Here is a 223,490-nt window from a genome sequence, read left to right as displayed (position 1 = left end):
TTGACCTTGCCCCCGTGACAAGCCACAGACTGGGCACCTCTTAACTTTCTCCCCGAGGTGAAACATGCATGAATTCCAGCTTCCCGACATGACCTGCGGCCACTGTGCAGGGATGGTGAGCCAGACGCTGCAGATGACGGACCCTGGATGCAAGATTCAGGTGGACATGCCCAAGCGCACGGTCACAGTGCAAAGCGCAGAAGACCGCCAGACGCTTGCAGAGGCACTGACCGAGGCTGGCTACCCGCCCGCCTGATCTCCCGCCGGTACCCGAGAGAGCCTTCCCGGGTATTGACATTGACACGGTGGCAAGGTGCAAAGTCCTGGCTACCGTGTTTTACCCAATGCGCAGGAGCGACCATGACCGCACTCATGAATATTGGCGATGCTGCCAAAGCAGCAGGCGTATCGCCCAAGATGATCCGCCACTACGAGCAAACGGGCCTGTTGCCCGAAGCGGAACGCAGCGAATCTGGCTACAGGCTATACAGCGAGCGGGAAGTCTCGGTGCTGCGCTTCATCCGGCAGTCACGCCGTCTGGGGTTCTCGATGCCCCAGATCGCTCAGCTGATTGGCCAATGGGGCGACACGCAACGCAGCAGCCGGCAGGTCAAGGCCATTGCCGAGCGCCATCTGGCAGATCTCCAAGAGAAGCTGCTGGAGATTGTGGAAATGAAGTCGGCACTGGAGCAGCTCGTGGCTGTCTGCGCAGGCGATGACCATGCCGACTGCGCGATCCTGGACAACCTGGCGGCCGGCAGCCCCACGAAGCCAAGCCACAGCGCAAATTTCGTCAAACTGCGGCGACGGAACTCTAATGACAGCCGCAGCCCAGCGCTTGAAACGCTCGCAACCGGCCACCTGGATCTCATGACTTGGATGCGTGGCGTCCACATCCATCATGGCAATCATTGACTGAAGTAAATCCAAAAAAGTAAAAATTCGGAATAAGCTCCAACCTGTATGCCGTTACTGGCTAATAATCCGAATTTTCCGCAAATTCCCGTCTACTTGCGACCGCAAAGTAGATTGTGAACAGCAGTTGCTGCTATTGCGGCGTGTCCTGTTGCCACGCTAATCTGGTTTAGGCCATGTGCAACATCCCCGATGGCAAAAAATCCCTCTAAAGAAGACTGCATATGATCATCAACTTTAACCTGCCCGTCCACGTCAAGATGCAACTTTAGAAGACGCGCCATTTCGTTGTTCGGATTTAGCCCCAGTGCGGAGTAAAGAACGTCGAATGATGCTTGAGAACCGTCGCCAAAAACACCAGAAACTCCGTATTCGGTGAAAACCAGAGAATTAGGACTTCCATCAAATATTTTTATATCTCTCTCGGCTAACAACTCCATGTTTTCCGCAGCAACGCCATCAGGGAAATTGATGTAGGTCAAATCTTTGGCATAGTGATGGATAAAAATAGCCTCATTCACCCCGTGGCGACCTGCTCCCAGGACAGCAACTTTTTTCCCAATAGCTTCGAAGCCGTCGCAAATTGGGCAATAACGAAGAAAAGCGTTTTTTAAAGCCTTTTCATGTCCTTCAATTTGAGGCACAACATCTGTGGAGCCGGTTGCGAGGATAACTGTTTTTGCGAAATAGCTGACGCTGTCTGAACGTATTTCAAAGGGTTGAGTTTTGCCCTTTGATATTTCACTCACCACGCCGTTCCTGATGGAAGCTCCAAATCTGCCAGCCTGAAGATGTAGCCGTTTCAGTAGCTCTTGTCCGTTTACACCAGACGGAAAGCCTGGGTAATTCTGCGTGGAGGGGATTAGGGATAGCCGGCTGCAGCCAGAGTCGATCACAAGGACTGTTCTGCAGAAGCGATTGAGATAAATCGCAGCTGTGAGACCGGCGGCACCGCCGCCGACAACTACACAGTCTAAAGGTGAAAGAAAATCATTTTCCACTATACTCCATTCGAGGAAGGTTCAATCCATGTAGCAGTCGCCATGAAACATAGTAGTAACACTTCAACGACAAAAAAGAGCTCAGTCCAGTTAAAGCATTCAATTCTCAAGATTTTTAGAAACAGCCAGATGCCAGGCAGGATATTTACCGAGATACGTTCCCAGCTACCAAATCGTAACCTTTATCTGTGACGGCTAGCACCATTGCCGTGTCTTCCTCAGGCGAGTCCGCGTAAGTAAATTCAGCTCGCACAAGTCCGCTGTGCTGCAGTTCTTCAACCAGGCTCGCTTGCGAACCGCACACAAGCACTGGCAACGGGCAGTCCTGTAGAGATCGCAGCATTGCCGAAGCCGTAGCTACCTCATTTAGTGCGGGCGAAGCAGTGGCCTTGGCCAACTGCGCGCGCACCCATCGAGTGCCTCCAAGGGCCGACAGCTTGCAAAGCTCCTGCCAGGAAAGCAGCATGTTGAAGGCAACTGGGATTTCGGCATCGGGACCCATGTTCCACGCAACCAGGTCAAGCGGGGGGCCTTCTGCAATGCGCTTTTTCGAACGGGCGATTTCGCCCGTCTCCATGTGAACGATGTGCGCCCAGTCAGCCTTGACAGAGTTGCCAGCCCAGAGGCACTGCTCCAGAGTCCCTCGGAGTACCAGGTCCCACCAACCACCGCTCGTGTCCTCAGCCAGATTCGCAAAAAGCGCGTAGGTCACGTCCGCCTCATCTGTTCATTCTGATGGATTTCAAAGGCGGTGTTTTTGGACACGAGTCGCAGGCCGATGCTATATCGGACAGCGGCAGGAGGACGGTCATCTCCCTCCTGCCGCGCTCCGCGTGCATTACTTGGGGGTCGTTCCTTGGCTCGTTTCCTTGTGTGGCTTGGATTCACGTTCGTTGGCCTTGTCTTGGCCGCGGGCTTCCGACTTGCTGGTGGCGGCCACTCCCGAGCCTTCACCCCGCGCCGTGCTGCCATCGTTCGTGCGCTTGACAGGGGTCGCAGGGCGGGCCTTCTTGTGTTCCTCTCCGTGCGCTTGCGCCTTGGAGTTGGTGTTCGGTGTGGCTTCCTGGGTGTCGCCGGCCGCGAAGGCGGACGATGCGGCCGTCAGGGCGAGAGCAATGAGAACAGTCTTCATGAGTTTTCCTTCGCGGCATCGCCGCATGGGTTCCAAACTGCGCCCCCTGTCGTGGGGGCTCCATACAAATGGGCAGGGCTTACTTGGCGGCCTCAATGTCCGTGACGACCATTTTTCCGCCTTCGCTGACCACCATGAAGCGGACCTTGTCGCCCACCTGCACCTTGTCGAGCAGGCTCTTGTCCTTGGCGTTGAACACCATGGTCATGCCCGGCATCTCCAGGTGCTTGATGTCGCCGTGCTTGATGGTGATCTTGCTGGTGTCCTTGTCGATCTTGCGGATTTCTCCATCGGTCATCGAGGCCGCAGCGGTGGAGGACTTGGCGGCATCGGTTGCAGCTTGGGCAATGGCCGAGACAGGCAGCAAGGCGGCCAGAGACAGCAGGACGGCCGCCACAGCGGTGTTGGTTTGCTTCATAAATATTCCTTGTTCAGTGGGTTGGCGCACCAACACGGGGGTTACTTCTTGGAGACCTTGACCTGGCCCTTCATGCCTGCGTCGTAGTGGCCTGGGTACAGGCATGCGAAATTCACATCACCGGCCTTGGTGAATTGCCAGATGATTTCGCCCTGCTTGCCAGGTGCGAGGGAAATCTTGCTCGGCTCGTCATGCTCCATTTCGGGGAACTTCTTCATGGTCTCGTAGTGCTCCTTGAGCTCGGCCTCAGTGCCCAGGCTGAACTCGTGCTTGACCTGGCCGGAGTTCTTGATCACGAAGCGGATGGTCTCGCCCTCCTTGGCGGCGATGGTCGCCGGCGTGAAGCGCATGGTGTCGGCCATCTCGACGTTGACGGTACGGCTGACCTTGGCGGCTTTGCCGGGCTGACCGATGGCGGACTCTGCGTCTCCATGGGCGCCGCCGCCAGCGTGGCCACCACCGTGGTTGCCGCCAGCAAAGCTGTTGAAGGACAGGGCCACCAGGGCGGAGGTTGCGATCAGGGAAAGGGTGCGTTTCATAAGTACCTCGTGGAGTGAATCAGGGAGATGGGTTTTCAGTGCCCGCTATGGGACGAGGGCTTTCTGGCCTTGACGACGGTGTCGGAGGCGGACTTTTCCTTGCGTGGCATGGACTGCCCGCCCTCGGCCTTGAAGCGGGCTGGCTCGGCCACGGGGCCGGTGTACTCATAGGCGACCGTGCCTTCGGGGTGCTTGTACCAACCGGGGTTCTTGTAGTCGCCCGGCTTTTGGTCGCGGCGTACCTTGACGACGCTGAACATGCCGCCCATCTCGACCGATCCGAAGGGGCCTTCGCCCGTCATCATCGGAATGGTGTTGTCGGGGATGGGCATCTCCATCTCCGTCATGTCCGCCATGCCGCGCTCACCCATCACCATGTAGTCGGGAATGAGGTTGTTGATCTTCTTGGCCACCCCCCGGTGGTCCACGCCAATCATGGTGGGAATGTCGTGCCCCATCGCGTTCATGGTGTGGTGGCTTTTGTGGCAGTGGAACGCCCAGTCACCTTCTTCGTCCGCCAGGAATTCGATCTGGCGCATCTGGCCTACCGCCACGTCCGTGGTCACCTCATAGAGACGGGTGCTTTTTGGCGCGGGGCCACCATCGGTGCCTGTAACCAAAAATTCGTGCCCGTGAAGGTGCATTGGGTGATTGGTCATCGTCAGATTGCCGATCCGGATGCGCACCTTGTCGTTCAGGCGCACGTTCAGAGAGTCGATGCCCGGAAAGATGCGACTGTTCCATGTCCACAGATTGAAATTGAGCATCTCTGCAACCTTGGGCGTCGCTGCGCCAGGCTCGATGTCATAGGCGCTGAGCAGGAAACAGAAATCCCTCTGCACCTCGTCAATCAGTGGATGCTTAGCCTTGGGGTGGGTGATCCAAAAACCCATCATGCCCATGGCCATCTGCGTCATTTCATCGGCGTGCGGGTGGTACATGAACGTGCCCGGGCGGCGTGCAACGAATTCGTAGACGAAGGTCTTGCCCGGCTGGATGGCGGGCTGGTTCAGGCCGGCCACGCCATCCATGCCATTGGGCAGTCGTTGCCCGTGCCAGTGGATGCTGGTGTGCTCGGACAGCTTGTTGGTCACGAAGATGCGCACGCGGTCGCCTTCCACCACTTCGATGGTGGGGCCAGGGCTTTGGCCGTTGTAGCCCCACAAGTGGGCCTTGAAGCCGGGCGCCATTTCTCGCACCACGGGTTCGGCCACCAGGTGGAACTCTTTGACGCCCTGGTTCATGCGCCAGGGCAAAGTCCAGCCGTTGAGGGTGACCACGGGGTTGTACGGGCGCCCGGAGTTGGGCACCAATGGCGCCATCGTGTCTGGACTCGTCTGAAAGACCGGCTCCGGCAAAGCCGCCATTGCCACCCGACTCACGCTCGCTGCCGCCACTGCCCCGCCGGCGATACCTGCAAAGCGAAAAAAATCTCTTCTCGAACTCATGTTGGTTTCCTTTTGGGATCAGTGGCCTGCACCGGACTCTGCGGCGGCTGCACCGCCGCCGCTGGCAACGCCAGCGCTCGTGGGCTTGCCGATGAGGGAGGCTTGAAGGGCCGCTTCTGCCTGCCAGAACTGCTGCTCGGCATTGAGCGCCGCCATCACCGAGCTCACCTGGTCGCGGGAGTCGGCCAGCAGCTCGAACACGCTGATCAGCATGCCGTTGTAGCGAAGCTGGTTTTCTTCGGAAATGGTTTTTCTCAGCGGTATCACCTCGTCGCGGTGGTGGCGCGCGACGTCATACGCCGTGCGGTAGGCGGAGTAGCTTTCCCGGAGATTGGAGCCGGCCGCCCTGGCGGTAGCCTCTACGCGATTGGCCGCAGCCAGCGTCTGGGCACTCATCGCGTTGCGCTGCAAGCCGCCCCAATCAAAAATGGGCAGGCTCAGGCTGATCTCGAATCCACGCCGGGTTTGTTTCGTGTTCTCAGCCGCGTCAAACACCGAATCGCGCCGCACTCCCAGCTCAATGTCAGTGAACGACATGACCGTGTTCCAGCCCTGCGAGCGAGCAGCCGCGTCATATTCCGACTTGGCGATCTGCAGGTCCAGGCGGCCCTGGGAAGCCTGGCGGCCTGCATCCTGGGCCGACAGCGGCTCCTTGGGCAGCGTGGGCAAGCGCTCAGGCAGCTTGAGCATGGCAGCCTGGCTGTCATCCAGGCCCAGCAGGCGGACCAATTCTTCCCGGGCCGCCGTGGTCTGGTGCTGGGCGCTGGCCACCTGGGTCGCGGTGTCCGCGTAGAACGCCTGCTGGCGCGCACGATCGAGCTTGTTAAAGTTCCCGACCGCCTGCAGGCGCTTGGCCAGTTCGGCGCTCGCCTGGGCGCTGGCAAAGACCTGCTGGGTGTAGGCGAGTGTCTGCTGGGCCGCGATAGCGCGCACCCAGGCCTGGCGTACCTGCGTAACCTGGTCCACCACGTCGCTGCTCAGGCGCAACTGGGCCTGCTTGATCCGAAGTTCCGCAGTTCCCTTGCGCATGGGCAGAGTCAACAGATCCAACAGGCCAAAGGACAGCAGCCGGCCGATCTCGGTTTCACTGCCCAGGCGAACCCGCTCCAGAGTGAGGATAGGATTTGCAATGCGGCCGGACTGGGCCGCGGTGGAGGCATCGGCCCAGCTTTGGGCCACGATGGCCTGCATCGACGGGCTATTGACCAGCGCCAGTTGCACGGCTTCCTTCTGTCCGAGCGGCTTGCTCAGCAGATCGGAGGCCCGCTGGCGCAAGGCATCCTGCTCCGACTTGTCGCGGGCCAGCGTGAGTTTGCCGTCCGTGAAACCTGCCGTAGTCGTGTTGGCGCTGGACAGGCTCTGCTCCAGGTTCACGCTGGCACACCCGGACAACACCGCGACGGCGGCCACGGTAAAAACGAGTTTGGCGCGTGGCATACGCAGTGGGCGGCTCATTGTTTGCCTCCACCATGGGCGCCATGGCCCTGCGCAGGCTGGGACTGACTGGCTTCAGGCGCCGTCTGGCGCATCTCTTTGGCATAGGCGCGCCATCCACCGATCTCGCCAACCTTGTCGTTCGCCTCCCTCCAGGACTGGACAGGCTGCTCCTTGTAGGCCTCGTAGCCCGACAAGGCCGATCGGTAGGAGAGTTGGTAGTCCACCTTCGTGGCCCCCGACTCTGGCATCTGTGCGAATGCCAGCGAGGGCACTACAAGCGCGGCAGCCAGCCAGCGGCTTGAGGTAGTTCGTGAAAGCCAAGGATTTTTCATACATTCACCAATGCGTTTCGTGATGGATGCATTGTGCGAACATCTTGCTGCCGCCGACATAACAAGTGGATTACATCTTTGTTAGGTTCAGGAAAGGCGGGAATCAGCGGGCACACTCGCCTCAACAGGTCAAGGGAGCCTCCCGTGAAGATATTGGTCGTAGAGGATGAAATCAAAACCGGCGAATACCTGCGCCAGGGCTTGCGCGAGGCGGGCTTCAATGCCGATCTGGTGCATAACGGGGTCGATGGCCTTCACATGGCGCAGGAAGGCGACTACGACCTGGTCATCCTGGATGTCATGCTCCCGGGTATGGATGGTTGGCAGGTCCTGAAGAGCCTGCGGCGCCACGGCCTGGAGATGCCCGTCCTTTTCCTGACCGCCAAAGACCATGTGGATGACCGCATCAAGGGCCTGGAGCTGGGCGCGGACGACTACCTGGTCAAGCCGTTCTCGTTTGCCGAACTGCTCGCGCGGGTGCGAACCATCCTCAGGCGCGGGCGCAGCGGGACCGAGGTAACCGTGCTGCAGGTCGCGGATCTGGAGCTCGATCTGCTGCGCCGGCGCGTGAGCCGTTCCAGCAAGCGCATTGACCTCACCGCCAAGGAGTTCGGGCTGCTGGAGTTGCTTATGCGCCGCCATGGAGAGGTCCTGCCTCGCTCGCTTATCGCCTCACAGGTGTGGGACATGAACTTTGACAGCGATTCCAATGTGATCGAGGTGGCGATGCGCAGGCTGCGGGCCAAAATCGATGACGCTTACGAAACCAAGCTCATCCAGACGGTGCGGGGCATGGGCTACGTGCTTGAGGCGCCTGAGGAGAGCCCGTGAGCGCACCGTACTCGTTGACGACGCGACTGACGGTCTTTTTTACACTCGCCTCCGCATTCGTTCTCATCGGCCTGGGAGCCTTGGTCGCCGTCTCCATTGACCGGCACTTCGTGGAGCTGGATCGCGACGCCCTGCGCGACAAGATCCATCTCATGCGGGAAGTGATCGGCAAGTCCAAATCCCCCCAGGACCTGCAGACTCGTCTGGACGAGGTGCTGCACAGCCACGAGGGTCTCTTTGTCAGCGTGACACGCGGCAGCGAAGCGCTTTATTCAACACCCGGGTTTGAGTTTCCCGACAACCTTGCGGAGATGACCCGTGGCGCGCGCCTGGGCGTTGCGGCTTGGCAGGCAGGAACCAGAAATGTTCGTGGGATGTACGACTCAGTGTCTGCCTCTGGGAGCGGTGATGCGCCGCTGCAGGTCAGTGTGGCGCTGGATACGGCCCACCACAAGCACTTCATGCACGACTTGATCCGTGTCCTGGCGGTCTACGTGGCCTTGGCCACCCTGGTGGCGGGCATCCTGGGATGGTGGGCTGCCAAGAACGGGCTGGCACCCTTGCGCGCCATGCGCTCGCGCGCCATGGCTATCACGGCCAAGCGGCTCGATGAGCGCATGCCCAGCCAGGAATTCCCCATCGAGATGGCTGATCTTGCGACGACCTTGAATGAAATGCTGCGCCGCTTGAAGGAAGACTTCGATCGCCTCTCTGAATTTTCCTCGGACCTGGCCCACGAGCTGCGCACGCCCATCAACAACCTGATGACGCAAACGCAAGTCACGCTGGGCCAGTCCCGCACACCCGAGCAGTACCGCGACATCCTTGCCTCCAACGCAGAGGAATACCAGCGCCTTGGGCGGATGGTCGCGGACATGCTGTTCCTTGCGAAGGCCGACCACGGACTGATCCTACCCACGACGGAGAAGATCGCCGTGCACGCGGAGGTGCAGGCGCTTTTCGATTTCTATGAGGCGTTGGCCGAAGAAAAGCAGGTGCATCTGAAGCTGCTCGGTGCGGCGGAAATCTCTGGTGACAGGCTGATGCTGCGGCGGGCCCTGAGCAACCTTCTGTCCAATGCGGTCAGGTACACGCCGCCCGGTGAAACCGTGTTCGTTGAAATCACCGCAGACCTTCACGGAACCACGGTGAATGTCACCAATCGCGGGCCGGCCATCGATGAGCAGATGGTTCCTCGCCTGTTTGATCGGTTCTTCAGGGCAGACAAGTCGCGCAAGCAACTGGACTCCGAAGGGTCGGGTCTGGGCTTGTCCATTACCCAGGCGATCGTGCATGCACACCGCGGCCGAATCTCCGTGAGCTCGGATAGCGGCAAGACCTGCTTTTCCATGTATTTCCCCAGTGCCAACAGCATTGGCAAGCACCAGACCACCAATGCATGATTCGCTTGGCACACTCATCGACTGCTGGAAGGAAGACCCAAGCAGCACGTACAACACCTGGTTTCTATGGGACCAGCGGGTCAAGAATTTCCGCTCTATCCGCCGTGGCATTTCACAGGTCGTGCAGGATATCCGTGCGGGGACGTTCGGAAATGCTTATCGCGGCTCCTCCCTGGAGACCATCGTAGGCTCAGTCGCGGAACAGCGCCAGATCTTCAAGGGCGCGGACCATGCGTTTCTGTGGAAGCCCAAGCTGCGCATTCCGGACATCTACGAGAACGTCAGCAACCAACGCGCGTTCGCTGATCTGCTTCATACCTGCGACCAGTGCGATTGCGCCGAAGACGTGGTGGCGGCCATTCAGCGCATTGATGCGATGGGCATCAAGGGCCTGGGCCCTGCAGTCGCGAACCTGCTGTACTTCATTCACCCCACGTTGGCGACTCCGTTCAACACCGCCATTGTCAACGGCTTCAATGCCGTCACCGCAGGGCGCGTGAAGCTGGGACGCTGGGACCACTACCTTTCGATGCGGGAAGGCCTGCTGCGCCTGAACGAGCAGTACCGCTTGAAACTCTCCAACGATCTCGGTGCGATTGCGGGACTCATGTTCGACATCGGCAGCGGCAGGTATGCCGCGCCCCCGGCGGCGATGGATGCGGCGGCAGCTGCGCTCTGGCAGGAAGATCTCCTGCGTGTTCGGCAGGAATCCACTGCATTGCAAAAAGAGCTGTCCTTGGCTAGCGAGAGCGATGCAACCCATACCAGTGTCCAGGCGTTGCTACGCGACTTGGGCAAGGCTTTGGGGTTCGATGTATGGATCGCAGCCAACGACCGAGGGCGTGTGCATGGCAGCGGTCTTTTGGGGGACGGATGCCTGGTGCAATTGCCAGCGATTGCGGGCGGAGGATTGGAGTCGGTGCGCCTGATTGACGTCGTGTGGCTTGATCCCCAGTCCTCACTGGTTGCGGCCGCATTTGAGGTTGAGCATACGACATCGATCTATTCGGGCATCGTGCGGATGCTGGACCTGGCCCTTGGAACGCCTGTCGCCGACAAGTGCGCGCTCTTTCTGGTGGCCCCGGACAACCGCCGAGACAAGGTAGCTGAACAGCTCAAGAGACCCGCCTTCTCCCGCGTGTCAGAACTGGGCATCCGCTACTTGCCCTACAGCCAACTTGAACTGCACCACACGTCCATCAGCCGCTTCGGCTCCAGCATCAAACCGCTGCTGGAGATCTCGCAGCGGCTGTGAGCCTGCGCCTGTGCCTCAGCGAGAGCGCGTGTCGTCGGGCCACACGGCGGCTGCAGTTTGCTGCGCTGTCGGGAAGATGAGATTCCTGTAATCCCAACCTTAGGGATTGGCGGGTAGAGCCTCGCGTCATGCACGCTACGGCTTCGGCTCCGGCTTCTACCATGTGGTTTCGCGTTGGCAGTGAGCTCCGAGAGAGCACTCGATAACGTCTTCTTCGCAACCACGAAAGCCTCGCCATGAACGTCACGACAAAGCCTTTGGATGCGCTGCTGCCTGTCGGTGCGCTGGGAAAGTCCGCGTCCAAAGCACCAGAAGCGGTGGAAGGCGGCTTCCTGGACGCGATGAAACAGGCATTGACCACCACCACCAAGCTGCAAAGCGAGTCGGGTCGCTTGAGTCGGGAGGTGACCTTTGGAAACCCCACCGTCGGCTTGGAAGAAACCATGCTCGCGGGAGTCAAGTCCAACATCGCGTTTCAGGCAACGCTTCAGACTCGCAACCGAATTGTTCAGGCCTACACGGATGTGATGAACATGCAGGTGTGATGTCACGCAGGGCCATTGACCAAGCTGCAAGCATCGGCCGTGGCCAGACACTCGGCAATCCAGACGCGAGCCGGGTACATTGCAGCGATGTCGACGCCTTACCATCTGTTCAGGAGAATATCTTGCAGTCCAAAGATCATTGGGAGCAGGTCTACACGACCAAATCCAGCTCGGGAGTGAGTTGGTTCCAGGATCATGCTCAACAGTCCGTCGAGTTCGTCCGGCAGGCCGGCGTCACCCGAGACGCCTCCATCATCGACGTCGGAGGCGGTGCTTCGACGCTGGTCGACGACCTGCTCAATGAGGGGTACGCAAGGGTGGCAGTTCTGGACTTGTCAGAATCCGCCTTGGCCACGTCGCAGTCCAGACTGGGCCAGCGTGCGGCCGCTGTGTCTTGGCTGGTGGGCGACATCACGCGTGTCGAGCTTCCTCGGCATGCCTATGACGTGTGGCATGACCGAGCGGTCTTTCACTTCCTCACCTCGCAACGGGAGAGAGAGGCCTACCTGCAGGCAGTCCTGCGTGCCGTCAAGCCTGGCGGGCATGTCATCGTCGCGACGTTTGCCGAGGACGGCCCAGAAAAATGCAGTGGCTTGCCTGTGATGCGCTACAGCGCTCAGGGCCTGCATGCGCAGTTCGGCGCGTCATTTACCCTCTTGCAGCAGGAAGGGGAAGAACATCGCACGCCTTCCGGTACCGTGCAGAAGTTCATCTACTGCCTATGCCGCAAGGAGTTCAGCTGAAGATGGCCGCGCAATCGCGTTATGAGCCTCATCCAGATCATGAGCGGCTGACGCGCTGGCCAGCCGAGCTGGCCACCGTTGTGCTCTATGGCGTGACGCCGAATGCTCGGGCCCTGGAGTCAGGAGCCCGCGTCAGAACCGGGGATCCTGGGCGGATTCCAGCGAGTTGCCCGCCACTGCCGCGTGGTGCGCCGCATGGTAGCGATCAGGATAGATCTCGTTGAGCTTGCGGCCGTCTTCACCGACCGCCACGAGTTCACCACTACTGATGGCGCGCGCCAGTTCGTTCTTGACCTGATCGCGGGTCTTGGAAGGTGCCGAGGCGACTGCAGGATAACGTGCAGGATCAAGTTCATTGAGCTTCGCTCCCGACTCGCCGCCGGCCATGATGTCGCCCGTACGGATTGCCTGCTCCAGTTCAGCCCGCACTTGGTCGCGTGTCTTTGCGCCGAGCGCAGACACGGTCACGGGGTAGGCATGGGGGTTAAGTTGCTTGAGCGTCAGGCCCGACTCGCCAGAGGCGAGCATGTCGCCGCTTCGCATGGCCTGCACCAGCTCCGCCTGCACCTGCTCGCGCGTCTTGCTGGCACTCTGGTCCGAAGCGAACGCGGGGGCGGCGATGAGGGAAAGAACGATGAGAGTGGATTTGAGTTTCATGGTGGTTTTCTTAGCTGAATGAATGAGAAAAGTGGGCACTACCGTGAGCCGTGTACGAGCGGCCCGCTGGCAGTGCTTCGTCTGAATACACGATCAGGGCAATTGGCGGGCATCGACCCAGCCGGCCTCGCCGCCCATGTCACGCACACCGTCGCGGCCTATAGGGTTGCGTTTGGCGGCCTGCAGCTCGTCAAGGACTTGCTGGCGAGTCTTCGTCAACTGCGGGCCCTTCACCAGCGGATAGGTGGCGGGATAGCCGCGGCTGATCCAGTACAGAGAACCGTCCTTCTGGGCGGCCAGCACGGTGCTTTCGACAGCCTGGCGGCTCACGGCGTTGCCCATGTGGTCAGGGGCAAAGGTCACGCCTTCCTCCTGGCTCGGGCTGGCGTGGTACACGGAAGTGGCGAAGGATGCCGTGGCGGATGTTGCGAGGCTGGCAACGAGGACGGCGGTACGGATTTTCATGATGGTCTCCTGTGGCGCCGGATGCCCGATATGGTCCATCCAGGTGGCGTTTTGTGCACCACGAAGAGAAGTCTATAAATCTCACCCCAACATAGGGCTGACCTGCGGATTACGCTTTTGACATGCATCTAACAGGCCGAAGGAATACTTTTCGTATAGTCTGTCCTGCCGTCCAAGCCATCAACTTGCTGCTCCCTCCCGCATTTTCCAGATTCCAAGTGGGGCGCTGCACCTTCACCGAGAGCCTGTTTTCTGGGCGCAAGCTCCAAGACTGTGTCCCAGCCTCGAACCCTCTGTACCCCCGAGCAAGATGGTCAACGCGGCCTTGCCCAAGATGGATGCCCCTTTTCTTGCGCATGTATGAAGCAGGCATCAAGGGTGGCCGCCCCAGCATAGCCCCCGGGAAGCTGCTACGGGTCGGGTAAGCTGGCTCTGGCAGTCGGGCCAGGAAGGGGGCGCTGATCGCCACTCCTACTCAGCTCGCTAATGTGCCAGAGCAGAACCTGTCGGACACATCGCGCCGGTACACTGGTAGCTGGCTTGGTCAGCGAAGCTGCTGACTTGATATCTTGGGCCCTCGTGTTGAGCCGCGAGTGGGCCTTTCACATACTGCCGTGTCGGTCGATAGATTCAGACACTCTGGCACCGATAGGCGCCACGCCACGGCTACCATCGCACGCTGTGACAGCTTTCCATTTCTCCAACCCTGAACGGAGCACGCTATGCATTCCTCCCCCATCGCCCAAGACAGCACTGCAGGACTCGCAGGCGGCGCTCGTAGCCTGCTGCTCCAGCTATCAGCCGGCGCCGTATTGGGCCTTGTCGTTATGTACGGCGTAACCTTCTCCACAAGCCCCATCGTACACAATGCTGCGCACGATGTCCGTCACGTCACGGTCAAGCCATGTCACTGACTGGAGCGCGCCATGATTTTTCGACGCTTGATCCTTGCTGCGCTGGCCATGGCCCTGCTAGTTGGCATTTTGCAGTCGAGTTTGCAGCAACTTCAGACTTTGCCCATCATCAGGGCCGCCGAAAAGTTTGAGAACCAGAAGGCGGCTGCCCCGTCGCCGGTGACTGCGGCCACAGACGTTCTTGCCTACGAAAGCAAACATGATCATGGCGGCGCAGAAGCATGGGAGCCCGCCGACGGGATTGAGCGTCAGGTCTGGACATTCGTGGCCAACGTGCTTCACGCGTTCAGCATGGCGCTGCTAATGCTGGCTGTAATGGCTGTGTGCCAATGGCGCGGAAGCTCCTTGGGCGCTTTCCCGCTAGCCGCATGTGTGACCGCCGCGGGCTGGTTCAGCCTGCATTTCTGGCCCTCGCTGGGGTTACCCGCGGAGATCCCCGGCATGGACGCTGGCCGACTAGCCTCGCGCCAGGGTTGGTGGATGCTAGCTGCGGGCTGTGCAGCGCTGGCCTGCGCGTCGGTAGCGCTAATGCGCGGTCCTTTTCGCTGGGTAGTCGCTGCCGGTGGTCTAGCGTTGCCCTATGTAGTGGGCGCACCGGACATCGTTGCAGACTTGGCGACCAACTTCACCGGTGAGACACGGGCGGCGTTGCACCAACTAAGCAGTGCGTTTTTCTGGGCCACCACGTGGTTGTCGCTGTCGTTCTGGGTCAGCCTGGGGATGGCAGGTAGCCTTGCCTTCGAGCGCTGGCTGCACCCCGCTGTTGCGACGTTGTTGGCGCATCCGAATGCGGGTCATGCGGCCCCCTATGGAAACCGGCAATAAGCGACGCCCAAGGCAAGGTCATGTCAATAAGCATCGGCTCTGGAAGTCAGGACGCGGTGGTGCAGCGCGCGCGACATTATCGGCAACGTCAATCTGGTAACGGGCTGCTCACCATTGTCAAGTTCATGGCCGATCAATAGCGCGAAACAAGCCGTACCGGCCACCCAAGCGACGCTCAGCTCAGCGAAGAAAATGCTGCTGCGCCCATTCTCCAGCGTGACTTGTTCCGGGCGTTTGACGGCTTTGCAGCCGCTACCAAAACGGTGCGGCCCTGCATTGCAAAAAAATCATCAGCTCATCATCTTCTAGTTGGTTGCCGTACTGCAAGCTTCTCCTCATCACGGTATGCACCGACTCCTACGTGCCGTGTGGGGCAGCCAGCCTGGCTGGCGTTTCAATGACCAACGGTGAGGGCTAAGACCATGGCCAACAAACTATTTGCTTCTCTCCTTGCAACGGCACTATCACTGGGCTCTGCGACTCCATACGCTGCACCCACCGGCCATGAAGCGCGCGACCAAGTGTCGCCGGCCAAGGTGCAGGGCGACGAAGGGAAGACACGCTACTGGAGTCATCCTAGGCTCGGCATGGTGAAGGTGGACGCTGGCGGCCGCATGCTCACACCCCCCTCAGCCACGGATGACGTTGCACGATCCGCAGCCCCTTCCGGGGATCCTTCTGCCCGCGCACGTAGATGCGGTTCGCCAAGTTGCTAGAGACGCGTCGGCGCTCGGAAACGCGGACGGGCTTTGAGCCGCAGCTGTAAATTTGAGCGACCAGTAAGACGGCCTATGCTTGTTGAGAGCGGCGCGTCTCGGCTCGGCCGTGTGTTCCTATGTCACATAGGGTGCTGACAAATTCTCTATGCTGTTGAACGAGCTCGAAAGTAACGCCCGTCCTATTGACTGCTTTCAATTCGCCCGGCTGCCGCGTCACTGTTAATCAACATGAGTTTCTTCCCATGGCACGGAGGAAAGGCTTTGAAGCGTTCAACAGCATCATGCAAATGCTGGTCGCCCTCGGAAGCAGCGCCGCCTGATTCCCGTCAATCTGTCTTCCCAATTACCGTTCTGAAAGCTCCCTGTAATCTTCGACCCGGTACGGGCGCAAAGCTGTCCGTTGTGGGGCAAATCGTCGGCGCCGACCTACAGCGCTGAGGGCACGCAGCGGCAGAAGATGGTCCTTCCTCGCAGCCCATTGCGCTGGATTTCACAAAAAACCCGACCCCTGCCAACGAAATCAAGGAGCTTCCAATGAACCACGCCCAGACCCCTTACCAAAGTTGTATTCAGGCTTGCCTGTCGTGCGCAACGTCTTGCAACCAATGCCTTACAGCGTGCTTGCAAGAAGAAGACGTGAAGATGATGGCGCGCTGCATCGCCCTGGATGCAGACTGCGCAGCCGCATGCAGTTTCGCTGCCGCTGCGATGGCGCGCAACAGCGAGCACGCGAAAGCCATTTGCGCCCTGTGCGCCGAGATTTGCCAGGCCTGTGGCGATGAGTGCGCCAAGCACGAAGCCGCGCATTGCAAGGCCTGCGCCGCAGCGTGCCACAAGTGCGCTCAGGAGTGCCGCTCCATGGCCAGCGCCCACTGAACTACCGCGTCACCCCTGTCTGGAGAAATGCAATGAATACTTCCCACTCTGTCCTGAAAATGATCCCCGCTGCCGCACTTGCGGTCAGCGCCTTGGTGTGCCCCTTGATCGCGCAGGCCCAGCAAGCACCGCACGCGGGGATGAAAGGCTCCGGCATGGACTCCTCGATGTCCGCCGGCAAGATGGACATGAAGTCCATGATGAAGGAGAACAACGAGAAGATGTCGTCCATGGCGATGACCGGAAACCCCGATGTGGACTTTGCGCAGATGATGCGCATCCATCATCAGGGCGCTATCGACATGGCCCAGGGCCAACTGCGCGATGGCAAGGATCCGCAGTTGCTGAAGATGGCCAAGGAGATCATCTCGGCGCAGAAAAAAGAGATTGCGGTCCTGGACGCATTCTTGGCACGAAGCGGCAAAGCGCCTGCAGGCGCCAAGTAGCCTGCCAGCGCCCCCAGCCGCTGCCCCTGGACCTGGAGCCCATCCAGATCCAGGGGCAGTAGCTTATGGGCTCCCTGCAATGGAATTTGCGCAGAGCTGAGGCAGGACTTGCGATAGATCAGTGTTGCCCATGTTCAGGCTTGACATTGCCACCGTGTCAGGGCCTATTGTTCGCACGCGACCTACCGCCAAGCCGATAGACAGGAGTTCTCTACATGTCAACCGCAACGCCGCACAGCCACCACGCCCATGAGGGCCATGACGCACATGCGCCCCATCCACCGACGGGTCTCAAGGATCCTGTCTGCGGCATGGATGTGACGAATCAGTCCCTTCATTCAGCTGAGCATGAAGGGCATCACTTCTACTTTTGCAGCGCCAAGTGCCGCACCAAATTCGTCGATGCTCCCGAGAAGTACGTTCCCGGGAGCAACGCACCCGCTTCGCGCGAACCCGAAGCGGTCCAGCCCGGCACGATCTATACCTGCCCCATGCACCCGGAGGTGCAGCTGGACCACCCAGGAAACTGCCCCAAGTGCGGCATGAGCCTGGAGCCGATGCTTCCGACGATGGAGGAAGGCGAGAACGCCGAGCTGGTGGATTTTCGTCACCGTTTCTGGTGGACACTGCCCCTGACCATCGTGGTTACGGTCCTGGCCATGGCTGGCCACCAACTGCAGTGGTTCGAGATGGCCACTCAGAGCTGGATCGAGCTGGTCCTGACCGTTCCCATCGTGCTGTGGGCCGGTTGGCCTTTCTTCGTGCGTGGCGCCCAGTCGGTGATCAATCGCAGTCCCAATATGTGGACTCTGATCAGTCTGGGCACAGGAGCTGCCTTCGTGTACAGCGTGGTGGCCACCGTGGCTCCGGGTGTTTTTCCGGCTTCGTTTCAGGCCATGGGGCGCGTGTCGGTGTACTTTGAAGCCGCGGCCGTCATCATTTCGCTGACGCTGCTCGGCCAGATGCTGGAGCTCAAGGCGCGCTCCCAGACTTCCGCTGCCATCAAGTCGCTTCTGGGCCTGGCGCCCAAGACCGCGCGGCGCATCGACCCCGACGGGCAGGAAAGCGACGTGCCCCTGTCTCATGTGCATGTGGGAGACCTTCTGCGTGTGCGCCCCGGCGAGAAAGTGCCTGTGGACGGCGTGGTGGTCGAAGGCAGCAGCGCTGTGGACGAAGCCATGCTTACAGGCGAGCCCTTGCCCATCGTCAAAGGGCCAGGGGATGCCGTGATTGGCGCCACGCTCAACACCAACGGTGCGCTGATCATCCGATCGGAGCGTGTGGGATCTGCCACCATGCTGTCCCAGATCGTGCAGATGGTCTCGCAGGCGCAGCGCTCAAGGGCGCCCATGCAGCGCATGGCAGACCAGGTGGCGGGGTACTTCGTGATGGCCGTGGTCGGTATCGCGTTGCTGACACTGTTCGCATGGGGCCTGTTCGGGCCGGAACCACGCTGGGTCTATGGCCTGGTCAACGCGGTTGCTGTGCTAATCATCGCGTGTCCCTGTGCTCTGGGCCTGGCAACGCCCATGTCCATCATGGTGGCGACGGGCCGGGGCGCGACCAGCGGCGTCCTGTTCAGGGATGCCGCCGCCATCGAGAACCTGCGCAAAGTAGACACGCTGATCGTGGACAAGACCGGTACGCTTACCGAGGGCAAGCCGTCGTTCGAGCGGGTGGTGGCCATGCCCGGCCTGTCCGAGGACGAAGTGCTGCGCCTGGCGGCCAGCCTGGACCAAGGCAGCGAGCATCCCCTGGCAGACGCGATTGTCCAGGCGGCCCGTGCCAAGGGCATGGCATTGGACAAACCGGAAGACTTCGAATCCGGATCGGGCATCGGTGTACGCGGCCGGGTTGCAGGCCGCCACTTGGCCCTGGGTAACACCGTCCTCATGGAGCAAATGGGGGTTGCGATCGATCCGCTGCTCGCCCAAGCCGAGGCGCTGCGTGCCACGGGCGCCAGCGTGATGTACCTGGCGGCAGATGGACAACTGCAAGGCCTGCTGGCGGTCTCCGATGCGGTCAAGGCTAGTACGCCCGAAGCACTGGCAACCTTGCATGCGGCGGGGCTGCGCATCATCATGGCCACCGGTGACGGCATGACCACCGCCAAAGCGGTGGGCGCGAAGCTCGGCATCGATGAGGTCCACGGCGAGGTCAAGCCGGCAGACAAGCTGGCGCTGGTGTCCCGGCTGCAGGCAGAAGGCCGTGTTGTTGCCATGGCTGGCGACGGGATCAACGACGCGCCTGCTCTGGCCAAGGCGGATGTGGGAATCGCAATGGGCACCGGCACCGACGTGGCAATGAACAGCGCCCAGGTTACCCTCGTCAAAGGGGATCTTCGCGGAATATCCACGGCGCGCGAACTGTCGGAGGCTACGGTGGGGAACATGAAACAGAACCTGATGTTCGCCTTCTTGTACAACGCCCTGGGCATCCCAATCGCCGCGGGTCTGCTTTACCCGTTTACCGGCTGGCTACTGTCGCCGATGATCGCCGCCCTGGCGATGAGCCTGAGTTCGGCATCCGTGATCGCCAATGCATTGCGTTTGCGCAAGGGCTAGGCAGTTATCGCAACCAGAATGTGATCTGCGTTCAGTCCCAGCCCCCCGACTTGGGTACCATCGCACCATGACAAACGTCAGAAGCATCGTGTCGCGCCAAGGACGCTGGATTGCCAGCCTCCTGGTAGCGGCGTTGCTTCTTATGCAATTCGCCCTGGCTGCCTATGCCTGCCCGAGGCTCGACTCCGCAGCCCATGCTTCGTCGATGCAAAAGGCGGGCATGGCCATGGAGGAAGCGGTCCCGATGGCGTCCATGCCGGAGTGCCATGCCATGGCGACGACCATGGATGAACAGGATCCGCAGTTGTGCCGAGCCCATTGCGAAGGTGACAACCAGTCTGCTCCTTCGCTACACAGCTTCGACCTGCAGGCCCTCGCGGCGCACGCCATCTGGGTTGCCTATTTGCTGCCCGCAGTGCTGGACGAGTTGCAACGCGCTGACACCCGGGCTTTCTACGCAGAGTTCGATAGCCGAGCGGGATCTCCACCCCTCTATCTGACACACAAGGTCTTTCGGAATTGATCGCGCACGGTGTGCATGCTGCCCTGCAGCGTGTGCGCAAGTCTGACTTCGTGCCCATTCATTTCGAGGACCATCATGTCAAATGTCTTTACCGGCGCCCCATGCGGGCGCATGGCCGCGTCTTCACGCGCCCTGCAGCACACCCTGGTGCGCCACCACCTGAGCCGACTTCGCCTTGGCGTGCTGGGTGTCTTGCTGGCAGCCGCAGGTACCTTCAGCCCCCCAGTCCACGCCTTGGGCTTCACCGAAGCGCTGGAGCTGGCTGAGCAGCAAAGTCCCCGCATCGCAGCCCAGCGGCTGCAGATTGACGCTGCCGGCAGCACCCAGAAGGCGGCCGGAAGGCTGCCCGACCCCAAACTATCGGTGGGCATCGAAAACTTCCCCATCACCGGCATGGACCGCGGAAGCCTCTCGCGCGAATCCATGACCATGCAACGCCTGGCGCTGATGCAGGAAGTCCCCAACCGGGCCAAGCGCGATGCGCAGATCGCCGGCGCCCAGGCCAAGGTAGAGCGCGAACGCGCCGCCTTGGCTGTTCAGCGGGTGCAGATCCGCCAAGAATTGAGCCAAGCCTGGATCATGGCCCAGGCCATTGAGCGGCGCGATCTGGTCCTCACGGATTTGCTGGCGGAGAACCAGCGCCTGCAGGACAGTCTTCCCTCGCGCATCGCAGGAGGCACCGCCCAGGCGGGTGACCTGCTGGCGGCCCGGCAGGAGGCGCTTGCTCTGTCGGATCGGCGAGATGACCTTCGCAGGGATCGCGTCAAGGCGCGCGCGATGCTGCGCCGCTGGGTGGGTTCCCGTTCCGATGAAGCGCTGCACGGTACGGCTGGTCCACTCAGCCGCCCTGTGGAAGAACTTCGCGCGCAGGTGCAGCGCCACGCCGAGCTCGCCCAGTATCCAGCCATGCAGGCCATGGCCGCGGCCGAGTCGCTCGAGGCGCAGGCACAAACGCGCGGAGACTGGTCCTGGGAGGTCGCCTACAGCCGCCGTGCGCGCCGGTGGGGCGACATGGTGTCTTTCCAGGTGACGTTTGATCTTCCGTGGCAACAAGAGCGGCGCCAGGGTCCCCAGATCAAGGCCAAGCAACTGGAGCTGCAGCGTCTGGAGGCCGAGCAGGAAGACGTGACCCGCAGGCGCTTGCAGGAGCTTGACGACAGCGCCGCCGAGCTAGCTGCGCTGCAAAGCCAGATCGAGCGACTGCAGTCCGCCGGCATCGGCCTGGCGCAGGGACGTGCCCAACTCGCGCTTGCCAACTACCAGGCCGCCAAGGGCGACCTCAGTGCAGTGCTGGGTGCCCGCGCACAGGTGCTCGAGGCGCAATGGCGCTTGATCGACCTGCAGGTGCAGCGCGATGCAGTGACTGCCCGGCTGAACAGCCTGATTGCCGATTGAGCGGAGAACGACATGACAAATTCTAGTTTCAAAAAAACCGCTGTGGCGGTGGCGTTGCTCTGCGCAGGCATCGCGCTGGGATGGGGCCTGGCCCAATGGCGCATCTCTGGTGGCACCGGGGCTGGTGTCTCCACAGCAGAGACAGGAGCCACGAAGTCCGACCGCAAGGTCTTGTACTGGTACGACCCCATGGTGCCGACACAGAAGTTCGAAAAACCGGGCAAGTCGCCCTTCATGGACATGGCCTTGGTCCCCAAGTATGCGGATGAAGACATGCAGCAAGGCAGCGGGCTGAATGTGTCCGCACAGGCGGTGCAGGCCCTGGGTCTGCGCACCGCTGTGGTGGAACAACGTGACATTGGCGCCGACGTTGTTGCGCTGGGCTCGGTGCAGCTCAATGACCGCGATGTGAGTATCGTCCAGGCCCGCTCGGCCGGGTTTGTAGAGCGGGTGTACGCCAGGGCGCCGGGCGACGTGGTAGCCGCAGGCGCGCCGCTTGCCGACCTGCTGCTGCCCGAATGGGTCGCTGCGCAACGCGAATTCCTCGCGGTTCGGGCCCTCAAGGACGACACGCTGACGGCGGCCGCGCGCCAGCGACTGGCGCTGCTGGGCATGCCGGCTGCGCTCGTGGCCCAGGTGGAACGCACGGGCGAACCCCAGGGCCGCTACACCGTGACCTTTCCGCAAGGGGGCCTGGTGGCGGAACTCATGGTGCGCCAGGGAATGACGGTTTCCGCGGGTGCCAGCCTGGTGCGCGTGAACGGGCTGGCCAGTGTCTGGATCGAGGCCGCTGTTCCCGAGGCGCAAAGCGGGCCCTTGCAGTTGGGACAGGATGCCCAGGTTCGCTTGGCGGCGTTTCCCGGTGAAACCCTCAAGGCCCGCATAGTGAGCATCCTGCCCGAAGCCAACCGCGACACCCGCACGGTGCGCGTGCGCCTGGAGCTTCCAAATCCCGGCCAGCGCCTTAAAGCGGGCATGTCCGGGCAGATCCTACTTGCAGGACGCAAGCAGCCTGCGCTGCTCGTGCCCAGCGAGGCAGTGATCCGGACCGGCAAGCGGGCGCTGGTCTACGTGGTCGATGGCCCGGGCAAATACCACCCCGTCCAAGTGCAACTCGGTGCCGAAATCGATGATCGCCTGGTCGTGCAAGGCGGATTGATCGCAGGGCAGCAGGTGGTAGCGTCCGCGCAGTTCCTGATTGATTCGGAAGCAAGCCTGCGGGGGATCATGCCTGCCCAAGCGCAGGCCACTGGCACGCAAGCTGCCAGTGCGCAGGTTTCACCAGCCCCCTCAGCGCCCAAGAGTTTTACCGTGCGAGGGGTGGTCGATGAGGTGACGCCGACCGAGATGACGCTCACCCACGATGCCGTCCCCGAGCTGAAATGGCCCGGCATGACCATGCCATTCAAGCTGGCGGCGCCCGAGTTGGCCAAGGGTTTGAAACCTGAGCAGCTGGTGCGGTTCACGTTTCGGCAACAAGGCAAGGACTTTGTGATCACCGCGGTGGAAAGGATCAAGCCATGATCGCGCGACTGATCCGCTGGTCGGTCGCGAACCGCTTTCTGGTTCTCCTGGCCACTCTGATGCTCACGGCCTGGGGCGGGTGGGCTGTGCGCATGACCCCTGTGGATGCGCTACCGGACCTCTCGGACGTCCAGGTCATCATTCGCACCAGCTATCCCGGCCAGGCACCTCAGATTGTTGAAAACCAGGTGACCTACCCGCTGTCGACCACGATGCTGTCCGTGCCAGGGGCGAAGACGGTGCGCGGCTTTTCGTTCTTCGGGGACTCGTTCGTCTACATCCTGTTCGAGGACGGAACCGATCTCTATTGGGCACGTTCGAGGGTGCTGGAGTACATGAACCAGGTGCAGGGCCGATTGCCAGCCACGGCCAAGTCGTCTCTGGGACCGGATGCGACAGGTGTGGGCTGGATCTACCAGTACGCGCTGGTGGATCGCACTGGTAAGAATGATCTGGCCCAACTGCGCGCCCTGCAGGACTGGTTCCTGAAGTTCGAACTCAAGAGCTTGCCCAACGTCGCCGAAGTGGCTTCGGTGGGAGGGATGGTCAAGCAGTACCAGGTCGTTCTCGACCCCATCAAGCTCGCCTCCTACGGGATCAGCCAAGGACAGGTGCGCGAAGCGGTCATGAATGCGAACCAGGAAACCGGCGGGTCGGTGCTGGAACTGGCCGGCGCGGAGTACATGGTGCGTGCAAACGGCTACCTCAAGACCCTGGACGATTTTCGCGCAGTCCCCTTGGCGGCGCGCGGCGGAATCACGGTACGCCTTGGAGATGTAGCGACGGTCCAGACAGGCCCGGAAATGCGCCGCGGTATCGCAGAGCTCGACGGTGAAGGAGAGGTCGCGGGAGGGGTGGTGATCCTGCGCTCCGGCAAGAACGCCCAGGAGACCATCGCGGCCGTCAAGGCCAAGCTGGCGCAGCTGCAAAGCAGCCTGCCCAAGGGGGTTGAGATCGTCACCACGTACGACCGCAGCGCACTCATCGAGCGGGCCATCCAGAACCTCACGGTCAAGCTGCTGGAGGAGTTTGCCGTGGTCGCACTGGTCTGCGTCGTTTTCCTGTGGCACCTGCGATCCGCGCTGGTGGCCATCATCTCGCTGCCGCTGGGGGTCATGACCGCTTTCCTGGTCATGCACTACCAGGGCATCAACGCCAACATCATGTCCCTGGGTGGGATCGCGATCGCCATAGGTGCCATGGTGGACGCCGCCGTGGTGATGATCGAGAACGCCCACAAGAAGCTGGAGGCCTGGCAGCACGCCCATCCGGACCGAGCACTTGTCGGGCAGGAGCGATGGACCGTCATCACCGAGGCTGCCGAAGAGGTCGGGCCTGCGCTGTTCTTCTCGCTGCTGATCATCACCTTATCCTTCGTCCCGGTCTTCACCCTCGAAGCGCAGGAGGGGCGCCTGTTCGGGCCACTGGCCTTCACCAAGACCTACGCCATGGCGGCGGCGGCGGGTCTTTCCGTCACCCTGATTCCCGTGCTCATGGGCTATTGGATACGGGGTCGCATCCCCGACGAGCAGAAGAACCCCATCACGCGGGTGCTGATCACGGTGTACCGGCCATGCCTCGAATGGGTTCTCTCTCGCCCCAAGTCGACCCTCGTCATTGCCGTACTGGCATTGGCAACAACGATCTGGCCCTTGTCCCGACTGGGCGGCGAGTTCCTGCCGCGTCTGGACGAGGGGGATCTGCTGTACATGCCTTCAGCGCTGCCGGGACTCTCGGCCCAGCGGGCAACCGAACTGCTGCAGCTGAGCAATCGCATGATCAAGACGGTGCCCGAGGTCGAGCGGGTGTTTGGCAAAGCGGGACGCGCGGAGACAGCGACCGACCCCGCGCCGCTGGAGATGTTCGAAACCACGGTGAAACTCAAGCCCAGGGACCAGTGGCGCCCAGGCATGACGCCCGAAAGCCTCATCGAGGAGTTGGACAAGGCCGTCAAAATCCCGGGCCTGTCCAACATCTGGATCCCTCCCATCCGCAACCGCATCGACATGCTGGCCACGGGCATCAAGAGCCCGATCGGAGTCAAAGTCACCGGAAGTGACCTGCGCGTGATCGATGGGATCGCCGCTCAGGTCGAGCAAGTGGCCAAGGGGATTCCTGGTGTGTCATCGGCGCTCGCGGAGCGCCTGACGGGTGGGCGCTATGTAGATGTGCGCATTGATCGCGCAGCGGCGGGACGGTATGGCCTGAATGTGTCCGACGTCCAGGCCGTGGTCTCGGGGGCCATCGGGGGAGAAAACATCTCCGAAACCGTCGAAGGGCTGGCCCGGTTCCCCATCAGTTTGCGCTACCCGCGCGAATGGAGGGACTCTCCCGAACGCCTGGCCCAGTTGCCTTTCTCAACGCCCACGGGGCAGCAGGTCACGCTGGGCAGCGTGGCCACGGTGTCCATCACCGATGGCCCACCGATGCTCAAGAGCGAGAATGCCCGCCCATCGGGCTGGGTGTATGTCGATGTGCGAGGGCGCGACCTGGCCTCGGTTGCGAATGATCTGCGCGACGCGGTGGGCCGCCAGATCAAGCTCGAACCCGGTGTCAGCATCACGTATTCGGGCCAGTTTGAATACCTGGAGCGGGCCAATGCACGCCTGAAAGTGGTGGTGCCCGCAACGCTGTTGATCATTTTTGTGCTGCTCTTCCTGACCTTCTCCCGCCTGGGTGAGGCGGCCTTGATCATGGCCACGCTGCCGTTTGCGCTCACCGGCGGAATCTGGTTTCTGTACCTGATGAACTACAACCTGTCGATCGCGACGGGGGTAGGTTTCATTGCGCTGGCAGGGGTTGCAGCGGAGTTCGGTGTGGTAATGCTCATCTACCTCAAGCAGGCATTGGCCGAGAGGTGCCCGGACGGTCGGGAGCCCACGCTTGAAGAGTTACTGGACGCCATCCGGGAGGGCGCCGTACTGCGCGTGCGGCCCAAGGCCATGACCGTGGCAGTGATCCTGGCAGGCCTGGTTCCGATCGTTTGGAGCAGCGGGACCGGCTCGGAAGTCATGAGCCGCATCGCGGCCCCCATGCTGGGCGGCATGGTGACGGCGCCGCTTCTGTCCTTGTTTGTGATTCCCGCTGCCTACGTGCTGATGCGAAAGCCGCGAGCACGCAGGCAGGTGAAGGCCATTGAGTCGTGAACGAACGCTTCATGCGGTCGCTTCGCAATCGGGCTGACCCGGGAAACGTCCAAGCCGTGGGGGGGCGAACGCTTGGGGGATCACGCATGGACCGGGATGCGGACGTTCAGCTGTTGGCGTACCCAGTTGAAACTGACCAGTGAGCGCAGGCCATCACTACGGACCTGCGCATCGCCATCCAGCGACCGCAGGCTCGCGATCAATGTCAGGTCACGAATCGAACTGGCGGTCGATTTGGGCTCAACACCGGAGGTGCGCTACCGTTGCCTGGCGGCTCTGCCGAGCGAGGGAACACTCAGCGTTAAAGGACGGCTACCAGCGAGCAATCTAAACCGACTTCGAACGCAGCAGTGCATACAAGGCCAGGATTCCCGCCAGGAGCCCCCCAGCCAAAGCAGAGGCGTGCCAGTCACTGCTGGAAACCCGGAGCCGACCAGTAACAGGCATATGACGGTTCCCGCAGCTGGCACCCAGCGTGGAATTTCAAACCGGCCGACCGGCTCGCTCCGGCGCCCATTGAGGATAAACAGGGCACCGTTCACAACGGCGAGGACGGCGAAGACGGCGAGCAGCAGTAGCACAGAGGCCGAGGCCAAGTTGGCGATGCTGCCGAACATTCCGAGAGGCAGCAGGAGCGACATCAGCATAATGGCTGCCAGGTGCGGAGTGCGCGAGCGCTGGTGCACATTGCCCAGCGCCCGCGGCAAAAGCCCCTGCTACGCCATGCCATAGACCAGGCGGGAACTCGTGACGTAGTTGACCAGCGCCGTGTTGGCGACCGCGAACAGCGTCATCACGGTAAAGACCCAGGGCGTGATGGCTGGCGCGGCACGCGCGATCACCTCCGTTAACGGCCCGGGTGCTTTCGACAATTCGCGCCAAGGCACGACGGAAACGGCCAAGACGGCCACCGCCACAGAGATCTGCGCGCCGATGACCATCGCAGGTCAGCCCGTAGATGTCCAAGCCAAGCATGCTCCCGAGTCCATACAGCGTCAGCTGGAATGGCCCGATTGACCGGATCAGCGTTGACCCCGGTGCCCCTGCCTCGGGATTGACGGGACCCTTGTTCAAGAAGACTGGCCTATTTCACGCAGGTGCTCGGAGCCATCAGCAGCTAGCCGGACTGCAGTGGTCCATGGCCGGCCCGCAGGCGCCTGAACTCGACGATGCGCTGAGGCCGCCCTCCATCGAGCCGCTGAACACCGGCGCAAAGCCTCCGCCCAAGGTACGAAAGTTGGTGGTCTGTCCCTGATACAACCGGGCGGCCAACCACATGACAGATCCCTCGTATGTGTACGCCCGCATGTCGAACTTCATGGCTTGCCCTGAGTCATCCCCGCTGACCTTGCGCTCACCTGGAGTCACGAACGCCTGGGCAACATATTCCCCGGCCAGGATCTCCTGCCAGACGCGCTTGGTCAGCTTGTCGCCACGATAGGCCGCACGGCTGCCAAACCCGGCAACCGGCTTGAAGAACAAACTTCGCCGCGCGTCCCAGAGGCGTTGTGCGTCTCCAGCCACGACGATCTCCGTGTGGGGCACATGCTCCAACAGCACCTTTTGCAAGCCATCAGGGACACCAAGCGCACTCATCCGTGATGGATCGCTAAAGAGCGCGAGGTTGCGCTTGTCCGCGTACAACGCGTGAGCCCGTGGGTTCGGCGTCAAGACCACTCCGTCCTGGAGATATGCCTCGCGCAAGGCCGAGCTGCCCGACTCCTCGAGGTAAAAGTCAGTCAGGCGGTTATAGACGAGGTCGATCGCAAGCTCCCCGGCCCAAAGCACACCACCGCGCCACTGCAAGTCAGTCGGGCCGACGATGACGGTCCGCAGGCCGTGCTGTTCAAATAGCCGCTGAAATAGCAGGAACTCAGGGTAGAGATATTGCTGCTCCGGCGCCTCGTCGACGATCGCGACGCTCGCAAGCGGTCTTCCCCGGCCGGCGAGTTCCCATTCCCGAACAAACATGGCCGCGATCCGCTCTTCGAAAGCGTCAACATCCAGGAGCGTCGGCGCCATCCCGTCCATCACTGAACAGCAAGCGCGCTGCGCACGTGCGAGGACCGCGTTCAGCATGGCGCCCCCGGCGTTCGTGTTGATCTCAATCAGCCCCAGCCGATCCTTCCCGACGTGAAAATCGTACCCGAAGAAAACTCCTTTCGGGCCTGCCGCACCGAGACGGGCAATGGCGGGAGCCGCTCCCAGCACCTGATCACGATACGCCGGCAGGGCCACAACCGACTCGACCGCGCGGATCACCTCGGCAATGCGACGGGCCTGGGCGGCTTCAACAAACACTGGCCTCGCTGCGAACACATAAGGACAGCGCTCCCGCACGAGCTCGGAAAGCTGCACTCCCGCGAGCTCAAAGCTCAATGCTCGCGCCAACGCGTCCTTGTCCAAGGTGAGGCAGAAGCATCCGTTGTTGAGGGACTCTTGCGCGCTGACAACAGGCTCCACGGACGTAAATGGTGCTGCCGTGATCATGAGGATCGACTTCTGGTTAAACGAGAGGAAAGGAATTGGGGCATTGCGGCATGGTACGCCCGTCGCGCTGCTGCTCAGCTGAAGAACTGCATTGCTTCTGAACTCGGCGCATTGCCTTACGCCGCTATGTTCGCCAACGCACCGACCACCCCACCGACTCGGGAGCACTCTGGTTTACTGCATAGACGCCGCTTTGACATAGGTCAACTCGCATCGGCGCTTGACCTCGTAACATGAATCGATCTGAACCTTGTCATGAAGCTCCTCTCACGATTCACCACTAGCCGCAATGCCGCATCGTTGATGCTGGCCGTATGGCTGTTCGTGCTGGTGTCGGGCTTCGCGAATGCTTGCCTGTTGGAAGCTCCTGATCATGGCGGGCAACTGTCTTCCTCTGAGAGCTCTCACGTCACGAGCCATGCTGCGGCGCCTACCCACGACACTGAACCAAGCTCCAAGGCGCCGTGTCTCCTGGGAGCGAGAGGCGGTATGCATGCCAAGCGTCAAGGGAAGTGCAAAGCTGCAGAAAAGGCGTCTTTTGATCATGATTAAAGGAGATAAAAAAGGCTGGGCTCAGCTTTCAGCGAGCAATTTATCGATGAGTTGATTGAGCTCAGCGAAGTCCGGCTTGCCCACAATGCGTTTCACCACCACACCCCGCTTGTTGACGAGGAAGGTTGTAGGGGTGACATTGACATCTCCCCACGCCTTGGCCACCACTCCGGTATTGTCAATGGCTACAGGGAACGGCAGCTTGCGTGTTTGGGCGAAGTTGACCACATAGACCGGGGGGTCATAGTTCATAGCCACAGCAATGGTCTCGTAGCCGCGGCTGCGGAACTTCTCGTAGGTGGCCGACAGCATGGGCATCTCGGCCACGCATGTGGTGCAACTGGTCGCCCAGAAGTTGATCAACGTCACCTTTCCCCTGAGGTCGGAAGTGGACACCGACGATCCGTCCAGCAGCGTGAAAGAACTTTCTGGGGCGGCCGAGGAATTCATGCAACCGGCGAGCGTCAGGGAGGCTGCTGCGAAAGCAAGCAGGTGTCGAAGAGGTTTCATGTGTGCACCTGTTTGGGGTGGGGACGGGGGGCATATCCGATTGGAGCTTCCGGTGGCACCCTTGGTTCACTGAGGCTCATTCGCTGCGGTAGGACTCTCCCCGCTCATCAGCGATGCAAGCACCAGCGCCATCGCTCCGCCCACGATGGTCATGTCGGCGACGTTGAAGGCAGGCCAGTGCCATCCGCGCAGGTGAAGGTCGAGGTAGTCAATGACTTGACCGCGCACCGCCCGGTCGAATGCGTTGCCCAAGGCGCCGCCCAAGATGAGACTGTAAGAAAGACCTTCCAGCTTGCGCAGTGGGCTGTACAGCTGTCGCACCAGCCAGGCTGAGACCACAAGAGCGATCACGAGGAAGAACCACCGTTGCCAGCCACCTGCGCCAGCGAGGAAGCTGAAAGCCGCGCCAGGGTTGAGCACGTGAACGAGGTTAAAAAAGGGGGTGACCTCGCGCGACCATCCCAAGGGTGTCGTCGCATCGATATAACTCTTGGTACCCTGATCGGCGAGAAAAGCAATGATCGCGAGTGCATACCACTGCAATTTTCTGGAGAGATGATTCATATGGTTTCACTTCGATTTGGGGACTTCACGCTCGGCGCTGACAAGGCGTAAAACGGAGCCTGATGTTTTCTTCACTAGCGCGAGTAGAGCCTGAAGGAGGAAAGATCCGAAACCGAACCAGATCGCCCGAATTCGCGCAGCACAGGTAGACGCAAACGACGGAGCCCAGCTCGGCCTCACAGCGACAATCACAAGCTCCGCCCTGTGATCGGCACCTCTCGGGCCATGCGTTGGGCCCAAGAGCCCGCACCCGCAGCGCAAGCCCAACCCAGGGCAAGGCCGGCGATCACGTCCATTGGAAAATGCGCACCCAGTACGATGCGCGACCAGCCCACTGCGGCGGCAAACACCAGCGAGCCGACCCTGCCCACCCTGCCCAGTGCAGGCCAAAGTGCTGCCGCCAGGACGCCGACGTAGACCGAGTGGCCGCTGGGCATCGTGTACCGGCTGTCAGGTGCAGAGTGGGCCCGGTACACCGCATCTCCCAGGACCACGAACGGACGCGGCAGCGCGAAAACCGCCTTGAAGATCGCTGCAACGGCCATCGCAAGGGCCAGGCCGAGCACAAATCTGCACAACGGCACGTCAAGCGGTTTTGACTTCTCCCGAACCAGTGCTCGCCGCCAAACCAGCATCAGGAGCACGACCGCCGGCGCTCCCCAGTAGCTACCTAGCACGCTCAGGATTTCGGGCGCCCAGAGCCAACCGTCAGACACGGCGCCCCGGGTGGCAAGGAAGAGGTCCACGTTGGCACCACCCCAGTCATACAGCCAGCGTTTCGTCCACTGTGCTGCGGAGTCCGGCACTTGCATCCCTGTCAGGCCGTCTTGAGCTTGAGTAGGCGCAAGCCATTGAAGACGACGAGCATGCTAGCTCCCATGTCTGCGAACACTGCCATCCACATGGTGGCATCACCCGTGAATGTCAGCGCGAGGAAAACCGCCTTGATGCCCAGAGCCAGAACGATGTTTTGCGTCAGTATCGAGGCCGTGGTGCGAGACAGGCGGATGAACGTCGGAATCTTGCGCAGGTCGTCGTCCATCAGGGCGACGTCGGCCGTCTCGATAGCGGTGTCGGTGCCGGCCGCACCCATGGCGAAACCAATGTCGGAACGCGCAAGGGCGGGCGAGTCGTTGATGCCGTCCCCCACCATGCCGACCTGGCCCCCACCGCCGATGAGGCTCTCAATAGTCTTGAGCTTGTCTTCGGGCAGCTGGTCGCCACGGGCTTCGGAGATCCCGACCTGGGCCGCGATGGCGTCCGCCGTGTACTGGTTGTCCCCGGTGAGCATCAGCGTGCGCACGCCGAGCGACTGCAGGTCGGCCACGGCTTCGCGGCTGGTTTCCTTCACTGTGTCAGCGACGGCGAAGATGCCGAGCACCGTGGTGTCGTTCATCAGCAGGACGGCTGTCTTGCCCTGGCGCTCCAGGGCTTGCAGCTGGGATTGCAACGCGACCTCGCTGAGGCCGAGCTCTTTCGCGAGACGGTGATTGCCCATCTGCAGCATCCGGCCGGCAATGCGGCCGCGCACACCGCGCCCCGGCAACGCCGCGAAATCTTCAACTTCGTGCAGCGAGACGCCGTCCCATTTCGCCTTGCGGGCAATGGCTTGAGACACTGGGTGGTCTGATCGCGCAGCGAGGCTCGCAGCCCAGGCCGCCACCTGCTGGGCATCGCCGATCAGCGCCAGGAAGTCGGTCTGCTCAGGCTTTCCGTTGGTGAGCGTGCCGGTCTTGTCCAGCGCCAAGGCCTTGATTTTGCGCCCGCCCTCCAGATAAACGCCGCCCTTGATCAGGATGCCGCGCCTGGCGGCGGCGGCAAGACCGCTGACAATAGTGACGGGAGTGGAAATCACTAAAGCGCAGGGGCACGCGATCACCAGCAGCACCAGTGCCTTGTAGATCCAGTCGAACCAGACGCCGCCGAAGGCCAGCGGTGGAACGACGGCAACCAGCAAGGCCACTAGGAACACAGCCGGGGTGTAGACCCGCGCGAACTGGTCGACGAAGCGCTGCGTGGGCGCGCGGCTGCCCTGCGCGGACTCCACTGCGTGGATGATGCGTGCGAGCGTCGAGTCGCTTGCGCCAGCGGTCACCTTGTACTCAAAGGAGCCGGTCTCGTTGATGGTGCCCGCGAACACCTGGTCGCCTTCCGCTTTCTCAACGGGAAGGCTCTCGCCGGTGATGGGAGCCTGGTTGATGGCCGAACGGCCTGCGGTGATGAGGCCGTCCAGCGCGATGCGCTCGCCGGGACGCACGCGAACCACTGCGCCCTTGGCGATCTCCTTGGCCGGCATTTCCTTCCACGAGCCGTCGGCCTGCCGCATGGTCGCGGTCTCTGGTGCCAGGTCCATCAGACCGCGAATCGCATTGCGGGCGCGGTCCAGCGACTTCGCCTCGATCACTTCGGCCAGCGCAAAGAGGAACATGACCATGGCCGCCTCGGGCCAGTGGCCGATCGCCATACCGCCTGTGACTGCGATGGACATCAGCGCGTTCATGTTCAGGTTGCGGTTTTTCAGGGCGATCCAGCCCTTCTTGTAGGTGCTCAGGCCGCCAGTGAAGATCGAGACCAGGGCGAGCACGACCACCGCCCAGTGAAATCCGTCGTTGGCCCAATAGACGCCTTCGGCGACCACCGCCGTGATGCCGGAGACTGCCATTGGCCACCAGCTGGCCTTGTGCGCGGGCGCCTCAGAAACGCGCGGCTCATCGGTCTTGTGCACCTCGGTTTCCATGCCCAGTGACTCAATCGCTTCGATCACTGGCTTGATTGCTTCAGGCGCGTGTCGGACTGTGAGCATGCGCTGCATCAGGTTGAAGTCCAGGCCTTGCACGCCTGGCATGCCTTGCAGCTTGCCTCGGATCAGGCTTTCCTCGGTCGGGCAGTCCATCTTGGCGATGCGCAGCAGTGTGGTGACGGTGTGCAGATCCAGCCGCTCGGCCCGCATGCCTATCGAATCGAGCGCCTTCTCGATCGGCGCTGTCGAAGCAAGGGTGTGCTGGACGCCCAGTACCCGTTGCATCAGGTTGAAGTCCAGGGCAGTCACGCCTGGCTCCTTGCCCAAGCGGTTGCGGATCAGAGCCTCCTCCGTTGGGCAATCCATGTTCTGGATCCGGTACGTCACGCGCTCGCCGGCCGGCGTCGGGGAAACTGGCTCGGTTGGCCGAAGCTGAGACGTCGGGGACTCGACAAGTGGCACGGCTGCCACCGCCCCCCCGGGAAGGGCGGTCTGTTCCTTGGCATGCATGCCAATGGAAGCCAGAACCTGCTCCATCTGCGCGCGCGCCTCGGCGAGGTGCTTGACCGACAGTGTGCGCCCCGCCAGGTCAAATTTCAGGTCCTGGACCCCCTCAACCGCGCCCAGGTGCGAGCGGATGACCTTCTCCTCGCTCGGGCAGTCCATGTTTTCGATGCGGTAGGTGGTCGACACCGCCGCATCTCGGACGGCCTGCGCCTTCATGCCCACTGCGTTCAATGCCTGCTCCAGGACATCGGCCGTCACCTGGCTGTGCGCAACGGTCAGCTTGCGCTGAGGAAGATCGAATTCCAGCCGCTCCACGCCGGGTATCCCCTCCAGCGTATACCTCACCAGTCCTTCTTCGCGGCGGCAGTCCATGTTGCTCACATGGAAAATAGTGGTATCCGTGCCGGTTTTCTCTCCGGCACAAGTCGCCTGTTGGCCATTGTCGCCAGAGCAGCCGCATGAATTGGAGGAGTCTTTGGTCATAGGTCGCTCATTCTTCGTTGCAAAGTGTTTCCCCGCGTGTCATGATTGGACAATCTCTAGTTGATATAGAGTCAAGCTTTACGGAGAACAACCATGCTGCGGATCGGTGAACTGGCCAAAAGGGCGGACTGTCTGGTGCAAACGGTGCGCTTTTACGAATCCGAGGGCTTGCTGCTTGAGCCGGCGCGCAGCGAGGGCAATTTCAGACTGTACGACGACGTCCACCTGCAGCGCTTGCTGTTCATCCGCCGCTGTCGGGCCAAGGACATGACCCTCGATGAAATCCGGCAACTGCTGAGTTTCCGGGATCGGCCTGAGCTGGACTGCGGTGAGGTGAATTCGCTGGTGGACTCCCATATCGTCCAGGTGCGGGCCAAGATCAAGGAGTTGCGGGAGTTGGAGCGCGAGTTGACCGACCTGCGGCGTTCCTGCGATACCGCCCGCACGGCGCGCGAGTGCGGCATTCTTAACGGCTTGGCCGAGCCCGCCTGAGGCTCAGGCGGCGCACTGGGGAGCCGGTACTGCAGGTAGCGCCCGCTTGTGGGCCGTGCGGCGGTAGGTCAGCAGGATGACCTCGGCGCTGACGGGGTCCACTTGCCTGCCTTCCAGGAAGTCGTCGATCGCATCGTAGCTAACGCCCAGCGCTACCTCATCGGGGCGCAGTGGTCGCATGGTTTCCAGATCGGCGGTGGGAGTTTTGTGCGCTAGCTCCTCGTCACCTCCGAGTGCCAAGGCCATGGCCCGAACCCGACGCTTGGTGAGACCGCCCAGCGGACTCAGGTCGAACCCGCCGTCGCCGAACTTGGTGAAGAAACCCATCACAGCCTCGGCGGCATGGTCCGTACCGACCACAAGTCCGCTGTTTGTGCCTGCAACGGCGTACTGCGCGATCATTCGCTGGCGCGCCTTGACGTTGCCAAGCACGAAGTCCGTCTGCCACTGGTCGTTGAACTTGAGGCCACCGGCCTTCAGCTGCGCGAGCATTGCGTCGGCAGCCGGCTTGATGTCGATGGCCAGCGTTTCATCTGGATCGATGAAGGCCACCGCGCGCTGGGCGTCAGCCTGGTCGGCCTGCACTCCATATGGAAGCCGCATCGCGATGAAGCGAACCGGCATGCCCGAGGAGCGCGACTGCTCTGCAGCGAGTTGGCACAGCCGCCCGGCGACGCTGGAATCCACCCCGCCGCTGATCCCGAGCACAAGCGATCCTGCGGCGGCGCCGCGCGCGTACTCCATGAGGAATTGCGTGCGCTTGGTGATCTCTGCTGACACATCGAAGTGCGGATCGACGCCCAGCTCAGCGGCAATGCGATTTTGTTCGTTCGTCATGGCCAGGTATCCTATCGGCGGTGCAAGGTGACCGGGTCCAACTCCGATGGCCACGGTCCATGCTCCATCACACCAAAGCGCCCGGTGCCAACGTTCCGGGGAGGGATACAGCCAAGGGCATGACCCAAGGGAGCCAACGCGAGACGGACGACTTGGACCAGCATCTCGGAACAAAAGTGAGTTCTCCACGCCAGACCGAGCATCGCTGCATGACTGCGCAAGTGCAGGCCAAGATACGGCTGCGAAACGATATGGCCCAACTCAAGCGCCCGCCACGCCGCGAGCCGGTCGCCGGCAGCTTCGCGAGAAGCTGCGAGACCCTTCTCACGCAGGAATGCGGCGCGGGCGAGCCCATAGTCTTTATCGGAAGCGCCGTGCGCCTTTGGCTGGCTGCGGAAGGGGTGGACCAGTTGCGACCCGTAGTCCATCGGAAAGTCGGTTTCCTTCAGCCCCACTTCGCTGGGTCCGAGCTTGTGCTTGGGCAGCCGGAAGGTGCCGAAGAGGTGATCCCAAAGCATCCAGAACTCGCCATAGTTGACTTGGGCGTCTTCGTATTCGCGCTTGTGGTGCCAGCGGTGGACTTCAGCGGCCCCGATCACGAAGCGCAGCGCCCCGACCCGGTAATCCAGGTTGGAGTGCTGGAAGGCCAGGTGCACTGCCAGCAGGCCGAGCCATGCTCCGATGGCCAATGCTGGCGCCCCCATCAACACTACGGCAAGCAAGCCGGGTGCGGCCATTATTCCCGCATGCAGGGGGTGCCGGCGCTCGCCGTTGAGCCAGTAGAGGCGCTCCGAGCTGTGATGGATTGCGTGGAAACCCCAGAGCCAGGTAACGCGGTGGCTAAGCCAATGGACACTGTAGAGGCTCAGGTCGAGTACCGCACCGACGGCAAGGGCCTGTGCCCAAAATGGCCACTGATCCGGCCACCACGTCCCGGCGGACCACAGCGGCGCCAGCGCAGCAATAACGCCGTGGACCGCGAGGAGCACGACGAGATTGACCACCGTGTGGATCGCATCGCAGACGGTGTCCCGGTGGTCGCGAGCCCATTCGGTGTGAAAGGGCAGCCGCCGCTCCAGTAGGGCGACGCACGCGAGGGCTGCAGCCACCGTGAGCGGCACCGTGGGGAAATACGGCCAGCCGCCAGCGAGTGCACCGAAAAGCACCAGCGCGGTGGCACCAAGGATCAGCGGGTAGCTGCCATACCGGATGACAGTCTCCAGGAACGGGGTTTCTTTTGTACTCATCATCTCTCCTCACAAAGGTCTGGCAGGAATTGGAAACCCTCTAGTTGCAGTAGAGTCAAGCAGACCCGATCAGAGACCCTCGGCAGGCCCGGGCTGCGGGCAACCCGCGCCCTCATTGCACCTATAGTCCCTTGCGATGGCGTGCATCGCGCGCCCCAAAAGTGCATTGCCGCCCCATGTTCAAGCCACCTACCTCCCTCACTGCTTATCTCCTCATGCTGCTGCTCACGCTGTGGGGAGGCGCGGCATCAGCGCAGCTTGGCGGCAAGAGCGTGGTGGCGACCGAGCGCACCCGAGCCGAACTGCTGGCCCATGCGCCCGATGGCCTGGAGCCGGGCAAACCAGTCTGGGTTGGCCTGCAACTTGCGCATCAGCCTGAGTGGCACTCGTACTGGAAAAATCCCGGGGACTCCGGACTTCCCACCAAGCTGGAATGGAAACTACCCGTCGGCGTGCTGGCGGGTGAGATTGCGTGGCCCATGCCTCGCAAATATCCCATCGGCACGTTAATCAACTACGGCTACGAGCACACCGTGCTGTTGCCGGTCCCGCTGACCATCACGCCGGAATTCAAGCCTTCGCTTCTGGGTGGCGCGCTGGAAGTCAAGCTCAAGGCTCAGTGGTTGGTGTGCCGCAAGGAGTGCATCCCCGAGGAAGGCGAGTTTTTGCTGGCGATTCCCGCTAGGAGCGCGATAGCCCTGCATGGACCCGTCTTCCAGGCGAGCTTTGCGGCACAGCCCAAGCAACTAGCAGGCAAGGCCACCGCCACGATTGATGAAAATTCCTTGCGACTTCGCGTCAGCGGGCTGCCCGCGGACCTTCGGGAAACGCCGTTGGAATTCTTCCCCGAGTCGCAGGAAGTGATCGAGACTTCCGCGCCATGGAGCCAGGCATGGGAAGGCAAGATCTGGACCGCACGGGTCCCGCTCTCGCCTCAGCGAAGTCAGAGCCCGGATGTGATGCCGATCGTTCTGACCCAAGGCAACAAAGGATGGCGGGTCGACGCTCTGGTGCAAGGGCCCTGGCCTGCAATGGCGGCGCCGGTCACTATGTCGCCGGCGCTGCAGGAAGCGCTTCGCAAGAACGTGATCGCAGCCGGGACTGAATCGGGCTCCGGGCTGTCACTCATGGTTGCCTTGCTGGGCGCATTGCTCGGTGGGCTGATCCTGAACCTGATGCCTTGCGTCTTCCCGGTGCTTGCGATCAAGGTTGTCGGCTTTACGCAGCATGCCGCAAACCAGCGGGCTCGGCGGCTCGACGGGGCGGCATACTCCGCTGGGGTAGTCGCGTCTTTTATGGCGCTGGGCCTGATACTCGTCGCGCTACGCGGAGCGGGGCAACAGCTCGGCTGGGGGTTTCAATTGCAAGTGCCCGGGGTGGTCGCCGCGCTGGCTGTCTTGTTCGCGCTGATCGGCCTGAACCTGGCGGGACTGTTTGAGGTCCGCCAGTGCATTCCAGCCCGTTTGGCGTCTCTGCAGAGCAACAATCCAGTCGCTAACGCTTTCTTATCCGGCGTGCTGGCGGTGGTCGTCGCCTCCCCCTGCACGGCCCCTTTCATGGGCGCCGCGCTTGGGCTCGCGGTGGCACTGCCCGCCGCTCAGGCCATCTTGATCTTTGCGACGCTTGGCGCTGGCATGGCGCTGCCGTATCTCGTCGCAAGCTGGATCCCGGCCTTTACGCAACTGCTGCCTCGCCCCGGTGAGTGGACGGTTACCTTCCGCAAACTGATGGCCTATCCGATGTTTGCGGCGGTGGCTTGGCTGATTTGGGTGCTTGGGCAGCAAACCGGGATCGACGCGGCCGGCGCCTTGCTCGCGGTGTTGGTTGCCACCAGCATGCTGGCCTGGAGCCTGAGCTTGTTGGGACGCACGCGCTTGATAGTCGGGGGTATCGCCGTTGCATGGACGGCAGGATGCGCCTGGCTGCTCGTCGGCCAGATCAGCACCGTCCGACCGCCGCAGGCAGCGGCGGTGAGTGATAGCGTCTGGCAGAACTGGGCACCGGGCCGGGCGGAGCTACTGCTGGCCAGCGGCCGCCCCGTGTTTGTCGATTTCACCGCTGCGTGGTGCGTCACTTGCCAGTACAACAAGAAGACGGTGCTGCAGGACCCGCAAGTGCTGGCAGCATTTGCATCTAAGGACGTCGCTTTGTTACGCGCTGACTGGACGATCCGCGACCCGGAGATTACCGCCGAACTGGGAAAATTTGGGCGAAGTGGCGTACCTTTGTACGTGCTCTACAGCGGAAATGGGCCTGCGCAAGTTTTGTCAGAGATGTTGAGCGCATCCGAACTTCGCGCAACGCTTTCGGCTTTGCCCTCGATTCCGTCGCTGCCAGTTCCACATGCTCCGCAGCAGTTCCTTGGCTTGCGACCTTGACCCTCTAGTTGCTGGAGGTCTGAATATGTGCGTACTCGAAAGGAACAAGCATGGCTGAAAACGACGAAGACGACGAACTCGGCGGGCGCGACGTAAACAATGCAGCTGACCGCAAGATCTTGTGGACCGTGTTGCTGATTAACCTGGCGCAGTCCACCGCCGGTATTGGCCTTGGACTGTGGGCTGCCTCGACCGCACTGATGGGTTCCGGCCTAGACAACCTTGCCGATGCTTCAGTCTATGCGGTCAGCTTGTACGCGGTCGGTCGAGCAGCTATGGTCAAAGTCCGCGCAGCGCGTTTGTCGGGCTTCTTGCTCATTGGCCTTGCCGTGCTGCTGATGGTGGAGGTCTTGCGCCGCTTTTCCGGTGACGAGGAGCCTGTGGGCCCAGCAATGATGGTTATAGCTGCGGCGAATGCAGCTTTGAACTTGGTGTGCCTGAGGCTGCTGCGCGGTCACCACGGTGAAGACGTGAACTTCAAGGCCTCAGCAATTTTCACGAATAACGATTCCATGGTTAACGGCGCCATTGTTCTGTCCGGGGCCCTGGTCATGTGGCTGGGATCAAATATCCCGGACCTGATATTGGGAATCGTCGTAGCTGCCATTGCAGCGAACGGGGGACGCGAAATACTGCAGGAAGCATCGAAAGCCGTCCCGGACTGACTTGGGCTTCATGGAACCCCTACGTAGCGACAAACGACAAGGGGTGCTGAACAGCGATGCAACGTCGACCAGCAAAGGCAGAAACGACACATTTCAGTTTGCAGATAGTCATCAACTTCACCCGCCATGCAGCCGTCGCGACCGCCTACTTTCACTACAGGCGCTGAAGCCGTTTGAGCAACCGGCATCCAGCCATGTCTTGCCGGGGATTAGGAGGAGCTCGGAGCAGAGGTTGGTACAGCCACAGTCAGTCTTCGGCCGCGATCCATGTGGCGTGTCCGGGCTTCTTTTCTCGCATCAAGCCCAGGCACACATCGCTCACGAGTTCCGGGGTTCCAAAAACATGACAGCAATAGCAGTTCGAGAGCTAATAGGCTGTCGCACTCAACGTATGCGAGACAGGAGCATTCACTTTCAGAAGCGGGCGATCAGCGGACCGCTTGTTTGTTGAGCGCCATGCAATGAAAGCCTGGCCCATGGCCGCGTCGATGGTGTTGAACAGGCCGTTCAGGCGTGCCACCGCTTCACTGACCAGCCTGCGGATCGAACGCAATAGTTGTTCTTGGTCACTGCGCAGTCACCCTGCATCACGTCTGATTCTCGTAATTCGTGCGGGACAACAACGGGATCGGTCCGCACATCCGAAGCGGCGCCATGACTTGCCCCCTTCGGCTTATGCAGTTTGCACTGCAAGGACGGGGGGCGATGCTGAATGTAAGTCGTGTCAGGGCGCGAGTATTGCCGCCACTGGCGCACCGACACGGCGAAGTGCCCAGCTTGGATGCTTCTGGGAGCGTTCCAGGTCAGCCAGCACTTCACCGCGGCTCGCGACCTTGCCCTTGACCGGTACGGGAGCTCCAAAGCGGTGGTACTGCCACAGGCCGTCCTTCTTGGACTGATCCATCTCCGCCAGGACCTGATCACGCGATTTGCCCGCTTGCGCGTGTTCTGGGTGCGTCGTGTATCCCATCTCGGTGGTCGCAGGATGGATCACGCTGCTGGCCATGGCTGGGGCAACTGCCGCAGAAAGCGACAAGGCGGCCAGGAAGGTGCGAACTGTCATGTGTATCTCCTTGGGTTTGAATGCACGTGCCCCGGAAACTGCACCAATGTCTGGCCAGCCGACGAGTCACGTGTGACAGTTTGCTGACCGTATGCCGACAGCTTGCGCACCGCAAGATTACAAGTTTGTTATGTTGCCGCGCCTGTCTGTGTGATCGATTCGACACTGCCGGGCATTGGATCGGCCGGCGCTCCAAAGTGGTCGTTCCGCCTCGGATGCCACTACAATTTTCCGGATGCACTCCCGCACCCGTCTGCTTGTATTCCTATTGGTACTGTTGCCGCTGCAATTGTGCTGGGCGGTGGTGGGCGCGTACTGCAACGATGACGGACCGGGTTCCTTACCTCCTGTGTCAATGCATTGCTGCGAGCACGCCCAACTGCGGGACGTAGCAATGGACGAATCCACCCGAGCTGGCGATGCAGCGCCCAGTGTGGACTGTGGTTCCTGCCATCTGCAGGGCACCGAAGCCGTTCAGGCGCAACGCGATCTACTGCCGGCCTTTCCCCTGGGGCGCTATTACATCGACACGCGCGGGTGGCCGTCTTCAGAGTCCGCCAGTCGCCCCGAACGCCCGCAGTGGCCCGCCCTGGCCTGACCAGGGCATCGGTCACCACCGTCTCCGATCCCCGCCAAGCGTGCCAGCACAGCGTGTGCTGGCCTCATTTGCATGCCTTCGGGATCTTTCCATGTCCTCCACTGTCGGGCCGAATGGCTCTGGAATCTTCACACGCAGTTGTGCCTTGATCGGTGCCTCCTGCCAGAACCGTTGTTCAAGGAGGTGTCGATGAGCCGACCCTCGGTGCTGCTCCTGATCGCCTGGCTGCTGGCTGTGTCCGCCACCGGCAGTGCATTGTTCATCGGCGAAGTCATGGGCATGGCTCCTTGCGTCTTGTGCTGGTACCAGCGCATTGCCATGTTCCCGCTGGTCTTGCTTCTGGGAATGGCCTTTTACAGCGACGACCGCCGGGGCGCTGTCTATGCCTTGCCTCTGGCGCTGGCGGGTGCGGTCGTGGCTGGTTACCACAGCCTCTTGGCGGCAGGCCTGGTGCCCAAGGCTTGGGTCCCCTGCGGCGCCGGCGTGTCATGCGCCGATCAGAAGCTCGATATCCTCTACGGCATTGAGTTGCCCTGGCTTTCACTGGCGGCGTTCATTGCCATCGCCGTCTCGCTCTCCCTCTATCTGCGAAAAACAGACAAATGAAACACCGAAAACTCATCATCTTCCTCGTGCTGGGCATGGCCTTTGTGGCATTCCTTGTCGGCGTGAATCTGTACCAGAGTCGCGTGCAAAGTGCACAGGAGCTGCAGGTGGCAGGACAAGCCGAACGCCTGGTCCGCATGCATTCACCCGTGATCGGGCCCCGTGAGGCACCAGTGACCATCGTCGAGTTCTTCGATCCCGCATGCGAGACCTGCCGCGCCTTTTATCCGGTGGTCAAGGAATTGATGCAGCAGTACCCCACCGAAGTGCGGCTGGTCATCCGCTACGCGCCTTTCCACCGAGGGTCGGAGCAGGTGGTCAAGCTACTGGAATCGGCCCGGCGGCAGGACAAGTACCTGGCCGTGCTGGAGGCGGTGCTGGCCGCACAGCCGCAGTGGGCGGACCATGGAAACCCCAACCTGGAGTTGGCCTACAAGGCGGCTGAACAGGCGGGGCTGGACATGCAACGGGCGCGGGCGGACATCGAAGCCCCTGCATTGGACGCCGTGGTGCTACAGGACGTGCAGGACCTGACCGCCCTCAAGGTCGAAAAGACCCCGACCTTCTTCGTCAACGGGCGCCCGCTACCCAGCTTTGGCCACAAACAGCTGGCCGACTTAGTGGCGCAGGAGGTCTCCAAAACCAAGAAATGAAAGCGGGACATTCAGCAAGCGCTCCGCAAGCCCACCGGTGGACTTGGCGCGCGCTGACGAACGCTCAGTGCGAATGCGCATGCTCCTTGGTTTCCGAGCGGCTTGGCTTGGCGGCTGGCTCCACCCGTGTACCGCGAAGCAGACGCAGCCCGTTGGCAACCACCAGCAAGCTCGCTCCCATGTCCGCGAAGACCGCCATCCACATGGTGGCCGTGCCAACGACAGCCATCACCAGGAAGACGCTCTTGATGCCCAGTGCCAGGGTGATGTTCTGCCAGAGAATGGCGTGGGTGCGCTTGGATAGACGCACTGTCTCGGCGACGCGCTGCAGGTCATCGTTCATGATGACTACATCGGCGGCTTCCATGGCCGTGTCAGTTCCCGCTGCACCCATGGCAAAACCGATGTCGGCCTGCGCCAGCGCCGGCGCATCGTTGATGCCGTCGCCGGTCATGCCGGTAGCGCCATAGCGCTTTTGCATTTCCTTGATGGCATCGAGTTTGGCTTCGGGCAGCAGATCGCCACGGGCATCATCAATGCCGGCCTGGGCAGCGATGGCCTTTGCCGTGGCCGTGTTGTCACCCGTCAGCATCACCGACGTCACTCCCAGCGCCTTGAGGTCGACGATGGCCTGCCTCGACGTCTCGCGGATGGTGTCCGCTACCGCAAACAGCGCCAGGACGCGCGATTCGTCCGCCAGGAGGGTGACCGTGCGGCCTTGTTTTTCGTGGGTCGCCAGCTCCGCCTCCAGCTCCGGACCGCACAGTCCTTGCTCATGGATCAGACGGTGATTGCCCAGCATCAAGCGCATACCATTGACCATGCCTTCGACACCGCGCCCAGGCAAGGCCTTGAAGCTTTCTGCTTCTGGGCCCTTTACGTCCAAGCCCTGGACAATCGCCTTTGAAACCGGGTGATCGGAGCGAGCCGCCAGGCTGGCAGCCATTTGCTGGACTGCTGCCTCGTCACCGGCACCCCACACCTGCCACTTCACCAGCTTGGGTTTGCCTTCGGTGATGGTGCCGGTCTTGTCCAGCGCCACCGCCTTCAGGAGCCGGGCATCTTCCAGGTAGGTGCCGCCCTTGATCAGAATCCCGCGGCGCGCTCCTGCGGCCAATCCGCTGACCACCGTGACCGGCGTGGAAATGACCAGAGCGCATGGGCAGGCGATCACCAGCAGGACCAGGGCCTTGTAGAGCGCCTCCAGCCAGGTAAGTCCCATCAGGAAAGGAGTGAGGACCGCCACCGCCACGGCAATGGCGAAGACTGCGGGGGTGTAGATGGAGGCGAACCGATCCACAAAGCGCTGCGTCGGAGCGCGCGTGCCCTGCGCCTGCTCAACGGCTTGGATGATCCTGGCCAGGGTGGTGTTGCTCGACAAGGCTGTGACCTCGAACTCCAGCTCACCAGTCTCGTTGATCGTGCCGGCGAACACCTGGTCGCCAGGTGCCTTGTCCACGGGGATGCTCTCGCCAGTCACGGGGGCCTGGTTGATGGCGCCATTGCCCTTGGTCACCTTACCGTCCAGCGGCACGCGTTCGCCCGGCTTGATGCGCACGGTCGCTCCGATGGCCACCAAAGCCACCGGTGTAGCGGTCCATGCTCCGTTGGTGCCCAGTACCAAAGCCTCTTCGGGCGCCAGTTCCAGCAAGCCCTTGATAGCGTTTCGGGCCCGGTCCACCGCCTTGGCCTCGATCAACTCGGCAATCGCGTACAGGGCCATCACCATGGCGGCCTCCGGCCACTGGCCGATGAGGAAGGCTCCTGTGACGGCCACCGACATCAGCGCATTGATGTTCAGCTTGCCGCGCAGCAGCGCTGCAAGGCCTTTCTTGTAGGTGTCGATCCCGGCAAGCCAGATAGCCAGCGCGGCGATGGCCATGCCCGCCACCTTCCAGGCCATTTGATCGGGAGCAAAGAACGAGAGGACCTCAGCCCCCGTGGCGAACACGAGCGCGGCTACCAGTCGGGAGATGCCGCCTGCAAAACCATGTCCATGGTCGTCGCCTTCGGCTGGTTCGCCCGCCTGTCCGCCCTCGGAGCCATTGGCGCCGGCCACTGGCTGCGGATCGAAGCCCGCTTTGCGGATTGCGTCGAGGGCCAGCGGGTAGGTGCCTTCGTCGGCATCGATCTTCAGCGTCCGCGCACCGAGCTGAAAGCCCAGAGAGCGAATCCCATCCAGAGGCTCCAGCGCTCGGCGAATCTCCGCCTCCTCGGCGCTGCAGTCCATGGTCGCAATGCGAAACACCCGGCCCTGGCTACCCTGGGTGTTTGCCGCAGCGACCACCGGCTGTGGATCGAAGCCCGCCTTGCGGATGGCATCGAGCGCCAGGGACAAGGCGCGATCCTCCGCATCGATCTTCAGCGTGCGCGCGCCCAGCTGGAAGCCCAAAGAGCGGATTCCCTCCAGAGGTTCCAGCGCCCGCCGGATCTCCGACTCCTCAGCGCTGCAGTCCATGGTGGCGATTCGGAACAGCTTGCCTTGGCCCGGGCTGCTTGCGGCTGCAGGGGCCGCTGCTGCGGGACTGGAACAGCCCGAGGAGCAGCAGGTGTCAACAACGCTGGGAGGAGTGCTGGTTTCTGATTTCATGGCCTAATTGGAAACCCTGTAGTGACCTTAAAGTCAAGCGACAAGCCAGATGTCGCTGCCTTGTCCTACGTAAAACAGATTTTGCAAAGGACGCTTCATGAAAATCGGCGAACTTGCCAAGGCCACCGGCACGCAGACCGAGACCATCCGCTATTACGAGCGCGAGAACCTGCTGCCGACCGCGATGCGCACAGAAAGCAATTACAGGGTCTACGACAGCAGCCATGTCGAGCGCCTGGCCTTCATTCGCCATTGCCGCTGCCTGGACATGACGCTCGACGAGATCCGGGTGTTGTTGCATTTCAAGGACGCTCCGGATGAAAACTGCGGCTCGGTGGACGCGCTTCTTCAGGAGCACATCGGGCACGTGGTCTCTCGCATCCGGGAACTCCAAGCACTGGAGTCCGAATTGCGCAGCTTGCAACAGCAGTGCTCACCAGGCCACCTCGCCGGTGAGTGCGGCATCTTAGGCGGGTTGGCCAATGCGGCACTGCAACACAATCACATGCAGCCCAGCGAGGCCCACCCGCCAGGTGCCCATCGTGATATCGGCGTGGCTCCCAGGCAGCGGGCCAATAAACGATGCTGACTATCAGTGAGCGCGAATTTCTATCCCGACACTTGTCACTCCGTTCTCTGACCTGGCCACGGGCTTGCCCTGGTGCATGCGGGCAATCGCGCCCACGATTGCCAGGCCCAGGCCATGGTTGCTCTGTGCATGGCTGCGAGCAGGATCCGCTCTGAAGAATCGGTCAAACAACTGCGGAAGAATCTCGGGATCGATCGTGTCGCCGTAGTTGGTGACACTGATCAGCGCGCGGTCCTCGTCAACCGCTCTCAGGTTGATCTGGACGATTGAGCCAGTGCTCGCGTAGCGAGTGGCGTTTCCCAGCAAGTTCGACAAGGCCCGGCGCAACAACGGCACGTCGAAGGAGCCGTGCGCATCGCCGACGACTTTCGCAGTGAGACCGGCCTCGGCTAGCGCGGCCTCGTGGTAGTCCAGTACGTCAGCAGCCATCGATGCAAGGCTCGCCACGGATACGCGACGCGCTCCCACTCCCCGATCCGCCTGGGAAAGGAAGAGCATGTCATTGACGATGCCGGTCAGGCGATGCAGTTCCTCCAGATTAGACGCCAGCACCTCGCGAATGTCCGCCTGATCAGGGCGCCGCAGCGCCAGTTCATTGTTGGCAATGAGCGTGGCCAAAGGCGTGCACAGCTCGTGCGCCACGTCCGCATTGAAGCCCTCCATCTGTGAGTAGGCCTTCTCAATGCGGGCCAGGAGCGCGTTGAACTGGTCGATCAGAGGCACGAGTTCAAGTGGCTGCTCTGCGCCGTCGAGCCGCTGGTGCAAATTGTCGGCCGACACTGCGCGCGTCTGACTGGCCAGTCTTCGAACGGGCGCCAGGCCCAGGTTCACCAGCGAGAATCCACCCAGCGAAACCACGATGGCCCCACCAACGGCTGCCACCAGCAAGGTGAGTGCAAGCCGGTGAAGCAACTGGTTGTCGTTTTGGATGTCCAGAGACAGCTGGACGCGCAAATGCTTCGAGGGAGTCTGGCCCGCAGTCTGTGCCACTTCGAACTGCCGTTGACGCCACACCGTCTTCGCATTCTGGTTGCGGGTATGGGCGTAGAGAACGAACCCGTCGGCTTGCGCTACTTCGAGCGACAGATCCCCGTGCCCCACTAGGAAGTCATCGAGCTTGTGAGCAAGGTCTTCCGAATCCCCATGCTCCTTGCCATCCAGCAGCAAGTGCCGAATGACGGTTTCTTTTTGCGCCAGCGTTTCCTCTTGCCGGTCTCGGAAGTTGAATTCGGTCACCAGGTAGACGGCCAGGCAGACCAGCCCGAGCCCGGCAAAGCTCTGCAGTGCCAGCCACCACGACAACCGCTGGCGCAATGAGCGATGTTGGATCAGCGCCTTCATCCGTTGCGCTCTTCCATGACGTAGCCCATGCCGCGGATGGTGTGCAGCAGCGCAGTATCAAAGGGCACATCGATCTTGGTGCGCAGGCGCCGTATTGCGACCTCCACCACGTTGGTATCGCTGTCGAAGTTCATGTCCCAGACCTGCTCGGCGATCTCTGTGCGGGACAGCACTTCTCCCTTCCTTCTCAGAAAAAGGGTCAACAGCAGGAACTCTTTGGCAGTCAACTCCAAGCGCTGACCGCCTCGGGACGCCTTGCGCCGCACCAGGTCGACTTCCAGGTCGGCCAGACGCAGTTGCGTGGGCTCTGCCGCGTCCCGCGCACCTTGGGTGCGCCTGAGCAGAACCTGGATGCGGGCGCTCAACTCGGAAAAGGCGAAGGGCTTGACCAGGTAATCATCGGCGCCAGTTTGCAGTCCCAGCACGCGGTCCTCCACACTGACCCTGGCCGTCAGCATCAGCACTGGGGTCTGCCTGGATTTGCGAAAGGCCGTTAGAAGGCTGAAGCCGTCGATCCCTGGGAGCATCGCGTCCAAGACCAGCAAATCGTGCCCACCTTCCAGCGCCATGTGCAGGCCATCCACCCCGTTGTGCGCCACGTCCACCACGTAGCCGACCTCACCCAGGCCCTTGCGCAGGTACTCGGCCAGCTTGACTTCGTCTTCGATGAGCAGAATTTTCATGGTGCCATTCTCGAAGAATGCAGGCCCTTCGTAGATTACGAATTTGTCATCTGGCTGTTGGTGCCTTGTCGGGGGCCGTTTTCTACAGTTCACCCCATGTCGCAAGGCATAGCCCAGGCAGGTCGCCGAAGGCTCACCACAAGCAAGGGACAACACCATGATCATCCGCAAACCTCTCGCACTTTCCTTGATCGCCCTGGCCATTGCCGCTCCCGGCCTGGCATCGGCGTCGTCGCTGTACCACCCCGCAGGAGGTGAGGTCGGTTTCACCACCCATCCCGACCACGTCCAGGGCTCGTTGTCGCGCGGCGACGTAATTCAGTCGGTCGCGACGGCTCGCCAGGATGGGACCTTGGCGATCCTTTCGCGCGGTGGTGCGGTGCCCGTCAAGGCGACCGGAGCGGCAAAGACCCGTGAGCAGGTGCAACAGGAATACCTGAACATGTCTGCCGCCGACAAGCAGCGCCTGCAGGAACTGCACGGCGCGGGCGGCTGATTTTTCGACACAATTGCGCCAGAGCGGCCATCAATCCTCACGCGGTCACTTCATGGACGCATGCTAGACTTCAAAAAATGCGCCGCTTGATAGCTGTTTTTATGCTTGCACTGCTACCGTTCCAGTTCAGCTGGTCTGCGGTAGCTGCCTATTGCATGCATGAGAGTACGACGGCGCAGGCGCAGCATGTGGGACATCATGAGCACAAACATGATGCTGACAAGGCGGACCACCAAGCCGACAAGGGCGATCAAAGCGCTGGTTTTGATATCGACTGCTCCGTCTGTCATGGTGCCGGCATCGGCGCCCTCAATTTCCCTTATGCCAGCCGGGGTGCCTCTCACGATGGCAGTGTCGGTGCCCAGCCCCATGTACGAATCGCTGGTGTAACGCCCACTCCCCCAGACCGCCCCCGGTGGTCTGTCCTCGCCTAATCGGCGGGGCCTCTCTCCTTCTCTCAGTTGTCCGTGTCCGCCCCAAGGGCGGATGCAGTTGCGCATGCCGCGACTGTGACGAATGACGAGTTGCCAGCAACTGCACGGTTGCCCCCCGCTGATCCTTCGTGTTTTGAAATCACTGGAGAATCGGATGTTCAAGGGTATTTGCTTTCAAGGAAAGCCGGACGCATGGCGCGGCCGCAAGAAAATCAAGCTCGCAACGGCTGCCGCAGTCATACTGCTCGCCACGTCCACCGGTGCCTTGTCCCAAGGCATGGCACAACGACCCGTGGCCGGCTCGAATGCCCCTGCGGACGTTGCAGCACCCGTAGCGCCGCTGTCGCTGGCCAGGGCCATTGAACTGGCGCTGGAGGGAAACCCAGAGGTGGCTGCTGCGACTCGCCAGTTCGAGTCCACCGAGGGGCAAGTTCTGCAAGGACGCACTCGCCCAAATCCCGAGCTTGCCTATTCGCTGGAGGACGCGCGCTCGAAAACGCGCACCCAAAGCTGGCAACTCAACCTTCCCGTGGAGTTGGGCGGCAAGCGCGCGGCCCGCACCAAGGCGGCCGAGAAATCGCGCGAGCAAGCGCAGGCCCAACTCGACGAATTGAAGGCGACCGTGCGAGCCAATGTGGCTGCAGCCTATTTCGATGTGCTGACTGCACAAGAACGCCTGGCGCTTGCCCGGGACAGCGTGGCACTGGCCAAGTCGTCAACGGACGCCGTTGCCAAGCGCGTAGCCGCAGGCAAAGTCTCGCCCGTCGAAGAGTCAAAGGCCCGCGTGGCGGAAGCGGGAATCCGGGTTGAACTCTCTCAGGCAGCCAGCGAAGAACGCAATGCCTTGTCGCGGCTGTTCGCGCTCCTGGGAAAGATCGAGGCGCCTTTCACGGCACTGGAGGGCAAGGCAGAAAACATCCCTGCGGTGCCACAGCTCGCCGATCTGCAGCCACTGATTTCTTCTTCTCCAGCGGTTGTCCTGGCGCGGATCGAGGTGGATCGGCGCAAGGCCCTGACCGACCTGGAGCAGAGCAAGCGAGTGCCGGATGTCACCGTCAGCGTTGGCATGCAGCGCAGCAACGAGACGCAGCGAAACGTGCTTCTGTTCGGTGTCTCCGTGCCTTTGCCGGTGTTCGACCGCAACGAGGGCAATCTGCTGGAGGCACTGAAGCTGGAGGACAAGGCACGCGACGAATTGCAGGTTGCCACTGTGCGCCTGCACAGCGAAGTAGCGCAGGCCCGGGAGCGACTCGCAACGATCGCATCGGAGATCCGGGCCCTGCAGCAGGACGTCCTTCCGGGGGCGAAGTCGGCGTATGACGCAGCCACCATTGGGTTTGAAAACGGCAAGTTCAATTTCCTGGAGGTGCTGGATGCGCAGCGTACCTACTTCACAGCCAAAGCCCAATACCTCAAAGCACTTGGCGAGGCGCACCGCGCAGCGGCTGATGTTGACCGCTTGCTCGGCGGCACTACCGCTTCCCGCCTGATCGCAACGCAGAACTGAGAATGACCATGAACACCAGCAAATCCACCATCAGCAAAAAGCACCTGATCGCCATTGCCGTCGTCCTCGCATTGGGGGTCGGGGCCGGCGCCTTCATCTTGCAGGGCGGCGGAAAGCCCAAGGCGGCAGCTGCCGAAGGCGATGGCCACGGGCACGGCGGCCACACTGAAGCCAAGGGCCACGGCGACGGTGAGCACCACGGCAAGGCAGGAGAAAAGGGCCACGACGATGACAAGGGCCATGCGGACGGCGAGCACCACGAAAAGAGCGAAGCCAAGGGCCCTCACGGCGGCACTGTGTTCAAGGAAGGCGACTTCAGCCTGGAGGCGCTGCTGTCCGAGGACGGTGGAGAGCCGCGGCTGCGCATCTGGTTGTTCGACAAAGACAAGGCGCTGCCGCTGAATGCCGCGACGGTCACCGCAACGGTGACCCGCCTGACAGACGAAAAGCAGAAGCTGACTTTCGTTCAGGAAAAAGACAGCCTGGTCAGTAAGGAAATCGTTCCCGAACCCCATGCATTCGAGATCGAGATCATCGCGCAGACGGCCACCGAGCCCTTCATGTTCGTGATGAGCAAGGAAGAAGGCAAGGTTGAATTGGCAGACGCCCAGATCAAGGCTGCCTCGATTACGGTGGATACGACATCCGCCGCCAACATCAAGACGGCACTCTTGCTGCCTGGTGAAATCAAGCTCAACGAAGACCGCACCTCGCATGTGGTTCCACGGCTCGCCGGTGTGGTGGAAAGCGTCAGTGCCAGCCTTGGCCAAGTCGTCAAGAAGGGACAAGTCCTGGCTGCCATTGCCAGCCCCACTGCCTCGGAGCAACGCAGCGAGCTGCAGACGGCCCACAAGCGCCTCGCGCTGGCCAAGACGACTTACGAGCGAGAAAAGAAGCTGTGGGAGCAGAAGGTATCTGCCGAACAGGACTACCTGCAGGCCAGGCAAGCCCTGAGCGAAGCAGAGGTGGCTGTGGCCAACGCCAATCAAAAGCTGAGTGCGCTGGGCCTGTCCACCTCGTCCGCTTCCGGTCTCAATCGCATCGAGCTGCGTGCGCCCTTTGACGGGATCGTCATCGAGAAGCATCTGAGCCTGGGCGAAGCCGTCAAGGAAGATGCTGCGGTGTTCACCATCTCCGACCTCTCCACCGTGTGGGCGGAAATCAACCTTCCAGCGAAGGATCTGCCGTCGGTGCGGGTGGGCGAGAAAGTCACCATCAAGGCCACAGCGTTTGACGCATCGGCCACGGGGACTGTCGCTTTTGTAGGCGCGCTGATCGGCGAGCAAACCCGTACAGCCAAAGCCCGCGTGGTTCTGGACAACCCCAAAGGCGCCTGGCGCCCCGGCCTGTTCGTGAATGTCGAGGTTATTTCTGAAGAAACAGCGGCACCCGTGACGATTTCGGCTGACGCGGTACAGACCCTTGGAGACAAGCCCGTTGTCTTCCTGAAGGTCAACGGTGGGTTTATTGCTCAGCCAGTGAAGCTGGGCCGCAGCGATGGCAAGCGGATCGAGGTCCTTGGGGGCCTCAAGGCCGGCATGCCTTACGCCTCGACTGGCAGCTTCGTCGTGAAGTCTGAGCTCGGCAAGGGATCTGCCGAACACACGCACTGATCCTGGAGCCTATACATGTTTGAAAAACTCATCCGATTCTCGATCGAGCAGCGATGGCTGGTGCTGCTTGCGGCCTTCGCCATGGCGGCCTTCGGCGTCTTCAGCTACCAGAAGCTGCCTATTGACGCCGTGCCCGACATCACGAACGTCCAGGTCCAGATCAACACGCAGGCGGCCGGGTACTCGCCCCTTGAGACCGAGCAGCGGGTCACATACCCGATTGAGACGGTCATGGCCGGCCTGCCGAACCTGGATCAGACGCGGTCGCTTTCACGGTATGGACTGTCGCAGGTCACCGTCATTTTCAAGGACGGCACCGACATCTATTTCGCTCGCCAACTCGTCAACGAGCGTATCCAGGAGGCCCGGGACAAACTACCGGCTGGCATCACGCCAGCGCTGGGGCCCATCTCGACCGGGCTGGGGGAAATCTACCTTTGGACCGTCGAAACCAAGGACGGCGCGAAGAAGCCCGACGGCTCACCCTACACCCCGACCGACCTGCGCGAGATCCAGGACTGGATCATCAAGCCGCAGCTGCGCAACGTTCCTGGCGTGACGGAAATCAACTCCATCGGCGGCTTCGCCAAGGAATACCAGATCGCGCCCATCCCCGAGCGCCTGGCTTCGCTGGGCGTGACGCTGCAGGACGTAGTGACCGCTCTGGATCGCAACAACGGCAACGTGGGCGCGGGCTACATCGAAAAGCGCGGCGAGCAGTACCTCATCCGCGCGCCTGGCCAGGTGAAATCCCTGGAGGACATCGGCAACGTGATCCTCAGCAGCGCCAACGGCGTGCCCGTGCGCGTCAAGGACGTGGCCGAAGTGGGAATTGGCCGGGAGCTTCGAACCGGAGCTGCCACGGACAACGGACGGGAAGTGGTTCTCGGCACCGTGTTCATGCTGATTGGAGAAAACAGCCGGACCGTCTCCCAGGCGGTAGACAAGAAGATGGTGGAGGTCAACAAGAGCCTTCCAGAGGGTGTGCATGCGGTGACGGTCTATGACCGCACGGTGCTCGTCGACAAGGCCATCGGCACGGTGAAGAAAAACCTGCTCGAAGGCGCGGTTCTCGTGATCGTGATCCTGTTCCTTTTCCTGGGGAACATCCGCGCAGCGATCATCACCGCAATGGTCATTCCCTTGTCGATGCTCTTCACGTTCACGGGCATGGTCCAGTACAAGGTGAGTGCCAACCTGATGAGCCTCGGGGCCCTGGACTTCGGCATCATCATTGACGGTGCTGTCGTGATCGTTGAAAACTGTGTTCGGCGTCTTGCCCACGCGCAAGCGCATCACGGGCGGCCGCTGACCCGGGCAGAGCGCTTCCATGAGGTGTTCCTCGCGTCCCAGGAATCGCGCCGCCCCTTGCTGTTCGGGCAACTGATCATCATGGTGGTGTACCTGCCCATCTTCGCGCTCACGGGTGTTGAAGGAAAGATGTTCCACCCGATGGCATTCACCGTGGTCGCCGCACTGCTCGGCGCGATGATTTTGTCGGTGACGTTCATTCCGGCAGCGGTTGCCCTTTTCATCGGCAACCGGGTCAGCGAGAAGGAGAACTTTCTCCTTGGCTATGCCAAGCGCATGTACGCCCCGCTGCTCGATCGCGTGATGGGCGCCAAAACGCTCGTTCTCACCATCGCTGCAGTCGCTGTGGTCTTGTGCGGATTGATCGCCACCCGCATGGGCAGCGAATTCGTTCCCAACCTCAATGAGGGTGACCTTGCCATCCAGGCGCTGCGCATTCCGGGCACTAGCCTGTCCCAGTCGGTGGCTATGCAGCAGCAGATCGAGCGGACACTGAAAGCGAAGTTTCCGGAGATTGAGCGCATCTTTGCGAGAACCGGTACTGCCGAAATTGCGTCGGACCCCATGCCGCCGAACATTTCGGACGGGTACATCATGCTCAAGCCGGTGGATGAATGGCCTGAGCCTCGCAAGACCCGAGACGAGTTGCTTGCCGCGATTCAGGAAGTCCTTGGCAAAATTCCTGGCAACAACTACGAGTTCTCCCAGCCCATTCAGTTGCGCTTCAACGAGCTGATCTCGGGTGTGCGAAGCGACGTGGCGGTGAAGATTTTCGGTGACGACATGGACGTGTTGAACAAGTCCGCCGAAGAGGTTTCCGCCATGCTGCAGAAGATCCAGGGGTCATCCGAGGTGAAGGTCGAGCAGACAACAGGCCTTCCGATGCTCACGGTCAACATCGACCGCCAGAAGGCCGCACGCTATGGCCTGAACGTCGCCGACATCCAGGACACCGTGGCCACGGCCATCGGCGGACGTGAGGCTGGCACCATGTTCGAGGGCGACCGCCGATTCGACATCCTGGTTCGACTGCCCGAAGCCCTGCGCAACGACCTGGAGGGAATGAAGCGGCTGCCCATTGCGCTCCCACGCTCCGGAACGGGCACGGAGGGCAAGACCAACTTCATTCCGCTGGGTGAGGTTGCTTCGTTCGATCTGGCACCAGGGCCCAACCAGGTCAGCCGCGAGAACGGAAAGCGGCGCATTGTGGTGAGCACCAACGTGCGCGGACGCGATGTGGGATCTTTCGTGGCTGACGCCGAGCAAGGCCTCGCTCAAATCAAGATCCCTACGGGCTACTGGACGAGCTGGGGTGGAACCTTCGAGAACCTGCAATCGGCTACGAAGCGCTTGCAGATCGTCGTGCCCGTGTCCTTGCTGCTGGTCTTCGTCCTTTTGTTCGCGATGTTCGGAAACGTCAAGGATGGATTGCTGGTCTTCACTGGTATTCCATTCGCGCTGACGGGCGGCATCTTGGCGCTTTGGCTTCGCGATATTCCGATGTCTATCTCAGCGGCGGTAGGATTTATTGCGCTGTCGGGGGTGGCCGTTCTCAACGGGCTGGTGATGATTTCCTACATCCGAAGCTTGAGAGAAGGCGGTGTGGGCCTTGACGAGGCGATCCGTGAAGGCGCTCTGACCCGTTTGCGGCCCGTTCTGATGACCGCCTTGGTGGCCTCACTGGGCTTCATTCCCATGGCCATCGCTACAGGCACCGGCGCTGAAGTCCAGCGTCCCCTGGCAACCGTGGTGATTGGCGGAATTCTTTCATCCACGCTGCTCACGCTTCTCGTGCTGCCGATTCTTTATCGGCTGGCCCACAGGCCCGATGAAGAAGCTGAGGACGTGTCCGCTGAGCCCTCTCACCCTGAAGCACCGAAGCCCGTGTAGCCGTAGACGGTCCCGCTGATCGCGGGACCTTCCCTTTTCTCCAACCCCAAAGGAACTGTCATGAAGCTCTCCCATCTCATCCTCGCCCTCACAGTGTCGATCTCGGGCGCGTCCATCGCTGCCGACAACCACGGCCACGACGTAAAGCCGATGCACGGTGGTGCCGTTGCGGAAGCCAAGGACGTCGAGTACGAATTCGTTGCCAGCGCCGACAAGCTGCAGCTCTATATGCGCGACCACGGGAAGCCAGTTGCAGTGGCGGGAATGACCGCCAAGGTCACTCTGCTGGCAGGCAGCGACAAGCAGGATGTCCAGCTCCAAGCCGGTGATGGCAAGCTGGAAGCCACGGGCAGCTTCAAAGTCCCCGCCGGTACCAAAGCAGTCGTCGCTGTCTCGAAGGCCGGCAAGTCGGTCGCTTCCGTCCGCTTCACGCTGAAGTAACACGAACGCTGTCTGGACCATTGCCCCCCAGCACTCAGAGCGGGCGATAGAGCTGTCTGCGGTCAACGATTCTCGTCCAGGCGACGTCACCGTAGTGGCGGGCTTGGACCGCCCCTCGGCGCTTGTATGTTCCCATCCCGAGGGGCAAAAGGAGCGATCCATGTCAATGCAAGCGGCTCAAGGCGGGCTCTTTGCCAAGCTGTTCTGGATCTGGATCGGCTTGTTGATCTCGGTGTTTGTGTTTTGGCGACTGCGGCACATGTGGCTCAAACGCCATCCCCCGATGGAAATTCGAACCAAGTACAGCCGACGCCTGGCCAAGCGACTGAGGGAGCGGCAGGCAGTCCGATTGAAATGCCGAACTACTGGAAAACCGCAGAACCGGCGCCGACATTGAGCACGAAGGGCCCGAACGCGACCGCGGACAAGCCCAGTCAACGGAGCAACCGGATTCAATCTCAGGAGACAGACCATGGGTAAAGGTTCCGATCACGCTTTGCCGGCGGCGGGAAACGAAAAGGCATTGCGCTACGCGCTGATGCTCACCGGCGGCTTCATGCTGGCCGAAGTCATTGGCGGCGTCATGCTCAATAGCCTGGCTCTGCTATCCGATGCCGCACACATGTTCACCGACGTGGCGGCTCTGGCCATTGCGCTGGCAGCCATTCGCGTCGGCCGCCGGGCTGTAGACGACCGTCGCACCTTCGGCTATCACCGATTCGAGATCCTGGCTGCCGCGTTCAACGCTTTGCTCCTGTTTGGCGTCGCGGCCTACATCCTCTACGAGGCGTGGCAACGCTGGAGCAACCCGCCTGCTGTTCAAACCACGGGAGTCCTGGTGATCGCTGTCCTCGGCACGATCGTCAACCTCGTGAGCATGCGCCTCCTAACCTCTGGCAAGGATTCCAGCCTCAACGTCAAAGGCGCGTATCTTGAAGTGTGGAGCGACCTGCTCGGCTCGATTGGCGTCATCGTGGGAGCGTTGGTCATTCTGTTCACGGGATGGAACTGGGTGGACACCGTCATTGCGGTAGCTATCGGCCTGTGGGTGCTGCCACGCACCTGGATCCTTCTGAAGGAGACGCTCAACATCCTGTTGGAAGGAGTCCCCGACGGCATCGACCTGCCTCAGCTAAAGCAGGCACTGGCGGATATGCCAGGGGTGTCTTCCGTACATGAACTGCATGTTTGGGCAGTGAGCAGCGCCAAGACAAGCCTGAGCGCACACATTGTGTACAACCCCGACGCGGCACACCCAGAGGCCATGCTGGCGGCCATCAATCAGATGCTGGAAAAGCAGTTCGAAATCACCCACACCACCATCCAATTGGAAACTGAAGCCTGCGGTACGGCTGTGGCCGACGCGTCGAATGCCGGTGCGGATCACTGGAGGGCTTCTGTGTGATCCCCGCGCGGATGTCCACCGCCAGTTCCTGCTTGCCAGAGGTCAGCGCACGCCTGTTGCGCTTGCTGGCGCCGTGCGTAGTGACCGTGCTGGTCGCTGGCTGCGCGACGCCGGTGTACGAGGGCTCCCTGCCATGGGCAGATGGTTGGCGAGTTGGTAAGGTCAGCAGGATTGAAGCCACGGCGCAGGACTTGGCTTTCAATAAGCGCCGATGTATGCCCACACAGCTTGGGCGCGCGCCAGAGCGCTTTGCCATCGTCCAGTGGAGAGAGGTGGGTCGGTCACGCTGGACCGTTGCGCGTCTCCCTGCAGACGTGAGCGTGGTTGCTGGAGAATCGGTCTACGTCAAGGTCTGGGATTGCTCAGCGGACCTGGTAAAGCGTGAGAAAAGCTAGAACAGCGATGCGGCTCAATTGGGCAGTCGAGACAGTACCGATGCGGGTCCAGCGCAAGCACTCCATACCTTACCGGCGGCACCAGGCCCTCAACCCTTGAACGACCCTGGCGCCCACCCCAACAGGGCGTGGAATGAGCGCCAAGCCAACTCGCGGGATTCTGAATCGGATGTTCAGAGATCTTGGCCATTGCGGTGGCCCGAATGCGCGGCCGTCGAGCCAGCGTGGTGCGGGTGGTATTGGCCAGGGAAGATTTCGTTGAGTTTGCGACCATCCTCGCCTGCGGCCATCAGGTCGCCGGTATGGATGGCCTGTGCGAGCTCCTCTTTGACCTGCTCACGGGTCTTGCCGGCCTGCGCCACCTTGGCTGGATACAACTCGGGCTGCAGTTCGTTGAGCTTCGATCCGGACTCGCCGGCGGCAAGCATGTCGCCGGCACGAACGGCCTGTTCCAGTTCAGCCCGCACCTGTTCCCGGGTCTTACCCAGTGCTGGGGTCGTCAACTGATAGCGGCCGGAGTTGAGCTCGCTGACTTTGGCGCCGATTTCCCCGCCTGCCATGATGTCGCCGCTGCGCAGTGCTTGCGAGAGTTCGGCTTTGACTTCATCGCGGGTCTTGGATTTGGCGCCATGGTTTGCATCGAAGGCGAATGCAGGGGCTGCGCTCAGCGCGAGGATGATGATGGTGGTCTTGAGTTTCATGATGGTCCTTGAGGTCAATGGTTAGAGGGAAGCCCGGTTGGGAATTCAGGAGATGCAATCTTTCCTGCACCACGGAGACAAGTCTAAAAAGCTGGCCCCCTCGCGGCGCTGACCGCTGCATTACAGTTTTGTCAGCACGGTGTCTAAGTGCAGTCAAAAGTAGAGGCCGCGCACCGACGAGCCTCAGTTCGGCTTTGGATGGACATGCTGCTGCCAGCCCAGGCGAGGGGAAAAGGCATCCGCGTCCGCAGGTGCCTACTTCTGGTTGGGGGCCGCCATCACGGTGCCGGCTTTGATCGGCGCTCTGGTGGCGCTGGCGATGCGGCAGTCGTTTCGATAGCTGCAGTCTTGTGCCCCCAGGCTGGTATCAGCCGTACGTAGACAAGTTCGCCCAACAACTCCACCAGTGTCTGCGTGACGATGACCGCCGGCAGGATCGGTATCGCACCAGGCACCGCCAATGCGAGTGGCAGCACCACCAGTGAGTTGCGGGTGCTGGCGCTGAAGGCCACCGCGCGGCCGGGTTCAGGGGCCAGTTTGAAGGCCCGCGCTATCAACCAGCCAATCAGCGGCGACAGGATCGCAAACGCGACGTAGACAGGCACAACGGCAAGCGCAGACCCGGTCGCTGGTCCCAGCTGCGGAAAGACAGCCGCGATCACGATGAACAACACCAGCGCGGTCGATGGGACGGGCAGCAAACCAAGAAGCGCCGAGGCGCGCGCCCCACGTTCGGTCTTTGCTGCCCACACCTGGGTCAGGGCGGCCAGCACGAGCGGCACAGCAATCAGCCACAGGAACGCGTGGATGAAAGGACCCGCATTGACGAGGCGCGCAGCGTCTTCACCCAGGAACAAGCCCAGGTACCCGGGCAGCAGAATCATCTGCGCGATGAGCAAGGTGGGTGTCGCAGCCAGCAGCAGGCGAGAGTCGGCTCTGCCCAGATGGGCAAACGTCACCACGTAGTCAATGCACGGCGTGAGCAGCACCAGCAGCACGCCCAGCCGAAGCATAGGATCGGCCGGCAGGAACTGGATCAGCCCTGCGACCAGCAGCGGGATGACGACGAAATTGGCGACCAGCAGTGCGCCAAGAAACCGCACCTGGCCAAACGCATGCCGCAGCTCTGCGACCGGGACCTGCAGGAAGGTGACGTACAGCATCAGCGCGAGGGCCGGGTTGATGGCACCTTCGAGCACTGCCGTGCCGGGAATCACCAAGGCGACGACCGTGGCAACGACCACGGCCACGAAGTACATCGAAATCTGGTGCCTCTCAAGGGCATCTCTGGTGTTCTGCATACGCAATGGCTCTCGGGTCAAGCTTGGCAAAGGTGTCTGCTGCAGGACAGGCGTTCGCGCAGCGGCCGTAGTATCGCAATGCCAGGCAAAGCCTTTGTGCAATGCCCGTACGCGCAACCCCGATCCTGCATGGATGGCGTCAGCCAGCCGGTTTGAAAAGGTTCTTCAAGGTGTCACCCAACCCATAGTGAATGCTGCAGCCGTAGGCCTGGGACTTGGGCTTGCTGACGGGCTTGCCGGCCAGTGACTCGTCCAGGGCCTGGCTCACGTAGTTGGTCGCCGTCTTGATGTCTTCGGGGTTGGTGCTGGGCTTGCTGTCGATGGCTCCGGCGTAGACCAGCTTGCCCTGCGGGTCGATCACGTACATGTGCGGCGTTGCGCGAGCGCCGTAGGCCTTGCCGATGGTGCCTGCACCATCGAGCACCACGGCTGTGGGTGATGCACCCCTGTCTTTAAGCCAGGAGGGGAAAGAGGCGGCCGCCTTCTTGTCGCCTGGTTCGCGCGCGTCGGAGTTGATGGAGATCCAGACCACCCCCTTGGATACGGCCGCTTTCTGGGTGGCGGCCATGTTGCCGCTGTTGTAGTGCTTCTGCACGAACGGGCAACCCGGGTTGAACCACTCGAGGACGACATGCTTGCCCGCGTAGTCGGACAGCTGCACGGTCTTGCCGTTCACGTCGGTCGCCTGGAAGGTAGGAGCGGCTTGCCCGACGACCGCCTGTGCATGGGTGACGGGAGTGGCGAAGACCGCCGTGAGAACAGCGGCGGTGGCAATCAGGTTTTTCATAAGGAATCCTTGGAGGTTGATGAAACGGCGGGCCAGTGGGCGATGGCCTCGCGCACCTTGGCTATGGTCAGGATCTCGGGGAGCAAGTCGGCCTGCGCTGCCCCGGGGCCATACAGCGCGTACACAGGAACCCCGCTGCGCCCCAGCCGAGCCAGTTCCTGGGTGATCACCGGGTCCCGGTTGGTCCAGTCGGCGCGCAAGAGGCGCACGCCCTTGGCTGCGAGTTCGGCCTGTAGCGCTGCATCGTTGAGCGTGGTGCGCTTGTTGACCTGGCAGGTCACGCACCAGGCGGCCGTGAAGTCCACGAAGACAGGCTGCCCCGCCGCCCGCGCGTTGGCCACGGCTTGCGGACTCCAGGTCTGCCAAGCGGATGCCGAGGGTGGTGCTTTCAAGGTACTGGTGGTAGCGGCGACGACATCTTGCTTTGTGCCCATAAGCGGCCATGCCCATACCAGCGCCGTTGCAACCACCAACCCACCCGCCAGTCTGTAGCGCCGCCCACTCTTGGGGCCGACCCCGGAGAGGCCATAGGTCCACGCACCAAACGAGATGGCAACCAGCAGCGCCAGCACAGCAGCTGCACCGTCCACACCGATTTGCTGCGCTAGTACCCAGACGAGCCAGACGACGGTGGCGAACATCGGGAAGGCCATGAGCACCTTGAACCGGCCCATCCATGCGCCTGGCCTGGGTAGCAAATCGGAGAACCCAGGCCAGGCGCTGGCCAGCAGGTACGGCGCCGCCATGCCCAGGCCCAGTGATGTGAAGATTGCGAGCGCCTGCGGCAAAGGCATGGTGAGAGCTGCCCCCAGCGCCGCGCCCATGAAGGGCGCCGTGCATGGTGAAGCCACACCGACAGCCAACACCCCGGTCAGGCCATGGTCCAGCAAGGGACTGCGCGCACGCATGGTGGCGATACCGCTGGGCATGAAGGAGCCAAACTCGAACACTCCCAGCAGGTTCAAAGCGATCAGCGTGAACAGGATGGCGAGTACCGTTACCACCAGTGGCGACTGCAGCTGGAAACCCCAGCCCAGGGCCTCTCCACCCGCGCGGAGTACAAGCAGCAGGCCGGCCAACCCTACGAAGGAAGCGACAACACCCGCGGTATAGGCCAGGCCGCCGGCAACCAGAGCCTTGCGGTCGCCGGCATGCCGGGCAAACGAAAGCACCTTGAGCGACAGGATTGGAAACACGCAGGGCATCAGGTTCAGAAGCAGGCCCCCGCCGAAAGCCAACGCCAGTGCGACCAACAACCCGGTTCCCCCTGCGAGCCCTGGCTCCGGCGATGCGGCGACGCTCGCGGCGACTGCCTGCTCACCCGGTGCCGGCCAACCCGACACAGCGAAGTTGAGGGCAATACCCGCATGGTCTCCGGGGCGAGCCAGAACCGCTTTCATGACTGCAGGGCTTTCGCTGCGCTGCGCTGACAGAGGCATGCGAAGCACCAGATCATGTCCTCGCCGGGACGCTGAGATGGTTCCCGCAGGCTCCACGACAGCAGGATCCTCTGGGAAGAACTCAAAGGCATCACCGGTCCATGCGGATGGCAATCCACGCAGGGTGACGGCCAGCATTTCGCCATCAATGGCTCCCTGCGCGTCCACGCCAGCCAGCGCTTTCGGCTGGGCCGCGAATGCTCTTTCGAACAGCGCGGCATCGGATGTGGATGCCGCATTCGCAGGCACGATCAGCTCGAACTCGCACGTTTGTGGGATGCACTCCTGTTTGCACACCAGCCAGTCCGCCTGGAGCTTCACCCGTAGCGCCTGCCCAGAGAATCCCTCGGACATGGTGAGCGGCACGGGCAGCAGTACCGTGCCTTCGTAGCCATAGTTGGCCAGCGACCCGACGACCATGCGTTTGGGCGTAGGCCACTGGATCTCGCCCGCCGTAGCACCTGCAGGCAATTGCCAGGTGAGCTGGGTGGGCAGGCCGGAGTCGCCCGAGTTCTTCCAGTAGGTGTGCCAGTCCGGCTCGTGCCTGATCACGAGACCGAGCCAGGCCGTCTTCCCCGCACCGAGCCCTTGGGGCGCATGCACCACCAACTGCGCGCGCACCTGGGGCGTGGATACGGTGGCTCCCGGCGCAGCGGTCACGGGCACACCGACAAGCAGGAGAAGCCAGAGCAGTAGGTGTCGAAATGTGGACATGACTGCGAAGATCCTACGCAGCACAACCGCACCCGCTGCCGGCGCAGCCTCGCGAGGGTTTGGAGATGGCAGTGCCGCGGAAGTGGTCGTAGAGCGATGCTGTGAAGCCGTCTGTGTCGGGGGCCAAGATGGCCAGCTTGATCGCAGCGTCTTCCTCCTTCAGATCGAAAACCAGAAACGGGCAGCACTGGCGCTCGAGCTCCAGGATGCTCCGTAGTTCGGGACCCGCTTCCTTGGCGTAAGTCAGGTGCAAAGTGCGGCCCTCCTGGCGGTCGGACCTCAGATAGCGCTGTGCCAGGAACGCAATGCGAATGAGCCTGCTGGAGAGGCCATCGGCATCGAGGCTGCAGACCGCACCGGCCTGGGCTGTCGTGGTAGAACTCACAGCGCCCTCCCGTTCGAAGCGGACTTGGAAGGCCCGCTGCATCCACAGGAGGATGCGAGCTGCGACTCACCACCGTTGGGCGTAATGGGAGCCGCACAAGCGCTTGCCGTGCGCCGGCGCCGGGCCAGCCAAAGTCCCAGGGCCACCGCCAATGCAACAGCGACTCCAAGCACGATGGCCAGATACTCTTGGCTGGCCGCAAGCCGGTTCCAGTCCAGCCCAACCAGTCCGGCCACCGACAAACCAGAGATGATGGGGACGAGAAGCGGCACGGCGCAGCATGCTGCGCAAGCGCCGGCCAGGCCGATGGTGGTGAGAAGGGGTTTTTTCATCGGGATTCCTTGCAAAGAGCAGTTCGGATAGACTGACTCTAGAACCTCAAGTAGCTTGAGATGCAAGGACCTTCGATGAATAACCCTGCCGCCCAACTGACCATCGGAGCGCTGGCCGAGCGCACCGGGCTGAACGTTTCAGCGATCCGCTATTACGAGGAGGTCGGCCTGATTCCTGAGGCAGTGCGCCGGCCGAGCGGGCACCGGGTATACGGCGCGGATGCGCAGGAGCTGCTAACGCTGATCCGTCACTGCCGTGACTTCGGGTTCTCCGTGGACGACACGAAGACGCTGGTGTCCCTGGCCTCCAGCGCTGACAGGGACTGCGTGGAAGCACGCGAAGTGGCCCAGGTCCACCTCGACTCCGTGCGGGCTAAGCTGGTCGACCTGCAGGCACTGGAGCGCAGCCTGAGCAAGTTCGTGACGGCGTGCACTGAGGAATGCGTTGGAGGCCCAGCGCCCAAGTGCAACATTCTTCAGGACTTGCGTCTCAGCGACGCCGACCTGGTGGAGAAGTCCGCAGCGCCCATACCAAACCGCTGTTGCGGGTGAGTAACGGACGGGCTACCTTGAGTCCTGATCGTCAGGGTGATTCGTACCGAAGCGTAGGATTGATTTTTTTCCTCATCTACTCTCGCTCGGTCACACATGAACTGGGACACGCACCGGCAGCTGCTGCCGCACCCAGTTAGAACTTACCAGCGAGCGCACGCCGTCCGCATGGACCTGAGCATTCCCATCCAGTGATCGCAAGCTCACGATCAACGCGACGTTCAGTGGCTCTGCCAGAGGCGGTTCGTTGGCACGCAACAGTGCATCCACCTGGATTGCCCATTGGTCTCCTGCGACTCCGTTTGGGAACCTCTTTCGGTGCAGCTTGACAGGGGACCACTTGCCGCCATGCTCGATCTGCGCAGCTTCATAACCTGTGGTTCCCGCCTCACCCTCCATCGGCACCTTTCCGGCAATCCTGTTGCCATTTAGCACGCCAAAGCTGACATTCGCGTTGGCGCGCACGTACTCGGCACCGGCACTGGGATCGAGTGGCGGCGAATAGGCGGCCGTGATGATCACTTCGGCCCGCAGTTTGCCGTTGTGCAACAGAGACGCTGGAATGGGATATGGAGCCTTGCGCCATTTGAAACCCGGCACGACCAAGGCCTCGAACATCATCGTGAAGCAATCATCGCTGTCATACAGCGCCGAGAGCGCATCCTTGGGGATGCCAGAGCCGTAGTAGCGCCTTTCCTGTGCTCCATAGTCCGGGGAGGCCAGCCGCGCTGCGTGGACCAGGAGCGCCTTGACCATGTGGGGCGCAACGGCGAGATCTGGGCGCCCGTCGAGGCTTTGCCAGACATGCCCGGCAACCGAACTTACGATAGGGGTTGCGAAGCTCGTGCCAAAGCTCCCATATAGCGCATCCGTGGGGTTGAGCATCTGCAGGCTGCTGGGTCCCACATTCCATTCTGAGTGCACGCCTCCACCCGCGTGCACCAAGTCTGGCTTGGGCGTAAAAACGGGACCTGGCCCTCTCCGGGAATACGGTGCGGGATGCCCTGCAGCCACTACGGCTCCGGGCGAATCCAGGTGAGCAACGGCCCCGACTGTCAGGGCGCGTACAGAATCTCCAGGACTGCTCAGGCGATCCTGGAGGTTTGGGTCAGAGACCGGCCATCCTCGACGTGGCAAGCCAACGTAGTTGCCCGCAGCGACGACAAAAAGCACTTTGTGTTGGTCGCTCAGCGCGTCCAATTGCTGTGCGAAGTAGCTGAAGTCCTGATCCCCGATTTGGCCGGCGCCAAGGGACAGGTTCCAAATCTTCACATGGGGCGCCTTGCCCACGGCATCGGAGAGGCGAATGATCAAATCTGTGACATTGCCTCCTGCCGCCTCAAGGCCGCAGGTGTCGTGAACTCTGCACCGCGTTGGGGGAAGCAAGATGTGACCATCATTCAGCAGTTTGGCGCCAGCCACGAGGGAGGCAACTGCCGTTCCATGCACATGATCGGTTTCGGGCGGTAGAACGTATGGGTCCGAGGAAGAAATCCATGGCCGCAAGCTGGTCGCGCTCGCCGCAGTGCCTGTATCGAATACGCCAACGATGGGAAGGACGTCTCCGGGAAGCGGCGGCAAGAATGGTCCCGGCACGAAGCCTGGTATAGCAGCTGTGGACTGCACCCTCGGCTCCGGAAAAATCGAGCGAAGACCTGGAAACATGCTCAGAGCTTCCAGAGCCTCATCTTTGATCGTCCCCAGGTCAACCAAAAATACTGGTGGCCCCCAGCGCTGCGGGATCGGAGTAGCAGCAATTTTGAACTTCTGAAACACGGCGCGCAGGGCATCGACATTGCAGGCGGTAGCATCCGGAGCGTGGTATCGGAAAAGGCTGAGTAACGCTCTACCGCGCCTGCGCAGTTCGGGCACTGGTGCTAGTAGACGCCGGCTCTTGTCCCAAGCTTGGATTTTCTCGATGGCAGACAGATTGGCCCGGATCTGCTGTGTATTTCTACTGAGGATGACCACAGAGAGAGTGTCGAGGCTTGCAGCGTTGGCTGCCACCAGCATCTCTTCGATGCGCCCAACTCCGGCAGGTTGAAGCTCAGCTTCTGCCACGAGTGTGTTGGGCCGGTGCGACTTGGCGATGGCAGTGTCACGCAGCTTGAAAACCAACACTCCCGGTGAGTTTGGGTAAAGCGCAATCTCGGGATGCAATGCAGTGGCTGCCGTCACCAGTGTTTCGATCAGCGCCGCCCTGTACTGCGGCGTCACAGGCACTAGTTCCTTGATGCCCCCGCCACCATTTTCTGGTGCGGACAGGTCCGCGCGTTGAAAGGGAATCCGATGGAACGGATTGTTGCTGCGCGCGCTACGCGCTCTCATCTCCTCGGTTGCCATAGATGTTCTCCTCCTCGATCGCGTTTCTGATCTGTCGCTGCGACACCCCGTATGCAGCGGCCAATACCCTCTGAGAAAAGAATTTGGGATGCCAGTGGCGCAGCCATTGGATCTCGGACTGCAAGCTGTGCAGCCTCTGCCCGTTGTTCATTGCGACTGTCAGCCCAAGGCGGCGGAAAACCTCAGTTTCCTCGACTTTCGGTTTGGCAGACAAGATGGCAGTGCGCTTGGCATCCAGGCACACTTGCTCAATCGCAGCGCCGGAAAGCCCTTCGGATCGCTGAGCCAAGTCCGAGAGATTCATTGGCGATGGGGCGTAGGCACCCAGGAACTGGGCCCACAGTTGCTCACGCAGTTCTTGATCCGGCAAAGGCATGGCTAGGCGGTAGGTGAACCGCCGCCAGATGGCGTAATCCACCAACTGGTCATGGTTCGTCGCAGCCAGCAGAATCGTCTCATCCGGCAAGGCATCGATGTTCTGCAGCAGTGCTATCACCACGCGCTGCAGTTCACCGACATCGCGTTCGTTGCCGCGGGCGGTGGCCAGAGCATCGAACTCATCGAGAAACAAGACGCATGGGACCTCCTGAGCGTAATCGAAAACGCGCCGCAGGTTGCGGCTGGTCTGGCCCAGCAAGCTGCTGATCAGAGTGTCACATCTGACGGTCAGCAGTGGAAGCTGCAATTGGCCAGCGATCCACCGCGCCGTTTGCGTCTTGCCTGTCCCCGGTGGACCGTGCATGACCAAGCGATTGGGCTGAGAGACGCCAGCGGCCAAAAGCTTGTCGCGGTGCTGGATCGAGGACAAGAAGTCTTGCAGCCTTGCTTGCAGCCCGCTGGGCAATAGCAGTTGCACAGAACCCGGTGCAGGACGACTCACGTCCACGGTATTCAACCGACTGTCCCCGTCCACCGGAAGGGTTCCAAGAGGTGCAACATGCGTCCCGAGCTGCGCCGACGCAAGCGCCGCGGGCACACGCGCGAGCCGCTCGCGAATTGCAGAGGCTTCACGACGGCTACCATCGCGCTCGAGCTTATCTGCCAGAAGGCCCGCGTAATTGGCCGCCATGCTCTGGTTGGATTTAAGAGCGCCGTCGAGGATCTTGAGGACTTCGGAAAGGTGTTCCACAGGCTGTATCGTTAATGATCCAGTTTAGTGCAAAATTGAGTCGACTTCTGGTCATTTTGATTCGATTTTTGGCCCAAGTTGCGCGCATGAAGACTGGGGCGATACGCCTCTGCGCATCTTGGAAAGCACTCTGAGCGCTGTTTTGAATGCTGGTACGCTGGCCTTGCGCCTTCTCGCCGTACCGCCAGCCGATGAGGCGGACGTCACTCCCACTAAAACACCCCCTCCCAGCGCATTACATGCCGTGGTTGGGGGTTTGCCGGGCTTTTTCTGGCATCACAACAGATAAACCCTTATTAACTGCTCCGAGTTTTCTAGAAATTTTCCCGTTTTTCTCGCAATGAATGGTATGTAATATCATGGTATGTAATACAGTACGAAAAAATCGGAGGAAGCCATGGCCAGAGCGGGGATCTACAAGTCTGAGGTGTTGCGAGCCAGGGATAGGCTGATCAGCCAAGGCAAGTACCCGTCCATCGATGCGGTGCGGGTCGAGCTGGGCAACACCGGCTCCAAGGTGACCATCCACAGGTACCTCAAGGAAATCGAAGACGAGGAAGCCACCGCCACGGCACCCAAAATCAGCATCAGCGACGAGCTTGCCGAACTGGTCGGCCGCCTGTCCGCAAGGTTGGAGCTCGATGCCAACGCACGGGTCGTTGCACTGATGGAGGAGTTCAACGCCAAGGAGGCGCAGTACAAGGCCAGCCTGGAGGCCTCCAAGAGCGAAACGGCCGCGGCCAGGCGGCAGCTGGAACAAACCCAGCTTGAGTTGGCCAGGGAACGCGAATCTCTCGAGCACGCCGGCAGGCAGTTGGCCGCCAAGGCGATCGAGCAGGCCCAACTGGTCGAGCAAACGACTCAGCTGCAGACCCGGCCTGCGAGTGCCCAAGCACACAGCCAGTCCCTGGAAGAAAAGCACTCCCACGCCAGGGAGGCGCTGGAGCACTTCCGCGAAGCGTCCAAGGAGCAGCGCGAGCGCGAGCTACGCCAGCACGAGCACCAGCTGCAGTACCTGCAGACGGAACTGACCAAGGCCAATGCGGCCGTTTCGGCCAACCAGCAGCAGATGCGCAACGACCACCAGCAGAACCAGGCGCTCGCGCGCGAACAGGCGCAGCTCAAGTCGCAGCTTCAGCAGCTACAGGCGCAGTCGCTGGCTGCACAGCAGGCTGCCGAGGGCTTCGCGGGCATGTCCCAGCAGTTGGAGGAAATGTCCGCCAAGGCTCAGGGCCGGGAGCAGGACCTTGCCCGCTTGCACACCGATCTTCAGCAGGCCACCCAGCGGAACTTGGAGCTGGAGCGGCTGCTCGCCGCGACCGCTGCGGCGGATTCGGCACGCCAGCAGCTGACAGCGGAACTGATGCGCCGCCTGGACGCTCTTCAGGCGAAGCCGGAGCCGCTCATCGCCAAAAAAACATGATGCGTAACCCGTAAACACGCCCATGTTAGCTATCACGCCCATGTTTGGACGCCAACGCGACGGCCTTCGATCTGGGATCAGAGCTGTGGCGACAGCGACGGAAAGAACTCACTTGCGGTTCGCCCCGCCGGGCGAAACCATAGTGAATTTCAGGAGGAAAGCAAAGTGGATTTTTCTGCATCCAGCACCGGGAACTGAAGGGTAAGCGAACACATTGCACCCTGGCAGTCAAGTCCAGACGCGCCATCCAACCCCGTGCGCAGGAAGAGTCTCCAGGAGGCCCCGGACGGCCAGTGAAGTACGCGCCTGGTCAGTGCGATTGCCGGACGACTCCCAGTCGCGTCGCAAAGAATTCCTTGCTTGCTCAGCCCCTTCGGAGCAAAGTGCGCTGCTGCTTCGCCCCCCGCACGCTGCGGCTGATGAGAGCGTCATTATTTCAAGGGAGATCCCATGAAATTGAACCAATGGGTCGTTCTGCTCGCGCAGGCTACAGCCTGCATATCCGTCAACGCCTCGAATGTGGACCCGAGCGAGCTCGCAGAGATGAAGAAGATCGCAATGGAGGAAGGAGCGGTGCGTGTGGCCATTGTGGCTTCAAAGTCAGCGCTTCCCCCAGCCACCGCGAACGACTATCCGGTCCTGTCCAGGGATCTCAAAACTATAACCGATTCCATCAAAGCGGAACTGGGAGACTACATGTACCGTGGAGGCTCTTGGAGCAGCCCCACAGGGCAGTTCGGTTTGACATTGAAAGCAGAAGGACTGGCCATTTTGGAAAGCAGTCCGAACGTCATCTCGTTTCGGCGGGATACCTCTGAAAAGACACGTAGCACCGCACATGACCTTGATGGCAGTTTGAGTGCGCTAAAAAAACTCATCAAGCAGAATGGAAGTGCGGCTGCTGAGGTGGTATTGAATAGCGCGACAGTGCAGTATCAAATACTGCCAGACGCAACCACGAAGATCCTCCCGTCCAAGGAGCTGGATGAGGAGTCAGAGCGTTTGATCGGTCAGATAAAAGCGGCAGATCTCCAACCCAGTCGCTTCGTCGACTCGATCAGAAAAAGCCCATCGAATCCTGCGTTGGTCTTGGCCGAAATCGACTTGGCAACGCTGATAACGCTGCAGAGCCACCCTGCAGTTCGGTCCCTTCGCCCCCTGGGATACAAGGATCCGCGCGTCGCTACTTGGTCGTCATGGGCGTTGGAGGATGCCGAGCGAGAGGGGACCGTCGAAGTCACCATCTTGATCCGGGGTGGGCTCTTCTACACCACAAAGATTCGATGGAATCCGCCGGCAGGCAGGAATAATGCAAAGGCAAACCGCCAGGCTCTTACCGAGGTTTTGGCGAACGCTGGCATCAAAGCCCAACCGGAACAGCCAGCGCGCGACACCATAGGTTCGGCACATGTTCGCTTGACGCCTGCGCAATACAAGCGGCTGAAGGACAACGATGATCCACGGATCCTGGAAGTAGCTGCCAACCGATTGGGAGGAGTCAAAGGACTCAGCGGAAGCGTTCCCTGTTGATTTCCACCCGGAACTGATCCACTGACCCCCAGGAGGTTTGCGCGGGAATCAACAATTTGACATTGGATCTCGATGACAACCCTCGCTCGCTCCGAGCTGTGACCTACAATTCTTCGCATGTCGAACCGCTTGCGATCCTTGCTGCTGGTATTTGCCTTGTTGTGGCAATCCGTTGGCATGGCCACGCCGTTCGCAGTAGCGCAACGCGCTGACCAGATGGCCCACATGGTGGTCCATACCCAGGATGTCGACCACCACCACCACGAGGATCTCTCAGCGCATGTTGAGGCATCTGGTGGGCTCGACAGCCACGAGCACGCAGACACGGGGGTCACCCCGGCCTGTTTGTTGCCCAGTGCCTCGTTGAAGGTTCCCAGCCTTCCCCCTGCAAGCCCTGCCGCGCTCATATTGCAGCGGTACATCCCTCCCTCTTTGGACGGGCTTTTGCGCCCTCCCACAGCGCTCGCCTGAGCATGAACGTCTGCTGCGCCTGAAGGGGCGCTGAGCGTTCATCCATTCCCTCCCTGACTTCTTTCGCCCAATGGCATCAGGCGCAGCGCGCCCGCTTGCGTTCGCCGGGGCCTATTCAATGTCGCGGCTACGCGCGACATCGGGCATTCGTTCGCTCATATTTTTGGAAGGCACTTCATGAACCTACCGCTCTGGTTGAAGCGGCTCGCTCCAGTCTTGCTCCTGCTGATTCCCCTGGTGGCCGTCGCGCACGGCATCTCCGAGGAGGATCGACAGCGCATGCTGGACGGTGGCTATCTTCAGTACATCGGTCTTGGCGCAAGCCACATGCTCACGGGCTACGACCACTTGCTCTTTCTCTTCGGGGTGGTGTTTTTTCTCTCGTCCTTCAAGGACGTAGCGAAATTCGTCACCGTGTTCACGATTGGGCACTGCATCACGCTGATCTTCGCCACGTATTTCAAGATCACCTGGAACTACTACCTGATCGACGCCATCATCGCGCTGAGCGTGATGTACAAGGCGTTCGACAACAACGGCGGGTTCCAGAAGCACTTTGATATCAAGTCGCCGAACCTTCTTGCTGCAGTGTTCGGATTCGGCCTGCTGCATGGCTTCGGGCTGTCAACGCGCTTGCAGCAGTTGCCGCTGGGCGACGACAGCGGCTCCATGCTGCTTCGCATCCTCAGCTTCAACCTGGGAGTAGAGCTGGGCCAGATCGCGGCTCTCACCGCCATGGTTGCCTTGCTTGCGCTGTGGCGCCACCGACCGTCCTTCAAGCGGTTCAGCTACATGGCCAACCTGGGCCTTTTCTATGCCGGGGTGTACCTGCTCTTCATGCAGTTGCACGGCTACCAGCATGACGTCGATCCAGACAGTTTCCGTTTCCCCGCCTCCGAGCATCAGCACGTCCATGAAGACATGGACATTCAGAAATCGACTGATGACAGTCGCAACACCCTTTGAACCGCTTTACCAACCGAAAGGACATCACCATGAAATATCTGATCGCCGCCGCAACCATCGTCTCCGGCTTCACCTTTGCGACCCCCGCGCTAGCCTCCGAGGGGGGCAGCTGCCACTTCCATGGCAACAAGCCCACCACCGACACGGTTGTGGTGGGATGCGCCAATCAGCGCAGGGATGCGCTGGTAGGCAGCGGCAAGCTGAACAAGCCGTGGCAGGCCGTGAAACACGACAAGGTCGAGATGGTCGACGGAAAGAAGGGCAAGGAATGGCGTGTGACGTTCAGCAACCCCGCTGAACAGGACAAGAGCAAGGCAACGCTCTACATGTTCTTCACGCCGGCAGGCAACTTCATAGCGTCGAACTTCACTGGCCAGTAATGCATGGCCGCCCCTGCAGCAGATGCGGGGCCCGCCCACGGGATGCCTGGACGGAAACCTTCCAGGCGTTCTCGCGGGATCAAAGGTACTTGGTCAAGTCCTTGAATTCGGCTATCGATGCCCGCGCGGAAGCTGCGCTTGCGCCCACGACTTGGTCCAGGCAGTTGTCGAGATGGTCATGGATCACCACCTTCTTGGCGGCGCTGATCGCGCGTTCCACCGCATGCAGCTGCTGGGCGATTTCGTTGCACGGCCGGTGGCTCTCGATCATGGCGATGACATTCGCCAAGTGGCCGTTGGCCCGCTTCAATCGCTTGACCACGTCGGGATGACTGGCATGTAGGTGTTTCTCTGTCATGCCATATCCTATCCCCTAGGATACGATACGGTCAATTTTGCTCCATTCCAACGATTCGCTGGAGGATTAGTAGCCAACGACTTCCCCAGAAAGGTCCCCCATGTTGGAAGTGCTTGCAAACAGAACCTATCGGCACCTGTTTTTCGCGCAGGTGATCGCCTTGTTGGGCACGGGACTGGCCACTGTGGCGCTCGGCCTGCTCGCATTCGATCTGGCTGGAGCAAATGCGGGCGCGGTGCTGGGTACGGCACTCGCCATCAAGATGCTGGCCTATATCGGCGTCGCGCCGGTCGCGTCGGCCATGGCAGAACGCTTGCCCCGCCGCGCGGTTCTGGTTGCGCTCGATCTGATCCGGGCAGGCGTGGCCCTCATGCTTCCATTCGTGACCCAGATCTGGCAGGTGTACGTGCTGATCTTCGTACTGCAGTCTGCATCCGCCGCATTCACGCCCACCTTCCAGGCCACCATTCCGGACGTGCTGCCCGAAGAGAACGACTACACGAAGGCGCTTTCACTGTCCCGACTGGCCTACGACCTCGAATCGCTGGCCAGCCCTATCCTGGCGGCGTTGCTGCTGACCTTTGTGAGCTACCACAGCCTGTTTGGTGGCACGGTAGTTGGCTTCATCGCATCGGCCGCTCTGGTGATATCGGCCGTGCTGCCGAAGGCCAAACTGCCACCAAAGCGCAGCATTTATGAGCGCACTACGCGGGGCCTGCGGATCTATCTGGCGACGCCGCGCCTGCGTGGGCTCCTGGCACTCAATCTCGCCGTGGCCGCAGGCAGCGCGATGGTCATCGTGAACACTGTGGTTCTGGTGCAGTCGCAAATGGGCATGACGCAGACTTCCACTGCCATCGCGCTCGCTTGCTTTGGCGCCGGCTCCATGATCATGGCCTTGCTGTTGCCCCGGTTGCTCGACCGCGTGCGCGAACGTCCGGCCATGCTCGCCGGCGCATCGGTGGTCGCGGCGGGCCTCGTGCTCGGCTGGGCGCTTGCGAACCGGTACGAGGTGTTGCTGCCTCTGTGGTTTGTGATGGGCCTGGGCTACTCGCTGGCCCAGACTCCCTCGGGGCGCCTGTTGCGCCGCTCGTCAAGCGAAGAAGACCGGCCTGCGCTGTTTGCCGCCCAATTTGCGCTCTCGCACGCCTGCTGGCTCATCACCTACCCGCTGGCAGGATGGGTGGGCGCCCGATTCGGTGTGGACGCAAGCTTTGCATCGCTGGGGATCGTCGCGGTGGCCGCCATCGCCGCGTCTGCCTGGCTATGGCCCGACCGGGAGCCCTCCGAACTGCCCCATGCTCACTATGACCTGCCGCCAGACCATCCGCACCTTGCCGGAGCAGGGCAAACCGGAGGGCGAAAACACTCCCACGCCTATGTCATTGACGACGAGCACCAGCGCTGGCCGCAGTAACCGCCAGTGCGAGCGAGCGAAGGGGCGCAAATCAGTGGGTGGCGATGCAGACTACCACGCAGGTTTTTCCGATGACGTGGCCTTGCTAGACGCGGGAGCAGGCACCGAAAGCGCGTCCAGGCCCCACATATTTGTCCCGCAACAGGATCGAAAATTCACCAGCTGGGGCACAATGATTGCCGCTGCTAAACACGGCTCCCTATGTCTACCCCTTTGCGCCAAATCCCCCTCCAGATGAACCGATCCCCGGTCTCGCTGGCGCGCGCATTGTGGATTGCCAAGTGGCTGCTGGTGCTGGTTCTTGCCTGGGACCAGATTGCCTCGCCCCTGCACCAGCACCATCACGACTCAGGAATCGACGGTTCCTGGATCGGTGCGATGCAGGATGGCGCCGGCGCCGAGGCGCTGCATGTGGACGATGGCGACAACTTGGCGCTCTTCGCCCACGCCACCATGGCCGTTCAGTTGCAAGCCGCTTCCGGTCAACTGAGTGCCGCCAGCGAACCGGTCGCTCTGTTCTTTGCCTTCGCCGAGGTCTTCGACTCCGGTCAGGTGCGGGAACCGGACGTTTGGCCGACCTACGTCGCGCCGATCTATCCATCCTTCCGAAGTCTGCCTCCAGGGGGTCGTGCGCCCCCGCTCCACACCTGAAAAGCCCTTTCTTTTGCTTTTCCTGACCGCGCGCCTGGTTCCAAGGCTGTGGTCGTTTGTGGAGTTTTCCGATGCTGTACCGTTATTCCCGGCTGGCGCTTGGCCGCCTGGCCGTTTTCGTCTTCCCTTGTCTGATCGCTGCGCCGCTGGCGGCCCTCGCGGCTGACGAGTTTCCCGTCAGCGCCGCCCAGATGCAGTCCCTGGGCGTGCAAGTGCAGCGCCTCGAAAAGTCCGGCGACTCGTCGGGCCAGGCCTATTCCGCCCGTGTGGTTCTGGCACCGGGCCAGGAGCAAATAGCCAGCGCTCCCCTTGCCGGCGTGGTCGACCAGTTGCTGGTCGCCGAGAACGATGCCGTCAAGGCCGGACAGCCGCTGATGCGCCTGATCAGCCCCGAACTCGGCGAGTTGCAACTCAAGCTGATGGAGGTCAATTCGAGTAGCCGCCTGTCGCAAAAGGCCTTGCAGCGCGAGCGCCAGCTTTTCTCGGAAGGCATCATTCCTGAGAGGCGTGTGCAGGAGGCTGAAGCCACCGCAGCACAGGACGCAGCGCGCAAGCGCCAGGCCGAGGCAGCGCTTCGGCTGGCGGGCCTGGACAGTGGGCGGATCCGCAGCATTGCTGAAGGGGGCAACGTCGAGTCGACCATTACCGTTCGCGCCAAGGCTGCGGGTCTGGTGGGAGACGTGTCCGTCAAGCCTGGCCAGCGTGTACAGCAAGCGGACATGCTTTTGCGCATCTCCAATCTCAGCAAGCTGGGGTTAGAAATCCAGATTCCATCGGCCCGCAATGCGCAGATGGCCACGGTGAAGGGCGCACCGATCACGGTGATGGGGCGAACCGGAGTGCAAGGCGAGGCGCTCAGCGTGAGCCCAATGGTCAGCGACAACCAGGTACTGACCCTGAAGGCGGCGATCACCAAGGGGGCTGAGCAGCTTCGGCCCGGGGAGGTCGTGCAGGTGCAGGTACCGTTCGCTGGCGCTAACGAAGGCTGGTCCGTTCCCCTGCAGTCGGTAGTACGACAGGGGGACAAGGCCTACGTCTTCGTGCGCACGGACAAGGGCTTCGTGGCAACGCCAGTCACCGTACTGGCCAGCGCCAGGCAGACGATGCGCGTGAGGGGCGGGCTGCAGGTCGGTCAGGAGATCGCTACCGCATCCGTGATCGCGCTCAAGGCGGCATGGCAAGGCAAGGGCGGGAGCAACTGAGATGTTGACACGCATCGTTCAATTTGCCCTTGCACAGCGGCTTTTCGTGCTGCTGGCAGGGGCCCTCCTGGCCGGAGCGGGCTGGTTCGCCTTCAAGAACCTGCCCATCGACGCCTTTCCTGACGTGTCCAGCACGCAGGTGAAGATCATCATGAAAGCGCCCGGCATGACGCCGGGAGAGATCGAAAGCCGCGTGGCCATACCGATCGAAGTGGAGATGCTGGGCATCCCCAAACAGCGCATCCTGCGCTCCGTCACCAAGTACGGCCTGGTCGATGTGACCGTCGATTTCGAGGACGGGACCGACATCTACTGGGCCCGCCAGCAAGTGTCCGAACGCTTGGCCAACATCAGCGCCGACCTGCCGCCTGGCATCACCGGCGGCATGGCCCCCGTGACGACGCCGCTGGGCGAGATGTTCATGTTCACCATCGAGGCCCCCAACATGACGCTGGAAGAGCGGCGTAGTCTGCTCGATTGGGTGATCCGGCCCGCGCTGCGCTCGGTCCCCGGCGTCGCCGATGTGAACGCGCTGGGCGGAAAGGTCCACAGTTTCGAGGTGGTCCTTGACCCCGTGAAAATGTCCGCGCTTGGCCTGTCCGCCGCGAAGATCAAGGCGTCCATCGAGGCCAACAACCGCAACGATGGCGCTGGCCGGCTTGGAGAAGGCGACGAGGTGCTGCTGGTGCGCAGCGAAGGCAGCATCCGCACCAAGGACGACCTGATGGCCATCGTCGTCAAGTACGACAAGAATGGCAGCACACGGCTGCAGGACGTGGCGCAGGTGCGGGACGGCAGCGTCACGCGCTATGGCGTGGTGACCATGGACGGCAAGGCGGAGGCCGTGCAGGGCCTTGTGCTGGGCTTGGCCGGTGCGAACGCGCAAAAGGTGGTGGAAGGCGTTACCCGCAAGATCGAGGAGATCAAGCCGACCCTGCCCGCAGGCGTCGAGCTCAAGGTCTTCTACAACCGCGCACAGTTGGTCGAAAAGGCCGTGGGCACCGTATCGCGCGCACTGCTGGAGGCGACCGTGTTGGTACTGGTGCTTCTGGGCGCCTTTCTTGGGAACATCCGGGCAGCCGTGTCGGTCGCTGTGGTACTTCCCCTCTCCGCGCTGGCCACCTTCCTGCTGATGCGTGCCGCCGGCATGTCCGCAAACCTCATGAGCCTAGGGGGCCTCGCCATTGCGTTGGGCATGCTGGTGGACGCTGCCGTCGTAGTGGTCGAGAACATCGTCCAGCACCAGGCCGCAGATGAATCCAAAGGCAAGCTGCCCCGGCTGCACATTGTGTTCCGAGCCGTGCGTGAAGTGGCGGCCCCTGTTGCTGCGGGCATCCTGATCATCGTGCTGGTGTTCCTGCCGCTGCTCACGTTGCAAGGCCTGGAAGGCAAGTTCTTCGTTCCCGTGGCCATGACCATCGTCTTTGCGCTGGCCAGCTCATTGGTGCTGTCGCTGACCATCATTCCGGTGCTTTCTTCCTTCCTGCTGACCAAGGTGGCCCACCACGAGCCATGGCTGCCGCGCCAACTGCTCAAGGCCTATGAGCCGACGCTGTCGTTCGCGTTGCGCCGTGAGCGTGTCGTGTACGTGGTGGCATGCCTGATGCTGGTGGCCGCTGCGGTGGTGTACTCGTTCGTGGGCAAGACCTTCATGCCATCGATGGACGAGGGCGACATCATCGTAGGGATCGAGAAGCTGCCTTCGGTGAGCCTGGAAGAAACGGCTGCGCTGGACCTCAAGATCCACCAGGCGCTGATGAACAACATCCCTGAGATCACGGGCGTGGTGGCGCGTGCGGGATCCGACGAAATCGGGCTCGACCCGATGGGCCTGAACCAGACCGATACCTTCCTGGTGCTCAAGCCACGTTCGGAATGGAAGGTTGCGAACAAGGAGGCGCTGATCGAGAAGATTCGCGGCGTCCTGGACCAGCTTCCCGGAATCAGCTACAGCTTCACGCAGCCCATCGACATGCGCGTCTCGGAGATGATCATCGGCGTGCGTGGCGACATCGCCATCAAGGTGTTCGGCTCCGATCTGGACAAGCTCAATGAGCTGGCTGGGCAGATCGAAGGCCTCATGAAGCAGGTTCCGGGCAACCAGGACGTTTACACCGTGGAGAACGATGGTGTGCAGTACCTGCGTGTCATCGTGGATCGCTCAGCCGTGGGGCGCTATGGCCTGTCCATCGAGGATGTCCAGGACGCGCTCAGGGTGCAGGTCGAAGGCCAGCGTGCGGGAACGGTGATTGACGGGAACCAGCGCATTCCCATCGTCCTGCGCGGAGCCGATGGCGTGAAGGTCTCGCCGTCGGAGTTCGCCGCCCTCACGATCACCACGCCGGACGGCATCAACGTACCTCTTCAGGAGCTGGCGAAACTGGAGCGCGACAGCGGCCCAGTCAAGATCGACCGGGAGATGGGCAGCCGCTACAGCGTCGTGATCGCCAACGTAACGGGGCGCGACCTGGTCGGCTTCGTCGAAGAAGCCAAGGCGAAGATCGGTCAGGCAGTGCAGTTGCCCACCGGTTACCGCATTGCCTGGGGCGGCCAGTTCGAGAACCAGCAGCGCGCGGCCGAACGACTGACGCTGGTGATTCCGCTGTCGCTCGGAGTGATCTTTCTGGTGCTGTTCTCCACCTTCGGTTCGGTGCGGCAGGCCTTGCTGGTGCTCAGCAACATCCCTTTTGCGTTGGTCGGGGGCATTTTCGCGTTGTGGCTGACGGGCGAGTACCTTTCAGTGCCGGCATCCGTGGGCTTCATTGCACTGCTGGGCATCGCAGTGCTCAACGGCGTGGTGCTGGTCAGCTACTTCAATCAGCTGCATGCGGAAGGCTTGTCGCTTGTGGAGTGCGTGACCCAGGGCTCACGCCGAAGACTGAGGCCGGTGCTAATGACCGCAGCGATTACAGCGTTTGGGCTCATCCCCTTGTTGTTCGCATCTGGCCCCGGCTCCGAGATCCAGCGGCCGCTGGCCATCGTGGTGATCGGAGGCCTCATCACCGCCACCGCGCTGACGCTGATTCTCTTGCCGATTCTTTACCTGCGCTTCGCCCATCCCAAGAGGCCAAACGAAGCGCCTGCACAGGAGGCAGCACATGCCTAAGCATTGTCTTTCACTGGTATGCAGCCCGGATATTGCCGAGAAGCTGCTCGATGCTTTGCTGACGGCTGTGTCAGACCAGGTCTTCACGAGCACCCCCACCTTCAGTCATGGCACGCCGCACGGCCGCCTTTCTGGGGTGGAACAGGTCATGGGACGCAGCAGTTCCGTGCAGATCCAGCTCATCGTCACGGAGGAGCAATTGAACAACACGCTGGTAATGGTGCACCTGAAATTCAAGGGCACGGGGTTGTGCTACTGGGCTTATGAACTGAGCGCTGAAGGGGTAGTGGAATGAAACAGTGGATTGCTATTGCGGGAACGGCCGTACTGATGATTCTGAGCGTACCTGCCGGTGCGTGGGTGACCGACTCCGCGCCCGAGTTGCTGCCAACACCCCTGGTCCGCCAGGCGATTGACCAGGACCCTTACGTAGTCGAAGCGCGCCGTGCCCTCGCTGCGGCTGGGCATGGCGCCGCGGCGTTGCGGTCCGGCTCGCACGAATGGACTACCCGGGCCATCGTGCAAAGCCGACGGTATGACGCCGGCGGGCGCTCCAACGAATGGGAGGCCGGCCTTGAGCGTGCTTTGCGGATAGGCGGCAAAGCCAGGCTGGACGGCGACATCGGCGAAGTAGAGATCGCAATTGCGCAGGCAAAATTGGGCGAAGCGATCCATGAGTCCGCGAGGGCGCTTGCCGACCTGTGGATGGATGTTATCGCCGCTCGCCGGCTCAAGGAGGTGATCGGTGAGCAAAGGGGCTTTGCACAGGAAAGCCTCAAGGCCGTAGAAAGCCGCCGCAAAGCGGGGGATGCCTCGTTGCTGGACGTCAACCTGGCCACGACCGATCTGGTTGAGATGGACCGTCAGCTCAGTGCTGCAGGGACAGCCGAGGCAAAGGCACAGGCCAAGCTGAACTCGCGGTTTCCTCTGATCACGGAGCTTCCAAAACTCACTGTTGATCCCCGGCCGCTGGAGACTGGGCAAGCGCAATGGCGTGAGCGCATCCTGGCCGAGAGCGATCCGATCCGCATCGCCGAAGGGCAAGCCCGCAAAGCCGCTCTGTCAGCGGACCGCATGCGAGCCGACCGAACGCCGGATCCCACGGTGGGGGTCTTTGTCGCTTCGGAGGCCAGGCGCAGCGAGCGCATCTACGGCGTGAGTGTCAGCATCCCCTTGGCCGGCACCTACCGCAACGAACGCATGCTGCAAGCCCTGCAGGAGGCGGAAGCCGCCCGCGCACGGCTAGATGGCAAGCGTCGCGAGATGGAGATGGAGGTCGCTGAGACCTACATCGCCGCCATGGGCAGCTTCGAGCGCTGGCGCCTGACCTCGCAAGGGCTGTCGGCGACCCAGAGCAGCGCCCGTTTGACCCAGCGAGCCTACAGCCTTGGAGAGGTGGACTTACAAGGCCTGCTGCTGGCCCGTAAGCAAGGCCTGGATGCCACCATGGCTGCCGAGCAGGCCCGCATCGAAGCCCTGCGTGCGCAGGGCCGGCTGATGATCGACGCCCATTTTGTCTGGGGGCTGGAGGAAGATTGATGCTGCGCCAGCGCTGGCATGCGCGCCGCATGCCATGCACGCGCCCGGGTTCACCGGGTGTTCTGAATATTCGACATGTCCAGGCACCAATTTGAACTCGGACTGCGGTGCTGCCGCACGGGTTCACCGTGCGGCACATCTGCGTCCATGGCGGCGCGAATGGGGGACTTTGTCTACCCTGTTCTTGCCTGGGCCGCAGTCACCGCCAAAGAGCGGGTTTGCCTATGTTGGTTCGCATAATTGGTGGCATGCCAGGCAAGCTGGTATGGGTCATGGTCGGAATGCTGGTGGCAGCGTTCGTGGTCTGGAAGCTGCGGCATTGGTGGCTCATGCACCATCCAGAGCAGGACATTCGCATCAAGTACAGCCGAAGACTGGCTGAGCGTCTGAGGCTACGCAGGGTGGCGCAGCGCACAACTCGGACACGCAGAAACGCGCGAAAGCGCGCGCGCGGTCGCATGAATCAAGGATGAGCTCACAAAGCTATCTCAACACCGCGTGTTGCGAGCACGCCTTGCTGTTTCTAGTGTGGCCCTCTCAACACAATTGCCGGAAATCCCATCATGCTGATCATTCGAATGCTCCCCATGCCATCCGCCATGAGCCGCCTGCTCGTGCGCTGCCTGCTGCTTGCGTGCGCGCTGACAGCAGGTTGCGCTGCACCTGTTTACGAGGATCGCCTGCCTTGGGCGGATGGCTGGCGATTGGGCAAAGTCAGCAGGGTTGAAACATTGAAGGACGACTCGGCGTTCTACAGCCGACGTTGCTCGAAACGTCCTGAGGTCGCGCCATCCCAGGTCGCAGTCGTGGAATGGAGACAAGTGGGGCGTCTGCGCTGGCAAACTGCTCCGATCCCTGCCGATGTCACAGTCGCTGCCGGGGAAAGCGTCTACGTGAACGGTTGGGATTGTGCTGCTGCGCTTGTCAAGCGAAAGCAGGATTGATCGCATGCCCAAGGCGTTTGTCTTTCTTTTCGGGGAGACCGCTCAAGTCCCCTGCGCAAAGATTCGACCCGTCTCGGGGCGTGCTGGCCGGCCGAATCTCGCCGGGCAAAACACCGTGATTCCCAATGGGTAATTGCATCGTTTGTGAATTGTATCTTGAGAGTTACATTTCGCGTCTCAGACCGGCAGGTATGCGGTCTCCAACGACAACTTCCCACGAGCCATGACATCTCGACTCAAACTGCAATTGCTTTTCACGGCCGTCAGCCTTGCCCCCGCATTGGCACTGGCCCATTCAGGAGGCACAGACGCAAATGGCTGCCATGTGGAGAGCAAGACCGGCCTGCGCCACTGCCACGTCCCGCCGCCACCTCCGCCACCACCCCCCCCTCCAGCGCCCAAGCCACCACCGGCGCCCGCACCTGTCCCCGTCCCAGCTCCGGTACCAGTGCCTGCCCCCGTGCCGGCTCCTGCCCCGGTTCCGCAGCCAAGTGGCCCGCCCGAGTCTGCGATCAAGCCTGCGCCCTCACCACTGTCCTGCGTGACCGCCACGGTCACCAGGGTGATCGATGGCGACACGCTGCAGGTGAATACGCCCACCGGTCCGGAGCGCGTGCGCATCAACCAGATCGACGCACCTGAGCGCAGCCAGGCCTATGGCCTGCAGGCCACGCAGTGCCTGGCGAACCTGGTGCAGAACCAGTCGGTGTCCATGTGCAGAGACGGCACCGACCGTTACGGACGAACGGTGGCCTCCGTCTCCACCCCAGCCGGCAACGTCGGCACCGCCATGGTGGCGCAGGGGTGTGCCTTGGCCTACACCAAGTACCTCGAAGCGGGAAGCAACTTGCCAGCGGTGCAGGCCAATGCGCAAGCGGCCAGGCTCGGCCTGTGGGCGATTGCAGGCATCATGCCGCCATGGCAGTACCGCGCTGCGGTGGGGCCGGTGACCGCGGCGAACGGAGTACCTGCGGTCAATGTAAGCGCGCCGACCACAGCCGCCGTGCACGACCGGATCTTTGACTGGGTGGAGCACAAATTCCCCGACCATGCCGTGGGAGGCACCGGCACCACCTTCAACGGAACGGCCCTGGGCAGGTGCTATGCAGGCAACCTGTGCGTGCGGATCCTGGCCGGACGTCTGGAATTGGTCAATCCTGACGGCACCGTTGTGGATGTCGGCTTCCACGGGGACTTCCTCCCTGTGGTCGAGGCAGAGGGCTTCTAAGGCCTTGGATCCGTGCCGCCGCGCAAGCATTGCGCAGCGGCACCAGTGGACAGGGCTTGTGCTGCCGCCGCGACATGGTCAGCGCACGCCCGATGGTTCATGGGGTTCGCTCAGTGCTGGGGCGAAGCCTTTGGCAGGAACTCAATGCCGGTTCGCCTGACCAGTTCCTGGTAGCTGATCGGTGCGCTGACACGCTCCCCCTCGCGGTTGGCCTGCCAGTGTGCCCAGGCGCGCTGCGTGCTGGCGTCGTACACCAGCTTGTAGAGGTAGGCGGGCACCTTAACGCCGTTGCGACCAATAGTCGGGCTGGTGGCAGTGAAGACGGGTCCCGTGATCACGTATACCTCGCCCTTTGCGCGCAGCACGTATTGCCGCGTGTCCTGCTCAATCTTGGCCCATGGCCCACCGTTGTGCTGGATGTTCTGCGGAACCATGTTGGCCAGGCTGAAGCTCTGCGCCATGGCTGTCGGTGTCGGCATATCCCCAGCCGGTGCCATGTGCCCGCGCGAGTAGCCCGAGCGTTTGTAGTCTTCCAGTTCCGCGCGCTCATCGGCTGGAAGCCGGGCGTCCGAAAAGAACCTGTCTGCCCGGCGCTCGTCGGCATCCTCGATGCTCTTTCGGGTCAACCGTTGCGCAACGAACAGCGGCGTACGGGAACCGCCGTCATGCAGCACGGCAAATGCTTCATAGCACAGCTCCCGGCGGCGGTGCGCTGGTGGCGCTGCAGGTGGGATGCCACGCGCGAAGAACTGTGGACATTGCGCGAAGCTGGTGGGCTGCGGCGTGAGCAGCGCCGAGCTGTCGTAGATCGGGTGGGGTGTTCGGGCTGAGACGGGGCTAGCAAGCGCCAGCACCAAGGCGGTGGCCAGGCGCAGACTGCGCGGCCAGGAGAGGGGAAGATTCACGTACGGCGTCGAAAATAGAAACGCCGCCGATTGAACCACCCTTCAGCCCCGATAAAGGGCCGAAGGGCCGTGGAGCCGCAGGGTCTTGCCGGGGCGTTGAAGTGCCTGCTCAGGCCAATCGCGCCCCAACGACGCGCCTCAGGGCTGAGCACTCTCCGTGGCACCCCAAGGCACCGTGATCGACACGTCTACCGGCTTGTATCGAGCCTGGCCGAGCGGGGTCTTCTTGGCCAACTGGAACAGCCAGAAGTCCTGGTCCTGTGCCGACATTCCCTTGAACAACTCGCGCTCTTTGTCGTTCAGCAGATGGCCAAACTTTTCGAAGCGGGTGCGCTTCTTGGAGGGATGCACGGCAGCTCCCAGAGTAGCGGATTGTGCCCCCGCCCCCTGGGTTTGAGAACCACCGCCGAAGTCCGTGAATTTCCCGCCAATCCAGATGTGCGTGGGCGCATAGGAAGTCAGCACACCAACCCATTGAAGGGCCTCGGCGGGGGAGGCCGGGATGGTGGGGCCCAGATGGCGGAAAAGCCGGTAGTTCTGGACGTGGTCCATGGCTGTCCGGGCCAGATCCTCAGGCGACTGCGATGCCGCAAACGTGGACCCGGCCCCATCACGGGCGTGGACCAAGCCGGGCCAGAGGTCCTTGGCCGCGAGGTACCACCCGTCGCTGCACTCGGCATAAGCAGCGCCGGGGGCAAACTCCTGAGCATCCTTGACGTCCATGGCGAACACAAACCCGCGCGCGAAGGCCTCTTGCGAGTCGCTCACCGCCGGGTGCCGCTCATTGACCCGAGCCAGCAGGTCCTTCAGCGATTGAGGAAGCGCCATGGCGCGCGGGCGGGTACCCGTTTGGGCATGGCAAACGGTCACGTGCTTCCAGTGCAGATAGCCGTGCTCCTTGGCAACGACTTCTCGCGCGGCTGTAAGGGTTACACCTGGGGTTTTGCTCAACGCCTTGGCTTCGCGCTTGAGATTTTCGACGGCGGTTGCCGTGGTAGAGATAAATTGCATAAGCGTTCCTGCATGTTTCTGCGGATGTACCCGGTGCTCACTGCCGAGCTCCGCGAACATGGGAAGCTCAGATAAAAAGGTCTTCAAGTCGTGCCGGCGAACCGGTTATGCCGTGGTGAGCAGCAGGCGTCGACAAACACCAGCGGGCAGTGTATCGGAGCCAGCGCCAGAAGAAAAGCCCTGTGGTCTGCTGTCTTGGTGGATGTCGCCAGGAGGCTTTGAAGATCACCGTCGCACTTTGGAAGCTGCTGGCGCGGTAGTGCAAGGGTGTCCTTTCCATAGGCCAGCGCCGCCACAGCGTTACCCAAAGGACTGGAGCACCAGTATTGGCAGCCGTGCGGCCTGCCCTGGATGCCAAATTTAAATTGCCAGGGTGTACCACGCGTGGTGTAGTGCGAGTTGATCCTTGCTATCGGCTTCTGCCCTGATGCCGCTGTCTCTGGCCACGTTTTTTGAACAAACTGCAAAGCACTGGTAGACCGGCCCAGCCACGTACCGGCCAATTTGGAGACATCATGAAAACAGCCATCTTCGTCGCGGTACTTCTGTGCGCTGGTTTTGCGCAAGCGCACTCGGGAGGAACAGACAAACAAGGTTGCCACGTCGACCACAAGACGGGCTTGCGGCACTGCCATTGACGCTTTTAGAGTTGCCCGCTCAACCAGCATGCGTTGCCAGCAAATAAAACTCTGAAAGGCCGCTGCGCCGCACGGCACGGGGGTATCACACTGGCCGACCCACCCTCAGCCAAGAACGCCACTCGCTGCAGCGTCCAGCACGGCGAGTGGTGCTTCACTCACATTGCAGCTTGGTGAAATCCGCTATTGATGGGAATTCAAATGAAAATTGGTGCACTGATTCCGTTCGCACTCTTCGCGGCCTCTCCCTATGGCTTCGCCGCACAGGTTGACCAGAACGATCTTTCGTTCCTCTCCGCTGTCGCTTCCGAACAGGGGGCTGTCAGGGTTGCTATCAACATAGATCCGCTTCGCAAACTAAACGCCTCGGCGGAGGAAAAGTCGGAGCATGCAAAAAGAGTTTTGATGAAAACCGAAAATCTCAAGGCAGAGCTTGGCGATCAAGCTTATTCCGGCGGATTTTGGAGCAATGCCACAGGCCAAATCGGCCTCTATGTAAAACGCGGAGGATTGCAGATTCTCCAGAACAGTCAGAATGCGATTTCCTTCACGCGAGATATTTCTGACAAAATGAGAATAAAAATCTCGGATCTCGATGGTGGATTGTCTGCCTTGCACAATGCAATCAATCGCGAAGGCACGGTGGTTGCGGATATCGTACTCAGTACCGATGGAACAAGTTACCGACTTTTGCCGGATGGCTCCGTATCAATTGACCCTTCCGCGGAACTCTCATCGCAAGCTCCCGAGGTTGTCCATAAACTGAAAGCGCTCGTCGCCGACAGGACGGAGTTCGCCAACAGCGTTCGCGTTGACCCCATTTATCCGATGATAATTTCAGCGAAGGTGGATAAGGCCGCGTTGCTCTTTTTGCAGGAAAGTGATCTGGTACGGAACCTAAGACCAAAAGGCTTCAAAGATGCGAGGAAGACGACTTGGTCAGACTTTGACAAGAGCAACACGCGGCCTGATGGGCGGCTGGAGTTTCTAGTTACCCTTCGTGGTGGAATTCTATTTTCACCCAATATGCTCTACAAGGCGACTGCAGCTCGCTACCAGGCCCAGGCAAACAGAGCAGCTGCAAAGGAAATATTTGAGGCTGTTGGGATATCGCTTTCGAAGGAAGATCCGGTCAGCGACTTCCAGGGAATTTTTGAGGTGGCCCTGCTGCCCGATCAGTATGAGCGACTGAAGTTGAATGCCGACCCTCGAATTCTGGACGCACAGGCAAACCGACCTATTGCCACGACGAAGTTGAGTGCAAGTGCTCCGCAGATAAATGCCCCAGCCGCTTGGACAGCGGGGGTACGGGGTGCAGGCCAAACGATCGTCATCATAGATCATGGGGTGCGCAGTGATCACAAGATGCTAATGAATGGCTCGGCGAAGCGGGTAGTAGCCCAGGACTGCTTTGGGTCAGATAGCGGCGGGTACACATCCATATGCCCCGGAAAAAACATCACGCTCAATGGTGACAGTCCTGCTACCACCCCCAATTCCGGCGAACCACTTTCCAACGCCATCAAATGCCAGCAGATCAACTTAAATATCAAGTGTGGGCATGGAACACATATGGCTGCCATTGCAGCGGGGCGTTCAACCCCGCTTGTCGACAATGGAAATTTGCAAGGAGTTGCTCCCGATGCATCGCTTCATTCTATTAACGTTTTTTCGTACAACATGAACGCCAATACGGAGCAAGCCTTTCTTACAGATATAACAAAAGCTCTTCAATGGGTTGCTCAGTTGTCTGGTGGAAGTGTCGGTCCTTCTGCACCAGTTGCACAGATGGTGGTCAATATGAGCATTGGTTCAGTAGCGACATATCAAAATGATTGCGATGCAGCAGTTAGCGTCCCTAGCCTCATCGCGCTTCAAACGCTGAGGTGGGCGAACATTCCTGTCTTTAGTTCAACCGGAAATCACAATATCCAGAACGGAGTCAACTGGCCGGCGTGCTCAGAGTTCGTCATCAAGGTTGCTGCCGTACCTAACGACGGAGCTGGAGTGATGAAGGCCAGTTATTCGAATCTCGGAATTCCTTCAAACTATAGCAGCCCCACAATTTTTGCCCCTGGTGGGGAACCTTCACCTGGGGTCCGAATTCTGAGTGCAGGGCGAGTTGATGATGTAGACATTTTTTACTATTATGGAACATCTCAGGCTGCTGCCCATGTATCTGGATTTGCAGCGTTATATAAATCAACCATGCCAACAGCAACCGTGGCCGATTTCGTTAGCTGGGTAAACAGCGTGGCAAGTATCCCTGTTCCATTTACCCTTCCATCAGGCCCCGTGAGTGCCCCAAGAATCTTGTACCCGTGAGCGTCGAGAAGAAATCGGATCAGAGTACGGTTATTAAGTCGAATCACCGCCGTCGCAAGCGTACAGGTCTGACTACATACACCAGCGCCCGTTGAGCGATGCGCTGGGTACATCGATGCCGCCCCTTATGTCTTTGGCGTCTGTGCCGCCTTGAAATCCGTCAACACCAGCGTGAGTGTGAACGACGCGCTCGGCCTAGATCACTACCATGGACGTGCCAGCAAACATGGCCCTGGTAGGCCAAGCGCCGCTCAGCCTGAGAACGCCACGCGCTGCACCGTCCACACGATCAGCGCCACCGAACCGCCCTTGACAACCACGGTGCGGTAGCCCGACCCGCGGGCCAGCAGCAGGGATACGCCACCACCATGAGCTGGCCGGGCTCCACCCCCAGGTTGAACCCCGCCAGCCCCAGACCAGCTGGCCGCCAGAGACGCCGTCCTCGCCCAGCCTCCCGAGAACCCCAGCCCGTGCACCAGATCAAAGCACAGCGCCACCAAATCGCTGCGCAGCCCTTCACCCGGAACAGGTGCTTGCAGAGCGTCACAATGTCCGGAGTTGCGCCCAAGCACTCTCTATGGAGATAGCGTTGCCCAAGTCACTCACTCAGATGAAGAAACGCCTTGAAGAGGCGATGAATGAAGCCCATGAAGCCGAGGAGATCATTCCGCTGATGAAAGAGGTGATCGCCAGGTTCGAACTGGTGCCGGACGACCTGTTTCATACAGGTACGCCAGAATCAAAAGTGGCTCCGCGCAAGACGTCCCGAGTGGATCAGCCGTCAGGCACCGAGACGGGCATGTACCGAGACGCGCATGGAAACACATGGGCCGGCAGGGGCCGCCGTCCCAAGTGGCTGACCGAAGCCTTGGAGCACGGCAAAACACTTGAAGACTTCCTGCCTCGCGAAAGGCGTCTTCGAAGCGCTAAGTAGTTGTAGTCAGAGGGGTTTTTTCGTTCGAATTCCGGTTTTGCATAGAAACCGAGGTTACCCCTACCAGAGTGGTCCCACCCACCTCGGCTTGGACTTCGGTGAGCTGAGGCTTGCCCGAACTTCATCCTCGGTGGCTAGCCCGCAGCACGTCGTACACTCGCATTCAATCATTTGGAGACGGCTATGGCCTCCTACTGTCTGCAGATCATCCCAGACCCCGATCAAGACGAGACGTTCCGCTGGATTGTCCTAGAGCAGGAGGCGAACGAGGCGCTGGTCTTCAAGCCCCACTCGGCATCGGAATGCGATTTCGACAGCTGGGCGTCGGCACTCGACGCTGGCACTTTGGCACTGGCGGCCGCAGAGGGTCAGCCCTACGAGAACGAGGCAGCAGACCCTGTTGGTGATGCCGACTGTTCGAAGGGTGACTGAGTTTCACGCTGCTACTTGCAGGGGTAGGTGATGTGTGGGCAACGCGGAGAACAGAGGTCGCGCCTCGACGTTGCCAAAGCAGCGCGTAACAGCCCAGTGGGGGCCCCAGCCCGACCAGGATGGGGTGCGAGCACGGTCGCCATTTACCAGCGCCCCCTTGATCGAGCAAAGCCATCGAGACTTGGCTGGATGACCTGCCACGACCCCGGAATCGGTCCTGCGTAGCCCATCCCCTTGAGTGTCTTCAGCGCCGAAACAATGTCGCTCACAACAAGCGCGCCTAGGTACTCGTCGGGGGTACCCACCGAGGTCGGCAACTCAGTCTGCCACCCCCGGAATGCTGGCCAGGGCGCCAACGTCTGGAACATGTCTCGGTGCTCCTGCCGCACCCACTGCTGCCCAGTGGGTGAAGTGAGCAACGCGACCGAGCTGCCCGAGTGCCACGGCCAAGGCCAGCGCCGGCCTGGCGGGCCCAAGTCATCAGAGAATCGAAGGGCAGGGGACGGGGCAGGCGGCTGCCTCGCGGCAGCGGCTTCTCTGAGAAGCTTTTCCTGCTCAAGCGCGGCCTGTCTTTCACGTTCAGTCTCGTCCTCAAACCTGGCGATCAATGCTGCGGTGTTTTCCACCAGCAGGCGCCGCTCCTCCGCAGTGAGCCGACGGCCTGATCCACCGGCATTGTCATACGCTGGCCTGCCCAGGGCAGAGGACGATCCGTATCGTTTCTCAAAGCACGTGGAGCCCAACACCAGAACGCGCCCCTCATCCCTGACAACGTGGATGGCCGCATAGACCCCGTGATTGCAGGCTGGTTGCTGACACTGCACACGCTGAGACGGCTCCACCGCCACTATGGCCAGAAGGCGGGGGGAAGAGGGGGATGCGTGCATATCTGTTCCGTTCAAGCTGCCCGAGTGCCAGATTCTCGCTGATCAGCCTCGGGCGCAGAACCGCCGCTCGAAACGCAAAAAGCCCCGGGCACGATCGATAGATCGCGCCCGAGGCTCATTTGAAGGTCGCCTATTCGACCGGGTCTTTACGGCCTACTGCGGCGTCAGAGACGAAGCAGAAGGCATCGGTAAGAAGGCCGAGGCGCATGCCAACGACCGGTTGTCAGGGTGGTCTATCGACCACCGGCCGGGCTTGAGCCCAGTCAGCGATGCAGCATGCGAGGCAGCTGCAGGCGTAGCGAAGGCAGCAGTATTCGTGCCCACAGACACGGTAAAGCACCCTGCTGCGCTATAGCCGTGAAGCACCGCTGCCTCGCTCGTAGAAAAGGCATAGCCGATCACGTATTCAGTGGCAGCGGTACCAAGCGCATGGCTCTTGGGTCCAGGGTACCCGGCTTGGGCCTGAGTAATGGTGGTGACCATTCAGTGATTCCAATGCCCACGGCCATACCACTGCCCAGCGACCAGTATCCGGTCGCGTGCGTCGATCTTCACAGACTCCTTGGTCCCGTCGGCCCGGAGCACAGTGCAACTGCCGGCGACGCCGGAGCTCGTCGGCACGAAGCCGCAGACATAGAAGCGCCAACGACCTGAACGCCCTTCACGGGCCTGTTGAAAGCCGCGGAAATTGCGCACTTGCCATTCACCGGCGTTGCGAATCTCACCTTCGGCCATGAGTGGTGGTTCGTCCGCCGCGATCTCAAAACTCATCTGCTGTTGAGCCATATTGGAAGTCTCCAGAGTGTGGCGAGCAGCTGCCCCGGTCGGGCTGTGCTGCCCGACCGGGTTGATGGTGCCGGTCCTACTGGGACCGGCGTTCCTGCGAAGCGTAGAACGCGCAGGATGTGATGTAGCCGTCAGGTGATGGCGACGTGGGCCATCCCTTGGCACAGGAGCTCGTTTCGCCGGGGCGATAGGAGCAAGCTGAGCATTCGGAGCACAGGTCGTCGTCGCTGATGGACCGCCCGGCACCGCTAGGCGAGCGCGGCTCAGCCCTGGTTGCAATGTGCATGGAATTCTTCCTTGGGATTGGAACAGGCTCCATGCCGCAATGGGCAATGGCTTGCCCGTGGGGGATGTTGGGAATCAAGGTCAGCAGACGGAAACCGTTGCGCCCCGATGGTCTGGCCTCGGGAGGCCAGTGGAAAGGCCGGGAGATGCCCAGCGGCTCAGCAAGTGCCGTGCTACACCAATTCTAGCGCCGACCACGAAAACTCGGCAGGGCACCGTGGGGTACGAGGCAGACGCCATTGGCATGCAGAGGTTGCCCGCGAAGCGCTTGGTGGAGCAAACGCGATAACATAGGAAATCAATACCCTAGGACCACCAGCAACGATAGGAGTTCGGTCGTGTGTTACAGCGCTCAAACCTGGGCGGATTTCAGGCGGTACACGAGAGCTTACGGCGTCGACATCGATATCCGTGAGTTCTACCGACTTTTCGTCCGTAGGAACGGGGGTGCCAAACTACCAGTGCCCAAAGCGCTCGAGGACGCTTTTCTCAACGACCCTGATCCGAAGATGGCGGAAATCGCTGCCCTAGTCCGTCAGCACCGCGAGGCAGAGGCGGTGCGGCTCCAGCAGCTGGTGTTTGAGCAAAAGGCGCGTCTTGTCGAGGCCGATCGCCAGCTGGTCCAGAAGCTCACCAAGAAGTGGAGCGAAGAGCGGCGCATCGCCACGGACAAAATCGAGGGAGCCCTGCAGAAGCTCGCGCACTTGAACCGGGCCCAGCCACGCGATAGCGACTCACGGATCTACCCCGGCTACTACCTCCCTGTGATGATCTGGGAAGACGGACGGCGTGTGCTGAGGCCGATGCGGTACTTGTGCCGGCCGCCGGGAAAGCCAGAGGCGAACGATCACCGCTTTCCTGGTACGTACAACGCAAGAATGACCTCCCTGGAAGGCTACTGGTCCGGCGTATTCGGCATCACCCATGGAGTCGTTCTCGCCAGCGCCTTCTACGAACACGTCAACAGGCACCGCGCAGAGCAGCGCGCACTCGCAGAGGGCGAGAAGGTTGAGGACGTGATCCTGGAGTTCAAGCCACGGCCTGAGCACAACATGCTGCTGGCCTGCGTGTGGGCACACTGGACGGCCCCTGGAAAAGAGGACCTCTACTCTGTGGCGCTGGTAACCGACGATCCGCCACCGGAGGTCAGCCAGGCGGGGCACGATCGGTGCGTGATCCCCATCGATCCTTCCAATCTGGACGCTTGGCTGCAGCCAGACCGCAACAACCTGGCAGAGAGCTATCGCATCCTGCGCGAGAAGGAAGCGATACGGCCTTACTACGAGCACCGGATAGCTGCCTAGCCCTCCAACGGCCACTCCCTGTGATGGAAACTCGCGCCGGCCGCGCACAAGCGGATGCAGCGTGTCTCACCCATGGCTCTCAGCCCTCAGTTCACCGTGTCCCCGTCGTTCCAAGGGCGTCAACGCAGCGCGGCACGGGCTTGACGGATCACTCAAGTAGCGAATACTGGTGCCAATCTGCTCAGGAACCACCAGCGATATGACAACCGGCCCGCTACCCAAGACAGTCTCCTTCGAAACGACCAACGGCACGGTCACGCTCCCATTCGCAGGAGCACAGTACCTTGCCGCACTGGGTGAGGGAATCAGGCTCCAGGTGCTTGGTGCCTTGGGCACAATCGGCCACGAAGAAATTGCCCGGTCCTGGCTGTGGGCGTCCGACGATTTCGCTACCAAAACGCTCATGCTCGAGCAGCGGACCGGCGAGCTGAACCAGACCGCTGGCATTTCGGAGAATCCGGCTGATTTCACTGAAATGCTCGCGCTGGCAAGCGCCGAGTATCCACAGGACGCCATCTGGCAGGAACGCCGGTCAGCCCAGGACAGGGCCCGAGCGCACATGGAGCGGACATGGTCTAAGGTCCATGCCATCTTGCTCGCGGCACGCAATGCCATCGACGAGACTGGTTACGACGGATCGCCTTCCTAGACCGCGTGGACAACCAACGCCAGTTCAGCCCAATTCCACATCGTCCAAGTCGGCGGAGAAACCTACAGCAGCATGCACGCCCTCAACATCGGAGCCTCCTACATCAACGGCATCACCTCCTGGCCTGACGGCAATGCGGAGTACAACTACCTTTCCACCGGACACGAGCTGCGCATCTTCTGGGCTTCGCCTACTGAGGCAGAGATCGAAGCGGTCCGGCGCGGGCCAATGCACTTGGGCCTTTTTGTGGATGGATCGGTCATTGACCTGGTGTGGCGCATCGAAGGCGCCGGTGGCTGGTCCGACACACCCTTCTCGATCCACCAGGTTCCGGAGGCATCGAGGGCAATACCCGACGCAACCACCGGCGAAGAGCGAGCGCTACTCACCGTGCTGCTGGTAGATGCGGCCACAGGGATTCTCAAGGCGATAAGGGCGCTTTCGATTCCACCCCATGCCACCGAGCGGCTTCACGCTGCCATTCGCGCCCAAGCCGCTGCCCCATGGGAAGGCAGGGAAGCGCACCTAGCCAAGATTGCCGCGATTTACCGGCGCTTTCCGGACAGCCAAGACCTGGCTCTGGCAGCAGAGGTACTCGTGCGAGGCGGCACCTAAGCCGCCAGCTGTGGCGCCGGCCGGCAAGGTGACAACGGAATGGGCCGCCCAGCGGGCCCCAGCACCGCACCTGCTTGCATTGGTGTTCGGTTTTTGTCCACAATTCGCAGGTTGACGCTTTGCGTTCGCATGCCGCCAGTCGGCATCTATCACGGCAGCTCGAAAGAATCGCTGCCATCCATTCACCCACAGGGGCACTGCCCCTTGTGGTGGTGCTCCGTCAGGAGCCCAAATGGAAACCATGGAGTTGTTCAGTGCACATCTGACCGAAAGGCCGGAGGTACAGAATCTACTCACCCCAATCCGCTTCGCCCAGGAAGAGCCAGAGGCTCGAGCGACGAGGAGGATTACTGAGATTTTTCGCGCCGGAAGGCCGGCAAACTGCCTATTTTCGGGCGGGAAAGACTCGTCCGTACTTTTGAGCCTGGTGCTCAATGCGGCACGAGATTTCAAGGCTTCAGGGGGCAACGTCCCACCTATCTACATCCTCCACAGCCAAACAGGTGTGGAGAACCCAGAAGTCTCTGCACTCGCGTACAGCGAGATCAAAAAGATGCGCCAGTACGCGCAGAAGCATGGACTGGATGTAACCATCCTGCTCGGGCAACCAGCACTGAATGAAAGCTGGCCCGTGCGTACATTGGGTGGCCGCGCGCTTCCTTCGTTCGGGTCAACACGCGCGGACTGCACGACGGACCTCAAGATCGCGGTCTCAAATCGGCTGATCGCTTCGGCCAAGCAACAAGTCCTGGCCGCGGGTGGAATCTGGAAGGACCCGGTTCTGATGACAGGTGTTCGAAGCGACGAGTCCGCAGTCAGAGACACCAAGATTGCAGCCCGTGGCGAAGTGGCCGAGGGCATCTGGCTGAACGACTATGGTGAGATGCGGGCATCCCCCATCCTTGACTTTGAATCCGACGACGTGTTCGCCTACTTGGCCTACTGTTCTTCTGGGGCCATTGAGAGCTACAGCGATTTCAAGATGACACTGGAGCTCTATGCAGCTGCCTCTGGCACCAGCTGCGTCATCGTCGCCGACATGCGTTCTGCGGCTATCCGCAAGCCGTGCGGAGCTCGCACAGGCTGCTGGAGTTGTACCCGCGTCCAAGACGATCGGTCAATGCACCAGATGATCGATTCGGAGCCTGCACGCTACTCGTACATGCGACCACTAGCGCGCCTCAGGGACTTCATCAGCAATTCGCAGTACGACTGGTCACGCAGGCAATTCGTTGGGCGCTCGATCTCGCCAGATGGACACATCGAAGTGGGCGCGGATACCTATTCGCCAGAGATGCTCCAGGACCTGTTCGTCTACACCCTGACCGCTGAAAGGCTGTCGGGTGTCCAGATCATGAGCCTTGAGCAGATCATCGCGATCGACGCACGATGGTCAATGTACGGACTATGGCCACCCTTTTACGCGCTCAAACTCCTCGCCGGAGTGGAGGAGGGCGGATTAAAGGAAGCGCCAATCATCGAGCGCGTACCCAAGTCTGACGTCCCAAAGGTCGGAAGGATCCACGTGGGGACAAGCTGGTATGAGGCCACTGGTCTCAATAGCGTTGCAGGGCTGCGGGACATCGGAATGGAGCTCTTCCATGAATCCTGCGGGGTAGCCCTCAGGGCACTGGCCAACGGAGCTCTCGTCGCCGACTATGAGGACGGTGATCGATTCAGTGTCGACGCGCAAGGCGCAGGCGACTTCATTGGCGTTCTGGCCGAGGATTACATCGAGCGCTACTGCCACATCGCGAATGGAGATTGGACCGAAGGGTTCAAGACATACCTGCGCATGGGGATCATCACCGTCGCGAAGGGCCAGAGCCGGTCAACCGACGAAATCATGCGCCGCACCCAGTGGCGCCAGCAGCACGGCCTCCATGGCCAGCAGAACCTGCAGGACCTCATCGCTCGATGCACGGTCTTGTACCAGCGCCAGCAGCAGCTGATCTGACGGCACCGCCGCCACTCGGTCGAGCTTGCAAGCGCAAGAAATCGGCCGCAAGGCCACAACGCAGCGAAGGCTGCATTTCCGTGAAATAAGGCACACACCAAGTGCATTCACACGGGCTGGATTGTCATCGCCGGACAGCGATTTCAAGTTGATTTTGAAACGCCTATCGGGGCCTCGAAGGAGACGACCGACCTGGCATTCCTAGCCGCACTGAACGAACTGTTTCCGCTGGGCCATCTGAGCCTCTGTACCGCATAGACGGACAGGGCCACAGCCACCCAACACCGCGCGAGTCCCCTTCGGGACCTCGCACCACTATCCACTGTTCCTGCCCTAAGGCGGAACGCAGCAAGAAAGCTAAACATGAGCAGTCACGACATGTCCATTCGCACCCACACCAACCTTCAAGTGAAGGAAGGCGTGACACTGCAGCAGATCCTCTGCGCCTTCGCACCGTTCCTCATCGAATTCGGTGTGGTGCTCGCGGAAGCTGCACCTGGTGACGCCACCGGCGAGGCCTCGGAAGACATGGGCGAGTCCCACGTCACCCTGGAATCCGATGGCAAGATCATCTTCAACGTCTCCTGCGAAGGGGGCGGCCATGGTGACAAGCCCGAGAAGTTCGACGAACTCTGCGACGGCCTGCGCCCGCTCATCCAGGCCGGCGGCGTGATCGAAATCGTCGACCACGACATCAGCGCGTCCAATGCAGAGTCCGTCAGCCGCGTCTACCTGGCCCCAGCAGGGAAGGAAGCCGCGAACGATGAACTGGAGATCGCGCTGGCACTTTGCGCAGTTGAGCTCCATCCGGTGCTCGGCACTGCCGGTGTAGAGGTGATCCAGGCGCAGATCCGCGCCATGGCCACACGAACCGCGGTAGCCTAGCCGCCGCGGCCGCTCTTTCGGCCAACCCATACCATCCCCGGTGCGCCTGACGGCGCCCCGGGGATTTTCTTTTGGCGACACCGCATGCGCTTGCCCGCCCCGAGGGTGCCGGCTACCATGCGTCCACGTTCGCTTCTGCGATTCGCGCACCTCTTGGTGCAACCCCTCCGTGGATGGCCAGCACCCGCACCGCCTCCCACGGAATCAGCGGTATCGGCAATCTGTCCGAACCACCAGTGCAGGTCAGCCGTCGGCCACGCCCTTGCGGCAAACCTGTTACCCATCCAACACCAGCACGCTGGGACTCGACGTCCCAGCACGGGAAGTCTGTCCTGACGCGACAACGCTCGCAGCCATGACTCGAATCATCCTTCCCCAATCCGACCGCCCAATGGCGGACCTGATCACGCTCCGGGAGAAATCCATGAGCACGACACAGCACTACTTGGAGATCTGCCTGGACGGGCACCGCATCGACTCCGTTCATTGGTCAAGGCGGGATCCGGACTTCACAGCCGCGAACCCGTGGAAATGCGACCTCACCGAAAGGAAGGAAGCAGAGATCAAGACCTGGTTTGTACAGCGGTACCTCTGTTTCACGATAGCCCGCCTCGACTCCACGTACGCCCCGCGCTACGACCAAGAACGGGCCAACGCCTGCCAGACCTACCCAGCTGTTTGCTGACCGCAACCACCAACACCGCCGCACCCCAGCTTGGACTGGAAAGGCAATCGAAAGACACACATGACACCTACCCAACAAGAAGCGTCCAAGACCTGCGCGGTCACCCTGTCCGTATGCCGTACAGCCTATGCCCACAAGGACGTGACAGCGGAGGTGCCGATCGGCGCCAGCGAGTCTGAGATTGAGGAGGCCGTCCTGGACGCCGCCTACAGCCTGTTGTTCAATGAGCACCATGCCGAATACGCCCTGTCGTTTACCGACCCCGAGTACGAGGCGGAACAAGCCCGTAGAGATGCCCTGTTGCACCTACTGCAGGGCCTCGCGAACTTGGGATTCGGTACCGATGGGCACATTCCCATCGACGCTATCGATAGCGTTGCCGCGCTCCTCGAAAGTACCCTCAAGCAGCTCCAGCCAACCGGCGCACTTGCTTGCAGGCTGATCCACTCCGAATCCAAGGACGGCTTCTGGAACCAGTCGGTTCGTGAGTGGCTCGGAGAGGAGGGCACCTACCACTTCCTCCCCTCACTGCCGCCCGGCATGCCTGAGGATGCACGTCTAGTCGACCTCGACCTGAAGCACACGTTCGGACACGCAAACGTGTGTCCACCCGGCGCCACCCTGGACGTGGCCCAAGCCATCAGCCAGGCAAAGGGCGACGGTAGCGAGAGCGACTTCTGCAGCATCGCTGGCGCTATCGCCCACCTGGAACAGCGGATCGATTCCGCCGACTCCGAACGCGACCGGGAGGCGCTGCGCACGCTGCGTCTCCTGAACATTTAGGAAACCGAAACGCCCTGGCCATCGCCGGGGCGTTTTCGTCTTCGGTGGACGGCTCAGACCGGCGACAGGCAGCCCAACACTTCATCGGCTTGCCAGGCTAGATCCCCGCGGCTAGCATGGCCTGGTTCGGCCTCAGTGCTGCCAACCCGGCGATTGCCGGCACCCATCAAACGCCTTTACGGCGACGACCTCATAGGCCAGTCACAAGGACCACCCGCTTGCGGCGGACCCAGACTGGTCAATTCAAGCGCTTCAGCGCGCATCCAACCACACGGTCGGGCTCCTTGCCCACCGGCGGGGAGTTCCACCCATTACCTGGGAGACTCAATTGAATCCACAGAACACCCAGCGCCTGCGAGAAGTCGAGGCTGAGCTGGCCGGCATGGGCCTTGGCATCCAGGGCTCGCTTGCGAGCATCGATGGCGATGGCGATGCCCTGTTCGAACTCGCGAGCGGTGAACTCGTCGATCCGCCGAACGACCAGGCGCTCCAGCTCGCCATCGAGTGGACGGAGCTGACGACGCCATGAGATTCACTCGCTACGCACGCTACGAGGACTTTGACTGGACGCCACGCAAGCTTGCAATGGCGCGGTCGAAGCCTCAGCGGCTGAAGAAGAAGGTCGAGGAGCAGTTCCCGCTTCTGGCCGCTTTGCTGCCACCGCCGCCTTCCTTTGACGAGGAAGGTGAGCTCACCCGGCGCCGCGAGCGCAATCGCAAGACAGAAATTGATCAGCGCGCGCGCCTGGCGCGCCTCTGGAGGGACTGCAGGCGCGACTTCTTCGCGGCTACCGAGGAACAGAAGGAACTCATCTGGAAGGCCTGGGCCGAATGGAGAGGACCCACCACTGCGTCCTATCTGCGATATGTGGTGGACCTACACACGGGAGTCTACGAAGCGAGATCAGTGCTGTTCCGCCAGCGCGAGGAGCGAAGTCGGATCGAACTGCTGAAACGCCTCAGAGCGCAGGCGACCCTGGAGCTGTAACGCCCAACGCATAACAAGGTCCGGCACTTGCCGACCTGGTCCAACAAACAACCCCAGATGGGCACAAGATGCCCACTGGGGCGGTGCCTGTCCTCTTCAAACTGGAGACTGAACAGAATGCACAACGGACTTTCCGAACAACAGAAGCTGGGCCAGTTGGTCCATGCCGCCTACTTGGCCAAGGGCTTCTTGCAAACGGGCCCGCTGAGCCATCAGGAGCTCGCGCACTACGGCGGCGAGCTCAGCGCATTGGCGGAGGTGGCAACGTTCACTCGCTACCTCAGCACTGCGGCGACGCGGGCGCAAGGCCTTGGACTCGAAGGCCCTACCGTCTTCGAATACGAGATCAGCGAGGGAATGGGAGTCTGGCTCCGGTGCAACCACCTCGCCGACGCAGCCGCCTTCCAGGTGGAACTCGTCACCAGACTCACACGGCACTTTGGGCGCCACCACCCAGGGCTCGTCGACCTGCAGGCGGCCGCCAGCCAGCCACCTGCTGGCCCGCCGCAGGACTGGACGCCGTCCTTCAGCCCGTGGCGACATGGCGGGTGGTACGTCGACAACGTGCAGTACGCCAGCGGTGCGATCGGGTGCGTGAGCAGGAACTATGAAGACCGCAGATGGCGAATCGTCTGCGATCCTCGAAGGGAGTCCCTGGGCTCTCCGGGTGACTTCACGTTTGGCTCGCAGCTCGAAGCTGCCCGCGCTGAATACGTCCTCGCGGCGCAGAGCGAAAAGGCGTCGGGAGGAGCTATCCAGTGAAAGCGCACTAGTTCACACCGGAGGAATCTGCGCCACCCCTTGGGGGGCGGGCAATCAAGAAGGGCCCCATGCCAGCGCATGGGGCCCTTTTTCGATCCAGCCAGATCAGACGTACCCTGCTGGCGTATCGAAGAACGATGGGCCGGCACTTGCAGGTTCAACGGCGAAACGGTAGCCGTAATCATCATCGTGGTCCTCGCCCACCAGGTCGCCGGCGCGCAGCCGTTCCAGCACCCCTTCAAGCTGGCTGATGATGTCTTCACGGTTGCTGTGCCTGGTACCTTGAAGGTGCACGGTCACCTTTTGAAGTGGGTAGGCGTTGTCGATCCATCGCTGGCTCGGCGTAGCTGGCACGATTGGCATACTGTCCTTCGCAGATGAAGTGCAGCTTTCAGGCCAAGAGCGGGGAAATCCCGGGCCCGCAGCAAATTGCGGGTTGTTTGCACCCAGTGACGTGGCCAGGCGTCCTAACGCGGTGAAAACCTCGTCGTTGCTGCGCAGCCAGTCTTCGGCCCAGGGAAACTCCTGAAGCAGCGCAGGAGCCTTCTTACGCAGCAACTCCACCAGTTCACGGTTCTCATCCACTCGCTTGTGCACTCCTCCACCTACTTTTTCGAGCACCATCACAAGACCGTGTTGAGCTTCCGGCCGGAATAGGGCCAAGACCTTACGTAGCATTTCGTGTGTTCCTTGTATTGCGTCGTACCTGCCTCTTCACCCCTACGGGAAGCGGTGTCTGGATGATTTCATAGCGAGCTGAATGACCAAGGGCCCAATGCGCCCGCTACGGGACGTAAAGCCGGTGCTTCGCGCGGGGGGAGTACGTACAGTGCAGCTGCTGAGCGGCTACACCAAAGGCACCGGACACACAACGAGCAGATCGGCAACGCCGCACTGAACCAGCCGGCGCGATGCCTCCTTTCCTCTCTGTCTCCGCCACCCCAAAGTGCCCTACATGAACACACTCGAAAGAACGATCGTCGCGGCCGCGCACAGAGAATTGAAGCGCCTGCGCGCGCCGATCTCCACAGCCGAGGACCACGAGGACGCCCTCACTGCCTTCAGATCGTTGAGCGCACTATCCAGCCTGGCGCACATCGAAGGCGGCGGGCTGGGCAGCACTGCCAGAGCTGAACTTCTCGCCGTGGAAAATGAGGCGGCCAAGTCTCTCAAGAGCCTTAAGCGAGAACAGGCGCTTCCAACCATCGCGCAGCTGCTCGGGGCCTTTGATGTATCAAAATGGCTGAAGTCCGCCTTGGCATCCGCAGTCAACCGGGACGCAGTTGATGCAGCAAAAGACGCAGAGTTGCTGCACCAGGTGCTGGCCGCTCGCGCAAGCGCCTTGATCGATGTAGATGTCCGTGCGACGCCTGCGCCCGGCAGGGAAGGGGAGCCTCGCTTCTAAGCCTCGCTGCGGTCCCATACCAAAGCCCCCACATCAGCGCCAAACTCCTGTGGCGACCGCCACCGGCGTCACCTGCAGCTACTCGGGGGCCATTGACGCGGATGCGAGCTCCCGTACAGTAGCCATTGAACCGCGTGCCTAACCGGCGCGCATCGAAGAATGAGGAAAGGCCACGGATGGGAATTCGCAAACTGAGCGAGGCACAGCAAAGTCTCCTGGACAAGGTCACTGGCGGCGCACAGCTGCGTTTCGTGGGCGAGTCCGGTCTGTACCGTCTAAAGGAAGAGGCGCGCGAGCGCACCGTCTTCCCGAACACGGTTCAATCGCTCCTCAAGGCCGGACACCTGTCCATGGATCTCAGCGGGCGATGCGTGCTGTCTACTTCCAATGCAGCGAACCAGACCTTCGACGGAACGCCTCCGCCAGATTTACCGGCCCAGGTAGTCATCATGGATCGCGCCTTAGCACGGCGTCACCCAGCAAAGGGCTTCTACCTCAGGATCGGTACGCCTCAAGGGCACGTTGAAACCGTGCGCTTAGACAACGAAGCGACCCCAGTAGGTGCCCGACGTGCTGCCGAGGCACTTGGCTACCAGCCCACCCATTGGATGGACGTTGGCGACGGCATCTTGTGCACTTTCTGAGCAGGGGACCCGCGCATGAATACGAGTATCTGGGATATGGTGATCCAGGCACATTCGGCGCTCGCACCCGAGGTGCGCGACGTGGAGTGGGTGAGCAACTGCGGCAGTGAGATTCACATCGACAACACAACAGGGGAGAGCCTTCGCATCGGCCACTTCCAAGGCGACGCGAAGCTATCAGAATTCGCGGTAGCCGCCCACCAAGCAACACTCCGGGCGTCACGAGATACTGGCCTGCATGACCAGCGGGGCCAACTTTTCAGGGACCGCACCCCAGAGGCGGCGGCAGTACAACTCGGCACCGTCCTGGCCTGGCTGACCGAACAGCAGCTTGAATCCCTCGAGCAGCTGGAGCGTGCGGTGCGGACACCAAAGTCCGCCCTTGCGCGGCAGCGAGGGATCTGCGACACGGCGGTCAAGCAATGTGCGGAACTGGGAGTGACGCCCCTGGGGCTCGCCGGGGCTCGGTGCACCAGACTAGCGGCTCGCCTCGCCGCATGGCCTGGACAGCAGTGACGACAACGCCAATTGAGTGCAGGTCAAAGAACCTTGCGTGATCGCGTTCCCGTGCTACCTTGAATTGATCAAAGCAACTCTCCAAGCAATGCCAGCGAACCGCTCCCCTTGGCCATCAAGCCTGCTTCCAGGCTCACGGCGCACGTTGTGCTTCTGCAAACCACCCCTATGCGCGATCTGAGCACCCCCACCGATCGGCGCATCGTTGCCGCATGCAGGGGCAGGCTCTCGCGCTTGCCGTTCGCTGGCCATCCTGCTCTGCGATTCGACCCCTGGCTTGAAGGCTATCGGCACTACCTCTTTGGCGCGAGGGCAGGCCCGTGCATGTCGGTGTCAACGCTGTTTCATGAACTTGGCCACGCGAGCCAGTTCGGGCCTGAGTCCTTTCGCACGCGAGCGACAGACGAGGGATACCACTTCAAGATGCGGAAGGTGGTGTTCAACGATGTGCCATACGACGAGCCTCGAACCAACCGTGCCACCGTGAGGGAGCTTGAGGCCTTCGCTTGTCAGTTGCACCTGATGCGCGCAGCAGGCATCAAGGTGTCGGACAGGGAGTTCACGACCTACTCCGGCAAACTGATGCAGTACATGGCCGACTGGTATTTTGTGCCCGGCAAGACCGATGCGGCAAAGGCCCGCTGGTGCTCCGACAAGATTGCACGTGAGTATGCCCGGCGCTCGCAAGCGGAGGTCTTGGACAGGCTTGAAGCCTGGCTTGATGCCACGCTGCGCCGCTGGAAGCGCAGGCGCTTCACGCTCTCCGATATCGGGGGCTACGGCGTGGCACCCTGCAGCCTGTGACAGACTCCACCCTTGGGATCACCCACCATGAAGATTGAATTGACCCCGCGGCACCGCACAGCCCTCCAGAGCCTCTTTGACAGCAAGGGGCAGGAGCCGTTCCGTCGCACGGACCTGATGCCCCTGGTTTACCCAATGACGAGCCCGAGGAGCAGGGACCGCGCGAACGATATCGCCGACCTACTGATCCAGGAAGCCGCGAAGGCAGGAACTGTCGCGCGACACGGGCACTTGCACTGGGTCAAATTGAGCGCAGAGCGCAAGCTACTGTCAGGTCGCCAGGTCGCTGAGCTCGCCGACAATGTGAACCTCACTTTGACCACCAAGTGCCCCACGAAGTGGATGGCCGTGGACTTGGAATCGGGCGAGATCTGGACAGGCACCAACGACGGTAGTTGGACCCGAGCCTCATCTGACCTCCGGGCTGAAGTGGCGGCCGCTGCCAAGGGCAAGCGCGGGGCATAGGCTCACACCGCATCTACTGGCGCTTGAGCAGGCCTTGAGGTAGGCTCCAGCCTGATTTCGCCTCGCGCGCAATAGAGTGTTCGCACTCATCAAACAACCGCACCGTTCTCGCGTGCATTCACCCACTGGGCCATCCCCAGTGGGATGGCTCCATTCCAAAGGAGCCGGCAATGCCTACCCCTGGCGACATAGTCATGGTACGGTTTCCATTCGCCGAGAAATTGGCCGATTCACTGCACCCAGCCATGGTCCTCGAAGTCCTTGGCGAGAGCCGCTACGTCCTCGCGTATGGAAGCTCCCAGCGCGTGGACAAAAGCAGCCCTCCAGCAAACGAAGTCGTTGTGTCTGATCCTGTTTCACTGGCCGCTTGCGGCCTGAACCGGCCCACACGCTTCGACCTCGCGATCAGGGCTCAGATGTTTGCAACCCAGAGGCACGTCTTGGGCCGCCTGCCGGCGACCGAGATGCCCAAACTCTACCGAGCCGCAGTCCACTGCAAGCTCATCTGACCTTGAAAAACCCGTGCATCTTGGTAAGCTATCCCCAATAGCTGACAGGAGAACGCACATGCCTAAACGGAGCACCAAAATCCCAAAGACAACTCCCGGCCCGATCAAGTCCGGCCATCAGGTCCCGCCTGACACACAGTACGAAGGGCTCAAGCAGCTCTTCCAAGCCAACGGCCTGGTCGATTCGACCGGCCGCCCAACCGCCGCTGGTCGACGCGCCCTCGCGCAATAGGCGGCAGCTGGCCCCCAGCCGGGCCAACTCCTTGCGCCCATTCACTGCTTGCCAGTGAGTGGGCGTTTTCACGTGTACCGGAAATGACCAACTCCCTCGACGATCAGATCCTCGCTGCCGTGCGCGCTGGCCACGCCAGCCGCGCGCAGCTCATGGCCATCGAAAGCCTGCGCCTCATGACATGGGCTGCGGTCAACGAACGCCTCAAGGCGCTCACCAAGGCTGGCAACCTGGTGTCCACCAGTACCGGCTGGCGCCTGGCCTGACTGCGCCCCAGCGACTGCTCAGCGCGGTAGCGCTCTATCAAACGCAAGCCACCACGTGGCTGCATGCCTCGCCACCACATGGCGATGTCCTATTCAGAAAGAACACATGGAACTCTCCAACTCAACAGGGGGGCGCAGCAGCGCGTCCACCGACAACACCATGCTCACCCGCGAAAGCGTGCAGGCCATGGCGGACGCACCAGAGATGATCGCGGCTGCCAACGCCGTGGCTTTCTGCATGGCAGATGTGGCCGTCAAGACGCCGATCGTCGAAGCCTACCAGCGCCAGCTGCTCGCCAAGGGCCAGTGGTTGATGGCGCAGGCCTTCGTGGATCCGGGCGAGGAAAGGCCCGTCATCCTGGATCCGAAGCTCAGCTACCTCCTCGAGGAAGAGGACGCGAAGACCTTCCAGACACAGTGCGCGGCCCAAGCCGCTGCGGCAGGCCTGGCAACCAGGATCCCGGGCAATTGTCCGAAGACAGAAAGCGATCATCAACGATATGTCCTCGAGCTGCACATGCTGACACTGGCTCGGCAATACACCGGCGTGGACCCCATGTCGATCTATCAGCCAGCAGACCGCAAGGCCTACGTGGTGCGTATTTCGGTCGCTGCTGGACAATGGGGACGAACTGAGTTGTACAGCTGGAATGGCCGGAGCTGGACACTCAGTTCGGCTCTCGTGGTCATTTCCAGATCGCGGACGTGAGCATCTGTGCAGCTTTGTCCAGTCGCCTTCTTGGGTGATATGGGCGCTGGAGCCACCAGCTAAACTTCGGCTATCGGCCAGAAGCGGTCTTTCAGCATGGCCCCCCGCAGGAACCTATGAAACGCCTTCTTTTTGCATTCGCCCTTTGTGCCCCGTTGTTAGCAAGTGCTGGGCAACTAAAGTTTTCTTGCATAGGTCCAGAGGCTCCTGATTGCCCCCTGGCTATTGATGCCACTTTTGAAAATGAGCGGCTAACCGTAACGTATGTGACAGGTCCAGCTGTCAATCAAATCTACCCAACAGCCACTGTCGGCTACTGCGCAATCACTCCTTGGAACTCCCAAGTGGTGTGGACTGCTGCGGGCTGCTATGAAACCGGCACGTACCGCATCATCAATGGCGAACTCACAAAACTTCAAGTTGCAAAGGCTATGGTGAGTTTTGAATGGCACCGGCGGGCAGGGTTCTGCATGGAGATTTTTACCAAAGAGTGGACAACTCGATGCTGGAACCAAAATTATGGGGATGACCCAAATTGGCTGATATTTTAGAGAGAGGTGCACCGCAAAGTGCTCTCGCTAACTATTGCGGTGAAGTTGGCTACCGGTTTGCTGCTTAAGGCGGCTTTAGGCAAGAGCGAACGGCAGCTTTGGGCCCGAAGCGGTCTTTCGTATCCCAGCAATCTACGCTCTTTTAGGGTACGCGGGGCGAAGTACGCCAACGCGGATTGGCATGACAATAGGGCTATAGATGCAGCGGAGGGTACTTGTTTGAGTGAAATCGCTGACTTTTCAATTTGGGCCAAGGTGCGCCCCACCCACAAACGGGAGTTCAGGAAGTGGATGGCCGGCCAAACCGGATGGCGCGAAATCGATGTGTTTCGATTGTTGGGCCCCTCTGTCGATGAAGGCAGCCCTGTGGAGCTTTTCATGAGGCTTGGCTGGGAAGATGCACAGCTTGAGTTGAAGCAGCTCCCCCCGTTCGTAGAGATCGGTAGTGCGCAACTGACGGTTTCTAGCTCTACTCCCAATGGGCCATATTGCGCCATCCATTCGTTACACGTCTGGCGAATCGGATGCCCGGTCTGCCAAAACAACTTCATTCACCGTGGGCGCCACAGGGATGCCTGGAACTACGGAAACGCTCCCGTCTAAAGCGAGCTGGGCTGGTTAAGCCCGCCAGCAAGACCTCGTCGACGGGGATACCTCCCTGGTAGGCGCTCGGTGGACTGTTCAGATGGACGAGCAGCGCGACGGGGTGACAGAAATCGTAGGCATCACGATGACTGCTCCTGGCCGATAGCGGAAGTCTAGCCCACCGCCCCAATTGTTCCTCCGCGATGGTCTAGCCTGCCATCTGGCCTATGACCACAGTGCCGAACTCGGTGGCAACGGTGCCGAACCGGATGTCCAGGAGAGCCGAAATACGCACGTGGAGACGCTGATGCGGTTCCTGGGTCCTCAACTGAAGTCTCAGCTGACCGCGGACTTCCGCTACGTTGAAGGGGTCATGGCTGCGCACCGCGCTGGAACTGGAGCTGATCGCGCACATGACTGATGCCTCGGCATGCACATCACCCCAGAGCCTCCGGCCTGCGGGGAACGTGCCACCGCCATGAACTGAATCCCCGCGCGCCAGCGGCGCCGGGGATTTTGGTCGCATGTCTGTAGCTGGGCCGGCCCTGGGCTCCAACAACCGGCCGGACCGCAGTAGCATCGGCGCGTCCGGTTGTCGCTGCGCTTGGACCACCAATCAAGAAGAATCTCACCATGAATACAGTCAAAGTCTGGGCGGTCATCCATCACTTGAATGGACCGCTCACCCTCGAACAAGCAGACCTCGCCCTCGATGCGGGCGTGTACGGCGTCTTCCTCATCAGCCACGAAGGCGCTGACCACGAGCTGCCGTCACTGGCCACGGCCATCAAGAGCGTGCGCAGTACCGATGGACGCTCTCTGTGTGTCGGGATCAACCTGCTCACCGAGAAGGACCCCACCGCTGCATTCGAGCTGGCAGCAGCCAATGCACTGGACGCAGTGTGGATCGATGAGCCCGGCATCGTCGCAGGAGAGGCGAGGGCGCCCGCGCTCAAGCTGGCCCGGGCGCGCGATGTCTTCCCGGGCAGCGCGAAGCCGAGGGTCTTCGCGAGCGTGGCCTTCAAGTACCAGGCCGAGGATCCCACCCCCGCCAAGTCAGCCCGTGCCGCCCGTGCGCTCGGTTTCACACCAACCACAAGCGGTAAAGCCACCGGCCAGCCGCCAACGGTGGAGAAGATCCAACTGATGCGCGGTACAAGCTCCCAGGGCCTTGCCGTGGCAAGCGGCATGAGCCCGGAGAACATCGCGAGCTACAGAGGATTGCTCAGCGACGTGCTAGTGGCCACTGGAGTCTCGCTCGACGAACATCGGTTCGACTACGAGAAGCTGCGGGCTTTCGTCCACGCCGCAAGTGGCACCTGACCCGGCAGCCCATCAGTAGGAATGGCCCCAGTGGCAACCCACCGCTTCTAGCTGCCAGCCTTCGGTCACAGCTGCAATTACCGGCACTACTTCTGAGCCGGCGCCTTCCGCGACGCAGATGCTTGCTGCCTGCCAGCATCTCGAATATGCTGCCGCGATGCTTCGAGGATCACACCCTCAGCAGGTGCACGAGGTTGCACCCATGGTGCTGACACTGCTCTGCCCAACACAGGTCTTCTGACCATCGCCAACTGCTGCCGTCCATCGGCACGCACCTCAGATTCGCCAAGCGGCCTATGCCTGCGTGCCCAGCACCGGCCATGCCGCCTTGGTGAACCAACATCTTCAACCCGATCGGGGCTCTACCCGATAGGGAGGCTCCGACCACATTTCTGGAGCCGATATGCAGGCAGAACAAGCCGAAGTGCAAATCCGATTGACCGTCGACGTGACCTACTCGCTCAATGGGGAGACTGCTGCCACCATGGCAGCGCTGCTCCCAAGACTGTGCGAACAGGCCATCGGGGACGGAATGCTTACAGGGGGCACCTTCGCGACCGTGGAGAGCCACGAGGTGACCACAAAACTCATGCCGGCGCTGATGAGCGAAGAGGCAGTGGCGGACGCCTGGGCCGGGCGATCACCGCCAACGCCCTGATCGAGCTGCCACATTCTTCAACCCCTGCCGGGGACGCCCCGGCGGGGGCTCCTACGGCAACACCGATTGGAATTCAAATGAAACACCAACTGTCTCAGCCGAAGGCAGGCCGCAAGTGCTCGGCCCAGCCGCGTACCTCGGCCGCACAACTCGAGGCGGCGCTCAAGGCCCTCAACTCGCTGATTGAATGCGGCCACGAGTATCCCGACGCTCACACAAAGGTCGCGCTCACCCGGGGCGTCGATGGCGACGCGCTCACCGCGGCCTACGATGCCCAGGGCGTGCGCCCGTGCGGCCAGTGGGCTCGGGCGCCGAGCTGACTCACGCATCCAACCAACAAGGTCTACTCGCGCGCCGGTGCGCGTCTGACCAACATGCGAGAGAACTGTGGGCCAGCGGCCCACAGCGCTTTCCAAAGCTGCCCATGGTGGATAGGGCGCCTTTGGAAAGAGCTGACACAGTCCGCGAATGGGCTTGACCAGTGAGGCGAATATGGCAAATTCATCTTCAACAACCCCGCCTCACATCACACACTACAGACACTCATGAAACTTCACCGCTTCCTCGTCGTCCTCGCCGCATGGGCCGTACTGGGCACCGCCTATGCTGACATCACCGGCCGGGTCGTTGGCGTGCTTGATGGCGACACCATCGACGTGCTGGTCGACCACAAGCCTGTCCGCGTGAGGCTGGGCCAGGTCGACGCCCCCGAGTCCCGCGCTGAGTTCGGCACGCGCGCCAAGCAGGCCCTGTCCAAGGCAGTGTTCGCGAAGGTGGTGCACGTGAAGACCAGCGGCACCGACCGTTACGGTCGCACCATAGGAACCGTCCTGGTCGATGGCCAGGACATCAACCGCCTCATGGTGGCGCAGGGGATGGCCTGGGTGTACCGCCAGTACCTCACCGATCAATCACTGCTGGATGTTGAAGCCAAGGCGCGCAAGGGCAGGGTAGGGCTGTGGGCCGACCCCAATCCAGTGGCTCCATGGGAATGGCGCGCGCAGCGCCGAGGCCATGCCTCATCTGGCTGGTAGGCTACGAAGATGTCCAAGACACCATCAACGGACACGCCGCTGCCGGCGTACGGGACTATCCATGGCGGCAAGTTCGATGGTTGGGCCTATTCGTTTGTGGCTTTCCTTACCCACCCCACCAAGCCCACCCTGGTGCGCCTGCGCGCCACGCCGCCAGGTTGGCCGTTCCCCTCGACCGTCGACATGCCCTACCCGTTGAATGCAGTGACGTTCATGCCACCGGCTGGCGCAACAGCTCCTTCAGCTGGTGCGCTGGCTCGCCTTCAAAAGGCCGCAGCCAAGTAGCTGGCGGCCAGCACCCACCTTCACGTGCACACGCCTCCGGCGGCGTAAAAGTTGGAGGTGCCAAGCGCAAGCCGCAGGTGGCTCACTTCTTCAGGCGGCACTCGGCTGGGTTGCCATTGACGGCAGTTATTACCCACTTGTCGCCCTGCTTGTGAAGAAGTGCCGACCCCCACCCCATATATTGGCCGGTCGTACCCTTCGAATCGAACATCAAGCATGCCGACTTACCATCGGCTGACTCGATTACGTCACCAAATTTGGTGGACTCCGGATTGACCAACTTTTTGCGGAGATCGGCTTGAATATCGCCGCCCTTCGATGCCGAACCATCTTTTGAACTCTGACCACAGGCGGCTATTGCCGCAACTGCCAAGACGTAAATTAAGAACTTCATTAAATCCCCCTTCGATAATCCAATTATATCGCAATCGACGCCGTCGCCAATAGCCCCTCGGGCGACCATTTCAAGGTGCTCATTCAAAAACCCCGGCCGTAGCCACATTGATTTGCTTTGCTATTAATGAACAACGCAGGCGCCATTGGAACCGAGAAGCACGACGCAGGCGGTGCACAGCGCCGGGACATGCACATTCAGTTGTCGAATCGATTCCAGTGGGCGCTGAAGTCGATGTGCGGGGCGATGAGCTGCAGCGGGTGGGTCACTCCGTCGATCTTGCGTTTGCGCGAGGCGTCGGCAGAGAGGTCGAACTTCAAGCTGCTGCGGCCGCGAGCATGCGGTGGCTCGGGCTGTAGCAGAGGACTCAGCTTGAGTAGGTGGGTTTTGAGAGGTCCTAATAGCGGCAGTGAGGCGTTTAAGAGTTAGAAGTGTTTGGTGTTGGGGCCCCAATCAATCAGTTGCCCATCACCTGCATCTAACTGGTCGGGGCCGGGGATTGGTTTATAGGTGCCTGCAACATCATCGTCCTCCACCCCATCGGAAGCCGCCGTTTGGTCCTTAGTCTCCTCGACATTCAGCAGCACGATCAGCCCAACGATGACAGCTAGGATCAAAAGGCAGGCAATTATTTGAAGTGCGCCCATGAGATTCTCCCAATTAAATTGTCTGAATTTTGCTCACTCGAAATACCGGTCATCTGCGTAATTATAAGTAATTGATCTGATTTGATGAAAACAAATTGCTACTGTATGGTGGCATCTCGTACCAAGGGCTGGCGACATCTGGAAAGCCTGGCCGTCGCCTTCAATCAATCGCTCGCGGGCATTTGCAGCATTATCCTGGATGAGATCGCCCGGGAATCGATCCGTAGGGCGTGGTCGTCCTGAAAAGGCGCGACTACTAGCGGAGCAGCACGATCCCGATGGATCGGTGCCGGCCGCATCGCGGTATGAGCAAGGGGCAGCCTAGTGCCGAAGCGTCGTGCCCATCGTCGCGTCTGCTGCGGTCGCCACCGTGCCGTCCGCTTCCAGGACACCAGCCAACATCAGATCCACAGCGGTCTTTGCCGCATCGAGACTTGGGTACTGGGTCTCCTCAGTTGCGCCGGCTCCGAAAAGCGCAGTGGCCCAGGTGAGCTTGAGAATCCGCAGGCCTTTTGGTGTGAGGGTCACGGTGCCGTCGGGAGAGGTGCTGATTTCTTCGGTCATGGTGTCAATTCCTGGTGATCTTTCGTACAAGCCTACGCCCGAACGAGAAGGCGTCAAGTCGCGAAAAATGGGAGATGCTCCCCCGGTCGGGTCGTTTAGGGGGCCAACGGGGAGGCCTGGCGCGATAAGGTGGAAACGTCATCTCCCACAAGGCAATCCATGCCCTCCGTACGAAGCCCATTCCACAATCGCATCTGGCATTCGCCGACCTTTCTCACCGCTGCAAAGCGCGAGTCCATCCGCACCGCCTACGCGGTCGCGATCGTAGCCGCTGCCACCGCATCCGCATCTCTCGCAGGCGCCGATTTGTATGCGTTCAAGACGCAGATCGCGGTGGTCGTGAATGGTTTCGCGGGAGCTGGGCTGCTCTGGACCCTTTTGACGGCCAAGACCGGCGCAGGGCAGGAAGGGGGGCTCGCGCGGCAACGCGCAAACCTGCTGTTCGCCTACATGGCGCTGCTGCGCGTGCCCACGCTGATCGGCTGCATCCTGTTTGCAGTGGCTACCCGGCGCACGTGGTCGGATCCGGTGGTGGACATGCCCGCAGTGGTGCTGATCGCATCGGTCCTCGTCATCGCAGGCCTGTACGGCGCGCAGCGCGTGGTGTTGACCAAGGGGCGCAAGGCATGCTGAGCACCGACTACGAACTTGAGGGCAGGGCAGCGCTCGTGAGCCTCCCCGTGGGCCCTGCCGGAGCCATGGAACGTGTTCTCGTGTGCATTCACCAGAGCGACGGCGCCACGCTGGTGGTGCTGAACGATGCCGGCGGCATCGTGACATCGCTCGCGATCTTCGGCGACATCTCGGAGAACTTGCCTCGGCAAGTAGCGTTCAGGGAGGTCGGTGAATTCGCGCCGCTTTCGCGCTCCCAGGCCGGCCTGTTACTGGGCAGCCTCAGTGCTGGAAAGCACGGCCCACTGACCATCGCACGCGCAACCCTTGCGTTGGGGAAGGGCGTGAGCCACGTGGCCGCCCTCGAACATGCAGTCAGCGTGTCGAGGGCCTGCTCCGCGCTGGCCAACTCGCTCCCAGGCCTGATCCAGATGAGAGGATTGAACGACCACGCAATCAACAACGTCGGCTATCAGCTGGCCGCAGCCTGACCGAAGGTACCAACAGCCGCGCCGACCAAAGTGACATCTATGCCCACCAAGTATCGGCCCATGGACCGCACACTTCTCCGTCTGGCCGCTCTGCGAGCGATGCTTCACACCGGCTATGCGGTCACAGGCTTCATCGCAGCGGCCGCACTCGTCTCGCCGTATCAGCTGGGCCCGTTCGGATTCTGGGTCCAAGTGTGCATAGTCTTCATGGGCTATTGGATTACCTCGAATCTGTTGGCTTATTGGGCAGCGCGGACCGTGTACCGCCAGATTGGCACCAGACACCCTCTTCGGGCCGACTTGCTTGTAGCGCTCATGAAGCTTTTCAGAGTCCCAGCGCTTCTTGGCTGCGCGGGCATCGCTCTTGCATCTTGGCAACGCTGGTCGGAACTTGCTTTGGAGGCGCCGGCCACTGTACTGCTGACTGCGCTTGTGGCATTTGGAAGCCTCTACTGGGCTGAGCGCAACATGATTTGCGATGAGGCTTAGATGGTTCCCCAGAACTACTTGCTCTAGCCGGGCATGTGCTGCATGCGCACCTCATGCGCTAGCACAGTCCCCTGCCTCGATCGTAGAATACTGCTCAGCGTCACGTACCCCGTGAAGTAGCGCATGTTTGCGCACCCCGACCGCACCTGGGCCACCAAGTCGCAGTCAACACTGCTGCCCTTTGGCCAGATCTGACCCCGCCGGATATCCCATCCCCACGTCGTTCTGACTGGCCCGCCGCAAGCTGGTCCTTTCACGTTCCCGAGCTGCCCCTGTCTCCAGGCGCGCGGCAAACCACCACCCATTGGGACCTGTCCCATGGGCCAGGTCCCTCCATTTTTTGGAGAACCTGCATGCGTCCTCAGTTGGACCTCATTTCTCAAGCGACCCACGGCATTTCCGCGATTCTTGCGGTCGAGTCTTTGGTTCCTGGCAGCTACGGCTACGAAAACGATGACGTTGGCTGGCTCGTCGAAGCTGAGCCAGGCGTCGAATCCAGAACGCTGCTGGTCGACGGCCAAGCAGTGCTCCGCACCATTCGCGCTGGCGTGGACAGCATGACCGTCTCGGTCTTGGCGGACCTGCCGCCCGACATTGCCCTGGTGCTGCAGGCCCTGGGCCAGGAATCGCATCAGCTCACCCTGACCGAAGAGGAGTTCGACCATCGAACATCCGGCCTCGATGGAATCTGGTGCGCTTGGTCACGCTTCAACCGCGCACGGCCGGGAGAGGCGACCGCGCTCACATCAGAGGTGCTCGCACTCGCGCAAGAGTGGGATCGCGCCCGCCTGGCCTGCTTCAATGGCTCGGCCAATGGCGCAGTCCTCATGATCGCGCTTGAGCGGCGCCTAAGCAAACTGGTGAGCAGCGGGCGCGGGCTGACCAAGGTCATTCTGCATCCGGACCCCCGCGGCTCGGCTTTCACCATCGAGGTGGAAAGCGTCGAACACCCAGCAGAGGTGAGGGCGCTTGGGCGCAGCTGGTCGGTGGGCAGGAAGCCGCCTATGGCCCCGACTGCGACCACCGCAGAAAAGCGTGGCGTGCCGAAGGTGCGCGCTTCCAAGTACGCAGTGCGGCCGACCAAGGTCGACCCCGCTGTTCGCGAAGCTATGGCGGACGCGAGCATCGATGGCACAGAAGTCCGACTCGCTGAGCAACTGGACAGCCGGCTCTACGCCAAGGTCAATGCCTTGCTCATCGAACTCGGTGGACGTTGGCATACCGGCAGGCAAGCGCACGTCTTCGACCATTCGCCGAAGGACAAGCTTGCCGGCATTGCAGAGACAGGCACGGTGCTCACACGCAAGTGCTACGAGTTCTTCTGGACGCCGCCGGAGCTCTCATCACGCCTGATCCAGCTGCTGGACCTCAAGCCTGGCATGACCATGCTTGAACCGCACGCAGGGCAGGGTGCTCTGGCCATGGCCGCTGCCGAAGTCTTGGGCAAGGATGCGATCACCTGCTACGAGCTCATGCCGGAGAACGTGTCGCACTTGCAGCGCCTGGGCTTCAGCATTAAAGGCCCGGCGGACTTCCTGGAGGTCAAGCCAGGCAAGCTCTACAGCAGGATCGCAGCGAACCCCCCGTTTTCAGGAGGGAGAGACACGGTCCACATGCGGCATGCCTTCCAGTTCTTGGAGCCGGGCGGCCTGTTCGCGGGCATCACGTCAACGCACTGGGTCAAGGCCAAGGACGCACCGAGCAGGGCGTTTGCACAGTTCGTCGAGGAGCATGCTGTCCACGTCGAGGAACGGCCTGCAGGGGAGTTCTCTGCGGCCGGCACGGATGTGCCGACCATGCTTGTGCTGCTCAAGCGGCCGAAAGAAACGGCCCACGCCTCGGCGAAGGTGACCACCGCTCTCCGCTTCGAGCCAGCCGATCAGCTGGCGCTCTTTGGCTGACAAGCCAGATCAGAAATGCCCGGGACTCTCGCAGTCCCGGGCTTTTTTTTCGGCAACTCCAGCTTGTCCCGACGGCGGCTGCTGCCGCCGACACCGCCATCAAAGGTACTAGCGGAGCAGCACGATCACCTTCACTGGCGCCGGCAGAAGGCACCCCGAACAGGGGCGCCAGGTATGCCAGGCCAGGGCGCCGTTACCCGCGTTTGGCTCTGACGTAGAGCTGCTTGAGCCCGGGGCCCGACGGTGGACGATCCTCCAGCTCGAGAACGTCGCTCATGGATCGGACCAAATCGGAGAGCTTCTTGAAACCATACAGGCGCGAGTCGAAGTCCGGCTGCAGTTTCGAAAGATATCCCCCAAAAGCGCCCAGGTGAGCCCATCCAGCGTCGTCGCTGGTCTGCTCAAGGGCAGTCAGGAGGAATTGCTTGGGCACCTCGGGCTTTGGCACGACCTGGTCGACCACGATGGGCTTGGTGGCGGGCACGGACGGGGCCTCGCTCTCCGCGGCCGCAGCCGGCGGTACCAGGTCATTGCCGGGCCGCAGGATCTCGGTCAGCACGAAGCGGTGGCAGGCGTTCCGGAAGGCCTCCGGTGTCTTGCTCTCACCAAAACCGATCACCTGCAGGCCTTCTTCCCTGATGCGCATGGCCAGGCCGGTGAAGTCGCTGTCGCTAGTCACCAGGCAGAAGCCATCGAAACTGCGCGTATACAGCAGATCCATCGCGTCAATGATCAGCGTGCTGTCGGTGGCGTTTTTCCCGGTGGTGTATGCGAACTGTTGCACCGGCTTGATCGCGTGGCGCTGCAGCACTTTCTTCCAGGCAGCGCTGTGCGGGGAGGTGAAGTCGCCGTAGATCCGCTTTACGACCGCCTCGCCAAGGCCGGCCACCTCCGTGAGCAGGCTCTCGATGACGGCAGCCTGGGCATTGTCGGCGTCGATCAGTACCGCCAAGCGCATGGAGTGGTTGTCTGCCTCGTGCCTCACGGGGTTTCGGTTCTGATGGATCATGGTGGTTAGCGTCTAGGTAGTGCTATCACGGAACCTCTACTGCACCCTCCTGCTAGGTCCGCCGTGCCCGACCAAGTGAGGGCTGGACATGAGGGACTGCAGGCAAATTGGGGCCCAGTCGCATAACCGGGAATAAAGGTAGCGAGCTGTCGTACAAGCCGCAGTAATCTTGGCGAGGTGTCGAACAAATGTTGGAAAGCTAGCTACAGACTTCCCGGTTGGCAAGCTGACAAGGTATCGGCGGAAACAGCAGCAAAGCTAGTCACGCGTCGGCAAAACAGCCCTCGTTGACCTTCGGGTGTGCGAAATCGCCCTAAAGGTCTTGTTTCCTTGCGGTGTCTTGCGAACGCCTGGCATCACCCTTCGCTTTTTCTTGTGCCGCGTTCACATCGGCCGCGAGCTGGGTGCCTTCTAGTTCAACCGAAAGTACGACCGTCGGCAGCTGATTCAGGCCAGCAACTTTGGCGGTGGGCTGCATGCGCATTTCCTCGATCTTCAAAGACTCCGAAGGACCAGCCACCTTACAGGTTTTGATACTGATATCGGCGCTACTGTCCGGCTTGAACGTGTTCGACTTGCAGTCGAAGGCAACTGGTTTGTCATTGTCAGCGGTGAGCTTTTCTTCTAGCGCAGATTGCAGGGAGTTAAAGGAGCCATCGACGTTGGTCTTAAAGTTAAACACATCGCCCTTGTCGTTGACAGACGCCATGAAAGTTCGCTTTCCCCCATAGTATTCCATGTCGAACATGTAGGTTTGCCCTGAAATCTTTTTGGCATTCTTTATCTTTGAGATGTTCGTGCCAATCACGAGATCCTTCAACGCAATAGGTTTGTCCACGAAGGACTTGTTTGCCGCAGCTGCGGCAGGGGCCTCAATGGATGCACTATCTGAACAGGACGACAACACGAAGCTCAATGGTGCCAGTAGAATCAATGAGGAAAATTTCAGCATCTTTAGTTTTTAATCAAGTAAACCATATTCCAATTTTCAAACGAAACTACAGCGGCGTTGATCTCAAAGCTTTCCATCGCATTTGAATACAGGGGCTGAATTATCCGGGACGGTGGTCGTGCAGGAAATGACGCCACCTCTTTTCAGAATAAATTGATCGACCTTCACTCCATTGCTATTGGTAGTTTTAATTGACGTAGAGGCCTGCATAAGTTCGCTCAGCCGCTGCTGAGCGTCGTCCCGAATGGTCGAATCCCATTTTTCAAGAGCAGTCGTTCGCAAAGCCTGCACGGCAGTCGCACGTTCCGCGCTCTTCTTACTTTCCCACAAACGAATGTCAGGGTGAGTAGGGTTGTCAATTGCAACATCACCTGCTGAGTTGCACAGCTCTTTGTTGGCGATATGGCCGCGTGCCTCTGGAAGTCGTGTGGGTGGCTCCGCCAGAGCGGCGGCGAGATCGCTAACTACTGACACATAGCGTTGGTGAAGCGGAACACGTGACGCGTGTACAGCCGCCTCATAAGAGTCGACGAACAGAGACGGCTTGTCGTGGCCGTGGGCGGCAATCTTCTGCATTGCCCACTCGACTTGGCGCTTACATACAGCTGCCTTCTGGCGCTCATCCCGCTCGAGCGGCGTTTGACACGCTGTTAACGCGAGCAGTGGAAGAACAAGCATTGGTGCGCTAACTATCCGCTTGTGAGGGGCTTCAAATCTGATGGAAAACTTCATGAAAAGGGGCTTAGCAACTTGCTTATGGATACTTTTCGAGAGGTGCAAGTGTCAGATTGCACAACTCGTAGAAAGGGAAACATCATCCCTAATTTGCTCTCATTAAGGACGGTCGGGTGTGAACTCGGCGTAACCTGGAGCGCCTGGAGAACGCCCCCTGGTGAGCTCTGCAATAATATGCTCTTTATGCCTTGCTCTATCGGCGTTGAAAGCTGCACGCCTCTTTTCATCTCCGCTCTCAATCATCGCACTCACCAGAACACAGGAAATGAATGCAATTATCAAAAATGCTACGAACCAAAATATCCCTGACGGAAATGCAAGCATGTATATCGCCACGAGTACCAAACCAGTAACCCCAATGGGCAACATCGCGCTCGACCCTTGGAACGTGGCGTTGGGGAGGTAGCGCTCAGCCCTTTCATCCAGCACTTTGGCGGCGCCTGTGACGACAGATTGGGCCTTGGCGATTTCCAGCTCCTCGCTTGTGGCGGGGGGCTTGCCTGGAAAGCTGAGTAGCCAGTGGTAAGCAGCCAAGTCAGTTACCACGGCGTGTATGGTTTGTCCCGCCTCGAACGTTAGCTTGACAGTGAGCTGCGTGTTTATAGATTCGACAGAAGATCCTGCAGACGTTGTCGTTTTTGCTCCTGTAGTGCCGCCGACTAACGCACCGACGCCGCCAGCCACTAATCCGCCTACAACCGCTCGGCCGAGGACACCAGTCGCATTCGATGTTGTCGTAGCGTAGCTGGTCTGGGACACCACTGAAGTGCTCGAATCAAGAAGGAGATCCACGCCGGTGAGCTGGTCAAGACGTTTGCCGTCGATGAGGTGTGGGCCATGTGTACCGAACATCCGCGAGAAGGTGAAAACGCTGCCGTTCTCATGGTCGACCGGTCGAATCGACTTGCTGTGCTGGGTCATGGCCGCTGGATGTGGATTGGATGTGAGATCTTGTAACGCAGAGCATAGCTTTGCTTGACGCACTGCGGTAGACCTGAATGGGCTATTCCCGTAGCGTCGGAAAGCGGAGTTCATTGGGGGCGGGTGGTCTCGGCGCCTTGTTGGGCCTGGCATTTCAGCCACATGTAGCCGAAGGCTGTGGCACTCAGCTATTCGGCGATCGCTCAGCAGTCAGCAGGCTCGCCTGGGACGCTGGAACCTAAGAGGCTTGCGAAGTTGCCACCGACGGACACTTGAAATCTGAGAACGAACCAGATATGATATTTAGTTAATTAGCTAACTAGTTAACATAAGAACGATCGTATCTAGTGCCGAGACCGCTCATGGGTCGTAATGTTCCGCGCGGAACATGCAGCGAAACGGTGGCACCTCGCGATACACCGACGATTTTTGTGCTGCTCCGCTAATAGCGGGCTAGCGCCCCGTCAGCTGTTCGACGGCAGAGAACTTGTTCAGTCAAACGGAAGAAACGCCGCTCAGCAAGGCGGTTTGCCAGCGATCTGACCGTCTCCTCAGCAACTTTTCTGCCGATATGAAGTTCTCCAACTTCTTTTCCGATTCTTCGCACGCTAACCAACATGACTTCCGCTTGTTCGTCTGGTAACCAACATACCTCCCAAATCAGCACTCGAAGCTGGCTCCTGCAATAAGGGCGGTCGCTTGCGTGACTGCATGGAGTATGCATAAAGCCTTGGCGTTCGGATGGTGTGAGCCTCTCGGCTGCGCAGCCCGCATATGGTGCGAAGCAGCAGCCTATCGTCTGCGCCACGGTAGCTGGCTGATCGTGCTAGCTCCTTGTTTTCCGGTTCTTTGCAGTAGGCGATACAGCATTACGGGTTTGGCTCGGCGGCAATCGATCTCGCAGTTCGTTGAGACAGCGACCATGTCATTGCTGCGCTCGTCAAACTTTGCCTGAGCGGATCTTTCCTCGTCCCGGGCGGCTTGCAGGTCTTTGACTTAGACCTGCCTTCTCCGCCTGCAGGGTGCCTACATGGAACTCGAACTCTCTCCAGCGAATCAGACGAGGACTTTGCGGATTTTCGGCTCTGACTCTCCGACTGAAGCGCTAGGCGATTTGAATCCTGGCGCGCCCGATACACTTCCGCGTTCAGCCGGCGCTCCTGAGCCTGGACGCGCTCATCCAGGCGCGCGCGTTCGGCCTGGGGCTTTGCCTCATTGAACTCTTGCCGTCGACGGTCCGCATCCGCCGTCAAGCGCAATTGCGCACCTTCAGATCGAGCAGTTGCCAGGATCTTCTGGCAATTTGCGACCACCGCCTTCAGGGGCACCTGGACGGTCCCTGCCCCGTGGTCACGCCGGCGATCCAGGCGCGCAAGGGTGCATCGATGTGCATCCTGTCCGACAGCACGGCTCCGGTGCGGCCGGATGCGGCCACCGTCGAGCGAACGGCCGACCTCACGATCGCCTGCAAGGGCTGCTAAACGCGATTGTGAGAGCGCCGCAGCATTGAAAATACAGGCGATAGCACGCCTACACTGTGACCACGCTGCCGGTCTGCGCCAGTGCGGGGGAACACGCGCTTTGGGGCATGGCGTGGCGAGTTGCGGGCTCGACAGGACTCCAAAACCGTCTCGACCCAGGAACCTTTGATGACGCTTTCCGCAGGGGCGCGCAAAGGAGCCCGCGATGCAGCCTCGACTCCAGCACGCCGTCGCCGCTGTCGAAGGCCACGGCGATCAGGCGCGTCGCCGATCTCTCGATCATCGGGAAAGGATAGCTGCACGTGATCGTGAAAGAGATTGAAGCCACGGATCCGCCGCGCCAGCGCATTTCCAGCTAGCAAAGGGAACGCCCGATCGCGAAGCGGAGCAGACACTGCAGTCATCAGCAACCATTGCGTGCGACATTTGGTTCAACTCAGGCTGTTCCAAGCAAGGCGCGCTCCCGTGACGTACTCGTGGGTTCCCCGGAGTTCCTCACCGGCTACACCTATCTGCATCACGATGTTGCGGCGCGCCCTGTCCAATGTATTGACAGGGCTCGCGTGCAACACCTTAGGGTGTATCAACACGAGCGAGCCAGGCGCACATTCCGCACAAACGCCCGACCTTTCGTCCAAGCTCGGTCGTATCGCCGACGCCTGCTCTGCGATGGCGGCCTCATCCGTGATCAGGTGCGAGCCCGGAACAAAGCGTGTCGCACCGCCCTCTTCTTTCATCCCGTCCAGGCACACCATGATGCGCAGTTGGCGGGACGTCTTGGCGGAGAGGTACTGGTTCGGAAAATCGCGATGCCAACTGATGCGCCTTCCCCATCCTGGGTGCTTGATGGTCGCGTTGATGAGGTGGGCGACCAGTTCGTCCGTTCCGAGCGCATGCCGGGCCGCGCCGATGCTGGAGTCGTTGAACAAATCGCCGAACAGGGAGGAATACCGCGCCAGGTTGCCGGCAATGAAGACGGCGTCTCCGACGTTCGCGGCCCCCACACCGTTCCGTCCCGCGTCCGACAAGTCCTTCTCGAACACGAAGTCCGCCTGCAGTTCGGACTCTTTCATGTCGCTCGTCAAGTCAAGAACGCGCCGCAACTCTGCGCCCATGACACCCAGCGCCTTGGCGCTGAACGCAGATCCCGTGACGGCAAAACCGTTCGCTTCATACGCATCCTTCTCGAACATTAAGGCCCTCCTTACAAGCCGTAACAACAACCCGACCTTTGGGCGATTCGCATCGTATCGAAGCTTTCCGACACTGCAGTTGATGCAACGCAAATGCGCATCAATCTCGTTACGATCTTTATTTGAAAGCACCATGAAAACAAAAGTTGGTGTTTCGATGCTTCTGGCCACCCTTGTGGCCTCTGTGGGAACCGGCGTGTCGGCCGTGGGTACCGGCGCCGCGACTGCGCCCAGCAATCTACCGATAGATGTGGTGACCAAGGTCTGGACCGATGCGAACTACCGTTCGGCCCTGCAGGCTGCGCGCACCGATGAATCTGATCAGCTAAACCAATCTTGGACTATCAGCTCACCGACAAAGAGCGCCTTGGGGTGTTCTGTGTGAAGCTTAAAAGCAGCAAGTTTTCCTCTACCCTGTGGAAAACTCCCCGCGGCCCATCGAATGTTGATAACCCGCTTACGAGACCCAAGGGCGCCGGGCAGCGCGACGATACCTGGCTGGAATTGAGCACGAGCCCAGTCTTCTTGGGCAAGGATCAGCCAATCGTTCGAGCGCTCTTCTGCGCAAAGTAGAACCACTCGTTGCCAGGCAGCGCCCCCGGATTCGGGAAGACCACAAAGCCATCGGCAGGAGCTTTCACTTCGCGGCCATCGTGCCGCAGCCCGATGACTTGCCCGGCCACCACGGGATCGAAGCTTTTCCACGGTTGGGCAAAGCGGTCATCGCCATGCTCGCGATCCACCACGTCCTCAAGTCGCAGGACCTGGAACTTGGACGCTGGCGGCTTGAGCGCAAGCGCTGTCAACCCCAGCACGGCCAGTGTCTGCCGGATCGCACGGTAGGCCACACCGCGACCGCCTCCGGGTCGATGCTGTCCGCATTCCAGCGTCACGCCGTAGCCGCCACGCGAGCGCATGTACTCGGACGTGCCGATGCCGTACCCAGTGTCCAGCAGAGCGGCATTGGCAGACTGCTGGGCCCGCTGGCGCCGCTGAACGCCCCGGGCATACACATCCATCCAGCCCTCCACCACGCGCCGAGGCTCGAGGTGCGCGACCAGACGCTCCTCTTCCTGCGAATGCTAGAAAGGCTCCAGGGTGCCGGTGTTGTTGGTGGGGCCGACCATGGTGAAGGGCTGCCCCGGGGTGTGAAACGAGTGCAGGTCGAGCAGCACGTCATGCGCGTCCAGCAAGGGGCATAGGACATTCGCAATCTGGTCCTCGTAGTCGGCAGGTTGGGCACCGACACGCAGATTGCGGTTGAGGTTGCGGTCCCCTTGCCGGGTGCGCTGCTGATAGGCGTAGGGATTCGTCACCGGCACCATCGTGAGGACACCACGTTCGATGCCGAAAGCTCCTGCGTATTTCGGAGTTCCTGGACACCAAGTTCGGCACCGTTGACTCCTGCCCGTCGCTGCACTTGAGCTTGATCCAGTCAGCCCGCTTTCAATATGCGCCAGGACACTGTAGCCATCGAGTTTGAGTTCGTAAAACCATGCTCCAGGGTCAGGAGGCAGGCCATCCACCAGGGTGGCTAGTGTGCTGTCCCGCTGATACGTGAGCAAAGTCGATGCAGCTTTTCGAGAATCGAATCAGCGGTGGCGGTCCACTTGAAAGGCTGGCAGTCAACATTGTGGGCTGCGACGAATTGATCGATGCGCTGCACGAGTTGTTTGACACTGGTGAAGGAGCCGCGGCGGATCGCCTTGTCGGTGATCAACGCGAAGAAGCGCTCGACCTGATTGAGCCATGAGCTGTAGGTCGGGATGAAGTGCATGTGCCAGCGTGGCCGACTCGCCAGCCACGCCTTGATCTTTGGGTGGCTGTGGGTGGCGTAGTTGTCAACGATGCAGTGGACATCCAGCTGGGCTGGAACGGCCTTGTCGATCTCGCGCAGGAATGCGAGGAACTCCTGATGCCGGTGGCGCGGCTTGCATGCGGCCAGCACCGCGCCGTTGAGCACATTCAGCGCTGCGAACAGCGTGGTCGTGCCGTGGCGCTTGTAGTCGTGGGTGACCCCTTCGATGTAGCCAAACCCCATGGGCAGCATCGGCTGCGTGCGCTCCAGCGCCTGGCATTGGCTTTTCTCGTCCACGCAGATCACCAGCGCGTTGTCCGGCGGACTCAGGTAAAGACCGACCACGTCGCGCAGCTTCTCGATGAAGAACGGGTCGTTGGACAGCTTGAAGCTCTCGGTGCGATGCGGCTGCAGCCCGAAGAGCTGCAAGTAGCGCTGCACGCTGGTCTTGGAGATGCCAGTTTCAGCGGCCACTGTGCGCACGCTCCAGTGCGTCGAGCCGTTGGCAGGCTTGGTGTGCAGCGTCGTCTTGATCAGGTGCGCCACCCGCTCGTCGTCGATAGTGCGCGCCGGGCCAGGGCGAATGTCGTCGTACAGGCCGGCGATACGACGCTCGATGAAGCGCGTGCGCCACTTGCCCACCGTCTGCTTGGCCAGCCCCAGTCGCGCGGCGATTGCGTTGTTGGCCTCGCCTTCGGCGCTGGCCAGCACAAGGCGCGCGCGGTTGCTCAATGCTGCCGACAGCGAGCGACTGCGCGCGAAAGACTGAAGCTGCAAACGCTCTTCGTCCGTCAGCACCAACTCGGCCTTGGGTCTGCCTGTTCTCATTGCGGTATCTCCGTTGCAAGATACCGAAAAGGTATGCACGACTAATGCCAGTTATCTGCGGGACAGCACACTAGCTGAGGTGAGCTTGCGGTCCTGTCCAGTGCTCTGCTTGCTATCAGACATGAAGTATCCTGCTTTGTAAAACTACACTTGACGCAGACCCGCGTGCGCCCATCATTGCTTCTCGCAAGGCGGGCGGAAACGGGCCGGGTTCAGAACAAAAAATGAAATAAGGGGAGGTGCGCGATGGCATTGAGCGACTATTTCAAGGGGCCCGAGCACAGGGCGGCCGCAACGCGGCTGGAGACCGAGCTTCAGTCGCACCGGCTGCAGTCACACAGAGACCAAGAGGTGCTGCAAGCCAAACAAGATGAGCTTGTGGCTCTCCGGCTGCAGTCACAAAAAGACCATGAGGTGCTGCAGGCCAAATACGATGAGCTTGTGGCCCAGAATAAGGCGCTCGGACTGTTCGATTTACTGGCAGTTCAGGACCAAATTCGCACCGAGCAGGCCCTCCTCGTCAACACTCGCGCAGCAGTTCAGGATCAAATTCGCAGCGAACAGGCGCTCCTTATCAACACTCGCGCTCAGAACGCCAAAAAAGAGTCGGAGCTGGCCGCTGCACAAAAAGCCCTTCTCGACAACACTCGCGCTCAGATCGCCTCGCACGAGGCTGACCTGGCCGCTGCGCAGCGGCAGCTTCAAAACCTCCAGGCACAAATTCTCGGCGCTGAGGATGCAATCCAGTTGGAATCATTCGCCCTCTATGAGCCTAAGTTCCAGTTCACGAACAGTGCTGAGTACAAAAAGAGACTGGACGAAAACCGGGAAGACCAAAAGAGCACTGCTCGGGGCTTGAGCGCCGCGATCGATGCGTTCGACAACTACGCTGTTGAATTTACGAAGGCGCAGTGGAAGAAGATGCGCAAGGATGTGATGAAACTGGCGTTGAGGTCCTTCAACAGCGAGAGTGACTATTGCGTTGACAACGTCAAATTCAGCAATTTGGACAAGATGGAGGAGCGCATTCGCCGGTCCTTCGCCACATGCAACACCTTGGTGAAGGCGATCGACGCTTTCTGGAAAGACATCGTTTTGGAGCGCAAGCTGGAAGAGCTCTACCTTGCGCACGAGTACCAGATGAAGCGTCAAGAGGAAAAAGAGGCGATCCGCCAAGCCCGCGAGGACCAGCGCGAGCAGGAAAAGCTTGAGAAAGAGATCCGGGAAGCCCGCGCGAAGATCGACAAAGAGCGCCGCCATTTCACCGGCGCCATCCAGAAACTTCAGTTGCGCCTCACTGCATCGACTGACTCTCAAGAGCGTGCTGAGCTGCAGACGCGCATCGAAGAGATCACAGGCCAGAGCGTCAAGCTCGATGATGAGGAGCGGCTGCTGGACTACCGCGAGCAGAACGCACGTGCTGGCTACGTCTACGTCATTTCCAACATCGGAGCCTTCGGCGAAGGCATCTTCAAGGTCGGTATGACGAGAAGACTGGAGCCCATGGACCGGGTCGACGAGCTGGGTGACGCCTCAGTGCCCTTTCGGTTTGACGTGCATGCACTCGTCTTCTCGGACAATGCCCCGGCATTGGAGGCCAAGCTGCATACGCATTTCGCAGCCGGCAGACTGAACAAGGTCAATGGACGCAAAGAGTTTTTCCGTGCTGATCTCCAAGAGATCGAGGCCGTGATCCGGGTCAATTACGACGCGGTAGTGGAAGTGGTTCATGCGGCTCCAGCAGAGCAGTACCGGGAAAGCTTGCGGTTGGCTATGCCTGTGCCAGCAATCCAGATCGCTGAGCAAGCAGCGATGGGTAAGTGACGCGACATGCCTTTGGCCTCGCGGAAGCTGCGAATTTCTGCAACTATCGTTGAGCGCTGCCGGATCATGCGTGGCCGCGATTCCCGCTTTCCGACTTCCTTATCCGACCAGTGCTGTGCAATTTCCATTCTGACGTGTGATGCGGTCGTTGCGGCTGCAATGCCGAGCATTGCCAATGACGGCTCAGCAGCGATTGCATTCAACCGTGTTTTGAAGTCGAGCGCGTACTATCGGCCAGAAGGAGACATTGGAGGAGCATGGCTACAACACAGATCAATGACTTTATCGTTCGTCTGATGACCGGCCAGCGAACGACGTTGCGGCGACTGCATCCGTTGTTCCAACAGTTTGAGCCGTACCGCCGCCCAAGCCCAGGTACCGGCGGGGAAGTGCCAGTTCCTGAGAGCGCCGAGGCGTTCCTTACCGCGACCGGCTACGGCGATATCGCTGAAGTACTGAGCTTCCGCGCAGAGTGGATGCACCTGATTGATCGTGGAAAGTTGGCTGGGTGTGTCATCTGCTCAGGATGACGGTGGCAACCAATATGCTTGTCCAACGTCTGATAATAAGATCTATTTTATTCGCGCTGCTCATCTGAATACGTGCTCATAGCTGCTTCAATCGGTGATTTTCTAGAGGGGCTTGAACTTCGCCGCTTCGATCTCGAAGGATGGAGAAACGGGCTTGAGTTGAAGCCGTGCAGCTGAGAGTACATAACTTTAAGTTTTGGAGCCGCCTTCAGGGAAAGCCCACCATATACAAATGAGGGAAATAATGTCCAGCCATCTTCAAGAAATAGAGGAGCTAACCGATTTAATGAGGAATGAGTGGCTTGATGTCAGGCTATGCATTGAGCTGCTTGGCTATGATCCGGCGGAAACACTGCTTGTCGCATTTGCGGAAAGCGAAGATGAAATGGAGTATTCAATAATTGTCACAAGAGATCGGCGAATATTTGAATGCTCCCGTAGTACAAATGAAATTGCCGAAATAAAATTCAGCAAAGTAGAAGAGCTTCCGAATTCGGAAGAAACTTTTAAGTTGACTCCAACGATTAAATTGGCGCTGAGCATTCAGGAGAATTTATAACAAACTGCTCTCGGCCATCCGCTGACCTTGACGAACGACTGCTTGAGGCAGGCAGCTCTCCCAAAACCCGGTCTCGGCAGCTAAAAAGTGTCTACAACCCGAGGCAACTCAGATCGACAGTGTCTTCAACTTTTTGGGGATCTGTTCCGCGAGAAACGCCATCAGTGCCCGAACTGTTGGCGATTGATGGCGTTGCAGGGGGTAGACCAGTTGGACTTTCAGCGCGGACATTTGCCAGCCTTCCAGCACCCTGACCAATTGCCCCGATGCGACCAGCGGCGCCGCCTGAAACTCGGGCAGTACAGCGATTCCGAGTCCGTCCAAGGTAGGCGCAAGCAAGGCGTCGGAAGGGCCGATGACCAAACGTGAACGCAAAAATCCTTTTGCGGTTCTGTTTCGCGAATGCAGCTTGATTTCTGCTGCGTCCCTCGACTGCAGAAGGCCGGCGTGCGCACTGAGTTCACCTGGATGCTGAGGCAACCCGTATTGGCTTGCATAGGCGGGGCTTGCAAACAGCGCTGGGCGCACGGTGCCGATGGCACGGGCCTTCAGGCTGGAATCGGCAAGTTCGCCAATGCGCACGGCCAGATCAATGCCTTCTTCGACGATGTTGACGTGGCGGTTGCTGAGCTTGACATCGAGTTCCAGATGTTCGTGCTGGAACAGGTACTCGGTCACCAGCGGCAGCAGCACGACTTTGCCAAAGGTCGCGGACGCAGCCAGACGAACGCGACCCCCTGGCGTTTGATCCGGAGAAAAAACCTCCTGGGTGACGGCGTTCAGTTTATGGATCAGTGGACCTGTTCCGTCTAGCAGGCGTTGGCCTGCATCAGTCAATGCGAAGGCTCGGGTATTGCGCTTGACGAGGCTGACCCCTGCTGCCGTCTCCATGCGCGCCAGGCGGCGCGACAAGGTTGATTTCGGAACATCCAGTTGGCGAGAAGCCCGTGAGAGGCTGCCCGCCTCCGCGATCTTGATGAACCACTGCAGATCGTCGATCGAGTAGTTTTCATTGTTCATATTTTGGTACACCGGTGTCTACACAACGAGTCTATTGGAATAAGGTCAAACCATCAACAATGGGGCTTGTTGCGGGTCGAACAAGCCCACATGGATCGCTTCCTTGCCTGGCCGCAGACCCGCTTCATTCACAACCATTGCACACTTTCAAGCAACTCAAATGACCATACTCGTTACGGGCAGCACGGGGCTTATCGGCTCCCATGTGGTGGCGCTGCTAGCCGCGCAAGGCGCAGACGTTCATGCACTCACAAGAACACCAGAAAAGCGACAGTTTCCACCCGGCGTTACGGCCGTCAAGGGAGACTTTCAGGATGTGGATTCGATGCGCGCGGCCATGGGTCGCGCAAGAACGCTTTTCTTGCTCAACACGGTGGCCGCAGACGAAGTCACCCAGGCACTGATTGCACTCAACCTGGCGCGCGAGGCGGGTATCGAGCGTATCGTGTACCTGTCTGTCATGCACAGCGACCGCTTCACCGATGTTCCGCATTTCACGGGAAAGCACACGGTTGAACGCATGATCGAACAGCTTGGAATGCACGCGACCATTCTGCGCCCCGCTTACTTCATGCAGAACGACGATGCCTTGATTCAGTCCAGTGTTCTGGAGCGGGGCGTGTATCCCATGCCCATCGGCAGTGCAGGCATTTCCATGGTGGACGCGCGTGACGTGGCGCAGGTTGCCGCACGGCATCTGCTGCGCCGAGACGCGGCAAGCGAACCCTTGCCAACGCAGGTGTTGGATGTCGTGGGGCCCACAGCGTTGTCGGGTCGCACCGCCGCCGCTGTCTGGAGCGATGTGCTGGGCAAGACCATCCTGTACGCGGGTGACGACATCGGGCCTTTTGAGGCACAGTTTCGGAGCTTTGCACCCGGGTGGATGGCCTATGACATGCGGCTCATGATGGCGCGCATGCAGTTGGATGGCGAGCTGGGTTCCGCTGCCGCAGTCGAACGTATGCAGCAAGAACTGGGCGCCCCGTTGCGCAGCTACCGCGACCATGCGCTGGAAACGGCTAAGCGCTGGAGGGCTGCCCCATGAAGGCAGAAAACACCCTGCCGTCCATTGTCGTTGTCTACCATTCCGGTTACGGCCATACACGGCGATTGGCGCAGGCCGTTGCCCAGGGCGCAGAAGCCGCATTGCTGGAGATCGATGCGCAAGGTACTCTGCCCGAGTCCGCCTGGATGCGACTGGCTGCCGCGGATCTCATTGTGCTGGGCTCACCCACTTATATGGGCAGCGCGAGTTGGCAGTTCAAGCGATTTGCCGATGACTCTTCCGCCGCGTGGATGGCCCAGAAATGGAAAGACAAACTCTTCGCAGGCTTCACCAACAGCGGAAGCATGAGCGGTGACAAGCTGTCCACCTTGCAGTACTTCATGACATTTGCCATGCAACACAGTGGCCTGTGGGTGGGCACCGGCATGATGCCCTCCAATACCAAGGCAGCCCTGCGCAATGACCTGAATTATGTCGGTTCATCTTCAGGCGCGATGGCCACAACCCCGGTCGATGCGTCGGTTGACGAAGTGTTGGAAGGTGATATCGAGACGGCCAGACGCTTTGGTGAACGGCTTCAGGACGTTGCGAAGCGCTACTCGAATGCGTCGCCTCACGAGGCGTAACAGGTAACTTCTTTCAGCATCCTGGGCTTCAGCCGCGGGGCCAGCCTCCATCGGGAATCTCGGCATCGAGTTCCGGCCCGCGGGTCGGGCCGGATTGCGTCTGTGCACGACCCAACTCGGCTGCTCGCCAATATTAAGCACCGTTCGATACATCAATGGACTTGCAATCATGAACACACTTCTTGGAAAACGCGCTTTTGTCACTGGCGCAAGCCGCGGAATCGGAGCTGCGGTCGCGCGTCGCCTTGCGTCTGAAGGTGCCGATGTCGCAATTGGCTACGAGAAGTCCGCCGCGGCAGCGGATGTGATTGCCAAGGCGATTCGTAGCACCGGACGCAATGCGGTCACGGTTCCGATGAGCGCAGCCGACCCGACTTCAGTGAAAGCAGCGGTCGATCGCGCTGCGGCAGAACTCGGCGGGCTCGACATCCTGGTCAACAACGCCGGGATCTTCCGCACGGGCTCCATCGAATCCGCCAGCCTCGCGGATATTGACGAGACCCTTTCAGTCAACCTGCGCGCGGTCGTCGTCGCCACGCAAGCGGCGCTCGCCTACATGAGCGATGGTGGCCGAATCATCAACACAGGCAGCAACCTGGCGACTCGTGTGCCGGGAGGCGGAATGACCTTGTATGCGGCAAGCAAAGCCGCATTGATCGGCCTCACCAAGGGCCTGGCACGCGACCTCGGCTCCCGCAGTATCACCGTCAACGTCATCCACCCGGGCTCAACCGACACGGACATGAATCCTGCGGACGGCGAGCATGCGCAGTTCCAGTTGCAGCGCATGGCGATTCCGCGTTACGCGGACCCCGACGAGTTGGCCGCTCTGTATGCCTTTGTTGCCAGTCCGCAGGCTAGGTCGATCAACGGAGCGGAACTTACGGTGGACGGCGCAGCCAACGCATAAATTTGGCCTCATCGCGTTGTTGCAGCGAGCGATCTTCTCGCTCGTTCGGACGGCGTAGTAGCGATGAACGTGCGCCGCTTCTTGACTTTGCCATCGCCAAGATATTCCCCGACAGATCCTCAAGCTGCTTTTGGTCACGGGGTGAAGCGGTTGTGAAAGCAGCCGTCTTCGATCCCGGTCTTTTCTGGCAATTGTTGGCGCCGACCGGAATTTGAGCCACTTTTCAAGTAGTGCCGAAGTAAAAGCGAGCCAGGTGTTCAACCTACCCTGCTGTTTTTAAGCGGCGGTGTGCAAGGAGTGATCACCATGGACATGATTGGCAAGATCCGACGGCTGCACGCGAGGGACAAGCTGTCTTGCGGGAGTGCCACCCGAAAGCTGCCGTTAATTTGCTGCACGCTGCCGCTGGAAATCCCGGTGTCTGCATACGGCAAGCTATAGTTTGCTGGCTTAACGCGTGCCGGATTTCATTGATTTTTTATGCCTGGATATCTGAACAGGCCATCTCTCGCAAAGCTATGCAGCAAGCCGCCTACAGGGGAAAACAGTGTCCAGAATATCCCGCACGGTCCTGCTCATCCCGCAGGTTTTGCGGTCTAAATTCATTCGTTAGCGTTCACCCCTAAAGCCATGCACGGACTTACTCAAGAGGATTCATCGCTGATCGGATTTGTCGTAGCGTGTTACTTCTGTGATGCCATCGACAGCGAAGAGCTCAACAGGTGGGCCGAGCACATGATTGCAACGCGAGAGGGTTATCCGGACTACATGCTGGATCTGCTGTACTTCGACGAAGCGCGTTTTCACATCTTTCGGGTTATTGGGTTCACCCCATCGGAAGAAACATCAGAAAAAGAGGATCAAGCAATCTGCGGCATCGCATACTTACGTGGGCGCCCCCAGGCTGATGGTCCAGCGATTGATGTTGCGTTCAATGCACTGATAGAGTCTCCGGCAATCAAAGAAAGGTTTCTTCCAACCTTCCCGTTCCTGGAGGTCCCACTTGAACGCTAACCTCCCTACAGTCAAGCGGACCGCTACAAGCTGTGCTTGTGGTTCCCTCCGCGTTTCGCGCTCCGGCGTCCGCTTACTTCCACGTTAAGCCTCATGAACGAAATAGTGCTGCGTGACCTCGGTATCTCCGAAGGCATCCTTCAGCATTTGCGTGTATACGAGCCTTCGTCTCCGCTCGGGTTTAGGGTTCAGCCAGCGCAACACTGGCGTTCATCTCCAATCGCGCAGCGCAGTATTGTTCCGCTGTGGGAGTGCGGCACTGTGCTGACGTACTTCGATCAAAGCTCGGCCACGTACCGAAGGTGCTCCATAGAAGACCCTAAGACAGATTGGTTCAGCTACCGGTCATTTCAGGCAGCGCTGGCTCAGCTGTTCATCGAGTTGTACGAAGATGAACTGCCAGACGAGGAGATGCTCGCTATTGCCAAGAAAGTTGGCTTTCGTTATGCAGAGCGCCTCATTGCAGAGTCCGCGGGCCTAAATCGAGAGGCTTATCACGCCTGGGCCTCAGCTTTTCCCCGGGCGTGTGAGGCCTAACCCTTTGTCGGAGCGGACCGCCATCGGAAAGCCGCTTGGCCCGCCAACCGGTCTGGTCCATCATCCGTCTAGCGGGCCAACGCCTGGAAGGCGTTGGCCTCTCAGCTCAAACGTTGAACATCCGCTTTCATTTGCGGTGACTGGCTGCTCCTGGCCGATAGTACTCATTCCTTTGCGGTCAGCGTATGACTGCAACCAGCCTCAAGCCGTCGTCGACTTTCGCTTCCCGAATGGCCGCTCTTGGTGGCGGAAGTCTGGCTGGTCGCTCCAGCGCGTTGTATCACCCAAGAAGGCGACTCGACAAAGCTGAGCAGATGCTCACGTCCGCGATTTGGAAATTACCACGAGAGCCGAACTGAGTGCCCAGCTCCGGCCGTTCCAGCTGTCCAACTCAGTTCGTCCCCGCAGTCCATCAGCGACCGAAATACGCATGAGCTCTGCAACGCCGGCAAACCAGCGCGCCGGGGTGACCGTGGTGCCCCACGAGGGCAAGATTGAACAGACTCTGTTCATCATCAGCCGCCCAGGGTCCAGCGAGGCCGTCAACAAGGTCGTTCAGGCGATCAAGACCGTTGGCGCGCAGACTTTGACGAACTGACAGGGGTCCTAAACTCTTGTACTCGCCGCGAATGCGCCTGGCGAACAAGAGCCGGGGCACAAGCTGAGGGTCTCTCCGGGTGCCCCGGAGAGATGCCTCGGCGGTTTCACTTGAATCCGCGATACATGGCCTCGGCAATCAGGCCACGGCCAGCAAGCCCTGTGGGGGAGGACAGCAGTCCTGCCCCTGTATCCAGGACATCCGGGAGGCTCAATCCGTACAGAAACGGGAACTCGGGCAGGTTCAGCAAATTGTTGGAGCGGGTGCCATCTGGCTCCGTGCGCAGATGCAGCAGCCCTGAAGGTCCGTACTTGGCGATGACATTCACACGCCGCAAGCCGCTTTGCACGTAAAACTGGACGCCCCCATCCCATTGCAGTTGAGCGGCACTGCGCATCTCCATATGCCACGTGGATGGCCAGTGCCCACCCACGTACAAGATAGGACGAAATGGGTCGTAGCGAGGGTTCTTCTTGATGAAGCTGATTTCGATGCTGGGAGCCAATGACATGAAAGCCTTTCCGCCCTGAGGGCACGCGTTAGCGAAGAAAGGCAACTCGAACACAGGAACATCACGATCTGCAGGTCTTGCCTGCCGGGGACTATATATGGTGTGTCGTCATTCTCCAAAACACCATAGGTAGCGTTGACTAAATTTACAGAATGTGAAACCTGTTGATAAAATCAGTGGTTTCGACAAGGCCTTGTGGTCCGGCAATGCGAGGACGAGGCGGACTGGCAACGCGTATATCCATGGAGGATGGCCAATGAGAATCTATGCATCGGGCGAGGCACAACACCTGAATGCCCCTGGTGAATTTTTGTCCCCGAACCCGTTCGGGCGCGTGGTCGGTTTGATCGATCTCGGCGACAACAATGGCTGCAATGAATTCGGCTGGACCGGCTTGAAGGCCGTCATCGACGTTGACGGAGAGGAGTTCGTCTTGGACTTCCCCGAGTTCACGCGCGTCGAAACGGATGACGGGATCGAGATTGCCAGTGGCGATGCGGGCACCATTCTGAGCTGGTGGCCATCGCGAGAAGATGCCCAGCGCTACGGCTTGCGCACGGTCTTCGCATAAAGCGGGAGATGCAGGGGTCTCAGCTGGTTTTCATCACTCTGCTCCGGCCCAACCTGCCGATTTACCTGGTGTCTGCACCCACCCCCAGATGATTCCCACGAGTTCATATGCAAGTATCTACCAGGATTTCCTGGCAGCGATGACGTGGATGACTAGCCTGGGGATCAATCTCCAAACCGGACGCACGTCCCGCTATGAAAAGGTCATGGGCTACTGGAAGGATGCCTACCGCACCGCCTCCATCGAGGAAGCGAACAAGGCGTTTCCAGACTTCGTCAGCTCCCTGTTTGAAATCGTAGAGTTCACACGAATCCATGAGGCCCTGCAGAATGTGCCATCGCGGGAGTTGACCTCCGTGATCGACAAGCTGAAAAAGGCAGTCAACGGCCCCATCGATGTGGCGAGTGAAACCCCAAAATCAACAGCCGCACGCAATTTCCTGTTCGAGGCCAGTGTAGCCGCCATGGCCCACCGGCCGGCGCGCAACGTGGAGGCCATATTGAATGCACGTAGCGATACCGGCATCAAGATCGAAGGGCGCAAGATTTGGGTCGAGTGCAAACGTGTGACCTCAGAACTGACACTGGAGGGCAACCTGCGCAAGGCCTGCTCACAGCTTCAGGACACATTCGAGGCTGAGGCGGGGTCAGATCATCGAGGGGTCGTCGCGATGGACGTGTCAAAGATCCTCAATCCGAGAGGAGATCTCCTTGTCGCCAGAAACGACGATGAGCTCTTAAACGCCGTAGCGCGCTTGCTGCAGGATTTCAGTTACAAGCACTCTGGTCTTTGGCGGCGCGTCTATGCCGAGAAAAGCCAGCGAAGTAATCGGCCCGTCCGCGCCGCAAACCGTACCGAAGAAACAAGTGGCGTTGGCCTGCTGGGTGTGGCAAGGTGGAACGCGGCGCCGACGAAGACCGATGTAGCAATGGTGCACATTGCCCGCGAGCCAGCGTGGTCATGGGCTGCGTCATCGACATTGGTGAGCCTGTGCCAGGCTTTTTGGCTTGGCCCAGACATCCCGTTTGAGAGAGTGATCAAGACGACGTACCCGAGTCGGTGCCACGTTCCACTTCTCATGATGGAGGATGCCATGGCACAACGCAAGCGGCCCACCACACAGTCGGCCATCACCCTGACACACCCCAACGCAGCCGGTATCGACATCGGCAGTGCCTCGCACTTCGTGGCCGTGCCGCCTGACCGCGATGACGAACCTGTGCGCGAGTTCGCCAGCTTCACGGCCGATCTCAACCGCCTGGTCGACTGGCTTGACGCCTGCAACGTGGATACCGTGGCCATGGAGTCCACGGGTGTTTACTGGATACCGTTGTACGAGCTGCTTGAATCTCGCGGCTTTACCGTGCTGCTGGTCAACGCCCGCCACGTCAAGAACGTCTCGGGACGTAAAAGCGATGTGCTGGACTGCCAGTGGCTGCAGCAGCTCATGAGCTTTGGGCTGCTGCATGGCGCCTTCCGCCCGGCCGAACAGGTCTGTGTGCTGCGCTGCCTGAACCGCCAACGCATGATGCTGCTGCGCAGCCAGGGGCGCCTGGTGCAGCACATGCAAAAGGCGCTGGCCCAGATGAACATCCAGTTGGCCAACGTCATCTCCGACGTGGTGGGCCAGACTGGGCAAAGAATTCTGCGCGCCATCCTCGCCGGTGAACGCAATGGGATGGCCCTGGCCAAGCTCAAGAGCGCGCGCATCCATGCCAGCGAAGACGAGATCGCCAAGAGCTTGCAGGGAAGCTGGCGGGCCGAACACCTGTTTGCCCTCAAGCAGGCGTTGGACGCGTTTGATTTCTGCGCCACCCAACTGGCTGAGTGCGACGCGCAGATTCAGGCGCAGTTGCAAGCGCTGCATGTTCGTGATGACGAGCCAGCAGCAGGCAGCAAGCGCGCACGTGGGCGTGCCCGCAATGCGCCGAAGTTTGATCTGCGCACGCAGCTGTTTCAGATGTGCGGCGTGGATCTCACGCGCATTGACGGCATAGACGTGACCACAGCGCTGGTGGTGGTGTCCGAGGTGGGCGCGGACATGGGCAAATTCCCCAGCGACAAGCACTTTGCCTCCTGGCTGGGATTGTGTCCCGGCACCAGGATCACCGGGGGCAAGGTCATGAGTGGAAAGACCAAACGCTGCGCCAACCGTGCGGCCCAGGCGCTGCGCCTGGCGGCAGCATCCTTGCGTTCGAGCCAATCGGCGCTGGGAGCGTATTACCGACGCATGTGCGCGCGCATGGACAAGCCCAAAGCCGTCACTGCTGCTGCCCACAAGCTAGCGCGGTTGATCTACGCCATGCTCACCCATGGGCAGGAGTACACCGACCAAGGGCAAGAGTACTTTGAGGAGCGTTATCGCCAAAGGGTGTTGCACAACCTCGCCCAAAAGGCCAAGGTCATGGGAATGCAGCTCGTACCGGGCGACAGTACTGTTTAAAAACCTCAGGAAAATCAACTGGTTATCTGTTGTTTCTTGAGAGCAGATCATCGGAACAGCTTTTCGGCTTTCATGCTTGGCGATGTCTGAATCGAGGGGAATGGTCGTTCAGTGCTCCCAATGGGCAGTGAGCCCAAGAGCAGATGCCTCAGCTGCGGACGCGCAGATTCAATATCGACTGGTGGAGGCCTTGTCGCAAGACCCCTGAAGCATGCACAGGCAATGCGCCAACGAAAAAGGGCCCAAAGGCCCTTCTCGGGATCCGCCCAGCGAAAGACCCATACGAGATTCTGTTGCCCCTGCTGGTGTGCAGGACCTGACCGATACCAGGCAGCAGGTCCATATCATCACTCGCTCTCAGACCGTCTTGCCATCATTTTAGCCCCCGGACGGCTCCTGCTTCAGGCCAGTCTGCAGCCCCAGAACTACTACTGAAACTGCGGCAGCAAGCAGCCTTCTTGAGCAGACCACGTGCCGGTCAATATCGCGCTCCAGATAATGTCGCTCACATCTCCAGACAGGAACAGCAGATCCCTCATAGCGCTGGCTACCATCGCGGCGCGCAAGAATTCATCCGCCTCCGGAGGTGTGCATAGGTGATAACTGCGGCCGGATTCTGTACTAATCAGGGCTCGTTGCAAGTCGATCGCGATCAGCACGGAGGTCAGCCTGAATGACCCTGAAGCCAATTGTGCGGTGATGTGCAGTGCTCCGTTGCCGCGCTGCACTATCCGCCAGTGGTACAGCTGCACATGCGGTTGTGATTGAACATCAGGCGCTGGACGGTCGTTGCCAAAGAAAAACCAAACCATGAAGACACCTCAGCTCCCGCAGGCAGCGCAGCATGGAAACTGAGCGCCCCTGATGAGGTCAGTCCAGCTTTCGCCCGAGGCCGCGACGAGCTTGCCACCCGTGTTCAAGGGGAAAGCCTCCGAAGTCATTGCGTGCATGGCGCTCAGTTCCCCAGGTTGATGATCAAGCCGACATCGAAGTCCGGGTTCTCATACTCTGTCGATCCCTTACCCAACGGATAGCCCCGGGGATTGCAGACAATGCGGCACCCTGCTACCTGATAGTCGAACGAGGTATGGGTGTGCCCGTGGATCCAGAGATGCGCACTTCCGACCAGTTGATCAGGCAGCCCCGAGCCAAAGGCCCCGGTGGCCAGATCATTGCGGTACCGCGCAGGCGTAGATTCCTTGCGTGGGTAATGGTGGGTCACTACCACCCGGGGTGCTGCGATGCCAGGCTCTTCCAACTCGCGTTGCAACCAGGCGCGGCTGGCTACATGGCGATCAACGGTGGCCTGGGGCGTGCACCCTTCGATGAGACGGTAGTCGGCGACGAAGCCTTGTGCTTCCCGCATGGAGGCCCTGCGGAGATCTGCGCCGAAGTATTCAAAGTCTGTCCATAGGGTCGCGCCCAAAAAGCGCACACCCTCAATCTCGATAGCGTCGTTTTCCAGGAAGTGCACGTCATGCGAACGTGCGGACTCGCGAATCCTGTCGAGTGTCCGCTCCCAATGACCGTGGTAGAACTCATGGTTGCCGGCGATCAGCACGATAGGCTTGTCGGGAAAGGTACTTCGAGTCCACGATGCCGCTGAATCGCCCAAGTGAATATCCCCGGCTAGCACTACAACGTCGGCAGATGCCGCTGATTCAGGATCTGGGCTGAAGGGTGAGAACTCGACGTGGAGATCTGAGAGAACGAGAATTTTCATGAAGGGGGTGCGTTGATGTTATTACGTACTCGGCTGGAAAGCGACAGCACTGCATAATTAATGGCTGAGGGAGAGACTTTCGCAGCACATGCGAATTCCACCTACAGAACAACTCGTGAGCAGTCGCCAAAATCCGTGACTGGAAAATCTAACTACTTCTTTTTTTAAAAACAACATGCCAAGCTACAAAGACCTTCTCGCTCAAAAACAAAACCTCGAAGCCCAGATCGAAGCTGCCCGCAAGTCTGAGATGAGCGAAGCACTTTCCACGATCCACAGCTTGGTCAAAGAATTTGGCCTCACCGCATCTGATGTGTTCCCCTCCGGCCGGGCCAAGAGCGCATCGAAAGGCTCCACTGTGGCTCCGAAATACCGGGACCCAAGCACGGGTTCGACCTGGACCGGTCGCGGCAAGGCGCCCTTGTGGATCGCGGGCAAGGACCGCGCCCAGTTTGAAATCAATTGACCTGACGGAGGTGCTACTCCACAGCACCTCTACCTAGATAGTTCATTCAACCTCGCTCGCAACAATTGCGACGAGCGCTCATCAAATCCACGCGCACCGTCGACGAGAACCAGGTTTGGACAGAATGGCCTGTAAAGCCAAGACCGATCGTCGACGGCGACCCATGAAGCGTAAACAGGTCGGTTGACAGACAGCCAAGCCGCACATTCCGCCTGCCTTTCGTATAAGGCGAGCGTGCTTGGCACTTCAAGCAACTGGGAATATCGCGGTGTCATTCCCACCACTCTCTCAGAAATGGCGTCTGACAGCAACGCCTTGATTTCTTTCAAATCTCTGTCATGGCGCCAAGTGCTACTCACCACGATCTCCAGATCGAGCCCGTCAATTGCAGACGAAAAACATGCCTCGCATTCAAAATGTCTAGAAGCATGGCAAAATTCAGGATGAAGCACGCCGTCAAAATCAAGAAACAGGACGGGTAAGCTTATTTGCTGAAATACGACCTGTTTGAGATTATTATTTCACGCAAGCATCAACGAAGCGTTCTAGGAACGCTTCCGTTGCTATGGCTGGCGATTGCAGTGATGTAATGTGTCGTGAGCATTCCTGTCCTATGTTTGAATGAACTTTCAATCCTATTGAGTTTCGCTAATTTAAATCGTTGGTGATGCGCAAGTGAAATTCATTTCTGCATTGATGCCTGTCAGCACTGACAAAGATGCCGCATCACTTTGACGTCTCAGCAAGCGATAAATGATCTCTTGGTTAGCCGCCACGTGCAGCGTCATTAAAATATTTCGCAGAAGTTCTTCTTTTCCTCCCCATGGGAGCGATTCGTTGTACGGCAGAGAGGATGGGTCGACCTTGGCCAAAAGCAACAACGCCAGCGCAATCGCTGCACTGGTTTTCTCGTCAGGGTTAAGTTCTCCTTCATCCCAAAGAAAGCCGCGCAACTGATCCGCCAGGCGCACCAATTGATGGTCTGGCAGGCCTTTGGGCAGTATTGCCTCCCACCCATCCGTTTCGAGGATCTTCATTAGATCCTCTCCACTGAACGAATCCGCTACTTTTATGTTTGGTGGTAGCATATTTTTATTTCTCGATTGGTTAGATTATTTTTATTTATTGAATAAATGTTGATGCGACAAGTTTGGCGTGGTCAAACTTGTCGCATGACGCCCCAATCGGGTCAATGTCGTCCAAAAAGAAGATTTACTCAAAAGTTGATTTCGGCCGTGCCTTGCAGCAGCTCCGTGAGGTTCGTGGCGTCACCCAGGAAGATCTAATACCCAGCTCAAGTCGTCGATCTGTTGGAAGGATTGAGCAAGGGTCGCAAGTTCCATCCTTTCGGACTATCGACAGCTTGGCAGAAGGGCTGAGAATTCACCCTCTGACCCTCATCGTGCTTGCGTACTGTCAAGACTCCAGCGCCGCGTCGGTGACCCAACTGTTTGAGACCATCAAGTCTGATCTCATCGAGCTGGTGGACGAAAAACGGCATGGCCAACCGCGGTCAAGCGGGCTCGAATAGATCTTGTTTGGCCAGCACGCGGAGCACCTCTGTGAGGGCCTCCACCGTCTCATCGCTTTGCTCTCCCAACACCCTGCTTACGATCTCCCGGTCTACGTTCAAGCTGAGCATTGCCATCGCTTGCTGAAGGGTGGATAGGCCGAACTGCTGGGTGTCCTCGATGGCATCGACTTCCTGGCTGCAACTTATAAGCAACAGGATTGCCATCTGCATAACTGGGCTTGCAAGGTGGTGCTCTTCCTCCCATCGGTCGCTGTAAAGCAGTGAGCGCAGACCCCGAGCAGTGCACAACAGCTGTGAATCGGACAAGGCATTTGGCAGAAGTCCCCTCCAGCCGCTCTTCTTGAATATGGAGGTTACATCTGCATGGCCAAAATTCCCTATCTCAGTGCGCTCAATAAATAACATAATATTCGTATAAAATTTTATGAGACAACTTTGTCCCATCGGTTGCTGAGTGCGAAGATAGCTGAACTTGGTCAGGAGATGATCGAAAACGACCAGCGTTTGCTGAAAAGGAAACACGGCGGTTGCTGCAACTCCCCAAAAAGGAAACCGATCAGTTGTCGAAGAACCATCACATACGCTTTGCTGTGAACGCTCACTTGAACATCCATCGCCTGGCCGAGATAGACAGGCAACTGCATGCGGCTGGGAGCCTCGGTGGAATCGAAACGCCGCGCTCTGGATGGGTGAAAACTTTGCGCTTGGCGATGGGGATGAGCTCGCTCGCTTTGGGCGAACGCACATCGATGTCCCCTCAGGGCGTTCGCCAGCTTGAGCGCGCAGAAGCCGACGGCACCATCAGCCTCAAGACCTTGGCCAGGCTTGCAGACGGGCTGGACTGCGAGGTCCGATATGTTCTGATTCCTCGCACCCGCCTAGTCGATCAAGTGCTGCGCAGAGCGCAGGAGCGGTCGATGGATATCGGAGCGTTGGCAAGGCGAGACGCGGCGGCCGGCCCCCTTGACACCGAAGGACTGCTGCAACTCACCCTCTTGCTTAGCGGCGTCAATCGTCGAGGTTTTTGGTAGCTCGCAGGTGAGGCACTGCATGATGCCAAGCAGTGACCTACCTAACTCAACAGACCGGGTGGGCCAGCCTTGCACAGACAGAGCCGGGGGCATGCCCTGGCTCTGCAATACACACATCGGTGAAGTGATCAAGAGGTGCGGTTGCGCATCCAAGAAGGGTGATAACCGTGATCAGGGTGCAGCATCAGGAGTCATGCGGCGCATCGAGTCCCCCTTGAGCTCAATCGTGTGCTTGTTATGCAGAACACGGTCCAAGATGGCGTCCGCGATCGTTGGCTCTCCCAAGAAGTCGTGCCAGGTCTTGGTCGGCAACTGTGATGTGATGAGGACTGACTTTCCCGGGACCCGATCGTCGATAACTTCCAGCAGGTCCTGCCTCCCACGCGCCCCGATGGGAGCAACGCCCCAGTCGTCAAGAATCAGCAACTGCTGCTTGGCAAGCCGTGTGCGCACGGCGGGCAAGCTTCCATCTGCGTGAGCGACCTCAAGTTCCTCCAGAAGCCGGGGCAGACGGCAGTAGAGAACTCCGTATCCCTTGCGCGCGGCCTCTCGCCCCAACGCGCAGCCCAACCACGTTTTTCCCGTGCCAGTGGGGCCCGTGATGACGACGTGCTGCCCACGCTGAATCCATTGGCACGTGAGCAGGTCAATGACTTGTCGTTTATCAATGCCTCGCTTGGCAGAAAAGTCGATGTCTTCCGGAAACGCGTTTGCCGCCTTGAGCTTGGCGCCCTTGAGCAGCTTTGCAAGGCGACGGCTTTCCCTCTGGGCAAGTTCCGCATCGACGAGCAGTCCCAACCGGTCGTCGAAGCCGAGAGAGTGCGTTGCCGGGTTGTTCAGTTGGTCGTCATACGCCTGGGCCATGCCTGGCATGCGCAGGGTGAGTAGTGCTTGACGGGTCGGGTTACGCATTCTGGTTGCCTTGTTGGTAGTAGCCTGCGCCACGGACATTGGTATGGACGGGCATGTCGTTGCTTGTTGGCAAAGTCTCGGCTTTGCCCTCCAGTTGGTGCTGGAGCAGAGAGCGGATGCTCTTCACAGTTGGCGAATGGATTGAGAGCGCCTTGCCGCACGCCAGCTCAAAACGCTCGGCCGTGTATTTGCGCTCAAGCTTTTGCAAGGTGCCACATGCATTGAGTGCCGCAGCCGGATGGCGCGCATCTGCCAGAAGACGCTCGACGACTGACAGTGCACCCGGGCCTACACGTTGGGCCCAATCTTTGTATCGCTCTGGTGTGTGATCGGCCCACGCCAGATGATGTTCTGGCATGTGCGCGCGATGAGTCGATTTGCGACCCAACGCGTCGGACCGGACATGCGAAGCGACGCGGTTGCGACCATGCAGAATTTCGACAACGGTTGGTGTGCAGCGAGCGGTGACTGATTGGTGCACGAGCCGATACGGAACCGAGTAGAAGTGGCCTTTGACAGCGATGTGATAGTCCAGCGGCACGCGCAGCGGCCCTACCCAGTCACCAAACTCGTATCGAGCGGGAAGGGGCAACAACGCAGGCCGGTCGATTGACTCGAAGCGTTCGCGACGGCTCTGCTGGTATCCCCGCATGACCCGGTCATTGATGATACGAACGCATTCTTTGATGGCTCCGTTCAGCTCTGCCTCCGAATGGAAGAGTCGGTTGCGCAGCCTTGCGATGCCCCACCGCAAGAACAACAGCACGCCGCCTTCCACCACCGCCTTGTCTTTGGGCTTGCGGGCCCGTGCCGGCAAGATGACAGTCCCGTAGTGTTCTGCCATATCCGCGTACGCCGGGTTCAGTACTGGGTCAGATCCGGCTTTTTGCACGGCCGATTTGAGGTTGTCCGGAACCGTGATTCGGGGGACGCCACCCAGGGCCTCATACCATTCGCAATGCGCGTGGATCCAGTGCTCCTGCTTCTGCGATGGCACACCAAGTGCAAACAGGAGGCCGCCGACACCGGCCGAACCAATGAAGATTTCAGTGTGGTGGCTCTCGCCTGTCGTCGGATCTACCCAGTACATTGTGGTACCCGAGAAATCGGCCCAGCCCCGCTCGCCGGGCTCGTACTGTTGCCGCATGGACAGTGGCAGCTTCCCGGCCCATTCCACATACAACTCGTTGAACCTGCTGAGCTCGTATGCTGAGGCAGGGTCTTCTTCCTTGTATTCGACCCACAGCAAGGTGCGGGTAACGCCCTTGCGTTGCAGTTCGCGATGGACATAGGACCAGTCGGGCACCCGTTTGAACTGCCCTCGATGGCCCTGTCGATTGAACTTCAGGCGAAGCTGGGTTTCGTTCAGGGACTCCAGGTTTGCCAGGTCGATTCCGTGCTCTTTGATGAGTTCCCTGTACCTTCGCACCGTGTTGTAGCTGATGCCCAGCTCTCGGCCCATCTCCCGGTTTCCTGAAGATGAATTCAGAAGGAGCCGGATCCTCGTGTGAATTGTGTTCACGTTTTCTCCATAGGCGATCCGCCGCCCAGGGAGCTGCTGAAGCTCCAGCGGATCGCAAACTCAAGCAGGCGAGCGCGCGGCTTGACATCGGCTGGGTAGCCGATGGAGAATTACGTCTGAGAAATGTCGTAAGACCCTAACGCCCCTCGAGTTCGCAACACTCCTGGGGCGTTTTCATTTTTGCGCCTGGTAGTCAGCTTTGTGGTCAGGTTCGGCTAGGGACCCAAGGCGCACCCCCCTTCATTTTTGTGGCGAGGCTTGGCTGGTGCCGCCCGCTGGCACCAAAGCCAGCGTGCAATATCTGCCGATGCGGCAAACCGCCCCCTGCGCCCACTCAGCTCGAAAGTGGTCACTGGAAGGCGCCCCCGTTGATATGCCTTCCGAAACGCGCCCTGGGACGGGTAGCCCAGCGCTTTGGAGAGGGTGTCACCGCCCACGGTTGCGCCGTGTGAATGGCTGTCCAGAAGCGCACTTTTCTGGCTTTTGAGCGCGGTTTTGATCCCGCCTCGACAATCCATCACTTGATTCCATCCTGGTGGCCCGCGGGCCACCAGGACGGCCGCGCTCCATAATCCGGCCATAACTGGGGTGCTGCCGGAGGTGTCTTGCACGATCAGACCGGCAGACTGTTCCTATGCGCACGATGCCAGGCCCAAGTCCTGGTGTGTAGCCACTGCGACCGTGGTCAGCGCTACTGCGCCAACGGCTGCGCAAATATCACCCGTCGAAGCCGCCAACGCGAGGCTGGCAAGCGCTACCAGCAAAGCCGCATCGGGCGACGCAAGCATGCAGCGCGCACGCACCAGTGGCGCAAGCACCGCGCAGCCGCAGCAAAGATAGTGACGCATCAGGGTTCCCAGGTCCTCCATGTCAGTGATGTACTGGCAGCCAACGAATCACCTCCGGCAATCTCGCCCGATTCACAGGCCCCACCACCATGCAGTCCTATCGCCCCGGATTCCATTGCACTGAGCACCACCGCCAACACCCGGATCAGCATGCCTGCACCGCTTTGGCGCTGCCACTGGTGCCAATCACCCTGTCCAGCGCTGGTGCGCCAAGGCTTTCTTCGCCACAGCAGGTGGGTGCGTAATGGTTGTTACTCCTGAACTGCGCGCCCAGATCCTGCGTCTGTACCTGGCCAACCAATGGCGTATCGGCACCATTGCCCGCCAATTGCATCTTCACCGCGACACCGTGCGGCGCGTCTTAGCCGTCTCCAATGTGCTGTGTGCGCCCGCCGCCATGCCACCCCGCTTAATTGACCCCTTCATGCCGTTCATTCAGGAAACGCTGGCCAAGTTCCCCACGCTGGCGGCCAGTCGTTTGTACGCCATGGTTCAAGAGCGTGGTTATGGTGGCGGAAGTTCGCATTTCCGCCACCTGGTGGCGCCATTGCGCCCCCGGCCTGCAGCCGAGGCCTACTTGCGACTGCGCACCTTGGCCGGTGAACAAGCCCAGGTGGACTGGGCTCATATGGGCTATGTGATGGTTGGCAAGGCCAAGCGGCCTCTGATGGCCTTCGTAATGGTGCTTTCGTATTCCAGGCGAATCTTCCTGCAATTCAGCCTGAACGCCCAGATGGACAACTTCCTGCGTGGCCACGTTCTTGCATTTGAGGCATGGGGCGGTGTTCCCAGGGTCATTCTTTCGGACAACCTCAAGAGCGCCGTGCTGGAGCGTATGGGGGATGCCATCCGGTTCAATCCGCAATACCTGGCCTTTGCGGCCCACTACCGGTTTGAACCGCGCCCGGTGGCGGTGGCACGCGGCAATGAGAAGGGACGGGTTGAACGCTCAATCCGCTATATCCGCGACAACTTCTTTGCCGCCCGTGTGTTTGCGGACGTGGCGGACCTCAACGCCCAAGCCAAAGCCTGGACCGACGGGCCTGCGTCTAACCGGCCATGGCCAGAAGGTGTGCAGTTAACCGTGGCCCAGGCGTTTGAGACCGAGAAGCCCAAGCTGATGGCCCTGCCCATGGATGGCTACCCGGTCGATGCGCGGGTCGAAGTATCGGTGGCCAAGACGCCCTATGTGCGTTTTGACCTCAACGACTATTCCATCCCGCACACCCATGTACAGCGTACCGTGACGGTGTTGGCCAGCGCGGATCGGGTCCGTGTGCTCAATGGTGCCACCATCTTGGCTGACCATGCTCGCTCCTATGACAAAGGTATGCAGGTTGAGGTCGCAGCCCATGTGGAGGCTCTGGTGCAGCAAAAACGCGGTGCCCGTCAGCACCGGGGAATGAGCCGACTGACCCAATCGGTACCGGCCATGGCGGATCTGTTGACCAGCGCTGCCGCCAAAGGCCATCACCTGGGCTCCATGACGCGGGTGCTGGGCCAAATGCTGGACCACTACGGTGCACCGGCCATGCAAGAGGCGGTGCTCGAAGCCTTGCGTCGGGACGTGCCGCATTACAACGCGGTGCGACTGGCCCTGGAGCGTGCGCGGCAGGAACGCCAGGACACCCCACTGATCGTGCCGCAACTCTCCGAGCGGGCCCAGCGCATGGATGTGACGGTTCAGCCGCACAGACTGGATGCCTATGACGATTTGCAAGCACCCACCCCTGAAACCGATGATGAAGAGGACGCCAAATGAACAGTACACCGGTAAACGCCAACATGGCACAACTCCAAGTTAGGGCCAAGGAACTGCGACTGACCGGGCTGCTGGCCCACTGGGACACGCTGATTTCTGACCCCGCCCGACTGGCTTGGCTCACTGAATTACTGGGGTGGGAAGAAACTGAGCGTGACCAGCGCAGTCTGGAGCGCCGGTTGCGCGCATCCCATATCGGCAAGTTCAAGCCATTGGCAGACTATGAATGGGATTGGCCCAAGCGCTGTGACCGCCAGGCCATCCAGGAACTGATGACGCTGTCGTTCATGGCGGACGCCAGCAACGTGATGCTGGTGGGGCCCAACGGGGTGGGTAAGTCCATGCTGGCGTGCAATCTGGGCCATCAGGCCTTGATTCAGGGCCACACGGTGCTGTTCATCACTGCTGGGCAATTGCTGGGCGAACTGGCTGCGCTGGACAGTGACTCCGCCTTGCGCCGTCGCCTCAAGCATTACGCGGCACCAGATTTACTGCTGATCGACGAGGTGGGGTATTTGTCGTATTCCAACCGGCACGCTGATTTGCTGTTCGAGCTGATCAGTCGGCGTTACGAGCACAAGAGCACGGTCATCACCACCAATCGGGCGTTCAAGGAGTGGCACGAGGTGTTTCCCAATGCCGCTTGTGTGGTGTCGTTGATTGATAGGCTGGTGCACCGCTGTGAGATTGTGGCCATTGAAGGTGAGTCGTACCGGCTTAAGGAGGCCAAGGCGCGTTCAGAGAAGAAGGCGGCAACCCGTGCCGCTGCGCCCCGCAAAGGCAAAACACCATGACGCGGCGCAAACTGGTGATGGGACAGCGATCACAGGAAGAAGGCAATCATTCCACGATGTGGGAGTTGCCAACGCATTGGACGGCCGCCCAGGCCTTGGCGGTATTTGAGGTTCTGGATGATCTGAGGGATCTGGTTGTGGACGGCTACGCGAAGAAGATTCAGCAGGCTGCGCGCCTGGATCGCACCGTCACAACGTCATCCCCGTCAGCAAAGATGGATTATGGGGATGTGGATTTCTAGGTCGGCATCAGGCCAATTGCAGTCTTTAAAATTTACAGCCTGCCTTCCCTAAACCAGCCACTCAAATGCACAAAATAGCGCCGACTATGGGGCAACCTCTTGGTCAGCGCCGCCCCTTTCGACCAATTGGCGCCATGCGCTGCGCGTATTCGTTGGCGTATTTACTAGCCTTGTTCATCTGACTCACATTTGCGTTGCCCAATTGTTAGGAGCTGGTCTTACGACTTTTCGAGTAGCACTTTAACTTGACGATGCCCATCCAAGTACATGACGGCTGCCCGCACCGCGCTTTCGTTTAGTTCCCCAGCTATTTTGCGATCATTTTGCCCAGAGTCTGTAAGTCATCCTCTGAAAGTCGGTCTACACCCTTCGCGTAGTTCGCAGCGTTGACTTGGTAAAACGCCGAATTGAATAGATTGGCACTGGAGTTGTCTCTTGACTTGACCAACTTTGCTGGGGACCCTGCAATGATGGAGTTGTCTGGAAACTCCGAGCCCTCGACCAATATGGAATGGCCCGCCACAATCGAGTTTGCACCCACCTTGACGCCGTCCATGAGCGTGGCGTTGATGCCAATTAGGCAACGATCACCTACTGTGCAGCCATGCAATGTCGCGTGATGCGCAATCGAACAGTCTTCGCCAATAACGGTGGGTGTAAAACTTCCAACATGCACCATGACAAAATCTTGGACATTTGTTCTTGCACCAATTCGTATATGGTGCGTCTCTGCCCGCATAACCACATAAGGCCACACGGATGCGCCAGCGCCAATCTCGACCAGGCCATAGATGAGTGCGGTGGCGTGAACGAAAGCCGGTTTGTCCAGTGTCACCAACTTACCAATGTGGGCAACGGCCTCCCGTGGGGTTTGCGTTGCGACATCAGCGGTTTGAGACTCGTTGTCCTTGTCCTGAGACTGGGTCATTATGTAACTCCATTAAAAATTCGACGCGCGTTGGAATTCATTCGGCTCTGTAAGCTGCCCAATAGCTCTTTCAAATTTCGGGATTGAACGACGGCCAACGGCCGTCTTTCGCGTTGGGGTCGTGCGGCGGTGCACTGCGCGCAAGAGTTTTTCATCTTCAGCATGGTCAATTCCTACTTCAGCTTCACATTCATGGTGATTGCTGCGTGAAACACCTCGACGCCACCAGTGTCGCATACGCTAACAGGTACCACGATGCTGCCGCCCTGGCTCCAGTCAATGCCACGGCCATCGGCTGTGGCGAGCAAATCGGTCTTGGCCTTGGCAACGTAGCGCACCGTCATGCCTGACGGAATCCAGCGCGCCCCTGACGGAATCGATACCTCTGTCAGAGTGCCTCCAGCCAATTCGGCCATGTTGCACATGGCAATGGCATGCACGGTCTTTAGGTGGTTCTGCACGGCGCGCCGATTACGCATGTGCACGACCACAAATCCAGGACGAAGCTCGCGAAATTGGGGGCGGATGCTACTGAAGTACGGGGCAACAAAGCTCACGCCACGGCTGAACAGCCAGATGCCAAAAGGCAGTTTCGCGAGACGGTTGTACAAGGCAAGAGTGTTCATTGTAAGCACACGGCGATCCCATATTGACCGCAGCCAGCCACCCGGCTATCGATCAGTCGCTCGCAGCTTGCCAACGATGCGGCAGCAACTCTTGCACCCGGCTGGCCCTGTGCGTGGGCAGCCGCGTCAGCACATCCTTGAGATAGGCATAGGGGTCATGCCCGTTCATGCGCGCCGACTGCACCAAGCTCATCACCGCCGCCGCCCTCTGGCCCGCGCGCAAGCTGCCGGCGAACAGCCAGTTGCTCCTGCCAATGGCTATCGGCCGGATCTGGTTCTCGATCCAGTTGTTGTCCACGGGCAATTGCCCGTCATCGACGAAGCGCGTCAGCGCAGTCCAGCGCCGCAGGCTGTAGTCCAGCGCCTTGGCCGTCGCTGAGCTGTCCGGCAGCTTTTGCCGCTGCAGCGCCATCCATTCGTGCAGCGCATCAAGCACCGGCTTGGTGTGCTGCTGGCGGATGCCCTGGCGCTGATCGGCGTTGAGGTCTTTGACCTCGCGCTCTATGTCGTAGACCTTGGCGAGCTGCTCCAGCGCGAAGCCTGCGATCTGGCTTTTGTTCGCCGCATGCAGGTCAAAGAATTTGCGCCGCGCGTGCGCCAGGCAACCGACTTCCGTTATGCCCTGCGCAAAGCCCGCTTTGTAGCCAGCAAAGTCGTCGCAGATCAGCGCGCCCCGCCACTCGCCCAGGAAGTTACGCGCATGTTCACCAGCCCTGGACTCGCAGAAGTCGTACACAACGGCCTTGATGTCCTGGAAGGCACCCGGTGCGTAGGCCCACAGGTAGGCGCGGTGGCTCGCACCCTTGCCGGGCTTGAGCATCTGCACCGGCGTCTCGTCGGCGTGCAGTACGCGCTGGCCCAGTATCTCGGCTTTGAGCGCATCCACCAGCGGTTGCAGCCGCACCCCGCAGGTGCCCACCCATTGCGCCAGGGTGGAACGGGCAATGGCCAGACCGGCGCGCGCAAAGATGGTTTCCTGGCGGTACAGGGGCAGGTGGTCGGCGTACTTGGCGACCAACACCTGGGCCAGCAGGCCCGTGGTGGGGATGCCCTTGTCGATCACATGCGCTGCAACTGGAGCCTGGGCGATGGTCTCGCACTGTGCGCAGGCCCACTTGCCACGAACGTGGCGCTCCACCGTGAACACACCGGGCACATAGTCGAGCTTCTCGGCCACGTCTTCTCCGATGCGCTGCATCAGGCAACCGCACTGGCAGGTGCTCGACTCGGGCTCGTGCCTGATCTCGCGGCGCGGCAGATGGGCCGGCAGCGGCTGGCGTTTGGGTTGCTGCCTGGCTTGGGGCGCGGGCGCCGCAGGCGGCTGCAGTTGCTCGATCTCATGGGCGACTGCCGCCAGGTCGGCCTCGATCTCGTCTTCGAGCAGGCTGCGCTGCTGGGCATTGAAGCGCTCGGACTGTGCGGCGAACTTCATGCGCTTGAGCAGCGCGTTCTCGTGGGCGAGCTTGGCGTTGAGCGCCTGGCTGTGGCGCAGTTCGGTGAGCAGGCGCGCGGTCATCTCGCGCAATTGCTCGGCGCTCAGATCATCCAGGGATTGCGGCTGCATCAACATGGCAGGCAGTGTGCCCAGGATGGCACTGCGCTGTCATGCGCGGATCCACGGATTGCACGCCAGCTTCAGACCACGGTGATGATGCCGGCGCTTCCCATGCGCTGCCAGGGCAGACCCAGGACCAGGGCCTGAAGCTGATCGGACTCCAACTGCCACTGTTCATCGCCTGGTGCCGGCCAGACGAACTTGCCCCGGTGCAGGCGGCGAGCCGCCAGCCAGATGCCGATGCCGTCGTGCACCAGCACCTTGATGCGGTTGGCGCGCTTGTTGGCGAACAGATAGGCGTGGTGGGGGTGGGCGGCGCCGAACACGGTGACCACCCGGGCCAGCGCCGTGTCGGTGCCGGCGCGCATGTCCAGCGGGGCCGTGGCAAGCCAGGCGGCCTCGATGCGGATCATTGCCGCAGCACCTGCAACAAGCCCTGCAATGCGCGGGAACACTCGGCAGCAGCGCCCACGGGCCAGTTGACCGTCACGAGGGTGCCGTGGTGACAGCACTCGATGCGGATGTCTGATGAGGCAGCGGTCGATGCAGCACTTGGGGCCGCCTGTGCACCCGCTGCCTGGGGAGCCATCACTGGCGAGCCCAGTGTCATGGCGATGAAGGCGGGTACGGGGTTGGCAGGCACCGGATGGGCCTGATGTGCTGGGGCGCAAACAGGCTGTGGATCGGCCATGGGCTCAGCTGCTGCATCGTCGCAGTGCGGGGCGATGCCACACGCAACAGCATGCGCTGTATCGCAGGCGCTCTGGTGCAGGCCCTGACGGTGCTCCTTGAGCCAGCGATGCAGCACGTTGGCATTCATGCCATGTTCACGCGCCGTGGCGGCAATGGATGCGCCGGGCTGCTGGCATGCGGCGATCAGTTCAGCCTTGAATTGCGCGCTGTAGACCCGGCGAGTGCGGGGGGCATGGGAGCGCGAATCGGGAATCTCTTGAGACATGGTGTGCACGATGGTTTACGTGGACACGATGGTGCTTGCAACTGCTCGTCCGGGGTAGATGGGTTGGCCGGACGGATACTGTTCATTGAGTTGGGTTCCTAAAGCTGTTGTGCGTTTGACAGTGCAAGCGCCGATACTGACCGATTCTTACCCGAGATGCCGACCAATTCAAAGTGAGTTGTCAGCTCTGAAAAAATAGCTTATTCATCATCCAAAAATTTATCCTTGCATTTGGCAGATGCCCACTCAGATCAGTATTGTCCGACCTCGAAATTGCAACTGGAAAACAGATGCGCGAAGGAAATTCCCCGTTGAATCGTCATTGAGGATAGCCACAGTTGGATTGACCAAGTGGTGGTCAATCCGCGTCTGCAGCCGGCCAGCACTACAGCCTGGCAGGCTGATCATTGATCGAGTAGTTACGCCATTCTCGTCTCGACCCAATTAATGCAACACAACCAACTTGACCGCCTCGATAGACGAAATGCTTCTTGGAGGTAATCGAGCCTTAACGGACAGTGTGCGAGACTTTAGACCACCACCAGGTGTCCAGCGACCACCTTCCGGGTCCCCACAGCACCACACCAATCAGCAGAGTGCCCCAAAACTGGTGCTGCTGCAACGCGGCCGGTGCGATGTCCGACAGGCTCAGCACCGCCACAATATTGACCACCGACAGGCTCAAGGCAGAGAACCGCCCCAATAGCCCGAAGACCAACAGAACCGGAAAGAACAGTTCGCCAAACGTACCAGCAACAGCCGCAACATGGGCGGGTAAAAAGGGTACGTGGTACTCGTCCGCAAACAGGGCCAACGTGGTGTCCCAATCCACAATTTTGGTCAAGCCCGATCGGAAAAAATCCATGCCAACAAAGATGCGTGCCGCCAGGTTGGCGGGTGCCTGCAGGTGGGTGAGTACGCGCCGACACCCGCCCAGTAGGGTTAGTGCATTGCCGAACAATGTGGAATGATGTTGTGACATGGCTTAGGCAGTGGGGGGTTGCAGTGCTTGTTTTGACAAGGGAGCAGTTTCGCGTGCGCTTAGGAATGAGAAGGGATTCACAGACGTTTCGTTGGCAGACTGTTGATTCTTCACAAGGTGTTCATCGAACGAGCCAGTTCCGCACGCCGTGTGGTTTGCCTCCCGGTCAGCGCAAATCCCTGTATCGCCCCTGCAAGCGCCATGAAACGCCATACACCCTCTTCTGATGAGCGCCATTCGCCCAATGATCCGGGCTCGGGCGGCGAGACTATGATTGGCAAGGCCGGCGTTTTGACGGCCACGGGCATCGGCGGAAATACCAGTTCCATTGGCTTTCCCGCCAATGCGGCCGCTAAAGCCTTGGCAGCAGACATGATGGGCATCACAAAAGGCAGGGTGCGATTGCCAGCGCTGGCGTATTGGGCACTGTCACCCAGTGCATAGATGTTCGGCACACTGGTTTGCAGCGACCGGTTCACCACGATACCGCGGTCACATACCAGACCAGCTTGTTGTGCCAAGGTCAGGTCGGCCTTCAAACCAATGGCGCTGAGTACCAGATCGGCTGACATGGTGTGCCCAGTGGACAACTGCAGCGTGATAGCTGAGGGTGGACTGGTGTCTGTCGCTGCAGGCATCACGTCCACTGCCCGCACGGTTGCACCCCAGTGCCACGCCACACCCAAGCTGGTTAACGCTTCCTGTAATTGCAGACTGGCGTCACTGGGCAGCAAAGCGGCCAGTGGGCGACTGGATGGGTCGATCACGCTGACCCGATGGCCCGCTAGCACCAAGTCATTGGCAAACTCACATCCGATCAAACCCGCACCCATGATGGCGACACGGCGGCTGCCGCCATTCGGGGTAGTGAGTTGGGCATGAAACCGTGTGAAATCCGCCAGCGAGTTGACCGATACCACCTGATCGGCGGCGTTACCCTCCAGGGGTACACGAATGGCCTTAGCGCCAGTGGCTAAAACCAATTGGCTATAACTGTATTCCCCTTGCTGGGTGGTAATTGTTTGCGCCACCGGGTTGATGGCAAACACCTCTGTATTGGCCAGCAGGGTCAGGTTCAGCGACTGCGCCATCACGGGCGCTGGCGTGTTGACCAGCTGTTCCGGTGTGCGTTTTTGTGCCAACGCATTGGACAGGGACGGCTTAGCGTAGAAGTCGCCCGCATCGGCGCACACCAGCAGAACGGGGGCGGTGGCGTTCAGTTTGCGGAACTCACGGGCGGTGGTCCAGCCAGCCAGACCCGCGCCAATGATGATGAGGGGATGCGCATCCATCCTCAGATCTCCACCATCACAAAGTCGGCTTTGGCCAGACCGCATTCCGGGCAGGCCCAGCTCATGGGCACATCGGCCCACAGGGTACCCGCAGCAATGCCGTCTTCGGGGCGGCCAATGGCCTCGTCATAAACAAAACCACATACGGTGCAGACAAAGGTTTTCATACAGTTTCCTGTTAAGGGTTCGGGGATGGGCACAAAGACTGCTGGTGCAAAAGTGCTATTTAGGAAGCAGCGCCAAAAACTCGCGGCGCAGGGTCATGTCGGTCAAGAATGCGCCGCGCATGACCGAATTGATCATCTTGCTGTCCATATCCTTGACCCCGCGCCAGGTCATGCAAAAGTGAGTCGCCTCCATCACAATGGCCAGGCCGTCGGGCAGGGTCTTGGATTGAATAAGGTCCGCCAGTTGCACTACCGCTTCTTCCTGAATCTGGGGCCGCCCCATCACCCACTCGGCCAGCCGCGCATATTTGCTCAAACCAATCACGGTGGTGTTCTGGTTGGGCAATACACCAATCCACACTTTGCCAATGACCGGGCAAAAGTGGTGGGAACAGGCACTGCGCACGGTGATGGGGCCGACAATCATCAACTCGTTCAAATGCTCTGCGTTGGGGAACTCGGTAATCGTTGGTTGCGGCAGGTAGCGTCCTTTAAAGACCTCATTGAGGTACATCTTGGCCACGCGCCGAGCTGTGTTCTGCGTGTTGTGGTCACGCTCTGTATCAATCACCAGGCTGTCCAGAACGCCCTGCATTTTTTCTTCGACTTCATCGAGTAACCCTTCCAGTTCTCCAACCTCGATGAAATCGCTGATGTTGTCGTTGGCGTGAAAACGTTTCTTGGCCAACACCATGCGTTCACGGATGACCTCCGACAGTGGGCGCCCTGGCGCGTCGGGCTCTATGGTTCGCAATTGGCGCAGGTTCATGGCTTGTGGCTCTCGGGGTTGCACACCGCTTCGGTGTTCACTTTCTTCAGATAGGCAATCAGGTCATCGCGATCGGCGGCGATGGGCACGCCGTCGTAGGTCATGGAGGTGCCAGGTACTACACGCATGGGGTTGGTGAGAAAACGGTTGAGCGTTTTCTCGTTCCAGACTATGTCTGCACGTTGCAGAGCGGGTGAGTAGTCGAAGCCGCCAATGCTTGCAGCACGGCGCCCGATCAGCCCACAATGGCGGGGCCCAACCCGGTCACTGGCCAGCGCATGGCAGCCCAGGCAACGCGCATAGACCTGTTCACCCCGCGCAGCGTCAGGTGCAGCCTGGACGGTCTGGGCCGCCAGACCCAGCGTGGCAAGGCAAGCAAGCAGCGCGGCACGACTGAAAGTTTGGCGGCCGGTGCTCATGACATGAACGCCGATGGAACGGGTACTTCACCAATGGCCTGGCGCAGCACGGCCCAGTGCATGGCCTCATCGCCCAAAATGCTGGCAGCCGCTTTGGCCAGATCCCGGTTGGCAAACAGTGGCACGGCGCCCAGGTAGGCACTGACCGCGCCTTGCTCCAGTTGGGCGGCGAACTTGAGTACGTCGAGCTGCGACTTCAGCTGGTCGACTGGAAAGTTGTAGGCCTTCTTGGCAATCACGGCTGTGCCACCCAGCTTTGCCACCGTGCTGGACAACAGGGCAACGTGTTCCTTGTGGTGGCCTTGAAAGGTCACTGCCAGGTCCAACACCGGCTTGCTCAGCAGGCCGCTTTCGGCACCCAGTTGGTAGGCGGCAATGGCTTCGAGCTCGGCACCGATGGCGGTGTTGAGAATCTGTACATCACCGGCCGTGGAGCCGCCAGACTTGGCGGCCAGTGCGTCCTGCCCGGCTAGCAGCGCAACTGCAGCGCCGGACAGAACCATGCCGCCGGATCGGCCCAAAAACAAGCGCCGAGCGGAAACGGGATCAGAAATTTTGAAAAAAGACATGCTATCTCCAGTAAAGAAGGAAAGAAAAAGACCAACAGGGAAGCAACACACCGCCGTTTGACGGTGTGGGGATGTCAGGGGCGCGGTGAGGCGCGCTCCTTGGCAATCGTTGCCAGTACGCCCGCTACGATCTTGTCGCAGCGTGGGCCAGCAAATGAGAAGGCGTCAGCCACCGCCATGTCAATATCGCGCGACAGGCCTTCACGAAGGATGCCGCGGGCCCGGAAGAAGCGGGTACGTACGGTGGCTTCGGGGATGTCCAAAACAGCGGACACCTCTTCCACGCTGAGTTCTTCAACTCCACGCAGCATGAACACGGTGCGAAACTGTTCTGGCAAGGAGTCAATGCGCGCCTCGATTTGTTGGCGGACTTGGGTGCGCATGGCATTGGATTCGGGTTCTTTGTCGGGGTTGGCTGGCATGGTTGGCTCCAGGGTCTCGCCATCGGTGTCCACGGCAGCATTCAGTGGCACTACCTGGGCACCCGTGCTGCGTAGGCGCCCCAGCGCTTCATTGACCGCAATACGCACCAGCCAGGTGGAGAGTTTGGCGTCGGAGCGAAAGCTGGCCAGCGCCCGCCAGGCGCGCAAGTAGGCCTCTTGCACCGCGTCCTGCGTGTCATCGTCATTTTTCAGAATGCTGCGTACCGATCGAAACAGCAACCGGTTGTATCGGCGCATGATCAACGCAAAGGCGGCATCGTTGCCAGCCATCGACAAGGTAACCAGATCACCGTCCGAACTGGCGTCGGACGGGGCAGAGAAGGTGTTTTGTTGCGTGTTCATATGTGTGTTCCTGCCCATTAGATGCATCAGGGGTTCCGCGCGTTCCCGATATTTGCACAAATGTTCCCACTGATACCTGGGTACACCGTTTAGTGAGTATGGCTGGCGCACTGTGGGCTGCGGAGCTTAGAAAAATCTGAAACTGGGCTTCCGCATACCGGGCATTCGTGACTGTCGGCTAACGCTGCAATGGAGCTGTACATTCTCCCCAAAAGCGGTCGGACAGTTTTTTCACTGGACACTGTCCGCCATCGGCATCTGCAGGCCAAAAGCGGCCATACAGATTTCCAGACAGCGGACATTCAAAACCAGTGAATTCGCTTTTCAACGTCGGCCGTGAGTGGCCCACAGCGGCGCACTCAGTATTGAAAAATGACGATCACACTGGCCACCCTCTGTAGTTGAGACTCCATTGTGATTGACCAGTTAGAAGTCATCGAGTATTTTTTCGCGACCACGAATTTTCTGCCATTGGACACTTACTCCAAACACCTTCAAGATAAGCGCCATCCCAGCTAACAGAGCGAACGACCAAATCCCAATAATCACCAGTAGCGCAGAAAGCATTAGTGAAGCCCTAGACTGGAATGAATCGAGTGCCTTCATGGGCACCGTCGGGAGCGTTCCAAAAATATACTGGACCAACTCAAGCGATACCCACGCTAGAAATGGGAGGCCAAAGGCAAAATAGAATCCAGATGCCACCGCCGGGTGCTTCTGTGCCGATTCCTTCGAAACGCCGAGACCCTTGAATACGAGCGCCAGAACTATCAGCACGACGCAAGAAGACTTCAACCAAGAAAACACCACAGGCAACTTTCCGGCAGCCCAGCTTGCGACAAAGGGGGCGTTTAGCGCTTGCCAAAGCGCTTCCTCAGTGACTAGTCCCGTGTACGGAGTAGATGCCGAAAATCCCAGAAGGCGCGGCATTAGCTCGCAGGCGATTGCGCCCCCCGCCATTAACGTGGAGGCTAGAAAAAGATATGAGGATGTCTTCCACTCACCTTTGCCCGCACCTCCATTTACAAGGCGCTCCGACATGCCGGTTGCCGCGAAGAGTAGCGCCGTCGAAAACGCAATAGCTGCCCATCCATCAAAATCCGCGGGGGGCGCTCGCCAATACTGTAAATAGGCGTGACCCGTCGCGATTCCGACGAGTGCCCACGCAACCAGCACGCCAATGCACACCATGTAGAAGAACGGCCGTGTTTGAAAAATTGGAGGATCGCGCTCCATCGTTTTTGCGCCTTCTATCGAATGGGTAGAGTGATAGTACGTCAAAACTATAGCCCACGGGACCAAGCCTTCGAAGGGCTGCTATCGCCGCGAAGCGGGTCTACGATCCGCTCCATTGCAGACCTTCATTTTGACTGGCCCTGATCCACATTTTTAGTGGACGAATCGACCGCCTCCCGCAACGCTTTGCCGACCTTGAAATGAGGAACACGCTTCTTTGGAATATCCACGGCAGCGCCACTGCGCGGGTTGCGACCTAACCGTGGTGCGCGGTGAATGACGTTGAAACTACCGAAACCCCTGATCTCAATCCGATGCCCACGCGCCAATGCGTTATTCATCGTATCCAAGATTGTCGAAACGGCCGCATCAGCGTCCTTCTGCGTCAACTGACTGAACCGGTTGGCGAGAAGTTGAATGAGGTCTGATCGGTTCATTTGCTCCGAAGCATAAAGCAGCTTTTTCAGGATCCCCCCAGAAAGCGCGTTCAAAAGCCATTTAAGCGCGCTTTTAGACCGCCACTAACACGCCGAGAGCAAGAATCAGACGGTGCTCAAAGCTCTCATATGAAAGAGCGGGCAACGACGCCGCAGAATCAATATCAATTGGCAGCTGGGACATAGTGGGACCGGCCGAGACTGGGGGAAAGGGCGCGATGTTACGCACGGCTTTTTGGCTGCGCAAGGTGGATCGATTCTGAAAAGTCGCTACCCCCAAACGCAAATAGACCAAGCGCGACAATGCGGGACTCAGCTTCAACCACAATAAACATCTATGCCGATTGGCTTTCGAATTGCGCCCGACGATGAGTGGGCGTCCCACATTGAAAACGTAAAGACCGCACAGTCGACAGCCTGCTACGGAGCCCTGGCGGCTCACTTCGGGACTGATTCACCGAAGATATTGGAGCGGCGAGTTGACGAACACAGGCCTTGTGATCAGATTGATTTCACCAACAAGTACCGGCGTTGGCGAGAAGGCTCAGCCCCGAACAAGGTCTCGGTGGCGCACATCCATGCACGGACAGCGGGAGCCGTGAGGCTTGATTTCTGGCGAGATCTTCCCTTGTGGGAACTCCTTGCGCCCCAGTCCCCGCCGATGCCACGCCTGCTGCGCCTTCTGGAGAGTGCGTCGCCGAATGTCAGGCGGATACTGCTTCGTGATGGGTGTGGCGTGCAGCAGGGCCGATTCAACCACTCGCCACCCACACGCGCGCAACTGCTCGGGATTCGCAACCTACGGTCACTAGACGCCTTCATTGCCTTGCTCTGCCTTGCAAGAAAAGGGGAGCAAATGGAGGACGATACGCAGCACTTCTTGCCATCGGCATGCGCGTATGACATTTTTCCACGCATCCTCTACACCTACCGCCCGTTGCGCTACCGGTGGGAGGGGCTTTTTGCCTGCATCGAGCGCTTGTACTGGAACCGCGTTTACATGAACGGCCTGTACGTGGACTTCCCGCTAGAGACGATCCGCCTCAGCTTGGCTCAGTTGGATGCGGACCCCTCAAGTCGACTAGCCGAAAAGTCAGGGTGGAGACTCCGGCCAAGCGGCAATGACAGTTTGTTTGAGCAGGACTAGGCTCGGGAAAATGCAGCTTTGTCGTTGAAGTGATCACGAGGTGCGGCGAGGTTCACCAGCCTAAATTGGTTTAGTGATACATGATGTCCGGTGCAAGCATGCAGGCCAATCCCCGACAGACATTGGGCATCCAAACGAACGCCCAGGTCCATTTCGACTCGGAGCGCGAGGTGAATCTTGTGGTCTCGCAGGACAAGAGCTCCGGCGCGTGGAAGGTCTATGGCGACACGCAGCGCATCGTGTCCAAGGTTTCCCGCGATGGCGTGACCAATCTGGACTCCGACACTATCCAGTATCTCAACTATCTGATTGGCGCAGCCTCGGGGGTGTCCGCGCACGACCTACCTTCCCGGCTGGACATGGCAGGCCTTCGCATCTCGGTTCACCAGCCCTCCAGCTCGGGGCAGGCATTCACAGTGCCCCTCGGCTCGTTCGACGTGAACCAGGCACAAGACATTGAAAGTCGCGCATTGAAGGTGGCCAGTTCCACCACGTGCTGCGCCTCCGGGACGTGCGACTTCATCCTGGGCTGCGACCCCTGGGGTGCTTGATCAATAGCTAGGACATGGCCGCCCGATGGGCGGCCTCTATCGAACATGACTACAGAAATCCAGAGCAATCCCCCTTTGACCGAGGCCCGGTGCCAGGCCTTCCGCAAACTCTACGACTCCGCGGGCATGGGCGGCTTGCACGACGACAAGCGCTTGAAAAGGATGTTTGAATCGGCGCGCTACCTTACCTATGAAAAGGATGACGAAGTCCTTGGCATGCTGCGCGCATTCGGCGATTGCGAGGTCGTGATGTGGATCGCCGAGGTTGTGGTGGCAAAAGACTCGCGCCGCCAAGGGGTCGGAAAATGTCTCGTGAACGCTTTCAACAAGGAATTCGGGCACACCGCGGTGTTTACCTTCGGAATCAAAGGGCGTGGACACGAAGCATTCTTCTCGAACGCCGGCATTCCTTTCAAGGAACACATTGCAGGCTGCGCTCGCGCCCCCCAAGCTTCCGCTGCACCGTAATATGTTCAGCACCGACACCTTGGGCACGGCGATCGGAACCAGCGCCAGAGCGTGCATCGAGCAGGCATTTGCGCCGCTGACAGCGAGCGCAGAAGGCTTTATGGGGGCCTACGTCGATGGCCTGGTCGCCCAGCAAGTTGATTTCGGCAAGGAGGTGTTTGGACCTACTTACAGCTTGCTGGCGCGCCTATCTCAACTTGGCCAGGATACAGGTCGGCTAGGCACCGATCTCGGACTCGAGACATTGGAAGCGCATTGGATGTCGGCTGTTGAAGGCCGTTCCAGCGCATCCTCTGCGGCCTTGCGTCGCATTCTGGACTTCACGAAAACGAACCGCATGGTGCTGTTGGCCGTCACTCCGGTGGGAGGCGACCCCCACAATGGAGGTCAAACACCAGTGAAATTCACGGTGCAAGACGATGCGGGCATTCGTGACTTGATTTACAAAGCCGTGCCCGATGATGTCCACCGCCTTGTCTTCGAGATCGCGGGTCTAGTCTGCAAGCAAATTTCCATTGCACCTATCGCATTGCGCATACTCCATTCCGGCGATGGATACTTCATTCGCGACTTTTGCGCGCCGGCGGGTCAAATCACCGATGAAGAAGCCCGTCACTACTACTTCTCCTACGGCGTGGTCACGACTATCGCGATGCTCCTGCAGGTCACCGACCTGCACTTCGAGAACATCGTGGTTTCTGGGTCTTCGCCAGTCATCATTGATGCCGAGGCATTGGCCACGCCCGCAGCCATGGGCGGCAACAAGTGGTCTTACGTTTCGAGCACGCTCTATGCGCCGGAAATATCACCATTGAGCGGGAGGTCGCGCTTCTCGATGATTGCTGGCTCGCTCTCCCAAAGCAATGACCTCCTTCGCTACAGCTTCCGCAGGAGCGAGTCCTACGAACTTCATGTCGCAAAGTCCGGTGCAGGGCAGATGCATGTCGCGAACGACCATGCATCCGAAATTGCACAGGGCGCAACGGCGGCAATGGAGGTTATCCGTCATGCTAAGCGCGCAGTGATTGATCTCTTCCAGGAGCTCATCACGCGGGGCTTCAAGTCCAGAGTCATTGTGCGCAACACTTCGCTATACAAGATCCTGCAGATGCGGCTTTGGACGCCGGCGCCCACATCATTCACACATAGGCTGGAGAGAACGCGGCGGGTTCTGACGACTGGACGCTCCTTGCACCTGTCGCTGGACGCAAGTGACACCCTGCGGAAGCTGGTCGATTTCGAAATCGCCTGCATGCTTCGCGGCGATATTCCCTACATCTGGAGCGATGTACAAGGTGACCTCTTCATGGGAAACGAGCGTTTGATGTGCCACCGTGGACTCGATCTGCGCAGGACGCTCGACAATCGCCTTGAACACTTGACCCAAAGGCGTTTCGATTTCGACTTTTCCAAATTGCTCCAGCTTGCATCCACCGGGGACGTCCGCGCTCGAACGTGGTTCGCCGGCTAAAGCTACCCTGGGACGGTTGTTGCGTTAAGAGAATCGCCCTCGCCTCCTGGAGGCGACCTTCTCTGCGCGCGAACTCGACGATCGGCTCGTCAAGGAGCGAGGACAGAGCAGTTTTTTCTCGTGCACGGCCCACATCACCAACCGCTCGATGGCGCGCCGGTAACCTGCCTGGGTGGCCGGCGACCTGCGCTGGATGCGCTTGCACCAGGCCTGCATCGTATCTAGTAAAAAATCTGCTTGCTGCGTTTTGATGTTCCGCGCGGAACATGAAGCAACGGTGGCACCTCGTGATACGTCGCCAAGTCTCGTGCTGCTCCGCTAATAGCGAACAAGGTGGGAACCTAAGGCTGGCCTGATTGAAATTTGCATGACTTGATAAAAAGTAATGCATATAATAAACTTATGAGGCTATGACACAGTCTGCCCACATCCTGGAACTAGCTCGACAGCTTCGAGTGCTTCGCGCGGAGGACGTTCGCAACCAAGGGTGGTCGCCACAACTGTTGATCCGTCTGCACGAGGCCGGAAAGCTGCAACGCGTTAGCCGAGGGCTGTACGGACTGCCCGACGCTGAACTCTCCGAACACCAGACCCTCATCGAAGTCTGCCGGCGTGTGCCGAAAGCCGTTGTCTGCCTGGTCAGTGCGCTGCATTTCCATGAAATCGGCTCGCAGCTTCCCCACGAGATCTGGATCGCTATGCCTGAAGGCAGCCACTCACCGAAGCTGAGTTATCCCCCTCTTCGCGTCTCGCGCCTGCGTGGAACAGCGTACAGCGAAGGTACCGAGGTGCTCACAGAACGCGGCGCCATCATCCGTGTGTACAGCGCTGCCAAAACAGTCGCCGACTGCTTCAAGTTCCGCAACAAGATTGGCCTGGACGTGGCTATCGAAGCACTCAAGGATGCATGGATAAGCCGCAAAGTCACGATGCCTGAACTGAGCCACTTCGCCAAGATCAACCGCGTCGAGCATGTCATGCAGCCCTATCTGGAGGCGGTGACCCAATGAGTTCGAACATCTCTGCATCCATTCTGGCCAGGCTATTGCAGCTTGCGAAACAACGCGGCGACGACTACAACCTGCTGCTCAATCGCTTCGCTATGGAACGGCTTCTCGCTCGCCTAAGCGGGTCCCCACATGCTGCCCGATTTTTGCTGAAAGGGGCGCTGCTGTTTTCTCTGTGGTACGACACTCCGCACAGGCCAACCCGGGACGTCGACATGCTCGGCTTTGGCCCAGACGATGAGGTCAACCTTATCGCCACATTCCGAGAGCTGGCCGCCATGGACCTCGCGGATGGCATCCAGTTTGATCCACAGTCAGTGAAGGCGGCGGCAATCCGAGAAGACAACACCTATGGAGGCACGCGCATCACTCTGGTAGCCCGAATCGGGTCGGCGCGCTGCGCATTGCAGATCGACGTGGGCTTTGGCGATGCTGTGACACCCGAGCCGCAAACAGTGGCGTATCCAACCCTGCTCAAGGACTTCCCCGCCCCGCTGCTTCGGGTCTATCCGGTCTACACCGTGATCGCTGAGAAATACCATGCGATGGTGATGCTGGGGCAGGCCAACAGCCGTATGAAGGACTTTTTCGATCTCGCGGTGATTGGTCAACGCACAGAACTGGACGGCGCTACGCAAGCCTCGGCAATCGCTGCCACATTTGCCCGGCGCAAGACTGCGCTGCCTACCGTGCCCCCAGTTGCTCTGACGAAGACATTCGGCGAGGACGCTGCGAAGCTGCGCCAGTGGCAGGCGTTTCTGAACAAAAACCGCATCGAAGCTGCTAGTCTTGAAGACACCGTTGCGTTGCTCTATGACCTTTTATGGCCGCCCACACAAGTTGCCATTTCCAGAACTCAGGCAACAGCCCACTGGTCCCCGTCGAATCTTCGGTGGGTCTGATCAACTAGACATAACTATTCTTGCGTCTAGTTGACTGGTAGGAGTTACGGATAAGTTCTTAGTCGACCAGCCGCACATTCGAGGTGGAAGGGGACTCGGTGCCTTTGTTTTGCAGCATCAGCACCTGCGTGAGCAGCGAAAGGGCCTGCATGCTGCGGTCCGAGTCGCTCGCGGCCGGTGCGAGCGGAATCCCGTAGCTGTTGCCTAAGTAATCGACCTTGACCGCCGCTGGCGCATGCGCATTCTTGTCGATGCGGAAGAAGACGTATTCCTTGACGGACTTGGTGTCTGCGACTGGGCCGGTGAACGCGCCCACGGGGAACTGTCCTTTCACGGGGATCTCTGTTTCGGTGCTGTCCTTTTTGCTGCGGCCGTCGATCTGTGCGCGCGCGACCTCGCCGAGGTAGTACAGCATGGCCTCTGGGGAACGCAGCACAAGGTTCGCATGAAATGTAGAGCCACCCGAAGCACTGGGGGACAGGGCGGGGGCCTCACTGCGGCCAGCCTCGGCAGAGAACAGGCCTTTCATAACGGGATCGGAGCTACCGGGTGCGCCCGGCAGACCCTTGCATTGCCGGTTTGGGCCGAACTTGTCGTTCAGCTCGAACTCCTGGCCCTTTGTGACCTTAGCCAGACGGTAGAGGGTGGATGTCTTGATTTCGGCGCCGGTGGAGTCTACGGGCACCACCGACACACCGGCGGCTTGCAGCTGTGCCATGCCGCGGAGATCCTTCAGCTGGTCAGTGCCCAGAATGGCGCCATAGGGTGTTGCCTTTGAGGTGGACTTCAAGCCGATGGAGCAGTTGCCCAGTTGGTAGACGGCCTTCTGAAAGTCGCCGAACCGGCCTTCGTTCTCCGGGTAGTTCTCCATTCGCTCGTAGTGTTGGTGCCGATCCAATCTTGACCAGCTAAACCGCAAAGTGCCGATCCAATATTGACCAGGGTGTTCCACTGACCTGCTGAGAATTTCAGCAGGGATTCAAGGTGATCACCATGGACATGATTGGCAAGGTCAGGCGCATGAGGCTGCGCGACAAACTCTCTCTCAGCGAGATCGCAAAGCGCACGGGCCTGTCGCGCAACACGGTCAAGAAGTGGCTCAAGGCGCCGAGCGATGTTGTGCCGAAGTACGAGCGGGTGAAGCTCGATGGCAAGCTCACGGCGTTCGAGCCGGCCCTGCACCAGGCGCTCACGACCGACAGCCATCGTCCCAAGCAGGGACGGCGCAGCGGCCGAGCCTTGTTTGCTCAGATACAGGCCCAGGGATACCGCGGCGGGTACAGCGCCGTCACCGACTACATCCGTCGCTGGCGGGTAGAGTCGGCAGCCAGTCCGGCCAAGGCGTTCGTTCCGATGAGCTTCGAGCTGGGTGAGGCCTTCCAGTTCGACTGGAGCGTCGAAGCCATGGTCGTCGGCGGCGTGTTCTACAACGTGCAAGTGGCGCACCTGAAGCTGTGCGCCAGCCGGGCCTTCTGGCTGGTGGCCTATCCCAGCCAGGGCCACGAGATGCTGTTCGATGCCCACACTCGCTCGTTCCAGGCCCTGGGCGGCGTCACCCGGCGCGGCATCTACGACAACATGCGCACTGCCGTGGACAAGGTGCAACGCGGCAAGCAGCGCACGGTCAACGCGCGCTTCGCAGCCATGTGCAGTCACTACCTGTTCGACCCCGACTTCTGCAACGTCGCCTCCGGCTGGGAGAAGGGGGTGGTGGAAAAGAACGTGCAGGACAGCCGCAGGCGCATCTGGATCGAAGCCGCGACCCGTCGCTTCGGCTCGTTCATCGAACTCAATGCCTGGCTGAGCGAGCGGTGTCGTTCGGTGTGGAGCGACACCACGCATCCGATCCACCGACAGTTCACCGTGGCCGAGATGTGGGAGTTGGAGAAGCCTCACCTCATGTCCATGCCGGCCCCCTTCAACGGCTACGTCGAGCGGCTGGCCCGGGTCAGCAGCACCTGCCTGGTGGCCGCCGCGCGCAACCGTTACTCCGTGCCGTGCGAGTGGGCCGGCCACATCGTCAGCACCCGCGTCTATCCCGAACGAATCGATGTGGCGGCCGCGGACGCCGTCGTCGCGAGTCACGCCCGGCTGCCGGGCAGCGGCCAGACCAGCTACGACTGGCAGCACTACATCGAGTTGGTGCAGCGCAAGCCGGGCGCATTGCGCAACGGCACGCCGTTCCTGGACCTGCCGGCGCCGTTGCTGCGTTTGCGCCAGTCGCTGCTCAGGCACCCTGGAGGAGATCGGGTCATGGCACAGGTGCTGGCCGTCGTGCCGCAAGCCGGCCTGGAGTCGGTACTGGTGGCCGTGGAGCTGGTGCTCGAAGGCAGAGCGCCCAGCGGCAGCATCAGCGTAGAGCATGTGCGCAACGTGTTGGCCCGCTTGAACAACCCGGCCACGCCGGATCAGGCGCAGACATCCCTGCGACTCACCCAGGCGCCCAAGGCCGACACCGCGCGCTATGACCGGCTGCGCCCCACCCACCAGGATCATCTGGACGGGCAGGAGGTGGGCCATGCGTGAGACCTCCATCGATGTACAGGCCCAACTGAAGGCGCTGCGGCTCAACGGCATGGCCACTGCCTGGGCCGATCTGACGGAGCAAGGCGGCGATACGACCTTGGCTGCATCACGCTGGCTGGTGGAGCATCTGCTGCAGGCTGAAGATGCTGATCGGGCGATGCGCTCCATCGCCCACCAGATGAAGTCGGCACGCTTCCCCATGCACCGCGACCTGGCTGGGTTCGACTTTACGGTCGCGCAGGTCGACCGCGCGTTGATCCAGAAGCTGGCGGACCTCTCGTTCACGCAGGATGCGCAGAACGTGGTGCTGGTCGGCGGCCCTGGCACTGGCAAGACCCACTTGGCCACGGCGCTGGGAATTGCCGGGCTCACTCGGCACGCCAAGCGAGTGCGGTTCTACTCCACGGTCGATCTGGTCAATGCCCTGGAGCATGAGAAGAGCCAGGGCCGTGCCGGACGCATCGCCATGAGTCTGGCGCGCATGGACCTGGTCGTGCTCGACGAGTTAGGTTACCTGCCCTTCAGCCAGGCCGGTGGTGCCTTGTTGTTCCACCTTCTGTCCAAGCTTTACGAGCACACCAGCGTGATGATCACCACCAACCTGACGTTCGCGGAGTGGTCCACGGTGTTCGGCGATGCCAAGATGACCACCGCGCTGCTGGACCGCCTGACCCATCACTGCCACATCATCGAGACCGGCAACGACTCCTACCGCTTCCGCCACAGCACGCACGAGGCCAAGGGGCGCATCAAGACCCGTGAGCAAACCAGGAAGGCAGCAGCGGCCCAGTTGAGCGAGGACTCGCAGGAGGGGCCCTCACCTGACGGCTCGGGAATACCAACTACCAGTTCAAAAAAAGGAGGACCTACCGAAGCATCCAACCTATAGTTATCCACAGCTGGCTTCTAATGGAACCAGCTCCAGCCCCTGGTCAATGTTCGACTGGCACTGCTGATCACGATTGCACTGGCGCTAACACTCAAACACGCAGTCAAAGAACACACTGGCTTCAGCCCAGCTCTTCTTTTCTTTCCACATCGAGAGGAACGACCGGCTCGCATCCACAGCACTCGGGCTGATCTGCATGGTGTGAAGCCCCAGGGCCTTCGGGGTGTCAGCCTCGTCATGCGTTGTGCTGGACTGCTTCGTATAACTGCGAAATTTTTGGATCTGACCTGGCTTGGCAAATCCGGGCGTGCCGCACATAGCACCGGTGTCCACTCCACGCTCGGCATGCGCGTTGGAAAAGCTGTCCTGCACCATGTGCAGCAGGGCTCCGATGGCTACCTTGTCCAGGTCCTTGCGCACTTCCACAATCCCCGTAGCAAATAGGTTCGTCGCAGTGATGTCGCCGGGGAAGTAGGCTGCCAACTGGCTGTTCCCCAGATCTCGGATGAAGGTGCCCGTTGGCGTAGTTCCAGCGGCTACGCCCCACAGAAACTCCGCCCACATCTTCATGCGGTCCACAGTTTCACCTGCCGTCTCGCCGTCGTACGCGCCCATGGAATGCATGAACTGGAGATCGCCGTAGTGTGAGCGGTACAGCATGTAGTCGCCAGGGCCGAAGGCGGGTGCTTTGACGTGGGACTTCTTCTTCGCCTGCGCGCCCGCATCCGAGAACATGCCCCACCAGCACAGAGGTTGTGAGGTGGAGCGCAGGGTCACGCTGACATCGCAGCCTTTAATACGCGGAGGCGACTTGCTATTGAGCTGAAACGGCGGGTCATCAGGCCACCGCACGCCGTAGAGAAGGACCCGGTGCTCCTTGACGGCTTCGATGGTGACGCAATCGCTCTCGAAGCCTAGGCTAGCATTGCACCCGATCGCAGCGAGCGTGATGGACTCGTGCACTGGTGACTTCATTATGGGAATAGTGGAGCCGACAAACCACTGCCCCAGATAGTCCAGCACCGGATTTCGGCCGAAGGTCGAAATCTTGCGATCCACATCGCTGACCTTGGGCAAAACCTGAAACGCCGTTGCGCTGGATGCCGTTATCAGCGCTGTCCAAAAGACAACCCCCGCGCGTAAACGCATCCTGCTTCTGGACTGCTGCATGTATGTATCTCTCTCAATAGTTTTCTTGTAGCGGCCCGCGGGACCTGTGTGGAACTATTGCGACATTTGCAAGAAATTGCAACATTGTTTTGGCACGCCGGATGTGCTTCTGATCGAGTTCAACATTTCTATTGCATACGGAAACATCCACAGATCCTGCAAATCTCGCTCACGGCGCGCAGAATCACAGTGCTGTAATTTCATCCAGTCATGCACAATCACTGCATGGAACTCGACCAGATCGCAATCGCCCTGTTCGGCGCACTCGCAGCCTGGCTGTCCCAGGCCCGCAGCGAGAAGCTCCGGCGCTGGGCCTGCATCTTTGGCATGCTCGGCCAGCCCGCCTGGTTTTACGCCGCGTGGAAGGCCGACCAGTGGGGCATCTTCCTCGTGAGCGTGATCTACCTGGGCGCGTGGATGCGCGGTGTCTGGGTCCACTGGATCGCCCCACCGACCGAGTCTGGCGTTGGAACCATCCAGATCATCCCCCGCAAGTGACGTTGCCGCGAGGTCAGGCCATGGGCAATCAACAGGAGACGCTCTCGTGAAATTCATCCACACCGCAGACCTGCACCTGGACAGCCCCCTGCGAGGTCTCTCCTCCTACCCCGATGCCCCCGCCGAGCGCCTGCGCACCGCAACCCGCGATGCCTTCGAGCGCCTGGTCACGGTAGCCATCGAAGAGAAGGTGGACTTCATGGTCATCGCCGGCGATGTCTACGATGGCGACTGGAAGGACTTCAACACCGGGCTCTTCTTCGTGCGCCAGATGGGCCGCCTGCGCCAGGCCGGGATCCCCGTGTACCTGCTCTACGGCAACCACGACGCGGACAGCGAGATGACCAAGGGCCTGGAGCTCCCGGACAACGTCCACACATTCGCCTCGCGCAAGACCGAGACCTTCCGCATCGAGCCGCTCAGGGTCGCCTTGCATGGCCGCAGCTTCAAGATCGCAGCCACCACGGAAAACCTGCTCCCTGGCTACCCCATGCCCATGGCCGGCTGGCTCAACATCGGCGTGCTGCATACCGCTCTCGAAGGCAACAACGAGCACGCCAAGTACGCTCCATGTTCGGTGGCCGAGCTCCAGGCCAAGGGCTACCAGTACTGGGCCCTGGGCCATGTGCATGAGCACTGGATCGAGCGCGGTGACACCACCATTGCTTACCCGGGCAATCTGCAAGGCCGCCACATCCGCGAGACTGGCCCGCGCGGAGCACTGCTGGTCAGCGCCGAAGGAGGCGAGATCACCGAGGTCGAACGGGTCGAAGTCGACGTGCTGCGCTGGCATGCCTTGGCCGTCGATGTCAGTGCTTGCGAAGACCTGCGCAGCGCCGTCCGGCTGGCGGGCCAGGCCATCGAGGATCTGCTCACCAACTCGCCTGCTGGTCTGCCTTTGGCAGTACGCGTGAGCTTCACAGGCCAATCCGGTGCCCACGCAGCCCTGGCCAGCGACGAGGGACAGCTGCGGCAAGAGATGATCGCCCAGGCCGTGGCGCTGGATCCGGACCGCATCTGGATCGAGAAGGTGCGCGTCGACACTACGGCGCAGGCGACACAGGCCGCCGGCCTGGAGGGCGAAGCCCAGGACGCGCTCAACGCATTGCAGGAACTGGCCGCCTCTGCCCACGCCGACCCAGAGTTCCTGCGGTCGCTCCAAGCCGACTGGCAGGCCATGCTGGAGAAGCTCCCGCATGACGTGCTGCTGGCATCTCTTGAACTCGCAGAGCTTCGCCAGGCAGATCCATCGCTCATTGCAGACCGGGTCCGCCAGGCAACCCCAGTACTCATGGCCCGCGTCGCCGGCGCCAGCGCCGCTGCCTGACCCCCCTACCCAGCTCGACACTCATGCGCATACGCGAACTCAAGCTGATCCGGTACGGAAAATTCACCGACCGCCACCTGTCGTTGCTTCGGCAGGCGAGGGACATCCACCTCATCGTGGGGCCTAACGAGGCCGGCAAGTCCACCGTCCGCTCGGCCATCGGGGACTGGCTGTTTGGCATTCCGGTCAGGACATCCTTGGGATTTCTGCACCCGATGTCCGAGCTGCGGATCGGGGGCGTGCTGGAGCGCATGGCCTCGGGCACAGCAGAGGACCAGCAGCTTGCCTTTGACCGCACCAAGGCCACCAAGAACACTGTGCGCTCGCCCGAAGACGCGGTGCTGCAGGACGCTGTGCTGCAGCCCTGGCTGGGCGGAATGCAGCTCCAGGCCTTTACGCGCATGTATGCGCTGGACCACTCCACACTCGTCGAGGGCGGCGCCGGCATCCTGTCGGCGTCGGATGATGTCGGACGGCTGCTGTTTCAGTCCGCCGCAGGCATTGAAGGCCTTGCAGATGTTCTGCAGAAGCTGGAGGCCGAAGCAGACAGCCTCTGGGGAACCCGGAAGGCCGGCCATCGGGTCTACCACCAGGCACACGAAGCCTACGAGGCGGCCGGCACCCAGTTCAAGCAGGCGGTGCTCAAGACCAAGGATTGGAAATCCCAGCACGACGCCTTGCTCGCTACCGAGCAGGCGCTCGCAGACGCACGCCAACGCGACCGGGATACCCGTCAGCAGCTGAACCAACTGGAACGCATTCGCCGCGTGCGGCCCATGCTGCAAGCGCTGGATGCTGCGCAGGCCCAAAGGGAAGCACTGGGCCTCACTGACGACGTTCCGCTACTGCCCGAGAACGCATCCTCCACCATTCGGGATGCGGCCCAGGCAATGGCGCTGGCTCAGGTAGAAAGCCAGCGCCTCGAACAGGAAAGCTCTGCGCTTCGCACACAACTGGATGGCATCCACGTCGACCAGGCTCTGCTGTCTTTGGCTGCGGATATCACCGACCTCAACGAACGCAGGCTGCAGTACCGCAGCCACAGGGCGGACATCGTCAAGCGCACCGAAGAGATCCAGATGCACTGGACTCGGGTGAAAGAACTCGCCGGCGGTCTGGGTTGGACAACCGACACCGAAGACGCCGTACGCAAACGCCTGCCGGCCATGACCACGCGCAGCCGCCTGGTGAGCCTGCTCAAAGAGCGGGGCGCACTGAACCAGCAACTGCGCAGCGCCCAATCCGCGCTGACCGATCGCGAGCAGCAGATGGAGCAGGCGCAGCAAGCGCTGGAGCGCCTGGTTGCGCGCGAGGTACATCCAGGGCTGGCAGGCACTGTCGAGAAGGCGCTGAAGCTTGGCGACCATACCGGAGCAGTCTCCCAGCTAGTTCATAAGGCGGATGCACAGAGGACATCCCTTGCGGCTGCCCTGGTCGGCCTTGGCAAGTGGCGAGCCGAGCCGGACGCTCTCGCAGGCATGCTCGTGCCCGACGACACAGTTGTGCAGGGCCTGCTGGATGAGGGCCGCACTGGAGTCGCAGAGGCCCAGGCGTTGCAAGACGCGGTAGCGACTAAGGCAGAGGAGTTGCAACGCCTGGAGTTGGAGCTGCAGCAGTTCGTCCAGGACTTCCAACCGGTGACCCGAGAACAGGTCGACGAGGCCCGCCAGTCACGAGACCAGGAATGGAGAGCGATCAAGGCCGCGCCAAGCGAGCTGATCGCCAAGGCCAATGCCTATGAGCAATGGGTGGGCAAGGCCGATGGGCTCGCTGACACCAGGCTTGATCGCGTCCAACATGAAGCGACCCACCGGTCCAGGGCCGAACGCATCGAGCATGTGCGTCTGGAGTTGCAAGGACTGCAGGTACGACTGCAGGGTGCGAATGACCGGAATGAGACCCGAGTGCGCCAATGGCAAACCTTGGCGGAGGCGAGTGGACTGCCACAGCTGCCGCTAGAGATGGCGCCGGTGTGGCTGCGCCAACGCAGGACAATTCTGGAAATCAGTGCCGAGTTGGGCCAACTCGACCAGCAGCACAAGGATCTGGTGACCGCCGGTGTAGAAGTCGCAACTGCCCTCTGGTCGATGCTGGGCGGTGCCGCGGAAGAGGCCGAGAGGCCCATTCTTCACGACGGCCTGCAGCGAGCACGCAAGCTGCTGGCTGCTGTCGACCAGGCGCAAGGCCAGCGCAGCGCGCTGGAGCAGCAGGTGGCCGACGCCCAGAACAGCGTTCCCAGACTGCAAAACTTGGTGCAGCAAGCGCAGTCAGCGTGGAGCGAGTGGGAGACCGCCTGGCAGGCGGCCGTGAAAGCCGCAGGCTACGAAAGTGCGGCGACCGCTGTCCAGATCGAAGCGGAGTTCGAAGCAGTCCAGGAGGTTGAACGGTTGCTGACCCTGATCCGGAGTATTCGCAGTGAGCGCATTGAACCCATGCAGATGGATCTCTCCGACCTGAAAGCGTCCGCAGATGCCCGTGCTCAGCGTGTCGCCCTGGACTTGGTCGAGCAGGATGCCGACGTGATCGCCCAGGAACTCTTCGCCCGTCTCACGACCACCAAGCAGTCCGAGAAGACGCAACGCGAACTGCGGGCCAAACAAGCCCAGGTCGAGGCGGAGCTCGCCGAGGTCCAGCAGCGCCAAGCGACTCAAAACGCGCGCTTGGCGCCATTGATGGCCACGGCAGGTGTGGACGATATCAACACGCTCGCCGCGGCAGCGGAGCAGTCCGAACAGCGCCGAGCCTTTGAAGCCAAAGTCAGTGCTGCCCAGTCCGACCTGGTGCATGGCGGGGACGGGCTGGGCCTGGACGCACTCCGCCAGGAGGCGCAAGGCGTCGCTCCCGACGAGCTGATGGGAGAGATTGAGCGACTGGGCGCACAGTCCGCGCAACTGGTGGACGAGATCGCTCAACTGAGCAACCAGCACGGAACCCAGCGCAAGGCCTTCGAGGCTCTGGACGGCACAGACGCCGCAGCGAGGGCCGATGCACGCCGCCAGGAAGCGGTGGCTTCCATGGCGGATGCGGCCGAGCGTTACCTCAAGCTGCACACAGCAGCCCGCCTGCTGAAATGGTCGATGGAGAAATTCCGCGAGACGAGGCAAGGCCCGATGCTGGCCAAAGCCTCCGCAACATTCAACACCCTGACCTTGGGCTCGTTCGAGCGCCTGCTCGTTGACTCCGCTGACGAGAAGCCAAGGCTCTTCGGGATCCGCCCCAACGGCGCCCAGGTTGAGGTGTCGGGGATGAGCGAAGGATCCCGGGACCAGCTGTATCTGGCGCTGCGCCTCGCGGCCCTGGAGCTGCAGATCGAACAAGGTCTCAACATGCCGCTGATAGCGGATGACCTGTTCATCAACTTCGATGACCGGCGCACCGCAGGCGGGCTGCAAGTTCTGGGTGAGCTGTCGAGGAAGATGCAGGTGATCTTCCTGACCCACCATGATCACCTGGTGCCTCTGGCCAGGGAGGTGCTTGGTGACGAGCTCAATGTTGTGACACTCTAAAGATTATGGGTTGAAAGAACGCGGGGTTGGGTAGTGGCCCGCGCTGCATTGAACATAAATGTTCTAGTGACCTATCGATAGCGCTTCGTCGCTTGGTCATCGCCTCAGGCGTCCAAGTGACGCATGCCTTGAGCTCCCCGCCCTGATAACCCTCACGCACTGGTGGTGTCGGTGGCATGTGCGTGTGGGTAGAGGCCCACCCGCTCCAGTGTCTCCGCAATGGCCATTCCGACCCACAGGCATACACAGGCGTCCAGAACATGTCTTTAGCCAGCAACACCAGGAAGCACGAAAACGTGCGAAAATTCATCTAGTCCGTTTTTAAATTTAAAAAACTCTTTTCAAATCAATGTATTACGCAAATCTTGGACGAAATGAATGATGCTCAGTCAGATTTAGCCCAGCTGATCCGTCTTGCACTTGCAGAGCAGACGGAGGATGTGCGGCTGTTTGTGGCCCGACTCGTGCGCAAGTATCGCAACACGGATCCGGAACTAGCTGAACAGATGGACTTGTACCTCCGCGCGAAGGCGCCCCGCGCAAGCACTCCAATGCGCAAGGTCGCGCCGCCCGCTTCTCCGGCACAACCACTTCCGGTCGATGAAGAATCAAGGTTGTCGCTGCTGAAGGTCTTCAAGGACGACCCTAATCGTGAGCAACCGCTGCTGTCTCTGGACCTGGAAGAAACCTTGAGCCAGTTGATTCAGGAACGCCGGCAAACAAAGCGCTTGGCATCGATGGGCCTGAACCCCACGCGTTCGGCCATCTTCGTCGGCCCGCCCGGCGTCGGCAAGACGCTGACCGCGCGTTGGCTGGCGTCTCAACTGGGTGTGCCGCTGTATGTACTCGACTTGACCGCCGTCATGAGCAGCCTGCTCGGGCGAAGCGGGAGCAACCTGCGCGCCGCACTCGACTTCGCCAAGCGCAGCCCCTGCGTGCTGCTGCTCGATGAAATCGACGCCATCGCCAAACGCCGCAGCGACGACACCGACATTGGCGAATTGAAGCGCCTGGTCACGGTCATTCTGCAGGAAGTCGATGAATGGCCTGCTACCGGCTTATTGCTAGCGGCTACGAATCACGCGGAACTGATCGACCCGGCGCTGTGGCGTCGCTTCGACTTGGTGATCAACTTCAAGGCGCCGGAAATGCCTGCCGTCAAACAGGCGATCAAGCGCTTTCTCGGGCCGGACTATGCGTTATTCGGCCGCTGGATCGACATCCTGACCTTCGCTTTCAACGGCGAGTCGTTCAGCGACATCGAGCGGGATCTCCAGCGTTTCCGGCGCGCTGTTGCATTGGGCACGGCTTCGGACGCCGATCTGATCGAAGAGTTCGTCAAATCGCGCGCATTGGTTCTGGAACGCCAAGGCCGCATCGATCTGGCCGTCCTTCTGGCAAAGCAAACCCGCCTGTCGCAACACACCATCTCCGACATCACAGGCGTCAGCCGCGACACGATCCGCAAGTACACCAGCGAGCAACCGGTAGCAGCGAAGAAGACCTCGAAAGGAAAGCCTGAAGCATGAGCCAAACCAATTTTTTGATCGGGCGCGGCGAGCTGCTGACGCATGACATCAAAGGGCCGAAGCGCATGCCAGGCAAAGCGGAGGTGTACTCCTTCGCACAGGCCGCACAGCGACTGACACCGCAATTCGTGGCGACCGCAACGTCCCTGGACGCCTTGCCCCCGCACGCTTGTCCTGGCGACTTCGGGGTCGCCCGACTGACGATGAACCCCAGCTACATCGCCCGGTCGTTCTTCCCAACGGCGATGCTTCGCACCGTCGGCCTGGAATCGGTCGGTAGCCGAACCGTGAAGGTGACACCTGGCGGCTGGACCAAGAGGGGCGAGCCACAGGAGTGCACGACGACAGAACTGTTTGTCGCCGGCAAACGCCAGGCATTTCGCCATCTCAATGAATGGACTCGGCAGATCGAGCCCGAGTCAGACGAAGCGTTGGACCTGGCGCACATCGAGCAGTTTTCCGCCTTCACGCCTCGCGAGCGCATCGCCGACTATGGCAGCCCCAAGGATCGCTTCTTTGAGGTCGGTATTCACCTGCTGCCAGATGAGAGCCGCCTGTTCGTCCAGCAGGCCTTCGTGAAGTACGCCAAGGAGGTGAGCGTCAAGGTTCACAGCGACCTTGGCTTCACAGCGGGCAACCTGTGGTTCGTGCCCGTCGAAGGCAAGCACGACCACATTGAGCGGCTTGCCGAATTCGTCTTCGTGCGCGTCATCCGTCCGGTGCCCAAGCTGCGAGGCATGCGGCCCGTTCACCGAACGGGCGAGGTGACGGTTGGATGTAGCCTGCCGACCGAACAGCCGCTGTCTTCAGAGCCCAAGGTCGCCATCCTCGACGGCGGTCTGCCCAAACAACATGCCATCGGGCCGTGGTTGCGCTCCTACCGTGTCCTGGACGAAAACGCGCAGGACGATCCGGCGGGTCTGGAGCATGGCTTGGCCGTCAGCTCCGCTTTCCTGTTCGGTCCCATCCAGCCGAACGGCGCCGCCAGCCGCCCGTTCGCCTACGTTGATCACTTGCGCGTGCTCGACAAGGACGCGGATACCGAAGACCCGCTGGAGCTGTACCGCACCCTGGGGTTCGTCGAGCAGGTCCTGCTCTCGCGGCAGTATCAGTTCATCAATCTCAGCCTCGGTCCTGACCTGCCGATCGAAGACACCGACGTACACGCCTGGACGTCGGTCATCGACGACCTGCTGAGCGATGGCGACACCTTGATGACCGTGGCCATTGGCAACAACGGCCAAATGGACCGGGCTTCCGGCAACGCCCGCGTGCAGGTGCCTTCGGACTGCGTCAACGCGTTGGCCGTCGGGGCAGCCAATGACACTGAAGCCACCTGGGCGCGCGCTCCATACAGTGCAATCGGCCCTGGTCGCAGCCCGGGGGTCATCAAACCTGACTTGATGGCGTTCGGTGGCAATGCCGGGAACTACTTCCATGTGCTCTCACCGGGAAAGAAGGCTGCGCTCTCGCCGCAGCTGGGCACTAGCTTTGCTTCTCCGTATCTGTTGCGCAGCGCGGTCGGCATTCGCGCCATCCTGGGAGCCGAGTTGTCGCCGCTGGCGATCAAGGCGCTGCTGGTCCACGCCGCAGACGCTGCGACGCACGACAAGCTCGAAGTCGGCTGGGGCAAGGTGCCCGAAGACCTGATGAGCATCATCACCTGCCCTGAAGGCGTCGCGCGCGTGGTCTACCAGGGAGAGCTGAAGCCGGGCAAATACCTGCGCGCCTCACTGCCATTGCCCATCGGCGGCCTGAAAGGCAGTATCCGCCTCAAGGCGACCTTCTGCTATGCCTCGCCGACCGATCCGCAGGACGCCGCCGCGTACACGCGCGCAGGCCTGGAAGTCGTTTTCCGTCCCAGCGACGAAAAGATCAAGGACGGCAAGGCCAACGCCGACACCAAAAGCTTCTTCGACATGAAGAAATACGCCACCGAGGAAGAGCGGCGCTCTGACATGGGCAAATGGGAAACGGTGCTGCACAGCGCGAAGAACATGCGCGGCGGCACCCTCAAGAACCCGGTCTTCGACATCCACTACAACGCGCGCGAAGCTGGCCATAAGGCCAACGGTGCCGAGAAGATCCGCTACGCACTGATCATCACAGTCGAGGCCCCCAAGCATGCCGACCTCTACAACGAAATTCTGCGCGCCTATGCGAAGACGCTGGTGCCGATCCAGCCGCAAGTGTCGTTGCCGATTCGCATTCGTTAAAACGAACACAGTCACCCTGATCCACCAAAGAAGAATACGGGAGTCAAGGAATGCCGGCAGCACTTAAACGCAAGGACAAAGGCGGCAAGCCCTACGAGCGGCCACCGGAGATCGAGGCTTGCATCGAGAAGCTTGACGCGCTCGACGCAGGGACTCGGCTTTCGCGGTTCGACGGGGCGTCAAGAAAGCACCCGCAGTATGTGCCCACAGAAGCCGTGCTTCACTTTCTGCGGCGGGCCTGGGTCGATGGAGATCAGGGACAGTTCGAGAAAACCTTTCGTATCCTGTTGAAGCGGCTTGATCAATCGTTGTACTCAGCGATTCCTGATGCGCGCATGGACGGTGCAGCAGACATTCGCGATGAGATTCGCAGCCGTTTCGTCGTCCTGCTCACCAAGGACTGCAACACACACCCCGGTTTGCTCGACTTCTACGAGATCCGCTTTGACAAGGCAATGGTTGCGCTTCGAACTACTGTACTGCGCAAGATTGGCCCCGCCACTCGCAAGATCAAGACGGTTCCGTTAGGTAGCCAAGATGATGAAGGTCCTGAGATTTCCGCAGAAGTCGAAGCGGCACTCGAAGAGTTTCTGAGCGGCGATCCACAAAAAATTGACGATCCTGCTTTCCGGTTGGTGTTATTCGCTGCGATTGACCATCTACCCCAGGATCAGTATCAGGTCGTTGGTCTCTTTCTGCAGGGAATCCCAATCGTGACAATTGCAAGCATGCTGAAATGTGACGAACGAACGGTTCGCAACAGGAAGACCCGGGCCTGCAAAGCGCTCAAGGCCATCCTTGAAAAGGAAGCCGAATTATGAACACCGAAAACTCCAGACCCGACGAAGAAGAGGTTCTCCTTGCGTTTTCAGTCGAGCCCCGGCATGACCGCGCCACCCTGGAGCACTACTTGAACCAGTACCCGGAACATGCGCTAGCCCTCGTGGATTGCTCCATTGAAATGATGATGGATGCTTCCCATTCCGACGACGAGGTTCAGGTTTCGTCAGATCAGGTTGCTGATCGGGCTTGGCGGCAATTCCAGGCAGCAATGGGGTCGGTACAAGGCACTGCTGCTATCGCCAACCCCTTTGCGCAGTTGCAACCCACAGCGTTCAAGTCAATAGCCAAGAGATTGGACGTCAGCAATTTGTTCTTGATTCGCGTGCGTGAACGAGCAATCGATGCTGCCACCTTTCCCCGACGCTTCATTCGGCAACTCGCTGCCGAACTTGGCGCGACCGCTGATGCTGTTTCGGCTTATCTGCATAGCCCGCCCACCATGGCGTCCAGCCTGAGGTTTCGATCCAACGTGAAGCCCGAAGTTGCCGCCCAGATACCGTTCGATCAAGCGGTCGAGACGTCCCAGCTGACACCTGCCCAAAAGGAAGCTCTGCAGGCATTGGGAGACTGATCATGGATGCAACCGAGGCCGCACGGCGCGAGGCAGAACGCATCCACCAAGCTGCGGTCGCGGACGGTGTTGATCCATGGAACCTGCTCGAACTCGTCAGCCGCGAAGCGGCTCGGCGAGATCTCGATGTGTATGCTTTAGCGACTGGTGACTCGGCACTGAAAGGCGGTCGTGCAGTGCTCGACCGTGAAGCCGAGTGCATCCTGTATGAAGACATCGGTTCGGCATTCGACCGCGCTTTTTTGATAGCGCACGAACTGGGACATTTCGTCTTGGAGGGTGATGCTCAGTACGTGGTGACAGGTGAAGTCGAACCCGGCCGTTCGGCCGAAGATGCACCGGTCGGCGTGGAACGCGTGCTCGACTACGGCGCCAGGGAACGCAGAGAGGTCCGGATGGATCTGTTTGCGCGCGAGCTCCTGCTACCGCGTTCAATGGTGCGGCACCACTACATCGACTGCGGTTGCTCCTCCGCCGATATCGCCACACGCCTCGGAGCACCCTTGCAAGTGGTCCAGCAGCAACTGCTGGATTCGCTGCTCTTGCCGAACGAGCTACCTGCCGTCGTGGAGCCTACCGCAGCAGCTGCCGTACCCACACCTGACCCTACCCAGATGGAGGCGGCCAACCATCGCAACACGGCATTTCAGTTACAAGCAGGCCCGGGAACGGGCAAGACCCGCACACTGGTGCAGCGCATCGAGAGTCTTCTGGCTGAGGGCGTGGATCCGATCTCCATCCTTGTTCTCACGTTCTCCAACAAGGCGGCGAACGAGTTATGCGAGCGGCTCGCCGCCCGGAATCCGCGGGCTGCCGCAGCGATGTGGATCGGTACGTTTCACGCATTCGGCTTGGATATCGTGCGCCGTTTTCACGACAAGCTCGGACTTCCCGCCAACCCCCGTCTCATTGATCGATCCGAAGGCATCGAACTGCTGGAGGACGAGCTGCCACGGCTATCGCTGCGCCACTTCCGGAACTTGTGGGATCCGGCGCTTGATCTCAGTGACATGCTCAGTGCGATTTCACGCGCCAAGGACGAAGTGGTCGATGCCGCCGGCTACCGGGCATTGGCCGTGGCCATGGAACAGACTTGCGGTACGGATGCCGAGGCGATGAAGAACGCCGAGAAGTGCATGGAAGTTGCCTTGGTCTACGAGACTTACGAGCGCCTGATGACGGCGAGGCAACTGATCGATTTCGGAGATCTGGTTGCCCAACCTGTGCGACTGGTAGAAAACGATGCTGAGGTGAGAAGTGCTTTGCGCGCGCGGCACAACCATGTGCTGGTGGACGAATACCAGGACGTAAACCGCTCGTCTGTGCGCCTTCTCAAAGCCATTGTTGGTGAAGGTCGAAACCTTTGGGTGGTCGGAGACGCGCGGCAATCCATCTACCGGTTCCGCGGCGCATCGGCCACCAACATGGCTCAATTCAGCTTGGATTTTCCCGGAGCGCAAATCGCCCAACTCGGCGTCAACTATCGTTCTCGACAAGAGGTCATCGATGCCTTTACTGCCTTCTCCGGCACGATGAAAGCATCGACTGGCTCCATGCCATTGCATCTGAATGCAAGCCGCGGTGCTTCGGGCGCCAGGCCAGAATTCAAGGTTGTGCGCTCAACGGATGACGAAATCTCAGCGGTGGCGGCCACGATCAAGCATCAACAGGAAGCCGGCACTGCATTCCGTCATCAAGCGCTTCTTTGCGCATCCAATGCCCGCCTGAGCGAAATTGCCGAGGGCCTCGAAGCCAGAGGCATTCCTGTGCTTCACCTTGGGAGTCTGTTTGAGCGACCGGAGATCAAGGATCTCCTCGCCATGCTCTCGATGCTGAGCGACCCCTATGCCGTTGGACTGGTGCGCGTGTCCACGATGTCGACTTACGAACTGCCGCTGCAAGATGTGGTGCAGATCATCGAATGCCTGCGCGAAAGCAAAGTGGCGCCTCTCGAGTGGCGCCTGAATAAAAATTGGCCACCGGAACTTGCGGAAGCCAGCAAGACGGCACTAGCCCGGGCCGCCATGCTTTTCGATGGGGTGAGTCCGATGGGCAACCCTTGGAGCATCTTGACCACATGGGTGATAGACCGGCTCGGCCTCGCCAAGTCGCTGTATCTGGCAGGCGATGCACGAAGCAGGATGAAGGGCTTGGCACTGTGGCAGTTCCTCAACTTCTGCCGTCAGCAACCCTCCGACACCGGTTCACCTTGCGTGCGTCTCCTTGATCGTATTCGCCGACTCGTCCTACTTTCGGAAGATCGTGGGCTGCGCCATTTGCCAGGTGTTGCCGACGGCATCGATGCCGTCCGCCTGATGACGATCCATGCCAGCAAGGGGCTCGAGTTCCACACAGTGCATATTCCTGGCATGGTGACCTCGGGCTTGCCGCGCAACAACATGGCACCGCGCTGCGTGCCACCCGACGGGCTCATTCATGGCTCCGACGAAATGACCGGACTGGAAGCGGTGAAGGCCGGGCACGATGAAGAGGAAGAATGCCTGTTCTTCGTCGCCCTCTCCCGTGCGCGCGATCGGTTGTTCCTCTACGCGTCGTCAGTTCAGTCGGATGGCAGAACGCGCAACCCTTCCAAGTTCATGCCCTCCATCCTGCATCACCTGATCCAACCGCCGGTTCCGGCTCAGCGCCATGCAGGACTGCGAGCATCGTCAGCCCTGCAGATTGTTTGGGAGCAGAAGCCGGCCTGGACCGACAGTCAAGTCAACCTGTTCGAACGATGTCCACGCCGGTTTCTCTATACCCACGTCATGAAACTTGGAGGCCGCCGCACGGAGACGGCCTTCATGAAGATGCACAACGTTGTTTCGGACGTGTTCGATTGGCTCAAGACCGTGCATGCAATGACGATGCCGACCGAAGCCGAACTCGGCGTACGCTTCGACCAGGCATGGCAATCAAAGGGACCGGTCGATCATGGCTATGCGGAAGACTACCGCAGCATCGCTCGGCGGCTTGTGGATGTTGTAGTTGAGACCCGCAGTCCCGGCGTACCGGCTCCCGCGACTCCCATCTCGCTCGGCTGGGCGGAAGGCGAAATACTTGTCCGACCGGACAGTGTCGCCCGAGGCGACAACGGGCAAATCGTCGTTCGGCGCGTCAAGACCGGGAAGCCCAGATCCAATGCCTTCGATGACATCGAGTACACCTTGCTCCACCTCGCGACCACGCAGGAGTATGGCGGATCGGCCCAGGTCGAGGTGACCTACCTGACTAGCGAGACAACGCAACCGATGGAGATCACAGAGCGCAAACTCAAGACGCGCAGCGAGAAGGTCCAGGATTTCGTCAAGCGTGTCCGCGCTGGCGACTTCCCTGTAAAGGAAGAGGCGCGCACTTGCCCGAGGTGCCCCAGCTTCTTTATCTGCGGCGACCTCCCGGCTGGCGCGATCACCATAAAAAAAGTTTGATTCAGCTTTCCGGTCCGGATTTTGGCCGCGATTGACTTAGTGGAGGCCAAGAAAACTGCAATCCCGCAGATGGCCGACAGAAAGTCAATCAAATGCAAACGCAAAATCCTGGCGATGACAGCCGCATCCCGCTCGAAGACATCGGTGCCGCCATCCGCGAAGGCCGTGGCCTTCGTCTGGCACACCTCTACCGTATCGTGGTGGCCGATGAACAGCTCAACGAGCGCAACCTGGATCTGAGTGATCCGGTCCCCACCGGCCGCCAGATCCTGCAGGCTGCTGGAGTTCGCCCGGTGGCTGACTACAGCATCTACGCGATCCTGCCATCCGGCGAATTTGAAGATCTGCGTCTCGACGAGACTTACGACTTGCGTGAGCGCGGCGCGGAGCGTTTCGTCATCTTCCAGACGGACCGCGCATTCAAGTTCACGATCGACGATCGCCAAATGGAATGGGGTAAGCCCTCGATCAGCGGCAAGATCTTGAAGGCGTTGGCTGGCGTCCCTACCGACACCTATGACGTCTACCTCGAAGTCCGCGGCGGCGGCCAGGATGTTCTCATCCGCGACGCCGACTTGCTCGACCTCAGCAAGCCGGGCATCGAGCGCTTCATCACGCTGATCCGTGACACGACGGAAGGACTCGCGGCGCTGCCGGAGGCCGATCAGCGCTATCTGGACAGCCACGGCTTCGCCGTGGAAGTGGTCGGTGACGGCACGCACACGGGTGTTGTGCTGAAGCAGATGCAACTGCCGCAAGGCAAGTTCAACCACCCTGCGGCCGACGTGTTGGTGATCCTCCCGCCCGGCTATCCCGACGTGGCACCGGATATGTTCTTCTGCGACCCCTGGTTGACGCTGGTGTCTGCTGATCGCTACCCGACATGTGCGGATCAGCCGCACGCCTTCATGGGCCGCAACTGGCAACGCTGGTCTCGCCACAACACCAGCTGGCGGCCGGGTGTCGATGGCCTGCACACGATGATCAAGCGCATCGAGCACGCACTAGCGGAGGCCAAGTGATGTCGGCCGCAGCGCTGGACATCATCTTGCTTGAATCCCATGAAGCGGCGCTGCGCACGCTGCTTCACCGGGAAAACGGCACTGAGGCAGCCGCCTATGTGCTGTTCGGCAAGGCCGAGATCGCAACAGACCCGTGGTCCAAGCAGCCACGCATCCGCCTGATCTCGCACGAGGTGGTGCCCACGTCAGACGAAATGGTTTCGTCCTCCTCGACGCATGTGACGTGGTCGACGCAGGGATTCATGCGGCTGCTGGGCTTGGCGCAGCACCGCAACCTCGTTCCTGGGCTGGTTCACACACATCCTGGGGCCAAGGCGTTCTTCTCCGACCAGGACGACCGCAACGAAGCTGAGCTAGCGCGCACCACCTTCAACAAGGGCACACAGGGGCTTGCCAGCATGGTCTTCGGCCAGGACGACGCCATCGTGGGGCGCCTGTGGACATCGGCCAAGGCATCCACGCAAGCCTCATCGATCTCCATTGTCGGAAGCCAGATCAAGATCTGGCGTGAGGATGCTGGGCACGAAGACACGGCGTTTTTGGCTCGGCAAGCAGCACTGTTCGGCAAAGGATTCAATCCGATCGTGCGGGCGCTGCGCGTCGGCGTGATCGGTTGCGGCGGTACGGGCAGTGCCGTGGCTTCGCTGCTGACTCGGCTGGGGGTCGGTCACCTGGCGTTGATGGACAACGACACGATCGACACGACCAACCTCAATCGTGTTCACGGTTCACGCGCTGCAGACGTACCTGCCAGGCTGGCCAAAGTGGACATCCTCGCACGCGAAATCGAGGCGTGCGGCTTGGGCAACCACGTAGTCACCCGGCGGGCGTGGGTGGGCGATCCATCGCTGCGTGACGTTCTGCGGTCTTGCGACGTGCTTTTCGGCTGTACCGATGACAACCAGGGGCGTCTCACGCTGAACCGGCTTTCCCACTACTACGGGATTCCGCTGATCGACGTGGGGTTGCGTATGCGGTCGGCCAAAAGCGGCGTGGACTACGACATGACGGGCCGAATCACGACCATCCGACCAGGCAACCCTTGCCTGATGTGTCTTGGCGTCGTCAACGCCCAGCGTGCTGCAGCCGAAGGTTTGCAGCGCAATGATCCTGTGGAGTTTGAGCGCCGTAAGGCTGAGGCGTATGTGGCAGGCGGTGGCGATCCAGCACCAGCAGTGGTCACATTCACCACCAGCATTGCTTGCGCTGCAGTTGATGAATTGATCCAGGGTTTGACAGGTTTTCGCGGCCCAGGCGGCATGGCGCACAACCGCATTCGCCGATTCGACCGCGTGGAGGATCGCACCACGACGTGCCGGCCAGTTCCGACCTGCCCTGTTTGTGGAACCGAGGCCACCTGGGGCCGTGGTGACGTGAACCCCTTTCTTGGCGTGATCGGGTGACGGTATGAAGCGCCTTTTTGCATTGATGCTGCGCCGCCTCGGCCTGCTGGACTTCAGATTTCTCGTGAAAAGAGTGGATCGACATCCAGGCAAGATTGAAATTCCTGCCGGAGAACTGTGGCTAGTGGTGGACGGCGGCGCCAAGAAATGGGCATGCTTTAGTTGCCCAGGCGGGTGCGGTGTGCAGATATCGCTGTCGCTGAATCCTGAACGTCGTCCACGTTGGGAGGTCGAGCACGATTTCTGGGGGCGTCCAACGGTCTCCCCCTCGGTTCATCAGCAGAAAATGTGCCGATGCCATTTCTGGATCCGAAATGGAATGATCGAGTGGTGCAAGACTTAACAGGCTGAAGAAATACCTCCCGCTAAGCCAGCCCAGCAGCCCAACCCCGGTAAGCTCACCGGGCCCTCCCACATAGCTTGACCCTGACCCCCATGCGCGGCGCCGACACCTTCACCGAGAGCCTGTTCTCTGTCCGCAAGCTCGAAGACTTCGTGCCAGCCTCGCACCCCCTGCGCCCCGTTCGCAAGATGGTCAACACCGCCTTGGCCAAGATGGATGCCCTGTTCTCGCGCATGTATGAAGCAGACATCAAGGGCGGGCGTCCCAGCATCGCCCCCGAGAAGCTGCTGCGCGCCATGCTGCTGCAGGTGCTGTACAGCGTGCGCTCTGAACGCCAGTTGATGGAGCAGGTGCAGTACAACCTCTTGTTTCGCTGGTTCATCGGCCTGTCCATGGACGATGAGGTCTGGGTACCCAGCGTGTTCACCAAGAACCGCGAGCGGCTGATCGAACACGACGCCGTGATCGAGTTCTTCAACGAAGTGCTCAAGATCGCCGACAAGAAACACTGGCTCTCGGGCGAGCACTTCAGCGTGGACGGAACGCTCATCCAGGCCTGGGCGGGCCACAAGAGCTTTGTGCGCAAGGACGACGATGACGCGGGTGGTGATGATCGTGATGGCAATGGTGACAACACAGATGATGGCCCTGATGCAGATGCCAAAGCCCACAGCGATGGCGGCAACTTCAAGGGCCAGCGGCGCAGCAACGACACCCATGAATCCACAACGGACGGCGATGCCCGGCTGTACCGAAAAGGCAAAACCGCCAGCGAGCTGCGCTACATGGGCCACACCCTGAGCGACAACCGCCACGGCCTGGTGGCCAATGCAGTGGTCACGCTGGCCGATGGCTACGCAGAGCGCGAAGCGGCCAAGGCCATGGTCAACGACGCCCGGCAGGCGCAGGCCGATCCCACGCGAACCATCACGCTGGGGGCGGACAAAGGCTATGACGCACGCGAATTCATTGAGGCCTGCCAGGCCATGAACGTCATTCCCCACGTGGCGCAGAACAACTCGGGCAGAAGCTCGGCCGTGCCCGATGCGATTGCGCAAAGCGAAGGCTACGCGGTATCGCAGCAAAAGAGAAAGCTCATCGAGCAAGGCTTTGGCTGGGCCAAAACCGTGGGCGGCATGAGGCAGGTGATGGTGCGAGGCCTTGAGCGCGTGGACCAGATGTTCGTGCTGACGATGGCGGGCTACAACCTGGTGCGCATGCGCACGCTGGAGCAACTGGGACAGGTGCGTCCGCGGGGGGCGCATTGAGGGCAAATGGACGCTGAAGTGACTCAAATCAAGCGCCAAAGAGCCCGATAGGCCCCTTCAATCCCGGGATGTGAAAAAAGCAAGCCTGCAGGCTGCTGCAGGGGTGCGAAGGGCTTGGAATCTGGGGAGTATTTCTTCAGCCTGTTAAGCGGAAGGCCGCTCCGTTGTCGATGAGCGGGAGCTAGATGCGCACACCCAGACTGGCGTAGTAGGCGTGGGCGTTGCACGAGAACTGCACCGCGTTGAGCGCCTTCTGGTCGGGGTGGATGTCGATGAACGCGATACGGGCAGGGTCATCAATGGTCACAAAAGCATCTTCCAGCCCGCTTCATCAACGCTATCCATGCATTTGCCCATCCACGGAATTGGGGCCCAACGCGCTGACCAGTCGAGTCGCGTTTGATGCCGGAAGCCTCATTCTGACACCTCCCCATCGGCGAGGAGTGGAACCGCTGCGCCACCGACCAGCAAGGACGCCAGCGCAACTGCATCAAAGCCGCATTCGCGCAGCACCGATTCGGTGTGCTCCCCCAATCGCGGCGCGGGCGCCAGCTTGCTGACGTCGTAACCCACCCAGCGCGCTGGCGCGCCAAAGGTACGCATCGCTCCTTCGCTCGGGTGCTCGACCTGACGGAAGAAGCCCACCGCCGCCAAGTGTGGGTCATCCAACAGTGATTCGACGGTGTTCAGAGGCACCGCCGGCACGTCGATGTCTTCGAACAGCTCCAACCAGTGCGCGGTGCTTTGCACGCATAGCGTCTGGCCCAGAAAGCCGTACACCTCGTCAATGTGGCGGGTGCGGCTGGCCAAGTCGGCGAAGCGCGGATCGACCCGCAAATCGTCGCGCTCGATGGCATGCAGAAAACGCTGCCAGTGGCCGTCGTTGTATACCAGCGCGCAGATGTAGCCGTCGCTGGTTTCGTATGGCCGGCGCCCGGGCGACAACAGCCGCACGTAGCCAGCGTCACCACTGGGCGGCTCGAAGGTGCGCCCATATAGGTGGTCCGAAAGCACCACGCTGGCCATGGTTTCGAACATCGGCACATCGATGCGGCAGCCGCGTCCGTTGCGCTCGCGCCCGTACAGCGCCATGGCCACGCTGTGCGCTGCATGCAGGCCGACCAGGCGGTCGGCAATCGTCAGCGGCACGTAGCGCGGCTCGCTCGCCCCGCTTTGCTGCTGTAAGGCGGCGATGCCGACCGCGCCCTGGATCAGGTCGTCATAGGCCGGGCGGCCGGCGTAGGGACCGTCCTCGCCGTAACCGTACACGCCGCACCAGATGATGCGTGGATTGATCATCGAGATGCTCTCGTAGTCCAGCCCGAGCCGGGCGATGGAGGCCGGGCGGAGGTTGTGCACGAAGACATCGGCGCCTTCGATCAGGCGCCGCATCGCAGCCGCGCCCTCCGGCGATTTGAGGTCAAGCGCCACGCTGCGCTTGTTGCGGTTCAGGTGCAGGAACAGCGGACCCATGCCGGGATGGCGTCCGGGGCCGATCCAGCGTGTCGAGTCGCCCTCAGGGGATTCAATCTTGATCACGTCCGCGCCATGGTCGCCAAAGATCTGGGTGGCGTAGGGCCCCATCAGCACCGCGCTGAGGTCGATCACCCGCACGCCCTCGAGTGGCCCGGCGGGTGCTGCCTGCTTGTGTTGGCTTGTCATCTGTGTCTCCTCTGATTTCTCGAGGCCAGGCTGCCTCAGCGCCGAGCGCTGAGGAAAAACCGAATTGACGACCGTCCATCCTAACGATATTCTGATTACCAAACAAATGTTCCTATATCAGAACACAAGGAAGCTTCGATTCTATGAACATGCCCACGGCCAGCTTGCGCGAATGCACAGGCATCAATACCCGCGCGGAGGCTTCTCCCATGGCCGTGAGCCGCGTGCTGCGGCTGCTGCGGATACTGGCCGACCGCCCTGCTGGCTTGGCCCTGACCCCGTTGTGCTTGGCGTTGAATGCACCAAAAACCAGCGTACTCTCGCTGTTGCGCGGCCTCACGGCGCATGGCTACCTGCAGCGCAGCAATGACCTGTATGAACTGGGCCCCGAGGCGTTCTCACTAGGGGCATCTCTGGTGTCGGCCCGCTCGCTCGACGTTGTGGCCCTGCCCTTCCTGCGGGAGGCAGTGGCGCGATCCGGCGAGACCGCCCTGATCGCCAGAATCGACCGCACCGCAGATCGGCTCGTCTACAACCCGGTCTTCGAGAGCACCCGGACGATTAGATACGCCGTGCCAGTCGGCACGACACGGCCGCTGTTTGCCTCGTCCGCCGGGCGCGTGCTGCTCGCGTTCCAGGAAGAGGCATGGCGGCGTGACTACCTGCGCCGGGCCGATCTGCGGGCCATGACCGAGCACTCGGTCACCGACCCGGCGCAACTGGCGCGGATCATCGAGGAAGCCCGGGTGAGAGGGGTGGCGGTCACATTAGGAGAAGTGACACCTGACGTTGCCGGCTTTTCGGCCCCGATCTTCGAACCTGACGGGCGCGTGAACGCAGCGCTGATCATCGCCGCGCCGATCGAGCGCGGTCGCGCCGTCGCCGATGCGCTGCAGCACCTGGTGATGGAACTCGCCGCAAGCATCTCGGGGGCACTCGGCTACCGTGCGGGACCGGAATCGCGTGAGGTGGCAACGAATCAAGCCAGACCAATGCCCCAGACCCGCCGCTCGCGGTAACAGACACAAACTTCAAAAGGAGACACCCCCATGAACAATGAACTGCTCTACGAAGTGAACGACGGCATTGCCGTCATCACCATCAACCGGCCCGAGCGCCGCAATGCGCTGAATCGCGCCGTGCGCGAAGGCTTTTTTGAGGTCTGGCGCCGCTTCGAAGCTGACGGGCAGGCGCAGGTGGCCATCCTCACCGGCGCCGGTGACAATTTCTGCGCCGGCATGGACCTGGTGGAAGCCGCAGACACTCAACTGCGCATCCCGCCAGCGGGCTTCATCGCCGTGCTCGGCGACAACATCGAGGTCACCAAGCCCGTCATCGCTGCCGTGCAGGGCTATGCCTATGCAGGCGGTTGGCTGCTCTCGCAGATGTGCGACCTGTGCGTGGCCGACGAAACCGCCAAATTCGCCATCACGGAGGCCAAGGTCGGGCGCGGCATGCCGTGGGCCTCGCCGGTCATCCACATGCTGCCGCAGCGCATTCTGATGGAAGTCGCGATGACCGGCGACCCGCTGACAGCGCAGCGCGCCTACGAACTCGGCTACATCAACCGCCTGATGCCCAAGGGGCAAGCATTGCAAGGGGCCAAAGAGCTGGCGACCCGGCTCATGGCCAATGCGCCACTGACGGTGCGCGCGGCCAAAGAAATGGTGCGCCTGTCCACCGAGATGGGCCGCACCGCCGCGCTGCGCGCCTCCAACCGAGCGTTTGATGCCGTCTACCTCAGTGAAGATGCCCTGGAAGGCCCGCAATCTTTCCGGGAAAAGCGCAAACCGGTCTGGAAGGGGCACTGACATGAGCATGACCACAACCAGAAAACCCGCACCGTCGTCCGCTATCCAAATCGCTGACATCACGCGGGAACTGGCCGCGCGCTGCGCTGACCTGTGCTACACCGATCTCCCGGAGGACGTGCGCCTGCGGGTCCGGCAATGCATGCTCGACTGGATCGGGGTTACGCTGGCTGGCGCGTGCGAGCCACTGGTTCACATGCTGGCCGAAGAAGCCCGTGAACAGGGTGGGCATGCCCAGGCCACCGTCGTCGGGCACGCCATGACGACCTCCAGCCGGCAGGCGGCATTGATCAATGGCTCGGCCTCGCACGCACTCGACTATGACGACGTCAACATGGCCTGCACCGGCCACCCCTCGGTGGTCCTGATCCCGGCCTTGCTCGCCCTGGGCGAATCGCGCGGCGCCAGCGGACGCGACTTCATGACGGCCTTCGCCGCCGGCTACGAAACCATGTGCCAGTTGGGGTTGGTGTGCGGCGATGCACAGTATTCCAACGGCTTCCACACCACAGCCACGCTAGGCACGCTCGGTGCGGCCGCCGCCTGCGCACGCTTGCTGCAACTCGATGCCGACGACACCGCGACCGCGCTGGGCATCGCCAGCACCATGGCGGCTGGGCTGAAATCGATGTTCGGCACCATGTGCAAACCCTTGCATGCCGGGCGGGCCAGTGCCGACGGCCTGCAGGCGGCCCAGTTGGCCGCACGCGGCTTCACCAGCCGTGCCGATGCGATTGAATGTCCGCAAGGCCTCATCGCCACGCACGGTGGTACCGCGTCGCTGGAAGCTGCGGTGGCCACGCCGAACGGCGGCTGGCATCTGCGCCACAACCTGTTCAAGTTCCACGCCGCCTGTTATGGCACACATGCCGCCATTGAGGCCGCGAGCCACTTGCGCCTGCAACACGCACTGAGGGTTGATGACGTGTGCCGCGTGACGGTGCGTGCCAGTTCCGCCTGCGAGGGTGTATGCAACATCGCGGAGCCGCGCACCGGGCTGGAGGCCAAGTTCAGTCTCCGTCACACGGTGGCGATGGCGCTGGCCGGGGTCGACACCGCCGGATTGGACGCGTTCAGTGACGAAGCCGTATACGCGCCCGAGGTGGTGGCGCTGCGTGATCGGGTGCAGGTTTTGCTCGCACCTCAATGCCCGGACCTCACCCTCAGCGAGGTGGTGATCGAGACTCAGAGCGGCACAGTGCTGCGCCGACGCTACGACAGTGGGCGCCCAGCCAGCGACCTGCTGGAGCAGCAGCAGCGCCTGGAGGAAAAGTTTCGCCTGCTGGTCAAGTCTGTGCTCATACCTGACGAGTGCGACGAGCTGATAGACTTGGTGGCACGGCTCGACGAACTGACCGACCTCTCGCCGCTGGCAGGCATGCTGGCTCGCCAAGCGTGCTCTGATCGACACTAACAGCGTTTATTGGTGCGGGCAGGCTGGCGTGCGGAAAAAAAAGAGACGTGCAATACCCCTCATTGGTCGGCGTTTTTGCTCTCCGCGGAAGGGCTGCGCCCAATGCGGCAAAACAAGCGCTGCAACATGCTCCTGGTCTCCCCACGGGCCCGCTGCTGCGGATGGTGACCAACTCCACGCAGCGCCGTCACTTCAAGCGGCATCAGACCGTGGCGAAACAAGGCAATCGCGCTGGGCCGCCAGCCATATTCATCGTCATTGCCGAACAACACGGAGACCGGACAACGCACTGCGGCAAGCTCGACGCTCATGTCCCATTGAAGTGCCTGCGGGCTGGCCCAGGGCTCGTACCAGCCCCAGAACATGGTGTCGGTGTTGTCGCCATGGTGTCGACGAAGTTTTTCGCGCAAGCCGTCTTGCTCAAACGCGCGCCGCGCGACGGCCATGGCGTCCACCATGAACTGATCCACAGCCATGGTTGGCGAGCAGGCAAAAACGCCGCATACCAGCTCAGGATGCGCCGCCGCAGCCAGCACCGACATGGCTCCTCCATCACTGTGGCCGAACATCAACGCCTTGTGGATTCCAAAGTGGCGCAACACCTCGCCAAGCACCGGCCCAGCCTCTTCACGCCGGTAGCTGGGCTCGCGCCCACCCACCAGACTCTCGGATCGCCCATAACCATACCGGTCATAGGCCAGCACCGGCCAGCCGCTGGCTTCGGCCAACACCTGAGGCAGGTCTTTCCAGGTGGTGATGCAGTCCAGACCGCCATGCATCATCACGATGGTCGGCTGCCCGTTGCCCACATCACCCCAGGTGGTGGCGGCCAGCCGATGGCCTCCCGCAAACAGTTCGTGTTCCTTCATTTCGTTCTTTTTCATCATGTCAATCTGCCTCCGGGTTGGGCATTGCAGAGGATCCACACAGCCTACAGGTCGGCCTGTCCAGTCAGCAGTTGGCGCGCGACGGTGCGGCGCTGGATTTCGCCCGTACCGTCGGGTATACGCATCACGCGGGCGAAGCGGTAGCCCTCTTCCAGGCGCAGTTCGTTGGTCAGGCCCATGCCGCCGTGGATCTGGATGCTGCGGTCCATCACGCGCCCCAGCATCTCGGTCGAAAATGCCTTGACCATACTGACCTGTGCGTTGGCTGAGCGGCCGCTGTCCAGGCGCCAGGCACAGTTCTGAATCATGGTCTTGGCAGCGTAGATGTCCATCGCGCTGTCGGCCAGCATGAGCTGGATGGCCTGGTGCTCGGCAATGGGCACGCCAAAGGTTTTTCGCACCTTGGCGTAGTCCACCGCCTGGTCCAGCGCCCAGCGGGCCAAGCCCAGGCAGGATGCAGCCATGCCCATGCGCCCGGCGTTGACGCCGTCCATGGCCACCGCCAAGCCGTGCCCGACGTCGCCGAGCCGGTGGTCGTCGCGCACACGCACGCCGTCGAGCACGATGACGCCGGTGTCGCCGCCTAGGTGACCCATGGTGTTGATGATGCGCGGCACTGAAAAACCTGACGCGCGCGTGTCGACGAAGAAACCGGTGACACCACCCTTGTGGCGCGCTGCGGCTTCGGGGTCGGTCAGCGCGAACACCATGGCGTAATCGGCGTAGGGCGAGTTGGTGATCCACTGCTTGGTGCCGGTGAGCACCCATTCGTCACCGTCGCGCACGGCGCGGGTTTGTATGCCGAATACATCGGAGCCCGCATCGGGCTCGCTCAGACCAAAACACAGGGTCTTGTCGCCGCTGGCGATGTCGTGGCGGTACTGCGCGAAGATGTCCGGCTTCAGATGCCGCAGCACAGGCGACAGACCGTTGGTGAAGGGCGAGGGCAGCACCACCGTCTGCACCAGCGGCTGGGCCGGACCCACGCAGTGGTTGAGGCTCTCCTGCACATGGGCCATGACCTGCGCGCCCTGCCCGCCACCACCCAGTTTTTCGTCGCCGAACACGGTGTAGAAGCCCAGTTCCGCGGAGCGCTTGCGCACCTGCTGGCGCAGCGCCAGCGCCTCGGGCACATAACGGCCGCTGGCGTCGAACAAAGTGCGTTCGCTGCCCAGCAGATCGTGGTGGCGCTGCTGCAGTGGCAGCACTTCGCGCTCCACGAAGCGCAGCACTGCCTCGGCAATCGCCACGGTATCGGGATCGATGGTGAAGTCCATATGGGAAACCTCGGCGCTACAACAGCCGGAACTTCGGCAGCGTGACCTCGTCGGTCACGTCGTCGTACTGCACCGTCACACGCTGGCCGATTCGCACCGCCTCCACATCGTCGATGACGATGTTGGTCATCATGCGCGCGCCCTCGTCGAGGTCGATCACCGCCACCACGTAGGGGGTGTCGACCTTGAAGGCCGGACCGGCCGGCCGGCGCGCGATGGTGTAGCTGTAAATGGTGCCGGTGCCGCGCGCATCGACCCATTCGACGGCGTCGGAATGGCAGTGCGGGCACAGGACGCGCGGATAGAAATGGTGCTTGCCACAGTCATGGCAGCGCTTGAGTGTCAGGCGATGTTGTTTCAGGGCGTCCCAATAGGAGCGGCTCTCGCCATCGATGACGGGCAGGGGTTTGTCGTACATGGTGTTCACCGGGTGGAGAGAATGCAAGTGGCACCGCTGGAGAGCGTGCCGCCGGTGCCGTGGACCAGCGCGGTCACGGCGTCCTGGATCTGGCGCGGGCCACATTCACCGCGCAACTGGCGCACCGCCTCGATCAGCAGGAAGATGCCGTACATGCCGGGGTGTGCGTAAGACAGACCGCCGCCGTTGGTGTTAAGCGGGAATACACCGCCCGGCGCGATGCGCTGGTTGGCGACAAAGGCTCCACCCTCGCCACGCTTGCAAAAGCCCAGCGCTTCGAGCGTCAGCAGGACGGTGATGGTGAACGAGTCATAGACCTCAACCACGTCAATGGCGTCATGCCGAATGCCCGCCATGGCAAAGGCTTCGCGACCGGCCACTTCGGCGGACGTCAGGCGCGCGAGGTCGGGCATGGCGGCGATGGTCCAGTGGGTGTGTGATTCGCCGTAACCGCGCACGAACACCGGCTTGCAACCGAGCGCCTTGGCGTGCTCGGCGGTGGTCATGACCAACGCGCCACCACCGTCGGTGACCAGACAGATATCGAGCAGGTGCAGCGGGTCGGAGATCATCGTGCTCTGGAGCACATCCTCGATCGACAGCGGCTCGCGCATGGTGGCCGCCGGATTGAGCGCCGCCCACTTGCGCGTGGCCACCGCGATCTCGGCCAGGTTCTCGGAGGTGGTGCCATATTCGTGCATGTGGCGCTTGGCCGCCATCGCATAGCCGCCCACCGGCGTGGGCATGCCCCAAGGCGTCTCGTACTGCATGGTCAGCACCGCCGGGCGCCCGGCGAGGTTGCGGCTCATCTCGCTCTTCTGCAGGCTACCGTAAGTGATCAGCGCCACCTCGCAGCGGCCAGCCTCGATGGCGGTGGCGGCATGCGCCACATGCGCCTCGAAGGCCGAGCCGCCGATGTTGGTGCCGTCGACGAAGCGCGGCGTAATCCCCAGGTACTCCGACAGCGTCACGGTCGGCAACTGGCCCGGACCGGGCACCCCCCACATACCGGCGGTCAGCAACCCATCGACTTCGTGCATGGCGATGCCGGCGTCCTTCAAGGCGTCGCGGGCGACCAGCGCCTGGGCCTGCAGGACCGACATGGGCGCAAGGACCTTGCCGTCCTTCAGTGGCAGGTCGGCAACGCCGACGATCACAGCTTCTCGTTTTGTCATAGTTGGAAGTTTCCTAGTGTTGAATATCCCGGTCCACCCGGTCTGTACTGTTGATCCGGTCCTTTGACGTCGCGAGTCGTAGACGGGCTGCCACAGGCAAACGACTCACGAAAGTTCAAAATTCATGGAGCCGGAGCAGCAGGCAAAAAAGTAATGGTTTCAGTGAAGTCGGCAATGGTCTCGCCACGCTGATTGATCACCAAATGTTGCAACTCCATCAGGGTGTAGCCGCGCGAGGTCGTGGGGAGCAACCGGGCCTCCCCTTCGACATGAATGGTGTCGCCCGGAAACAGCGCACCGCGCAGGCGCGCCTGTACGCCGGTCATACCGCCGAACGGGCCGACTTCGTGGCCTTTGAGCGTGCCCTTGATGATGCCCGCCACGTAAGTCGCCAGCAGCCCCATGCCTAGCGAGATGACCATCGGGCCGGGCGCAAAGCGGCTGCGATGCGATCCGGTCATGTTCTCCCGGATGTACTCCATGTCGATGAAAAATGGTTCATGCAAGCCGACCACATTGACGAAGGTGACGATGTCGGTTTCGCTGATGGTGCGCCGGTGCGTCTTGAAATGATGCGACTTGGCACTGTCGGTCAGCTTGGTCATTTTTGAAGTCCGGTGATGGATGGGGGGTGGTGATGGATGAAAGTGGTCCTCTGCGGGCAATCCCTCGATCGGCCTGTCCCGCTGTTTTGACAAAGTCGGGTTTTTATGTCTCGAGCGCAGGAGAACAGCGGATGAACCCAGCACCCTTGCCTGGCGGTCAACTTCAGGGCCAGATCGCCCTCGTCACCGGTGCCACGGCCTTCATCGGTCGTGCCATTGCGCTGGAGTTGGCGCGGCGCGGCGCGCACGTGATCGTCAACGGCCGCAATCCCGAAGCCGGACAGGCAGTGATCAACGAGATCGCTGCGAACGGCTACTGCGCCGCGTTTGAACAAGCCGACCTGACCCATAGCGACGCGGTTCGTGCCATGGTGGATCGAGTTGCCGAGCGCCACGGTCGCCTTGACATCCTGGTGGCCAGCGGCGCAGGCGCCAGTGCCGACTCGCCGTCCTTTCGCCTTTTCAAGGAAATGAGCAACGGCGACTTCGACAACTACATCCGCGCCCACTGGCTCACCCGCGCATTTGCGATCCAGGCTGCCGCCCGCGTCATGGCACTGCACGGCCGCGGCAAGATCGTCGCGGTGGGCACCGACGCGGGCCGCGTGGCCACGGTCGGCGAATCCTTCATTGGCGGCGCCACCGCCGGCATGATGCAGATGTGCCGCGTGCTGGCGCGTGAACTGGGGCGCGACGGCATTCGGGTCAACGCGGTGGCGATGAGCTACATCTGGGATGCCGAGCCGCGCTGGGGCCCGGGCTCGCCAGCGCTCGAAGGCGGTCACGGCAAGGGCATGATCGAGAACCTGCGCAAGCGCATGCTGTTCCCCGTGCTCTGCCAGGACATCGCCAACGCGGCGGCGTTCTTGGCCGGACCGGAGTCCGATGCCATCACCGGCCAGACCCTGAGCGTCAACGGCGGTTTGAGCACACCGGGCTGACATGGCCATCAGGCGCCACCGTGCGCGGCCTTGACGGCCGCGCGGTCAATGCTATCGGCACCGCCCAAGGGGAGTGCCGGTACAAACACCACGTGCTTGGGTTTTTTGTAGCGTGCGATGCGACCGCCCACAAACTCGATCAACTCCTCGGCACTCAGCGTGCACCCTGCCTTCAGCACGCAGACCGCCTTGACCGCCTCGCCCCACTGAACGTCCGGCACACCGAGGACCACCACCTGCGCCAGCGCCGGGTGCTCCAGAATGGCCCGCTCGACTTCAGCCGGATAGACGTTCTCGCCCCCCGGCTTGATCAACTCCTTGGCCGGTGAACGCCCGCTGTACCAAAGGTAGCCCTCGGCATCGATGCGCCCCATGTCGCCCGTGTGGTGCCAGCCGTTGCGCAGCGTGAAAGCGTTGTCTGCTTCGCAGCGCCAGTAGCCCTGGAACACCATCGGACCCCGCACCACGATCTCGCCGGTGGCGCCGGTGGGCAACGGGCGGTCCAGTTCGTCCACCACTGCGACCGTGTTCAGCGCGGTGGGCCGCCCGGCGCTGCCGGGGCGCTCGTCAAATGGCGCCAGACTGACCGAGCCCGAGGTCTCGGTCTGGCCGTAGGCACTCCAGAAAGTCGCCTGGGGGCAGGTGGTGCGCAAGCGCGCGATGGTCTCGGGCACGTCGATTCCCGACACCACGCGCAGGCTGTCCAGTGCCGAACCCTGGGCCGCTGCGGCGTCCAGCAGGGCGCCCAGCATCGGCGGGAAGGTGCCGATCAGGCTGCCGCCGTCCTCGTCGATATGCTTGACCAGGCTGGGCGGATCGAAACGTGTCAGCAGCAGCGTCGCCCCGCCCGCCTGATGCGTGGCCAGCATGAAGCCGATGGCGGCCACGTGAAACAGCGGCAAGACGCCCAGATTGACATCTGACGTGGTCAACCGCCAGGCCAGTTGCGTCTGCAGGCTGGCGGCGATCAGGCCGCGGTGCGAGAGCAGCGCGCCGCGCGGCCGCCCGCCCACGGCGGCGGTGTGGATGATGACGAGCCCCTCATCGTCATTCAGATCGGCGGGCGGCACGGTGCGATCGAGATACAGCGCACTGACGGGTTGCCAGGGCGCTGGCGCGGCGCCCAGCGTGTAGCGCAGCGTGTCGCCCAGGCCGCTCTGCGGCAGCAGGGCCTGGAATTCATCGGCGACGATCAGCACCCGCGGTGCCACGTCCTCGATGACGTAGGCCACCTCCTCGGCCGACAGCCGCCAGTTGATCGGCACCACGATCGCGCCCAACTGGGCGGCGGCGCCGAACAGGTCGACGTATTCCAGGCCGTTGGGGGCCAGTATCGCCAGCCGGTCACCCTGCCCTACGCCTGCGGCCGCCAGACCAGCCGCCAAGCGCGCCGTGCGCTCGGCATACTGGGCGTGCGTGACCCGCTGATCGCCGAACAGCAGGGCGGTGTTCGATCCGTACAATTTCGCGTTACGGTTGATGAGATCGTGCAGCGTAAAAGATCGCAAACTCATTCCATGCTCCTCGTTCAGATTCAGCTTCGACTCGCCGGAGGCGGCGCCGGCGGCATCACTTCGTGCAGAAACGCCGCCACGCTGGCGGCGAAGGCGTCGTTGGCATCACCGGCGATCATGTGGCCGGCGCCCTTGAGGTCGACAAAGCGCGCCCGCGGCAAGGTTTGCACCAGGGCGCGCGCATCTTCTTCGCTGATCACGTCGCTGCGTTGGCCGCGCAGCAGCAGGGTGGGCGCCTGCAGACCGCGCAAGGCGCGCTCGTAGCCATCCGCGTCGCGCCGGTGGTTGTGGTTGGCCTCGCTCATCAGTTGCGGGTCCCAATGCCAATTCCAGCGGCCTTGCACATTCATGCGCAGGTTTTTCTTCAGGCCCTCGATCGGTCCTTCCATTGGCCGCCCACGGTAGTCAGCGATGTGTTGCGCGGCTTCTTCCAGCGACGCAAAACCATCGGGCCGCGCCCGCATGAAACTGACGATGCGATCGACACCGGCTTCTTCCATGCGCGGCGCAATGTCCACCAGCACCAGCGCGTTGATCGACGGCGCATCGGCGCGGCCGACTGCGGCCATGCTAATGAGGCCGCCCAGCGAAGCGCCGACCACCGCCAGCGGCGTGCCCAGTTCGCGCCAGATGCAGCACATGGTGTCGGCCAGCGTCTCGATGCGGTAGTCGCCATCCTTGGACCAGGCACTGTCGCCGTGGCCCGGCAAGTCCAGCGCCACGGTGTACCAGCCGGCATCGCCCAGCACCTGCGCCGCCTTGCCCCAGGCATGGCGGGTTTGTCCGCCACCGTGCAGCAGCAACACCGCGGGCGCCCCGACCGGGCCATAGACATCGGCCACCAGGGAGCCGCCGGCGAAGCCGGGAAATTCCCGGCGCGTCGTCATGATGACGCGCCCACTTCCTGCGCGAAGTCGGCCCCGCTGTCCACTATCTGTCCCCAGTCGGCGAACGTTTTGTAATGTGCGCGCCACGAGGCCAGCAGCTCATCGCGCGGCAAGTCGGCGTAAGTGCCGTGGTCGTGCACATACTCCATGTGCCTGCGGCCGCTGACATCGAATTCATGAAAGACCGAATCGGCACGGCCATCGAATTCCAGTGGATGGATGCCGGCCTTCTCGCACAAGGAGCGGTTGAAGGCGGGCGTGGCTTTGAGCCACTGCCCGTCAACCCACAGCTCGGTGTAGCCGTGAAAGACGAACAGATCGGTGCCCATCATGTCTTGCAGGCGCTTGCTGCTCAAGTGGTTGCGAACGTCGGCATAGCCCAGCCGTGCCGGCACGCCCAGCACACGGGCAGCCGCTGCCAGCAGCGCCGCCTTGGGCACGCAAAAGCCACGCCCGGCCTCGATCACGCGGCTGCCCTTCAAGCCCTCGACCGTGATGTCAAAGTAGTAGGGGTCGTAGAGAAACTCGTCGCGCACGGCGTAATAGAGCTTGACAGCGATCTCGCGCGGCGTCATCGCGGGGTCGGCCACCCGGCGCGCGAACGCGATCACCGCCGGGTGATCGCTGTCCACGTAGCGGCCGGGCGCGAGATAAGCCGACGGATCGTTCGTGTTTGTGGTTTGCATCGTCGCGTCCATGTCATTCATCCTTGACGCTCAGGCACTTCGGCGGCTTGGCCAGGGCAAAGCCGTTGAAGGGTTTGGAGCGATCCGTCGGCTTCAGCTTCCAGGTCTGACGGGCATTGGGCACACCGCCATCGACGCGGATGAAGGAGCCGGTGATGTAGGCCGCCGCCTCGGACAGCAGGAACACGATGGCCGCCGATACTTCGGCCTCGGTGCCGTAGCGCTGCAGCGGCACACTCTTCATCAAAATGCTGAACTTGGCCTGCATCTCGGGCTCGTAGGTGTCAAAGCCGCTGCTGGCCACAAAGCCCGGCGCCACCGCGTTGACGCGCACGCCCGACTCGCCCCATTCGCAGGCAGCCGTTTCGGTGAACGACAGCATGCCGGCGCGCGCGGCGCCGCTGTGTCCCATGGTGGGCATGCCCATCCACATGTCGGCGATGATGTTGACGATGGAGCCGCCGTGCGCCTCCATCCACTGCGTGTAGACCTCACGCGAGACGAGAAAGCCTCCGGTCAGGTTGCTGCGCACCACCGCCTCCCAGCCCTTGAGGCTGATGTCCTTGACCGGCTGCGGGTACTGGCCGCCGGCGTTGTTGACCAGGCCATCGATCCGGCCGTGCTGCGCAATCACGTCGGCAACCAGGGCCTTGACGCCCGGCTCGTCGCGGATGTCGCAGACATGGATGCTGACTTTGCCGCCCGCCGCTTCGATCTCGGCCTGCACCGCCTGCAGCTTCTCGATCTTGCGGCCCACCAGCGCCACGCTGGCGCCCAGGTTGGACAGCTCGTGCGCGGTGCAGCGGCCGATGCCGCTGCCGCCGCCGGTGACGATCACCGTCTGACCGGCAAAGAGGCCGGGGCGAAACACGGATTTGTAAACAGATTGACTCATGGACTTGTCTCCTTCGTAATGAGCTCAGGCTCGCAGCATGAAATTGCCGTGACCAAGGGCAATGGGCTTATCGGGGCTGGATTGCCATGCCTGGATGCGCAGATTCGCCACCCGCTGGCCCAGCTTGACCATCACGACGTTGGCATAGGTGTCCTGCGGACGGCCCGAGCGCAGATAATCGATGTTGAAATCGATGGTCTTGGGCAAGTCCCGGCTGTCCATGTGCCACAGCAGGTAGAACAATCCGGCGCACTCCAGAAACCCCCCGGTGGCTCCGCCATGCAGAGCCGGCAGGATGGGGTTGCCTATCAGTTTTTCCTGGAATGGCAGGACGCAGGTGAACTCCTCGCCCTTGACATCGATGCGCAAGTCCAGAAAACGCGCAAAGGGCACCGCCCGGATCACTTCGCTCCAGTCACCCTGGGCGCGCGCATGGTCAATTTGTTCGGTCCATTTCATCGTGGCACATCCTCGTTGCGCAATACCGGTCGCCCGGAAGTAAACATGTAAATGCCGACGGCGGTGGCAATTGGGTCGTCCGGCGTGTCGTGGTAAGCAGCGCCTCGGACGAACGCCAGTTCTGCAGTCAGCTTGTAGCAAACGGCCCCTCCCAGAATCGCACGCCCGGGCGTGGCGGGCTTGAGGTAGTCGATGCGCAAGTCCAGCGTGGCCATCGGCCGTATCTCCGGCAGCTTGACGAAAATCGCGAATCCGAACGCTGCGTCGAGCAGCGCAGTGATCACGCCGCCATGCAAAACCCTGGTCTGCGAATCGCCCACCAGCGCTTCCTGATACTCGACTTTGAGCACGCACCAGTCGGTTCGCACTGCGTGCGGCAGGAGGCCCAGTTCGCGGTTATACGGAGACACATGGGCAAACTTCTGCCATCTCTTGGCGATTTCTTCTTCGTTGATGGTGTGTGTTTCTGTCATCTCGACATATCTCCAGACAAGGTGAGGGTGGGCTCTTCGCCGGCCGCCGTCACCGGATACCAGCGGGTCGCGGCTGGCGTTTCTTCATGGCGCACGTAGCCGGAGCGCTCCAGCCACAGCAGGTGCGCCAGGGTTTCGCCCATGGCCAGGTAAGCATGCAGCGGGTCGCTCTGCGCGCCATAAACGGCGTAGCCGAGTTCGGTGGCATTCATGCCCCCCGCGCCCAGGCGCGCCATGAACTTGCGCAACGCTTTTTGATGGTGCGCCACCAGTCCGTGCGCGCGCTTGACCCCGGCGTGGTAGACGTCGTGATGGGCCGGCAGCACGTGCTCGATATCCAGCGCGGCAATTGTGCGCAGGCTGTCCAGATAGCGCGGCAGCGGATCGGTTTCGCCATAGGGCCAGACGCCGATGTTGGGCGTGATGCGTTCGAGCAACTGGTCGCCCGTGAGCAGCAGCTTCAACTTGGGCGCATAAAGGCAAATCTGTGCAATGCTGTGACCGCCCAGCACCAGCACCTCGAACACATGCTCGCCGATGCGCAGCGTCTGGCCGGCTTCGAGCGGCTCGACGCGCGCCGGCACGGCGCAGGCCATGTTGCTTTGCAAGACCCCACCCACCACCTGTTGCGCATCCTCCGGCGCCACCCCATGGCGGCACATGAAGTCGATACAGTAGGCGCGGTCATCGGCGCTGGGCACGTGCGTCTGCCCCGCCACCGTCCGTTCTTCCTCGCGCATCAGGATGGTAGCGCCGGTGCGCTCGTGCAGCCACACTGCCAGCCCGAGGTGGTCGGGGTGGTGGTGCGAGACGATGATGCGCGTCAGGCCGGCCGCTAGTGGTCCCTCCAGGGCGCGCAGCCACAGCGCACGGGCGGCTTCGCAGTCGGCACCCGTGTCGAATAGGCACCAACCCTCGCTTTCGCGAATCAGGTAGATGTTGACGTGGTCGATGCCATAGTCCACCGGCAGCGTGAACATCAGGATGCCGGGCAGGACCTCCTTCAGCGGCAGCTCGACCGGCTCTTCCATGACTGAAGTAGCTTGAGAGGTGCTCATGTTCACAACCGTTTCGCCACTTCTTCGAGCATGACCTCGGTGGCACCGCCACCGATGGCCTGGACACGGGCGTCGCGCACCATGCGCTCGATCGGCGTCTCGCGCATATAGCCAGCGCCACCGTGGAACTGCTGACAGTCATAGACCACGTCGTTGAGCAGCTCGCCGCACAGCGCCTTGACCATCGACAGTTCCTTGACGCACTCGCGCCCCTTCGCATCGAGCCAGGCAGCGTGGTAAACCAACTGACGGGCCGCCTCGACCTGCGCTGCCCGCATGGCCAGGCGCTGGCGGATCGCCTGCTTGTCCCACAGCGTGGCGCCGAAGGCCTTGCGCTCGCGCACATAGGCCAGCGTCAGCTCGATCGCACGCGCGGCTTCGCCCATCATCTGCGCACCCAGCACCATGCGCTCGTTCTGGAAATTGCGCATGATCTGGTAGAAGCCCTTGTTCTCTTCGCCCAGCAGATTGGCGGCCGGGATGCGGCAGTCTTCGAACACCAGTTCGGCGGTGTCGCTGCACAGCCAGCCGCTTTTCTTTAACGCGCGCCCGACTCGAAGGCCCGGCGTACCCTTCTCGACGATGAAGATCGAGATACCGCGCGAGCCCTTGGCCGTCGGGTCGGTCTTGGCGGCGACGAAGTACACGTCACCATGCACGCCGTTGGTGATGAACATCTTGCTGCCATTGATAACCCAGTGGTCTCCGTCGCGCACCGCGCGGGTGCGGATGCCAGCCACGTCAGAGCCTGCATCGGGCTCAGTGACCGCCACGGCACAGATCTTCTCGCCGCGGATGATGGCGGGCAGGTAGCGCGCGAGCTGCTCTGGCGTGCCAAAGTTGGCCAGGTGCGGCGAGGCCATGTCGGTGTGCACCATCACCGTCACGGCAAAGCCGCCGTACGTGGAGCGGCCGAGTTCTTCGGCCAGGATCGCGCTGTACACCGTGTCAAGATTCGAGCCGCCGTATTGCTCGGCGTAACGCACGCCGAGGTAGCCGAGCTCACCCATTTTTCTCAGCACCGCACGCGGCACCATGCCTTCCTCTTCCCAGGGCGCTGCCTGTGGCACCACCTCCTGCTCGACAAAGCGGCGCAGGTTGTCCCGGAACTGCCGGTGTTGCTCGTCAAAATAAATCGGCTCGTTCATTGCTTTTCCTCAGATTCCATTGCTTCCATGATCACCAACACATCGCCACCGCGCACCGCGTCACCGACGCGGCAGCGCAACTCGCTGACCCGGCCCGGTGCGGGCGCGCTGAGCGTGTGCACCATCTTCATCGCCTCCATCTGCACCAGCGTGTCGCCCGCGTTCACCGTCATGCCCACACTGATTTGCACCTGCGTCACCAGACCGGGCATGGGCGCGAGCAGGCGATTGCCGCCGCGCTCATCGGCGCCCGCCTCACCCTTGAGTGCGCGCTGCCAGCGATCGAGCCGGCGCCAGGCCCATGTGCCGCTCGGGCCAGAAATCCACAGGCGTTCGCCCTGCTTGGCGTGCTGTTCCAGCGCCAACGTGAAGCGCATCGTCAGGCCGTCGTGCTGCAACGCCAGGGTGTCGCCGGTCAGCGTCGCTCCCAGGTTCAGCTCCAGATCGCCGACGCGCACGCGCCAGCCTTCGCCCAACGGCGATACGCTGGCTTCATGCACGCAGCGCTGCTCGTCTTCGAGCAGCACCTGCGTGCTGCCAGTGCCACTCCCGGCGCCGGTCGCGCGCCAGGCCCCGAGCGACTGCCAGGCCGAGCGCCCGGCCGTCGCCTGTTTGATCAGCACGCCGTGCACGGCGGCAGCCGCGATGGCCAGCCCATCGTCCGTGCGCGGCTGCCAGCCTGTGGGAAAGGCGCGTTCGATGTAATGGGTGCTGAGTACTTGCGCGAAGTGGTCGTGGCGCAGCAGATCGGCCAGAAAACCGAGGTTGCTGTGCACGCCGAGCAGCACCGTGTCGTCCAATGCCGCGGCGAGCCGCCGTGCGGCGGTTGGCCGGTCGTCGGCATGGGCAATCACCTTGGCCAGCATGGAGTCGTAGTAGGGCGTCACCTGACTGCCGCTGCGCACGCCGCTGTCCACCCGGACGCCCTCGCCGCGCGGCTCGCGGTAGTCGATCAGGGCGCCGATCTCGGGCGCAAAACCCGCCGCCGGATTCTCCGCACAGACACGCGCCTCGATCGCGCAGCCGCGCTGCGACAGGTCCGGCTGGGCGAAGCCGAGCGGCTCACCAGTGGCCACCCGCAGCTGCCATTCGACCAAATCGATACCGACCGTCAACTCGGTCACCGGGTGCTCGACCTGCAGCCGGGTGTTCATTTCCAGGAAGAAGGTGTCGCCGCTGCGGCTGTCGTGGATGAACTCGATGGTGCCGGTGCTGTCGTAGCCGATGGCGTGCCCGATCGTCAGCGCGTGCGAAAACAGGGCCTCGCGCACGGCGGGGGGCAGGTGTGGCGCGGGCGCTTCCTCAATCATTTTCTGGTGGTTGCGCTGGATCGAACATTCGCGCTCGAACAAATGGACCAGATGCCCGTGCTTGTCGCCCAGCAACTGCACTTCGAGGTGGCGTGGCTCGTCGAGGTAGCGTTCCAGCAGCACGCGGTCGTCGCTGAACGAAGCCTTCGCTTCGCGTCGCACGGTATCCAGCGCGGCCGAGAAGTCAGCCGCGCTGCGCACCACCCGCATGCCCTTGCCGCCGCCGCCGGCCGAGGCCTTGATCAGCACCGGGTAGCCGATGCCCCCGGCCGCCGCCTGCAAGACCGCAGAGTCCTGGTCGTCGGCGTGGTAACCCGGCACCACCGGCACGCCGGCTCCGAGCGCGATGCGCTTGGATTCGATCTTCGAGCCCATGCGCCGAATCGCTTCGCGCGAGGGGCCCACAAAAATGAGCCCGACGGCTTCGCAGGCGTCAATCAGGGCCAGGCTTTCCGACAAAAAGCCGTAGCCCGGATGGATGGCCTGCGCACCGGCGGCACGCGCCGCGGCCACGATGGCAGCGGCATCAAGGTAGCTGCGCGCGGCCTCCGGTGCTCCGATGCGCACGGCCGTATCGCACAGGGCCACGTGCAGCGCCTCGCGGTCGGCGTCGGAATAGACCGCCACCGTGCGCAAGCCCATGCGGCGCGCGGTGCGGGCGATGCGGCAGGCGATCTCCCCGCGATTGGCAATCAGGAGGGTGTTAAACATCAGTCGCACGCCTTCATGCCAACACTCAGACTTGCCGCCACACCGGCAGCCGCTTGCCAAAAAAGGCTGCAATGCCGTCGCGCCCTTCTTCGGTTTCCCAGGCGTCGGCCAGCTTGTCAGCGGTGTAGATCATGTTGGTGGGCAGATCGTGCGCCTGCACATAGGCCACCAGCTTCTTGGTGGCCGCCACCGCGCCGGGCGCGCACTGCAGCAGGTCGGCGAGTTCGCGTTCAATGGCCGCGTCGAGCTGATCGGCCGCCACCACTTCTGAGAGCAGGCCCAGGCGCTGCGCCTCTGCCGCGCTCATGCGGCGCGCCGTCAGGAAGGTGCGCCGGGCGTTGGCTTCACCCATGCGCGCCACAACGTAGGGCGCGATGTTGGCCGGCAGCAGGCCCAGGCGCACCTCGGTCAGCGAGTAGATGCCGGTATCGACCGCGATCGTGATGTCACAGACCGAGATCATGCCGACGCCGCCGCCATACGCGGGGCCATTGATGCGGCCAATGACGGGCATAGGCAGCTCGTTCAGGGCGCGCAGCATGAGCGCCAGATCGCCGCTTTCGCCCACGCGCTCGGTCCGGCTCTTTTTCATGTTGTCCTGCATCCAGCCCAGGTCACCACCGGCGCAAAAGGTCTTGCCGGTGCCGGTGAGCACCACCGCGCGCACGCCCGGCGCTACGGCCAGCCAATCGACGGCACGGCGCAGCTCGCTGATCAGGGTGGCGTTGAGCGCGTTATGAGTGTCGGGGCGGTTGAGCGTGAGGCGGGCCACGCCGCGCGCGTCGACGACCAGTTGCAGGGTCTCGTAGGTGGGTGTGTTCATAGAGGTTCTCTTACATGCGGTAAACAGGGGTTGCCGTACTCGGCAACGCACGGCGCGCCGCCAGCGCCAGCGCCAGGCCCAGCACGTCGCGCGAGGCCGAGGGTTCGATCAGACCGTCGTCCCACAGCCGGGAGGTGGCGTAATAGGGATCGCTCTGGCGCGCGTACTGCTCGCGTACCTTGCGTTCGATATCCAGCAGCCGCGCCTCATCAGCCGGGCCGCGCAGGTTGGAACGCGACAGCTCGACCATCACGTTGCTGGCAATGTCGGCGCTCATCGTGGCAACTCTGGCACTGGGCCAGGCGAACAGGAATTCGGGCTCAAAGCCGCGGCCGCACATGCCGTAGTTGCCGGCGCCATAAGAGCCGCCAACCACCAACGTGAGCTTGGGCACGCGCGCGCAGGCCATGGCATACACCATCTTGGCGCTGTGCTTGGCAATACCGCCACGCTCGGCCTCGGTGCCAACCATGAAGCCGGGGATGTTCTGCAAAAACAGCAGCGGTACTCCGCGCTGGTTGGCCAGTTCGATGAAATGCGCGCCCTTCAGAGCCGACTCGGCCAGCAGCGCGCCGTTGTTGGCGAGGATGGCGACCGGCTGGCCGTGGATCGCGCCAAAGCCGGTCACCAGCGTATCTCCCCACAACGGTTTGAACTCGCGGAAAGCGCTGCCGTCGAGCAGCCGCGCAATGATTTCGCGCGCGTCGTAGGGCTGTTTGGGGTCGACCGGTACGACGCCATCGAGCTCAATCGGGTCGTAACGTGGTGCGCTGGGCGGCAGCGGCGGAACCATGGGCGGCTCGGGCGGCAGGCTGGCGACGATCTGACGCAGCATGGCCAGCGCCTGATGCTCGTCCTCGGCCAGGTGGTCGCTGACACCGGAGACACGGCTGTGCATCTCCGCGCCGCCCAGGGTTTCGCCGTCGACCACTTCGTTGATCGCGATCTTGACGATGGACGGGCCACCCAGATGAATGCGTGCGTTACCGCGCACCATCACCACTTCGTCCGACAGCGCGGGAATGTAGGCGCCGCCCGCGGTGCAACCGCCGAACACGGCCGAGAGCTGCGGCAGGCCAGCCTGCGACATGCGGCACTGGCGGTGGAAGCTGTTGCCGAAGTGGTCCTTGTCGGGAAACACGCGGTCCTGCTCCGGCAAAAAGGCGCCGCCGCAATCCACCAGGTACAGGCAGGGCAGGCGCAGGCGCTGGGCAATCTCCTGCGCCCGTATGTGTTTTTTGACGGTTTCATGGAAGAACGAGCCGCCCTTGACGGTGGCATCGTTGGCAATGAACATGCAGGGCCGCCCGGCCACCATCCCGACGCCGGTGACGATGCCCGCACCCGGCACCTCGTTGCCATACTGATCCCAGGCCGCCAGCGGCGAGAGTTCCAGGAAGGCGCTACCGTCATCGACGATGAAGTCGATGCGCTCGCGCACCAGCAGCTTGCCGCGCTCGCGGTGGCGCTGGATGTGCGCGTCGCGCCCGCCGGTGGCCACCTCGGCCAGGCGTGCGCGCAGAAGAGCGATCTGGCCCGCGTGGTGTGCAAGGTTGTCGCGGAAGCCCGGACCTTGCACATCGACCAGCGTTTGAATCACGGACATCCTGTTTCGTCCTTTGAAGCGCGGTCAGACCGCGGCGTAGCCACTATCGACCACCAACTCGGCACCCATGACGGTGGACGACTCATCGGAGGCCCCGGAACAGCATCACCGCCGACACTTCCTGATGCTGAACCGCCCGCCCAATTGGAGTGGTGCCGAGCAGCGATTTGTGATCAGCCGGATTGCTCAACAAGTCCTTGGTCATCGGCGTCTCGATGGCGCCAAGGCGAACCGAATTGACACGAATATTGAAAGGGGCGAGATAGGGCGCGCTGGCCATACTGAACAGCCGTACCTCGCCCTTGGAAGCCCCATAGGCACAGGGTGCGCCTAACGGCCGTAGATAGACAGGATGTTGATGATCGAGCCACCACCTGCCTGCTTCATCGTCGGCACCCCCGTCCGCGTGCCGAAAAAGGGGTAGCGCACGTTGACGTTGAACATGCGGTCCCACTCCGCCGCGCTGACGAACGCCCGCCGCGACGGTTTCGCCAATCCCGGCGTTCATGTCCGCAACAGGCAGCTCGCAGTGGACCTGGCCCATGCCCATCGCACTGCCCGTCACCAGAATGACCTTGTCCTGTACTCGACCAATGACCTTCTCCTTGTCATGTGATTCAGCGCACCGCCCCACAAATCTCTTGCATTCGCTGGCCGGCGCGAAATCCCTTGAGCGAGCCGCTGTGCATCACATGGCCCGACAGGGTGCGGCCGATGACGCGTTCGGCCAGAAGGGACGCCTCGATCAGCGCCTCTAAATCGATGCCGGTCTCGATGCCCAGTTCCTGGCACATGAACACCATGTCTTCGGTGCAGATATTGCCGGCCGCGCCACCGTGCGTGTGACCCGCGAACGGACAGCCGCCCAGACCGGCGACCGAACTGTCGAACAGCCGCACGCCCATTTGCAAGGCGGCATAAACGTTGGCACCGCCGACGCCGCGCGTGTCGTGCAGGTGCAGGCCGATCTGAGCCTCCGGCACGATCGCGCGCACCGCGCCGACGCGGCGCTTGATCTCCTCGGGATTTGCCCAGCCCATGGTGTCGGCCAAGTAGACCGCCGGCAGCGGCACACGCCGGTCGGCGCAGGCATCGACCAGCCAGCGGACCTGAGCGGTGAGGACCGACAGCGGCACGGCGCCACCGAGATTGCAGCCAAAGGCCGTGATCACGTAGGCCTTTTCCACCGGAATGCCCAGGGCGATGTAGCGGTCCAGCCAGCCGAGCTGGCGTTCACGCATCTCGGCCACGCTGCAATTGTTGTTGCGCTGTGAAAACGGCTCGGTTGTGTAGAACATCAGCTTGCCGTCCAGATCCACCTGTTCACAGGCGCGCGCCCGCTCGAAGCCGTTGTCGTTGAGCCAAAGCGCCGTGTAGCGGGTTCCAGGGCGCTTGATGATGGCGGCGAACAATTCGGACGTGTCGGCCATCTGCGGCACCGCGCGCGCACTGACAAAGGACGCAACCTGGATCTGCCTCAGACCCGAGAGGCTCAAAGCGTCAATCAGCGCGGCGCGGTCCGCCCGCGGATAGGTTTTTGGCTCCATCTGGAAGCCCTCGCGCGGGCCCTCCTCATGGAACTCGACGGAGGCAGGCAAGTTGCTCATCGCTTGTACCTCCTTCGATCAAGCCGGGCTGACTTCGGCCAGCACCTGGTGGCGCTCAACCATGTCGCCAACCCGGCAGCGCAGGCTGCTCAGGCTGCCTTCGAACGGCGCCGTGACGTGCAACTCCATCTTCATCGATTCGAGCACGATCACGGTCTGGCCGATGGCAACCTTCTCACCGACCACCGACTTGACCGCCACCACCTTGCCCATCATCGGCGCGACCAGTTGCCCGCTGGCGGCAGCGTCACCGGCGCCCCCCCCCAGATAGGGTCGTGCCGTGAACAAGCTGCTGCCCAACGCACTGGCGAGTTCGGTCTGCCGGGCGTCGCCCCGGATCGTCAGTTCCAGCGCCCGCCCGCCACATTGCAGCAGGAAGCGTCCGGCCGCGAGCGGCTGGAGCGTGGCGCTCACCTGCTGTTCGCCAATGACCAGCGCACTGCTGCCCTGGTCATCGCGCATCGAAAACCGCACTGGCCACTCCGCCGCGCCCGCCTTCAACACAAGGACCGGCTGGGGTGCGGCCTGAATCGGCCCACTGCTCAGGCGCCAGCCCGTGAAACCGTCCCAGAGGGTCCAGCAGCCCAGCGCGGACGACTCGGCACGCCGTTGCGCCAGCCAGTGCAGCGCGGCAGCAGCCAGATGCTCAAGAGGCGGCGCGGCGGGAGCCACCACGCCGCGCTGCGCGTGGCGCTCGTCGATCAGGCGGGTGTGAAATGTGGCATCGCGGGTCTCCGGCCATTCCAGCAGTTCATGCAGAAATTCCAGGTTGGTGACCAGGCCGATCACCGTGCTTTCGCGTAATCCGGCCACCAGCGCCCGGCGCGCCGACTCGCGGTCGGGCCCGTGCGCGATGAGCTTGGCGATCATTGAGTCGTAGTGCGGCGAGATTTCGTCGCCGCTGTCTACCCCGGACTCAATGCGCACGCCCGCGCGCGAAAAATCGACCACCTGCAGCCGCCCGGTGGCCGGTAAAAATCCCGCAGCGGCGTCTTCAGCGCACAGCCTGGCCTCGAAGGCGTGACCGGTGCACCGCACGTCGGCTTGCGCCAGCGGCAGGCTGTCGGTGTCGGCAATGCGCAGTTGCAGTTCGACCAGATCGAGGCCAGTGACTTCTTCGGTCACCGGGTGTTCGACCTGCAGGCGCGGATTGACCTCCAGGAAATAATGTTCCTCGCCCGTGACGACAAACTCCACCGTGCCCAGGCCGCGGTAATTCACGCCAGAGGCCAGCTTGACCGCATCGGCCAGGATAGCTTCACGCAGACGCGGGCTGAGACCGCTTGACGGCGCTTCTTCAATCACTTTTTGATGGCGCCGCTGCAAGGTGCACTCGCGCTCGAACAGGTGGATGGCGTGGCCCTGGCCATCACCGGCCACCTGCACCTCCAGGTGGCGCACATGCGGCAGGTAGCGCTCGACGATCAGTTCGCCGTTGCCGAAGGCTTTTTCGGCCTCGCGCATGGCACTCTCGATGCGCGACTCCAGCCCCTCCAGCGTCTCGACCACCGCCATGCCACGGCCACCGCCACCAGCCACGGCCTTGAGCAGCACGGGCAGCTTCATACCGCGCACCAGATTCAACACCTCGGCTGGGTCGGTCATGCCGCTTTCGCTGCCGGGAATGACCGGCACGCCGAGGCGGACTGCCTCGCGCTTGGCACTGGCTTTGCCGCCGACGCGCTCAATGGTGTCGGCCCGGGGTCCAATGAAGGTCAAGCCAGCCGCATCCAGTGCGCGCACAAAGGCCGGATTTTCCGAGACAAAACCATAGCCCGGATGAACGGCGTCGGCGCCCACACGCCGGGCCGCCGCGATGATGGCATCGATGTTCAGATAACTCTCGCTGGGCGCTGCACCCCCGAGTTCGACCGATTCACCGATCTCACGCACATGGCGGGAAAACCGGTCGGCACAGGAGTGCACGGTGGCCACTTCCAGGCCGAGCTTGCGGCAGGTGCGAGCAATGCGGCAGGCGATTTCGCCGCGGTTGGCAATGAGGACTTTCTTAAGCATGCCCAACTCCTGCGGCGAAGTGGGTCATCAATACGGTGTGGATGCGTTGCATGGCTGGCGTCCTTGTTAAAAACGGAAGACACCGAACGGCGTCGGTTTGGCGGCAGTACGGGATGCGAGGTCGAGCAGCAGTCCCATGGCGTCGCGTGTTTCCACCGGATCGATGATGCCGTCCACCCACAAATTCGAGGAGAAGTTCGCAGCAGGCTGGAAGTCTTCGTAAATCTTGCGAACCGGCGCCTTGAACGCCTCTTCTTCCTCGGGCGTCCACTCTTTTCCCTCGGTCTTGTTGATCTGTTTGCGCACCAGCGCCATCACTGTGGCGGCCTGATCCGGACCCATGATGGCCGCGCGACCGGTCGGCCAAGCAAACATCGCGGTCGGGTTGAACGGGCGGCCACACATCGCCAGGTAGCCGGCGCCGTAAGAGGCGCCCATGATGATGGTGTACTTGGGCACGTTGGCCGAGGCCATCGCCGTAATCATCTTGGCCCCGGCTTTGGCAATGCCAGCCTGCTCGGCGGCGCGCCCGACCATGAAGCCGGTCACGTCGGCCATGAACAGCAGCGGGATGTCTCGCTGGCAGCACAGATCGATGAAGTGCGCCGCCTTCATCGCGCTTTCCGGGAACAGCACGCCCTGGTTGGCCAGGATGCCAACCTCGTGGCCATGGATGCGCGCAAAGCCGGTCAGCAGGGTGTCGCCGTACATAGGCTTGAATTCCTGGAACCGGCTGTCATCGACGAAACGCGCCAGAATCTCGCGCGTGTCGGTCGGGATTTTGGTGTCGCGGCTGATGATGCCGTAAATCTCGCGAGGATCGAAGCGCGGAGGCACCGACGGCTGACGCGTCCAGCGTGGCTTGGGCTGCTCACCCAGGTCCCGTACGATTTCACGCGTGATGGCCAGCGCGTGGCGGTCATCTTCGGCAATATGATCAGTGACACCGCTGACGCTGCAGTGCATCTTGGCGCCGCCCAGCGACTCTGCATCCACCGTCTCGCCGGTGGCGGCAAAGGTCAACTCGGGGCCACCGAGGTACATAAAGCCTTGTTCCTTGACAATCACCGCCTCGTCGCACAGCGCCGGGATGTAGGCGCCACCCGCCGTGCAAGGCCCCATCACCACGGCAATCTGCTGGATACCCTCGGCCGACATGCGTACCTGGTTGTTGAAAATGCTGCCGAACTGCCCCACATCGGGAAAGATGTTGGCCATCTCCGGCAGGAAGGCGCCACCGCTGTCCACCAGCGTGATGCAGGGCAAGCGGTGTGCCCAGGCAATTTGCTGCGCCCGCACATGCTTCTTGCAGGTCATGCCGTAGTAGGTGCCACCCTTTACGGTGGCGTCGTTGGCAATGATCATGCACGGACGGCCCTGCACCAGACCGATGCCCGTGATGATGCTGGCACCAGGCGGCACGCCGTCGTACATGTCCTCGCCAGCCAGCATGCCGACCTCCAGGAAAGGCGATCCCGGATCGAGCAGCACCTCGACGCGATGGCGCGGCAGGATCTTGTTGCGCGCCAGGTGTTTTTCCCGCGCTTTCAGAGGGCCACCGGCCAGCGCCAATTGGCGACGACTCTGCAGGTCCGCAATCACGGCCTGGTAGGCTTTTTGGTTGAGCCGAAATTCGTCGTCGGAAGTCGATATGCGGGAGGAGAGGATGGTCATATGTGATTGCGCCTATTCGCGAGACAAAGCATTCAGCTTCTCAGGCCTTGAACACCGGTGTACGGCGCGCCTCGAAGGCCGCCAGACCTTCGCTGACGTCGTCATCGAGCAGAGCCGCGCTGGCCAGGTCTTCCTCAAGCTGGAGACCGACCTCCGACGAACCCTCCATGCCTTGCCGTGCCAAACGTTTCATGGTGGCCATGCCGATGCGGCTGCGCGTGGCGATCTTGCTGCAATACGCCAGCGCCGCTTCACCCAACTGCTCAGGCTCGACCACATAGTTCACCAGCCCCCACTGCTCGGCGGTGGCGGCATCGATCCAGCGCGCCGAAAAGAACAGATCCAGGCCACGGCGCAGACCCGCAATGCGTGGCATGCGCTGGCTGCCGCCCCAACCGGGAATCAGGCCGAACTGGGCATGCTGGTCGCCAAAGCGCGCGTCCTTGGCCGCAAAGATGATGTCGCAGGCCAGCATCAGTTCGCTGCCACCGGCCAGGGTCAGCCCCTGGCAGGCCGCCACCACCGGCAAATCGCTGCGTTCCAGGCGCTTGAGCACGCTGTGACCATAGCTGATGAAGTGCTTGAGCCTGGCTGGATCGCCACGCAGCGACTTCACCTCATCCAGGTCGGCGCCGGTGCAGAAGTGCTTGCCTTGCGCCCGGATCAGAATGGCGCGCACACCGGAGTCGGGTTTCTCGAACCCGTCGATGGCGGCCTCAATGGCCGCATGAACGGACATCGACAGGCAATTGAATTTTTCGGGGCGGGCTAACTCTATAATTCCAACGGCGCCGGCACGGCTGATCTCCACTGGGGATGTCTGAATCATTTCTTGCTCTCCTTGGCGTACTGCACGGCGGCGCGGCCCACGCGCTCGCGAGCAACGATCAACTTCATGATCTGCGCCGTGCCGTCGCCGATTTCCAAGCCCATCACATCGCGCAGGCGCTGCTGGTGGGGCAGGTCCATCGACCAGCCGTAGTGCCCAAAGGTCAGCAGGCATTGGTGGATCGCGTCGAAAGAAGTCTTGGGGCCCATCCACTTGACCATGGCCGCTTCCGCGGTGTGCGGCTGGCCGGCGTCGCGCAAGGCCAGGCCGTGGTAGCAGAGCTGGCGGCAGGCCGCAATCAGGGTCTCAAACTCGACAATTGGAAAGCTCACGCCCTGGTACTGCGCCAGCGGCGCGCCAAAGGTCTGGCGCTCCTTTACGTATTCCCAAGTTTCGTCGATCGACGCCTGTGCGGCGGCTACGCATTGCAGTGCGATCAGAATGCGACTGAAGTCGAAGCCCCGCATCACCTGCGTGAAGCCTTTTCCTTCGTCGCCCAGCCGGTTCTCGACCGGCACCCGCACATCGTCGAAAAAAACCGAGCCACGGCCGACGATCTTGCTGCCAACATCGTTGAATCGCGTGCGTTGCACGCCGGGCTGATTCAGATCGACCAAGAAGGCACTGATACCGCGCGCGACATCCTCGGGCTTTCCGGTGCGCGCGAACAGCACCATGGCATCGGCCTGGTCGGCAAAGGTGATCGAGGTTTTCTCGCCGGAAAGCACGTACTCGTCGCCCACGCGACGCGCCTTGAGTTGCAAATTGGCGGCATCCGAGCCGCCCCGTGGTTCGGTCAGCCCCAGCGCAACGATGGCCTCCCCCGCCACGATCCGGCAGTTCCAGTTGCGCGCCAATTCGGGGGACGCATTGGCATGAATGATGGCGCCCATCAGCGAACTGAGTAACTGCATGTAGCTGACGTTGAAGTCTCCATAGGCGATCTCCTCGGTGATGAGGCCAGCCGTGACACCACTCAAGCCCAAACCGCCATATTCCTCGGGCAGATCAACACCGATCAGACCGAGTGAACCCATTTCCTTGAACAACGCCCGGTCGATGCCAGGTTGCGATTCGCGTTTCTGGTAATCGGGCCTGAGCTTCTCTCGTGCAAAGCGGCGCGCCACGTCACGCAGCGCAATCTGGTCATCGTCGAACATCATGGGTAAATCTCCTGACTGACTGTTGTCTAAATCGCCGCCTGCATCACACCGTCAATCCGGACGAAGAATTTGGGGTGCTCGCCAATTGCATGGCTAGTCGTCGTCGCATGATATCATCGAACAGGTGTTAGTTAGATTTTTTTAAAGAGGCGTTCCCCATGTCCACCGAAGCCACTGTTTTCTTTCCGACGCTACTCTCCGTCCTGAAGGTAGGCGCGCACACCCTTCGCAACCGAACGCTGATGGGATCGATGCACACACGTCTGGAGTCGCTGGACCGGTCGATCGACCGGCTGTCCCTGTTCTATGCCGAGCGCGCACGCGGTGGCGCTGGCCTGATCGTCACGGGCGGCTATGCCCCCTGCCAGGATGGCCTGCTGGATGAAACCGGTCCCCTGCTGGTCACGACGGCACAAGCCGATGCGCTCAGACCGATCCCGCAGGCGGTGCATGCCGAGGACGGCAAGATCATTCTGCAAATCCTGCACACCGGGCGCTACGCAAAAATCGCCAGACCCGTGGGCGCCTCCGACATCCCCTCCCCGATCAACCCGCGCGCGCCGCGCGCCTTGAGCACGGCCGAAGTCTGGCAAACGGTGGAGGACTATGTCCGCTGCGCCGAACTCGCGCAACGCGCCGGCTTCGATGGCGTCGAGATCATGGGCTCGGAGGGCTACCTGCTCAACCAGTTCACCGTCACGCGCACGAACAACCGCAGCGACGAATTTGGCGGCAGCATGGAAAGTCGCCACCGCCTGCCGGTGGAGATCGTGCGACGCACGCGCGAGCGCCTGGGGCCTCCGTTTCTGCTCATGTATCGGGTGTCGGCGCTCGATCTGGTCGAGGGCGGCGCCCCGTCTGACGACATCATCCAGCTCGCCCAGGCGGTGCAGGCCGCAGGCGCCGACATCCTCAACACCGGCATCGGCTGGCACGAAGCACGGATCCCGACCATTGCCTACGTGGTGCCGCGTGCCGCCTGGCGCTTTGCGGCGGCCCGCATCAAGAAAGCGGTGACGATTCCGGTCATCGTTTCCAACCGCATCAACACGCCGGAAGTGGCCGAAGAAATCTTGGCCAGCGGTGACGCCGACATGGTGTCGATGGCGCGCCCCTTCCTGGCCGATGCCGACTTCGTGCGCAAGGCGGCGCAGGGGCGCGCCGACGAGATCAACACCTGCATCGCCTGCAACCAGGCCTGTCTGGACTACATCTTCGCCGACCGCCCCGCCACCTGCCTGGTCAATCCACGCGCCGGCCGCGAGCTGGAGTTTTCGCTCTTGCCGCGAGGGGCCGTGCCGCGCAAAGTGGCGGTGATCGGCGCCGGCGCGGCCGGGCTGGCCTGCGCGCTGACCGCGGCCGAACGCGGTCATGCGGTCACCCTGTTCGAGGCCGGACCCGAGATCGGCGGCCAGTTGAACCTGGCCCGGGCCGTGCCAGGCAAGCAGGAGTTCAATGAACTGCTTCGCTACTTCAAGCAGGGCGTGGCGCGGCACGGTGTGACGCTCAAGCTCAACAACCGAGCGGACGCCCCCTCTCTCGCTGCCGGTCACTACGACCGCATCGTGATCGCCGCTGGCGTGCGCCCGCGCCTGCCGCAAATCCCGGGCGTCACCCACCCCAAGGTGGTGAGCTATGCCGACCTGCTGTCGGGCCGGACGCAGGCGGGCCACCGGGTCGCGGTCATCGGTGCCGGGGGCATCGGCTTCGACGTGTCGACCTTCCTGCTGCATGACGAGCATGCGGGTAAGGCGACCAACGCGCCCCAGGCGGTCGAGCAGTTTCACGCTGAATGGGGTGTCGACACCTCGCCCTCAGCCGCTGGCGGCCTGAAACCGATGCAGCCGGTCAGCTCGCCACGCGAAGTTACCCTGTTGCAGCGCAAGCCGGAAAAACCCGGACGCAGCCTGGGCATGACCACCGGCTGGGCGCTCAAGGCCGAGTTGGCGCGGCGCGGCCTGCGCACGCTCTCGGGCTGCACCTATGAACGCATCGACGATGCCGGCCTGCACCTGAGCATCAACGGCATGCCGCAAACGCTGGCCGTGGACACCATCGTCCTGTGCGCCGGCCAGGACAGCGAGAACGCACTGGTTGCCGAACTGCGCGCGCTCGGCCTAGCGCCCGATGTCATCGGCGGTGCCGAGCTGGCCGCCGAACTCGACGCCTTGCGCGCCATTGACCAGGGCACACGTCTCGGTCTGGCGATCATCTGAAACCACTTCATTTCGAATGCGACAACACCGCATTCTCGCGCCGGGTTCAAAACTGGAGCAACTGATGGAAGAACAAACTGCTGACAACGTACGTTGGAGTGTGGCCGGGGACATTGGCCGGATCGTGCTCGACCGCAGCGACGGCCCTCACACGATCTCACTCGCGTCCACTGCTGCACTGGCCCGCGCAGTTGCCGAGATTGCCGCAGCAAAGCCGCGGGTCGTATTGCTGACCGGCAGCGGAACGATATTCTGCGCCGGCGGGGATATCGCCGAGAAGCGCCAACACGCTGGAACGCTCGACGTCTATATTGACGAGCTCGTGGGCATCGTGCACCCGGCGCTACTGCGAATGTCGGAACTGCCGGTGCCGGTGGTGACAGCCATCAACGGCCAGGTCGGCGGTGGCGGCATCGGCTGGGCACTTTGCGGCGACTTCGCTCTGGCGGCAGCATCAATGAAGCTGCGCACAGGGTACGCAGCCATCGGCTTGTCCCCTGACATGGGCGCATCTCACTTCATCACCCGACGCATCGGCTCGCTGCGCGCGCCAGCTTCTCATGCTCAGTGACCCCATCGACGCTCGCCGATGCCCCGACTTCGGCTTGGTGGACGAAGTCGTGCCTGACGCCGAGTTGGGCGCTCGCGCCCAAACCCTGTGCGAACGACTGGCCCGTGCGCCCACCGCCTCGATGGCTGGCATCAAGCAGCTGTGCGAAGGCGCCGCGCGACGCAACCTGCACGAGCAAATGGCGCTCGAGAAGTCTCTGATTGAAGCTCGCGCCCGAAGTAGCGATGCAAGTGAAGGCGTGCAGGCCTTTCTGGAAAAGCGCGCCCCACATTTCAGCGGGCGTTGAACAGCGTTCTCATCCATGAATTTCACACCCAACCCAGAACACGAAACCATCCGCGAAGCGATCGGCAAAATCTGCGCCCGCTTCGACGACAGCTACTGGCTCGAACGCGACAAGGTTGGCGGCTTTCCGCACGAGCTGCACCGCGCCCTGGCCGACGGCGGCTGGCTCGGTGTTTGCCTGCCGCAGGAATATGGCGGCGGCGGCCTGGGCATCAGTGAAGCGACCGTGATGATGCAGGCCATCTCGCAGTCGGGTGCCGGACTGTCTGGCGCATCGGCCGTGCACATGAATATTTTCGGTTTGCAGCCCGTGGCCGTGTTTGGCAACGAGGAGCAAAAACGCCGCATGCTGCCTCCGCTGATCCAGGGCAAGGAGAAAGCCTGCTTCGCCGTCACCGAACCCAACACCGGCCTGAACACCACCCGCCTGAAAACCCGTGCCGAGCGGGTTGGCGACCACTATGTGCTGTCCGGCCAAAAGGTCTGGATATCGACCGCCCAGGTGGCCGAGAAGATGCTCATTCTGGCGCGCACCACGCCGATCGAGGACTGCAAGAAACCGACCTTCGGCCTGAGCCTGTTCTACACCGACCTCGACCGCCGTTTTGTCGAGGTGCGCGAAATCGAAAAGATGGGGCGCAAGGCGGTCGACTCGAACGAACTCTTCATCGACGGCCTGCGGGTGCCGGTGGAGGACCGCATCGGCGAAGAGGGCCGCGGCTTTGAGTACATCCTGCATGGCATGAACCCGGAGCGGGTGCTGATCGCGGGCGAGGCGATCGGCCTCGGTCGGGCGGCGCTGCAGGTGGCCGTCAACTACGCCCGCGAGCGCGTGGTCTTTGACAGGCCTATCGGGCAGAACCAGTCGATCCAGCATCCGCTGGCGCAATCATGGATGGAGCTGGAAGCCGCCGAAATGATGGCGATGCGCGCGGCCTGGAAATACGACAACGGCCTGCCCTGCGGCGCCGATGCCAATGCCGCCAAGTACATGGCGGCCGAGGCTGGTTTCAACGCCTGCCAGCGCGCCATGGCCACGCTGGGCGGCTATGGCTACGCCAAGGAATACCACGTCGAACGCTACCTGCGCGAGATCATGATTCCGCGCATCGCGCCGATCAGCCCGCAACTCATCCTGTGCTTCATCGCCGAGAAGGTGCTGGGGCTGCCCAAATCCTATTGACATTCACGACCAGCACCCACCCCATCATGACCACCACCCACAACAGCGATCGCGCTGAACAACTGACAATGCTGCGCGAAAGCGCGCTCAGTTTCGTCACCAAAGAATCGCCACTCAACCGCGCCCGCGCCCTGCGCCAGCAGATGCCGGGCTACGACCGCCGCTTCTGGGCCGCTCTGGCCGAGCAGGGCTGGACCGGGCTGCTGGTGCCCGAACCACTGGGCGGCTACGCGCAAGGCTTCGCTGAGATGGCCGAGGTGGCGGCCGCCCTGGCTTCTCAGGTCGCGCCGGAACCGGTGGTGCCGGTGCTGGTGTTTGCCGGTCGGCTGCTGGCCCATGCGGGTGCCACCGAGCTATCAACACGTCTGCTGACCGAACTCGCCGAGGGTCGCACCCTGCCCGCCGTGGCCTGGCAGGAAAACGTCACCGGCGCGAAAGACCGGCCGGGCCAGGCGGCGACCAGGCTGGAGCGCCAAGCCGACGCCCTGCTGCTCAATGGCTGCAAGCGCCATGTGCGCCCCGGCGCCGGGGCCGACGGCTACATCGTCAGCGCCACCGGCCCCCAAGGTCTGGCCCTGGTGTGGGTGCAGGCCGATGCGGCCGGCCTGACCCTGTCGAGCCAGCCGCTGGCCGACGGCAGCTATGCGGCACAGATCGACTTGAACAGCGTACGCCTGCCCGCCAGACACCTGCTGGCCGAAGGGGCCGCCGCCGAGGCCGCGCTGACCCGCGCCTACGATGAAACCCTGGTATTGACCAGTGTTGAGCTGCTGGCCATGGTGCGCAGCATGCTGTCCATGACGCAAAACTACCTGCGCACGCGGATCCAGTTTGGCAAGCCGATCGGCAGCTTCCAGTCGCTGCAGCACCGCGCCGTCGACCTGTTGCTTCAGCAGGAACTGACCGCCAGCGTGGTGACCCAGGCCCTGGCCCTGCTCGATGACCCGGACGGCGACGCCAGCGCCCGCTCGGCCATGGCCAGCCGCGTCAAGTCGCGCGCGTCGGACGCCGGCTTGCAAGTGGCGCGCGAAGCGGTGCAACTGCACGGCGCCATTGGCGTCACCGACGAATACGACATCGGTCTGTACCTGCAGCGTGCCCTGGTGCTGTCCGCCTGGCTGGGCAATGGCACCCAGCAGCGCCGCCGCTACGCCAACCTCACCCAAAACGCCACCGCGCAGGAGCACGCATGAACACCACCGCCTCCAGGGCCACCGACTGGAATGCACTCGACAACGCCAGCTTCCGCGCCGCCCTGCGCGAATTTTTTGAAGAACATTTCCCCAGCGAATGGCGCTACCCGCAGCGGCGCCTGCGCTGGTCCGAAATCGGCCCCTGGTACCTGAAGCTGTCGGAAAGAGGCTGGGTCGCGCCGAGCTGGCCCACGCAGTACGGCGGCATGGGCCTGAGCCCCGAGAAACTCATCATCTTCATCGAAGAGCAGGAGCGCTGGGGCGTGGCGCGCGCGCCGGACATGGGCATCACCATGGTCGGCCCGCTGCTGATCAACCACGGCAACCAGACCCAGCGCGCCTACTACCTGCCCAAAATCATTGCCGGCGAGCACATCTGGTGCCAGGGTTACTCGGAACCCAATTCGGGCTCCGACCTGGCCAGCCTGCGCACCGAAGCGGTGGTCGACGGCGACGACTTCATCGTCAACGGGCAAAAGACCTGGACCACGCTGGCGCAGGACGCCACCCACATCTTCCTGCTGGTGCGCACCGACAAATCGGCCAAGAAGCAGGAAGGCATCAGTTTCCTGCTGGCCGACATGAAAACGCCGGGCATCACGGTGCGGCCCATCCGCAACATCGCGGGCAGCGAAGACTTCTGCGAGGTCTTCCTGGAAAACGTGCGCGTGCCGCGCAGCAGCATCGTGGGCGAGCTCAACAAGGGCTGGACCATCGCCAAGGCGCTGCTCGGCTTCGAACGCATCTTCCTGGGCAGCCCCAAGCAAAGCCAGTACGCGCTGGCGCGCGTGCAGGAAGCCGCGCAGCGGCTCGGCCTGTTCGAAGACACCGGCTTCGTGGACCGCTACACCAAACTGGCGCTGGACGTGGCCGACCTGGGCGCGCTCTATGGCCGCTTCATCGAGCAGGTCAAACGCGGCGAAACCCTGGGGCCCGATGTCTCCATGCTCAAGCTGTTCGGCACCGAAACCTATTCGCGCCTGGCCGACCTGCTGGTCGATGTCATGGGATCGAGTGGCGGCACGCCCGGTTCCACCGCCCTGCCCGGTGGCAAAACCGATGCGTTGACCAGCTTCTACAATGCGCGCCCAGCCACCATCTACGGCGGCAGCAACGAGGTGCAACGCAACATCCTGGCTGCCAGCGTGCTGAAGCTACCGTCATGAGCGCATCGGGCTATCCGGCATTTGACGGCCCCGGCCCGGACGCTCAGTTCGTGCAGGAGCTGGCGCAAGGCCGCTTTCAGATCCAGCACTGCACGGCCTGCGGCCAGCATGTGTTTTATCCGCGCGCGCTGTGCACCCATTGCGGCTCGGCCCAGCTCGACTGGATTGAACCCAGCGGGGTCGGCTGCGTCTATTCCAGCACCACGGTGCGCCGCAAGCCGCAAGCCGGTGGCGACTACAACGTGGCGCTGGTGGACCTAGCCGAAGGGCCGCGGCTGATGTCGCGCATCGATGGCATTGCACCCGACCAGGTGCGCATCGGCATTCGGGTGCAGGCGCGCGTGATCGACGATCCTGCCAAGGGCAAGTTGCTGGTCTTCATCCCCGAGGGCGCCACACCATGAGCGCCGCGTCGGGCCGTTCCCAAGCAAGCTCGCACCGCAGTGCGCAGCACGAAGGTCCTCCATGAGCACCATCTCTCCCCTGCGCGGCGCGGCCGCCATCGTCGGTGCCAGCCTGGGCGGCGTGCCCATGGCCCCCGGTCGCAGCGCGCTCGAAATTCTGGGCGAAGCGGTGCACGGCGCGCTGGCCGATGCCGGCTTGAAGCTGTCCGATGTCGATGGCCTGTTCACCGGCTCGTCCTACCACTTCCTCGCCGGTCTATCGGTGGCCGAATATCTGGGCATCCATCCCAAGTTCTGCGAAGCCACGATGGTTGGTGGCTCGTCTTATGTGGGCCACCTGCTTACCGCCGCCATGGCGCTGCACACCGGCCAGTGCGAAGTGGCGCTCATTTGCTACGGCAGCAACCAGGGCTCGGGCTTTGGCAAACTCAAGTCGATGGCCGAAACGCCCTTGTACGAGGCGCCCTACGAGCCGCGCTACCCGATCTCCAGCTACGCGCTGGCGGCCGCGCGCCACATGCACCAGTACGGCACCACGCGCGAAGACCTGGCGCACATCGCGGTGGCGGCGCGCCAGTGGGCGCAACTCAATCCGCTGGCCCATGCACGCGATCCGCTCAGCATCGAGCAGGTGCTGGCTTCGCGTCTGGTGAGCGATCCGCTGTCGGTGCTCGATTGCTGCCTGGTCACCGACGGCGGCGGCGCCCTGGTGCTGGTGCGCAGCGAGCGGGCGAAAGACTTTCCCAAGCCACCGGTCTATGTGCTGGGCGCGGCTGCGGCCACCTGGCACCGCCAGATCGGCTCCATGCCCGACCTGACGGTCACCGCCGCCGCCGAGTCCGGGCCGCGCGCCTTCGCCATGGCCGGGCTGGCCCCGAAGGACGTGGACGTGCTGGAGTTGTACGACGCCTTCACCATCAACACGCTGCTGTTCCTCGAAGACCTGGGCTTTTGCGCCAAGGGCGAAGGCGGCGCTTTCGTGCGCAACGGGCGCATCGCACCGGGGGGCGCGTTGCCGGTCAACACCAATGGCGGCGGCCTGTCGTGCTGCCACCCGGGCATGTACGGCATGTTCCTGCTGATCGAGGCCATGCAGCAACTGCGCGCCGAGGCCGGCGACCGCCAGGTGCCGAATGCGGAGATCGCCCTGTGCCACGGCAACGGCGGCGTTCTTTCCAGCCAGGTGACGGCCCTGCTGGGCACGGCCGCCACCGTCTGATTTTTCAAATCAACAACCAGGAGTCATTTCATGAGCAAGGGCAACATGCTGCAAGACAAAGTCGCCGTGGTCACCGGCGCGGGCCGGGGCATCGGCCGCGACATCGCACTGATGATGGCGGCGCAAGGCGCCAAGGTGGTGGTCAACGACATCGGCGCCTCGGTCGGCGGCGAAGGCAATGACGCCAGCCACGGCCAGCAGGTGGTCAACGAGATCAAGGCCGCTGGCGGCCAGGCCGTTCTCAGCACCGACAGCGTCTCGACCTGGCCCACGGCCAACCGCATCATCGAATGCGCGGCCGACACCTTCGGGCGCATCGACATCGTCGTCAACAACGCCGGCATCCTGCGCGACCGCCTGTTCTTCAACATGTCGCCCGAGGAGTGGAGCGCCGTCATCGACGTGCACCTCAACGGCAGCTTCTTCACTTCGCGCGCCGCCGCCCCGCACTTCAAGACGCAGAAGTCAGGTGCCTATGTGCACATGACTTCCACGTCCGGCCTGATCGGCAACCTGGGCCAGGCCAACTACGCCGCTGCCAAGCTGGGCATCGTGGCCATGTCGCGCCACATCGCCGGCGACATGCAACGCTATAACGTGCGTTCCAACTGCATCTCGCCGTTCGCCTGGAGCCGCATGATCGGCGCCATCCCCACCGACACACCCGAGCAGCAGGCACGCGTGGAAAAACTAAAAAAACTCGGTACCGAGCAGATTGCGCCCATGGCCACCTTCCTGGCCAGCGATGCCGCAGCCGACATCACGGCCCAGATCTTCGCCGTGCGCGGCAACGAGATTTTCCTCATGAGCCAGTCGCGCCCGATCCGCGGCATGCACACCGCCGAGGGCTGGACACCCGAGACCATCGCCGAGCGCGTGTTGCCCGCCATGAAGCAGAACTTCTATCCGCTGGAGAGCTCGAACATCGTGTTCTCCTGGGATCCCGTCTGACGTCATCTGCCATGGCGATCAACTACGAGAAACTGATGGCATGGCCGTTCGAGGACGTTCGCCATCGCTACACCCAGCGCGACACCATGCTCTACGCACTGGGCGTGGGCCTGGGCACCGACCCGACCAACGAGACCGAGCTGCGCTTTGTCTATGAAAAGAACCTGCTGGCGCTGCCCACGCTGCCGGTGGCGCTGGGCTATCCCGGCATGTGGCTCAAGAACCCGGCCACCGGCGTTGACTGGGTGCGGCTGGTGCATGGCGAACAGGGCTTGCGCCTGCACCGGCCGGTGCCGCCCGAGGGTGAAGTGATCGGGCGCACGCGGGTGAGCCAGATCATCGACAAGGGGCCGGACAAGGGGGCTCTGATCTACACCGAGCGCACGGTGACGGACGCCAGCAGCGGCGAACTGCTGGCCACGCTGACCTCGACCACCTTCTGCCGCGCCGACGGTGGCTTTGGCGGCCCGGTCGGGCCGGTCAAAACCGTGCATGAGCTGCCCACGCGCGCGCCTGATCACAGCGACGATTTCGCCACCCAGCCGCGTGCCGCGCTGATCTACCGCCTCTCGGGCGACTACAACCCGCTGCACGCCGAAC

222 protein-coding genes and 3 pseudogenes (1 of these 225 cut by a window edge) are annotated in these 223,490 nt (G+C 61.2%); 127 read left to right on the top strand and 98 right to left on the bottom strand.

All coding sequences use genetic code 11. The annotated features are described in order from the left end of the window. The first annotated feature begins 64 nt into the window (after positions 1-64). Entirely contained in the window at positions 65-256 is a 192-nt protein-coding gene (locus ACSQ3Y_RS33935; RefSeq protein ID WP_436180407.1) for a heavy-metal-associated domain-containing protein, read from the top strand. Between the two features lie 104 nt (positions 257-360). Beyond that, complete coding sequence (gene cueR / locus ACSQ3Y_RS33930) at positions 361-915, top strand: Cu(I)-responsive transcriptional regulator (RefSeq protein WP_436180406.1); 555 nt, start codon at positions 361-363, stop codon at positions 913-915. Positions 916-1,007: 92 nt separating this feature from the next. Here the strand turns inward: cueR and ACSQ3Y_RS33925 are convergent, their stop codons facing one another. The 8 genes from ACSQ3Y_RS33925 to ACSQ3Y_RS33890 all read right to left on the bottom strand — a co-directional run bounded on the left by ACSQ3Y_RS33925 (position 1,008) and on the right by ACSQ3Y_RS33890 (position 7,222). Beyond that, on the bottom strand, positions 1,008-1,916 hold the full coding sequence (locus ACSQ3Y_RS33925) for an NAD(P)/FAD-dependent oxidoreductase (RefSeq protein WP_179684618.1): 909 nt from the start codon (positions 1,914-1,916) through the stop codon (positions 1,008-1,010). Positions 1,917-2,061: 145 nt separating this feature from the next. Continuing rightward, complete coding sequence (locus ACSQ3Y_RS33920; RefSeq protein WP_179684619.1) at positions 2,062-2,628, bottom strand: hypothetical protein; 567 nt, start codon at positions 2,626-2,628, stop codon at positions 2,062-2,064. A 126-nt stretch (positions 2,629-2,754) separates the two neighbouring features. After that, positions 2,755-3,048, bottom strand: coding sequence for a hypothetical protein (locus tag ACSQ3Y_RS33915; RefSeq protein ID WP_179684620.1), 294 nt, complete (start codon positions 3,046-3,048; stop codon positions 2,755-2,757). Between the two features lie 79 nt (positions 3,049-3,127). After that, on the bottom strand, positions 3,128-3,466 hold the full coding sequence (locus tag ACSQ3Y_RS33910) for a copper-binding protein (RefSeq protein ID WP_179684621.1): 339 nt from the start codon (positions 3,464-3,466) through the stop codon (positions 3,128-3,130). 41 nt (positions 3,467-3,507) lie between these two features. Then, positions 3,508-4,005: a cupredoxin domain-containing protein gene (locus ACSQ3Y_RS33905; RefSeq protein WP_179684622.1), complete on the bottom strand. Its 498-nt coding sequence runs from the start codon at positions 4,003-4,005 to the stop codon at positions 3,508-3,510. A gap of 35 nt (positions 4,006-4,040) precedes the next feature. Next, positions 4,041-5,453, bottom strand: a complete 1,413-nt coding sequence (locus ACSQ3Y_RS33900) for a multicopper oxidase family protein (RefSeq protein WP_409962005.1) — start codon at positions 5,451-5,453, stop codon at positions 4,041-4,043. A gap of 18 nt (positions 5,454-5,471) precedes the next feature. Next, positions 5,472-6,908, bottom strand: a complete 1,437-nt coding sequence (locus ACSQ3Y_RS33895; RefSeq protein WP_179684624.1) for a TolC family protein — start codon at positions 6,906-6,908, stop codon at positions 5,472-5,474. Then, the gene (locus ACSQ3Y_RS33890) at positions 6,905-7,222 is read right to left on the bottom strand and encodes a hypothetical protein (RefSeq protein WP_179684625.1); all 318 of its coding nucleotides are present in this window, start codon (positions 7,220-7,222) and stop codon (positions 6,905-6,907) included. Before ACSQ3Y_RS33890 ends, ACSQ3Y_RS33895 begins: the two co-directional genes overlap by 4 nt. A 144-nt stretch (positions 7,223-7,366) precedes the next feature. Here ACSQ3Y_RS33890 and ACSQ3Y_RS33885 point away from each other — a divergent pair, with 144 nt between their 5' ends. The 5 genes from ACSQ3Y_RS33885 to ACSQ3Y_RS33865 all read left to right on the top strand — a co-directional run bounded on the left by ACSQ3Y_RS33885 (position 7,367) and on the right by ACSQ3Y_RS33865 (position 11,999). Continuing rightward, the gene (locus ACSQ3Y_RS33885) at positions 7,367-8,053 is read left to right on the top strand and encodes a heavy metal response regulator transcription factor (RefSeq protein ID WP_436180405.1); all 687 of its coding nucleotides are present in this window, start codon (positions 7,367-7,369) and stop codon (positions 8,051-8,053) included. Next, positions 8,050-9,456 carry a heavy metal sensor histidine kinase gene (locus tag ACSQ3Y_RS33880; protein ID WP_436180404.1) on the top strand — a complete coding sequence of 469 codons (1,407 nt, stop codon included), beginning with the start codon at positions 8,050-8,052 and terminating at the stop codon, positions 9,454-9,456. Before ACSQ3Y_RS33885 ends, ACSQ3Y_RS33880 begins: the two co-directional genes overlap by 4 nt. Continuing rightward, positions 9,449-10,711: a type II restriction endonuclease gene (locus tag ACSQ3Y_RS33875; RefSeq protein ID WP_436180403.1), complete on the top strand. Its 1,263-nt coding sequence runs from the start codon at positions 9,449-9,451 to the stop codon at positions 10,709-10,711. The genes ACSQ3Y_RS33880 and ACSQ3Y_RS33875 overlap by 8 nt, the downstream gene beginning before the upstream one ends. A gap of 236 nt (positions 10,712-10,947) precedes the next feature. Then, positions 10,948-11,256, top strand: coding sequence for a flagellar hook-basal body complex protein FliE (gene fliE / locus ACSQ3Y_RS33870; protein ID WP_436180402.1), 309 nt, complete (start codon positions 10,948-10,950; stop codon positions 11,254-11,256). Positions 11,257-11,378: 122 nt separating this feature from the next. Next, positions 11,379-11,999: a class I SAM-dependent methyltransferase gene (locus tag ACSQ3Y_RS33865; protein WP_436180401.1), complete on the top strand. Its 621-nt coding sequence runs from the start codon at positions 11,379-11,381 to the stop codon at positions 11,997-11,999. Between the two features lie 132 nt (positions 12,000-12,131). Here ACSQ3Y_RS33865 and ACSQ3Y_RS33860 read toward each other — a convergent pair whose 3' ends face one another. Both ACSQ3Y_RS33860 and ACSQ3Y_RS33855 read right to left on the bottom strand, forming a co-directional pair. Further along, entirely contained in the window at positions 12,132-12,656 is a 525-nt protein-coding gene (locus ACSQ3Y_RS33860; protein WP_436180400.1) for a DUF4148 domain-containing protein, read from the bottom strand. A 93-nt stretch (positions 12,657-12,749) separates the two neighbouring features. After that, positions 12,750-13,121, bottom strand: a complete 372-nt coding sequence (locus ACSQ3Y_RS33855) for a hypothetical protein (protein ID WP_436180399.1) — start codon at positions 13,119-13,121, stop codon at positions 12,750-12,752. 218 nt (positions 13,122-13,339) lie between these two features. On the opposite strand from ACSQ3Y_RS33855, the pseudogene ACSQ3Y_RS33850 reads away from it, so the two are divergent. The 10 genes and pseudogenes from ACSQ3Y_RS33850 to ACSQ3Y_RS33805 all read left to right on the top strand — a co-directional run. After that, positions 13,340-13,537, top strand: a pseudogene (locus ACSQ3Y_RS33850) (IS5/IS1182 family transposase); the annotation flags it as partial. A 306-nt stretch (positions 13,538-13,843) separates the two neighbouring features. Then, entirely contained in the window at positions 13,844-14,035 is a 192-nt protein-coding gene (locus ACSQ3Y_RS33845) for a CbtB domain-containing protein (protein ID WP_436180398.1), read from the top strand. A 12-nt stretch (positions 14,036-14,047) separates the two neighbouring features. Beyond that, entirely contained in the window at positions 14,048-14,860 is an 813-nt protein-coding gene (locus tag ACSQ3Y_RS33840; RefSeq protein WP_436180397.1) for a CbtA family protein, read from the top strand. A 1,253-nt stretch (positions 14,861-16,113) separates the two neighbouring features. Continuing rightward, positions 16,114-16,455, top strand: coding sequence for a four-helix bundle copper-binding protein (locus tag ACSQ3Y_RS33835; protein WP_436180396.1), 342 nt, complete (start codon positions 16,114-16,116; stop codon positions 16,453-16,455). 59 nt (positions 16,456-16,514) lie between these two features. Next, a complete protein-coding gene (locus ACSQ3Y_RS33830; RefSeq protein ID WP_436180395.1) occupies positions 16,515-16,901 on the top strand; it encodes a DUF305 domain-containing protein in 387 nt (128 codons plus the stop codon). A 215-nt stretch (positions 16,902-17,116) separates the two neighbouring features. Beyond that, a complete protein-coding gene (locus ACSQ3Y_RS33825; protein WP_436180394.1) occupies positions 17,117-19,465 on the top strand; it encodes a heavy metal translocating P-type ATPase in 2,349 nt (782 codons plus the stop codon). A gap of 67 nt (positions 19,466-19,532) precedes the next feature. Next, complete coding sequence (locus ACSQ3Y_RS33820) at positions 19,533-19,988, top strand: hypothetical protein (protein WP_436180393.1); 456 nt, start codon at positions 19,533-19,535, stop codon at positions 19,986-19,988. 111 nt (positions 19,989-20,099) lie between these two features. Further along, entirely contained in the window at positions 20,100-21,383 is a 1,284-nt protein-coding gene (locus ACSQ3Y_RS33815) for a TolC family protein (protein ID WP_438825488.1), read from the top strand. A 42-nt stretch (positions 21,384-21,425) separates the two neighbouring features. Beyond that, on the top strand, positions 21,426-22,907 hold the full coding sequence (locus tag ACSQ3Y_RS33810; protein ID WP_436180391.1) for an efflux RND transporter periplasmic adaptor subunit: 1,482 nt from the start codon (positions 21,426-21,428) through the stop codon (positions 22,905-22,907). Next, positions 22,904-26,053 carry an efflux RND transporter permease subunit gene (locus ACSQ3Y_RS33805; RefSeq protein WP_409956346.1) on the top strand — a complete coding sequence of 1,050 codons (3,150 nt, stop codon included), beginning with the start codon at positions 22,904-22,906 and terminating at the stop codon, positions 26,051-26,053. The genes ACSQ3Y_RS33810 and ACSQ3Y_RS33805 overlap by 4 nt, the downstream gene beginning before the upstream one ends. A 716-nt stretch (positions 26,054-26,769) precedes the next feature. Here the strand turns inward: ACSQ3Y_RS33805 and ACSQ3Y_RS33800 are convergent. The 6 genes from ACSQ3Y_RS33800 to ACSQ3Y_RS33775 all read right to left on the bottom strand — a co-directional run bounded on the left by ACSQ3Y_RS33800 (position 26,770) and on the right by ACSQ3Y_RS33775 (position 33,899). After that, positions 26,770-26,994: a hypothetical protein gene (locus ACSQ3Y_RS33800; RefSeq protein ID WP_409956347.1), complete on the bottom strand. Its 225-nt coding sequence runs from the start codon at positions 26,992-26,994 to the stop codon at positions 26,770-26,772. 169 nt (positions 26,995-27,163) lie between these two features. Further along, complete coding sequence (locus ACSQ3Y_RS33795; protein ID WP_409956348.1) at positions 27,164-28,543, bottom strand: hypothetical protein; 1,380 nt, start codon at positions 28,541-28,543, stop codon at positions 27,164-27,166. 573 nt (positions 28,544-29,116) lie between these two features. Further along, positions 29,117-29,605: a TlpA disulfide reductase family protein gene (locus tag ACSQ3Y_RS33790; protein ID WP_409956349.1), complete on the bottom strand. Its 489-nt coding sequence runs from the start codon at positions 29,603-29,605 to the stop codon at positions 29,117-29,119. Positions 29,606-29,671: 66 nt separating this feature from the next. Then, positions 29,672-30,169, bottom strand: coding sequence for a signal peptidase II (gene lspA / locus ACSQ3Y_RS33785; protein ID WP_409956350.1), 498 nt, complete (start codon positions 30,167-30,169; stop codon positions 29,672-29,674). Between the two features lie 188 nt (positions 30,170-30,357). Further along, positions 30,358-30,981, bottom strand: a complete 624-nt coding sequence (locus ACSQ3Y_RS33780) for a phosphatase PAP2 family protein (RefSeq protein WP_409956351.1) — start codon at positions 30,979-30,981, stop codon at positions 30,358-30,360. A gap of 5 nt (positions 30,982-30,986) precedes the next feature. Further along, the gene (locus tag ACSQ3Y_RS33775; protein WP_436180390.1) at positions 30,987-33,899 is read right to left on the bottom strand and encodes a heavy metal translocating P-type ATPase; all 2,913 of its coding nucleotides are present in this window, start codon (positions 33,897-33,899) and stop codon (positions 30,987-30,989) included. A gap of 93 nt (positions 33,900-33,992) precedes the next feature. Between ACSQ3Y_RS33775 and cadR (ACSQ3Y_RS33770) the strand changes: the two genes are divergently transcribed. Then, positions 33,993-34,391, top strand: coding sequence for a Cd(II)/Pb(II)-responsive transcriptional regulator (cadR, locus tag ACSQ3Y_RS33770; RefSeq protein ID WP_436180389.1), 399 nt, complete (start codon positions 33,993-33,995; stop codon positions 34,389-34,391). Positions 34,392-34,394: 3 nt separating this feature from the next. Here the strand turns inward: cadR (ACSQ3Y_RS33770) and nadE are convergent, their stop codons facing one another. Together nadE and ACSQ3Y_RS33760 are read right to left on the bottom strand one after the other, a co-directional pair. Further along, positions 34,395-35,228 (bottom strand): ammonia-dependent NAD(+) synthetase, encoded by an 834-nt coding sequence (gene nadE, locus ACSQ3Y_RS33765; protein ID WP_409956354.1) that lies wholly within the window; start codon positions 35,226-35,228, stop codon positions 34,395-34,397. Between the two features lie 11 nt (positions 35,229-35,239). Continuing rightward, positions 35,240-36,475, bottom strand: a complete 1,236-nt coding sequence (locus ACSQ3Y_RS33760; protein ID WP_409956355.1) for a sterol desaturase family protein — start codon at positions 36,473-36,475, stop codon at positions 35,240-35,242. A 215-nt stretch (positions 36,476-36,690) separates the two neighbouring features. Here ACSQ3Y_RS33760 and ACSQ3Y_RS33755 point away from each other — a divergent pair, with 215 nt between their 5' ends. Both ACSQ3Y_RS33755 and ACSQ3Y_RS33750 read left to right on the top strand, forming a co-directional pair. Then, entirely contained in the window at positions 36,691-38,853 is a 2,163-nt protein-coding gene (locus ACSQ3Y_RS33755) for a protein-disulfide reductase DsbD family protein (RefSeq protein ID WP_436180388.1), read from the top strand. 50 nt (positions 38,854-38,903) lie between these two features. Further along, positions 38,904-39,518 (top strand): cation transporter, encoded by a 615-nt coding sequence (locus ACSQ3Y_RS33750; RefSeq protein WP_409956357.1) that lies wholly within the window; start codon positions 38,904-38,906, stop codon positions 39,516-39,518. A gap of 724 nt (positions 39,519-40,242) precedes the next feature. Here the strand turns inward: ACSQ3Y_RS33750 and ACSQ3Y_RS33745 are convergent. Next, a complete protein-coding gene (locus tag ACSQ3Y_RS33745) occupies positions 40,243-40,581 on the bottom strand; it encodes a DUF4148 domain-containing protein (protein ID WP_436180387.1) in 339 nt (112 codons plus the stop codon). Positions 40,582-41,368: 787 nt separating this feature from the next. Between ACSQ3Y_RS33745 and ACSQ3Y_RS33740 the strand changes: the two genes are divergently transcribed. Together ACSQ3Y_RS33740 and ACSQ3Y_RS33735 are read left to right on the top strand one after the other, a co-directional pair. Continuing rightward, positions 41,369-41,785, top strand: a complete 417-nt coding sequence (locus tag ACSQ3Y_RS33740) for a disulfide bond formation protein B (protein ID WP_409956358.1) — start codon at positions 41,369-41,371, stop codon at positions 41,783-41,785. After that, positions 41,782-42,438 carry a DsbA family protein gene (locus tag ACSQ3Y_RS33735; protein WP_409956359.1) on the top strand — a complete coding sequence of 219 codons (657 nt, stop codon included), beginning with the start codon at positions 41,782-41,784 and terminating at the stop codon, positions 42,436-42,438. Before ACSQ3Y_RS33740 ends, ACSQ3Y_RS33735 begins: the two co-directional genes overlap by 4 nt. A 64-nt stretch (positions 42,439-42,502) precedes the next feature. On the opposite strand, the gene ACSQ3Y_RS33730 is transcribed toward ACSQ3Y_RS33735, so the two are convergent. Next, positions 42,503-45,028, bottom strand: coding sequence for a heavy metal translocating P-type ATPase (locus ACSQ3Y_RS33730; RefSeq protein WP_409956360.1), 2,526 nt, complete (start codon positions 45,026-45,028; stop codon positions 42,503-42,505). 97 nt (positions 45,029-45,125) lie between these two features. On the opposite strand from ACSQ3Y_RS33730, the gene cadR (ACSQ3Y_RS33725) reads away from it, so the two are divergent. Then, on the top strand, positions 45,126-45,617 hold the full coding sequence (gene cadR, locus ACSQ3Y_RS33725) for a Cd(II)/Pb(II)-responsive transcriptional regulator (protein WP_436180386.1): 492 nt from the start codon (positions 45,126-45,128) through the stop codon (positions 45,615-45,617). A gap of 3 nt (positions 45,618-45,620) precedes the next feature. Here cadR (ACSQ3Y_RS33725) and ACSQ3Y_RS33720 read toward each other — a convergent pair whose 3' ends face one another. After that, entirely contained in the window at positions 45,621-46,958 is a 1,338-nt protein-coding gene (locus tag ACSQ3Y_RS33720; RefSeq protein ID WP_179684640.1) for a heavy metal sensor histidine kinase, read from the bottom strand. Next, complete coding sequence (locus ACSQ3Y_RS33715) at positions 46,955-47,641, bottom strand: heavy metal response regulator transcription factor (RefSeq protein ID WP_179684641.1); 687 nt, start codon at positions 47,639-47,641, stop codon at positions 46,955-46,957. The genes ACSQ3Y_RS33720 and ACSQ3Y_RS33715 overlap by 4 nt, the downstream gene beginning before the upstream one ends. Before the next feature lie 157 nt (positions 47,642-47,798). Here ACSQ3Y_RS33715 and ACSQ3Y_RS33710 point away from each other — a divergent pair, with 157 nt between their 5' ends. From ACSQ3Y_RS33710 to ACSQ3Y_RS33680, 7 genes are all read left to right on the top strand, one after another. Then, positions 47,799-48,137, top strand: coding sequence for a DUF4148 domain-containing protein (locus ACSQ3Y_RS33710; RefSeq protein ID WP_179684642.1), 339 nt, complete (start codon positions 47,799-47,801; stop codon positions 48,135-48,137). Between the two features lie 77 nt (positions 48,138-48,214). Beyond that, complete coding sequence (gene czcI / locus ACSQ3Y_RS33705; RefSeq protein ID WP_436180385.1) at positions 48,215-48,571, top strand: cation efflux protein, CzcI family; 357 nt, start codon at positions 48,215-48,217, stop codon at positions 48,569-48,571. A 154-nt stretch (positions 48,572-48,725) separates the two neighbouring features. Beyond that, positions 48,726-50,078, top strand: coding sequence for a TolC family protein (locus ACSQ3Y_RS33700; RefSeq protein WP_179684644.1), 1,353 nt, complete (start codon positions 48,726-48,728; stop codon positions 50,076-50,078). A gap of 2 nt (positions 50,079-50,080) precedes the next feature. Beyond that, positions 50,081-51,691 (top strand): efflux RND transporter periplasmic adaptor subunit, encoded by a 1,611-nt coding sequence (locus tag ACSQ3Y_RS33695; protein ID WP_179684645.1) that lies wholly within the window; start codon positions 50,081-50,083, stop codon positions 51,689-51,691. Between the two features lie 15 nt (positions 51,692-51,706). Then, a complete protein-coding gene (locus ACSQ3Y_RS33690; protein WP_179684646.1) occupies positions 51,707-54,892 on the top strand; it encodes a CusA/CzcA family heavy metal efflux RND transporter in 3,186 nt (1,061 codons plus the stop codon). A gap of 60 nt (positions 54,893-54,952) precedes the next feature. Continuing rightward, positions 54,953-55,333 carry a hypothetical protein gene (locus ACSQ3Y_RS33685; protein ID WP_179684647.1) on the top strand — a complete coding sequence of 127 codons (381 nt, stop codon included), beginning with the start codon at positions 54,953-54,955 and terminating at the stop codon, positions 55,331-55,333. A 472-nt stretch (positions 55,334-55,805) separates the two neighbouring features. Beyond that, entirely contained in the window at positions 55,806-56,738 is a 933-nt protein-coding gene (locus ACSQ3Y_RS33680; RefSeq protein ID WP_436180384.1) for a cation diffusion facilitator family transporter, read from the top strand. Between the two features lie 568 nt (positions 56,739-57,306). On the opposite strand, the gene ACSQ3Y_RS33675 is transcribed toward ACSQ3Y_RS33680, so the two are convergent. The 6 genes from ACSQ3Y_RS33675 to ACSQ3Y_RS33650 form a co-directional block, all read right to left on the bottom strand. Next, positions 57,307-57,834, bottom strand: coding sequence for a DUF4148 domain-containing protein (locus ACSQ3Y_RS33675; RefSeq protein ID WP_409956365.1), 528 nt, complete (start codon positions 57,832-57,834; stop codon positions 57,307-57,309). A 278-nt stretch (positions 57,835-58,112) separates the two neighbouring features. Beyond that, on the bottom strand, positions 58,113-59,135 hold the full coding sequence (locus ACSQ3Y_RS33670) for an arsenic resistance protein (protein WP_409956366.1): 1,023 nt from the start codon (positions 59,133-59,135) through the stop codon (positions 58,113-58,115). Positions 59,136-59,274: 139 nt separating this feature from the next. Continuing rightward, the gene (locus ACSQ3Y_RS33665) at positions 59,275-59,922 is read right to left on the bottom strand and encodes a thioredoxin family protein (protein WP_409956367.1); all 648 of its coding nucleotides are present in this window, start codon (positions 59,920-59,922) and stop codon (positions 59,275-59,277) included. Then, positions 59,919-62,075: a protein-disulfide reductase DsbD family protein gene (locus ACSQ3Y_RS33660; protein ID WP_436180383.1), complete on the bottom strand. Its 2,157-nt coding sequence runs from the start codon at positions 62,073-62,075 to the stop codon at positions 59,919-59,921. The genes ACSQ3Y_RS33665 and ACSQ3Y_RS33660 overlap by 4 nt, the downstream gene beginning before the upstream one ends. A gap of 13 nt (positions 62,076-62,088) precedes the next feature. After that, positions 62,089-62,460 (bottom strand): hypothetical protein, encoded by a 372-nt coding sequence (locus ACSQ3Y_RS33655; RefSeq protein ID WP_409956369.1) that lies wholly within the window; start codon positions 62,458-62,460, stop codon positions 62,089-62,091. Beyond that, complete coding sequence (locus ACSQ3Y_RS33650; RefSeq protein ID WP_409956370.1) at positions 62,457-62,792, bottom strand: hypothetical protein; 336 nt, start codon at positions 62,790-62,792, stop codon at positions 62,457-62,459. Before ACSQ3Y_RS33650 ends, ACSQ3Y_RS33655 begins: the two co-directional genes overlap by 4 nt. A gap of 75 nt (positions 62,793-62,867) precedes the next feature. Between ACSQ3Y_RS33650 and ACSQ3Y_RS33645 the strand changes: the two genes are divergently transcribed. Then, the gene (locus tag ACSQ3Y_RS33645; protein WP_409956371.1) at positions 62,868-63,344 is read left to right on the top strand and encodes a MerR family transcriptional regulator; all 477 of its coding nucleotides are present in this window, start codon (positions 62,868-62,870) and stop codon (positions 63,342-63,344) included. 90 nt (positions 63,345-63,434) lie between these two features. On the opposite strand, the gene iteS is transcribed toward ACSQ3Y_RS33645, so the two are convergent. Together iteS and iteA are read right to left on the bottom strand one after the other, a co-directional pair. Further along, positions 63,435-65,687 (bottom strand): S8 family anti-phage peptidase IteS, encoded by a 2,253-nt coding sequence (gene iteS, locus ACSQ3Y_RS33640; protein WP_436180382.1) that lies wholly within the window; start codon positions 65,685-65,687, stop codon positions 63,435-63,437. Beyond that, complete coding sequence (iteA, locus tag ACSQ3Y_RS33635; RefSeq protein WP_409956373.1) at positions 65,659-66,816, bottom strand: anti-phage ATPase IteA; 1,158 nt, start codon at positions 66,814-66,816, stop codon at positions 65,659-65,661. The genes iteS and iteA overlap by 29 nt, the downstream gene beginning before the upstream one ends. A gap of 397 nt (positions 66,817-67,213) precedes the next feature. Here iteA and ACSQ3Y_RS33630 point away from each other — a divergent pair, with 397 nt between their 5' ends. From ACSQ3Y_RS33630 to ACSQ3Y_RS33615, 4 genes are all read left to right on the top strand, one after another. After that, a complete protein-coding gene (locus ACSQ3Y_RS33630; RefSeq protein ID WP_436180381.1) occupies positions 67,214-68,239 on the top strand; it encodes a DNA-binding protein in 1,026 nt (341 codons plus the stop codon). Positions 68,240-68,689: 450 nt separating this feature from the next. Beyond that, positions 68,690-69,769, top strand: coding sequence for a hypothetical protein (locus ACSQ3Y_RS33625; RefSeq protein WP_436180380.1), 1,080 nt, complete (start codon positions 68,690-68,692; stop codon positions 69,767-69,769). A gap of 648 nt (positions 69,770-70,417) precedes the next feature. Further along, positions 70,418-71,206, top strand: a complete 789-nt coding sequence (locus ACSQ3Y_RS33620; protein ID WP_436180379.1) for a HupE/UreJ family protein — start codon at positions 70,418-70,420, stop codon at positions 71,204-71,206. A 29-nt stretch (positions 71,207-71,235) separates the two neighbouring features. After that, on the top strand, positions 71,236-71,586 hold the full coding sequence (locus ACSQ3Y_RS33615) for a DUF6488 family protein (RefSeq protein WP_121420053.1): 351 nt from the start codon (positions 71,236-71,238) through the stop codon (positions 71,584-71,586). A 79-nt stretch (positions 71,587-71,665) separates the two neighbouring features. Here the strand turns inward: ACSQ3Y_RS33615 and ACSQ3Y_RS33610 are convergent, their stop codons facing one another. Beyond that, positions 71,666-71,944: a metal-sensing transcriptional repressor gene (locus tag ACSQ3Y_RS33610; RefSeq protein ID WP_121420054.1), complete on the bottom strand. Its 279-nt coding sequence runs from the start codon at positions 71,942-71,944 to the stop codon at positions 71,666-71,668. A gap of 100 nt (positions 71,945-72,044) precedes the next feature. Here ACSQ3Y_RS33610 and ACSQ3Y_RS33605 point away from each other — a divergent pair, with 100 nt between their 5' ends. From ACSQ3Y_RS33605 to ACSQ3Y_RS33565, 9 genes and pseudogenes are all read left to right on the top strand, one after another. Continuing rightward, on the top strand, positions 72,045-73,361 hold the full coding sequence (locus ACSQ3Y_RS33605) for an MFS transporter (protein ID WP_436180378.1): 1,317 nt from the start codon (positions 72,045-72,047) through the stop codon (positions 73,359-73,361). A 234-nt stretch (positions 73,362-73,595) separates the two neighbouring features. After that, entirely contained in the window at positions 73,596-74,012 is a 417-nt protein-coding gene (locus ACSQ3Y_RS33600) for a hypothetical protein (protein ID WP_436180377.1), read from the top strand. 71 nt (positions 74,013-74,083) lie between these two features. Beyond that, positions 74,084-75,214, top strand: a complete 1,131-nt coding sequence (locus ACSQ3Y_RS33595; RefSeq protein ID WP_436180376.1) for an efflux RND transporter periplasmic adaptor subunit — start codon at positions 74,084-74,086, stop codon at positions 75,212-75,214. Between the two features lies 1 nt (position 75,215). Further along, on the top strand, positions 75,216-78,320 hold the full coding sequence (locus tag ACSQ3Y_RS33590; protein ID WP_436180375.1) for an efflux RND transporter permease subunit: 3,105 nt from the start codon (positions 75,216-75,218) through the stop codon (positions 78,318-78,320). Further along, on the top strand, positions 78,313-78,615 hold the full coding sequence (locus tag ACSQ3Y_RS33585) for a DUF3240 family protein (protein ID WP_436180374.1): 303 nt from the start codon (positions 78,313-78,315) through the stop codon (positions 78,613-78,615). Before ACSQ3Y_RS33590 ends, ACSQ3Y_RS33585 begins: the two co-directional genes overlap by 8 nt. After that, the gene (locus tag ACSQ3Y_RS33580) at positions 78,612-79,859 is read left to right on the top strand and encodes a TolC family protein (protein WP_436180373.1); all 1,248 of its coding nucleotides are present in this window, start codon (positions 78,612-78,614) and stop codon (positions 79,857-79,859) included. The genes ACSQ3Y_RS33585 and ACSQ3Y_RS33580 overlap by 4 nt, the downstream gene beginning before the upstream one ends. 563 nt (positions 79,860-80,422) lie before the next feature. Then, positions 80,423-80,803, top strand: coding sequence for a hypothetical protein (locus ACSQ3Y_RS33575; protein WP_436180372.1), 381 nt, complete (start codon positions 80,423-80,425; stop codon positions 80,801-80,803). A gap of 223 nt (positions 80,804-81,026) precedes the next feature. Then, positions 81,027-81,152, top strand: a pseudogene (locus ACSQ3Y_RS33570) (YHYH domain-containing protein); the annotation flags it as partial. A gap of 192 nt (positions 81,153-81,344) precedes the next feature. Next, positions 81,345-82,031, top strand: a complete 687-nt coding sequence (locus ACSQ3Y_RS33565) for a thermonuclease family protein (protein ID WP_436180491.1) — start codon at positions 81,345-81,347, stop codon at positions 82,029-82,031. Positions 82,032-82,141: 110 nt separating this feature from the next. Here the strand turns inward: ACSQ3Y_RS33565 and ACSQ3Y_RS33560 are convergent, their stop codons facing one another. The 3 genes from ACSQ3Y_RS33560 to ACSQ3Y_RS33550 all read right to left on the bottom strand — a co-directional run bounded on the left by ACSQ3Y_RS33560 (position 82,142) and on the right by ACSQ3Y_RS33550 (position 84,615). Next, positions 82,142-82,885 (bottom strand): DNA/RNA non-specific endonuclease, encoded by a 744-nt coding sequence (locus tag ACSQ3Y_RS33560; protein ID WP_305743229.1) that lies wholly within the window; start codon positions 82,883-82,885, stop codon positions 82,142-82,144. A gap of 189 nt (positions 82,886-83,074) precedes the next feature. Beyond that, on the bottom strand, positions 83,075-84,007 hold the full coding sequence (locus tag ACSQ3Y_RS33555) for a hypothetical protein (RefSeq protein ID WP_436180371.1): 933 nt from the start codon (positions 84,005-84,007) through the stop codon (positions 83,075-83,077). 23 nt (positions 84,008-84,030) lie between these two features. Then, on the bottom strand, positions 84,031-84,615 hold the full coding sequence (locus ACSQ3Y_RS33550) for a hypothetical protein (RefSeq protein WP_436180370.1): 585 nt from the start codon (positions 84,613-84,615) through the stop codon (positions 84,031-84,033). 171 nt (positions 84,616-84,786) lie between these two features. On the opposite strand from ACSQ3Y_RS33550, the gene ACSQ3Y_RS33545 reads away from it, so the two are divergent. The 3 genes from ACSQ3Y_RS33545 to ACSQ3Y_RS33535 all read left to right on the top strand — a co-directional run bounded on the left by ACSQ3Y_RS33545 (position 84,787) and on the right by ACSQ3Y_RS33535 (position 88,276). Then, positions 84,787-86,910, top strand: a complete 2,124-nt coding sequence (locus tag ACSQ3Y_RS33545; RefSeq protein WP_436180369.1) for a S8 family peptidase — start codon at positions 84,787-84,789, stop codon at positions 86,908-86,910. A 610-nt stretch (positions 86,911-87,520) separates the two neighbouring features. After that, positions 87,521-87,844 carry an H-NS histone family protein gene (locus ACSQ3Y_RS33540; RefSeq protein ID WP_436180368.1) on the top strand — a complete coding sequence of 108 codons (324 nt, stop codon included), beginning with the start codon at positions 87,521-87,523 and terminating at the stop codon, positions 87,842-87,844. A gap of 183 nt (positions 87,845-88,027) precedes the next feature. Then, positions 88,028-88,276 carry a hypothetical protein gene (locus ACSQ3Y_RS33535; RefSeq protein ID WP_436180367.1) on the top strand — a complete coding sequence of 83 codons (249 nt, stop codon included), beginning with the start codon at positions 88,028-88,030 and terminating at the stop codon, positions 88,274-88,276. 1,370 nt (positions 88,277-89,646) lie between these two features. Here the strand turns inward: ACSQ3Y_RS33535 and ACSQ3Y_RS33530 are convergent. Next, positions 89,647-89,949, bottom strand: coding sequence for a hypothetical protein (locus ACSQ3Y_RS33530; RefSeq protein WP_436180366.1), 303 nt, complete (start codon positions 89,947-89,949; stop codon positions 89,647-89,649). A 746-nt stretch (positions 89,950-90,695) separates the two neighbouring features. On the opposite strand from ACSQ3Y_RS33530, the gene ACSQ3Y_RS33525 reads away from it, so the two are divergent. The 10 genes from ACSQ3Y_RS33525 (at position 90,696) to ACSQ3Y_RS33480 (ending at position 98,861) form a co-directional block, all read left to right on the top strand. Next, the gene (locus ACSQ3Y_RS33525; RefSeq protein ID WP_436180365.1) at positions 90,696-91,538 is read left to right on the top strand and encodes an SOS response-associated peptidase family protein; all 843 of its coding nucleotides are present in this window, start codon (positions 90,696-90,698) and stop codon (positions 91,536-91,538) included. A 199-nt stretch (positions 91,539-91,737) separates the two neighbouring features. Next, complete coding sequence (locus tag ACSQ3Y_RS33520; RefSeq protein WP_436180364.1) at positions 91,738-92,187, top strand: hypothetical protein; 450 nt, start codon at positions 91,738-91,740, stop codon at positions 92,185-92,187. A 72-nt stretch (positions 92,188-92,259) separates the two neighbouring features. Then, on the top strand, positions 92,260-92,802 hold the full coding sequence (locus tag ACSQ3Y_RS33515) for a hypothetical protein (protein ID WP_436180363.1): 543 nt from the start codon (positions 92,260-92,262) through the stop codon (positions 92,800-92,802). A gap of 232 nt (positions 92,803-93,034) precedes the next feature. Continuing rightward, positions 93,035-94,759 (top strand): phosphoadenosine phosphosulfate reductase domain-containing protein, encoded by a 1,725-nt coding sequence (locus tag ACSQ3Y_RS33510; protein WP_436180362.1) that lies wholly within the window; start codon positions 93,035-93,037, stop codon positions 94,757-94,759. A 363-nt stretch (positions 94,760-95,122) separates the two neighbouring features. Beyond that, positions 95,123-95,644: a hypothetical protein gene (locus ACSQ3Y_RS33505; RefSeq protein ID WP_436180361.1), complete on the top strand. Its 522-nt coding sequence runs from the start codon at positions 95,123-95,125 to the stop codon at positions 95,642-95,644. A gap of 424 nt (positions 95,645-96,068) precedes the next feature. Next, complete coding sequence (locus ACSQ3Y_RS33500; protein WP_436180360.1) at positions 96,069-96,329, top strand: hypothetical protein; 261 nt, start codon at positions 96,069-96,071, stop codon at positions 96,327-96,329. Positions 96,330-96,389: 60 nt separating this feature from the next. Then, positions 96,390-97,112, top strand: coding sequence for a hypothetical protein (locus tag ACSQ3Y_RS33495; RefSeq protein WP_436180359.1), 723 nt, complete (start codon positions 96,390-96,392; stop codon positions 97,110-97,112). 328 nt (positions 97,113-97,440) lie between these two features. After that, positions 97,441-97,641 carry a hypothetical protein gene (locus ACSQ3Y_RS33490; RefSeq protein ID WP_436180358.1) on the top strand — a complete coding sequence of 67 codons (201 nt, stop codon included), beginning with the start codon at positions 97,441-97,443 and terminating at the stop codon, positions 97,639-97,641. Further along, on the top strand, positions 97,638-98,099 hold the full coding sequence (locus tag ACSQ3Y_RS33485; protein WP_436180357.1) for a hypothetical protein: 462 nt from the start codon (positions 97,638-97,640) through the stop codon (positions 98,097-98,099). The genes ACSQ3Y_RS33490 and ACSQ3Y_RS33485 overlap by 4 nt, the downstream gene beginning before the upstream one ends. 117 nt (positions 98,100-98,216) lie before the next feature. Next, positions 98,217-98,861 carry a hypothetical protein gene (locus ACSQ3Y_RS33480; protein ID WP_436180356.1) on the top strand — a complete coding sequence of 215 codons (645 nt, stop codon included), beginning with the start codon at positions 98,217-98,219 and terminating at the stop codon, positions 98,859-98,861. Between the two features lie 105 nt (positions 98,862-98,966). Here the strand turns inward: ACSQ3Y_RS33480 and ACSQ3Y_RS33475 are convergent, their stop codons facing one another. Beyond that, positions 98,967-99,539: a hypothetical protein gene (locus tag ACSQ3Y_RS33475; protein ID WP_436180355.1), complete on the bottom strand. Its 573-nt coding sequence runs from the start codon at positions 99,537-99,539 to the stop codon at positions 98,967-98,969. 277 nt (positions 99,540-99,816) lie between these two features. Here ACSQ3Y_RS33475 and ACSQ3Y_RS33470 point away from each other — a divergent pair, with 277 nt between their 5' ends. The 13 genes from ACSQ3Y_RS33470 (at position 99,817) to ACSQ3Y_RS33410 (ending at position 108,847) form a co-directional block, all read left to right on the top strand. Beyond that, positions 99,817-100,266, top strand: a complete 450-nt coding sequence (locus tag ACSQ3Y_RS33470; protein WP_436180354.1) for a hypothetical protein — start codon at positions 99,817-99,819, stop codon at positions 100,264-100,266. A gap of 176 nt (positions 100,267-100,442) precedes the next feature. Then, entirely contained in the window at positions 100,443-100,910 is a 468-nt protein-coding gene (locus ACSQ3Y_RS33465; RefSeq protein ID WP_436180353.1) for a hypothetical protein, read from the top strand. Between the two features lie 15 nt (positions 100,911-100,925). Further along, a complete protein-coding gene (locus ACSQ3Y_RS33460) occupies positions 100,926-101,426 on the top strand; it encodes a hypothetical protein (RefSeq protein ID WP_436180352.1) in 501 nt (166 codons plus the stop codon). Between the two features lie 168 nt (positions 101,427-101,594). Then, positions 101,595-102,230: a hypothetical protein gene (locus ACSQ3Y_RS33455; protein ID WP_436180351.1), complete on the top strand. Its 636-nt coding sequence runs from the start codon at positions 101,595-101,597 to the stop codon at positions 102,228-102,230. 27 nt (positions 102,231-102,257) lie between these two features. Further along, positions 102,258-102,695: a hypothetical protein gene (locus tag ACSQ3Y_RS33450; RefSeq protein ID WP_436180350.1), complete on the top strand. Its 438-nt coding sequence runs from the start codon at positions 102,258-102,260 to the stop codon at positions 102,693-102,695. Positions 102,696-103,519: 824 nt separating this feature from the next. Then, positions 103,520-103,702 (top strand): hypothetical protein, encoded by a 183-nt coding sequence (locus ACSQ3Y_RS33445; RefSeq protein ID WP_436180349.1) that lies wholly within the window; start codon positions 103,520-103,522, stop codon positions 103,700-103,702. 106 nt (positions 103,703-103,808) lie between these two features. Then, positions 103,809-104,411 carry a hypothetical protein gene (locus tag ACSQ3Y_RS33440; RefSeq protein WP_436180348.1) on the top strand — a complete coding sequence of 201 codons (603 nt, stop codon included), beginning with the start codon at positions 103,809-103,811 and terminating at the stop codon, positions 104,409-104,411. A gap of 116 nt (positions 104,412-104,527) precedes the next feature. Then, positions 104,528-104,962 carry a hypothetical protein gene (locus ACSQ3Y_RS33435; protein ID WP_436180347.1) on the top strand — a complete coding sequence of 145 codons (435 nt, stop codon included), beginning with the start codon at positions 104,528-104,530 and terminating at the stop codon, positions 104,960-104,962. A gap of 1,218 nt (positions 104,963-106,180) precedes the next feature. Beyond that, the gene (locus tag ACSQ3Y_RS33430) at positions 106,181-106,870 is read left to right on the top strand and encodes a hypothetical protein (RefSeq protein ID WP_436180346.1); all 690 of its coding nucleotides are present in this window, start codon (positions 106,181-106,183) and stop codon (positions 106,868-106,870) included. Between the two features lie 403 nt (positions 106,871-107,273). Beyond that, a complete protein-coding gene (locus ACSQ3Y_RS33425; RefSeq protein ID WP_436180345.1) occupies positions 107,274-107,528 on the top strand; it encodes a hypothetical protein in 255 nt (84 codons plus the stop codon). Positions 107,529-107,605: 77 nt separating this feature from the next. Next, the gene (locus ACSQ3Y_RS33420; protein ID WP_436180344.1) at positions 107,606-107,848 is read left to right on the top strand and encodes a hypothetical protein; all 243 of its coding nucleotides are present in this window, start codon (positions 107,606-107,608) and stop codon (positions 107,846-107,848) included. 225 nt (positions 107,849-108,073) lie between these two features. Then, positions 108,074-108,562, top strand: a complete 489-nt coding sequence (locus ACSQ3Y_RS33415) for a thermonuclease family protein (protein ID WP_436180343.1) — start codon at positions 108,074-108,076, stop codon at positions 108,560-108,562. 9 nt (positions 108,563-108,571) lie between these two features. Then, on the top strand, positions 108,572-108,847 hold the full coding sequence (locus tag ACSQ3Y_RS33410) for a hypothetical protein (RefSeq protein WP_436180342.1): 276 nt from the start codon (positions 108,572-108,574) through the stop codon (positions 108,845-108,847). 82 nt (positions 108,848-108,929) lie between these two features. Here ACSQ3Y_RS33410 and ACSQ3Y_RS33405 read toward each other — a convergent pair whose 3' ends face one another. The 4 genes from ACSQ3Y_RS33405 to ACSQ3Y_RS33390 all read right to left on the bottom strand — a co-directional run bounded on the left by ACSQ3Y_RS33405 (position 108,930) and on the right by ACSQ3Y_RS33390 (position 110,452). Next, positions 108,930-109,328 (bottom strand): hypothetical protein, encoded by a 399-nt coding sequence (locus ACSQ3Y_RS33405; protein ID WP_436180341.1) that lies wholly within the window; start codon positions 109,326-109,328, stop codon positions 108,930-108,932. A 110-nt stretch (positions 109,329-109,438) separates the two neighbouring features. After that, positions 109,439-109,561, bottom strand: coding sequence for a hypothetical protein (locus tag ACSQ3Y_RS33400; RefSeq protein ID WP_436180340.1), 123 nt, complete (start codon positions 109,559-109,561; stop codon positions 109,439-109,441). 105 nt (positions 109,562-109,666) lie between these two features. Continuing rightward, positions 109,667-109,888, bottom strand: coding sequence for a hypothetical protein (locus tag ACSQ3Y_RS33395; RefSeq protein ID WP_436180339.1), 222 nt, complete (start codon positions 109,886-109,888; stop codon positions 109,667-109,669). Between the two features lie 321 nt (positions 109,889-110,209). Next, a complete protein-coding gene (locus ACSQ3Y_RS33390) occupies positions 110,210-110,452 on the bottom strand; it encodes a hypothetical protein (RefSeq protein WP_436180338.1) in 243 nt (80 codons plus the stop codon). Between the two features lie 159 nt (positions 110,453-110,611). Here ACSQ3Y_RS33390 and ACSQ3Y_RS33385 point away from each other — a divergent pair, with 159 nt between their 5' ends. The 4 genes from ACSQ3Y_RS33385 (at position 110,612) to ACSQ3Y_RS33370 (ending at position 113,945) form a co-directional block, all read left to right on the top strand. Next, positions 110,612-111,085, top strand: coding sequence for a hypothetical protein (locus ACSQ3Y_RS33385; protein WP_436180337.1), 474 nt, complete (start codon positions 110,612-110,614; stop codon positions 111,083-111,085). After that, positions 111,079-111,555, top strand: a complete 477-nt coding sequence (locus ACSQ3Y_RS33380; RefSeq protein ID WP_436180336.1) for a hypothetical protein — start codon at positions 111,079-111,081, stop codon at positions 111,553-111,555. The genes ACSQ3Y_RS33385 and ACSQ3Y_RS33380 overlap by 7 nt, the downstream gene beginning before the upstream one ends. 60 nt (positions 111,556-111,615) lie before the next feature. Further along, the gene (locus ACSQ3Y_RS33375) at positions 111,616-112,044 is read left to right on the top strand and encodes a hypothetical protein (protein ID WP_436180335.1); all 429 of its coding nucleotides are present in this window, start codon (positions 111,616-111,618) and stop codon (positions 112,042-112,044) included. Between the two features lie 353 nt (positions 112,045-112,397). Further along, the gene (locus ACSQ3Y_RS33370; protein WP_436180334.1) at positions 112,398-113,945 is read left to right on the top strand and encodes a hypothetical protein; all 1,548 of its coding nucleotides are present in this window, start codon (positions 112,398-112,400) and stop codon (positions 113,943-113,945) included. 193 nt (positions 113,946-114,138) lie between these two features. Here the strand turns inward: ACSQ3Y_RS33370 and ACSQ3Y_RS33365 are convergent, their stop codons facing one another. The 4 genes from ACSQ3Y_RS33365 to ACSQ3Y_RS33350 form a co-directional block, all read right to left on the bottom strand. Next, positions 114,139-114,954, bottom strand: a complete 816-nt coding sequence (locus tag ACSQ3Y_RS33365) for an NYN domain-containing protein (protein WP_436180333.1) — start codon at positions 114,952-114,954, stop codon at positions 114,139-114,141. Between the two features lie 313 nt (positions 114,955-115,267). Continuing rightward, positions 115,268-115,906, bottom strand: coding sequence for a hypothetical protein (locus ACSQ3Y_RS33360; protein WP_436180332.1), 639 nt, complete (start codon positions 115,904-115,906; stop codon positions 115,268-115,270). 63 nt (positions 115,907-115,969) lie between these two features. Continuing rightward, the gene (locus ACSQ3Y_RS33355; protein ID WP_436180331.1) at positions 115,970-116,638 is read right to left on the bottom strand and encodes a hypothetical protein; all 669 of its coding nucleotides are present in this window, start codon (positions 116,636-116,638) and stop codon (positions 115,970-115,972) included. A gap of 102 nt (positions 116,639-116,740) precedes the next feature. Further along, complete coding sequence (locus tag ACSQ3Y_RS33350; protein ID WP_436180330.1) at positions 116,741-117,562, bottom strand: hypothetical protein; 822 nt, start codon at positions 117,560-117,562, stop codon at positions 116,741-116,743. Positions 117,563-118,785: 1,223 nt separating this feature from the next. Between ACSQ3Y_RS33350 and ACSQ3Y_RS33345 the strand changes: the two genes are divergently transcribed. After that, positions 118,786-119,043, top strand: a complete 258-nt coding sequence (locus ACSQ3Y_RS33345) for a hypothetical protein (RefSeq protein WP_436180329.1) — start codon at positions 118,786-118,788, stop codon at positions 119,041-119,043. A 431-nt stretch (positions 119,044-119,474) separates the two neighbouring features. Here ACSQ3Y_RS33345 and ACSQ3Y_RS33340 read toward each other — a convergent pair whose 3' ends face one another. Further along, the gene (locus ACSQ3Y_RS33340) at positions 119,475-120,236 is read right to left on the bottom strand and encodes a phytanoyl-CoA dioxygenase family protein (RefSeq protein ID WP_436180328.1); all 762 of its coding nucleotides are present in this window, start codon (positions 120,234-120,236) and stop codon (positions 119,475-119,477) included. A 133-nt stretch (positions 120,237-120,369) separates the two neighbouring features. Between ACSQ3Y_RS33340 and ACSQ3Y_RS33335 the strand changes: the two genes are divergently transcribed. Beyond that, positions 120,370-120,621: a hypothetical protein gene (locus ACSQ3Y_RS33335; RefSeq protein ID WP_436180327.1), complete on the top strand. Its 252-nt coding sequence runs from the start codon at positions 120,370-120,372 to the stop codon at positions 120,619-120,621. Between the two features lie 151 nt (positions 120,622-120,772). Here ACSQ3Y_RS33335 and ACSQ3Y_RS33330 read toward each other — a convergent pair whose 3' ends face one another. From ACSQ3Y_RS33330 to ACSQ3Y_RS33320, 3 genes are all read right to left on the bottom strand, one after another. Next, on the bottom strand, positions 120,773-121,255 hold the full coding sequence (locus tag ACSQ3Y_RS33330; RefSeq protein ID WP_436178357.1) for a hypothetical protein: 483 nt from the start codon (positions 121,253-121,255) through the stop codon (positions 120,773-120,775). A 63-nt stretch (positions 121,256-121,318) separates the two neighbouring features. Further along, positions 121,319-121,552, bottom strand: coding sequence for a hypothetical protein (locus ACSQ3Y_RS33325; protein WP_436178356.1), 234 nt, complete (start codon positions 121,550-121,552; stop codon positions 121,319-121,321). A gap of 218 nt (positions 121,553-121,770) precedes the next feature. Beyond that, complete coding sequence (locus tag ACSQ3Y_RS33320; protein WP_436180137.1) at positions 121,771-122,862, bottom strand: IS630 family transposase; 1,092 nt, start codon at positions 122,860-122,862, stop codon at positions 121,771-121,773. A gap of 246 nt (positions 122,863-123,108) precedes the next feature. Between ACSQ3Y_RS33320 and ACSQ3Y_RS33315 the strand changes: the two genes are divergently transcribed. The 3 genes from ACSQ3Y_RS33315 (at position 123,109) to ACSQ3Y_RS33305 (ending at position 125,775) form a co-directional block, all read left to right on the top strand. After that, entirely contained in the window at positions 123,109-124,686 is a 1,578-nt protein-coding gene (locus ACSQ3Y_RS33315) for a DUF4041 domain-containing protein (RefSeq protein WP_436178355.1), read from the top strand. Between the two features lie 257 nt (positions 124,687-124,943). Next, positions 124,944-125,216, top strand: a complete 273-nt coding sequence (locus ACSQ3Y_RS33310; protein ID WP_436178354.1) for a hypothetical protein — start codon at positions 124,944-124,946, stop codon at positions 125,214-125,216. A gap of 244 nt (positions 125,217-125,460) precedes the next feature. Next, positions 125,461-125,775: a hypothetical protein gene (locus ACSQ3Y_RS33305; RefSeq protein ID WP_436178353.1), complete on the top strand. Its 315-nt coding sequence runs from the start codon at positions 125,461-125,463 to the stop codon at positions 125,773-125,775. Positions 125,776-125,883: 108 nt separating this feature from the next. On the opposite strand, the gene ACSQ3Y_RS33300 is transcribed toward ACSQ3Y_RS33305, so the two are convergent. Next, positions 125,884-126,795, bottom strand: coding sequence for a LysR family transcriptional regulator (locus ACSQ3Y_RS33300; protein ID WP_145698838.1), 912 nt, complete (start codon positions 126,793-126,795; stop codon positions 125,884-125,886). 160 nt (positions 126,796-126,955) lie between these two features. Between ACSQ3Y_RS33300 and ACSQ3Y_RS33295 the strand changes: the two genes are divergently transcribed. The 7 genes from ACSQ3Y_RS33295 (at position 126,956) to ACSQ3Y_RS33265 (ending at position 131,486) form a co-directional block, all read left to right on the top strand. Then, the gene (locus ACSQ3Y_RS33295; protein ID WP_145698839.1) at positions 126,956-127,840 is read left to right on the top strand and encodes an NmrA/HSCARG family protein; all 885 of its coding nucleotides are present in this window, start codon (positions 126,956-126,958) and stop codon (positions 127,838-127,840) included. After that, entirely contained in the window at positions 127,837-128,427 is a 591-nt protein-coding gene (locus ACSQ3Y_RS33290; RefSeq protein WP_436178352.1) for a flavodoxin family protein, read from the top strand. The genes ACSQ3Y_RS33295 and ACSQ3Y_RS33290 overlap by 4 nt, the downstream gene beginning before the upstream one ends. 169 nt (positions 128,428-128,596) lie before the next feature. Further along, entirely contained in the window at positions 128,597-129,337 is a 741-nt protein-coding gene (locus ACSQ3Y_RS33285) for an SDR family oxidoreductase (protein ID WP_145698840.1), read from the top strand. Positions 129,338-129,643: 306 nt separating this feature from the next. Further along, on the top strand, positions 129,644-129,778 hold the full coding sequence (locus ACSQ3Y_RS33280; protein WP_436178351.1) for a hypothetical protein: 135 nt from the start codon (positions 129,644-129,646) through the stop codon (positions 129,776-129,778). Positions 129,779-129,967: 189 nt separating this feature from the next. Continuing rightward, a complete protein-coding gene (locus tag ACSQ3Y_RS33275; protein WP_436178350.1) occupies positions 129,968-130,351 on the top strand; it encodes a hypothetical protein in 384 nt (127 codons plus the stop codon). A 93-nt stretch (positions 130,352-130,444) separates the two neighbouring features. Beyond that, the gene (locus tag ACSQ3Y_RS33270; RefSeq protein ID WP_436178349.1) at positions 130,445-130,888 is read left to right on the top strand and encodes a hypothetical protein; all 444 of its coding nucleotides are present in this window, start codon (positions 130,445-130,447) and stop codon (positions 130,886-130,888) included. Positions 130,889-131,318: 430 nt separating this feature from the next. Then, on the top strand, positions 131,319-131,486 hold the full coding sequence (locus ACSQ3Y_RS33265) for a hypothetical protein (RefSeq protein WP_436178348.1): 168 nt from the start codon (positions 131,319-131,321) through the stop codon (positions 131,484-131,486). Between the two features lie 106 nt (positions 131,487-131,592). Here the strand turns inward: ACSQ3Y_RS33265 and ACSQ3Y_RS33260 are convergent, their stop codons facing one another. Next, complete coding sequence (locus ACSQ3Y_RS33260; RefSeq protein ID WP_436178347.1) at positions 131,593-131,997, bottom strand: DUF3892 domain-containing protein; 405 nt, start codon at positions 131,995-131,997, stop codon at positions 131,593-131,595. Between the two features lie 256 nt (positions 131,998-132,253). On the opposite strand from ACSQ3Y_RS33260, the gene ACSQ3Y_RS33255 reads away from it, so the two are divergent. Together ACSQ3Y_RS33255 and ACSQ3Y_RS33250 are read left to right on the top strand one after the other, a co-directional pair. Continuing rightward, positions 132,254-132,568 (top strand): hypothetical protein, encoded by a 315-nt coding sequence (locus ACSQ3Y_RS33255; RefSeq protein ID WP_436178346.1) that lies wholly within the window; start codon positions 132,254-132,256, stop codon positions 132,566-132,568. A 1,093-nt stretch (positions 132,569-133,661) separates the two neighbouring features. Beyond that, positions 133,662-135,011: an IS110 family transposase gene (locus ACSQ3Y_RS33250; protein WP_436180136.1), complete on the top strand. Its 1,350-nt coding sequence runs from the start codon at positions 133,662-133,664 to the stop codon at positions 135,009-135,011. A 428-nt stretch (positions 135,012-135,439) separates the two neighbouring features. Here the strand turns inward: ACSQ3Y_RS33250 and ACSQ3Y_RS33245 are convergent, their stop codons facing one another. Together ACSQ3Y_RS33245 and ACSQ3Y_RS33240 are read right to left on the bottom strand one after the other, a co-directional pair. After that, positions 135,440-135,823, bottom strand: a complete 384-nt coding sequence (locus tag ACSQ3Y_RS33245; protein WP_436178345.1) for a hypothetical protein — start codon at positions 135,821-135,823, stop codon at positions 135,440-135,442. A gap of 143 nt (positions 135,824-135,966) precedes the next feature. Further along, positions 135,967-136,734, bottom strand: coding sequence for a metallophosphoesterase (locus tag ACSQ3Y_RS33240; RefSeq protein WP_436178344.1), 768 nt, complete (start codon positions 136,732-136,734; stop codon positions 135,967-135,969). Between the two features lie 175 nt (positions 136,735-136,909). Here ACSQ3Y_RS33240 and ACSQ3Y_RS33235 point away from each other — a divergent pair, with 175 nt between their 5' ends. Beyond that, positions 136,910-137,200, top strand: coding sequence for an H-NS histone family protein (locus ACSQ3Y_RS33235; RefSeq protein ID WP_436178343.1), 291 nt, complete (start codon positions 136,910-136,912; stop codon positions 137,198-137,200). A 29-nt stretch (positions 137,201-137,229) separates the two neighbouring features. Here the strand turns inward: ACSQ3Y_RS33235 and ACSQ3Y_RS33230 are convergent, their stop codons facing one another. Both ACSQ3Y_RS33230 and ACSQ3Y_RS33225 read right to left on the bottom strand, forming a co-directional pair. After that, the gene (locus ACSQ3Y_RS33230; protein WP_436180135.1) at positions 137,230-137,673 is read right to left on the bottom strand and encodes an HAD domain-containing protein; all 444 of its coding nucleotides are present in this window, start codon (positions 137,671-137,673) and stop codon (positions 137,230-137,232) included. Between the two features lie 180 nt (positions 137,674-137,853). Next, the gene (locus tag ACSQ3Y_RS33225; RefSeq protein ID WP_436178342.1) at positions 137,854-138,237 is read right to left on the bottom strand and encodes a hypothetical protein; all 384 of its coding nucleotides are present in this window, start codon (positions 138,235-138,237) and stop codon (positions 137,854-137,856) included. Positions 138,238-138,392: 155 nt separating this feature from the next. Here ACSQ3Y_RS33225 and ACSQ3Y_RS33220 point away from each other — a divergent pair, with 155 nt between their 5' ends. Continuing rightward, positions 138,393-138,731, top strand: coding sequence for a helix-turn-helix domain-containing protein (locus tag ACSQ3Y_RS33220; protein WP_436178341.1), 339 nt, complete (start codon positions 138,393-138,395; stop codon positions 138,729-138,731). Here ACSQ3Y_RS33220 and ACSQ3Y_RS33215 read toward each other — a convergent pair. Beyond that, positions 138,714-139,256 carry a hypothetical protein gene (locus ACSQ3Y_RS33215; protein WP_436178340.1) on the bottom strand — a complete coding sequence of 181 codons (543 nt, stop codon included), beginning with the start codon at positions 139,254-139,256 and terminating at the stop codon, positions 138,714-138,716. The genes ACSQ3Y_RS33220 and ACSQ3Y_RS33215 overlap by 18 nt on opposite strands. A gap of 5 nt (positions 139,257-139,261) precedes the next feature. Here ACSQ3Y_RS33215 and ACSQ3Y_RS33210 point away from each other — a divergent pair, with 5 nt between their 5' ends. Continuing rightward, the gene (locus ACSQ3Y_RS33210) at positions 139,262-139,765 is read left to right on the top strand and encodes a helix-turn-helix domain-containing protein (protein ID WP_436178339.1); all 504 of its coding nucleotides are present in this window, start codon (positions 139,262-139,264) and stop codon (positions 139,763-139,765) included. 171 nt (positions 139,766-139,936) lie between these two features. Here the strand turns inward: ACSQ3Y_RS33210 and istB (ACSQ3Y_RS33205) are convergent, their stop codons facing one another. Together istB (ACSQ3Y_RS33205) and istA (ACSQ3Y_RS33200) are read right to left on the bottom strand one after the other, a co-directional pair. Then, the gene (gene istB / locus ACSQ3Y_RS33205) at positions 139,937-140,677 is read right to left on the bottom strand and encodes an IS21-like element helper ATPase IstB (protein WP_436178338.1); all 741 of its coding nucleotides are present in this window, start codon (positions 140,675-140,677) and stop codon (positions 139,937-139,939) included. Next, positions 140,670-142,199 carry an IS21 family transposase gene (gene istA, locus ACSQ3Y_RS33200; RefSeq protein ID WP_436178337.1) on the bottom strand — a complete coding sequence of 510 codons (1,530 nt, stop codon included), beginning with the start codon at positions 142,197-142,199 and terminating at the stop codon, positions 140,670-140,672. Before istA (ACSQ3Y_RS33200) ends, istB (ACSQ3Y_RS33205) begins: the two co-directional genes overlap by 8 nt. A 1,092-nt stretch (positions 142,200-143,291) precedes the next feature. Between istA (ACSQ3Y_RS33200) and istA (ACSQ3Y_RS33195) the strand changes: the two genes are divergently transcribed. Genes istA (ACSQ3Y_RS33195) through ACSQ3Y_RS33185 form a run of 3 tightly spaced genes read left to right on the top strand, consistent with a single transcriptional unit; the run spans position 143,292 to position 145,845 of the window. Continuing rightward, entirely contained in the window at positions 143,292-144,809 is a 1,518-nt protein-coding gene (gene istA / locus ACSQ3Y_RS33195; RefSeq protein ID WP_436180326.1) for an IS21 family transposase, read from the top strand. Continuing rightward, entirely contained in the window at positions 144,806-145,603 is a 798-nt protein-coding gene (gene istB, locus ACSQ3Y_RS33190; RefSeq protein ID WP_436180325.1) for an IS21-like element helper ATPase IstB, read from the top strand. Before istA (ACSQ3Y_RS33195) ends, istB (ACSQ3Y_RS33190) begins: the two co-directional genes overlap by 4 nt. Further along, complete coding sequence (locus tag ACSQ3Y_RS33185) at positions 145,600-145,845, top strand: hypothetical protein (protein ID WP_436180324.1); 246 nt, start codon at positions 145,600-145,602, stop codon at positions 145,843-145,845. Before istB (ACSQ3Y_RS33190) ends, ACSQ3Y_RS33185 begins: the two co-directional genes overlap by 4 nt. 307 nt (positions 145,846-146,152) lie before the next feature. On the opposite strand, the gene ACSQ3Y_RS33180 is transcribed toward ACSQ3Y_RS33185, so the two are convergent. The 14 genes from ACSQ3Y_RS33180 to ACSQ3Y_RS33115 all read right to left on the bottom strand — a co-directional run bounded on the left by ACSQ3Y_RS33180 (position 146,153) and on the right by ACSQ3Y_RS33115 (position 156,568). Continuing rightward, entirely contained in the window at positions 146,153-146,773 is a 621-nt protein-coding gene (locus tag ACSQ3Y_RS33180; protein ID WP_436180323.1) for a gamma carbonic anhydrase family protein, read from the bottom strand. Between the two features lie 173 nt (positions 146,774-146,946). Then, the gene (locus tag ACSQ3Y_RS33175) at positions 146,947-147,399 is read right to left on the bottom strand and encodes a hotdog fold domain-containing protein (protein WP_436180322.1); all 453 of its coding nucleotides are present in this window, start codon (positions 147,397-147,399) and stop codon (positions 146,947-146,949) included. 52 nt (positions 147,400-147,451) lie between these two features. Further along, a complete protein-coding gene (gene tnpC / locus ACSQ3Y_RS33170) occupies positions 147,452-148,969 on the bottom strand; it encodes an IS66 family transposase (protein ID WP_436180321.1) in 1,518 nt (505 codons plus the stop codon). Between the two features lie 65 nt (positions 148,970-149,034). Continuing rightward, positions 149,035-149,367: an IS66 family insertion sequence element accessory protein TnpB gene (tnpB, locus tag ACSQ3Y_RS33165; RefSeq protein WP_322593866.1), complete on the bottom strand. Its 333-nt coding sequence runs from the start codon at positions 149,365-149,367 to the stop codon at positions 149,035-149,037. Further along, positions 149,364-149,912: a transposase gene (locus tag ACSQ3Y_RS33160; RefSeq protein ID WP_436180320.1), complete on the bottom strand. Its 549-nt coding sequence runs from the start codon at positions 149,910-149,912 to the stop codon at positions 149,364-149,366. The genes tnpB and ACSQ3Y_RS33160 overlap by 4 nt, the downstream gene beginning before the upstream one ends. Positions 149,913-150,420: 508 nt before the next feature. Further along, a complete protein-coding gene (locus tag ACSQ3Y_RS33155; protein ID WP_436180319.1) occupies positions 150,421-150,894 on the bottom strand; it encodes a DoxX family protein in 474 nt (157 codons plus the stop codon). A 110-nt stretch (positions 150,895-151,004) separates the two neighbouring features. Next, positions 151,005-152,186, bottom strand: coding sequence for an FAD-dependent oxidoreductase (locus tag ACSQ3Y_RS33150; protein WP_436180318.1), 1,182 nt, complete (start codon positions 152,184-152,186; stop codon positions 151,005-151,007). A gap of 2 nt (positions 152,187-152,188) precedes the next feature. Then, the gene (locus ACSQ3Y_RS33145) at positions 152,189-152,353 is read right to left on the bottom strand and encodes a rubredoxin (protein ID WP_436180317.1); all 165 of its coding nucleotides are present in this window, start codon (positions 152,351-152,353) and stop codon (positions 152,189-152,191) included. Positions 152,354-152,408: 55 nt separating this feature from the next. Then, positions 152,409-153,122, bottom strand: coding sequence for a GTP cyclohydrolase I (gene folE, locus ACSQ3Y_RS33140; protein ID WP_436180316.1), 714 nt, complete (start codon positions 153,120-153,122; stop codon positions 152,409-152,411). Then, positions 153,119-153,541 carry a c-type cytochrome gene (locus ACSQ3Y_RS33135; RefSeq protein ID WP_436180315.1) on the bottom strand — a complete coding sequence of 141 codons (423 nt, stop codon included), beginning with the start codon at positions 153,539-153,541 and terminating at the stop codon, positions 153,119-153,121. The genes folE and ACSQ3Y_RS33135 overlap by 4 nt, the downstream gene beginning before the upstream one ends. After that, positions 153,538-154,110 carry a ferritin-like domain-containing protein gene (locus ACSQ3Y_RS33130; RefSeq protein ID WP_436180490.1) on the bottom strand — a complete coding sequence of 191 codons (573 nt, stop codon included), beginning with the start codon at positions 154,108-154,110 and terminating at the stop codon, positions 153,538-153,540. Before ACSQ3Y_RS33130 ends, ACSQ3Y_RS33135 begins: the two co-directional genes overlap by 4 nt. Positions 154,111-154,184: 74 nt before the next feature. Continuing rightward, on the bottom strand, positions 154,185-154,895 hold the full coding sequence (locus tag ACSQ3Y_RS33125) for an RNA polymerase sigma factor (protein ID WP_436180314.1): 711 nt from the start codon (positions 154,893-154,895) through the stop codon (positions 154,185-154,187). 426 nt (positions 154,896-155,321) lie between these two features. Then, positions 155,322-156,131, bottom strand: a complete 810-nt coding sequence (locus ACSQ3Y_RS33120) for a hypothetical protein (protein ID WP_436180313.1) — start codon at positions 156,129-156,131, stop codon at positions 155,322-155,324. A gap of 125 nt (positions 156,132-156,256) precedes the next feature. Beyond that, positions 156,257-156,568 (bottom strand): integration host factor subunit beta, encoded by a 312-nt coding sequence (locus tag ACSQ3Y_RS33115; RefSeq protein WP_436180489.1) that lies wholly within the window; start codon positions 156,566-156,568, stop codon positions 156,257-156,259. Positions 156,569-156,905: 337 nt separating this feature from the next. Here ACSQ3Y_RS33115 and ACSQ3Y_RS33110 point away from each other — a divergent pair, with 337 nt between their 5' ends. The 6 genes from ACSQ3Y_RS33110 (at position 156,906) to ACSQ3Y_RS33085 (ending at position 162,114) form a co-directional block, all read left to right on the top strand. Continuing rightward, positions 156,906-157,715 (top strand): hypothetical protein, encoded by an 810-nt coding sequence (locus tag ACSQ3Y_RS33110; RefSeq protein ID WP_436178336.1) that lies wholly within the window; start codon positions 156,906-156,908, stop codon positions 157,713-157,715. A gap of 98 nt (positions 157,716-157,813) precedes the next feature. After that, complete coding sequence (locus tag ACSQ3Y_RS33105; RefSeq protein ID WP_436180312.1) at positions 157,814-158,266, top strand: hypothetical protein; 453 nt, start codon at positions 157,814-157,816, stop codon at positions 158,264-158,266. Between the two features lie 45 nt (positions 158,267-158,311). Next, a complete protein-coding gene (locus tag ACSQ3Y_RS33100) occupies positions 158,312-158,734 on the top strand; it encodes a GNAT family N-acetyltransferase (protein WP_436180311.1) in 423 nt (140 codons plus the stop codon). Position 158,735: 1 nt separating this feature from the next. Then, positions 158,736-160,205 carry a DUF4135 domain-containing protein gene (locus ACSQ3Y_RS33095; protein WP_436180310.1) on the top strand — a complete coding sequence of 490 codons (1,470 nt, stop codon included), beginning with the start codon at positions 158,736-158,738 and terminating at the stop codon, positions 160,203-160,205. 410 nt (positions 160,206-160,615) lie between these two features. After that, positions 160,616-161,215, top strand: a complete 600-nt coding sequence (locus ACSQ3Y_RS33090; RefSeq protein WP_436180309.1) for a type IV toxin-antitoxin system AbiEi family antitoxin domain-containing protein — start codon at positions 160,616-160,618, stop codon at positions 161,213-161,215. Next, the gene (locus tag ACSQ3Y_RS33085) at positions 161,212-162,114 is read left to right on the top strand and encodes a nucleotidyl transferase AbiEii/AbiGii toxin family protein (protein ID WP_436180308.1); all 903 of its coding nucleotides are present in this window, start codon (positions 161,212-161,214) and stop codon (positions 162,112-162,114) included. The genes ACSQ3Y_RS33090 and ACSQ3Y_RS33085 overlap by 4 nt, the downstream gene beginning before the upstream one ends. Positions 162,115-162,172: 58 nt before the next feature. On the opposite strand, the gene ACSQ3Y_RS33080 is transcribed toward ACSQ3Y_RS33085, so the two are convergent. Beyond that, positions 162,173-162,985 (bottom strand): hypothetical protein, encoded by an 813-nt coding sequence (locus ACSQ3Y_RS33080; protein ID WP_436180307.1) that lies wholly within the window; start codon positions 162,983-162,985, stop codon positions 162,173-162,175. Positions 162,986-163,107: 122 nt separating this feature from the next. Here ACSQ3Y_RS33080 and istA (ACSQ3Y_RS33075) point away from each other — a divergent pair, with 122 nt between their 5' ends. Beyond that, positions 163,108-164,640, top strand: a complete 1,533-nt coding sequence (gene istA, locus ACSQ3Y_RS33075; protein WP_436180306.1) for an IS21 family transposase — start codon at positions 163,108-163,110, stop codon at positions 164,638-164,640. Beyond that, positions 164,633-165,529, top strand: coding sequence for an IS21-like element helper ATPase IstB (gene istB, locus ACSQ3Y_RS33070; RefSeq protein ID WP_436180305.1), 897 nt, complete (start codon positions 164,633-164,635; stop codon positions 165,527-165,529). The genes istA (ACSQ3Y_RS33075) and istB (ACSQ3Y_RS33070) overlap by 8 nt, the downstream gene beginning before the upstream one ends. An 84-nt stretch (positions 165,530-165,613) precedes the next feature. Here istB (ACSQ3Y_RS33070) and ACSQ3Y_RS33065 read toward each other — a convergent pair whose 3' ends face one another. Next, positions 165,614-166,699, bottom strand: a complete 1,086-nt coding sequence (locus tag ACSQ3Y_RS33065) for a hypothetical protein (RefSeq protein ID WP_436180304.1) — start codon at positions 166,697-166,699, stop codon at positions 165,614-165,616. A 225-nt stretch (positions 166,700-166,924) separates the two neighbouring features. Between ACSQ3Y_RS33065 and ACSQ3Y_RS33060 the strand changes: the two genes are divergently transcribed. From ACSQ3Y_RS33060 to ACSQ3Y_RS33005, 12 genes are all read left to right on the top strand, one after another. After that, entirely contained in the window at positions 166,925-167,197 is a 273-nt protein-coding gene (locus tag ACSQ3Y_RS33060) for a hypothetical protein (protein ID WP_436180303.1), read from the top strand. 46 nt (positions 167,198-167,243) lie between these two features. Beyond that, the gene (locus ACSQ3Y_RS33055; protein ID WP_436180302.1) at positions 167,244-168,524 is read left to right on the top strand and encodes a metallophosphoesterase; all 1,281 of its coding nucleotides are present in this window, start codon (positions 167,244-167,246) and stop codon (positions 168,522-168,524) included. A 23-nt stretch (positions 168,525-168,547) separates the two neighbouring features. Next, entirely contained in the window at positions 168,548-172,030 is a 3,483-nt protein-coding gene (locus ACSQ3Y_RS33050) for an AAA family ATPase (protein ID WP_436180301.1), read from the top strand. Positions 172,031-172,404: 374 nt separating this feature from the next. Further along, positions 172,405-173,559: an AAA family ATPase gene (locus ACSQ3Y_RS33045; protein WP_436180300.1), complete on the top strand. Its 1,155-nt coding sequence runs from the start codon at positions 172,405-172,407 to the stop codon at positions 173,557-173,559. After that, the gene (locus ACSQ3Y_RS33040; protein WP_436180299.1) at positions 173,556-175,775 is read left to right on the top strand and encodes a S8 family peptidase; all 2,220 of its coding nucleotides are present in this window, start codon (positions 173,556-173,558) and stop codon (positions 175,773-175,775) included. Before ACSQ3Y_RS33045 ends, ACSQ3Y_RS33040 begins: the two co-directional genes overlap by 4 nt. A 50-nt stretch (positions 175,776-175,825) precedes the next feature. Continuing rightward, complete coding sequence (locus ACSQ3Y_RS33035) at positions 175,826-176,596, top strand: RNA polymerase sigma factor (protein WP_436180298.1); 771 nt, start codon at positions 175,826-175,828, stop codon at positions 176,594-176,596. Beyond that, positions 176,593-177,189, top strand: a complete 597-nt coding sequence (locus ACSQ3Y_RS33030; protein WP_436180297.1) for a hypothetical protein — start codon at positions 176,593-176,595, stop codon at positions 177,187-177,189. The genes ACSQ3Y_RS33035 and ACSQ3Y_RS33030 overlap by 4 nt, the downstream gene beginning before the upstream one ends. Before the next feature lie 2 nt (positions 177,190-177,191). Further along, the gene (locus ACSQ3Y_RS33025; protein ID WP_436180296.1) at positions 177,192-180,617 is read left to right on the top strand and encodes a UvrD-helicase domain-containing protein; all 3,426 of its coding nucleotides are present in this window, start codon (positions 177,192-177,194) and stop codon (positions 180,615-180,617) included. 92 nt (positions 180,618-180,709) lie between these two features. Further along, positions 180,710-181,639: a multiubiquitin domain-containing protein gene (locus ACSQ3Y_RS33020; protein ID WP_436180295.1), complete on the top strand. Its 930-nt coding sequence runs from the start codon at positions 180,710-180,712 to the stop codon at positions 181,637-181,639. Continuing rightward, a complete protein-coding gene (locus tag ACSQ3Y_RS33015; protein WP_436180294.1) occupies positions 181,639-183,042 on the top strand; it encodes a ThiF family adenylyltransferase in 1,404 nt (467 codons plus the stop codon). The genes ACSQ3Y_RS33020 and ACSQ3Y_RS33015 overlap by 1 nt, the downstream gene beginning before the upstream one ends. Before the next feature lie 4 nt (positions 183,043-183,046). Continuing rightward, a complete protein-coding gene (locus tag ACSQ3Y_RS33010; RefSeq protein ID WP_436180293.1) occupies positions 183,047-183,385 on the top strand; it encodes a DUF6527 family protein in 339 nt (112 codons plus the stop codon). Positions 183,386-183,477: 92 nt separating this feature from the next. After that, positions 183,478-184,653, top strand: coding sequence for an IS5 family transposase (locus ACSQ3Y_RS33005; RefSeq protein WP_436180488.1), 1,176 nt, complete (start codon positions 183,478-183,480; stop codon positions 184,651-184,653). 181 nt (positions 184,654-184,834) lie between these two features. Here the strand turns inward: ACSQ3Y_RS33005 and ACSQ3Y_RS33000 are convergent, their stop codons facing one another. Beyond that, positions 184,835-184,960: a hypothetical protein gene (locus tag ACSQ3Y_RS33000; protein WP_256926968.1), complete on the bottom strand. Its 126-nt coding sequence runs from the start codon at positions 184,958-184,960 to the stop codon at positions 184,835-184,837. 107 nt (positions 184,961-185,067) lie between these two features. Next, a complete protein-coding gene (locus ACSQ3Y_RS32995) occupies positions 185,068-186,315 on the bottom strand; it encodes a CaiB/BaiF CoA transferase family protein (RefSeq protein WP_436180292.1) in 1,248 nt (415 codons plus the stop codon). Positions 186,316-186,458: 143 nt separating this feature from the next. On the opposite strand from ACSQ3Y_RS32995, the gene ACSQ3Y_RS32990 reads away from it, so the two are divergent. Genes ACSQ3Y_RS32990 through ACSQ3Y_RS32980 form a run of 3 tightly spaced genes read left to right on the top strand, consistent with a single transcriptional unit; the run spans position 186,459 to position 189,540 of the window. Beyond that, positions 186,459-187,334 carry an IclR family transcriptional regulator gene (locus ACSQ3Y_RS32990; RefSeq protein WP_436180291.1) on the top strand — a complete coding sequence of 292 codons (876 nt, stop codon included), beginning with the start codon at positions 186,459-186,461 and terminating at the stop codon, positions 187,332-187,334. A 30-nt stretch (positions 187,335-187,364) separates the two neighbouring features. Next, positions 187,365-188,126, top strand: a complete 762-nt coding sequence (locus tag ACSQ3Y_RS32985) for an enoyl-CoA hydratase-related protein (RefSeq protein WP_056272141.1) — start codon at positions 187,365-187,367, stop codon at positions 188,124-188,126. Position 188,127: 1 nt separating this feature from the next. After that, positions 188,128-189,540, top strand: a complete 1,413-nt coding sequence (locus ACSQ3Y_RS32980) for an MmgE/PrpD family protein (RefSeq protein WP_436180290.1) — start codon at positions 188,128-188,130, stop codon at positions 189,538-189,540. A 59-nt stretch (positions 189,541-189,599) separates the two neighbouring features. Here the strand turns inward: ACSQ3Y_RS32980 and ACSQ3Y_RS32975 are convergent, their stop codons facing one another. The 5 genes from ACSQ3Y_RS32975 to ACSQ3Y_RS32955 all read right to left on the bottom strand — a co-directional run bounded on the left by ACSQ3Y_RS32975 (position 189,600) and on the right by ACSQ3Y_RS32955 (position 193,902). Then, on the bottom strand, positions 189,600-190,427 hold the full coding sequence (locus ACSQ3Y_RS32975; protein ID WP_436180289.1) for an alpha/beta fold hydrolase: 828 nt from the start codon (positions 190,425-190,427) through the stop codon (positions 189,600-189,602). Between the two features lie 44 nt (positions 190,428-190,471). After that, positions 190,472-191,704, bottom strand: coding sequence for an acyl-CoA dehydrogenase family protein (locus ACSQ3Y_RS32970; RefSeq protein ID WP_436180288.1), 1,233 nt, complete (start codon positions 191,702-191,704; stop codon positions 190,472-190,474). Between the two features lie 16 nt (positions 191,705-191,720). Beyond that, entirely contained in the window at positions 191,721-192,122 is a 402-nt protein-coding gene (locus ACSQ3Y_RS32965) for a Zn-ribbon domain-containing OB-fold protein (RefSeq protein WP_436180287.1), read from the bottom strand. A 5-nt stretch (positions 192,123-192,127) separates the two neighbouring features. Further along, entirely contained in the window at positions 192,128-193,297 is a 1,170-nt protein-coding gene (locus ACSQ3Y_RS32960) for an acetyl-CoA acetyltransferase (protein ID WP_436180286.1), read from the bottom strand. A gap of 122 nt (positions 193,298-193,419) precedes the next feature. Beyond that, the gene (locus ACSQ3Y_RS32955) at positions 193,420-193,902 is read right to left on the bottom strand and encodes a MaoC family dehydratase (protein WP_056278151.1); all 483 of its coding nucleotides are present in this window, start codon (positions 193,900-193,902) and stop codon (positions 193,420-193,422) included. Positions 193,903-194,033: 131 nt separating this feature from the next. Here ACSQ3Y_RS32955 and ACSQ3Y_RS32950 point away from each other — a divergent pair, with 131 nt between their 5' ends. Continuing rightward, entirely contained in the window at positions 194,034-194,843 is an 810-nt protein-coding gene (locus ACSQ3Y_RS32950) for an SDR family NAD(P)-dependent oxidoreductase (protein WP_164868397.1), read from the top strand. 8 nt (positions 194,844-194,851) lie between these two features. Here ACSQ3Y_RS32950 and ACSQ3Y_RS32945 read toward each other — a convergent pair whose 3' ends face one another. The 18 genes from ACSQ3Y_RS32945 to ACSQ3Y_RS32860 form a co-directional block, all read right to left on the bottom strand. Continuing rightward, positions 194,852-196,357, bottom strand: a complete 1,506-nt coding sequence (locus ACSQ3Y_RS32945) for an AMP-binding protein (protein WP_436180285.1) — start codon at positions 196,355-196,357, stop codon at positions 194,852-194,854. A 20-nt stretch (positions 196,358-196,377) separates the two neighbouring features. Then, positions 196,378-197,244, bottom strand: coding sequence for an alpha/beta fold hydrolase (locus ACSQ3Y_RS32940; protein WP_127806020.1), 867 nt, complete (start codon positions 197,242-197,244; stop codon positions 196,378-196,380). Then, a complete protein-coding gene (locus tag ACSQ3Y_RS32935) occupies positions 197,241-197,942 on the bottom strand; it encodes a transglutaminase-like domain-containing protein (RefSeq protein WP_177134604.1) in 702 nt (233 codons plus the stop codon). Before ACSQ3Y_RS32935 ends, ACSQ3Y_RS32940 begins: the two co-directional genes overlap by 4 nt. A gap of 1 nt (position 197,943) precedes the next feature. Next, a complete protein-coding gene (locus ACSQ3Y_RS32930) occupies positions 197,944-198,825 on the bottom strand; it encodes an SDR family oxidoreductase (protein ID WP_127806022.1) in 882 nt (293 codons plus the stop codon). A 24-nt stretch (positions 198,826-198,849) separates the two neighbouring features. After that, the gene (locus ACSQ3Y_RS32925; protein WP_008905485.1) at positions 198,850-199,284 is read right to left on the bottom strand and encodes a PaaI family thioesterase; all 435 of its coding nucleotides are present in this window, start codon (positions 199,282-199,284) and stop codon (positions 198,850-198,852) included. Continuing rightward, the gene (locus ACSQ3Y_RS32920; RefSeq protein WP_436180284.1) at positions 199,281-199,757 is read right to left on the bottom strand and encodes a PaaI family thioesterase; all 477 of its coding nucleotides are present in this window, start codon (positions 199,755-199,757) and stop codon (positions 199,281-199,283) included. Before ACSQ3Y_RS32920 ends, ACSQ3Y_RS32925 begins: the two co-directional genes overlap by 4 nt. Continuing rightward, positions 199,754-200,815 carry an MBL fold metallo-hydrolase gene (locus ACSQ3Y_RS32915; protein ID WP_436180283.1) on the bottom strand — a complete coding sequence of 354 codons (1,062 nt, stop codon included), beginning with the start codon at positions 200,813-200,815 and terminating at the stop codon, positions 199,754-199,756. The genes ACSQ3Y_RS32920 and ACSQ3Y_RS32915 overlap by 4 nt, the downstream gene beginning before the upstream one ends. A 2-nt stretch (positions 200,816-200,817) precedes the next feature. Beyond that, entirely contained in the window at positions 200,818-201,963 is a 1,146-nt protein-coding gene (locus tag ACSQ3Y_RS32910) for an acyl-CoA dehydrogenase family protein (RefSeq protein WP_436180282.1), read from the bottom strand. Continuing rightward, entirely contained in the window at positions 201,960-203,984 is a 2,025-nt protein-coding gene (locus ACSQ3Y_RS32905) for an acetyl/propionyl/methylcrotonyl-CoA carboxylase subunit alpha (protein WP_436180281.1), read from the bottom strand. Before ACSQ3Y_RS32905 ends, ACSQ3Y_RS32910 begins: the two co-directional genes overlap by 4 nt. 25 nt (positions 203,985-204,009) lie before the next feature. After that, positions 204,010-204,807 carry a crotonase/enoyl-CoA hydratase family protein gene (locus ACSQ3Y_RS32900; RefSeq protein WP_069047281.1) on the bottom strand — a complete coding sequence of 266 codons (798 nt, stop codon included), beginning with the start codon at positions 204,805-204,807 and terminating at the stop codon, positions 204,010-204,012. 10 nt (positions 204,808-204,817) lie between these two features. Next, a complete protein-coding gene (locus ACSQ3Y_RS32895; protein ID WP_436180280.1) occupies positions 204,818-206,413 on the bottom strand; it encodes an acyl-CoA carboxylase subunit beta in 1,596 nt (531 codons plus the stop codon). A gap of 82 nt (positions 206,414-206,495) precedes the next feature. Continuing rightward, positions 206,496-206,693, bottom strand: coding sequence for an SDR family oxidoreductase (locus ACSQ3Y_RS32890; RefSeq protein ID WP_436180279.1), 198 nt, complete (start codon positions 206,691-206,693; stop codon positions 206,496-206,498). A 50-nt stretch (positions 206,694-206,743) separates the two neighbouring features. After that, positions 206,744-206,857, bottom strand: a complete 114-nt coding sequence (locus ACSQ3Y_RS32885) for a hypothetical protein (RefSeq protein WP_250637255.1) — start codon at positions 206,855-206,857, stop codon at positions 206,744-206,746. A gap of 173 nt (positions 206,858-207,030) precedes the next feature. Beyond that, entirely contained in the window at positions 207,031-208,020 is a 990-nt protein-coding gene (locus ACSQ3Y_RS32880) for a hydroxymethylglutaryl-CoA lyase (protein WP_436180278.1), read from the bottom strand. Between the two features lie 18 nt (positions 208,021-208,038). Then, positions 208,039-210,036 carry an acetyl/propionyl/methylcrotonyl-CoA carboxylase subunit alpha gene (locus ACSQ3Y_RS32875; protein ID WP_436180487.1) on the bottom strand — a complete coding sequence of 666 codons (1,998 nt, stop codon included), beginning with the start codon at positions 210,034-210,036 and terminating at the stop codon, positions 208,039-208,041. 66 nt (positions 210,037-210,102) lie between these two features. Beyond that, the gene (locus ACSQ3Y_RS32870; protein WP_436180277.1) at positions 210,103-211,710 is read right to left on the bottom strand and encodes a carboxyl transferase domain-containing protein; all 1,608 of its coding nucleotides are present in this window, start codon (positions 211,708-211,710) and stop codon (positions 210,103-210,105) included. Positions 211,711-211,750: 40 nt separating this feature from the next. Continuing rightward, the gene (locus ACSQ3Y_RS32865; protein WP_291083349.1) at positions 211,751-212,539 is read right to left on the bottom strand and encodes an enoyl-CoA hydratase/isomerase family protein; all 789 of its coding nucleotides are present in this window, start codon (positions 212,537-212,539) and stop codon (positions 211,751-211,753) included. Then, on the bottom strand, positions 212,536-213,702 hold the full coding sequence (locus ACSQ3Y_RS32860) for an acyl-CoA dehydrogenase family protein (RefSeq protein WP_436180276.1): 1,167 nt from the start codon (positions 213,700-213,702) through the stop codon (positions 212,536-212,538). The genes ACSQ3Y_RS32865 and ACSQ3Y_RS32860 overlap by 4 nt, the downstream gene beginning before the upstream one ends. A 158-nt stretch (positions 213,703-213,860) precedes the next feature. Here ACSQ3Y_RS32860 and ACSQ3Y_RS32855 point away from each other — a divergent pair, with 158 nt between their 5' ends. The 9 genes and pseudogenes from ACSQ3Y_RS32855 to ACSQ3Y_RS32815 all read left to right on the top strand — a co-directional run. After that, a complete protein-coding gene (locus ACSQ3Y_RS32855; RefSeq protein WP_436180275.1) occupies positions 213,861-215,918 on the top strand; it encodes an FAD-dependent oxidoreductase in 2,058 nt (685 codons plus the stop codon). Next, a pseudogene (locus ACSQ3Y_RS32850) lies at positions 215,830-216,775 on the top strand (enoyl-CoA hydratase/isomerase family protein). The gene ACSQ3Y_RS32855 and the pseudogene ACSQ3Y_RS32850 overlap by 89 nt, the downstream one beginning before the upstream one ends. A gap of 15 nt (positions 216,776-216,790) precedes the next feature. Continuing rightward, on the top strand, positions 216,791-217,957 hold the full coding sequence (locus ACSQ3Y_RS32845; protein WP_436180274.1) for an acyl-CoA dehydrogenase family protein: 1,167 nt from the start codon (positions 216,791-216,793) through the stop codon (positions 217,955-217,957). Positions 217,958-217,983: 26 nt separating this feature from the next. Then, a complete protein-coding gene (locus ACSQ3Y_RS32840) occupies positions 217,984-219,150 on the top strand; it encodes an acyl-CoA dehydrogenase family protein (RefSeq protein WP_436180273.1) in 1,167 nt (388 codons plus the stop codon). Continuing rightward, a complete protein-coding gene (locus ACSQ3Y_RS32835; protein ID WP_436180272.1) occupies positions 219,147-220,316 on the top strand; it encodes an acyl-CoA dehydrogenase family protein in 1,170 nt (389 codons plus the stop codon). Before ACSQ3Y_RS32840 ends, ACSQ3Y_RS32835 begins: the two co-directional genes overlap by 4 nt. Beyond that, on the top strand, positions 220,313-220,720 hold the full coding sequence (locus tag ACSQ3Y_RS32830; protein WP_436180271.1) for a Zn-ribbon domain-containing OB-fold protein: 408 nt from the start codon (positions 220,313-220,315) through the stop codon (positions 220,718-220,720). The genes ACSQ3Y_RS32835 and ACSQ3Y_RS32830 overlap by 4 nt, the downstream gene beginning before the upstream one ends. Positions 220,721-220,781: 61 nt before the next feature. Continuing rightward, entirely contained in the window at positions 220,782-221,939 is a 1,158-nt protein-coding gene (locus ACSQ3Y_RS32825) for a thiolase (RefSeq protein ID WP_436180270.1), read from the top strand. Positions 221,940-221,969: 30 nt separating this feature from the next. After that, positions 221,970-222,890, top strand: a complete 921-nt coding sequence (locus tag ACSQ3Y_RS32820) for an SDR family oxidoreductase (RefSeq protein WP_436180269.1) — start codon at positions 221,970-221,972, stop codon at positions 222,888-222,890. Positions 222,891-222,901: 11 nt separating this feature from the next. Further along, on the top strand, positions 222,902-223,490 hold the 5' portion of the coding sequence (locus ACSQ3Y_RS32815) for a MaoC/PaaZ C-terminal domain-containing protein (RefSeq protein ID WP_436180268.1). 269 nt of this gene lie beyond the right edge of the window; 589 of the gene's 858 nt are visible here — the first part of the coding sequence; its start codon is at positions 222,902-222,904; its stop codon lies beyond the right edge, outside the window.

Origin of the sequence: Acidovorax sp. LjRoot66 (assembly GCF_964253305.1) — a bacterium.
In the GTDB taxonomy this organism is placed as follows: domain Bacteria; phylum Pseudomonadota; class Gammaproteobacteria; order Burkholderiales; family Burkholderiaceae_C; genus Acidovorax.
The sequence above is the reverse complement of the archived record's forward strand: the minus strand, read 5'-3'. Positions and strand labels throughout refer to the sequence as shown.

Bases quoted from the DNA above. Each gene is read 5' to 3' on its own strand.
- ACSQ3Y_RS33935 (WP_436180407.1), top strand. From the start codon at position 65: ATGCATGAATTCCAGCTTCCCGACATGACCTGCGGCCACTGTGCAGGG.
- cueR (WP_436180406.1), top strand. From the start codon at position 361: ATGACCGCACTCATGAATATTGGCGATGCTGCCAAAGCAGCAGGCGTA.
- ACSQ3Y_RS33915 (WP_179684620.1), bottom strand. From the start codon at position 3,048: ATGAAGACTGTTCTCATTGCTCTCGCCCTGACGGCCGCATCGTCCGCC.
- ACSQ3Y_RS33910 (WP_179684621.1), bottom strand. From the start codon at position 3,466: ATGAAGCAAACCAACACCGCTGTGGCGGCCGTCCTGCTGTCTCTGGCC.
- ACSQ3Y_RS33905 (WP_179684622.1), bottom strand. From the start codon at position 4,005: ATGAAACGCACCCTTTCCCTGATCGCAACCTCCGCCCTGGTGGCCCTG.
- ACSQ3Y_RS33900 (WP_409962005.1), bottom strand. From the start codon at position 5,453: ATGAGTTCGAGAAGAGATTTTTTTCGCTTTGCAGGTATCGCCGGCGGG.
- ACSQ3Y_RS33895 (WP_179684624.1), bottom strand. From the start codon at position 6,908: ATGAGCCGCCCACTGCGTATGCCACGCGCCAAACTCGTTTTTACCGTG.
- ACSQ3Y_RS33890 (WP_179684625.1), bottom strand. From the start codon at position 7,222: ATGAAAAATCCTTGGCTTTCACGAACTACCTCAAGCCGCTGGCTGGCT.
- ACSQ3Y_RS33875 (WP_436180403.1), top strand. From the start codon at position 9,449: ATGCATGATTCGCTTGGCACACTCATCGACTGCTGGAAGGAAGACCCA.
- fliE (WP_436180402.1), top strand. From the start codon at position 10,948: ATGAACGTCACGACAAAGCCTTTGGATGCGCTGCTGCCTGTCGGTGCG.
- ACSQ3Y_RS33860 (WP_436180400.1), bottom strand. From the start codon at position 12,656: ATGAAACTCAAATCCACTCTCATCGTTCTTTCCCTCATCGCCGCCCCC.
- ACSQ3Y_RS33855 (WP_436180399.1), bottom strand. From the start codon at position 13,121: ATGAAAATCCGTACCGCCGTCCTCGTTGCCAGCCTCGCAACATCCGCC.
- ACSQ3Y_RS33845 (WP_436180398.1), top strand. From the start codon at position 13,844: ATGCATTCCTCCCCCATCGCCCAAGACAGCACTGCAGGACTCGCAGGC.
- ACSQ3Y_RS33840 (WP_436180397.1), top strand. From the start codon at position 14,048: ATGATTTTTCGACGCTTGATCCTTGCTGCGCTGGCCATGGCCCTGCTA.
- ACSQ3Y_RS33835 (WP_436180396.1), top strand. From the start codon at position 16,114: ATGAACCACGCCCAGACCCCTTACCAAAGTTGTATTCAGGCTTGCCTG.
- ACSQ3Y_RS33830 (WP_436180395.1), top strand. From the start codon at position 16,515: ATGATCCCCGCTGCCGCACTTGCGGTCAGCGCCTTGGTGTGCCCCTTG.
- ACSQ3Y_RS33825 (WP_436180394.1), top strand. From the start codon at position 17,117: ATGTCAACCGCAACGCCGCACAGCCACCACGCCCATGAGGGCCATGAC.
- ACSQ3Y_RS33820 (WP_436180393.1), top strand. From the start codon at position 19,533: ATGACAAACGTCAGAAGCATCGTGTCGCGCCAAGGACGCTGGATTGCC.
- ACSQ3Y_RS33815 (WP_438825488.1), top strand. From the start codon at position 20,100: ATGGCCGCGTCTTCACGCGCCCTGCAGCACACCCTGGTGCGCCACCAC.
- ACSQ3Y_RS33805 (WP_409956346.1), top strand. From the start codon at position 22,904: ATGATCGCGCGACTGATCCGCTGGTCGGTCGCGAACCGCTTTCTGGTT.
- ACSQ3Y_RS33800 (WP_409956347.1), bottom strand. From the start codon at position 26,994: ATGGTCATCGGCGCGCAGATCTCTGTGGCGGTGGCCGTCTTGGCCGTT.
- ACSQ3Y_RS33795 (WP_409956348.1), bottom strand. From the start codon at position 28,543: ATGATCACGGCAGCACCATTTACGTCCGTGGAGCCTGTTGTCAGCGCG.
- ACSQ3Y_RS33790 (WP_409956349.1), bottom strand. From the start codon at position 29,605: ATGAAACCTCTTCGACACCTGCTTGCTTTCGCAGCAGCCTCCCTGACG.
- lspA (WP_409956350.1), bottom strand. From the start codon at position 30,169: ATGAATCATCTCTCCAGAAAATTGCAGTGGTATGCACTCGCGATCATT.
- ACSQ3Y_RS33780 (WP_409956351.1), bottom strand. From the start codon at position 30,981: ATGCAAGTGCCGGACTCCGCAGCACAGTGGACGAAACGCTGGCTGTAT.
- ACSQ3Y_RS33775 (WP_436180390.1), bottom strand. From the start codon at position 33,899: ATGACCAAAGACTCCTCCAATTCATGCGGCTGCTCTGGCGACAATGGC.
- cadR (WP_436180389.1), top strand. From the start codon at position 33,993: ATGCTGCGGATCGGTGAACTGGCCAAAAGGGCGGACTGTCTGGTGCAA.
- nadE (WP_409956354.1), bottom strand. From the start codon at position 35,228: ATGACGAACGAACAAAATCGCATTGCCGCTGAGCTGGGCGTCGATCCG.
- ACSQ3Y_RS33760 (WP_409956355.1), bottom strand. From the start codon at position 36,475: ATGAGTACAAAAGAAACCCCGTTCCTGGAGACTGTCATCCGGTATGGC.
- ACSQ3Y_RS33755 (WP_436180388.1), top strand. From the start codon at position 36,691: ATGCTGCTGCTCACGCTGTGGGGAGGCGCGGCATCAGCGCAGCTTGGC.
- ACSQ3Y_RS33750 (WP_409956357.1), top strand. From the start codon at position 38,904: ATGGCTGAAAACGACGAAGACGACGAACTCGGCGGGCGCGACGTAAAC.
- ACSQ3Y_RS33745 (WP_436180387.1), bottom strand. From the start codon at position 40,581: ATGACAGTTCGCACCTTCCTGGCCGCCTTGTCGCTTTCTGCGGCAGTT.
- ACSQ3Y_RS33740 (WP_409956358.1), top strand. From the start codon at position 41,369: ATGAGCCGACCCTCGGTGCTGCTCCTGATCGCCTGGCTGCTGGCTGTG.
- ACSQ3Y_RS33735 (WP_409956359.1), top strand. From the start codon at position 41,782: ATGAAACACCGAAAACTCATCATCTTCCTCGTGCTGGGCATGGCCTTT.
- ACSQ3Y_RS33730 (WP_409956360.1), bottom strand. From the start codon at position 45,028: ATGAAATCAGAAACCAGCACTCCTCCCAGCGTTGTTGACACCTGCTGC.
- cadR (WP_436180386.1), top strand. From the start codon at position 45,126: ATGAAAATCGGCGAACTTGCCAAGGCCACCGGCACGCAGACCGAGACC.
- ACSQ3Y_RS33720 (WP_179684640.1), bottom strand. From the start codon at position 46,958: ATGAAGGCGCTGATCCAACATCGCTCATTGCGCCAGCGGTTGTCGTGG.
- ACSQ3Y_RS33715 (WP_179684641.1), bottom strand. From the start codon at position 47,641: ATGAAAATTCTGCTCATCGAAGACGAAGTCAAGCTGGCCGAGTACCTG.
- ACSQ3Y_RS33710 (WP_179684642.1), top strand. From the start codon at position 47,799: ATGATCATCCGCAAACCTCTCGCACTTTCCTTGATCGCCCTGGCCATT.
- czcI (WP_436180385.1), top strand. From the start codon at position 48,215: ATGCGCCGCTTGATAGCTGTTTTTATGCTTGCACTGCTACCGTTCCAG.
- ACSQ3Y_RS33700 (WP_179684644.1), top strand. From the start codon at position 48,726: ATGTTCAAGGGTATTTGCTTTCAAGGAAAGCCGGACGCATGGCGCGGC.
- ACSQ3Y_RS33695 (WP_179684645.1), top strand. From the start codon at position 50,081: ATGACCATGAACACCAGCAAATCCACCATCAGCAAAAAGCACCTGATC.
- ACSQ3Y_RS33690 (WP_179684646.1), top strand. From the start codon at position 51,707: ATGTTTGAAAAACTCATCCGATTCTCGATCGAGCAGCGATGGCTGGTG.
- ACSQ3Y_RS33685 (WP_179684647.1), top strand. From the start codon at position 54,953: ATGAAGCTCTCCCATCTCATCCTCGCCCTCACAGTGTCGATCTCGGGC.
- ACSQ3Y_RS33680 (WP_436180384.1), top strand. From the start codon at position 55,806: ATGGGTAAAGGTTCCGATCACGCTTTGCCGGCGGCGGGAAACGAAAAG.
- ACSQ3Y_RS33675 (WP_409956365.1), bottom strand. From the start codon at position 57,834: ATGAAACTCAAGACCACCATCATCATCCTCGCGCTGAGCGCAGCCCCT.
- ACSQ3Y_RS33670 (WP_409956366.1), bottom strand. From the start codon at position 59,135: ATGCAGAACACCAGAGATGCCCTTGAGAGGCACCAGATTTCGATGTAC.
- ACSQ3Y_RS33665 (WP_409956367.1), bottom strand. From the start codon at position 59,922: ATGAAAAACCTGATTGCCACCGCCGCTGTTCTCACGGCGGTCTTCGCC.
- ACSQ3Y_RS33660 (WP_436180383.1), bottom strand. From the start codon at position 62,075: ATGTCCACATTTCGACACCTACTGCTCTGGCTTCTCCTGCTTGTCGGT.
- ACSQ3Y_RS33650 (WP_409956370.1), bottom strand. From the start codon at position 62,792: ATGAAAAAACCCCTTCTCACCACCATCGGCCTGGCCGGCGCTTGCGCA.
- ACSQ3Y_RS33645 (WP_409956371.1), top strand. From the start codon at position 62,868: ATGAATAACCCTGCCGCCCAACTGACCATCGGAGCGCTGGCCGAGCGC.
- iteS (WP_436180382.1), bottom strand. From the start codon at position 65,687: ATGGCAACCGAGGAGATGAGAGCGCGTAGCGCGCGCAGCAACAATCCG.
- ACSQ3Y_RS33630 (WP_436180381.1), top strand. From the start codon at position 67,214: ATGGCCAGAGCGGGGATCTACAAGTCTGAGGTGTTGCGAGCCAGGGAT.
- ACSQ3Y_RS33625 (WP_436180380.1), top strand. From the start codon at position 68,690: ATGAAATTGAACCAATGGGTCGTTCTGCTCGCGCAGGCTACAGCCTGC.
- ACSQ3Y_RS33620 (WP_436180379.1), top strand. From the start codon at position 70,418: ATGAACCTACCGCTCTGGTTGAAGCGGCTCGCTCCAGTCTTGCTCCTG.
- ACSQ3Y_RS33615 (WP_121420053.1), top strand. From the start codon at position 71,236: ATGAAATATCTGATCGCCGCCGCAACCATCGTCTCCGGCTTCACCTTT.
- ACSQ3Y_RS33610 (WP_121420054.1), bottom strand. From the start codon at position 71,944: ATGACAGAGAAACACCTACATGCCAGTCATCCCGACGTGGTCAAGCGA.
- ACSQ3Y_RS33605 (WP_436180378.1), top strand. From the start codon at position 72,045: ATGTTGGAAGTGCTTGCAAACAGAACCTATCGGCACCTGTTTTTCGCG.
- ACSQ3Y_RS33600 (WP_436180377.1), top strand. From the start codon at position 73,596: ATGAACCGATCCCCGGTCTCGCTGGCGCGCGCATTGTGGATTGCCAAG.
- ACSQ3Y_RS33595 (WP_436180376.1), top strand. From the start codon at position 74,084: ATGCTGTACCGTTATTCCCGGCTGGCGCTTGGCCGCCTGGCCGTTTTC.
- ACSQ3Y_RS33590 (WP_436180375.1), top strand. From the start codon at position 75,216: ATGTTGACACGCATCGTTCAATTTGCCCTTGCACAGCGGCTTTTCGTG.
- ACSQ3Y_RS33585 (WP_436180374.1), top strand. From the start codon at position 78,313: ATGCCTAAGCATTGTCTTTCACTGGTATGCAGCCCGGATATTGCCGAG.
- ACSQ3Y_RS33580 (WP_436180373.1), top strand. From the start codon at position 78,612: ATGAAACAGTGGATTGCTATTGCGGGAACGGCCGTACTGATGATTCTG.
- ACSQ3Y_RS33575 (WP_436180372.1), top strand. From the start codon at position 80,423: ATGCTGATCATTCGAATGCTCCCCATGCCATCCGCCATGAGCCGCCTG.
- ACSQ3Y_RS33555 (WP_436180371.1), bottom strand. From the start codon at position 84,007: ATGTTCGCGGAGCTCGGCAGTGAGCACCGGGTACATCCGCAGAAACAT.
- ACSQ3Y_RS33550 (WP_436180370.1), bottom strand. From the start codon at position 84,615: ATGCTGGTTGAGCGGGCAACTCTAAAAGCGTCAATGGCAGTGCCGCAA.
- ACSQ3Y_RS33545 (WP_436180369.1), top strand. From the start codon at position 84,787: ATGAAAATTGGTGCACTGATTCCGTTCGCACTCTTCGCGGCCTCTCCC.
- ACSQ3Y_RS33540 (WP_436180368.1), top strand. From the start codon at position 87,521: ATGAAGAAACGCCTTGAAGAGGCGATGAATGAAGCCCATGAAGCCGAG.
- ACSQ3Y_RS33535 (WP_436180367.1), top strand. From the start codon at position 88,028: ATGGCCTCCTACTGTCTGCAGATCATCCCAGACCCCGATCAAGACGAG.
- ACSQ3Y_RS33530 (WP_436180366.1), bottom strand. From the start codon at position 89,949: ATGGCTCAACAGCAGATGAGTTTTGAGATCGCGGCGGACGAACCACCA.
- ACSQ3Y_RS33520 (WP_436180364.1), top strand. From the start codon at position 91,738: ATGACAACCGGCCCGCTACCCAAGACAGTCTCCTTCGAAACGACCAAC.
- ACSQ3Y_RS33515 (WP_436180363.1), top strand. From the start codon at position 92,260: ATGCACGCCCTCAACATCGGAGCCTCCTACATCAACGGCATCACCTCC.
- ACSQ3Y_RS33510 (WP_436180362.1), top strand. From the start codon at position 93,035: ATGGAAACCATGGAGTTGTTCAGTGCACATCTGACCGAAAGGCCGGAG.
- ACSQ3Y_RS33505 (WP_436180361.1), top strand. From the start codon at position 95,123: ATGAGCAGTCACGACATGTCCATTCGCACCCACACCAACCTTCAAGTG.
- ACSQ3Y_RS33500 (WP_436180360.1), top strand. From the start codon at position 96,069: ATGAGCACGACACAGCACTACTTGGAGATCTGCCTGGACGGGCACCGC.
- ACSQ3Y_RS33495 (WP_436180359.1), top strand. From the start codon at position 96,390: ATGACACCTACCCAACAAGAAGCGTCCAAGACCTGCGCGGTCACCCTG.
- ACSQ3Y_RS33485 (WP_436180357.1), top strand. From the start codon at position 97,638: ATGAGATTCACTCGCTACGCACGCTACGAGGACTTTGACTGGACGCCA.
- ACSQ3Y_RS33480 (WP_436180356.1), top strand. From the start codon at position 98,217: ATGCACAACGGACTTTCCGAACAACAGAAGCTGGGCCAGTTGGTCCAT.
- ACSQ3Y_RS33475 (WP_436180355.1), bottom strand. From the start codon at position 99,539: ATGCTACGTAAGGTCTTGGCCCTATTCCGGCCGGAAGCTCAACACGGT.
- ACSQ3Y_RS33470 (WP_436180354.1), top strand. From the start codon at position 99,817: ATGAACACACTCGAAAGAACGATCGTCGCGGCCGCGCACAGAGAATTG.
- ACSQ3Y_RS33465 (WP_436180353.1), top strand. From the start codon at position 100,443: ATGGGAATTCGCAAACTGAGCGAGGCACAGCAAAGTCTCCTGGACAAG.
- ACSQ3Y_RS33460 (WP_436180352.1), top strand. From the start codon at position 100,926: ATGAATACGAGTATCTGGGATATGGTGATCCAGGCACATTCGGCGCTC.
- ACSQ3Y_RS33455 (WP_436180351.1), top strand. From the start codon at position 101,595: ATGCGCGATCTGAGCACCCCCACCGATCGGCGCATCGTTGCCGCATGC.
- ACSQ3Y_RS33450 (WP_436180350.1), top strand. From the start codon at position 102,258: ATGAAGATTGAATTGACCCCGCGGCACCGCACAGCCCTCCAGAGCCTC.
- ACSQ3Y_RS33445 (WP_436180349.1), top strand. From the start codon at position 103,520: ATGACCAACTCCCTCGACGATCAGATCCTCGCTGCCGTGCGCGCTGGC.
- ACSQ3Y_RS33440 (WP_436180348.1), top strand. From the start codon at position 103,809: ATGGAACTCTCCAACTCAACAGGGGGGCGCAGCAGCGCGTCCACCGAC.
- ACSQ3Y_RS33435 (WP_436180347.1), top strand. From the start codon at position 104,528: ATGAAACGCCTTCTTTTTGCATTCGCCCTTTGTGCCCCGTTGTTAGCA.
- ACSQ3Y_RS33430 (WP_436180346.1), top strand. From the start codon at position 106,181: ATGAATACAGTCAAAGTCTGGGCGGTCATCCATCACTTGAATGGACCG.
- ACSQ3Y_RS33425 (WP_436180345.1), top strand. From the start codon at position 107,274: ATGCAGGCAGAACAAGCCGAAGTGCAAATCCGATTGACCGTCGACGTG.
- ACSQ3Y_RS33420 (WP_436180344.1), top strand. From the start codon at position 107,606: ATGAAACACCAACTGTCTCAGCCGAAGGCAGGCCGCAAGTGCTCGGCC.
- ACSQ3Y_RS33415 (WP_436180343.1), top strand. From the start codon at position 108,074: ATGAAACTTCACCGCTTCCTCGTCGTCCTCGCCGCATGGGCCGTACTG.
- ACSQ3Y_RS33410 (WP_436180342.1), top strand. From the start codon at position 108,572: ATGTCCAAGACACCATCAACGGACACGCCGCTGCCGGCGTACGGGACT.
- ACSQ3Y_RS33395 (WP_436180339.1), bottom strand. From the start codon at position 109,888: ATGGGCGCACTTCAAATAATTGCCTGCCTTTTGATCCTAGCTGTCATC.
- ACSQ3Y_RS33390 (WP_436180338.1), bottom strand. From the start codon at position 110,452: ATGACCGAAGAAATCAGCACCTCTCCCGACGGCACCGTGACCCTCACA.
- ACSQ3Y_RS33385 (WP_436180337.1), top strand. From the start codon at position 110,612: ATGCCCTCCGTACGAAGCCCATTCCACAATCGCATCTGGCATTCGCCG.
- ACSQ3Y_RS33380 (WP_436180336.1), top strand. From the start codon at position 111,079: ATGCTGAGCACCGACTACGAACTTGAGGGCAGGGCAGCGCTCGTGAGC.
- ACSQ3Y_RS33375 (WP_436180335.1), top strand. From the start codon at position 111,616: ATGGACCGCACACTTCTCCGTCTGGCCGCTCTGCGAGCGATGCTTCAC.
- ACSQ3Y_RS33370 (WP_436180334.1), top strand. From the start codon at position 112,398: ATGCGTCCTCAGTTGGACCTCATTTCTCAAGCGACCCACGGCATTTCC.
- ACSQ3Y_RS33365 (WP_436180333.1), bottom strand. From the start codon at position 114,954: ATGATCCATCAGAACCGAAACCCCGTGAGGCACGAGGCAGACAACCAC.
- ACSQ3Y_RS33360 (WP_436180332.1), bottom strand. From the start codon at position 115,906: ATGCTGAAATTTTCCTCATTGATTCTACTGGCACCATTGAGCTTCGTG.
- ACSQ3Y_RS33355 (WP_436180331.1), bottom strand. From the start codon at position 116,638: ATGAAGTTTTCCATCAGATTTGAAGCCCCTCACAAGCGGATAGTTAGC.
- ACSQ3Y_RS33350 (WP_436180330.1), bottom strand. From the start codon at position 117,562: ATGACCCAGCACAGCAAGTCGATTCGACCGGTCGACCATGAGAACGGC.
- ACSQ3Y_RS33340 (WP_436180328.1), bottom strand. From the start codon at position 120,236: ATGTTCGAGAAGGATGCGTATGAAGCGAACGGTTTTGCCGTCACGGGA.
- ACSQ3Y_RS33335 (WP_436180327.1), top strand. From the start codon at position 120,370: ATGAAAACAAAAGTTGGTGTTTCGATGCTTCTGGCCACCCTTGTGGCC.
- ACSQ3Y_RS33330 (WP_436178357.1), bottom strand. From the start codon at position 121,255: ATGGATGTGTATGCCCGGGGCGTTCAGCGGCGCCAGCGGGCCCAGCAG.
- ACSQ3Y_RS33320 (WP_436180137.1), bottom strand. From the start codon at position 122,862: ATGAGAACAGGCAGACCCAAGGCCGAGTTGGTGCTGACGGACGAAGAG.
- ACSQ3Y_RS33315 (WP_436178355.1), top strand. From the start codon at position 123,109: ATGGCATTGAGCGACTATTTCAAGGGGCCCGAGCACAGGGCGGCCGCA.
- ACSQ3Y_RS33310 (WP_436178354.1), top strand. From the start codon at position 124,944: ATGGCTACAACACAGATCAATGACTTTATCGTTCGTCTGATGACCGGC.
- ACSQ3Y_RS33305 (WP_436178353.1), top strand. From the start codon at position 125,461: ATGTCCAGCCATCTTCAAGAAATAGAGGAGCTAACCGATTTAATGAGG.
- ACSQ3Y_RS33300 (WP_145698838.1), bottom strand. From the start codon at position 126,795: ATGAACAATGAAAACTACTCGATCGACGATCTGCAGTGGTTCATCAAG.
- ACSQ3Y_RS33295 (WP_145698839.1), top strand. From the start codon at position 126,956: ATGACCATACTCGTTACGGGCAGCACGGGGCTTATCGGCTCCCATGTG.
- ACSQ3Y_RS33290 (WP_436178352.1), top strand. From the start codon at position 127,837: ATGAAGGCAGAAAACACCCTGCCGTCCATTGTCGTTGTCTACCATTCC.
- ACSQ3Y_RS33285 (WP_145698840.1), top strand. From the start codon at position 128,597: ATGAACACACTTCTTGGAAAACGCGCTTTTGTCACTGGCGCAAGCCGC.
- ACSQ3Y_RS33280 (WP_436178351.1), top strand. From the start codon at position 129,644: ATGGACATGATTGGCAAGATCCGACGGCTGCACGCGAGGGACAAGCTG.
- ACSQ3Y_RS33275 (WP_436178350.1), top strand. From the start codon at position 129,968: ATGCACGGACTTACTCAAGAGGATTCATCGCTGATCGGATTTGTCGTA.
- ACSQ3Y_RS33270 (WP_436178349.1), top strand. From the start codon at position 130,445: ATGAACGAAATAGTGCTGCGTGACCTCGGTATCTCCGAAGGCATCCTT.
- ACSQ3Y_RS33265 (WP_436178348.1), top strand. From the start codon at position 131,319: ATGAGCTCTGCAACGCCGGCAAACCAGCGCGCCGGGGTGACCGTGGTG.
- ACSQ3Y_RS33260 (WP_436178347.1), bottom strand. From the start codon at position 131,997: ATGTCATTGGCTCCCAGCATCGAAATCAGCTTCATCAAGAAGAACCCT.
- ACSQ3Y_RS33255 (WP_436178346.1), top strand. From the start codon at position 132,254: ATGAGAATCTATGCATCGGGCGAGGCACAACACCTGAATGCCCCTGGT.
- ACSQ3Y_RS33250 (WP_436180136.1), top strand. From the start codon at position 133,662: ATGGCACAACGCAAGCGGCCCACCACACAGTCGGCCATCACCCTGACA.
- ACSQ3Y_RS33245 (WP_436178345.1), bottom strand. From the start codon at position 135,823: ATGGTTTGGTTTTTCTTTGGCAACGACCGTCCAGCGCCTGATGTTCAA.
- ACSQ3Y_RS33240 (WP_436178344.1), bottom strand. From the start codon at position 136,734: ATGAAAATTCTCGTTCTCTCAGATCTCCACGTCGAGTTCTCACCCTTC.
- ACSQ3Y_RS33235 (WP_436178343.1), top strand. From the start codon at position 136,910: ATGCCAAGCTACAAAGACCTTCTCGCTCAAAAACAAAACCTCGAAGCC.
- ACSQ3Y_RS33225 (WP_436178342.1), bottom strand. From the start codon at position 138,237: ATGAAGATCCTCGAAACGGATGGGTGGGAGGCAATACTGCCCAAAGGC.
- ACSQ3Y_RS33220 (WP_436178341.1), top strand. From the start codon at position 138,393: ATGTCGTCCAAAAAGAAGATTTACTCAAAAGTTGATTTCGGCCGTGCC.
- istB (WP_436178338.1), bottom strand. From the start codon at position 140,677: ATGCGTAACCCGACCCGTCAAGCACTACTCACCCTGCGCATGCCAGGC.
- istA (WP_436180326.1), top strand. From the start codon at position 143,292: ATGGTTGTTACTCCTGAACTGCGCGCCCAGATCCTGCGTCTGTACCTG.
- istB (WP_436180325.1), top strand. From the start codon at position 144,806: ATGAACAGTACACCGGTAAACGCCAACATGGCACAACTCCAAGTTAGG.
- ACSQ3Y_RS33185 (WP_436180324.1), top strand. From the start codon at position 145,600: ATGACGCGGCGCAAACTGGTGATGGGACAGCGATCACAGGAAGAAGGC.
- ACSQ3Y_RS33180 (WP_436180323.1), bottom strand. From the start codon at position 146,773: ATGACCCAGTCTCAGGACAAGGACAACGAGTCTCAAACCGCTGATGTC.
- ACSQ3Y_RS33175 (WP_436180322.1), bottom strand. From the start codon at position 147,399: ATGAACACTCTTGCCTTGTACAACCGTCTCGCGAAACTGCCTTTTGGC.
- tnpC (WP_436180321.1), bottom strand. From the start codon at position 148,969: ATGTTGATGCAGCCGCAATCCCTGGATGATCTGAGCGCCGAGCAATTG.
- tnpB (WP_322593866.1), bottom strand. From the start codon at position 149,367: ATGATCCGCATCGAGGCCGCCTGGCTTGCCACGGCCCCGCTGGACATG.
- ACSQ3Y_RS33160 (WP_436180320.1), bottom strand. From the start codon at position 149,912: ATGTCTCAAGAGATTCCCGATTCGCGCTCCCATGCCCCCCGCACTCGC.
- ACSQ3Y_RS33155 (WP_436180319.1), bottom strand. From the start codon at position 150,894: ATGTCACAACATCATTCCACATTGTTCGGCAATGCACTAACCCTACTG.
- ACSQ3Y_RS33150 (WP_436180318.1), bottom strand. From the start codon at position 152,186: ATGGATGCGCATCCCCTCATCATCATTGGCGCGGGTCTGGCTGGCTGG.
- ACSQ3Y_RS33145 (WP_436180317.1), bottom strand. From the start codon at position 152,353: ATGAAAACCTTTGTCTGCACCGTATGTGGTTTTGTTTATGACGAGGCC.
- folE (WP_436180316.1), bottom strand. From the start codon at position 153,122: ATGAACCTGCGCCAATTGCGAACCATAGAGCCCGACGCGCCAGGGCGC.
- ACSQ3Y_RS33135 (WP_436180315.1), bottom strand. From the start codon at position 153,541: ATGAGCACCGGCCGCCAAACTTTCAGTCGTGCCGCGCTGCTTGCTTGC.
- ACSQ3Y_RS33130 (WP_436180490.1), bottom strand. From the start codon at position 154,110: ATGTCTTTTTTCAAAATTTCTGATCCCGTTTCCGCTCGGCGCTTGTTT.
- ACSQ3Y_RS33125 (WP_436180314.1), bottom strand. From the start codon at position 154,895: ATGAACACGCAACAAAACACCTTCTCTGCCCCGTCCGACGCCAGTTCG.
- ACSQ3Y_RS33120 (WP_436180313.1), bottom strand. From the start codon at position 156,131: ATGGAGCGCGATCCTCCAATTTTTCAAACACGGCCGTTCTTCTACATG.
- ACSQ3Y_RS33115 (WP_436180489.1), bottom strand. From the start codon at position 156,568: ATGAACCGATCAGACCTCATTCAACTTCTCGCCAACCGGTTCAGTCAG.
- ACSQ3Y_RS33110 (WP_436178336.1), top strand. From the start codon at position 156,906: ATGCCGATTGGCTTTCGAATTGCGCCCGACGATGAGTGGGCGTCCCAC.
- ACSQ3Y_RS33105 (WP_436180312.1), top strand. From the start codon at position 157,814: ATGCAGGCCAATCCCCGACAGACATTGGGCATCCAAACGAACGCCCAG.
- ACSQ3Y_RS33100 (WP_436180311.1), top strand. From the start codon at position 158,312: ATGACTACAGAAATCCAGAGCAATCCCCCTTTGACCGAGGCCCGGTGC.
- ACSQ3Y_RS33095 (WP_436180310.1), top strand. From the start codon at position 158,736: ATGTTCAGCACCGACACCTTGGGCACGGCGATCGGAACCAGCGCCAGA.
- ACSQ3Y_RS33090 (WP_436180309.1), top strand. From the start codon at position 160,616: ATGACACAGTCTGCCCACATCCTGGAACTAGCTCGACAGCTTCGAGTG.
- ACSQ3Y_RS33085 (WP_436180308.1), top strand. From the start codon at position 161,212: ATGAGTTCGAACATCTCTGCATCCATTCTGGCCAGGCTATTGCAGCTT.
- ACSQ3Y_RS33080 (WP_436180307.1), bottom strand. From the start codon at position 162,985: ATGGAGAACTACCCGGAGAACGAAGGCCGGTTCGGCGACTTTCAGAAG.
- istA (WP_436180306.1), top strand. From the start codon at position 163,108: ATGGACATGATTGGCAAGGTCAGGCGCATGAGGCTGCGCGACAAACTC.
- istB (WP_436180305.1), top strand. From the start codon at position 164,633: ATGCGTGAGACCTCCATCGATGTACAGGCCCAACTGAAGGCGCTGCGG.
- ACSQ3Y_RS33065 (WP_436180304.1), bottom strand. From the start codon at position 166,699: ATGCAGCAGTCCAGAAGCAGGATGCGTTTACGCGCGGGGGTTGTCTTT.
- ACSQ3Y_RS33060 (WP_436180303.1), top strand. From the start codon at position 166,925: ATGGAACTCGACCAGATCGCAATCGCCCTGTTCGGCGCACTCGCAGCC.
- ACSQ3Y_RS33050 (WP_436180301.1), top strand. From the start codon at position 168,548: ATGCGCATACGCGAACTCAAGCTGATCCGGTACGGAAAATTCACCGAC.
- ACSQ3Y_RS33045 (WP_436180300.1), top strand. From the start codon at position 172,405: ATGAATGATGCTCAGTCAGATTTAGCCCAGCTGATCCGTCTTGCACTT.
- ACSQ3Y_RS33040 (WP_436180299.1), top strand. From the start codon at position 173,556: ATGAGCCAAACCAATTTTTTGATCGGGCGCGGCGAGCTGCTGACGCAT.
- ACSQ3Y_RS33035 (WP_436180298.1), top strand. From the start codon at position 175,826: ATGCCGGCAGCACTTAAACGCAAGGACAAAGGCGGCAAGCCCTACGAG.
- ACSQ3Y_RS33030 (WP_436180297.1), top strand. From the start codon at position 176,593: ATGAACACCGAAAACTCCAGACCCGACGAAGAAGAGGTTCTCCTTGCG.
- ACSQ3Y_RS33025 (WP_436180296.1), top strand. From the start codon at position 177,192: ATGGATGCAACCGAGGCCGCACGGCGCGAGGCAGAACGCATCCACCAA.
- ACSQ3Y_RS33020 (WP_436180295.1), top strand. From the start codon at position 180,710: ATGCAAACGCAAAATCCTGGCGATGACAGCCGCATCCCGCTCGAAGAC.
- ACSQ3Y_RS33015 (WP_436180294.1), top strand. From the start codon at position 181,639: ATGTCGGCCGCAGCGCTGGACATCATCTTGCTTGAATCCCATGAAGCG.
- ACSQ3Y_RS33010 (WP_436180293.1), top strand. From the start codon at position 183,047: ATGAAGCGCCTTTTTGCATTGATGCTGCGCCGCCTCGGCCTGCTGGAC.
- ACSQ3Y_RS33005 (WP_436180488.1), top strand. From the start codon at position 183,478: ATGCGCGGCGCCGACACCTTCACCGAGAGCCTGTTCTCTGTCCGCAAG.
- ACSQ3Y_RS32995 (WP_436180292.1), bottom strand. From the start codon at position 186,315: ATGACAAGCCAACACAAGCAGGCAGCACCCGCCGGGCCACTCGAGGGC.
- ACSQ3Y_RS32990 (WP_436180291.1), top strand. From the start codon at position 186,459: ATGAACATGCCCACGGCCAGCTTGCGCGAATGCACAGGCATCAATACC.
- ACSQ3Y_RS32985 (WP_056272141.1), top strand. From the start codon at position 187,365: ATGAACAATGAACTGCTCTACGAAGTGAACGACGGCATTGCCGTCATC.
- ACSQ3Y_RS32980 (WP_436180290.1), top strand. From the start codon at position 188,128: ATGAGCATGACCACAACCAGAAAACCCGCACCGTCGTCCGCTATCCAA.
- ACSQ3Y_RS32975 (WP_436180289.1), bottom strand. From the start codon at position 190,427: ATGATGAAAAAGAACGAAATGAAGGAACACGAACTGTTTGCGGGAGGC.
- ACSQ3Y_RS32970 (WP_436180288.1), bottom strand. From the start codon at position 191,704: ATGGACTTCACCATCGATCCCGATACCGTGGCGATTGCCGAGGCAGTG.
- ACSQ3Y_RS32965 (WP_436180287.1), bottom strand. From the start codon at position 192,122: ATGTACGACAAACCCCTGCCCGTCATCGATGGCGAGAGCCGCTCCTAT.
- ACSQ3Y_RS32960 (WP_436180286.1), bottom strand. From the start codon at position 193,297: ATGACAAAACGAGAAGCTGTGATCGTCGGCGTTGCCGACCTGCCACTG.
- ACSQ3Y_RS32955 (WP_056278151.1), bottom strand. From the start codon at position 193,902: ATGACCAAGCTGACCGACAGTGCCAAGTCGCATCATTTCAAGACGCAC.
- ACSQ3Y_RS32950 (WP_164868397.1), top strand. From the start codon at position 194,034: ATGAACCCAGCACCCTTGCCTGGCGGTCAACTTCAGGGCCAGATCGCC.
- ACSQ3Y_RS32945 (WP_436180285.1), bottom strand. From the start codon at position 196,357: ATGAGTTTGCGATCTTTTACGCTGCACGATCTCATCAACCGTAACGCG.
- ACSQ3Y_RS32940 (WP_127806020.1), bottom strand. From the start codon at position 197,244: ATGACGACGCGCCGGGAATTTCCCGGCTTCGCCGGCGGCTCCCTGGTG.
- ACSQ3Y_RS32935 (WP_177134604.1), bottom strand. From the start codon at position 197,942: ATGGACGCGACGATGCAAACCACAAACACGAACGATCCGTCGGCTTAT.
- ACSQ3Y_RS32930 (WP_127806022.1), bottom strand. From the start codon at position 198,825: ATGAGTCAATCTGTTTACAAATCCGTGTTTCGCCCCGGCCTCTTTGCC.
- ACSQ3Y_RS32925 (WP_008905485.1), bottom strand. From the start codon at position 199,284: ATGAAATGGACCGAACAAATTGACCATGCGCGCGCCCAGGGTGACTGG.
- ACSQ3Y_RS32920 (WP_436180284.1), bottom strand. From the start codon at position 199,757: ATGACAGAAACACACACCATCAACGAAGAAGAAATCGCCAAGAGATGG.
- ACSQ3Y_RS32915 (WP_436180283.1), bottom strand. From the start codon at position 200,815: ATGAGCACCTCTCAAGCTACTTCAGTCATGGAAGAGCCGGTCGAGCTG.
- ACSQ3Y_RS32910 (WP_436180282.1), bottom strand. From the start codon at position 201,963: ATGAACGAGCCGATTTATTTTGACGAGCAACACCGGCAGTTCCGGGAC.
- ACSQ3Y_RS32905 (WP_436180281.1), bottom strand. From the start codon at position 203,984: ATGTTTAACACCCTCCTGATTGCCAATCGCGGGGAGATCGCCTGCCGC.
- ACSQ3Y_RS32900 (WP_069047281.1), bottom strand. From the start codon at position 204,807: ATGAACACACCCACCTACGAGACCCTGCAACTGGTCGTCGACGCGCGC.
- ACSQ3Y_RS32895 (WP_436180280.1), bottom strand. From the start codon at position 206,413: ATGTCCGTGATTCAAACGCTGGTCGATGTGCAAGGTCCGGGCTTCCGC.
- ACSQ3Y_RS32890 (WP_436180279.1), bottom strand. From the start codon at position 206,693: ATGGCCAGCGCGCCCTATCTCGCCCCTTTCAATATTCGTGTCAATTCG.
- ACSQ3Y_RS32885 (WP_250637255.1), bottom strand. From the start codon at position 206,857: ATGTTCAACGTCAACGTGCGCTACCCCTTTTTCGGCACGCGGACGGGG.
- ACSQ3Y_RS32880 (WP_436180278.1), bottom strand. From the start codon at position 208,020: ATGAGCAACTTGCCTGCCTCCGTCGAGTTCCATGAGGAGGGCCCGCGC.
- ACSQ3Y_RS32875 (WP_436180487.1), bottom strand. From the start codon at position 210,036: ATGCTTAAGAAAGTCCTCATTGCCAACCGCGGCGAAATCGCCTGCCGC.
- ACSQ3Y_RS32870 (WP_436180277.1), bottom strand. From the start codon at position 211,710: ATGACCATCCTCTCCTCCCGCATATCGACTTCCGACGACGAATTTCGG.
- ACSQ3Y_RS32865 (WP_291083349.1), bottom strand. From the start codon at position 212,539: ATGATTCAGACATCCCCAGTGGAGATCAGCCGTGCCGGCGCCGTTGGA.
- ACSQ3Y_RS32860 (WP_436180276.1), bottom strand. From the start codon at position 213,702: ATGATGTTCGACGATGACCAGATTGCGCTGCGTGACGTGGCGCGCCGC.
- ACSQ3Y_RS32855 (WP_436180275.1), top strand. From the start codon at position 213,861: ATGTCCACCGAAGCCACTGTTTTCTTTCCGACGCTACTCTCCGTCCTG.
- ACSQ3Y_RS32845 (WP_436180274.1), top strand. From the start codon at position 216,791: ATGAATTTCACACCCAACCCAGAACACGAAACCATCCGCGAAGCGATC.
- ACSQ3Y_RS32840 (WP_436180273.1), top strand. From the start codon at position 217,984: ATGACCACCACCCACAACAGCGATCGCGCTGAACAACTGACAATGCTG.
- ACSQ3Y_RS32835 (WP_436180272.1), top strand. From the start codon at position 219,147: ATGAACACCACCGCCTCCAGGGCCACCGACTGGAATGCACTCGACAAC.
- ACSQ3Y_RS32830 (WP_436180271.1), top strand. From the start codon at position 220,313: ATGAGCGCATCGGGCTATCCGGCATTTGACGGCCCCGGCCCGGACGCT.
- ACSQ3Y_RS32825 (WP_436180270.1), top strand. From the start codon at position 220,782: ATGAGCACCATCTCTCCCCTGCGCGGCGCGGCCGCCATCGTCGGTGCC.
- ACSQ3Y_RS32820 (WP_436180269.1), top strand. From the start codon at position 221,970: ATGAGCAAGGGCAACATGCTGCAAGACAAAGTCGCCGTGGTCACCGGC.